Annotated in this window: 222 protein-coding genes, 6 tRNA genes and 5 pseudogenes (2 of these 233 running past the window's edge); 94 read left to right on the top strand and 139 right to left on the bottom strand. The window is 33.9% G+C overall.

The annotated features are described in order from the left end of the window. From CAV_RS06700 to CAV_RS06610, 19 genes are all read right to left on the bottom strand, one after another. Positions 1-877: the 5' portion of a capsular polysaccharide synthesis protein gene (locus CAV_RS06700; protein WP_094325750.1), read on the bottom strand. 98 nt of this gene lie to the left of the window's left edge; the window shows 877 of its 975 coding nt (coding positions 1-877); it begins with the start codon at positions 875-877; its stop codon lies off the left edge, out of view. Further along, entirely contained in the window at positions 871-1,812 is a 942-nt protein-coding gene (yibB, locus tag CAV_RS06695; RefSeq protein WP_245807398.1) for a protein YibB, read from the bottom strand. Before yibB ends, CAV_RS06700 begins: the two co-directional genes overlap by 7 nt. A gap of 1 nt (position 1,813) precedes the next feature. Further along, positions 1,814-2,905, bottom strand: coding sequence for a DegT/DnrJ/EryC1/StrS family aminotransferase (locus CAV_RS06690; RefSeq protein WP_094325748.1), 1,092 nt, complete (start codon positions 2,903-2,905; stop codon positions 1,814-1,816). Continuing rightward, positions 2,902-3,969: a glycosyltransferase family 2 protein gene (locus CAV_RS06685; RefSeq protein ID WP_094325747.1), complete on the bottom strand. Its 1,068-nt coding sequence runs from the start codon at positions 3,967-3,969 to the stop codon at positions 2,902-2,904. The genes CAV_RS06690 and CAV_RS06685 overlap by 4 nt, the downstream gene beginning before the upstream one ends. 71 nt (positions 3,970-4,040) lie before the next feature. Next, positions 4,041-4,559 (bottom strand): GNAT family N-acetyltransferase, encoded by a 519-nt coding sequence (locus CAV_RS06680; protein WP_094325746.1) that lies wholly within the window; start codon positions 4,557-4,559, stop codon positions 4,041-4,043. Beyond that, the gene (locus tag CAV_RS06675) at positions 4,559-5,053 is read right to left on the bottom strand and encodes an acyltransferase (protein WP_094325745.1); all 495 of its coding nucleotides are present in this window, start codon (positions 5,051-5,053) and stop codon (positions 4,559-4,561) included. The genes CAV_RS06680 and CAV_RS06675 overlap by 1 nt, the downstream gene beginning before the upstream one ends. A gap of 24 nt (positions 5,054-5,077) precedes the next feature. Further along, positions 5,078-6,073: a glycosyltransferase family 2 protein gene (locus tag CAV_RS06670; protein WP_094325744.1), complete on the bottom strand. Its 996-nt coding sequence runs from the start codon at positions 6,071-6,073 to the stop codon at positions 5,078-5,080. Further along, a complete protein-coding gene (locus tag CAV_RS06665; protein WP_094325743.1) occupies positions 6,070-6,465 on the bottom strand; it encodes a sugar 3,4-ketoisomerase in 396 nt (131 codons plus the stop codon). Before CAV_RS06665 ends, CAV_RS06670 begins: the two co-directional genes overlap by 4 nt. A gap of 25 nt (positions 6,466-6,490) precedes the next feature. Continuing rightward, complete coding sequence (locus tag CAV_RS06660) at positions 6,491-6,898, bottom strand: sugar 3,4-ketoisomerase (protein ID WP_094752844.1); 408 nt, start codon at positions 6,896-6,898, stop codon at positions 6,491-6,493. Next, complete coding sequence (locus tag CAV_RS06655; RefSeq protein WP_094325741.1) at positions 6,888-7,478, bottom strand: acyltransferase; 591 nt, start codon at positions 7,476-7,478, stop codon at positions 6,888-6,890. The genes CAV_RS06660 and CAV_RS06655 overlap by 11 nt, the downstream gene beginning before the upstream one ends. Then, positions 7,475-8,500 (bottom strand): dTDP-glucose 4,6-dehydratase, encoded by a 1,026-nt coding sequence (gene rfbB, locus CAV_RS06650; protein ID WP_094325740.1) that lies wholly within the window; start codon positions 8,498-8,500, stop codon positions 7,475-7,477. Before rfbB ends, CAV_RS06655 begins: the two co-directional genes overlap by 4 nt. Further along, complete coding sequence (rfbA, locus tag CAV_RS06645) at positions 8,500-9,390, bottom strand: glucose-1-phosphate thymidylyltransferase RfbA (protein WP_094325739.1); 891 nt, start codon at positions 9,388-9,390, stop codon at positions 8,500-8,502. Before rfbA ends, rfbB begins: the two co-directional genes overlap by 1 nt. Positions 9,391-9,504: 114 nt before the next feature. After that, on the bottom strand, positions 9,505-10,266 hold the full coding sequence (locus CAV_RS06640) for a thiazole synthase (RefSeq protein WP_094325738.1): 762 nt from the start codon (positions 10,264-10,266) through the stop codon (positions 9,505-9,507). Continuing rightward, positions 10,266-11,078, bottom strand: coding sequence for a thiamine biosynthesis protein ThiF (gene thiF, locus CAV_RS06635; protein ID WP_094325737.1), 813 nt, complete (start codon positions 11,076-11,078; stop codon positions 10,266-10,268). The genes CAV_RS06640 and thiF overlap by 1 nt, the downstream gene beginning before the upstream one ends. Then, positions 11,078-11,269, bottom strand: coding sequence for a sulfur carrier protein ThiS (gene thiS, locus CAV_RS06630; RefSeq protein ID WP_094325736.1), 192 nt, complete (start codon positions 11,267-11,269; stop codon positions 11,078-11,080). The genes thiF and thiS overlap by 1 nt, the downstream gene beginning before the upstream one ends. Further along, positions 11,244-14,369 carry a type ISP restriction/modification enzyme gene (locus CAV_RS06625; RefSeq protein ID WP_094325735.1) on the bottom strand — a complete coding sequence of 1,042 codons (3,126 nt, stop codon included), beginning with the start codon at positions 14,367-14,369 and terminating at the stop codon, positions 11,244-11,246. Before CAV_RS06625 ends, thiS begins: the two co-directional genes overlap by 26 nt. A gap of 8 nt (positions 14,370-14,377) precedes the next feature. Further along, the gene (dapE, locus tag CAV_RS06620) at positions 14,378-15,475 is read right to left on the bottom strand and encodes a succinyl-diaminopimelate desuccinylase (RefSeq protein WP_094325734.1); all 1,098 of its coding nucleotides are present in this window, start codon (positions 15,473-15,475) and stop codon (positions 14,378-14,380) included. Positions 15,476-15,484: 9 nt separating this feature from the next. Continuing rightward, positions 15,485-16,087 (bottom strand): LysE family transporter, encoded by a 603-nt coding sequence (locus tag CAV_RS06615; protein ID WP_094325733.1) that lies wholly within the window; start codon positions 16,085-16,087, stop codon positions 15,485-15,487. A gap of 2 nt (positions 16,088-16,089) precedes the next feature. Continuing rightward, the gene (locus tag CAV_RS06610) at positions 16,090-16,782 is read right to left on the bottom strand and encodes an SIR2 family NAD-dependent protein deacylase (RefSeq protein WP_094325732.1); all 693 of its coding nucleotides are present in this window, start codon (positions 16,780-16,782) and stop codon (positions 16,090-16,092) included. A 193-nt stretch (positions 16,783-16,975) separates the two neighbouring features. Here CAV_RS06610 and CAV_RS06605 point away from each other — a divergent pair, with 193 nt between their 5' ends. Together CAV_RS06605 and CAV_RS06600 are read left to right on the top strand one after the other, a co-directional pair. Beyond that, positions 16,976-18,145: a NifS family cysteine desulfurase gene (locus tag CAV_RS06605; protein WP_094325731.1), complete on the top strand. Its 1,170-nt coding sequence runs from the start codon at positions 16,976-16,978 to the stop codon at positions 18,143-18,145. A 3-nt stretch (positions 18,146-18,148) separates the two neighbouring features. Beyond that, a complete protein-coding gene (locus CAV_RS06600) occupies positions 18,149-19,120 on the top strand; it encodes an iron-sulfur cluster assembly scaffold protein (RefSeq protein WP_094325730.1) in 972 nt (323 codons plus the stop codon). A 122-nt stretch (positions 19,121-19,242) separates the two neighbouring features. Here the strand turns inward: CAV_RS06600 and CAV_RS06595 are convergent, their stop codons facing one another. Beyond that, positions 19,243-20,268: a Cj0814 family flagellar-dependent secreted protein gene (locus CAV_RS06595; protein WP_094325729.1), complete on the bottom strand. Its 1,026-nt coding sequence runs from the start codon at positions 20,266-20,268 to the stop codon at positions 19,243-19,245. Positions 20,269-20,457: 189 nt separating this feature from the next. Between CAV_RS06595 and rho the strand changes: the two genes are divergently transcribed. From rho to pssA, 11 genes are all read left to right on the top strand, one after another. Further along, complete coding sequence (gene rho, locus CAV_RS06590; RefSeq protein ID WP_094325728.1) at positions 20,458-21,750, top strand: transcription termination factor Rho; 1,293 nt, start codon at positions 20,458-20,460, stop codon at positions 21,748-21,750. A gap of 2 nt (positions 21,751-21,752) precedes the next feature. Continuing rightward, a complete protein-coding gene (locus CAV_RS06585) occupies positions 21,753-23,264 on the top strand; it encodes a DNA polymerase III subunit gamma/tau (RefSeq protein WP_094325727.1) in 1,512 nt (503 codons plus the stop codon). Between the two features lie 4 nt (positions 23,265-23,268). Continuing rightward, positions 23,269-24,534, top strand: a complete 1,266-nt coding sequence (locus tag CAV_RS06580) for a glycosyltransferase family 2 protein (protein WP_094325726.1) — start codon at positions 23,269-23,271, stop codon at positions 24,532-24,534. Further along, the gene (hemE, locus tag CAV_RS06575) at positions 24,531-25,544 is read left to right on the top strand and encodes a uroporphyrinogen decarboxylase (RefSeq protein WP_094325725.1); all 1,014 of its coding nucleotides are present in this window, start codon (positions 24,531-24,533) and stop codon (positions 25,542-25,544) included. Before CAV_RS06580 ends, hemE begins: the two co-directional genes overlap by 4 nt. Then, complete coding sequence (locus CAV_RS06570) at positions 25,544-26,443, top strand: radical SAM protein (RefSeq protein WP_094325724.1); 900 nt, start codon at positions 25,544-25,546, stop codon at positions 26,441-26,443. The genes hemE and CAV_RS06570 overlap by 1 nt, the downstream gene beginning before the upstream one ends. Positions 26,444-26,495: 52 nt before the next feature. After that, a tRNA-Asn gene (locus CAV_RS06565) sits at positions 26,496-26,570 on the top strand. 164 nt (positions 26,571-26,734) lie between these two features. Further along, positions 26,735-27,124, top strand: a complete 390-nt coding sequence (locus CAV_RS06560; RefSeq protein WP_094325723.1) for a chemotaxis response regulator CheY — start codon at positions 26,735-26,737, stop codon at positions 27,122-27,124. A gap of 14 nt (positions 27,125-27,138) precedes the next feature. Further along, entirely contained in the window at positions 27,139-27,972 is an 834-nt protein-coding gene (locus CAV_RS06555; protein ID WP_094325811.1) for a 50S ribosomal protein L11 methyltransferase, read from the top strand. A 1-nt stretch (position 27,973) separates the two neighbouring features. Continuing rightward, on the top strand, positions 27,974-29,884 hold the full coding sequence (gene ftsH, locus CAV_RS06550; protein WP_094325722.1) for an ATP-dependent zinc metalloprotease FtsH: 1,911 nt from the start codon (positions 27,974-27,976) through the stop codon (positions 29,882-29,884). Beyond that, positions 29,881-30,483: a phosphatidylserine decarboxylase gene (locus CAV_RS06545; protein ID WP_094325721.1), complete on the top strand. Its 603-nt coding sequence runs from the start codon at positions 29,881-29,883 to the stop codon at positions 30,481-30,483. Before ftsH ends, CAV_RS06545 begins: the two co-directional genes overlap by 4 nt. An 8-nt stretch (positions 30,484-30,491) precedes the next feature. Further along, positions 30,492-31,205 carry a CDP-diacylglycerol--serine O-phosphatidyltransferase gene (gene pssA, locus CAV_RS06540; protein WP_094325720.1) on the top strand — a complete coding sequence of 238 codons (714 nt, stop codon included), beginning with the start codon at positions 30,492-30,494 and terminating at the stop codon, positions 31,203-31,205. Here pssA and CAV_RS06535 read toward each other — a convergent pair. The 16 genes and pseudogenes from CAV_RS06535 to acpP all read right to left on the bottom strand — a co-directional run bounded on the left by CAV_RS06535 (position 31,198) and on the right by acpP (position 47,992). Continuing rightward, a complete protein-coding gene (locus CAV_RS06535) occupies positions 31,198-32,010 on the bottom strand; it encodes a ferritin-like domain-containing protein (RefSeq protein ID WP_094325719.1) in 813 nt (270 codons plus the stop codon). The two genes, pssA and CAV_RS06535, sit on opposite strands and share 8 nt — an antisense overlap. Next, positions 32,007-33,842: a bifunctional tRNA (5-methylaminomethyl-2-thiouridine)(34)-methyltransferase MnmC2/FAD-dependent 5-carboxymethylaminomethyl-2-thiouridine(34) oxidoreductase MnmC1 gene (mnmC, locus tag CAV_RS06530; RefSeq protein ID WP_094325718.1), complete on the bottom strand. Its 1,836-nt coding sequence runs from the start codon at positions 33,840-33,842 to the stop codon at positions 32,007-32,009. The genes CAV_RS06535 and mnmC overlap by 4 nt, the downstream gene beginning before the upstream one ends. After that, positions 33,839-34,519 (bottom strand): annotated as a pseudogene (locus CAV_RS09330) (N-acetylmuramoyl-L-alanine amidase family protein); the annotation flags it as partial. The gene mnmC and the pseudogene CAV_RS09330, both read right to left, overlap by 4 nt. A gap of 796 nt (positions 34,520-35,315) precedes the next feature. Further along, positions 35,316-36,413, bottom strand: coding sequence for a nitronate monooxygenase (locus CAV_RS06520; RefSeq protein ID WP_094325716.1), 1,098 nt, complete (start codon positions 36,411-36,413; stop codon positions 35,316-35,318). Then, positions 36,413-37,615: a tyrosine--tRNA ligase gene (gene tyrS, locus CAV_RS06515; RefSeq protein WP_094325715.1), complete on the bottom strand. Its 1,203-nt coding sequence runs from the start codon at positions 37,613-37,615 to the stop codon at positions 36,413-36,415. Before tyrS ends, CAV_RS06520 begins: the two co-directional genes overlap by 1 nt. Before the next feature lie 8 nt (positions 37,616-37,623). Further along, a complete protein-coding gene (locus CAV_RS06510) occupies positions 37,624-39,810 on the bottom strand; it encodes a RelA/SpoT family protein (protein WP_094325714.1) in 2,187 nt (728 codons plus the stop codon). After that, positions 39,794-40,018, bottom strand: a complete 225-nt coding sequence (locus CAV_RS06505) for a DNA-directed RNA polymerase subunit omega (RefSeq protein WP_094325713.1) — start codon at positions 40,016-40,018, stop codon at positions 39,794-39,796. Before CAV_RS06505 ends, CAV_RS06510 begins: the two co-directional genes overlap by 17 nt. Positions 40,019-40,028: 10 nt before the next feature. Further along, positions 40,029-40,742 (bottom strand): UMP kinase, encoded by a 714-nt coding sequence (pyrH, locus tag CAV_RS06500; protein WP_094325712.1) that lies wholly within the window; start codon positions 40,740-40,742, stop codon positions 40,029-40,031. Positions 40,743-40,791: 49 nt separating this feature from the next. Beyond that, entirely contained in the window at positions 40,792-41,934 is a 1,143-nt protein-coding gene (locus tag CAV_RS06495) for a murein hydrolase activator EnvC family protein (RefSeq protein WP_094325711.1), read from the bottom strand. Continuing rightward, a complete protein-coding gene (locus tag CAV_RS06490) occupies positions 41,931-42,737 on the bottom strand; it encodes an FtsX-like permease family protein (RefSeq protein ID WP_094325710.1) in 807 nt (268 codons plus the stop codon). The genes CAV_RS06495 and CAV_RS06490 overlap by 4 nt, the downstream gene beginning before the upstream one ends. Further along, positions 42,724-43,389 (bottom strand): cell division ATP-binding protein FtsE, encoded by a 666-nt coding sequence (locus tag CAV_RS06485; protein ID WP_094325709.1) that lies wholly within the window; start codon positions 43,387-43,389, stop codon positions 42,724-42,726. The genes CAV_RS06490 and CAV_RS06485 overlap by 14 nt, the downstream gene beginning before the upstream one ends. A gap of 71 nt (positions 43,390-43,460) precedes the next feature. Next, positions 43,461-44,603, bottom strand: coding sequence for a MalY/PatB family protein (locus CAV_RS06480; RefSeq protein ID WP_094325708.1), 1,143 nt, complete (start codon positions 44,601-44,603; stop codon positions 43,461-43,463). A gap of 1 nt (position 44,604) precedes the next feature. Then, positions 44,605-45,438 carry a DUF3737 family protein gene (locus CAV_RS06475; RefSeq protein WP_094325707.1) on the bottom strand — a complete coding sequence of 278 codons (834 nt, stop codon included), beginning with the start codon at positions 45,436-45,438 and terminating at the stop codon, positions 44,605-44,607. Between the two features lie 127 nt (positions 45,439-45,565). Then, complete coding sequence (locus CAV_RS06470) at positions 45,566-46,516, bottom strand: acetyl-CoA carboxylase carboxyltransferase subunit alpha (protein ID WP_094325706.1); 951 nt, start codon at positions 46,514-46,516, stop codon at positions 45,566-45,568. Further along, a complete protein-coding gene (locus CAV_RS06465; RefSeq protein ID WP_094325705.1) occupies positions 46,517-47,731 on the bottom strand; it encodes a beta-ketoacyl-ACP synthase II in 1,215 nt (404 codons plus the stop codon). A gap of 27 nt (positions 47,732-47,758) precedes the next feature. Beyond that, entirely contained in the window at positions 47,759-47,992 is a 234-nt protein-coding gene (acpP, locus tag CAV_RS06460) for an acyl carrier protein (protein WP_094325704.1), read from the bottom strand. Between the two features lie 197 nt (positions 47,993-48,189). Between acpP and CAV_RS06455 the strand changes: the two genes are divergently transcribed. From CAV_RS06455 to CAV_RS06445, 3 genes are read left to right on the top strand one after another with little or no spacing between them, the layout of a single operon-like run. After that, on the top strand, positions 48,190-49,350 hold the full coding sequence (locus tag CAV_RS06455; protein ID WP_094325703.1) for a sialidase family protein: 1,161 nt from the start codon (positions 48,190-48,192) through the stop codon (positions 49,348-49,350). Beyond that, entirely contained in the window at positions 49,341-49,898 is a 558-nt protein-coding gene (locus CAV_RS06450) for a hypothetical protein (RefSeq protein WP_094325702.1), read from the top strand. The genes CAV_RS06455 and CAV_RS06450 overlap by 10 nt, the downstream gene beginning before the upstream one ends. After that, positions 49,895-51,883: an LTA synthase family protein gene (locus CAV_RS06445; protein ID WP_094325701.1), complete on the top strand. Its 1,989-nt coding sequence runs from the start codon at positions 49,895-49,897 to the stop codon at positions 51,881-51,883. The genes CAV_RS06450 and CAV_RS06445 overlap by 4 nt, the downstream gene beginning before the upstream one ends. Here CAV_RS06445 and ciaB read toward each other — a convergent pair. After that, complete coding sequence (ciaB, locus tag CAV_RS06440; protein ID WP_094325700.1) at positions 51,868-53,688, bottom strand: invasion protein CiaB; 1,821 nt, start codon at positions 53,686-53,688, stop codon at positions 51,868-51,870. The genes CAV_RS06445 and ciaB overlap by 16 nt on opposite strands. 93 nt (positions 53,689-53,781) lie before the next feature. Here ciaB and CAV_RS06435 point away from each other — a divergent pair, with 93 nt between their 5' ends. The 3 genes from CAV_RS06435 to CAV_RS06430 are packed head-to-tail and all read left to right on the top strand — an operon-like array spanning position 53,782 to position 54,601. Continuing rightward, positions 53,782-54,186, top strand: coding sequence for an acyl-CoA thioesterase (locus CAV_RS06435; protein ID WP_094325810.1), 405 nt, complete (start codon positions 53,782-53,784; stop codon positions 54,184-54,186). Between the two features lie 9 nt (positions 54,187-54,195). Further along, positions 54,196-54,357 carry a hypothetical protein gene (locus CAV_RS08995; protein WP_169711640.1) on the top strand — a complete coding sequence of 54 codons (162 nt, stop codon included), beginning with the start codon at positions 54,196-54,198 and terminating at the stop codon, positions 54,355-54,357. Then, a complete protein-coding gene (locus CAV_RS06430; protein ID WP_094752843.1) occupies positions 54,311-54,601 on the top strand; it encodes an acyl-CoA thioesterase in 291 nt (96 codons plus the stop codon). Before CAV_RS08995 ends, CAV_RS06430 begins: the two co-directional genes overlap by 47 nt. A gap of 6 nt (positions 54,602-54,607) precedes the next feature. On the opposite strand, the gene CAV_RS06425 is transcribed toward CAV_RS06430, so the two are convergent. Beyond that, positions 54,608-55,537 carry a ribose-phosphate pyrophosphokinase gene (locus CAV_RS06425; protein WP_094325698.1) on the bottom strand — a complete coding sequence of 310 codons (930 nt, stop codon included), beginning with the start codon at positions 55,535-55,537 and terminating at the stop codon, positions 54,608-54,610. Positions 55,538-55,680: 143 nt separating this feature from the next. Between CAV_RS06425 and CAV_RS06420 the strand changes: the two genes are divergently transcribed. Genes CAV_RS06420 through CAV_RS06390 form a run of 7 tightly spaced genes read left to right on the top strand, consistent with a single transcriptional unit; the run spans position 55,681 to position 61,180 of the window. Next, entirely contained in the window at positions 55,681-56,733 is a 1,053-nt protein-coding gene (locus CAV_RS06420; protein ID WP_094325697.1) for a flagellar basal body P-ring protein FlgI, read from the top strand. Then, positions 56,733-57,062 carry a hypothetical protein gene (locus CAV_RS06415; RefSeq protein ID WP_094325696.1) on the top strand — a complete coding sequence of 110 codons (330 nt, stop codon included), beginning with the start codon at positions 56,733-56,735 and terminating at the stop codon, positions 57,060-57,062. The genes CAV_RS06420 and CAV_RS06415 overlap by 1 nt, the downstream gene beginning before the upstream one ends. A 55-nt stretch (positions 57,063-57,117) precedes the next feature. Next, positions 57,118-57,318, top strand: a complete 201-nt coding sequence (locus CAV_RS06410) for a flagellar biosynthesis anti-sigma factor FlgM (RefSeq protein WP_094325695.1) — start codon at positions 57,118-57,120, stop codon at positions 57,316-57,318. 46 nt (positions 57,319-57,364) lie between these two features. Next, positions 57,365-57,799 (top strand): flagellar export chaperone FlgN, encoded by a 435-nt coding sequence (gene flgN / locus CAV_RS06405; RefSeq protein ID WP_094325694.1) that lies wholly within the window; start codon positions 57,365-57,367, stop codon positions 57,797-57,799. A 12-nt stretch (positions 57,800-57,811) separates the two neighbouring features. Next, positions 57,812-59,644, top strand: a complete 1,833-nt coding sequence (gene flgK, locus CAV_RS06400) for a flagellar hook-associated protein FlgK (protein ID WP_094325693.1) — start codon at positions 57,812-57,814, stop codon at positions 59,642-59,644. After that, positions 59,644-60,387, top strand: coding sequence for a TIGR02757 family protein (locus CAV_RS06395; RefSeq protein ID WP_094325692.1), 744 nt, complete (start codon positions 59,644-59,646; stop codon positions 60,385-60,387). The genes flgK and CAV_RS06395 overlap by 1 nt, the downstream gene beginning before the upstream one ends. Before the next feature lie 13 nt (positions 60,388-60,400). Continuing rightward, positions 60,401-61,180 carry a TSUP family transporter gene (locus tag CAV_RS06390; RefSeq protein ID WP_094325691.1) on the top strand — a complete coding sequence of 260 codons (780 nt, stop codon included), beginning with the start codon at positions 60,401-60,403 and terminating at the stop codon, positions 61,178-61,180. On the opposite strand, the gene ychF is transcribed toward CAV_RS06390, so the two are convergent. From ychF to rpiB, 6 genes are read right to left on the bottom strand one after another with little or no spacing between them, the layout of a single operon-like run. Further along, entirely contained in the window at positions 61,177-62,280 is a 1,104-nt protein-coding gene (gene ychF, locus CAV_RS06385) for a redox-regulated ATPase YchF (protein WP_094325690.1), read from the bottom strand. The genes CAV_RS06390 and ychF overlap by 4 nt on opposite strands. After that, complete coding sequence (locus tag CAV_RS06380) at positions 62,277-63,728, bottom strand: leucyl aminopeptidase (RefSeq protein ID WP_094325689.1); 1,452 nt, start codon at positions 63,726-63,728, stop codon at positions 62,277-62,279. The genes ychF and CAV_RS06380 overlap by 4 nt, the downstream gene beginning before the upstream one ends. After that, on the bottom strand, positions 63,725-64,327 hold the full coding sequence (locus CAV_RS06375) for a DedA family protein (protein ID WP_094325688.1): 603 nt from the start codon (positions 64,325-64,327) through the stop codon (positions 63,725-63,727). Before CAV_RS06375 ends, CAV_RS06380 begins: the two co-directional genes overlap by 4 nt. 2 nt (positions 64,328-64,329) lie before the next feature. Continuing rightward, the gene (gene apt, locus CAV_RS06370; protein ID WP_094325687.1) at positions 64,330-64,878 is read right to left on the bottom strand and encodes an adenine phosphoribosyltransferase; all 549 of its coding nucleotides are present in this window, start codon (positions 64,876-64,878) and stop codon (positions 64,330-64,332) included. Beyond that, complete coding sequence (locus tag CAV_RS06365; protein WP_094325686.1) at positions 64,875-65,207, bottom strand: hypothetical protein; 333 nt, start codon at positions 65,205-65,207, stop codon at positions 64,875-64,877. The genes apt and CAV_RS06365 overlap by 4 nt, the downstream gene beginning before the upstream one ends. Before the next feature lie 3 nt (positions 65,208-65,210). Then, positions 65,211-65,645: a ribose 5-phosphate isomerase B gene (rpiB, locus tag CAV_RS06360; protein WP_094325685.1), complete on the bottom strand. Its 435-nt coding sequence runs from the start codon at positions 65,643-65,645 to the stop codon at positions 65,211-65,213. Between the two features lie 132 nt (positions 65,646-65,777). Between rpiB and CAV_RS06355 the strand changes: the two genes are divergently transcribed. Further along, complete coding sequence (locus CAV_RS06355) at positions 65,778-66,332, top strand: CheB methylesterase domain-containing protein (RefSeq protein WP_094325684.1); 555 nt, start codon at positions 65,778-65,780, stop codon at positions 66,330-66,332. A 21-nt stretch (positions 66,333-66,353) separates the two neighbouring features. Beyond that, on the top strand, positions 66,354-67,148 hold the full coding sequence (locus CAV_RS06350; RefSeq protein WP_094325683.1) for a CheR family methyltransferase: 795 nt from the start codon (positions 66,354-66,356) through the stop codon (positions 67,146-67,148). Here the strand turns inward: CAV_RS06350 and CAV_RS06345 are convergent. Together CAV_RS06345 and CAV_RS06340 are read right to left on the bottom strand one after the other, a co-directional pair. After that, positions 67,145-68,326: a type II secretion system F family protein gene (locus CAV_RS06345; protein WP_094325682.1), complete on the bottom strand. Its 1,182-nt coding sequence runs from the start codon at positions 68,324-68,326 to the stop codon at positions 67,145-67,147. The two genes, CAV_RS06350 and CAV_RS06345, sit on opposite strands and share 4 nt — an antisense overlap. Continuing rightward, positions 68,323-69,864 carry a GspE/PulE family protein gene (locus CAV_RS06340; protein WP_245807397.1) on the bottom strand — a complete coding sequence of 514 codons (1,542 nt, stop codon included), beginning with the start codon at positions 69,862-69,864 and terminating at the stop codon, positions 68,323-68,325. The genes CAV_RS06345 and CAV_RS06340 overlap by 4 nt, the downstream gene beginning before the upstream one ends. A gap of 327 nt (positions 69,865-70,191) precedes the next feature. Here CAV_RS06340 and plsY point away from each other — a divergent pair, with 327 nt between their 5' ends. From plsY to CAV_RS06325, 3 genes are all read left to right on the top strand, one after another. Then, complete coding sequence (gene plsY, locus CAV_RS06335; protein WP_094325808.1) at positions 70,192-70,815, top strand: glycerol-3-phosphate 1-O-acyltransferase PlsY; 624 nt, start codon at positions 70,192-70,194, stop codon at positions 70,813-70,815. Positions 70,816-70,909: 94 nt separating this feature from the next. After that, positions 70,910-71,578 carry a homeostatic response regulator transcription factor HsrA gene (hsrA, locus tag CAV_RS06330; protein WP_094325681.1) on the top strand — a complete coding sequence of 223 codons (669 nt, stop codon included), beginning with the start codon at positions 70,910-70,912 and terminating at the stop codon, positions 71,576-71,578. Between the two features lie 12 nt (positions 71,579-71,590). After that, a complete protein-coding gene (locus CAV_RS06325; protein ID WP_094325680.1) occupies positions 71,591-73,063 on the top strand; it encodes a Ppx/GppA phosphatase family protein in 1,473 nt (490 codons plus the stop codon). Here the strand turns inward: CAV_RS06325 and CAV_RS06320 are convergent. From CAV_RS06320 to CAV_RS06205, 24 genes are all read right to left on the bottom strand, one after another. Continuing rightward, positions 73,056-73,838 (bottom strand): hypothetical protein, encoded by a 783-nt coding sequence (locus tag CAV_RS06320; protein WP_094325679.1) that lies wholly within the window; start codon positions 73,836-73,838, stop codon positions 73,056-73,058. The genes CAV_RS06325 and CAV_RS06320 overlap by 8 nt on opposite strands. Further along, positions 73,835-74,149, bottom strand: a complete 315-nt coding sequence (gene fliN / locus CAV_RS06315) for a flagellar motor switch protein FliN (protein ID WP_094325678.1) — start codon at positions 74,147-74,149, stop codon at positions 73,835-73,837. The genes CAV_RS06320 and fliN overlap by 4 nt, the downstream gene beginning before the upstream one ends. Then, positions 74,146-74,565, bottom strand: coding sequence for a hypothetical protein (locus CAV_RS06310; protein WP_094325677.1), 420 nt, complete (start codon positions 74,563-74,565; stop codon positions 74,146-74,148). Before CAV_RS06310 ends, fliN begins: the two co-directional genes overlap by 4 nt. 56 nt (positions 74,566-74,621) lie before the next feature. Then, a complete protein-coding gene (gene trpA, locus CAV_RS06305) occupies positions 74,622-75,374 on the bottom strand; it encodes a tryptophan synthase subunit alpha (protein ID WP_094325676.1) in 753 nt (250 codons plus the stop codon). Then, complete coding sequence (gene trpB / locus CAV_RS06300; protein ID WP_094325675.1) at positions 75,367-76,545, bottom strand: tryptophan synthase subunit beta; 1,179 nt, start codon at positions 76,543-76,545, stop codon at positions 75,367-75,369. The genes trpA and trpB overlap by 8 nt, the downstream gene beginning before the upstream one ends. Beyond that, complete coding sequence (locus CAV_RS06295; RefSeq protein ID WP_094325674.1) at positions 76,538-77,137, bottom strand: phosphoribosylanthranilate isomerase; 600 nt, start codon at positions 77,135-77,137, stop codon at positions 76,538-76,540. Before CAV_RS06295 ends, trpB begins: the two co-directional genes overlap by 8 nt. Then, on the bottom strand, positions 77,127-78,740 hold the full coding sequence (gene trpD / locus CAV_RS06290; protein ID WP_094325673.1) for an anthranilate phosphoribosyltransferase: 1,614 nt from the start codon (positions 78,738-78,740) through the stop codon (positions 77,127-77,129). Before trpD ends, CAV_RS06295 begins: the two co-directional genes overlap by 11 nt. Next, positions 78,724-79,977, bottom strand: a complete 1,254-nt coding sequence (locus tag CAV_RS06285; protein WP_094325672.1) for an anthranilate synthase component I family protein — start codon at positions 79,975-79,977, stop codon at positions 78,724-78,726. Before CAV_RS06285 ends, trpD begins: the two co-directional genes overlap by 17 nt. A 171-nt stretch (positions 79,978-80,148) precedes the next feature. Further along, positions 80,149-80,913, bottom strand: a complete 765-nt coding sequence (gene ptmA / locus CAV_RS06280) for a flagellin modification protein PtmA (protein ID WP_094325671.1) — start codon at positions 80,911-80,913, stop codon at positions 80,149-80,151. Continuing rightward, complete coding sequence (locus tag CAV_RS06275; protein ID WP_094325670.1) at positions 80,913-81,623, bottom strand: acylneuraminate cytidylyltransferase family protein; 711 nt, start codon at positions 81,621-81,623, stop codon at positions 80,913-80,915. Before CAV_RS06275 ends, ptmA begins: the two co-directional genes overlap by 1 nt. Further along, positions 81,616-82,524, bottom strand: a complete 909-nt coding sequence (locus tag CAV_RS06270) for a Gfo/Idh/MocA family protein (RefSeq protein ID WP_094325669.1) — start codon at positions 82,522-82,524, stop codon at positions 81,616-81,618. Before CAV_RS06270 ends, CAV_RS06275 begins: the two co-directional genes overlap by 8 nt. Beyond that, the gene (locus CAV_RS06265; RefSeq protein ID WP_094325668.1) at positions 82,521-83,558 is read right to left on the bottom strand and encodes a nucleotidyltransferase family protein; all 1,038 of its coding nucleotides are present in this window, start codon (positions 83,556-83,558) and stop codon (positions 82,521-82,523) included. Before CAV_RS06265 ends, CAV_RS06270 begins: the two co-directional genes overlap by 4 nt. Then, the gene (gene neuC, locus CAV_RS06260) at positions 83,540-84,706 is read right to left on the bottom strand and encodes a UDP-N-acetylglucosamine 2-epimerase (protein WP_094325667.1); all 1,167 of its coding nucleotides are present in this window, start codon (positions 84,704-84,706) and stop codon (positions 83,540-83,542) included. Before neuC ends, CAV_RS06265 begins: the two co-directional genes overlap by 19 nt. Continuing rightward, positions 84,697-85,695, bottom strand: a complete 999-nt coding sequence (gene neuB / locus CAV_RS06255) for an N-acetylneuraminate synthase (RefSeq protein WP_094325666.1) — start codon at positions 85,693-85,695, stop codon at positions 84,697-84,699. The genes neuC and neuB overlap by 10 nt, the downstream gene beginning before the upstream one ends. Continuing rightward, a complete protein-coding gene (locus tag CAV_RS06250; protein WP_094752842.1) occupies positions 85,692-86,363 on the bottom strand; it encodes a class I SAM-dependent methyltransferase in 672 nt (223 codons plus the stop codon). Before CAV_RS06250 ends, neuB begins: the two co-directional genes overlap by 4 nt. An 86-nt stretch (positions 86,364-86,449) precedes the next feature. Then, positions 86,450-87,595 carry an N-acetyl sugar amidotransferase gene (locus CAV_RS06245; protein WP_094325664.1) on the bottom strand — a complete coding sequence of 382 codons (1,146 nt, stop codon included), beginning with the start codon at positions 87,593-87,595 and terminating at the stop codon, positions 86,450-86,452. Beyond that, positions 87,592-88,083 carry an HIT family protein gene (locus CAV_RS06240; protein ID WP_094325663.1) on the bottom strand — a complete coding sequence of 164 codons (492 nt, stop codon included), beginning with the start codon at positions 88,081-88,083 and terminating at the stop codon, positions 87,592-87,594. Before CAV_RS06240 ends, CAV_RS06245 begins: the two co-directional genes overlap by 4 nt. After that, the gene (trpC, locus tag CAV_RS06235; RefSeq protein ID WP_094325662.1) at positions 88,084-88,860 is read right to left on the bottom strand and encodes an indole-3-glycerol phosphate synthase TrpC; all 777 of its coding nucleotides are present in this window, start codon (positions 88,858-88,860) and stop codon (positions 88,084-88,086) included. It lies immediately after the preceding gene. Then, positions 88,857-90,179, bottom strand: a complete 1,323-nt coding sequence (locus tag CAV_RS06230) for a tetratricopeptide repeat protein (RefSeq protein ID WP_148131228.1) — start codon at positions 90,177-90,179, stop codon at positions 88,857-88,859. The genes trpC and CAV_RS06230 overlap by 4 nt, the downstream gene beginning before the upstream one ends. After that, a complete protein-coding gene (locus tag CAV_RS06225) occupies positions 90,158-90,526 on the bottom strand; it encodes a YkgJ family cysteine cluster protein (protein ID WP_094325660.1) in 369 nt (122 codons plus the stop codon). Before CAV_RS06225 ends, CAV_RS06230 begins: the two co-directional genes overlap by 22 nt. Next, on the bottom strand, positions 90,516-91,211 hold the full coding sequence (locus CAV_RS06220) for a tRNA1(Val) (adenine(37)-N6)-methyltransferase (RefSeq protein ID WP_094325659.1): 696 nt from the start codon (positions 91,209-91,211) through the stop codon (positions 90,516-90,518). Before CAV_RS06220 ends, CAV_RS06225 begins: the two co-directional genes overlap by 11 nt. Further along, a complete protein-coding gene (locus CAV_RS06215; RefSeq protein ID WP_094325806.1) occupies positions 91,212-94,238 on the bottom strand; it encodes an efflux RND transporter permease subunit in 3,027 nt (1,008 codons plus the stop codon). It lies immediately after the preceding gene. Further along, the gene (locus tag CAV_RS06210) at positions 94,238-94,969 is read right to left on the bottom strand and encodes an efflux RND transporter periplasmic adaptor subunit (RefSeq protein WP_390088921.1); all 732 of its coding nucleotides are present in this window, start codon (positions 94,967-94,969) and stop codon (positions 94,238-94,240) included. The genes CAV_RS06215 and CAV_RS06210 overlap by 1 nt, the downstream gene beginning before the upstream one ends. Next, on the bottom strand, positions 94,966-96,237 hold the full coding sequence (locus CAV_RS06205; protein WP_094325657.1) for a TolC family protein: 1,272 nt from the start codon (positions 96,235-96,237) through the stop codon (positions 94,966-94,968). The genes CAV_RS06210 and CAV_RS06205 overlap by 4 nt, the downstream gene beginning before the upstream one ends. A gap of 83 nt (positions 96,238-96,320) precedes the next feature. Here CAV_RS06205 and lepA point away from each other — a divergent pair, with 83 nt between their 5' ends. Beyond that, on the top strand, positions 96,321-98,111 hold the full coding sequence (gene lepA / locus CAV_RS06200; protein WP_094325656.1) for a translation elongation factor 4: 1,791 nt from the start codon (positions 96,321-96,323) through the stop codon (positions 98,109-98,111). On the opposite strand, the gene CAV_RS06195 is transcribed toward lepA, so the two are convergent. Further along, complete coding sequence (locus tag CAV_RS06195) at positions 98,108-100,192, bottom strand: RNA degradosome polyphosphate kinase (protein WP_094325655.1); 2,085 nt, start codon at positions 100,190-100,192, stop codon at positions 98,108-98,110. The genes lepA and CAV_RS06195 overlap by 4 nt on opposite strands. Positions 100,193-100,380: 188 nt before the next feature. Here CAV_RS06195 and CAV_RS06190 point away from each other — a divergent pair, with 188 nt between their 5' ends. After that, positions 100,381-101,214 (top strand): DUF5718 family protein, encoded by an 834-nt coding sequence (locus tag CAV_RS06190; RefSeq protein WP_094325654.1) that lies wholly within the window; start codon positions 100,381-100,383, stop codon positions 101,212-101,214. On the opposite strand, the gene CAV_RS06185 is transcribed toward CAV_RS06190, so the two are convergent. Both CAV_RS06185 and CAV_RS09325 read right to left on the bottom strand, forming a co-directional pair. After that, positions 101,203-101,697, bottom strand: a complete 495-nt coding sequence (locus CAV_RS06185) for a PAS domain-containing protein (RefSeq protein WP_094325653.1) — start codon at positions 101,695-101,697, stop codon at positions 101,203-101,205. The genes CAV_RS06190 and CAV_RS06185 overlap by 12 nt on opposite strands. Before the next feature lies 1 nt (position 101,698). Beyond that, a pseudogene (locus CAV_RS09325) lies at positions 101,699-102,352 on the bottom strand (methyl-accepting chemotaxis protein); the annotation flags it as partial. Between the two features lie 1,076 nt (positions 102,353-103,428). Here CAV_RS09325 and CAV_RS06175 point away from each other — a divergent pair. After that, positions 103,429-104,142 carry an IclR family transcriptional regulator gene (locus CAV_RS06175; protein WP_094325652.1) on the top strand — a complete coding sequence of 238 codons (714 nt, stop codon included), beginning with the start codon at positions 103,429-103,431 and terminating at the stop codon, positions 104,140-104,142. A 2-nt stretch (positions 104,143-104,144) separates the two neighbouring features. On the opposite strand, the gene CAV_RS06170 is transcribed toward CAV_RS06175, so the two are convergent. Genes CAV_RS06170 through pseF form a run of 14 tightly spaced genes read right to left on the bottom strand, consistent with a single transcriptional unit; the run spans position 104,145 to position 116,659 of the window. Further along, entirely contained in the window at positions 104,145-105,062 is a 918-nt protein-coding gene (locus CAV_RS06170) for a hypothetical protein (RefSeq protein WP_094325651.1), read from the bottom strand. Then, positions 105,059-105,721, bottom strand: coding sequence for a class I SAM-dependent methyltransferase (locus CAV_RS06165; RefSeq protein WP_094325650.1), 663 nt, complete (start codon positions 105,719-105,721; stop codon positions 105,059-105,061). Before CAV_RS06165 ends, CAV_RS06170 begins: the two co-directional genes overlap by 4 nt. Next, on the bottom strand, positions 105,714-107,090 hold the full coding sequence (locus tag CAV_RS09110) for a PglD-related sugar-binding protein (protein ID WP_245807396.1): 1,377 nt from the start codon (positions 107,088-107,090) through the stop codon (positions 105,714-105,716). Before CAV_RS09110 ends, CAV_RS06165 begins: the two co-directional genes overlap by 8 nt. After that, positions 107,090-108,229: a LegC family aminotransferase gene (locus tag CAV_RS06150; RefSeq protein WP_094325649.1), complete on the bottom strand. Its 1,140-nt coding sequence runs from the start codon at positions 108,227-108,229 to the stop codon at positions 107,090-107,092. The genes CAV_RS09110 and CAV_RS06150 overlap by 1 nt, the downstream gene beginning before the upstream one ends. Next, the gene (locus CAV_RS06145) at positions 108,222-109,193 is read right to left on the bottom strand and encodes a GDP-mannose 4,6-dehydratase (protein WP_094325648.1); all 972 of its coding nucleotides are present in this window, start codon (positions 109,191-109,193) and stop codon (positions 108,222-108,224) included. Before CAV_RS06145 ends, CAV_RS06150 begins: the two co-directional genes overlap by 8 nt. Positions 109,194-109,195: 2 nt before the next feature. Beyond that, a complete protein-coding gene (locus tag CAV_RS06140) occupies positions 109,196-111,079 on the bottom strand; it encodes a motility associated factor glycosyltransferase family protein (RefSeq protein WP_094325647.1) in 1,884 nt (627 codons plus the stop codon). Then, a complete protein-coding gene (gene pseI / locus CAV_RS06135) occupies positions 111,076-112,104 on the bottom strand; it encodes a pseudaminic acid synthase (RefSeq protein ID WP_094325646.1) in 1,029 nt (342 codons plus the stop codon). Before pseI ends, CAV_RS06140 begins: the two co-directional genes overlap by 4 nt. Before the next feature lie 41 nt (positions 112,105-112,145). Continuing rightward, positions 112,146-112,622: a GNAT family N-acetyltransferase gene (locus tag CAV_RS06130; protein WP_094325645.1), complete on the bottom strand. Its 477-nt coding sequence runs from the start codon at positions 112,620-112,622 to the stop codon at positions 112,146-112,148. A gap of 3 nt (positions 112,623-112,625) precedes the next feature. After that, positions 112,626-113,279 carry a formyltransferase family protein gene (locus tag CAV_RS06125; protein ID WP_094325644.1) on the bottom strand — a complete coding sequence of 218 codons (654 nt, stop codon included), beginning with the start codon at positions 113,277-113,279 and terminating at the stop codon, positions 112,626-112,628. A 36-nt stretch (positions 113,280-113,315) separates the two neighbouring features. Then, a complete protein-coding gene (pseH, locus tag CAV_RS06120; RefSeq protein WP_157676342.1) occupies positions 113,316-113,774 on the bottom strand; it encodes a UDP-4-amino-4,6-dideoxy-N-acetyl-beta-L-altrosamine N-acetyltransferase in 459 nt (152 codons plus the stop codon). Next, the gene (pseG, locus tag CAV_RS06115) at positions 113,761-114,597 is read right to left on the bottom strand and encodes a UDP-2,4-diacetamido-2,4,6-trideoxy-beta-L-altropyranose hydrolase (protein ID WP_094325642.1); all 837 of its coding nucleotides are present in this window, start codon (positions 114,595-114,597) and stop codon (positions 113,761-113,763) included. Before pseG ends, pseH begins: the two co-directional genes overlap by 14 nt. An 11-nt stretch (positions 114,598-114,608) precedes the next feature. Then, positions 114,609-115,304 carry a WbqC family protein gene (locus CAV_RS06110; RefSeq protein ID WP_169711639.1) on the bottom strand — a complete coding sequence of 232 codons (696 nt, stop codon included), beginning with the start codon at positions 115,302-115,304 and terminating at the stop codon, positions 114,609-114,611. Beyond that, positions 115,301-115,966, bottom strand: a complete 666-nt coding sequence (locus CAV_RS06105; RefSeq protein WP_094325641.1) for a methyltransferase domain-containing protein — start codon at positions 115,964-115,966, stop codon at positions 115,301-115,303. The genes CAV_RS06110 and CAV_RS06105 overlap by 4 nt, the downstream gene beginning before the upstream one ends. A 3-nt stretch (positions 115,967-115,969) precedes the next feature. After that, complete coding sequence (gene pseF, locus CAV_RS06100; RefSeq protein ID WP_094325640.1) at positions 115,970-116,659, bottom strand: pseudaminic acid cytidylyltransferase; 690 nt, start codon at positions 116,657-116,659, stop codon at positions 115,970-115,972. A gap of 88 nt (positions 116,660-116,747) precedes the next feature. Between pseF and CAV_RS06095 the strand changes: the two genes are divergently transcribed. Then, positions 116,748-117,983 carry a DUF2920 family protein gene (locus tag CAV_RS06095; protein WP_094325639.1) on the top strand — a complete coding sequence of 412 codons (1,236 nt, stop codon included), beginning with the start codon at positions 116,748-116,750 and terminating at the stop codon, positions 117,981-117,983. Here the strand turns inward: CAV_RS06095 and CAV_RS06090 are convergent. Genes CAV_RS06090 through dcd form a run of 6 tightly spaced genes read right to left on the bottom strand, consistent with a single transcriptional unit; the run spans position 117,973 to position 123,123 of the window. Beyond that, complete coding sequence (locus CAV_RS06090; RefSeq protein ID WP_094325638.1) at positions 117,973-118,197, bottom strand: acyl carrier protein; 225 nt, start codon at positions 118,195-118,197, stop codon at positions 117,973-117,975. The two genes, CAV_RS06095 and CAV_RS06090, sit on opposite strands and share 11 nt — an antisense overlap. A 9-nt stretch (positions 118,198-118,206) precedes the next feature. After that, positions 118,207-118,908 (bottom strand): GNAT family N-acetyltransferase, encoded by a 702-nt coding sequence (locus CAV_RS06085; protein WP_094325637.1) that lies wholly within the window; start codon positions 118,906-118,908, stop codon positions 118,207-118,209. Further along, positions 118,895-120,370: an amino acid adenylation domain-containing protein gene (locus CAV_RS06080; RefSeq protein ID WP_094325802.1), complete on the bottom strand. Its 1,476-nt coding sequence runs from the start codon at positions 120,368-120,370 to the stop codon at positions 118,895-118,897. Before CAV_RS06080 ends, CAV_RS06085 begins: the two co-directional genes overlap by 14 nt. A gap of 1 nt (position 120,371) precedes the next feature. Beyond that, entirely contained in the window at positions 120,372-121,505 is a 1,134-nt protein-coding gene (gene pseC, locus CAV_RS06075; RefSeq protein WP_094325636.1) for a UDP-4-amino-4,6-dideoxy-N-acetyl-beta-L-altrosamine transaminase, read from the bottom strand. Next, a complete protein-coding gene (gene pseB / locus CAV_RS06070) occupies positions 121,505-122,509 on the bottom strand; it encodes a UDP-N-acetylglucosamine 4,6-dehydratase (inverting) (protein ID WP_094325635.1) in 1,005 nt (334 codons plus the stop codon). The genes pseC and pseB overlap by 1 nt, the downstream gene beginning before the upstream one ends. A 53-nt stretch (positions 122,510-122,562) precedes the next feature. After that, positions 122,563-123,123 carry a dCTP deaminase gene (gene dcd, locus CAV_RS06065; RefSeq protein WP_094325634.1) on the bottom strand — a complete coding sequence of 187 codons (561 nt, stop codon included), beginning with the start codon at positions 123,121-123,123 and terminating at the stop codon, positions 122,563-122,565. Between the two features lie 124 nt (positions 123,124-123,247). On the opposite strand from dcd, the gene accB reads away from it, so the two are divergent. The 3 genes from accB to CAV_RS06050 all read left to right on the top strand — a co-directional run bounded on the left by accB (position 123,248) and on the right by CAV_RS06050 (position 125,892). Next, positions 123,248-123,706 carry an acetyl-CoA carboxylase biotin carboxyl carrier protein gene (accB, locus tag CAV_RS06060; protein WP_094325633.1) on the top strand — a complete coding sequence of 153 codons (459 nt, stop codon included), beginning with the start codon at positions 123,248-123,250 and terminating at the stop codon, positions 123,704-123,706. Between the two features lie 6 nt (positions 123,707-123,712). Then, complete coding sequence (locus CAV_RS06055; protein ID WP_094325632.1) at positions 123,713-125,044, top strand: acetyl-CoA carboxylase biotin carboxylase subunit; 1,332 nt, start codon at positions 123,713-123,715, stop codon at positions 125,042-125,044. Positions 125,045-125,364: 320 nt separating this feature from the next. Further along, a complete protein-coding gene (locus tag CAV_RS06050) occupies positions 125,365-125,892 on the top strand; it encodes an ATP synthase subunit B family protein (protein WP_148131227.1) in 528 nt (175 codons plus the stop codon). 35 nt (positions 125,893-125,927) lie between these two features. Here CAV_RS06050 and CAV_RS06045 read toward each other — a convergent pair whose 3' ends face one another. Then, positions 125,928-126,740, bottom strand: a complete 813-nt coding sequence (locus tag CAV_RS06045; RefSeq protein WP_157676340.1) for a peptidyl-prolyl cis-trans isomerase — start codon at positions 126,738-126,740, stop codon at positions 125,928-125,930. A 69-nt stretch (positions 126,741-126,809) separates the two neighbouring features. Between CAV_RS06045 and gltX the strand changes: the two genes are divergently transcribed. Together gltX and CAV_RS06035 are read left to right on the top strand one after the other, a co-directional pair. Next, positions 126,810-128,201, top strand: coding sequence for a glutamate--tRNA ligase (gene gltX, locus CAV_RS06040; protein WP_094325629.1), 1,392 nt, complete (start codon positions 126,810-126,812; stop codon positions 128,199-128,201). Between the two features lie 8 nt (positions 128,202-128,209). After that, the gene (locus CAV_RS06035; protein WP_094325628.1) at positions 128,210-128,869 is read left to right on the top strand and encodes an MqnA/MqnD/SBP family protein; all 660 of its coding nucleotides are present in this window, start codon (positions 128,210-128,212) and stop codon (positions 128,867-128,869) included. Here CAV_RS06035 and CAV_RS06030 read toward each other — a convergent pair. Next, positions 128,862-129,602, bottom strand: a complete 741-nt coding sequence (locus CAV_RS06030) for a bifunctional thiol oxidoreductase (protein ID WP_094325627.1) — start codon at positions 129,600-129,602, stop codon at positions 128,862-128,864. The two genes, CAV_RS06035 and CAV_RS06030, sit on opposite strands and share 8 nt — an antisense overlap. A gap of 3 nt (positions 129,603-129,605) precedes the next feature. Beyond that, positions 129,606-130,964: an MFS transporter gene (locus CAV_RS06025; protein ID WP_094325626.1), complete on the bottom strand. Its 1,359-nt coding sequence runs from the start codon at positions 130,962-130,964 to the stop codon at positions 129,606-129,608. 101 nt (positions 130,965-131,065) lie between these two features. Here CAV_RS06025 and rdgB point away from each other — a divergent pair, with 101 nt between their 5' ends. Then, the gene (gene rdgB / locus CAV_RS06020; protein WP_094325625.1) at positions 131,066-131,659 is read left to right on the top strand and encodes an RdgB/HAM1 family non-canonical purine NTP pyrophosphatase; all 594 of its coding nucleotides are present in this window, start codon (positions 131,066-131,068) and stop codon (positions 131,657-131,659) included. Positions 131,660-131,734: 75 nt separating this feature from the next. On the opposite strand, the gene CAV_RS06015 is transcribed toward rdgB, so the two are convergent. The 6 genes from CAV_RS06015 to mqnE are packed head-to-tail and all read right to left on the bottom strand — an operon-like array spanning position 131,735 to position 138,247. Beyond that, a complete protein-coding gene (locus tag CAV_RS06015) occupies positions 131,735-134,146 on the bottom strand; it encodes an efflux RND transporter permease subunit (protein ID WP_094325624.1) in 2,412 nt (803 codons plus the stop codon). Further along, the gene (locus CAV_RS06010) at positions 134,146-134,715 is read right to left on the bottom strand and encodes a Tgt2/MlaC family protein (protein WP_094325623.1); all 570 of its coding nucleotides are present in this window, start codon (positions 134,713-134,715) and stop codon (positions 134,146-134,148) included. The genes CAV_RS06015 and CAV_RS06010 overlap by 1 nt, the downstream gene beginning before the upstream one ends. A 9-nt stretch (positions 134,716-134,724) precedes the next feature. Beyond that, positions 134,725-135,456, bottom strand: a complete 732-nt coding sequence (locus CAV_RS06005; protein ID WP_245807395.1) for an MlaA family lipoprotein — start codon at positions 135,454-135,456, stop codon at positions 134,725-134,727. After that, the gene (locus CAV_RS06000) at positions 135,423-135,863 is read right to left on the bottom strand and encodes a phosphoribosyltransferase (protein WP_094325621.1); all 441 of its coding nucleotides are present in this window, start codon (positions 135,861-135,863) and stop codon (positions 135,423-135,425) included. Before CAV_RS06000 ends, CAV_RS06005 begins: the two co-directional genes overlap by 34 nt. Then, positions 135,864-137,180 carry an NCS2 family permease gene (locus tag CAV_RS05995; protein ID WP_094325620.1) on the bottom strand — a complete coding sequence of 439 codons (1,317 nt, stop codon included), beginning with the start codon at positions 137,178-137,180 and terminating at the stop codon, positions 135,864-135,866. Then, positions 137,180-138,247, bottom strand: a complete 1,068-nt coding sequence (mqnE, locus tag CAV_RS05990) for an aminofutalosine synthase MqnE (RefSeq protein ID WP_094325619.1) — start codon at positions 138,245-138,247, stop codon at positions 137,180-137,182. Before mqnE ends, CAV_RS05995 begins: the two co-directional genes overlap by 1 nt. Positions 138,248-138,347: 100 nt before the next feature. Between mqnE and CAV_RS05985 the strand changes: the two genes are divergently transcribed. From CAV_RS05985 to CAV_RS05965, 5 genes are read left to right on the top strand one after another with little or no spacing between them, the layout of a single operon-like run. After that, positions 138,348-140,624 carry a hypothetical protein gene (locus CAV_RS05985; protein ID WP_094325618.1) on the top strand — a complete coding sequence of 759 codons (2,277 nt, stop codon included), beginning with the start codon at positions 138,348-138,350 and terminating at the stop codon, positions 140,622-140,624. Positions 140,625-140,626: 2 nt separating this feature from the next. After that, positions 140,627-142,420 (top strand): glutamine--fructose-6-phosphate transaminase (isomerizing), encoded by a 1,794-nt coding sequence (glmS, locus tag CAV_RS05980; RefSeq protein WP_094325617.1) that lies wholly within the window; start codon positions 140,627-140,629, stop codon positions 142,418-142,420. Further along, positions 142,413-144,173, top strand: a complete 1,761-nt coding sequence (locus CAV_RS05975) for a motility associated factor glycosyltransferase family protein (RefSeq protein WP_094325616.1) — start codon at positions 142,413-142,415, stop codon at positions 144,171-144,173. Before glmS ends, CAV_RS05975 begins: the two co-directional genes overlap by 8 nt. A 2-nt stretch (positions 144,174-144,175) precedes the next feature. Further along, entirely contained in the window at positions 144,176-146,236 is a 2,061-nt protein-coding gene (locus CAV_RS05970) for a motility associated factor glycosyltransferase family protein (RefSeq protein ID WP_094752840.1), read from the top strand. A gap of 36 nt (positions 146,237-146,272) precedes the next feature. Then, positions 146,273-148,174, top strand: coding sequence for a motility associated factor glycosyltransferase family protein (locus tag CAV_RS05965; RefSeq protein WP_094325614.1), 1,902 nt, complete (start codon positions 146,273-146,275; stop codon positions 148,172-148,174). Position 148,175: 1 nt separating this feature from the next. Here CAV_RS05965 and CAV_RS05960 read toward each other — a convergent pair whose 3' ends face one another. Next, positions 148,176-149,363 carry an ABC transporter permease gene (locus CAV_RS05960; RefSeq protein ID WP_169711638.1) on the bottom strand — a complete coding sequence of 396 codons (1,188 nt, stop codon included), beginning with the start codon at positions 149,361-149,363 and terminating at the stop codon, positions 148,176-148,178. After that, positions 149,363-151,957 carry a preprotein translocase subunit SecA gene (secA, locus tag CAV_RS05955; RefSeq protein ID WP_094325612.1) on the bottom strand — a complete coding sequence of 865 codons (2,595 nt, stop codon included), beginning with the start codon at positions 151,955-151,957 and terminating at the stop codon, positions 149,363-149,365. Before secA ends, CAV_RS05960 begins: the two co-directional genes overlap by 1 nt. Positions 151,958-152,057: 100 nt before the next feature. Between secA and lolA the strand changes: the two genes are divergently transcribed. Further along, positions 152,058-152,564: a LolA-like outer membrane lipoprotein chaperone gene (gene lolA / locus CAV_RS05950; protein ID WP_094325611.1), complete on the top strand. Its 507-nt coding sequence runs from the start codon at positions 152,058-152,060 to the stop codon at positions 152,562-152,564. 10 nt (positions 152,565-152,574) lie between these two features. After that, on the top strand, positions 152,575-153,093 hold the full coding sequence (locus tag CAV_RS05945) for a phospholipid:lipid A palmitoyltransferase (protein ID WP_157676338.1): 519 nt from the start codon (positions 152,575-152,577) through the stop codon (positions 153,091-153,093). Here the strand turns inward: CAV_RS05945 and CAV_RS09320 are convergent. From CAV_RS09320 to CAV_RS05910, 8 genes and pseudogenes are all read right to left on the bottom strand, one after another. After that, a pseudogene (locus tag CAV_RS09320) lies at positions 153,090-153,197 on the bottom strand (prepilin-type cleavage/methylation domain-containing protein); the annotation flags it as partial. The gene CAV_RS05945 and the pseudogene CAV_RS09320 overlap by 4 nt on opposite strands. Before the next feature lie 86 nt (positions 153,198-153,283). After that, positions 153,284-153,656, bottom strand: a pseudogene (locus CAV_RS05940) (type II secretion system protein); the annotation flags it as partial. 8 nt (positions 153,657-153,664) lie between these two features. Continuing rightward, the gene (gene tsaD, locus CAV_RS05935) at positions 153,665-154,672 is read right to left on the bottom strand and encodes a tRNA (adenosine(37)-N6)-threonylcarbamoyltransferase complex transferase subunit TsaD (protein WP_094325608.1); all 1,008 of its coding nucleotides are present in this window, start codon (positions 154,670-154,672) and stop codon (positions 153,665-153,667) included. Beyond that, a complete protein-coding gene (gene pgp1, locus CAV_RS05930) occupies positions 154,669-156,063 on the bottom strand; it encodes a peptidoglycan D,L-carboxypeptidase Pgp1 (RefSeq protein ID WP_094325607.1) in 1,395 nt (464 codons plus the stop codon). Before pgp1 ends, tsaD begins: the two co-directional genes overlap by 4 nt. Then, positions 156,053-157,138, bottom strand: coding sequence for a 1-deoxy-D-xylulose-5-phosphate reductoisomerase (gene dxr / locus CAV_RS05925; protein ID WP_094325606.1), 1,086 nt, complete (start codon positions 157,136-157,138; stop codon positions 156,053-156,055). Before dxr ends, pgp1 begins: the two co-directional genes overlap by 11 nt. Then, the gene (locus CAV_RS05920; protein ID WP_094325605.1) at positions 157,135-157,863 is read right to left on the bottom strand and encodes a phosphatidate cytidylyltransferase; all 729 of its coding nucleotides are present in this window, start codon (positions 157,861-157,863) and stop codon (positions 157,135-157,137) included. The genes dxr and CAV_RS05920 overlap by 4 nt, the downstream gene beginning before the upstream one ends. Before the next feature lie 10 nt (positions 157,864-157,873). Further along, entirely contained in the window at positions 157,874-158,227 is a 354-nt protein-coding gene (locus CAV_RS05915) for a hypothetical protein (protein ID WP_094325604.1), read from the bottom strand. A 2-nt stretch (positions 158,228-158,229) separates the two neighbouring features. Then, on the bottom strand, positions 158,230-159,537 hold the full coding sequence (locus CAV_RS05910) for an NFACT RNA binding domain-containing protein (RefSeq protein WP_094325603.1): 1,308 nt from the start codon (positions 159,535-159,537) through the stop codon (positions 158,230-158,232). Here CAV_RS05910 and CAV_RS05905 point away from each other — a divergent pair. Further along, positions 159,536-160,165 (top strand): molybdenum cofactor guanylyltransferase, encoded by a 630-nt coding sequence (locus tag CAV_RS05905; RefSeq protein WP_245807393.1) that lies wholly within the window; start codon positions 159,536-159,538, stop codon positions 160,163-160,165. The genes CAV_RS05910 and CAV_RS05905 overlap by 2 nt on opposite strands. Continuing rightward, positions 160,155-160,973, top strand: a complete 819-nt coding sequence (locus CAV_RS05900) for a phospholipase A (RefSeq protein WP_094325602.1) — start codon at positions 160,155-160,157, stop codon at positions 160,971-160,973. Before CAV_RS05905 ends, CAV_RS05900 begins: the two co-directional genes overlap by 11 nt. An 8-nt stretch (positions 160,974-160,981) precedes the next feature. On the opposite strand, the gene CAV_RS05895 is transcribed toward CAV_RS05900, so the two are convergent. Further along, positions 160,982-162,823, bottom strand: coding sequence for a flagellin N-terminal helical domain-containing protein (locus tag CAV_RS05895; protein WP_094752839.1), 1,842 nt, complete (start codon positions 162,821-162,823; stop codon positions 160,982-160,984). Positions 162,824-162,968: 145 nt separating this feature from the next. On the opposite strand from CAV_RS05895, the gene CAV_RS08905 reads away from it, so the two are divergent. After that, complete coding sequence (locus CAV_RS08905) at positions 162,969-163,139, top strand: hypothetical protein (protein ID WP_157676336.1); 171 nt, start codon at positions 162,969-162,971, stop codon at positions 163,137-163,139. Between the two features lie 90 nt (positions 163,140-163,229). Here CAV_RS08905 and CAV_RS05885 read toward each other — a convergent pair whose 3' ends face one another. The 3 genes from CAV_RS05885 to CAV_RS05875 all read right to left on the bottom strand — a co-directional run bounded on the left by CAV_RS05885 (position 163,230) and on the right by CAV_RS05875 (position 167,105). Beyond that, on the bottom strand, positions 163,230-165,077 hold the full coding sequence (locus CAV_RS05885; protein WP_094325600.1) for a flagellin N-terminal helical domain-containing protein: 1,848 nt from the start codon (positions 165,075-165,077) through the stop codon (positions 163,230-163,232). Positions 165,078-165,450: 373 nt separating this feature from the next. Continuing rightward, positions 165,451-165,678: a hypothetical protein gene (locus CAV_RS05880; protein WP_094325599.1), complete on the bottom strand. Its 228-nt coding sequence runs from the start codon at positions 165,676-165,678 to the stop codon at positions 165,451-165,453. Between the two features lie 11 nt (positions 165,679-165,689). Continuing rightward, a complete protein-coding gene (locus CAV_RS05875) occupies positions 165,690-167,105 on the bottom strand; it encodes an SLC13 family permease (protein WP_094325598.1) in 1,416 nt (471 codons plus the stop codon). Between the two features lie 206 nt (positions 167,106-167,311). Between CAV_RS05875 and CAV_RS08900 the strand changes: the two genes are divergently transcribed. Next, positions 167,312-167,512 carry a hypothetical protein gene (locus tag CAV_RS08900; RefSeq protein ID WP_169711637.1) on the top strand — a complete coding sequence of 67 codons (201 nt, stop codon included), beginning with the start codon at positions 167,312-167,314 and terminating at the stop codon, positions 167,510-167,512. A 249-nt stretch (positions 167,513-167,761) separates the two neighbouring features. Here the strand turns inward: CAV_RS08900 and CAV_RS05870 are convergent, their stop codons facing one another. The 7 genes and pseudogenes from CAV_RS05870 to CAV_RS05840 all read right to left on the bottom strand — a co-directional run. Next, positions 167,762-168,049, bottom strand: a complete 288-nt coding sequence (locus CAV_RS05870; protein ID WP_094325597.1) for a type II toxin-antitoxin system RelE family toxin — start codon at positions 168,047-168,049, stop codon at positions 167,762-167,764. Beyond that, positions 168,050-168,358, bottom strand: coding sequence for a hypothetical protein (locus CAV_RS05865; RefSeq protein ID WP_094325596.1), 309 nt, complete (start codon positions 168,356-168,358; stop codon positions 168,050-168,052). A gap of 202 nt (positions 168,359-168,560) precedes the next feature. Next, positions 168,561-169,607: a siderophore ABC transporter substrate-binding protein gene (locus tag CAV_RS05860; protein ID WP_094325595.1), complete on the bottom strand. Its 1,047-nt coding sequence runs from the start codon at positions 169,605-169,607 to the stop codon at positions 168,561-168,563. 15 nt (positions 169,608-169,622) lie between these two features. Further along, entirely contained in the window at positions 169,623-170,381 is a 759-nt protein-coding gene (locus tag CAV_RS05855) for an iron ABC transporter ATP-binding protein (RefSeq protein ID WP_094325594.1), read from the bottom strand. Continuing rightward, the gene (locus CAV_RS05850) at positions 170,378-171,316 is read right to left on the bottom strand and encodes an iron chelate uptake ABC transporter family permease subunit (protein ID WP_094325593.1); all 939 of its coding nucleotides are present in this window, start codon (positions 171,314-171,316) and stop codon (positions 170,378-170,380) included. The genes CAV_RS05855 and CAV_RS05850 overlap by 4 nt, the downstream gene beginning before the upstream one ends. Continuing rightward, entirely contained in the window at positions 171,309-172,265 is a 957-nt protein-coding gene (locus CAV_RS05845; protein WP_094325592.1) for an ABC transporter permease, read from the bottom strand. The genes CAV_RS05850 and CAV_RS05845 overlap by 8 nt, the downstream gene beginning before the upstream one ends. A 158-nt stretch (positions 172,266-172,423) precedes the next feature. After that, positions 172,424-174,292: pseudogene (locus tag CAV_RS05840) on the bottom strand (DNA translocase FtsK); the annotation flags it as partial. Between the two features lie 923 nt (positions 174,293-175,215). Between CAV_RS05840 and CAV_RS05835 the strand changes: the two are divergent. From CAV_RS05835 to CAV_RS05800, 8 genes are read left to right on the top strand one after another with little or no spacing between them, the layout of a single operon-like run. Beyond that, positions 175,216-175,476, top strand: coding sequence for a DUF2018 family protein (locus CAV_RS05835; protein ID WP_094325591.1), 261 nt, complete (start codon positions 175,216-175,218; stop codon positions 175,474-175,476). Next, positions 175,473-175,925, top strand: coding sequence for an exporting protein (locus CAV_RS05830; protein WP_094325590.1), 453 nt, complete (start codon positions 175,473-175,475; stop codon positions 175,923-175,925). The genes CAV_RS05835 and CAV_RS05830 overlap by 4 nt, the downstream gene beginning before the upstream one ends. 10 nt (positions 175,926-175,935) lie before the next feature. Further along, complete coding sequence (locus tag CAV_RS05825; protein WP_094325589.1) at positions 175,936-176,823, top strand: polyprenyl synthetase family protein; 888 nt, start codon at positions 175,936-175,938, stop codon at positions 176,821-176,823. Then, positions 176,823-178,118: a glutamyl-tRNA reductase gene (hemA, locus tag CAV_RS05820; RefSeq protein ID WP_094325588.1), complete on the top strand. Its 1,296-nt coding sequence runs from the start codon at positions 176,823-176,825 to the stop codon at positions 178,116-178,118. Before CAV_RS05825 ends, hemA begins: the two co-directional genes overlap by 1 nt. Further along, positions 178,108-179,817: a proline--tRNA ligase gene (locus CAV_RS05815; RefSeq protein ID WP_094325799.1), complete on the top strand. Its 1,710-nt coding sequence runs from the start codon at positions 178,108-178,110 to the stop codon at positions 179,815-179,817. The genes hemA and CAV_RS05815 overlap by 11 nt, the downstream gene beginning before the upstream one ends. Continuing rightward, positions 179,810-180,220 (top strand): hypothetical protein, encoded by a 411-nt coding sequence (locus CAV_RS05810; protein WP_094325587.1) that lies wholly within the window; start codon positions 179,810-179,812, stop codon positions 180,218-180,220. The genes CAV_RS05815 and CAV_RS05810 overlap by 8 nt, the downstream gene beginning before the upstream one ends. Beyond that, positions 180,217-181,143, top strand: a complete 927-nt coding sequence (hemC, locus tag CAV_RS05805; RefSeq protein ID WP_094325586.1) for a hydroxymethylbilane synthase — start codon at positions 180,217-180,219, stop codon at positions 181,141-181,143. Before CAV_RS05810 ends, hemC begins: the two co-directional genes overlap by 4 nt. A gap of 8 nt (positions 181,144-181,151) precedes the next feature. Next, the gene (locus CAV_RS05800; RefSeq protein ID WP_094325585.1) at positions 181,152-182,960 is read left to right on the top strand and encodes a menaquinone biosynthesis decarboxylase; all 1,809 of its coding nucleotides are present in this window, start codon (positions 181,152-181,154) and stop codon (positions 182,958-182,960) included. Between the two features lie 116 nt (positions 182,961-183,076). On the opposite strand, the gene CAV_RS05795 is transcribed toward CAV_RS05800, so the two are convergent. The 4 genes from CAV_RS05795 to CAV_RS05780 all read right to left on the bottom strand — a co-directional run bounded on the left by CAV_RS05795 (position 183,077) and on the right by CAV_RS05780 (position 189,608). Beyond that, positions 183,077-184,339 (bottom strand): NAD(P)/FAD-dependent oxidoreductase, encoded by a 1,263-nt coding sequence (locus CAV_RS05795; protein WP_094325584.1) that lies wholly within the window; start codon positions 184,337-184,339, stop codon positions 183,077-183,079. 62 nt (positions 184,340-184,401) lie between these two features. Further along, a complete protein-coding gene (gene radA, locus CAV_RS05790; RefSeq protein WP_094325583.1) occupies positions 184,402-185,736 on the bottom strand; it encodes a DNA repair protein RadA in 1,335 nt (444 codons plus the stop codon). A 108-nt stretch (positions 185,737-185,844) separates the two neighbouring features. Continuing rightward, positions 185,845-187,089 carry a glycosyl transferase gene (locus CAV_RS05785; RefSeq protein WP_148131226.1) on the bottom strand — a complete coding sequence of 415 codons (1,245 nt, stop codon included), beginning with the start codon at positions 187,087-187,089 and terminating at the stop codon, positions 185,845-185,847. A gap of 221 nt (positions 187,090-187,310) precedes the next feature. Beyond that, a complete protein-coding gene (locus CAV_RS05780; protein ID WP_094325581.1) occupies positions 187,311-189,608 on the bottom strand; it encodes a hypothetical protein in 2,298 nt (765 codons plus the stop codon). A 178-nt stretch (positions 189,609-189,786) separates the two neighbouring features. On the opposite strand from CAV_RS05780, the gene groES reads away from it, so the two are divergent. The 8 genes from groES to CAV_RS05740 all read left to right on the top strand — a co-directional run bounded on the left by groES (position 189,787) and on the right by CAV_RS05740 (position 198,026). Beyond that, complete coding sequence (gene groES / locus CAV_RS05775) at positions 189,787-190,047, top strand: co-chaperone GroES (RefSeq protein ID WP_094325580.1); 261 nt, start codon at positions 189,787-189,789, stop codon at positions 190,045-190,047. Positions 190,048-190,064: 17 nt separating this feature from the next. Further along, complete coding sequence (gene groL, locus CAV_RS05770; RefSeq protein WP_094325579.1) at positions 190,065-191,702, top strand: chaperonin GroEL; 1,638 nt, start codon at positions 190,065-190,067, stop codon at positions 191,700-191,702. A 144-nt stretch (positions 191,703-191,846) separates the two neighbouring features. After that, positions 191,847-192,527, top strand: coding sequence for a F0F1 ATP synthase subunit A (locus tag CAV_RS05765; protein WP_094325578.1), 681 nt, complete (start codon positions 191,847-191,849; stop codon positions 192,525-192,527). Next, positions 192,524-192,724, top strand: a complete 201-nt coding sequence (locus CAV_RS05760) for a hypothetical protein (protein ID WP_094325577.1) — start codon at positions 192,524-192,526, stop codon at positions 192,722-192,724. Before CAV_RS05765 ends, CAV_RS05760 begins: the two co-directional genes overlap by 4 nt. Then, entirely contained in the window at positions 192,724-194,142 is a 1,419-nt protein-coding gene (gatB, locus tag CAV_RS05755; RefSeq protein ID WP_094325576.1) for an Asp-tRNA(Asn)/Glu-tRNA(Gln) amidotransferase subunit GatB, read from the top strand. Before CAV_RS05760 ends, gatB begins: the two co-directional genes overlap by 1 nt. Further along, a complete protein-coding gene (locus CAV_RS05750) occupies positions 194,142-195,041 on the top strand; it encodes an NAD(P)H-dependent glycerol-3-phosphate dehydrogenase (protein ID WP_094325575.1) in 900 nt (299 codons plus the stop codon). Before gatB ends, CAV_RS05750 begins: the two co-directional genes overlap by 1 nt. Next, entirely contained in the window at positions 195,031-196,209 is a 1,179-nt protein-coding gene (locus CAV_RS05745) for an amidohydrolase family protein (protein WP_094325574.1), read from the top strand. The genes CAV_RS05750 and CAV_RS05745 overlap by 11 nt, the downstream gene beginning before the upstream one ends. A 188-nt stretch (positions 196,210-196,397) precedes the next feature. Continuing rightward, positions 196,398-198,026 carry a hydrogenase small subunit gene (locus CAV_RS05740; protein WP_094325573.1) on the top strand — a complete coding sequence of 543 codons (1,629 nt, stop codon included), beginning with the start codon at positions 196,398-196,400 and terminating at the stop codon, positions 198,024-198,026. Here CAV_RS05740 and mltG read toward each other — a convergent pair whose 3' ends face one another. Further along, positions 198,027-199,025, bottom strand: a complete 999-nt coding sequence (gene mltG, locus CAV_RS05735; RefSeq protein WP_094325798.1) for an endolytic transglycosylase MltG — start codon at positions 199,023-199,025, stop codon at positions 198,027-198,029. Between mltG and CAV_RS05730 the strand changes: the two genes are divergently transcribed. The 22 genes from CAV_RS05730 (at position 198,940) to rpoC (ending at position 221,400) form a co-directional block, all read left to right on the top strand. After that, entirely contained in the window at positions 198,940-201,477 is a 2,538-nt protein-coding gene (locus CAV_RS05730; protein ID WP_148131225.1) for a YhdP family protein, read from the top strand. The two genes, mltG and CAV_RS05730, sit on opposite strands and share 86 nt — an antisense overlap. 108 nt (positions 201,478-201,585) lie before the next feature. Further along, on the top strand, positions 201,586-203,790 hold the full coding sequence (locus CAV_RS05725) for an NADP-dependent isocitrate dehydrogenase (RefSeq protein ID WP_094325571.1): 2,205 nt from the start codon (positions 201,586-201,588) through the stop codon (positions 203,788-203,790). Then, positions 203,787-204,692 (top strand): malate dehydrogenase, encoded by a 906-nt coding sequence (locus CAV_RS05720; protein ID WP_094325570.1) that lies wholly within the window; start codon positions 203,787-203,789, stop codon positions 204,690-204,692. The genes CAV_RS05725 and CAV_RS05720 overlap by 4 nt, the downstream gene beginning before the upstream one ends. A gap of 12 nt (positions 204,693-204,704) precedes the next feature. Further along, positions 204,705-205,019 carry a 4Fe-4S dicluster domain-containing protein gene (locus tag CAV_RS05715; RefSeq protein WP_094325569.1) on the top strand — a complete coding sequence of 105 codons (315 nt, stop codon included), beginning with the start codon at positions 204,705-204,707 and terminating at the stop codon, positions 205,017-205,019. Then, on the top strand, positions 205,019-206,143 hold the full coding sequence (locus CAV_RS05710) for a 2-oxoglutarate synthase subunit alpha (RefSeq protein WP_094325568.1): 1,125 nt from the start codon (positions 205,019-205,021) through the stop codon (positions 206,141-206,143). Before CAV_RS05715 ends, CAV_RS05710 begins: the two co-directional genes overlap by 1 nt. Further along, entirely contained in the window at positions 206,144-206,989 is an 846-nt protein-coding gene (locus CAV_RS05705) for a 2-oxoglutarate ferredoxin oxidoreductase subunit beta (protein ID WP_094325567.1), read from the top strand. It begins immediately after the preceding gene. After that, on the top strand, positions 206,986-207,537 hold the full coding sequence (locus CAV_RS05700; RefSeq protein ID WP_094325566.1) for a 2-oxoacid:acceptor oxidoreductase family protein: 552 nt from the start codon (positions 206,986-206,988) through the stop codon (positions 207,535-207,537). The genes CAV_RS05705 and CAV_RS05700 overlap by 4 nt, the downstream gene beginning before the upstream one ends. 115 nt (positions 207,538-207,652) lie before the next feature. After that, positions 207,653-207,728: transfer RNA gene (locus CAV_RS05695), tRNA-Thr, on the top strand. Between the two features lie 32 nt (positions 207,729-207,760). Further along, positions 207,761-207,846: transfer RNA gene (locus tag CAV_RS05690), tRNA-Tyr, on the top strand. 4 nt (positions 207,847-207,850) lie between these two features. Beyond that, positions 207,851-207,927: transfer RNA gene (locus tag CAV_RS05685), tRNA-Gly, on the top strand. Positions 207,928-208,005: 78 nt separating this feature from the next. Beyond that, positions 208,006-208,080: transfer RNA gene (locus tag CAV_RS05680), tRNA-Thr, on the top strand. Positions 208,081-208,151: 71 nt separating this feature from the next. Beyond that, positions 208,152-209,351 (top strand): elongation factor Tu, encoded by a 1,200-nt coding sequence (gene tuf / locus CAV_RS05675; protein ID WP_094325565.1) that lies wholly within the window; start codon positions 208,152-208,154, stop codon positions 209,349-209,351. Positions 209,352-209,390: 39 nt separating this feature from the next. Beyond that, on the top strand, positions 209,391-209,549 hold the full coding sequence (gene rpmG / locus CAV_RS05670) for a 50S ribosomal protein L33 (protein WP_094325564.1): 159 nt from the start codon (positions 209,391-209,393) through the stop codon (positions 209,547-209,549). Next, a tRNA-Trp gene (locus CAV_RS05665) sits at positions 209,550-209,625 on the top strand. Between the two features lie 16 nt (positions 209,626-209,641). Next, positions 209,642-209,824 carry a preprotein translocase subunit SecE gene (gene secE / locus CAV_RS05660; protein ID WP_094325563.1) on the top strand — a complete coding sequence of 61 codons (183 nt, stop codon included), beginning with the start codon at positions 209,642-209,644 and terminating at the stop codon, positions 209,822-209,824. Positions 209,825-209,845: 21 nt separating this feature from the next. Further along, a complete protein-coding gene (gene nusG / locus CAV_RS05655) occupies positions 209,846-210,397 on the top strand; it encodes a transcription termination/antitermination protein NusG (protein ID WP_261787020.1) in 552 nt (183 codons plus the stop codon). 10 nt (positions 210,398-210,407) lie between these two features. Further along, the gene (gene rplK, locus CAV_RS05650; RefSeq protein WP_094325562.1) at positions 210,408-210,833 is read left to right on the top strand and encodes a 50S ribosomal protein L11; all 426 of its coding nucleotides are present in this window, start codon (positions 210,408-210,410) and stop codon (positions 210,831-210,833) included. 59 nt (positions 210,834-210,892) lie between these two features. Then, on the top strand, positions 210,893-211,594 hold the full coding sequence (gene rplA, locus CAV_RS05645) for a 50S ribosomal protein L1 (RefSeq protein WP_094325561.1): 702 nt from the start codon (positions 210,893-210,895) through the stop codon (positions 211,592-211,594). Between the two features lie 148 nt (positions 211,595-211,742). Next, complete coding sequence (gene rplJ, locus CAV_RS05640) at positions 211,743-212,225, top strand: 50S ribosomal protein L10 (protein ID WP_094325560.1); 483 nt, start codon at positions 211,743-211,745, stop codon at positions 212,223-212,225. A 20-nt stretch (positions 212,226-212,245) separates the two neighbouring features. Next, complete coding sequence (rplL, locus tag CAV_RS05635; protein WP_094325559.1) at positions 212,246-212,623, top strand: 50S ribosomal protein L7/L12; 378 nt, start codon at positions 212,246-212,248, stop codon at positions 212,621-212,623. Between the two features lie 90 nt (positions 212,624-212,713). Further along, entirely contained in the window at positions 212,714-216,844 is a 4,131-nt protein-coding gene (gene rpoB, locus CAV_RS05630) for a DNA-directed RNA polymerase subunit beta (protein ID WP_094325558.1), read from the top strand. Continuing rightward, complete coding sequence (gene rpoC / locus CAV_RS05625) at positions 216,844-221,400, top strand: DNA-directed RNA polymerase subunit beta' (protein WP_094752837.1); 4,557 nt, start codon at positions 216,844-216,846, stop codon at positions 221,398-221,400. The genes rpoB and rpoC overlap by 1 nt, the downstream gene beginning before the upstream one ends. Before the next feature lie 267 nt (positions 221,401-221,667). On the opposite strand, the gene CAV_RS05620 is transcribed toward rpoC, so the two are convergent. The 9 genes from CAV_RS05620 to CAV_RS05580 all read right to left on the bottom strand — a co-directional run bounded on the left by CAV_RS05620 (position 221,668) and on the right by CAV_RS05580 (position 228,156). After that, positions 221,668-221,877, bottom strand: a complete 210-nt coding sequence (locus tag CAV_RS05620; protein WP_094325556.1) for a hypothetical protein — start codon at positions 221,875-221,877, stop codon at positions 221,668-221,670. A gap of 293 nt (positions 221,878-222,170) precedes the next feature. After that, positions 222,171-224,045, bottom strand: a complete 1,875-nt coding sequence (locus CAV_RS05615; protein ID WP_094325555.1) for a DNA topoisomerase 3 — start codon at positions 224,043-224,045, stop codon at positions 222,171-222,173. 2 nt (positions 224,046-224,047) lie between these two features. Continuing rightward, positions 224,048-224,386, bottom strand: a complete 339-nt coding sequence (locus CAV_RS05610; RefSeq protein WP_094752836.1) for a hypothetical protein — start codon at positions 224,384-224,386, stop codon at positions 224,048-224,050. Beyond that, positions 224,383-224,625 carry a hypothetical protein gene (locus tag CAV_RS09105; protein WP_245807391.1) on the bottom strand — a complete coding sequence of 81 codons (243 nt, stop codon included), beginning with the start codon at positions 224,623-224,625 and terminating at the stop codon, positions 224,383-224,385. Before CAV_RS09105 ends, CAV_RS05610 begins: the two co-directional genes overlap by 4 nt. Before the next feature lie 225 nt (positions 224,626-224,850). Then, positions 224,851-225,450 carry a hypothetical protein gene (locus tag CAV_RS05600; protein WP_094752835.1) on the bottom strand — a complete coding sequence of 200 codons (600 nt, stop codon included), beginning with the start codon at positions 225,448-225,450 and terminating at the stop codon, positions 224,851-224,853. A gap of 72 nt (positions 225,451-225,522) precedes the next feature. Next, positions 225,523-226,107, bottom strand: a complete 585-nt coding sequence (locus CAV_RS05595; protein ID WP_094752834.1) for a hypothetical protein — start codon at positions 226,105-226,107, stop codon at positions 225,523-225,525. Between the two features lie 72 nt (positions 226,108-226,179). Beyond that, a complete protein-coding gene (locus CAV_RS05590) occupies positions 226,180-226,851 on the bottom strand; it encodes a hypothetical protein (protein WP_094752833.1) in 672 nt (223 codons plus the stop codon). 73 nt (positions 226,852-226,924) lie between these two features. Next, positions 226,925-227,179 carry a hypothetical protein gene (locus CAV_RS05585; protein WP_094325502.1) on the bottom strand — a complete coding sequence of 85 codons (255 nt, stop codon included), beginning with the start codon at positions 227,177-227,179 and terminating at the stop codon, positions 226,925-226,927. A 152-nt stretch (positions 227,180-227,331) separates the two neighbouring features. Then, on the bottom strand, positions 227,332-228,156 hold the full coding sequence (locus CAV_RS05580) for a type IV secretion system protein (protein ID WP_157676332.1): 825 nt from the start codon (positions 228,154-228,156) through the stop codon (positions 227,332-227,334). Here CAV_RS05580 and CAV_RS05575 point away from each other — a divergent pair. Together CAV_RS05575 and CAV_RS05570 are read left to right on the top strand one after the other, a co-directional pair. After that, a complete protein-coding gene (locus CAV_RS05575; protein ID WP_094325500.1) occupies positions 228,089-228,352 on the top strand; it encodes a TrbC/VirB2 family protein in 264 nt (87 codons plus the stop codon). The two genes, CAV_RS05580 and CAV_RS05575, sit on opposite strands and share 68 nt — an antisense overlap. Positions 228,353-228,354: 2 nt before the next feature. Continuing rightward, positions 228,355-228,972 carry a VirB3 family type IV secretion system protein gene (locus tag CAV_RS05570; RefSeq protein ID WP_094325499.1) on the top strand — a complete coding sequence of 206 codons (618 nt, stop codon included), beginning with the start codon at positions 228,355-228,357 and terminating at the stop codon, positions 228,970-228,972. Here the strand turns inward: CAV_RS05570 and CAV_RS05565 are convergent. Both CAV_RS05565 and CAV_RS05560 read right to left on the bottom strand, forming a co-directional pair. Further along, positions 228,947-229,498 (bottom strand): AAA family ATPase, encoded by a 552-nt coding sequence (locus CAV_RS05565; RefSeq protein ID WP_094325498.1) that lies wholly within the window; start codon positions 229,496-229,498, stop codon positions 228,947-228,949. The two genes, CAV_RS05570 and CAV_RS05565, sit on opposite strands and share 26 nt — an antisense overlap. Beyond that, entirely contained in the window at positions 229,495-230,091 is a 597-nt protein-coding gene (locus CAV_RS05560) for a hypothetical protein (protein WP_094325497.1), read from the bottom strand. The genes CAV_RS05565 and CAV_RS05560 overlap by 4 nt, the downstream gene beginning before the upstream one ends. On the opposite strand from CAV_RS05560, the gene CAV_RS05555 reads away from it, so the two are divergent. Further along, a complete protein-coding gene (locus tag CAV_RS05555) occupies positions 230,077-230,436 on the top strand; it encodes a hypothetical protein (RefSeq protein ID WP_148131223.1) in 360 nt (119 codons plus the stop codon). The genes CAV_RS05560 and CAV_RS05555 overlap by 15 nt on opposite strands. Before the next feature lie 59 nt (positions 230,437-230,495). After that, positions 230,496-230,686, top strand: the 5' portion of a protein-coding gene (locus tag CAV_RS05550; protein ID WP_094325495.1) for a hypothetical protein. The gene runs 124 nt beyond the window's last position; only the first 191 of its 315 coding nucleotides appear in the window; its start codon is at positions 230,496-230,498; its stop codon lies beyond the right edge, outside the window.

Here is a 230,686-nt window from a genome sequence, read left to right as displayed (position 1 = left end):
AAAGCTCTTCATCATAAAAATCTAAGGCGTGAAACTGCAAAAGATGAAGCTCAAAATCACTTATATGATAGTTTTCGTTTTTAAAGCCTTTTTCTTTTAAGAGCTCATATACTATGTGTATTAGAAAGTAAAAATGATGTTTGCCCTCATCTTTTTGCCAATAAGCCATTAAAATATCTAGCATAGCGGATATGAAAGGATTTTTACTTTTAGCTATGATGAAGGCTGAAAACATTTTTACCTTAAAATCATCATTGTAGTTAAAATATGAGTAAGCAAAATACCTACTATGAAGCACTTTTTCAAGTTCATCTTTGCTAGGTTTTTTTCCTCTTTCAAAGACAAAAAAGTCTTTTTTTAGCAAGTCATTTGGAATTTTAGCGCTTAAAAAGATGGTAGCATCCAGCCAAACTCCACCATAAGTATGCAGTAAAGCAAGTCTTAGCAGGTCTGAAAAAAAAGTTATAGTTTTTTCTCCAAAAAAGTTCTTTTCTATTTTTTCATAAATAAAATTTGGAAAACTTATATATTCTTTTAAATTTTTTTCATCTAAAAAGATGATTTTGTACTCGCTCATATATTTTTGCATTGCTAAAAAGCATTCTTGTGCTATTAGAGGTGCATTTTCCTTGCCGCTGTGCCAAAACACCCAAAGCACTTTTTCATCTTTCAAATCCTTTTTTCTTTCAAAGCTAAAATGCTCTAACTCGCCCTTAGAAAAAGGCTCTACATAGTTTTTAGACATATAAGCACAAATTTTAGGATGATCTATCTTATATCTTATGTGCTCTTTTATTTTTTTTCTAATTCTTTTAAAAGGCACTAAAGCCCTAGCTAGACGATAAAAAAATTCGTTGTAAAAAAGCTTGTTTAGCATAGTTTTTCCTCTTTTTTGTTTATAAATTTAAAATAAAGATAAGAAAAAAACGCCTTAAAAAAGCTTAAATAAGCTCTTTTTTTTAAATCCTCTTTCATTTTGGCCTTGATTAGCTTATATTTTTGTACTCCTCTTATGCTTAGAGTTTTTGCTATATCATCTGGCACAAAATAAAGTAAAGAATCAAACCAAAATTTCGTTTTATGCACACTGTATCGTTGTGGGTATTTTCTAAGTATCCATAAAAACATAACTTGATCATCATCTACTATATTAAATGAGACAAAGGCTCTTAAAGCCTCTTTCATATCCTCTTTAAAGATATCCCAATGCTCTTTTTTTGCATACAAAAGTCCGCCCATTATGTAAGTTTGCATTGAAAAATAAACATTAGCCACACTTGTTTCTTCCTTGTCTTTGACTGAGAAAAAATTTATCTTTTCTTTATTTAAACTGTCTTTGCTTTCTAGTTTAAAGTTAAACTGTGAAGAGTTTGTAAAATAATCAGAACCGTGGTTAAAACCAAAATCAAGCCAAATTATTTCTTCATCGCAAAGCCCTCTTTTTATAGCGTCGCAGACGCAAAATGGCTTGATATACATTATATAACAGTAAAGATATGACTTACATTCGATATTATCTGGATAGGCTCTATTTAAGCTTTGATCATAGTTTTCAAAGGTCGTTTTCATCAAGCTTAGCCCTTCTTCATCAAAGGATTCTAGCTCTTTTGTGATAACAACAGTTTCATTTTCAAGGCCAAATTTAGCTCTTATGTTTAAAATCTTTTCCTTAAATTCGGCGCTTGTATATACTATAAGTTTGTGTTTAAGCCCGGCCCAAAAGCTAAAATACTCAAAATACTTCTCATTATCCCTTTTAAAATCATCAAGCTCTTCTCTTTTTATATCGTAAAATGCTGTAACTATGGTCATTTTAGGCCTTAAATTCATTTAATGTTTTTACTACAAACTCAGCTTCTTGTATGCTCATGACAGGGCTGATTGGCAGCGATAAAACTTCTTTGTGAATTTGCTCTGTTATAGGCAAAGATAAGTGGCTAAATTCTTTATAACAAGCTTGCTTGTGTGGTGGGATTGGGTAGTGGATTATGGTTTGAATTTCTTTTGAGCTTAAATAGCTTTGCAATTCATCCCTTTTTTGTGTTCTTATGACAAAAAGATGCCACACATGCGAGCTTTCATCATCATAGCAAGGCAGTATAATATCTTTATTTTTTATTTCTTGTAGGTAAAATTTTGCTATATTTTTTCTTTTTTCATTATCCTCATCTAAATGTTTTAGTTTAATATCTAAAATTCCTGCCTGAAGCTCGTCAAGTCTTGAATTAAGTCCCTTGTATAAATTTTCATATTTTTTATGCGAGCCGTAATTTGCCAAAGCTCGTATCTTTGCTGCAATTTCATCATCATTTGTTGTTACACAGCCGCCGTCTCCTAAAGCACCTAAATTCTTACCCGGATAAAAGGAAAATCCAGCCACATCACCTAAGGAGCCAACTCTTTTATCCTTATAAAAAGCCCCGTGTGCTTGGGCACAGTCTTCTATGATTTTAAGCTTATATTTTTGTGCTATTTTTATGATTTCATCCATATTAACAGCTTGTCCGTAAAGATGAACCACCATGATAGCCTTGGTTTTTGAGGTGATTTTTTCTTCAATTAACTTAGGATTTATGTTGTAAGTGTTTATGTCAGGTTCTACTAAAACCGGTTTGCAGTTATTATCTGTGATAGCTAGAATGGAGGCTATGTATGTGTTTGCTGGGACTATGATTTCGCTATCTTTTTCAAAGTCAAAAGCCTTTATTATAAGTCTTAAGGCATCAAGCCCGTTTGCTACTCCTACGCAGTTTTTAACACCACAGTATTTGGCAAAATTTTGCTCAAAGCTTTTGTTTTCCTCGCCTAATAAATACCAGCCACTCGCTAAAAGCTCTTTAAATTTAGCCTCAAAGTCTTTGTTAAATCTATCATTAATCTTTTTTAAGTCTAGAAATTTAATCATCTTAAGCTCCAAGATAAAAGTAAAAGCACAAGCAACAAGGAAGATAAAATTAACGAGTAGTTAAAAAATTTCTTGTATTTTTTATATTTTTTAAAGTGAGGCTCATCTTTTATTAGGGTGCTAAGTTCCAAAAAATCTTTAAAAGAAAAGGCAAAATCTTTATAAAGTCTATCAGCATTTTCTTTGTCGCTATAAAAGTTAAGCATCTTGTGATATCCCCAAAACTGCCTATTTAAATCGTTAGATTTTAAAGCCAACATTCCTAAAAGAAAGTCTAAATTATACTCTTTTGGCTTTATTTTGCTTTGTTCTAATTCTTTTTTAAAAATTTGCTCTATTAAATTTATATCTTTTAATTTTAAAAAATTATCCAAAACTAATTCTAGCTCCAGCCTTTCTCTTGTTTTAGCCTTTTGATTAGAGCTTACACTCTTTTTATCTGTGCTTTTTCTGTAAAAAATTAGTCTTTCTTTTAGTTGTAAAATCTTGCCATCTATTAAAAAATTTATATTCATAGCCATGTCTTGCAGATTGCAAAGGGCATTTGGCAAAGGATGTATTTTTTCAAAGCAGGTTCTTTTCATGCAAAGACCGGGAGAATTTAAGCAGTTATTTTCAAAAAAAATATGATGTAAAAGCTCAGCCCTCGAGCCAAATTTTTGCTCATTATCATTTTTTATAAAGTTATTATTTTCATCTATATTTTGTAAATTTGGATAAATGCAAAGCAAGTTTTCATCCGCTTTAAAGCTTTCATAATATATCTTTAAAGCATCTTTTTCAAACATATCATCACTAGCGCTAAATACTATAAATTCACCCATAGAATTTTCAAAGGCTGTATTTAAACTAGCATTTATTCCTTTGTTATATTCGTGTTGTATAAGCTTTATACGCTCATCTTTAAATTCTTTTATTTTTTCTACATTCTTATCGTTTGAAAAATCATCAACTATGATGAGTTCAAAGTCATCAAAACTTTGTTCTAGCACGCTTTGTATGAAAAATCCTACATATTTTTCGTGATTAAAAGACGGGCACAGTATAGAAAATTTAGGCTTCAAGCTTTATCCTTTTGTAATAAAGCTTTATACTATCAAAAAAAATGTAAAATTTTCCTTTCAAATCTCTTTGCTTAGATAAATCTCTCATATCTTTTTTTATTTTTTTCGTATTCTTTTAAACTTATATTAAAATAATAATTTTGTTCATCTTCTCCTACGATTAAAGCGCCAAATCTTTTGTGAAAATCAACAACTTGTTTGTTTTGTTTTCTCACATCAAAATGACTTTGCTTGAAATTTAGCTCATAAAAAGCAAAATCATACACAGCCAAGACAGTTTCTATAGCCACATAAAACGGCGCCTCATCAACTATGATAAAAGAACCCCAGCAAAAAGAATCTCCCTTAAAATCATACAGCCTTACAAGCCCTAGTTTTGTCTCATCTTTAGCTTCTATTACAAAGTAAAATTCCTGTCTTAGCTTTTCTCTTTCTTTGTAGAGTTTTAGCCATTCTTTTTGTTTTTCTGTGTTTATATCTGCCTTGTTTAGATATTTATTTTTTCTTTCATCACTCCTAAGTTTTACTATAAATTCAGCATCATCTAAAGATACTAACCTTAAATTTATATTCTTTTTGACCAGTATCATCAAGCAGCCTTTCTTAAGAAAGGCTTAGGACTTAATCCCCCGTTTAACTCAGTGCTTACGGCCGTATTTTTACTAATAAATTTAGTATTATCCGGCACATCTTTTGTAACTATAGCTCCTGCTGCTATCATAGCATTTTCTCCTATAGTAATGCCCGGCAGTATGGTGGCATTTGCACCTATGCTAGCGCCTTTTTTTATAATTATTTTTGCAAAATTATCTGGATACTGTTTTGAGCGAGGGTATTTATCATTAGTAAAGCTTACATTTGGTCCTATAAAAACATTGTCTTCTATCTGTATGCCATCATAAAGATAAACCCCGTTTTTTACCGTTACATTATTTCCTATCACAACATCATTTTCAATAAAGCAATGAGAACAAATGTTGCAGTTTTTGCCAATAACAGCACCGGGCAATACCACACAAAATTGCCAAATTTTAGTATATTTGCCTATATCTTTACTTTGTACATCTGCTAGGCTGTGTATCATTTATAGTCCTTATATATATAAAATTTAAACATATTTAATCTTTTTATAATAGATTTTTAAGCAATTAAATAAAACTATAAATTTGCCAAATCCATCTTTTTCCTTTCTAAAAATATTATCAAAAAATGAAATTTTATAATATTTTAAAAGATTCTTGCTTTCTTCAAGATACGAAGTTATCAATTCTTGCTCCGCTTTAGACAGTAAATGTTTGTTGCTAACATACTCTTTACTTAGATTATAAAGTTGTGCATATCTTTCTTTGTTGATTTTTTTGATTATTCCTTTATCCATATTTCTTTCTAATGCCAATTTTTCTAATCTATAAAAAACCTTATGTATATTAAATTTTCTAGGACTAAGTTTTTTAGTTAAGCTATCAGATATCTGATTGTATAAATATTGCCCTTTCTTAGAAAAAGCTATTTTATTTGCATTTAGAAAAAATTCTCTAGCAGAATACTCATCACCGTTCATACCATCCACCAAAAATCCGCACTTTTTAACTATATCAGCCTTAAATAAAGCAAAACCAGATATATCCCAAAATAAAGAAAGCTCGAAAGCTTCTTGTGCAGTTAATATCTTATCCTTGCTGTTTTTATCATATTTTATTCCACAGATACTTCCTATCTTAATGCCATCGCGTATAAATATAGTATCAGGGATTATTACATCAATCCCCCCCCCCCGCTCATAATAAGCTTCGACAAGTCCCTTTAAGCAATCTGTGCTAATTTCATCATCATGTCCTAATAAAAAAATAAAATCCCCCTCACTTTGCTTTAGTGCTAAATTTAAGGCGGGTGAGGCGCAGCCGCCATTTTTCTCACTTTTAAAAATTTTTATTCTCTTATCTTGTTTGGCGTATTCTTGTAAAAGCTCGAAAGTATCATCGCTTGAACAATCATCAACACATATTAACTCCCAATCTTTGTAATCCTGTCTTATAACAGAACTTATACTTTTTTCTAAAAAAGCATGAGAATTATAACAAGGCATTAAAATTGATATTTTCATTTTACAGCCCTTAAAAACTCATCATAAGATCTAATATACTCTTTCTCGTCATAAAAATCACTTGCTAAAACCAAAAGCTTTGCTCCGTAAGAAAAATTTTTCATCTCTCTCCACATATTTTTTCCTATGTAAAGCCCTACATCAGGGCGGTTTAAAATAATGCTTTTCTTTTCTTTGCCATTATCTAAAAGCACCTCACAAGCACCGTCCATCATTATCAAAATTTGCTCCAAATTTGTATGAGCATGTCCTCCTCTATCAACATCGGGCTTAGTATCATAGATATAATAAACTCGTTTTATCTCAAAAGGCACTGTTTTTAAATTTTCTAGTGCTATTAAAGAACCTCTTTTATCTTTATTAATTTCCATTTTTAAGAGTTTATATTGCATACTTAAGCCACCAAAGAGGGCTTATTTACAACCCCCCCCCCCGTGTAAATTCAAGGTATTTTTCATAATCATACACATATTCATTTTTATCATAGTATGTATTTGATAAAACAAGCAAAATACAGTCTTTGGAAAAGTTAAACATCTCTTTCCATAACATCTTATCTAAAAATAAACCCTCGTTTGCCTTGTTAAGTTTTACAAGAACTTGCTTTTTACCGTCATCTATCTTGATTTCACAGCTTCCATTTAAGGCAATGAAAAAAAACTGAGAATTTAAATTTGCGTGCTGTCCTCTTATCTCTCCCTTTGGCACATCAAAGATATAAAAAATTCTCTTTATATCGAAAGGGCATTTTTTAAAGGATTCTACAACCACAAGGGATGAGTTTTTATCATTATAAGTATCTAAATTTATTACTTTATACTTCATTTTCTATCTCTTTTATAAATTTAGCTGGATTACCAGCTATGAGGGAGTTTTTGGCAAAAGATTTTGTAACAACAGAGCCTGCAGCCACTACACAGTTTTGCCCTAAGCTTACGCCTTTTAAAACAGTTACATTATCACCTATAAAACAGTTTTTGCCTATGTTTATATCAGCGTTTTTAATGGCTTGTTCATTATTTCTATCCTTTACCAAAAGTCCATGAAAATCAGAATTTAAAGCCTTAAAATTTGTACCTATAAAACAGTTTTCTTCTATGACTATGTCGCATTTATTAGCAATAAGGCAAAAATTATTATTAATCACAGTTTTTGATTTTATGTAACACCCCCCCCCATGCCTAATATCTATATGGTTATAAGAATCGTAAAAATAAGGCGATGGAAAAAAGCCCAAAATCACATCATCAGCTATTTGTATATTAGAACCTTTAAAGGTGTTAAACAGTGTTGGCATGTTAATTTTGCATTTTGAGTTAAGCTTATAATTTGATAGTATGTGTTTATAGTAGTAAATCTTTAATTTGTGAAGCTTTGTGCTTATTTTTCTTAGTATTTTTTTCATACAGCCTCGTACCTTTGTATGTAGTATTTTACTGTGTGTAAAAGATTTTCATCAAAGCTTTTTGAGGGCTTGAAATTTAATATTCTTTTTATCTTACTTGCGTCTATTGCGTATCTTTTATCGTGCCCAAATCTATCTTGCACGAAAGTTATTTGCTCCTTATAACTTTTTTCTTTTGCCTTTATCTCATCTAAAATTTCACAAATTTTTAAGGCCAAGTCTATATTTTTATATTCCTCATTTGTGCCTATGTTAAAGGTGTCAAAGCCAAAATTTTCACTTAGGCCGTATTTTAAAATTTCAAATATAGCCTTGCAATGATCCTTCACATAAAGCCAATCTCTTACATTTTTACCGTCTCCATAAATTGGTATATTTTCGCCCTTTAGTGCCTTTCTTATGATTGTTGGTATAAGCTTTTCATCATGTTGTTTTTCTCCGTAGTTGTTAGAACAATTTGAAATAACAGCCTTAAGTCCGTAAGTGTGATGATAAGCTCTGACTAGCATATCGCTACTAGCCTTTGAAGCAGAGTAGGGCGAATTTGGTGCATAAGGACTATCCTCGCTAAAATATCCGCTCTCGCCAAGCGTTCCAAATACCTCATCGGTGCTAATGTGATAAAAAAGATGTTTTTGGTAAGCTTTTTTTATCTTAAAAGGACTTTCAAACCAAAAATTATAAGCATTATGTAAAAGGTTGAAGGTGCCATTTATGTTTGTTTGGATAAATACATATGGGTTTTTTATGGAGTTATCAACATGAGACTGTGCCGCGAAATTTACAATGATGTTGATATTATAATCCTTGAGGATGTTTTTTACCAAAACCTCATCGCAAATATCTCCTTTTATAAAAGTGTAATTTTCATTATCAGAAAATGAGGCCGTGTTTTCAAGAGAACCTGCGTAGTTTAGTAAATCTAAATTTATTATCTTATCTTGTTTGTTGTTTTCTAGATAAAATTCTATAAAATTACTTCCTATAAAGCCCGCACCACCGCTTACAAGTATATTATTCATCAAAAGCCCTGTTCTAAAATTTGTCTAAGATATACACCGTATCCACTCTTAGCTAGCTCATCAGCTCTTTTAATAAGCTCTTTTTCATCTATCCAAGAATTTTTATAAGCTATTTCTTCTAAACAAGCTATTTTGTATCCTTGTCTTAGCTCTATGGTTTGGACAAAATGTGAAGCTTCGAGTAAATTCGTATGTGTGCCGGTGTCTATCCAGGCAAATCCTCGCCCTAAAATTTGGGCTTTAAGTCTTTTTTGTCTTAGGTATTCTTTATTTACATCAGTGATTTCAAGCTCGTTTCTTGCGCTTGGCTTTATACTTTTGGCTATCTCTATGGCGTCGTTATCGTAGAAATAAAGTCCTGTTGCTACATAGTTGCTTTTTGGCTTTTCGGGTTTTTCCTCTAGGCTTAAAACCTCAAAGCCCCCCCCCCTGACGCTTTTTAGTTCGGCCACTCCAAAGGCCCTTGGATCTTTTACATGGTAGGTAAATATGGTGCAAAAATTATTTTTGGCATCTTCTTTGGCTATGTTTAAGATATGGCTAAAACCTTGCCCGTAAAAGATATTATCACCTAGTATCAAGGCTACATCATCATCTTTTACAAAATCTTGTGCTAGTATAAGCCCTTGTGCTAAACCTTCCGGCCTTTCTTGCACTTTGTACTCTATCTTCATGCCAAGCCAAGAGCCATCCTTAAAAAGCTCTTTAAATTTAGGAGTATCTCTTGGGGTTGAGATAATTAAAAGTTCTCGTATTTTAGCCAGCATTAAAACAGACATAGGATAATAAATCATGGGTTTGTCATATATAGGTAAAAGCTGTTTGCACAAAGCAAGAGTGCTAGGATAAAGCCTGGTGCCGCTACCACCTGCTAAAAGTATGCCTTTCATAAGTTTCCTTGATTTTTCATTTACCGTGCAAATTTAGGCTTCATTCTAACATAAAATAAGTTTCATTTGCAAATGCTTATTTTAAATTTATCATTCAAGTTAAGGCTTTCTTATTCATTCATCTAAAAAGCCGGTTAATGGCGAACTAGCCCTTGCAAGCTCATTTGTAGGAGCTAATCCTGCTAAAAAGGCTTCTCGTCCTGCTTTTATAGCTAAATTAAAAGCCTTAGCCATTAAGGCTACATCATCAGCCTCTGCAATGGCTGTATTTATCATACAAGCACTAACTCCCATTTGCATAGCTTCACAGGCTTGAGCAGGTGTGCCTATACCAGCATCAACGATGATTGGCAAGTCTATTTCATTAAGCAAAATTTGTATAAATTCTTTAGCACAAAGTCCTTTATTAGTGCCTATTGGTGCGGCAAGTGGCATTATAGCAGCAGCGCCCGCATCCCTCATAGCCCTAGCTGCATATAAATCAGCACTCATATAAGGCAAAGCAGTAAAGCCGTCTTTTACAAGGAGTTCCACAGCTTTTACAGTTTCGTAGTTATCAGGTAGCAAATACTTGCTATCTCGTATCACTTCTATCTTTATAAGCTGAGTTTGACAAAGCTCTCTTGCTAGTCTTGCTATCCTTAGCGCCTCCTCAGCAGTCCTTGCTCCTGAGGTATTCGGTAAAAGCGTAACATTTTTTGGTATGTAATCAAGTATATTTTCTACCTTGCCTGTGTTTGCCCTTCTTAGCGCAAGGGTTAAAATTTCAGCCTCGCCCTCATTTACCGCAGCTTCTATGAGCTTTAAAGAGTATTTGCCAGAGCCTAGTATGAAGCGAGATTTAAACTCATATTTTCCAAGTTTTAAGCTATCCATTAACAATCCTTGTATTCTTTATTTGCAAGTAGTTCAAGCACCAAATTTGCCTGATGTGCAGCACAAATGCTTACTCTAGGAGCTATTAGCCCTCTACCGACCTCAGCCGCACTTACTAAGTCTCCGCAGACAAAGAAATTTTTAGCAATTTGCCTTGTTTTTATCAAATTTGAAGCACCGTATCCTGCTAAACCTGAAGCAGATATTAAAATTTTATCCTTAAAAAAGAGGTGAAAATTTTGTGCTAACATCGCTTTATAATAAGCATTATCAAAGGCTTCGCAGACTATATCATCGTTTATAAAAAGCTCTTTTATATTTTCTTTTTCTATTTTAATGGTGTTTATGTTTATTTTTATGAAAGGATTTATTTTTGAAATTTGCTCTTTTAAAGCCTCTGTTTTAAATTTACCCAAATCATCTACATTGTAAGCTTGTCGGTTTAGATTGCTAGGTTCAACAGTGTCAAAATCTATCAAATGAAGTGTCCCAATCCCACTTCTTGCAAGCATTATAGCTATGTGCGAACCAAGTCCGCCAAGCCCACACACAGCAACAGAGGCTTTTTCAAGGCTGTCATAAAGCTTTGGTGTGTGTCTAGCTCTCATCATAGCTTTTAGTTCGTCTTTATTTGGCATTGTTTTTTTGCTTATGCAAAAAAGCTCATCTCCTTCTTTAAGCTCTATGTTTTCTTTTGTGGCAAAGCCATTTACTATAAAAACATCGCTTTCATCTTTGCTTACAGTTTGAAAAAAATCTAAGCTATTTTTAAGCTTTGTATCAAAATCCCTGCCATTAAATTTGATCTTCATCAACCACCGCCTACAAAGCTTACGATTTCGGCTTTATCGTTTTCTTTTAAAAGCAAGGTTTCAAACTTATCTCTTGAAATGACTTCTCCGTTTAGTTCTAAAGCTATAAATTCCATTTTTAAATTTTTTTCTTTTATATAATCCATAAATTTAAGCTCTTTAAGCTCAATTTTTTCTCCATTGATAATCATTTAATTCCTTTTGAATTCTCATAGTTTCTTTGATAATTTTACACATTTTTAATAAATGTTCCAATTCTTCCTTAGAACATTCATAATCATTGCGGTATTTTAGCCACTGTTTTATGACTTGATAGCCACCTATGGTAAATTGCCAAATTTCAGTGCTTATAGGACTTATGGCTAGATCTTCATTTAAGATGATTTTATTATCTAGGAAACGGTCTTTTTCTTGGTATTTTTTTATCTTAAAATTTGTCTTTTTATCTTTTTTTAAAAAGATAAAATCAATCTCATCTTGCAAGTCTTTCTTAAACAAATGAAGCTCTACAAGCTCTTTACCAAATTTAACAAATTCATTAAAAGTATTTTCATTTACTTCGAAATTTATCCTAGCAAAGCCTGTTTTTAAATACTCTAGGTATTTTTCTCTATATTTTGGATCGTATAAATTTGCATAGATAAAGTATAAAATTTCCTCAGGGCTTTTATCTTTTAAAATTTTATGTTTTTCTTTGTAAGCTAAGAATTCACTTGTAAAATTAGGAAATTTTTCATTATTAACATAAAGATAGAGTGGGGCTGTAAAACTTCTAAATCCAAAAAAATTTCCATCCGTTATATTGCTACAAACAATTGAATGAGAAAAATAATCATGAATTGATGATTCTATAAAACAAAGTCCTAAATTTTCCTTATCTAAAAAATGTTGCATGGTTTTATATCTAGGGCGTCCTAAAAATCCTTGTTTCTCTGAATAAAAAGTCCATTGAATGTCAAAAGGTCTATAATGTATTTTACTAATAAAACCTGTATTATTTTTATATTGAGTTAAAGTATCTGAAATTATGGAATTATCTAAATTTTTTAAATTATATTTTTTTATAATTTCCTCTTTTGTTAAATTTTTAAAATCAGATAAAACATTTTCCATATCTTTTTTATTTAGCTGTATAGCTATATTATCTTTTTCAGTTTGAATTCCACTGCTATAATTTAAAAATATAGCCTTTTTATCATCTAAGGCTTTATCGCTTGCTAATGCCCAAAAATCTTCATATTCTTCATTTTCAAAATTTTTTGATACAAAATAATAATAAGGCTCATTTAGCACTAACTCTTGCCATTTTATAATATTTAAACCATTTTGATTGATATCATCTAAAAGGGCAAATTTTTCTTTTCTTGAAAAGATATTATTTTCACTCGTAGAATAATAATACACCTTAGCACCATCACTTGGCTCGCCTTTGTTTTTTACAAACAAACTTATACAAACGCCTATTTTAATGTCAAAAACATTTTCATCATTTTTAACATCTTTATCACTTCCGTGTAAATTTAGTATATAAATTTCATCAAAGCTCTTATATAAACTTTCTCTCATTTTTCTATGAGTTTTACCATTTAAAAAAGAATTATTAGTGATAAATCCCATTAAGCCTGTATTATTTTCAAAAATATTGGCTCGTTTTTGTTCTAGTAATTTCCACTGCGCAAAACGCATAAATTTAATATAATCATCATTTAAAGGCTGTATGTTTTTTTCATTTAAACCTTGTTTATAAGTTTGCAAAAGCTCTAAAATCTCTTTACCTTTATTTTTACTTTTTGCATTATAAGGAGGATTACCCAAAATAACTAGTAAATTTTGACTATGTTTTACATCTCTTGCTTTTTTCCATTCATTATCTAAATTTACCAAAGGCATAAACATATCATGATTTGCATTTTTTTCTAAGTCTAAAGTATTATTAAGATAAATTTGAAAATCAGCTTCGCTAAAATTTATAAAACCATTTTTTCTTAGAATTTGCCCTAGTTTTAATCTTGCGACAATATAAGGCACAAAAGAAAGTTCAAAACCATAAATATCTTTTAAAAATTTATTTTTTATAGCTTCATTTTTAAAAACTTCACTTTCTTTAGAAATGATTTTTTCAAAAACACTAGCTAAAAAACTCCCTGTGCCTGTGGCAAAATCAAGCACTTTTACACTCTCATCGCTAAAGCCTTTATTTTTATTAAATTTAGTTTTTAAAAGCTCATCAAGCGATGAAACTATCATATCTACTACACTTTTTGGAGTATAAAAAACACCGCCTTCTTTACGCTTTTGTGTAGCTCTTAGATCATCATAAGCTTTTAAAAAATCTTCATACAAATATATACTTATGCTTTCTAAGTCTTGGTTTAAAATGCTACAAAGAGCTATTTTATCTATCAAAGATAGAGTTTTTTTGATATTTTCTAAAGTGTATTTAATATCTTGCGGTAAAGAAAAAGAAGGTACAGCAAAATACACAAATTCACTTAAAGTTCTAAAAGTGCTAGGTAAAAATGAAATGAAATTTTCTATAGGGATTTTTTCTAAATCATAATCATCATTTTCTATATAAGAAACAAAAATTCCATACACTATAGCTTGAGCTAGGATATCGCAAAACTCTTTGTCAAATTCTTTATCTTCTAAACCTATCTTTTCTATGCTTTTAAAAGTATCTTTAGTCCTTTCAAAAAAACTTTTAAAAGATGAATTAGTATCGCTTTCATCAAAAGAAATTTTCAAAGCATTGCTTAAATAAAAACTTTGTGTGCTTAAAACCTTAACAAGTTCTTGTTTTGATTTGATAGTAGTATTATTATCATCAAAATAAGCTTTTAAAAGGTTTTTAAATACACTTATGTTTTGTTCTTTTAAATTTAAACTATCATCAAGCAAGTCAATATCAAAAACAACTTTTTCAAAAGAAAAAAGTATAAAGCGTTTATAGTTTGTAAAGATGATATTAGGCGAGATTTGCAAGTATTTGCTAAGTTGTTTTCCTTTTAGATGTAAATTTAAATCTGCATCTAAATTTTTACACTCTATAAAGCCTATTAAATGATTATAACTTAATTCTTTTTCTTTATCTATGAGTTTATAAGTTTTAAAATCAGGTCTTATAGAACCTTGTCCTTTTTCGCTTTTTGGTTCATGGATGATTTTTATTTCTTTGGGTTTTAGCTCATTAAGCAAATTTTCAAAACAAGTTCTAAAGCTGTGTTCATTGTAATTTTTTGCCTTAAAAATTGCTTGAATTTCACTTGTATATTTTTTAAATACATCCATGTTTTTTCCTAGTTAAAATTCTCTATCAAATCCTTAAAGATAAGACAAAGTTTTTCATACTCATCTATGCTCACTCTTTCATTTGCAGCGTGTATGCTCTCATTGCAAGCTCCAAATTCAACCACATCTATGCCGTATTTTGCAAAAAATCTAGCATCGCTAGTTCCGCCCTTAGTGTTAAATTCAGGCACCTCGTTAAGTATTTTTTGTATGCTGTGATTTAGCTTTGTAACTATCTTACTGTCTTTATTGGTTAAAAATGGCTCTGAGCTTTGTTTTAACTCAAGTTCATAGTTTAAACCCTCCAAAATTTTATCAACATAAGTCTTTACATCATCAAGGCTAGTTTGGGGCGAATTTCTAACATTAAACATCAACTCAAGCTCATTAGGGCTTACATTGCTTACTCCAATACCTGCTTTTATGTTGCTTATAACGATTTTAGAAGGAGCAAAAATTTCATCGCCCGGATCAAGGTCAAATCCTGCTAAAAGCTTTAAAGCAGGAGCTAGCTCGTGGATGGGATTTATGGCATTTTGAGGATAAGCCACATGTCCTTGTTTGCCCTTTATGATAATTTTACCATTTATAGAGCCACGGCGGCCTATCTTTAAGCTATCTCCAAGTTTTTGCTCACAGCTTGGCTCAGCCACCACCACATAATCAGGCAAAAGATTTTTTTCCTTTAAAAAGCTTAAAATTTCAGCTGTGCCATACTTTGCCTCTCCTTCTTCATCGCTGGTTATTAAGATAGAAAGTCTTGAGCCTTTGAAATTCTTAGCCTCTAAGCTAGCGGATAAAAAAGCAGCTAAACCGCTTTTCATATCAGCAGCACCTCTTGCGTATATAAAACCATCCTTTTGCAAAGGTTTAAAAGGCTCACTGTCCCAGCCCTCGCCCGGTGGCACCACATCTATATGTCCGCAAAAGGCTAGGTGTTCTCCCTCTTTGTTAAATTCCTTTGTTAAGATTAAATTTTTAACTCCTTCTTTTTCTATGAAAAAGGCTTCAAAATCAACAAATTGCATAGCTATATAGTTTAGCGCTCCGTCATCTTTTGGAGTGATCGATTTAAATTTTAAAAGTTCAAGTAAAAGATTTTTCATAAAAACTCCTTATTGTGCAAAAAATGTCTTATAAAGTAGCGCAAGGGCGAAATACTCTATTATCAGGGCTGAGACCAAATTTATGTAAAAAAGCACTTTGGCATTAAATTTATCAGCAAATTTTGAAACAAAAAAGCTAAGGCAAAAAACCCAGATAAGTATAGCTATAAAAAGTCCAAAACCAAGCACGAGGTAGTATTTTTCCTTGCTTAAAAAGGAGGATATGCTAATCCAAAAGCTTATGATGTAGGGGTTGCTTAAATTTAAGAAAAAGCCTTTGAAAAAGCTTTTAAAAATATTTTCATTGTCCTTGCTTTCTTTTAACTCTAAATTTTTAGGCTTTGTTCTTATGCTTAAAAAGGCTAGGTAAGTTAAAAAGCAAAAGCCAAAAATTGCTAGAATTTTATGGATTAATTCGCTGTTTAAGAATTTCAAAAGCCCAAAAAGAAGCAAACAAAAGTAAAATATATCAGCACTCATAGCTCCTAAGCCCAGAAAAAAGGCATTTTTAAAAGATTTTAAAGCATTGCTTAAGATAAGTATATTCATAGGTCCAAAAGGCACAGCCACGCCAAAGCCTAGCATAAGTCCTTGAAAAAAAGAAGCAAACATTTTTATCCTTTAAGAAAAGCCCTTATATCAGCGGCTATCTCATCGATAGCCTCGCAAGCTTTTTTTGTGTAGATTTTATCAAAATACTTGCTTAAATTTTCATCATTTTCTAAATTATTTAAAATGCTTTTTTCACAAGCTCTAGCAAAATGCCCCACAGGCAAAACCGCTCCGCTTGTGCCTATGCAAACAAAAAGAGAGGTTTTTTCTAAAAGCTCGTATAGTCTTTCATACTGCGGCGCTCTTTCTTCAAACATAACTATATTATGTCTTAAAGATGGCTTTTCGCACTTAGGACAAGTTGTGCTAACTTGTTCTTTGTAGCCTATGTTAAAAATGCTTTTACAAGAAGTGCAAACAAGCTCTGGCAAAAAGCCGTGTAAATGTATCACATCTTCGCATTTTGCCCTTTCTAGCAAATCATCCACATTTTGAGTTAGTACGAAAATTTGCTCTTTAAATTCAGCTTTTAACTCAGCAATTAGCTTGTGAGCGTGATTTGGCTTCACATCTTTTAGCTGCACTCTTCTTTTATTATAAAAGTCAAGCACTTTTTTAGGATCTTTTCTAAAGCCTGTGGCTGAGCAAACCTCCATCACATCGTATTCTTCCCAAAGTCCATTATTATCTCTAAAGGTTTTAAGCCCACTTTCAGCACTAAGCCCAGCACCGCTTAAAATCATAACTTTTTTCATAAAAAGCCTTTGAATTTTTTGCTAAAGTTTAGCAGAAATTTGTTTAAGCAAATTAAGCCTTAATGCTTAAAAAAATTAAATAATTTTATATAAAGAACGCTATAATTATTTAGCTTTTTTAAGATTAGATTTATTTTTTTGTGTTATATTTTAGGACAAAAAAAATCTTAATTATAAAAGAAAGGTTTGTATCTTGAAAGTATACTTAGATAACAACGCTACAACAAAGCTTGATGATAATGCTTATGAGCTTATGCTACCCTTTTTAAAAGATAATTATGGCAATCCTAACAGCTTGCACCAGTGGGGTTCGGCAACTCATCCGGCATTAAAAAAGGCTATGGATACATTGTACGAAGAGCTTAATGCCAGCGATTTAGACGATATAATCGTAACTTCCTGTGCTACTGAAAGCATTAATTGGGTTATGAAAGGTGTGTATTTTGATAGAATTTTTAACAAGGATAGAAACGAGGTTATAATTTCTAGCGTAGAGCACCCAGCAGTAGTTGCTTCGGCTAATTTTTTAAAATCCCTTGGAGTAAAGGTTATAGATTTGCCCGTAAATGAAGAAGGGCTTTCTACTCCTAAGGACTTAAAAGAGGTCATTAGCGATAAAACCGCTCTTGTAAGTGTGATGTGGGCTAATAACGAAACGGGCATGATTTTTGACATTAAAGAAATGGCTGAAATTTCGCACCAATACGGTGCTTTATTTCACACAGACGCTACTCAGGCTGTTGGCAAGATTAAGGTGAATTTGCTTGATAGTTGGGTTGATTTTGCTTCCTTTTCAGCACATAAATTTCACGGACCTAAGGGCATTGGAGGGCTTTATATAAAAAATGGCATAGAGCTTAGCCCTTTGCTTCACGGTGGTGAGCATATGGGCGGACGCAGAAGTGGAACCTTAAATGTTGCTTTTATAGTGGCTATGGCTGAGGCACTTAGAATAGCAAACACCATGCTAAATTTCGAGGATTCTCACATAAGAAAATTAAGAGATAAATTAGAGGATGCGATTCTTAAAATTCCTGATACGACCGTTGTTGGCAGTAGGGAAAAAAGAGTGCCAAACACCATCTTAGCTAGCATTAAGGGTGTTGAAGGCGAGGCTATGCTTTGGGACTTAAATAAAAACGGCATAGCTGCAAGTACGGGTTCAGCCTGTGCTAGCGAGGATTTAGAAAGTAACCCTATAATGGAAGCCATAGGGGCTGAAAATGACCTAGCACACACGGCTTTAAGGCTTTCTTTGTCAAGGTACAACACAGAGGAAGAGATTGAATATGCGATAACTCAAATTCAAAACGCTACTAAAAGACTAAGAGCTATTTCAAGCACTTATGCACATAAAGGATAAAAGATGGGAAAACATAATTTAATAGGTGGTTCCATTTGGGACGAGTACTCACAAAAGGTTCAAGACGCTATGAATAACCCAAAACACATGGGTGAGTTAAGCGAAGAGGACGCGAAAAGAACAAACACAAAGCTAATAATTGCTGATTTTGGTGCTGAAAGCTGCGGCGATGCGGTTAGACTTTATTGGCTAGTTGATGAAAAGACAAATATCATAAAAGACGCTAAATTTAAGAGTTTTGGTTGCGGTACTGCCATAGCAAGTTCTGAGACTATGGTTGAGCTTTGCATAGGTAAAACTGTGGATGAAGCTGTTAAGATAACAAATTTAGATGTTGAATTTGCCATGAGAGATAATCCCGACACGCCAGCCGTTCCGCCTCAAAAAATGCACTGTTCCGTTATGGCTTACGATGTTATAAAGCAAGCTGCGGCACAGTATAAGGGAGTGGATGCTGATAGTTTTGAGGACCAGATTATAGTATGTGAGTGTGCTAGAGTAAGCCTTGGCACCATAAAAGAAGTGATAAAACTTAATGATTTAAAAACCGTTGAAGAAATTACCCAGTATACAAAGGCTGGCGGTTTTTGCAAATCCTGTATAAAAGCTGGCGGACACGAGGCCAGAGAGTATTACTTGGTAGATATTTTAGCTGAAACTAGGGCTGAAATGGATAAGGAAAGACTAAAAGAGGCGATGAAAGATGATGTGGCCTTTGATGATATGACCTTGGTTAAGCAGATAAAAGCCGTTGAAACTGTTTTAGATAGCGAGGTAAGGCCGATGCTACACAGCGATGGCGGCGATTTAGAGGTTATAGACATACAAAAGGGACAAAATGGAATTTTAGATGTTTATATACGATATCTTGGTGCTTGCAGCGGCTGTTCTAGCGGAAGCGGAGCTACACTTTATGCTATAGAAAATATCTTACAAGAGGAGTTAAGCCCGAATTTAAGGGTCTTGCCTGTGTGATTTAGATAATTTACTGCGAAATAATTTTTAGCCATAAACAGTAACTTTGCTTTATGGCTTTTTCTTTCATAAAATTTGAATTTGCTTTATTTACCCTTCGTTTAAATCAAGCTTTCTATCCGCTAAGTCCTTAAATCCACCTTATCCACCTTAAACAAAGACTGCAAGAGCTCTAGCATATCATTTCCCTTTTTTCTTTCATTTTCTAAAAAGCTTAGAAAGAAGTTTTTTCTTATATCATCGTAAGTAAAGGTTTGAGATTTGCTTTCTGCTTGTATGGGGGCGAAAGGTTTTTCTTTTGGTTTTTCTTTCGAATTTGAATTTTCTTGCAAATTCAAATCTTTTTGATTTAAATTTGTTTCTTGCAAATTTTCATTCTTGCTTTTTAACAATTCATCATTTAAAGCCTTTAGTTCGAGCCATTCTTTTTTAAAGTCCTCTATATCTTGCATTTGCATAGGTAAAAGTAGAATTTTTCTAGTTATTTCATCATTAAAGCCCTGTGTGATAGGGTGTTTTTCCAAAAAGTCGTTTAAGTCTTTTATCTCGTTTATGCTCATACTTCTATCAAGTCCGCCCATTTTAGCAATGATAGTAGTTTGCCCCTCAAAAAGCCCGTAGTTGCCATTCATAGAATTTACAAAGGACATCAAAGCCTTACCTTTGCTTTCTCCTTCCTTAAAATCAAATTTTGCATTTACCTTAAAAAGCTCATTGTTTTGCGACATAAATTCAGCCTCATCTTTGTAAATTTTATCAATCTTAAAGCTGTTTATGTCGTATCTAAAGAAGTTCGTAGTATCACTAAGTTGTGAAAAGACTTTGTAAGCATTGTTTAAGCTTTTTTCTAAATTTATCTCTGTGAAAAATACATCTTTAGCAGAACTTCCAAATTTGATAGAACTTAGTAAATCCTCTATATCTTTGGCGTAAATTTTATAGTCTTTTGGCAAGCCCGCCGCTTCGTTAAAATCACTTGTAAAAAAGCCCTCGTTATCTACACCGTAACCTAGAATTTCACTCACAGCTTCGCTTTTATCTTTTAGAAAATTTGAAGCTGAATTTGTGTTTAAAGATGAGCTTTTAACGCTTTTGCTATCTAAATTTGCATTATATAAATTTGAAGTATTTGACACAAAAGAAATCACACCTAGCCTTTAAATTTAAACATTTTTAAACCAAATCGTAAGTTTTATAAAAAAATTAACAGTTGTTTGATATTTTGGATGTTTAATCTAAGTATAAGTTAAATTTTTTGTATAATTGAATTTGACAAAAATATGTTTTTTTTCTAAAATCGTATTTTTAAACTGCTTTTTACTTACTAACGAGGTTTTATGGAAAACAATAAAAAACAAAGAACTCATGTGCCTGTTGATGGTTATAAGATTGAGGATTTAAAGTTGCTTGACTTAGAAAGCTTAGTTTCTATAGCAAATGAGCTTAGCATAGAAAACCCAAGAGAATTTAGACGCCAAGAGCTTATTTTTGAGATATTAAAAGCACAGACCAAAAAGGGTGGCTTTATACTATTTACAGGGATTTTAGAAATATCACCGGAGGGTTATGGCTTTTTGCGTGGGGTTGATTCAAATTTAAGCGATAGCATAAATGACGCTTATGTTTCAAACTCACAAATTCGCAAATTCGCACTTAGAGTAGGCGACATAGTAACAGGCCAGGTTAGAGAACCAAAGGACCAAGAAAAATACTATGCCTTGCTTAAGATAGAAGCTATTAATTACATGACCTTGCAAGAGGCTAGGCAAAGGCCGTTATTTGATAACCTAACGCCTATTTTTCCAACCGAAAAAATAAGATTAGAGTATAATTCCACCAAGCTTACAGGACGGGTGATTGATTTATTTACCCCTATTGGCAAAGGACAAAGAGGGCTTATAGTAGCACCACCTAGAACAGGTAAAACCGAGCTTATGAAAGAGCTAGCCACAGCTATTTCTAAAAATAATCCAGAAGTGCATTTAATAGTTCTTTTGGTTGATGAGCGTCCAGAAGAAGTTACTGATATGCAAAGATGTGTAAATGGCGAGGTGTTTAGCTCGACCTTTGACCTACCAGCTTATAATCACGTAAGGGTTGCTGAACTTGTAGTAGAAAAGGCAAAGAGAATGGTTGAAATGGGCAAGGATGTGGTTATCTTGCTTGATAGTATCACAAGGCTTGCAAGGGCTTATAATACCGCTACGCCAAGTTCAGGCAAGGTTTTAAGTGGGGGAGTTGATGCAAATGCCCTACATAAGCCAAAAAGGTTTTTTGGAGCAGCTAGAAATATAGAAAATGGCGGATCTTTAACTATAATCGCTACTGCTTTGATAGAAACTGGTTCAAGAATGGATGAGGTTATTTTTGAGGAATTTAAGGGCACTGGAAATAGCGAGATTATACTTGATAGAAATATATCAGATAGAAGAATTTATCCTGCTATAAACATCATAAAATCAGGCACCAGAAAAGAAGAGCTTTTACAAGATGTAAATTCCTTGCAAAAAATTTGGGCTATTCGTTCAGCGATTTCTCAAATGGATGATATCGAAGCCTTGAAATTTTTGTATGCAAAAATGCTTAAAACAAAAGACAATGACGAGCTTTTATCTGTAATGAATGAGTAAAAATGCTACAAGCTTTAGCCATAAAATACAGACCAAAGACCTTTGATGAGCTAATAGGCCAAGATACTGTTAGCACCAGCTTAAAATTCGCACTTGATAATGATAGACTAGCCCATGCCTACCTTTTTTCAGGACTTAGGGGAAGTGGAAAAACCTCAAGTGCTAGAATTTTTTCCAGAGCCTTGGTTTGTGAAAAAGGACCTAGTTCAAATCCATGCGGTGAGTGTCCTCAGTGCAAATCAGCCTTAGAAGGAAGGCATATAGATATAATAGAAATGGACGCTGCTTCAAATCGCGGGCTTGATGACATACAAGAGTTGATAGAGCAGACCAAATACGCTCCTTCCATGGCTAGATTTAAAATTTTCATCATAGATGAGGTGCATATGCTTACACCTCAAGCTGCAAATGCGTTGTTAAAAACCTTAGAAGAACCACCTAGCTATGTTAAGTTTATACTTGCTACAACAGACCCTTTAAAATTACCTGCCACGGTGCTTTCAAGAACCCAGCATTTTAGATTTAAGCAAATTCCACAAAGTGAAATTTTAAAACATTTAGCCTTTGTTTTGGAAAAAGAAGGTGTTTCTTTTGATGAAAATGCTTTGAAAATGATAGCAAGAAGCGGGGGAGGCTCTTTAAGAGATACTTTGACACTGCTTGATCAAGCCATAGTTTTTTGCGAAAATAACATAAGCTCTGATAAAATAGCCTCTATGTTGGGTTTTTTAGACCCTGACAAGATTAAAGAATTTTATATTTGTGTTTTAGCAAGAGATAAGGATAAAATGCTTGATTTTTTAAAAGACTTGCAAGATTACGAGGCCTCGTCTGTTATCGATGAGCTTTTGTTTTATCTTAAGGATAGTTTTTTTGCCAAGGATAAGCAGTTTTCTTTATTGATTTATGAGAGATTTTTTAGAATTTTATCAAGAGCTAAAAGCATGCTTGCTGTTTGCGATGATGATAGTTTTGTTTTGTGCGTGATGTCTTTTATGATGATGGAAGCTACTTATTTAAGAGAAATTGACGAGGAAATTGAAACTTACAAAAGGCAAGATGTTCAAAAAGAAAGCAAGGCACAGCCTATATCTTATACAAATGATAAAAAAGATAGTAGCAAAAACCCTTACGAGCTTTTATTAGATAGTATTTATGATAGGGATTTTGTTCTTGGAGACTGCTTTAAAAAATGCACTAAATTTATAAGTTTTGAAAATAATGTTTTAAATATAAGTTCAAACGCTAAAGATGAGGATAGAATTACCCTAAATAATGGCTTTAAGCTTATACAGCTTATATTAAAGGAATTATTTGGACAAGGCGCAAGCATAGCAGTGCATAAGGAAAAGGAAATAGAATTTGATAAATTGCAAGATATTAAGCAAACAAATGTCAAGCAAGATGTGCTTGCTAAATTTGATGAGCTTAAAAAAGATGCAAAGGTTTATAACCCACAGCAAGAAGCTAAAGAAACTTTAGACGAGCTTTTTGGCACACCACAAACAGAGTAAAAATATGAAAATTTCTATCTTAATCCCAATTTATAATGTAGAAAAATATCTAAGGCACTGTTTAAATTCTGTTTTAAATCAAAAAGATATAAAAGATGTAGATTTAGACATAGTCTTAGTAGATGATGGCAGCACTGATAAAAGCCTTGATATAGCTATAGAATATGCTAAAAAAGATGAAAGAATTTTTGTCTTATCTAAGGCAAATGCCGGAGCTTCAACAGCTAGAAATGCAGCTTTTGAACTTATAAAAGGCACAAAGCTAAGAGAACTTTTAGAAAAAAATATACAAGATGAGAATGTATTTGTAAAATCTTATAAAAATGTTCGTAGTTTTGACAAAACTGATATCAAAAAACTAAGCAAAGAAGATATAGATAAGAATTTTATTAAACTACATGAAAGAGTTTATAAAACAGAACTAAAAGAGATAAATGAATTTATCGTTCAAGATTTGCCAGATGATGTTTATGTGCATTTTTTAGATTCTGATGATTATTTAGATGAAAGGTGTATAAGCACTTGTAAAAGATACATACAAGAAAAAGATTTGTCTTTATATCTGCATAATCTAAGCTCTGTTGATGAGAATTCTAATACAATAAAGGAAAATATATATATAGATGTTAGCAAAAAACCTGGTTTTTATCAAAGCGGACTTGATTTTTTAAAGCAAAACAATCTTTATGATTTTTACTTTTCTTGCCAGGGTATGTTTAAGGCTGCTTTGTTAAATTCATATAAATTAAGATTTGCTAGCTATATGCATTACGAGGATCACGACTTTGCTATTATACTATTTTCTTTAAGTGGAAAATTTTTTGTAGATGATAGGGCTTTGCTGTATTATAGAAGCAGGAGCGGCTCTTCTATGAATTCCACTAAAGAATTGGAATTTCCAAAGACTATGCCTTTTTATTTGGAAAATTTAAGGGATTATTTTAAAACTTACAAAGAACTTAGATTGTATTACAAGATTTATTCTTTTTGTGTAGCTGCAGGCTATATTTTTAAATTTTACAGGCAAAGCGTAGAGATTGATAAATCTTTTGCGAAGCACAAAGCTTTTTTTGATAAGTGTGTATTAAATTTGATAAAAATTTTTAAAATTTCTTTAAAAAATGATCCCTTAAATATCAAAAAAATGCTAAAATCCTTTTCTTTTGATAAAAAAACCATTATTTTTTTCTTTTTAAAAGATCTTCACAGACAACCTAAAAAGCTTAGGTATATTAAAAATTTAAGGTATTTATTCAAGGATAAGAAATGATTTTTGTTGATACTTGTTTTAAAAAGCAAAGCGAATACAAACCTGTATGGATGATGAGGCAAGCGGGTAGATATTTACCCGAGTATATGGCTGTAAGAAAGAGTGTTGGTGATTTTTTAGCACTTTGCAAGGATTATAAAAAGGCTAGCGAGGTTAGCTTGCAACCTGTTGAAATTTTAGATGTGGATGCTGCCATAATCTTTTCTGATATACTTGTCGTGCCTTTAGAAATGGGTATGCACTTAAAATTCATACAAGGAGAAGGACCTGTATTTGATAATCCCATATCAAGCTTAGATGATATAAATGCTTTAGATGAAAATGCCTTTAAAAGGCTAACTTATGTTTATGATGCCTTAAAGCTTACTAGAGAAAAACTAAGCAAAGATAAAGCTTTGATAGGCTTTTGTGGCTCTGCTTGGACTATAGCAACTTATATGATAGAGGGTAAGGGCTCGAAAACTTACGCAAAATGTAAAAAAATGCTTTACACAAAGCCAGAGCTTTTGCATTCTTTGCTTGACAAGATAAATTTTGCCTTGAAATTTTACTTAGAAGAGCAGATTAAAGCAGGAGCAAATGTGGTGCAAATCTTTGATAGTTGGGCATCAGCCTTAGAAAAAGAAGCCTTTTTTGACTTTTCTTTTAAGTATATGAAAGACTTAGCTTCTTATATCAAGTCAAAATACCCTCATATACCTATCATCCTCTTTCCAAAAGGAATTTCTGGCTTTTTAGATGATATAAATGGGGACTTTGATGTTTTTGGGGTTGATTGGAGCACTCCTTTAGACTTAGCCTTAGAAAAACTAAGCCCTAGCTATGTTTTGCAAGGGAATTTAGAGCCTTGCCGTTTATACAGCAAAGAAGCCATAAAAATAGGTGTAGAGAATATTTTAAATGAGGTTAAAAATTTACCACATATTGTAAATTTAGGGCATGGTATACTGCCTGATATACCGGTTGAAAATGCTAAGTATTTTGTAAAACTAGCACAAGGTAAGCTTTAGTGTATGTATTTGGACCTGTAAATTCAAGGAGGTTTGGGCTTTCTTTGGGTATTGATTTAAGTCCGGGCTTAAAGCAGTGCAATTATGATTGCGTTTATTGCGAGTTAGTAGCAAAAAAGCCACTTCAAAGGGCTAAGGATTTAATAAATTTTGATGATATTATAAGAGAGATAAAAGAGGCTTTTGAAAAAGGGCTTGACTTTGATTTTATAACCCTTACGGCAAATGGCGAACCAACTCTTTATCCTAAGTTAAAGGAGCTTATTTTTGCTATAAAAGAGATAAAAAAAGATAAAAAGCTCTTGATTTTAAGCAATGGTTCTGCCGTTTTAGATGAAAGTAAATTTGAGGCTTTGCTTAATCTTGATGTGGTTAAATTTAGCCTTGATTCTGCAAAGTCAAAGACTTTTTTTAAGATAGATAGGGCTTTAAAAAGCATAAATTTAGAGCTTATGATAGAAAAAATGAGCGAGTTTAGCCGCATTTTTGAGGGCGAGTTAGTTATGGAAGTGCTTGTGGTAGAGGGACTAAATGACAATGAGCTTGAATTTAAGGCCTTAAACGAAGCTTTTAAAAAGATAAAAGCAAAAAGAGTGGATATAAGCAGCGTAGATAGACCACCAGCTTATCCTGTAAAGGGCGTGAGTGATGAAAAACTAGCCTCTTTAGCTTCTTTTATAGACTGCGTCCCTGTTTATGTGGCAAAGAGAAAAAATATCAAACAGAATTTAGACTTAAGCGAAGAGGAGCTTTTAAAACTGCTTTCCTTAAGGCCTTTGAGTGAGGATGATATAGAATTTAGACTTTCAGAACTTAGCAAGCAAAGGCTAAAAATATTACATAGCAAAGCACTTGTAAGGCTTGAAAATTTAGCCGGTGTGAATTTTTACAGGGCTTAGCTTTCAAAGCTTGACAAAATATTTTTTTTTCACTATAATTTGCACTTTTTATTCCGGATTAGCTCAGCGGTAGAGTAGGTGGCTGTTAACCACTTGGTCGCAGGTTCGAATCCTGCATCCGGAGCCATTTTCTCTCCAAGTATTTTCAGCTTATATATTTTGTTTTTTATAATAGCGTTTATTTTAAGGTTTTTTGTTTGTAAAAAAATTGTATAATCAATGATTAGTTTTAACTTTAAAATAAGTTTAAAAGTTGTAAGATACACAATTTAGTTTTGAAAGGAAATAACTGTGAAACTATTAGTTGTTGACGATAGTTCTACTATGAGAAGAATTATCAAAAATACATTGGAAAGACTTGGTCATACGGATATTTTAGAGGCTGAACATGGTTTGGAAGCCTGGGATTTATTGAGTCAAAACGATGATGTGAAAGTAGTTATAACAGACTGGAATATGCCAGAAATGAACGGCTTGGAACTTGTTAAAAAAATAAGAGCCGAGCAAAAGTACGAAGATATGCCTATAATAATGGTAACGACAGAGGGTGGCAAAGCCGAGGTTATCACAGCCTTAAAATCAGGCGTTAATAACTACATAGTAAAGCCTTTCACCCCACAAGTGCTAAAAGAGAAATTAGAAGATGTTTTAGGTGGTGTTAACGATACAATTCCTGAATGAGCAAGGAATTTATAGTGCAAGATTGCTACAACGAGTTTTTTTTCAAGCTCAGTGATGATAATTATAATGAACTCTTTGTAGAGCTTGTTTTTGATTTGGGTTTTGATGCTGTCGAGGAAAAGGACGGCGGTTTTTATGTAAGGTCGGATGAAAGCTTGGATGATTTGCTTTGGGCTTTACAGATGTTGCAGGAAAATATACGCAAAAAACACAAAATAGACATTAAAATTCATCACACTCTATCCAAAAAACGCAACAAAGACTGGATAGAGGAATACAAAAATAGTATAAACCCCATACAAATTGACAATGTTTATATACACAGCTCTTGGCATAAGCCAAAAAAAGAGTGCACTAATATCAAGATAGACCCGGCCTTAGCCTTTGGTTCGGGACATCACGAAAGCACAAATTCTTGCATAAAATTTATACAAAAATATGCTAAAAAAGATTATAAAGCCTTAGATTTGGGTTGTGGCAGCGGAATTTTATCTATCCTTTTAGCAAAGATGGGCTGTGTGGTTGATGCTTGCGATATAGATGAAATAGCCATTGAAAGCACTGTTAATAATACTAAATTAAATAATGTACAGTTGAACAAAATTTGGCAAGGCAGCATACATAAAACAAAATCTAAATATGATATCATAGTTGCAAATTTAACAGCTGAAGTGTTAAGAACTGTAAAAGACGAGCTTTGTGTCCGCTTAAATAATAAATCTTATTTAATATTATCTGGTATATTAAACAAATATGAGGATGATATCAAAGAGGATTTTGCTTCCTTAAAGCTTGTAGATTCTTTAAAGATGCATGAGTGGACCTCTTTAGTTTATGAAAAGGAATGATATGGAAAATAACTCGCAAAATAAACAACAAAACAATAACAACAATAACTTTTTTAATAAAAATCCTATACTAGTATTTGCTATCTTTGCCATACTTACTATATTTTTATTTAAGAGTTTTGTAGATGGTTCAGGCGGTTTATTGGGCGGAGGTGAAAGCAGAACTGTGCCTTATTCTGAGCTTAAAAAGATGATAGAGGCTAATCAAATTTCACAAGTGAGCATAGGCCAAAGTAGTATTAGAGCTCTTACCACGCAAAACACTGTCGTTGTTTCCAAGAAAGTTAGCAATGACCCAACCTTAATCGAACTACTAGATCAAAAGAAAATTTCTTACGGAGCATACTCTGAAAGCAATTGGTTTACTGATATGCTCTTTTCTTGGGTTTTGCCTATCTTTATCTTTTTTGGAATTTGGATGTTTTTGGCTTCAAGAATGCAAAAAAATATGGGCTCATCTATACTTGGTATAGGAAGTTCCAAAAAGCTTGTAAATTCTGAAAAGCCTAAGGTTAAATTTAATGATGTTGCCGGAGTTGAGGAGGCAAAAGAGGAGATAAAGGAAATCGTTGATTTCTTAAAACATCCTGATAGATACATAAGGCTTGGTGCTAAAATTCCAAAAGGACTTCTTTTAGTGGGACCTCCGGGCACAGGTAAGACCTTGCTTGCTAAGGCAGTTGCTGGTGAAGCTGATGTGCCGTTTTTTAGTGTTTCGGGTTCAGCTTTTATAGAAATGTTTGTTGGCGTTGGCGCTAGTAGGGTAAGAGACCTTTTTGAAAATGCCAAAAAAGAAGCTCCTGCCATAGTTTTCATAGATGAGATAGATGCCATAGGTAAGTCTCGTGCTGCTGGCATGATGGGTGGAAATGATGAAAGAGAGCAAACCTTAAATCAGCTTTTAGCCGAAATGGACGGCTTTGGCACAGAAGCCTCTCCGGTTATAGTTTTAGCCGCCACAAACAGGCCTGAGGTGCTTGATGCAGCCTTGCTTAGGCCAGGTCGTTTTGATAGGCAAATTCTAGTTGATAAGCCTGATTTTAAAGGAAGATGTGATATTTTAAAGGTGCATATGCAAGATGTTAAAATTTCTCCTGAAGTAAAGGTTGAGGATATCGCAAGGCTTACTGCTGGTTTAGCGGGTGCTGATTTAGCAAATATCATAAACGAAGCCGCACTTTTAGCAGGTAGAAATTCTAAAAAATATGTAGAGCAAAATGATTTAGTAGAAGCCGTTGAAAGAGCCATAGCTGGACTTGAGAAAAAGTCTCGCCGTATAAATGAAAAGGAAAAGAAAATAGTTACTTATCATGAGTGCGGACACGCTTTGATAGCTGAAACCACAAAGGGAGCTAAAAAAGTAAGCAAGGTTTCGGTTATCCCTAGAGGTTTAGCAGCACTTGGATATACCTTAAACACACCTGAGGAAAATAAATTCCTTATGCAAAAACACGAGCTTTTAGCCGAAGTTGATGTGCTTTTGGGTGGCCGTGCGGCAGAGGAGGTTTTTATAGGTGAAATTTCAACCGGTGCTTCAAATGACTTGGAAAGGGCTACTGATATTATCAAGGCTATGATTTCTATGTATGGTATGAGTGATATTGCCGGTCTTATGGTGCTTGAAAAGCAAAGAAATACCTTTTTAACAGGCGGACAAACCGTTAAGGATTATTCAGAAAAAATGGCAGAATCGCTTGATGATTATGTTAAAAAAACCCTAGATGATAGATATAAAGATGTAAAAGAAACTCTTAGTGCTTATAAAGGTGCTATTGAAACTATGGTAAGTGCATTATATGAGGAAGAGACCATAGACGGAGATAAGGTAAGAGAAATCATAAAGGATTTTGAAGAGCAAAATAACATGCCAAGTAGGCTTGAAAAAGAGGATAAAAAAGAGACCGCAAAATGAATGCTTTTATTTCAAGGTATGCTAATTGGATTTTAGTGTCCTTAACCGTCTTATTTCTTTTGTTTTGGTTGTTTAGCGGCTTTTCTGTTTTGCTATTTTTGCTGATACTTTTTACCCTTTATATGTATAGGATTACTAAGGTTGAGGTGGTTTGCACTGATGAAAAGGCTATTTTAGCTCCGGTTGACGGCGAGATAATTAGCATACAAAAGATAGAGCATAAAATTCTTGGCACCTGCGTAGAGCTTCAGATAAAAAATTCCTTTTATGAGCCAGGAACTATAAGAGCTTGCACTGATATGAGCATAGATGATTATAGATTAAGATATGGGCTTTTTGGTTGCGAGCAAAGGTCTTTGAATGAAAGGGTGTTTATATTTGCAAAAACTTCACATAATAAAGCCTTTGCTATGCGAATTTTCGCAGGTTGTCTTGATAGGGCTTTAAAGCTTAGTGATAAAAGCTTTTTTAAACCCGGCGAAGAAATGGCATTTAGTATGAACTCAACCATTAGCTTACTCTTGCCTAGCGATACTAGGCTAGTTGTTGGTTTAAGAGATAAGGTAAAGGCTGTTTCTTTACTCGGTTATTTTTCATAGGATTTATAATGCAAAATAATTACAAATTAATTCACATCATCCCAAATCTTTTCACCGCAGCTTCAGCTTTTTTGGGTTTTATCTCAATCATAGCTTCCATAAATGGTAAATTTACTCACGCTCTCATTTATATCATCTTATCATTGATTTGCGATGGGCTTGATGGCAGAGTGGCAAGGCTTACAAAGACCACTTCTAAATTTGGGGTGGAGTTTGATTCTTTGGCTGATTTGGTGGCTTTTGGCGTGGCACCGGCTGTTTTGTTTTACACTAGCATAGGTTATGAATATGGAAAATTAGGCTCTTTAATCAGCGGACTTTTTGTAGTTTTTGGAGCTATAAGACTAGCCAGGTTTAATGTAACTACAGGAACATACGAACCATCAGTCTTTATAGGACTACCCATACCAACGGCAGCTGTTGTAAGTGCTATATGGACCTATGCTTATATAAGTTATGGTTTTTTAAAAGACTATGCCTTGTTTGTTTTATGCTTAAATTTTGTTCTTTCCTTGCTTATGGTTAGCAATATAAGATACCCAAGCTTTAAAAAGATGAATTTGGACAAAACTAATGTTTTAAGAGTGCTCATCTTGCTTATAATGTTTCTTTCCTTGCTTTATCTTTACACCTTAGAAAGCATTTTAATAGCCGTTAGCTTGTATGTGTGTTATGGAATTTTTAGGGCTGTTTGGGCTATTATTAGTAGAAAATTTATGTGAATTTGTGCTTATTTTTGTAAAAATCTTCAAGTTCGTCTAGCTCGCTTTCATCAAAACCAGCCTTTAGTCTGGCCTCTTTGTTAAGTATCTTGCCTGCTAGAACATAGGATTTAAATTTAGCACAAATTTCTATGAAGCTTTCTTGTTCGTCTTTATTTGCCTTCCACCAAATATCGCCCTTGCTAACATGATTTATCTCATCATCAAGTATAATTTTTAAGGTCTCTTCTAGAAATTTTTTTAAACTTAAACTTTCGTTTTGTATCTTTTTTAAAACAAAGACATTTGCGTCAAGTCCTTTTGCCTCAAGCCCTCTGTGCACCACAGCCATTCTGTATTTTAAAGAATTCGCAGTAGCCTTGCAGGCTGAATGTATGGTATCGTGCGCTTCAAAATCAGTGTATTTATACCCAAGTTCATTTAAGGCCTTTTCAAGCAAGCTAAAATGCCTGATTTCATCCTCAGCCACTTCCAAAAAATCCTTATAAAAATCAAATGGCAAAAACCTAAATCTATAACTCGTATCAAGTGCTAAATTTATGGCAGAAAATTCTATATGAGCTATGGCGTGCAAAAACACGGCAAGGCTTTGTTTTGAATTTGGCTCTTTTATGCGCTTGATTTTTATTACTTCTTTTAAACGCAAGTTAGGGTGAAAATTATCTTTAAGCACATTTGCAGCTTCGTGATTAAAAAGCATTTTTTTACTTTTAAAATCATCTATAAAATTAAAAAAATCATTAAATTTTTTATCTATATCATCAGCATATAAAATTTGCTCTAAGCTAGTGAAAAATTCGCTCACGCCAAGCCCTTTTTTAGCTTTCTTATCAAAAATCTTGCTGGATGAAAATGCTCTATAAATTCTTTTTTTACTGCTAAAGGTTCGTTATTTATTAAAGCACTTATGTATCTTGCTGCTATGATAGCACTTGCAAAAGCCCTTGAGCCGTGAGCTGTGCTAAGATACATATTTTCTATATTTTTAGGCATTTGCTGTGCTTTATTTTTGTTCCAAAACAATTTTTTATAAGCATTTTTATAATACTCTTCATCATAAAAAGCCCCAGCTATCATAAATCTATCGCTAGAATAGGACCTAAAAGAAACTCTTGAAGCAAGCACTTCTAAGCTTTCATTTTTTTTTAAAAATTCCTTTATATTTTCTATATTGGCCTCATCATCGCTTTTTAGGGCTTGTGGGTTTGAATTCATTCTATCATAACTTGCACCAATTATTTGTATATCGCCATTTACAGGGCATATATAGCCCTTGGATGACAGGGCGTGTTTTGTGTCTAAGAAAGGCTTCATCAGGCTTATTTGCCCTCTTACCTTGCTTAGTTTTAAGAAATCATACTGCACAAAATCGGCAGTATCAGCACCCATAGCGTAAATTAATATATCAAAACCACTTCTTAAATCTTGTTCTTTGAAATTTAAGGTAAAGCCGTTTTTATCTTTTTTAAAGCCTATGAAATGGTGTTTTAAATTTAGCTTAGCCTTGCTTTTTTCATACAAGCTTTCGCAAATTTGCCTAGCTTTTATATGGCTTGCGTCCTCTAAAAATGCGACATTATCTTTGATTTTAAACAAGGGATTTGATTTTTGAGAATTAAACCTTTCTTGCATAAGTTCATTGTGTGCGAATTCAAAGACACCGTGCATTTTTAAATCCAAAATTTGTCTGTAAAATCTAGAGGCCTCATAAAAGGCAAAGCAAGAAAATTCACCCAAGGCCACATCTTTTTTTAGTATCAAAGAGCTTAAAATTCCGCTATCATTCCCGCTGGCTCCACTTGCTAAGCTTTCATTTTTTTCAAAAAGTTCCACCTCAAAGTCTCTTAAACAAAGCTCATAAGCCAAGGATACGGCGGCTATGCCAGAACCTATAATGGCTATTTTTTTGCCTTGCTTTTGTGTATAAAGCCTAGCAAAATAAGCCTTCGTATCAGTTATATCTGGGCAGGATTTAAGCCTAGCTTGTATCATTTCTCTTTTGTTAAAACCCTTTGTTTTGTGTATTTCAAAATTACATTTTTTAAGGTTTTTTTGCAAAAAAGATGAGGCTGAAAAAGAATGTAGCTTAGCCCCTTCTTTGCTTAGTCTTGCTATATGATTTATCATATATTCATCAAATAATTCTTGATTTTTTTTGGGATTAAAGCCATCTAAAAACCACACATCAGCCCTAAAATCAAGCTCTTTTATGCTTTTAGTTGCGTCGCCAAAAACAAGGTCTAAAAAACAGTTTTTAAAATAAAAGCGGTAAATTCCTTCCTTGCATTTTGGATAAAATTTCAAAAAATAAGTCAAATCATCCTTAAATCTATCATAAAAGCCAAGTCTTTTGTAAATCTTTAAAAGCTCGTCAGCACCTATGTAAAAGGCTTCTAAGCTTAGATAAAAAAGTCTTTTGCATTTGTTTTGCTGCTTAAATTTTTCTAAGCTTAAAAAGAAATTAAGACCTATGCCAAAGCCAAGTTCAGCCACCACATAGCTTTCTTTATCAAAATCAAGTGCGTTTATATACACAAACTCACTTTCTTCAATGCCAGCTTTGGCGTCAAAATATATATCATCAAAGTCTTTTGAAAAAACCGTTTTTTCTTTGATTTCTATATTAGCTTTTTTCATTGATTATTATAAAAATAGTTTTGTATCCCATTTGCTATGCCCTCAGCTACTAAATCCTGATACGCCTTAGTAGCTAGTCTTTTGCCCTCGCTTGGATGCGTTATGTAGCCAATTTCAACCAAAACAGCTGGCATATCTTGTGCGCCAACTAGCACCCAAAATGGCGCCTCTCTTACACCGCCATCCTCTACCTTGTATCTTTTTCTAACGGAACTTAGAGTGTATTTTTGTATGTCTATTGCTAAGCGGTTTGAGGCGATAATCTTTTCTCTGCTTAAAGAATGCAAGAAATTTTGTTTTGAGAAATAATTTGCTTCTTCTAAGTCTGATTTATTTTCTTTTTCTGCCACTTCTTTGCTGCGTTCAGAACGCGCCGGGCTTAAGAAAAATGTCTCAATGCCTTGCATGGATGAGGCTCTTTTTTTGTTGGGCGAGGCATTGGCGTGAATGGAGATGAACATACTCGCTCTTTTTTCATTGGCTATTTTTGTTCTATCTCTTAAATTTATAAACCTATCCTTTGTTCTAGTGTAATACACCTTGTAGCCTCTTTTCTTAAGCTCTTGCCCTATTTTTAAAGATAGGCTCAGTACTATATTTTTTTCCAAAAGTTTGCCATTATCTCCTATCGCACCGCCGTCTTTGCCGCCGTGTCCAGGGTCTATTACTACTATTTTATTTCCTGTGATTACTTGTTTTTTTGTCTCTTTTTCCTCTTTTGCTATAGTTGTTTTGGTATTAGTTTTTGCACTCTTAGCTGAATTTGTATTTAAATTTAGCTTGTCAAAACCTATAAAAAGTTCTTTACCCTCTATTTGTATATCAGCTTCTATTTTTTTGTTTGAATTTAGCACTATTCTAGCTATTTTTGGGGTGTATTGAGTTAGGCTTATGTTATTGTTTTTATCAAAGGTAAAATTCTTTCTAGAGCCCTCAAGCACGGCCTTAAAATTTAGCACCAATCTATACACATCCTTATCTTTCATAAGATAATCATCTATGTCTTTTTTACTAATTTCATCACTTAGGATAAGCCTTATGCCCTTATCTTCTTTTAAGCTTTTTAGTATGTAAATTTGATTATTTGTTTGAGTAGGTTTTTCTTTTTTTTGAGCTTTGGTTTTAAGGCTATCAAAGCTAAATTCTAAGCTTTTTTGCTTTATGTTAATTTCGCTTTTCAGCTCATCTTTTGAGCTTAATACAATCCTTGTTGTTTGCGGGTTAAACTGCGCTATACTAATTTTTACATCATAAAAATCGTAGTTTTTTCTACCCCCATCTAGCGAAGCCTTAAAATCTATAATTTTTCTATAATTATCCTTTTCTTTTAGCTCCGAAATTTTTAACTCTTTTTCGCTCAAATCATCACTTAGTCTAAGCTCTACACCGTCTTTTAGTTTTTTAGAATCAAGCACAAAAAGATTGTTTGAATTTGCAAAGCTTGTAAAAAAAAGAGCAAAAAAGATTGTAAATTTAAGTATCTTCGCCATTTACAAGCTTATCCATTAGCTCTTTTACTGTTATTATTTTTTGCAAGCGGTATCCATTTGCACCGGTAAAAAACAAGCCCGTATCCTTTTTGCCGCTATAAGCATCATAAAGCCTATCAGCTATGCAGTATCCAACTATGCTAGCTTCCTTACCTCTTTGGCATGGTGCTACGCAGTTGCTTATGCAGTTTATTTTAGGTCCCATTCTTTTATCAACCAAATTTAAAAGATTTGTTCTAATGCCTCTTGCAGGATAGCCCACCGGAGAATGTATAAGCTCGATATCTTCTTCTTTACAAGCTAGCAACACCTCTTTAAATTCATCACTTGCGTCACACTCAACAGTTCCTATAAACCTAGTTCCCATTTGAACGCCGTTTGCACCCAAGCTTATGATATTTTCAATATCCTTTTTATCCCAAATTCCACCAGCTGCGATTATAGGAAAATCACCCCAATTTTTAGCTTCCTCGGCCACCTTTGGCACTATCTTTTCTAGTTGATATTCAGGATCAAGGCACTGTTCATAAGTAAAGCCTTGATGTCCACCGCTTTTTGGTCCCTCAACCACAACGGCATCAGGAAGTCTTTTGTATCTGCTTTGCCATCTTTTACAAATCATTTTTAAAGCTCTAGCTGATGAGACTATCGGCACTAAGGCCACATCTGGAAATTCAGCCGTAAATTCAGGTAAATTTGTAGGAAGCCCAGCACCAGAAACTATGACATTAAAGCCTACCTCGCAAGCATCTCTTGCTATCCTGGCATAATCATTGCTAGCACATAAAATATTACAGCCCAAAGGTGCGTCGCCACATACCTTTCTAGCGTTGTTTATAACTGCTTGTAGTCCCTCTCTTGAGTAGAAATTATTACTTCCATATGGCTTTAAATTTAGTTCTTTTTTGATATGCGTTCTATTTTCGTAATAACCGGTACCAACAGAGGAGATTATCCCAAGTCCGCCATTTAAAGATACAGCCGAAGCTAGTCTATCCCAACTTATACCAAGCCCCATTCCTCCTTGAAATATAGGATATTTTATGCGGTGTTTGCCTATTTGTAAAGAATGTAAAGTCATTATCTTACCCTTAATTTAGCAAATTTTCTTTTACCAACTTGCAAGATGTATTCACCTTGCTTAAGTTGCATTTGTTCATCGTCTATTTTTTGCGAATTTACGCTTATTGCCCTAGCTTTTATATCTCTTCTTGCTTGTGAAGTGGATTCGTGTAGCTTGCAAAGCGTTAAAGCCTTAGCTATCCAAATTTCACCTTCGCACTCAAAGCTTTCAATCTCGCTAGGCAGTTCATTAGTGCTATGCACCCTATCAAATTCAAGTTTAGCATTTAAGGCCTCATCCTTGGAGTGAAACCTAGCTACAAGTTCTAGTGCTAAATTTTCTTTCGCCTTTTTAGGGTGTAAAAGGTTGTTTTTTAGCTCATCTTTTAAGGCTTGTAATTTTGCAAAGCTTATATCGCTTAAAAGCTCGTAATAATCAAGCATTAATTCGTCACTTATGCTAAGTATTTTAGCATACATATCATTTGCCTTATCTGTTATGCCTATGTAATTTCCCAAACTTTTACTCATTTTAGCACTTCCATCAAGACCTACAAGCAAGGGCATCATAATCACAGTTTGTTCCTTGTTAAGACCGTAAGTTCTTTGTAGCTGTCTGCCCATTAAGAGATTAAATTTTTGATCGGTGCCGCCCATTTCTATATCGCTTTTAAGTGCCACGCTATCATAGCCTTGAAGCAAGGGATATAAAAATTCGCAAATGGATATAGGATTTTGGGACTTAAATCTTTTCTCGAAATCATCTCTTTCTAACATTCTTGCTACGCTAAACTGTGCACTAAGCTGTATCATGCCAGCTGCTCCTAGCTCGTTTAGCCATTTTGAGTTAAAGCAAAGCTGTGTTTTTTCTTTATCTAAAATTTTGAAAACTTGCTCCTCGTAAGTTTTGGCATTTTTTAAAACCTCATCTCTGCTTAGCGGTTTTCTGGTCGCACTTTTTCCGCTTGGGTCTCCAATTGTAGCCGTGAAATCGCCTATTAAAAATTGCACAATAGCCCCGTGCTTTTGAAGCAGTGCCATTTTATTTAAAACAACGCTATGTCCTAAGTGCAAATCAGGAGCAGTTGGGTCAAAGCCTGCTTTTACGAAAAAAACTTCTTTCTTTTCGTAGAAATTTTTAATGAGCTCCTCAAGCCTTTGTTCGCCTATTATTTCAGCGCAGCCTTTTTTTATATCTTGTAAAATTTCTTTTATGTCCATTTTAAGCCTTATTGATTATATGCGTCGTTTAAGGACGCAAATTCTATGATTTTATAAGTTGAAAGCAATCTTTCTTTGATTAAATTTATCTTAGCATTTTCAGGAAATTCTATCTTTGCTTCGAAAAAATCATTGTTTGTGTTAGAATCCGAAAGATTTATAGATATTAAATTTGCTTGCATTCTTGATAAAGAGGTTAAAAATTCAGCCAAAGCACCTTTTTTGTTATCAAGGGTGAAGATGATTTTGTAGTTTTTGGAGCTTTTGCTATTCCATTTTACAAAAACCATGGCCTTTTTTTCGTTTAAGAGTTTTTCAGCCTTGTGGCATAATTTGTTATGAATTACTACATTTGATGAGTTTATAAAGCCCACGATTTCATCGCCCCTTTTTGGTCTGCAGCAAAAGTCAAAAGATAAATTTGAAATTTTGTGATTACTATAAGAGCTTATATTGTCAAATACTTGTTCTTTTATGTCGTATTTTTCAAAAAAGTAAGATTTTTTAGCGTATTTTTTTAAATTTGCTACCACATCTTTAAAATATGTTTCATCTGTGCATAGTTTGCGTATTTTTTTGCTTAAATTTTCTTTTTCTATCCACTGAGATATTTCATCGCTACTTTTATCAAACACAAAAGATAGGATATTTATAGCATTTTGCAAATTTATCTCTCTTATTTTTTGCTTGCAAAATTCTTTCATGGCAACCTTAGCCTTGCCCGTTTTAACACTATCAATCCACGAACACCTATAAAATCTCTCGTTTGAGGTTACTATCCTTACTATATCTCCATTTTTAAGCTCTGTTAAAAGCGGGACTTTTACGCGGTTTACATAAGCACTTTCAGCATGTAGTCCTATCTTAGTATGCACCTCATAAGCAAAATCAATAACAGTCGCGCCCCTAGGCAGTGTAAAAATCTCACCCTTAGGAGAATAAACAGCAATATCCTCTGTATATAAGCTATCTTTTGCATACTCGTAAAGCTCCACAGCACTGTAACTATCAGGATTTACAATCTGATTTGCACTTTGCATAGAAATATCATTTAGCCAATCAAGCTTAGGTTTGCTAACATGCATACCTTCCTTGTATTTCCAATGTGCTGCTATGCCAAATTCTGCAATTTTATGCATATCAAAGGTTCTGATTTGGGTTTCTATGATATTTTTTGTATCAAATAAAGTTGTATGCAGTGTTTGATAGCCATTTTGCTTAGGCAAGGCTATATAATCTTTAAATCTAGCTACCAAAGGATTAAAATTTGTATGCAAAATTCCCAAAGCTGCGTAACAAGCAAGGGTGTTTTCAACTAAAATTCTAATGCCTAGCAAGTCAAGCACTTCCTCTATGCCTATGCCCTTTCTTTGCATTTTTAGATACACGGAGTAGCTGTGTTTTACTCTTTTGTGAATTTCAAAGGAATTAGGCCTAAAGCGGTTTTGGGCAAAAAGTAGTTCAACCTTAGATATGAACTCATTAAGTGCGATTTGCATTTTTTGGTCATTTGAGTTTATGTATCTGTCTATTTGTTGATACTCATCTGGCAATAAATACTTAAAGCTTAAGTCCTCAAGGTAGTTTTTTATGCTCGAAATTCCAAGTCTATGTGCTATAGGAGCATACACAACAAGGGTTTCCTCGCTAATTCTTCTTTGCTTGTCCTCTCTTAAGCTTTCAAGGCTTAGCATATTATGAAGTCTATCACAAAGCTTGATAACTAGCACACTCACATCGCTAATGCTTGCTAAGAGCATGTTTCTAAAACTTAATGCCGATTTTGTAGCGTTTTTATCGGCTTTTGAGTTGAATTTATCCTCTCTTATTTCGGTAATTTTTGTAAGGCCTAGAACTAGTCTTGTAACCTCTTGCCCAAATTCTTTTTTAAGCTCCTCTTGGGAATACGGCGTATCCTCTATAACATCGTGCAATAAAGCCGCTATAATCATAGCTTCTTCATTGCTTAAAAATGCTACCAAGGATGAAACTAAGATAGGATGAGTAGCATAAGCAGGGCCTGATTTTCTAAACTGCCCCTCATGTGCCTTTATGCAAAAATCAACCGCACTTTTTATCCTATCGTTTGGCGGACATACCGAAAATAGTATCTCCTTAGCTCTTTGCACATCTACACAGCTTTTTATACTCTCAACTAGACTATCTAGTGTAAGATTTTCATTTGTAATGTTCAACTTTGTTCTCTAGTATTTGCAATTTATCTTGTGCTATTTCAATAAGTGCTATGTCAGCACATTTTACCTTGTTTTTATCAAGATTAACCTTTGGTGCAGCACCGTTTGCAAGCTCCTCAGCTCTTTTTGCCACGACTAAAGATAGCTTGTATCTGTCATTGTCTACCTTGGCGAGTGCTTGTGCTACTATTTCTTCCATATTTGTCATTTTATCTCCTTTATTTTACAACAGAACAGGTGCTGTAATCACCTTGAATTATCTTTAATAAATTTCCTTCCTCGAACATATTGCACACTATAATTGGAAGTTTATTATCCTTAGCTAAGGCTATGGCTGTATTGTCCATAACTTTTATTTCATCTTTCATAGCTTCATCATAGCTTAGAGTGCTTAAGAATTTAGCGTCCTCAAATTTATGCGGGTCTTTATCATAAACCCCATTTACCTTTGTAGCCTTTATGATTACTTGAGCTTGAATTTCTATAGCCCTTAAAATAGCCGTGGTGTCCGTGGTGAAATACGGATTTCCGGTTCCTGCTGCAAAGATGACAACCCTTTTTTTGTCAAGATGTCTTTGCGCTCTTCTCATGATGTAAGTTTCGCAAAAGGCTTCCATTTGTATGGCACTTTGAACCCTAACATCAAGACCCGAGCTTTCCAGTGCCTCTTGCATGGCTATGGCATTGATTACAGTTGCTAGCATGCCCATATGATCGCCGCTTGTTCTTTTTATAAGGCCATCTCTAGCCGCTGAAACGCCTCTTATTATATTACCACCGCCAATTACTATGCCAACTTCTATATCGTTTGAGATTAATTTTTTGATTTCTGAAGCTATGTATTTTAATACCGAGTTTTCTATTCCAAAGCCGTTTTGTCCAGCTAAGGCTTCGCCTGAGAATTTGATTAAAACTCTTTTTTGTGTATCCATTATCTCTCCTTAAGTCTTGCAATTATACTCTAAAAGGCTTAATAACGAACTAATTTAGACTGATTAATTCTAAGGGATTTATGTGAAATTTTTCTTGAGTAACCTCAAAGCTTAAATCATCTTTAACCCTGCCTAAAACCTCTCCTTTTTTGACATTTTTGCCTGTTTTTATGGTGGGTGAAATTTTATCTAGATGTGCGTATATGGTGTGTAGGGAGTTGCTATGCTCCACGATTACAACTTTTTGTAATAAATTTGTTTCTTTTGCAAATACTATTTTGCCTGCTAGAACGCTTTTTACTGTGGCATTTTTTGTATTGCTTTTTAAGATTACATTTTCATTAAAAAGCTTTATATTGTAAATTGGGTCTATGAAATTTCCAAATTTTTGTTTTACAGTAAAAGAATCAAGCGGGGCTATTGTTTTTCTACCGCTATATTTTTTAACCTTGCTGCCTTGGTAGCTTGAGCCTAGTTGTCTTACATTTTGATTTGCCTTTGCGGGCGGCTTTGAGGTGATTTGCAAGTCCTCTAAGGTCTTTCTTAGCTCCTCTTGCCTTTTTTGCAAATCACTTAATCTTTTATTGTAAATAACCCTATTGCTTTTTTGCTCTTTAATCTCGTTTATTTGCCTTTGTTTAAGGCTTTCAAGCGAGCTTAGCTGCTCTTTGTAATTATTTAAATTTGCATTTATTTTATCAATTTGACCTTGTTTTTGGCTAATGAGTTTTGAAATTTGCTCATAATCCTTTGAAAGCTTGTAAAATTCATCCTTTAAAACAAGGTCTAAATTATTTAAAACCTCAAATATTATAAGGCTTTCCTCGCTTTCTAAATAACCACTTGGAATAGCCAAATCAAGCGAAAAATCCTTAGCTATAAGACTTATAAGCTTGTTTTCCATTTCATTTTTATCTTTTAATAAACTTTGATTTTGCGAATTTAGCGTATCAAGTTCTTTGCTTTGTTTGTCTACGGTTGCTTTAAGCTCTGTACTTTTAGTGCTTAGACTTTGAATTTGACTTGCGATTTGCTTTAAATTTTGCTCTCCTTTTACTATGTCTTGAGCCAATTCCTCAAGCTTTTTGTTAAGCTGTTTTTGAATTCTTTCGTTTTCTTTTAAATCTTTATTTAGCTCATCATTTGCACACAGTGCAAATACAAACAAAAAAACAAGAAAAAATATTCTCATTTTTTTACTCTAAACATAACTGAATTCACGCATAGCAAGGATACAAAAACTGTGGCTGTAAATATTATGCTAATGTGAAGTAAGAAATTTATATCAGCACTTTGTACATTTATGCTCAAAAGAACATCTTTTATAAAATCAAGAGAGCAAACATACTCAAAAAATACGAACAAAAATAAGGCTGAGATAATGCAGTCAAACAAGACTATCTTATAAAGTATTAGCGAGCGAAACCAAAAAGGCGCGCCAAACAAGCACATAATCTCAATCCTTTGCTTATGCTCATAAAGCCAAAGTCGCATTTGTTTTAAAAACAAAACCAAGCTTAAAATGATAATAATAAATAAAAATATCCACAAAATAGACTTAATCAAATCAAGTAAGGTATATACATTATCATAGGTTTTTGCAAAGACTTCCACCTTTGTTATATTTGGACTTGTTGATAGCTTGGTTTTTATAAGGTCTAGCTCGTCTTGATTTGGCAAATAATCAAGTTTTATGCTGTAAAATTTGGGCAAAGATTTTTCAAGTGCCTCAAAATTCGAAGCGGAAATGTCATTTTGTAATTTTTTTAGCAAATCCTTTACTTCGATTTGTTTTAGTGAAAAAATTTGTGGCACAGTGGAGCTTAAGTTTTCTTTGCTTAATTCTTTTGTGCTTGCTATTATTATGTTGTAATCTTGATTAAAAGCCTGTTCGTAGCTTCTAACGCTTTGATTTACAATCAAGATACACTCAAAGGCAAACATCATAAAAAAGATAGGAAAGATAAGCCCTAAATGCGTCCTAAAAAATTTCATTCATTTTCCCATTTTCTATATTAAATAAGCGATAATCAATCCTTAAATTCGTAGGAATTCTATGAGTTACAACAACTACGCAGGTTCCTAGCAATTCTTTAGCTGATTTTAAAAGCGTCCAAATGATATCTGAGGAATACTCATCCAAATTTCCCGTTGGCTCATCGCATAAAAGTATTTTAGGATTATGCGCTAAAGCCCTAGCCATAGCCACTCTTTGCTGTTCTCCCCCGGATAGCTGTTCAGGCTTTTTCTTGGCTTTAAAGGTTAATTCCACATGCTTTAACAATTTCGCGGTTTGTTCCTCGCAAATTTTCTTGCTATAACCCTTTATCATTAAAGGCAGCATTACATTTTTTTCTATATTAAATTCTTTGATGAGTTTATAGTCTTGAAAAATTATGCCTATTTTTTGTCTAAGTTGTAATAAATTTGCATTGGAGATATTATCAAGTTCATTATCACAAACTGTTAGCTTGCCAGAAAGTGGCTCTAAATCGCCATAAAAGGACTTAAGCAGGGTTGATTTTCCGCTGCCGCTTTTGCCTGTGATGAAGATAAAATCACTATCTTTAAAGGTAAAATTTGCCTTATTAATCACAAGCTCATCATAGCCAAGACATAAATTTTGCGCTTTGATTAAAACAGGCATAGACTTCCTTTATTTTATTATGTAGTGTGATAAAATATAGTAAACTAAGGATTAACAAGCCTGTAAAACAACTATGCTAATTTTTTAGCCTCCTTAAAAGCATTTTCTAATCTTTTTAATCCTTCTTTTAAGGTTTCTCTTGAAGTTGCTATATTAAGCCTTATAAATTTTTGTCCGTTTCCTCTGTAAATAGAGCCTTTTTGCGCGTAAAGTTTGTGTTTTTTTCTTAAAAATTCGCAAAACTTATCAGTATTGTTGCTAATGCTTTCACAATCAATCCACATTAAATAAGTCGCCTCGCCTCCGCTTACAAACAAATCAGTATTTTTGCTTAGAAAGTTTTTTGTGAAATTTTTGTTTTCTTCTATGTATAAATTTAGCTCATCAAGCCATTTGTGCGAGTGCTTATAAGCTGCTATGCTTGCTTCTATAGCAAAGGAATTTGGCTCTGCTATTTCATCTGTGTTTATGGCCTCTTTTATCTTGTATCTTAGTTTTTCATTTTCAGTTATTATGCTTGCTGAGTGAAGCGCGGCTATGTTAAAAGCTTTGCTTGGAGATGTTACTGTTACAGAGTTTTTATCTATCTTTGCAAGAGGGGTGTAAGGCTGTGTGCTGATATCGCAGTGAATTTCATCGCTAATTAATAAGACTTCGTATTTTTTACATAGCTTAGAAATTTTTTCTAATTCTTTTTGTGTGTAAATTTTGCCGCTTGGGTTGTGCGGGTTGCATAAAATCATAATCGAAGCCTTGGGATTGCTAAGTTCTTTTTCTAAATTTGCAAAATCTATTTCGTATCTGCCATTTTCGTATAAGAGTTGGTTTTCAACAACCTTTCTTGCGTTATTTTCTATGCAAGAGTAAAAGACATTATAAATTGGTGACTGCACTATGATGTGGTCATTCACAGAGCTAAGTTTTCTAATCATGCTTGAAATAGCCGGTATCACGCCGTTACAAAACAAAATGCTATTTGCTTTTAGGCTTAGATTATGCCTGCTTTTGTACCAAAACACCACCGCTTCATAGTAGGCCTTTGGTACAAATTCATAGCCAAAAATTCCTAATTCAAGCTTCTTTTGCATAGAGTCTATAATGGCTTTTGAGCACCTAAAGTCCATATCAGCAACCCACATGGCAATTTCATCCTTAGGCACATTCCATTTTACAGAATTTGTGCTAAAGCGGTTGTGTTTTGTATCAAAGTTCATATTAGTCCTTTGTTATGATTTGTACATCCTTAGAATTTGCTTCATCTATGAGTATTTCATCTATACTTTTTGCCTTTATGATACCACTTTTTGGGTTAAAAATGCTTTGAATTTTAGAGCTTACATCAACATCAACCGTTGAGTATTCAAAGGCCAAGGTAGTATCTAAAAGCTCGCAATTTATAAGCCTTAAATTTTGTATGTAACACAGAGCTTGTAGGCTTTGAATTTTGCAATTAATAAAGCTTATATTTTTGCTGTTCCAGGCTAGGTATTCTCCTATTATGAAACTATCATAAACTTCTACATTTTCGCAATTCCAAAAGGCGTCCTTGCTGATGATTTTAGAATTTTTAACAGTGATATTTTTACAAGTATCAAAGCAGTAATTGCCGTTTATATTTAGATTATTAACATCTATATCCTTGCTATGCGTTATAAAATAATCCCCATTCGCATAAACATTATTTAAGCTTATATTAGCACAAGATGAAAAGCTTTCGTTTGCATTTGGCATATGAGTGTTTTCAAGCTTTATATTTTTAGAATGCCGAAAATTTTTGGGCGAGGATAAATTCGAGTTATTCATATTTATGTTAGAGCTATACCAAATTCCACTTCTAGCCTCCAGGGCAAAATTTATATTTGTAGCCTTTATATCATCGCAGTACCACAGTGGGTATTTATACTCAAAACAGCTCGCGATAAGTTCTATCTTGCTTGCATGCTTTAGGGCTGATTCTCCTGTTTTGAAAACGCAGTTTTTTATCTTTGTTGCATGTTGTTTAAATAAGGCTCTTTCTTGTGTGAAAATTTCTTCGCTAATTTCTTTCATCAAATTTCCTTAAAAATTTTTTTTAAATTAGCGTATTATAATGCTTGAGACTTGGTATCAGTCAAGGCTTTATCATAAAAATTTTGTAATTTTTTACCAAGTCTTTTAATTATTAAATTTTTTAAACTTATGATTTGCTGTTAGAGGTAGAAAAGGCACCGATAGATAGGATTTTTTGCATTCGGTTTGCTACTAATTCTCTTTTGTCTAGTTTTTCAAGCTCATCTAGACACCTGCTTACATAAGAAGCTATATTTGCAGCGGCTTTTTCTTTGTCTCTGTGGGCTCCATTTATGGGTTCATCTATCACAAAGTCTATTAATTTTTGAGATTTTAAATCGTCAGCAGTTATCTTTAAAGCCTTTGCTGCTTGTTCGCTTTTTGCAGGGTCTTTCCACAAAATAGCAGCACAGCCCTCAGGCGAGATGACAGAAAAAACAGAGTTTTTCATCATAGCCAATTTATCCACAACGCCTATGGCCAAAGCTCCACCGCTACCGCCTTCGCCTATTACAACTGCTATTGTGATGGTTTTTAAAGAGCTTAATTCGTATAAATTTCTAGCTATGGCTTCGCTTTGCCCTCTTTCTTCTGCACCAATTCCAGGATAAGCACCCGGAGTATCTATCAAAAATAGCACCGGAATGTTAAATTTTTCAGCTAATTTAGCCACCCTTAAAGCCTTTCTATAACCTTCAGGATGTGGCATACCAAAATTTCTATAAATTTTATCCTTAGTACCTCTGCCTTTTTGTTCGCCTATTACTATAATTTTTCTAGAGCCTATGTATCCAGCAAAACACACTATAGACGGGTCGTCTCTAAAGGCTCTGTCTCCGTGAATTTCATGAGCATCGCTTAAAATTAATTCTATATAATCAAGTGCATAAGGTCTATCAGGATGTCTTGCAAGTTGCAGTCTTTGAAAATCACTTAAATTTTTGTAAGTTTTTGAAATTTCTTTTTCTAAATTCTTTTTAAGTATAGATATAGCGGCTGCATCACCCTTGATTTCAGCATTAACTATATCTTCATCAATTTGCTGTATGTTTTTTTCAAACTCAAGGTAAGATGCCATTTATCTTACCTTTGTAAATATCAAAGAGCCGTTTGTTCCGCCAAAACCAAAAGAATTGCTCATAACAGCGTTTAATTCAAGCTTTCTAGCTGAATTTGCCACATAATCTAAGTCGCAATCCTCATCTTTTTCTATTTGATTTATGGTAGGAGGAATTATGCTTTTATTTAAGGCCATTATAGAAATTACCGCTTCTATTGCACCGGCCGCACCCAAACAGTGTCCTGTTTGTCCTTTGGTAGAACTTACAAGTGGAATTTTATCCTTAAATAAAGCCTTTATCGCAGCTGTTTCGTTTTTATCGTTCGCTGGAGTTGAGGTACCGTGGGCGTTTATATAGTCTATTTGTATATTATTAGCCATTTTTAAGGCTTTTTGCATGGCTCTTAGAGGGCCATCTAGTGTTGGAGATGTGATGTGGTGTGCGTCAGCACTTTCTCCGTAACCTACTAACTCAGCATAAATTCTAGCACCTCTTTTCTTAGCCACTTCATAATCCTCAAGCACTAAAGCAGCCGCTCCCTCGCCCATCACAAAGCCATCTCTTTGCTTGTCAAAAGGCCTTGAGGCTAGGGCTGGTTCGTCATTTCTAGTTGATAATGCTTTCATAGCAGCAAAGCCACCTATGCCAACCGGACAAATAGCAGCCTCAGCACCGATTACTAGCATTCTTTCAGCGCTTTTAAGTACGATTGATTTGTAGGCTTCAGCTATAGCATGGGTGCTAGCAGCACAAGCAGTTACACAGGCTAAATTTGGTCCTTTAAGTCCGTGTTCTATAGAGATAACGCCGCCTAGCATATTTACTAAGGCCGAAGGAATAAAAAACGGAGTTATTTTTCTTGCACCTTTTTCAAAACAGGTTACAGAATTTTTTTCTATGTTAGGTAAGCCGCCTATGCCAGCGCCAGAAACTACGCCAAAATTTTCCTTATCGCAGTTTTCTTCGATATTTGCATCTTGCATAGCCTCTCTTGCAGCTTTAATGCCAAGCTGTATAAAGCGGTCAAGTTTTTTTATTTCCTTAGCGTCTATTATGGTTGCAGGGTCAAAGCCTTTGACTTCAGCCGCAATTTGCACAGGAAAGTCGCTTGTGTCAAATAAAGTAATCTTATCAACACCGCTTTTGCCACTACAAATAGCATCAAAGGAGCTATCCTTATCTAAACCGAGAGCATTTATCATACCCATACCGGTAACTACTACTCTTGTCAAAACCAACTCCTTGGATTTATACTTGTTTTATTTTTTGAGGTTTTCTATGTAGTTTACAACATCCTCTATTTTGACTAGTTTTTCAGCGTCGCTGTCAGGTATTTCTACACCGAATTTTTCCTCTAAAGCCATGATAAGCTCAACAACATCCAGTGAGTCAGCACCCAAATCATCAATAATCTTAGATTCCATCTTTACAGAATCACCGTCAACGCTTAATTGTTCTACAACAACAGCTTTAACATCATCAAAAGTTGCCATTTTATTTCTCCCTAAAAAAATTTGTTTTATCAATGGGGTATTTTATAATAAAAAAGTTTAACAAAGAAAGAAATATTGCAAAATATTTTACAGCTTGCTTGTGAAATGCCTAGTTTTTGATACTTTGTTTATATTTTGTTTAAGGATTTCTTAGAGATTTTTTGTGTATAATCAAGCTTTTTGTTTAAGGTTGATTTATGAGAATTTTTGTAATTTTTTTTGTTTTGCTTATCTTACTTATGATTTTTATGTTTGTGAACAATCCTTTAAAAGATGTGAATTTTAATAATATGAGCTTTGTGCCAAGCCCTAAATTTGAGGATGAAAGCTCGGCACATAATTTTACCCTTAGCTTAGATAATAGCCTAAATTCAGCCCACTCTTCATCATTAGCACATACAAAAAAGGGCTTAATGGTAGTATTTTTCGCTGGCAGCAGGGAGGGTGCCACTGATGTTGCTATATATAGAAGCTTTTTAAGCGATGAGCAGTCTTTAAAAAAGCCTGAAAAAATTTTAGACGCTAAAATGCTCTCAGAATTTAGCAATAAATTCATAAAAAAACTTGGAAATCCGGTAATTTTTACAGATTTAAATTCAAAAACACATCTTTTTGTTGTGGGGGTTTCGCTTGGCGGCTGGTCTACTTCTAAAATTTATCATCTTGTTTTTGATGAGAATTTGCAAAAGCTCAGTTTTGTCAGAGAGCTTAAATTAGGCCTTTTTGCTAATTTTTCTCATCTTGTTAGAAATCACCCAATCTCCTTACAAGAGCCAAATTCCGGCGCGAATAAAGGCTTTATCTTGCCAATATATCACGAATTTGCTATGAAATTTCCGCTTTTAGCTTATTTTGACGAGAGCGGAAATTTTATTTATGCAAAAAAAATTAATGAGCTTAAAAACCAGCTTCAACCAAGCATAAGTGCATTAAATGAAAAGGAAATTTTGCTTAGCTTTCGTTCTTTTAACTCTTATGACAATGATATATTCTTGCAAAAGTGTGATACAAAGCTTACTTGTGATGAGCCTTTAAGAACTAAGCTTAAAAATTATGATAACTCAAATTTACTTTTTTCTTTTTATAACTCAAATAATGAACTTAGAAGTTTTTTGATACAAAATAAAAGCGATGATGAGAAAAACAGACGCAAAGAACTTGCTCTTTATTACCTTAACGGTAGCGATTTTTGCGAACTTTATGTCATAGATAAAGGGAATGAAGTTTCATACCCAAGCATTGCTATAGATGATAATTCTTTGTACTTAAGCTACACCTATAATAGAAAAAATATAAAGGTAGATGTAAAAACCTTAGCTTTTATAGAAAATATGATTAAGGATAAAAAATGCTTTTAACTTCCTTAGCTTTGATACTTTCCTTAGCCTTGCTTGCAAATTCAGTTTTTAGCAAATTTGTTTTTAAAATCTTTGCTTTTGCCTTGCTTTGTATTTTAGCCTTTGTGCCTATTTATAAGAGTGATTTTTTAGAAAGTTACTCCTTTGCACAGCTTCTTTATAGCTTTTTTGATGAGCCTTCGCTTTTTGCGATTTGCTTACTTATTTTTGCTTTTTTGAATGTTTTTTTCTTTAAAAAAACTTATAATCCTCTAGCCTTTGTTCTCATTTTTATATTTGGCACCGTGGCCTTTTTGTCAAATTTAGACCTCGTTTTTGCTAGACTTTTTTATGATGAGCTTTTTTATATGCCTTTTATTTTTGTTTTCTTGCTTTGTCTTTATTTTTGCGATAAAAAGGTGGCTTTTATAGCGCTTTTTAGTGTTTTTGTTGGCGGGGGGGGGAGTTTCGAAAATGCATTATTTTCCTTATTTTGCGTGTATTTGTGGCTTTTTTCTTTGTTTAAAACTGTAGTTTTTATAATTGTTTTTTTAAGGAAAAAAAGATGAAAACTTTTAAAACAGTGCTTTATCAATCTTTATTTTTCCTTGTTTTTTTGTATTCTTTATTTTTGTTATTAAGGCTTATTTTTGTTGTTTATCTGGGATTTTATCAAGGAAATTTAAGCCTTTACAATTTTAATGATCTTGCTACATTTTTCATAAATGCCTTTAGGTATGATGGGCAGATAATAGGTGCTTGTGCGGCTGTTTTTTTCTTTTTGTTATTAATTTTAAATGACAAAATAGCCAAAATTTATGCCTTTTTGCTGATTTTTATAACGGTATTTGTAGAATTTGCAAACATAGCCTTTTATGAAATTTATCAAGATGTGTTTAATGCTACCTTGCTTGGGCTTATCTTTGATGATAAGCAGGCTATGTTTGAAACGGCTTTAAATGGTGGTTTTAACTTCACTTATAAGGTGATAATTTGGCTCTTGCTTAGCACGGTGTTTTATTTTGTTTTTTCAAAGATTTTTTCTTTAATCTCTAAGGTTAAAAATTACGAAAGCAAAAAGACAGCTAAAAATTCCATAGTTTTTGCCGTGTTTTTCTTAGCTTGTTTGTTTGCTATCAATGGACAAATAGGGCTTAAGGGAATTTCTTTGGGCAAGGAGTTAATACCTGTTGAGAATGATTTTTTAAGAAAATGCACCTTTGGTTCTTTTAGAGACCTTGCTTATGTTATAAAATCTTACAAAAAGATTTTTAATTCCGATTTTTCTGATTATACCGATAAAACTGTGCTTGAGTCTGTGAATTTCTTTTTTGATACAAATTACAGCAAGCAAAGCGGCATAAATTTGGCCACTCTTTTAAGCAAAGAGGTTGAAAACCCTGAATTTAAAGAGATAAAACATATATTTTACGTCATAGCTGAGTCTTATTCTGCCTGGCATTTTAATGATGAATTTAAAGAGCTTGGCCTAAGTGATAATATGAAAAAATTTATACAAGAATACAAGGCCTACAAAAGCGATATTTTGCACAATGCCACAGGAACCATTAGAAGCCTTGATGTGCAAATTAGCGGTTTGTTTAACTTTGAAATTCCGCTAAGCTTATCAGTGGGTAAAAGCCCTGTATTTAAGAGTGCTCCTGCTTATATCCTTAAAGACTTAGGGTATAAGAGTAATTTTTATTATGGTGGTTCTGGAACCTGGCAAAAGATTGATGTTTACACAGCTTCGCAGGGTTTTGAAAAAATCTTTTACAACACTCATATCATAGATTTTGCCAAGAAAAATAAGCTCAAAGAGCCGTATTTTAACGCTTGGGGTGCTTATGATGAGTATTTGTATAAATTTTTGTTAGCAAATACAAAAGAAGATGAAAAAAGCTTTAACATGATACTTACGACCTCTTATCATCCGCCCTATGATGTGCCGCTTCAGGATTTTAATATATCTTTTGAAAAAATAGATGAGTTTATCAGTAAAAATTCTCATAAAATTTCAGATAAAACCATGCTAAGAAAGATACTATCGCACATAATTTATCAAGATATACAAATAAGTTCTTTTATAAAAGAAGCCTCTGCTAAATTCCCAAATTCGCTTTTTGTAGTAACAGGGGATCATTATGATATGAAATATCCTTTTGCAAATCCTAAATTCAAAGACAGCAACAGCATTCCTTTGATAATTTACAGCCCAGCCTTAGATATTAAAAGCTTGAGCAAAACGGGCTCTCACATTGATATACTTCCTAGCATAGTGAATTTAGTAGCGCCAAATAAATACAAATATGTATCCTTTGGAAGCCCTCTTGTAAGCACAAAGCAGACTAAGATACTTTCTAAAGAGGCTTTGGGGTATTTGGCTGTGGCAAATGATGATTTTATATATTATGCTGATAAATTACAATACTTTGATGAGAAAAATCAAGGCAAAGAAGATGATATCAGCTTGGCAAAAGAACTTTTCGAGCGTTTAAAGATAGCTAAAGCACTTAGTTATCTAATCTTTAAAGAGGGCTACGAACTCAAGTAGTCCTTGGCGCTCACGCTTTCATCTATTTTGTTTGCTAATTTTTTGTGCAAATCATAATAATACAAGACAAAATTCCTGCACTCCTTATCTTTAGGCAGAAAAATTTTGTTTTCTAAAGTGCAAAATTCATACAAAAAGTTTTTCGCGTCTTTTTTGTCGATGTAGTGTTTTGCTAGCTTTTCATAGACTTTTATAAACTGTGCCTTGAAATTTTCATAAGCAGCCAAGCTAAAATCTATGTGTAATTTTGTATCAAAGCTAAGAACCTTTGCTTTAAAAAGTATATGCAGGCTTATTAAGGCTTCGGTGTAGTAGGGCTTTATATCTTCGATTTCTTGATAAGCTATTAAAGATACGGCTCTTTTTATAAAATCATTTAAGACAGCTAGTTTTAAATCCTGCTTTTCATCCAAGAAAAAGCACATAAGTGCCGATGAGGTGGCCTTAAATTCTTCTATGTTTTTAAAGACAGCACTTTCATTCATCTTAAGTTCGCTATCCTCATCTATGAAAAAGATATGTCCAAATTCATGTCCTATAGTTAGTATCTCATAAACTTTTTTCCATTTTTCCTTATCTTGAAATAAAATTTTGCGTGAAAAGTCCAAAAAGTCCTTATCAAAGACTTCACTGGAAATTTGCATAAATGGAGCTTTCTTGCTATTTTCATGTACGAAATTCACGAAAGCAAAGATTTTTTTGCCAAGTTTTTTGCTTACCATTTCATCATTTGGCACAACTTGGGCTGAAAAAAGTCCGTTAAGCTCGCAACCATAGTAAAGCATAGGGGTGCAGATATAAAGATTTGTTTTGTTTATGTTAGCCACGCAAGTTTTTAGTAGCTTCTCATCTTTAAAATTTAACTTAGAAAATATCTTTAAAAGCGAGTTTTCGTAGTAGTTTGAGTAATCTTTAGAATTTATATCATACTCATCATTAATCCTTACATCAAATTCAAAGGCAACAGATTTTGTGTAAATATCTTCGTAGTATTCCAAAGGATGTGCTATTTGTAAGGGGCTTTTTAGCTTTAGCCAAGCAAGTTCGGCATTTTGCCAAGAGCTTACTAGCTTTTTATCATCTTTTTGCAAAAATGCCTTTTTTAGTTTTGTAAGATAGCTTATATAATTCTTATGTTCCTTGTTTTTAGACCTTATTTTTAGTTTTGTTAAAAGATTATCAAAGGCTTGTTCAAGCTCTTTCATCTCCTTTTTAAAAGCTATGCTATAAGGTATAAAGCTAATATTTTCATCCTTTATATCTAGTATGGAATAAGAACGCTCGCAGATTTTGCCATCAGCGTAGGTATTGTAAAATTTATTTTCTTTTAAAAATTCTAAGCTCTCATCAAGGTTTTTAAATTTATTTTCTAAGAAACTGTGATTTTTATGTAATTTTTTACCCCATTTATACGCTATTTTGTTGATAATTAGCCCTATTTTGTGAGTGTTTTCAAGCAAGGATGTGTAAAAATCATCAAGGAGTTTTTGTTTTTTGATTTCCTTTATAAGCATTTTGTGTTTTTTCATGTGAAAAGAGGCCACTTCTTTGTAAATTTTGCTCTTTATTTTGTAAATTTTTTCTTGCTTATAATTTTTCTTTAAAATTTCATCCAAGGCGCTTTCATTTAGACTTAGCATTCTTTTAAGCACAGCTAGTTTGCTTTCTTTGCTTTCTTTTTCTTTGCTTAGTTTTAGTATGTTTTTGCCTTGTTTGTTTAGGTTTTTATCTAAATTTTCGAAAGCCAAATTCATTTGATTTTGCATTTTGTGAGTAAGTTTTACCACTTTTTTAAAATTATTCATAGCTTTTGTCCTTGTAGTTTTTGAAAATTGATTATAATAAAATTTTCAAAACAAGGAGTTAAAATGGCTGCTGAGTTAGCTATGAAATCATCTATAAAGGATATGGGTGAGCCCAAATTAAAAATTGTAGCTATGCCAAGCGATACAAATCCTGCTGGAAATATTTTTGGCGGCTGGATTATGTCTCAAATTGATTTGGCTGGTTCTGTTGCAGCAAGAGAGTTAGCACCTGAACGAACCGTTACTATATCTATGGATAAGGTTATATTCAAACAACCTGTTTACGTTGGCGACATACTTTCTTGTTACGCAAAGGTTGTAAAGGTTGGCAATACTTCAATTACTGTTGATGTTGAGGTTATCGCTGATAGGGTAAATCAAGAGGGTTTTACAATGTGTGTTCCTGTAACATCTGCTACTTTAACCTTTGTAAGCGTAACAAGAGACGGCAAGAAAAAACCAATAGACGAAGAACTTAAGCGTCTGCACGGTTTTTAAGGAGCTTATATGCAAGAAGCAAGAATTAAAACAATAGCTATGCCAAGCGATAAAAGAAACAATGAAAGCAATATCAGTGCCGGTTGGATAATGAAGCAACTTAGACCTAGCCGCCGGCGTTGCTGTGAAAGAATTTACTCAAAACAGAAGCGTTACCATAGCCATGGATGAGATACATTTTAAAAAGCCTATTTTAGTGGGCGATTATGTTTTGTGTTATGCTGATATAGTAAAGGTAGGCAAAAGTTCCATGGACATAGCTTTGCGTGTGGATGTTAAGAGGCTTAGCGATGATGGTTTTTGTGAAATCAAAGACCTAGTAAGCGCAAAAGCCACATTCGTAAGTCTTGATAAGCATGGAAAAAAGATAATCCTAAGCGAGGAGCTTAAAAGCAAATTAGCACTACAACAATAGTGCTAATTACACAAATAAAGAATTCACGCTTTCATTGTGATATACTCTTCTTATAACCTCTCCAAATATAGGCGCCACGCTTAAAACTTTTATTTTAGGCATTTTTTGTTTTAAAGGTATGGTGTCAGTTACTACTAGCTCATCTAAAAAATCGCTAGAAATTCTATCATAAGCAGGGCCGCTTAAAACAGGGTGAGTGCAGCAAGCTATGACGGATTTTGCACCTCTTTGCTTAAAGGCCTCGGCTGCTTTTACTATCGTTCCTGCTGTGTCTATGATGTCATCTACTAAGATTACTTCTTTATCCTCGACATCTCCTATGATGTTCATAACCTCGCTTTCATTTGCTTTTTCCCGTCTTTTATCTACGATAACTATATCTAAATCCAAAGCCTTAGCTACAGACCTTGCTCTTGCTATGCCGCCTATGTCAGGGCTTGCTATTATAGGATTTTTGTAATTTTTGCTTTGTATGTATTCGTTAAAAACTATACTTCCGTAAAGATTATCAACAGGAATGTCAAAAAACCCTTGAATTTGTCCAGCGTGCAAGTCTATAGTAGCCACTCTATCAATGCCAGCAGTTTGCATTAAATTTGCGATTAATTTAGCAGTGATTGGAACTCTTGGCATAGCCTTTCTATCTTGTCTTGCGTAGCCAAAATAAGGAATTATAGCAGTTATAGAGCTAGCACTTGAGCGGCGAAGCGCATCTGTTAGGATTAAGGCTTCCATTAGATTGTCATTGCTTGGAGCACAGGTGCTTTGTATTATAAAAACATCTTTTCCCCTAACGCTTTCATCGATTTGAACACTTATTTCTCCATCGCTAAATCTTTTCACGCTAGCATTACTAAGTGGCAAGGATAGATACTTTGAAATTTTTTTTGCAAATTCCAAATTTGCCGAGCCAGAAAATATCTTATATCCACGCATAAAAACCCCTAAGTTAAAATTAAAAAGCTTATTTTATTGAAATTTTGCTTAATAGTTTTATTGTATTTGTAAATTTTTTCCATGAATATCTTGGAACATAATTTGCTTTATATTGTGGAAATTCTAAAGATTGAAGGAAAAATATGAGAATTTTAACACTTTTTTTGCTTATGCTTTTTAGCTTAAAAGCAGCACAGGTTAAGGATTTGGCTAATACTGTTGGGGTTAGGGACAATCAGCTTATTGGCTATGGTTTAGTTGTGGGTCTTAACGGCAGTGGAGACGGAACAAATAGTGAATTTACCATACAATCCATATCAAATTTACTTCAAGGAATGAATATAAAAATAAGTCCAGATGATATAAAATCAAAAAACACAGCAGCCGTTATGGTTACAGCAAATTTGCCGGCCTTTGCAAAGAGTGGAGATAAGATAGATATAACCGTTTCATCCATGGGTGATGCGAAGTCTTTGCAAGGTGGAACACTTTTGCTTACCGCTTTAAGAGGGATTGACGGCGAAATTTATGCCATAGCACAAGGCGTGGTAGCTGTTGGAGGTCTTAGCGGCGGCGTTGGAGGAAGGGGTGGAAATCACTCAACAAGTGCTACTATTATGAGCGGAGCAACTGTTGAGAGAGAAATCCCTTACAATTTTGCAGAAAATAACAATCTCACATTAAGCCTAAAAACAGCTTCTTTTAAAACAGCAAACGACATACAACAGGCTTTAAATTTCGCTTTTGATAGCGAGATTGCACAAGCTATTGATTCAAGAACCATAAGACTTAGCAAGCCAGATGAAGTTTCTGCGGTTGAGTTTATGGCTAGGGTTTTGGAACAAGAGGTTGATTTTTCACCAGAAAGCAAGGTTGTAATCGATGAAAGAACTGGCACCATAATAGCTGGCATAAACATAGAAGTAGAGCCAATACTCATCACACACAAGGATATAACTATAAAGATAGAACCAAATTCTAATACAACAACTGTGGCTCAAAATGAATTAGACATGAAAGATGGTGGTGTTATAGACCCAGCCTCAAATACGGTTAAGATTAATTCTCAAAAAACAACAGTTGCAAATGTAGCTAGAATGCTAAATAAACTAGGAGCAAGTCCTACAGATATAATAGCCATAATGCAGAATTTAAAAAGAGCCGGTGCTATAAGTGCAGAATTAGAGGTGATATGATGCAAGTAGATAATTTTTTAGCTAGATATAATTCTTCTTTAAATTCACATCTAATAGATAGCAAAAAAAGAGAGCTAGAGGATGTAAAAAGTAAGGAAGAAGAGAAAAAATTTGATGAGGCTTTAAGAGAGCAAACTGACGCTTTTGAAGCCTTTATGGTAAAGACTGTGCTTGATGTATCTTTGCAAGACAAGGTCTCTGTGTTTGAAAAAGACAAGGCAAGTGATGAAATTTACTCATCAATGTATAATGATACTATGAGCAAGGCTTTAAGCGGCGGAATGGGCTTTTCAGAACTTTTGTTTAATTTTTTAAAAGAAAGGTCTTAAGTTTTTTGTGCTTTAGTCGATTTAGCTCTTAGATAAGTTTTTATAGGAGCTTAATATGATTAATCCAGTCAAACAAAGTTTTGTTGCGAGTGCCAACCTTAGCAATACAGCTCAAGTAAGCAAAGAGGGTAGGGCAGAGCAAGGTCAAAAGGTTGAAAACGATAGGTTTTCTAAGATAGAACAGCAAATTAAAAGTGGCGAGTATAAGCTGGACTTAAACGCTACTGCAAAGGCTATCACAGAGGAGCTTATATAAATTCTCCTCTTTGGCTAGCCTTAAAAAGCTATCAAAAGGAGGATTAATGATAAAACAATACCTAGATTCTAGTAACGAAATACTAGATAAGCTTATCACACTTACAGATGAAGATATCCAAAACATAAAACAAGCAAAACACGACTCCGTTCCTAAAAGCGTGGAAAGTAAAAATAAACTAATAGCTGAATTTTATGTTGTTAAAAAAAATTTAGACAATGCCTTAATACAGCTTAGCGAGGGCGGTAAGAAGGATTTAAGCGTCTTGCTTGATGATCTTGATAAAGAAAAATTGGGCGAATTTAAGAAGCGATTAAAAGAATTGCATAAGAAAAATAAAGAATACGCCAAACTAGTAATAGTAGTAAAGAACTATTTTGATGGTTTGTTAAATACCATGTTTGATAGCGAAAGTGGAACAAATAATGCTTATTCTCAAAGACAAACAGATGTTCAGTCATTATTTAAGATGAATGTGTAGAGGAGTTTTAGTATGAGTATATTTGCTACTTTGAGTAAAGGGGTTTCTGGGTTAAAAGCCTCAGAGCTCCAAATTTCTACGACTTCAAACAATATATCAAATGTGGGTAGCACTTTTTATACAAGGCAAAGAGCTGTGCAAACTACGGCTGGATACTATAACAGCTATGGTGGCGTAGAACTTGGTATGGGAACTACCATAGAATCCATAGTAAGGCTTCATGACGAATACTCATACTTAAAACTAAAAGATTCCACCACTCAGCTAGAATACACAAATTATATGAAAACAAAGCTCGAAGAAATTGCTAAGAGGTTTCCAGATATACAAACTAATGGTATCTTGGCAGACTTAGAAGCTTATAATGCTGCTTGGAATTCCTTTTCAACTTCACCAAATGACAGTGCTGTAAAAGAAAATTTAATAACAGTAGCAAAGACCCTAACAAATCACATAAACGATGCTTATGCTGATATGATGAAGATAGAACAGGCTATAAATGAAGATATAGCTTTAACTGTTGATGAGATTAATAGGATTGCAAAAGAAATTGCAAATATTAATAACGAAATAAGCAAGCAAGAATCTTTGCCAACTGATACTGCAAATGAGTTAAGAGATAGACGCGATGAGCTTGAAATGACTTTATCAAAGCTAGTTGGCAATGTCGCAACAAAGACTATTATGGAGCAAAATAGTAGATTAGATAGCACCATGACAGATAAGGGAACATACTATAATCTCAGCATTAGCGGTGTTTCTATAGTAAATGGCTCAACCTTTACCCCTCTTAAAATAATGACAGATGAGGTAACAAACAGCCACAAAGTAGTTGTTCAAGGCATAGATGAAAAGATTTTAGATCTTACAGGTAGGATAAGCGGTGGAAAACTAGGTGCACAGCTTGATTTAAGGGGTAGGGAATTTGATACCTCATCTAAGGAATGGAGCAAAGGTAGTGTGCAAGAGTATAAAAACATGCTAGATACTTTTGCAAAAACCATGATAACTCATACTAATAACATATATGCTGCCTCTGCCAAGTCCTCTGTAAGCTCTGATTATTACGAAGGTCTTAGAGCTGATACTGTTTTGATGAATTATGATAAAAATGTACAAATTGGTTCTTTTGATATAGTTATATATGATGAGGCAGGCTTAGAAACATCTAGAAAAACTATAAATATAGATGTTAATACAACCATGCAAGATATAATTAATCAAATTTCATCAAATACAGATGATGACGGAGATTTAAACAACTTAAACGACGTGGATGACTATGTAAGTGCTATATTTTCAACAGATAGCAAGACGAATTCAGGGCAGTTCCAAATTTCACTTATTAATCCTGGTTTTAAGATAGCCATAGAGGATAATGGTACTAATTTCCCTGGTGCCTTTAATGTGGGTGGATTTTTTAGCGGAACTGATGCTACTAGTATGTCTGTTAAAAGCGAGTATTTAAATGATCCTAGTTTGCTTAGAGGTAGTAAAAACGGAAGCGATGGGGATAATGACATATCCAATCAAATCATCCAGCTTCAGTATGAGGAACTAAATTTTTACAATGCCGATGGAACTGTTAATAAGGTCTCAATTGACGGGTATTACAGGCTTTTTACAGGTAGGATTGCTTCTGATGGCGAGGCTGTAACTAATACTCATTCCACAAATACAACCTTATACAATACCGTTTATGATGAATTTCAGTCTAAAAACGGCGTAAGCACCAATGAAGAACTAGCCGCTCTTATACAGTTTCAAAGCTCTTACGGTGCGGCCGCTAAGGTTGTTACCACTGTTGATCAAATGCTTGATACGTTATTAGGTCTTAAACAATAATGCTTACAAAGCAAATTTTAGATGAATTGGCCTCAAAGAAAAACACGCAAGCTGCATTGTTTGAACACGCTGATCCCTTACAGGTAGCTAGTGTATATAAAGATGAGTATGTGTCCTTGCTCTGTGCTTTATTTGCTTATGGCAATGCAAAGCTTATAGTAAAATTTCTAAAGAGCTTAAATTTCAACTTGCTAGATGAGAGCGAGGAGAGCATAAAAAAGGAATTAAGAAATTTCAAATACCGCTTTCAAAACCAAGAGGATGTAAGGCAAATTTTTATAAGCATGAGACGGCTAAAGCAAGAAAGTAGCATAGAGGATATACTTGCAAAGCCTTATGAAAGTGGCGGCATAGTCCTTGCTTTAAAGGCTTTGATAGATAAAATTTATAGTATAAATTCTTATGAAAGCCCCGGGTATTCTTTCTTTTTTTCTAAAAGCTTCAAACAAGAGCCAAGCTCTCCTATGAAAAGGTATAATATGTATCTTAGGTGGATGGTAAGAAAGGATAGGCTTGATTTGGGCTTGTTTAAAAAGATAGATAAAAAAGACTTGCTAATCCCTCTTGATACCCACACGCACAAGGTAGCCTTAGCCTTTTGCTTAATGCAAAGAAAGACTTATGATTTTAAGGCTGTGCTTGAACTAACTCAAAAGCTAAAAGAATTTGATAATTTAGACCCCATTAAATACGATTTCGCTCTTTATAGGCTAGGGCAGAGTAAAGAATATAAAAATTTTTAGCTATAATTTCTAAATGGATATAACAAATTTCGAACTTGAGACTATTTATTATTTTATCTTATTTTTTATAGCAATACTTGCCGCCTTTATAGACTCCATAGTTGGCGGCGGCGGACTTATAACTCTGCCAGCACTTATGGCAAGTGGAATTCCATCTCACTTAGCCCTTTCTACAAATAAACTTCAAAGCGTTTTTGGTTCTTTTACAGCAAGTGCTAGTTATTTTAAGTCAAGAAGCATGCCTCATTTGGCTTGGGGTGTGTTTTTTACGGGTCTTGGAGCTGGTCTTGGAGCTTATACTGTTTTGCTTATAAATGATAAGCATTTAAAATTAATCATTTTGATTTTGCTTACCATAACCTTTCTTTACACGGTTTTAAAACCTAGTTTGGGCAAAAAAGCATCCAAGCCAAAGATGAAAAACATCAAACTTTTTCACATCTTATGTGGCACTAGTATAGGTTTTTATGATGGATTTTTGGGGCCTGGAACCGGCTCTTTTTTGATTTTTGCTTGTGTGCTTTTGCTAGGATATGATATGAAAAGGGCTAGTATTAATACTAAAATTTTAAATTTTTCAAGCAATGTAGTGTCTTTGGCCGTATTTTTGTGGCATTATGAGGTCATGTTTTTACTTGGTGTTGTGATGGGGTGTGGTCAAATAATAGGTGCATTTGTCGGAGCTAAATTAGTGCTAAAAACCAACACAAAATTCATTAAAATACTTTTTATAGTGGTTGTTGGTGCTACGATAGCAAAGGTTTCTTACGATTATTTTAAAAGCTTTTTTTAGACATTAAATCTAAAGTGCATGACATCGCCGTCTTTTACAACATAGTCCTTGCCCTCAAGCCTTAATTTGCCGGCTTCTTTAGCCTTTGCCTCGCCGCCATAAGTTATAAAATCATCATAGCTTATAACCTCAGCCTTTATAAAACCTTTTTCAAAGTCATTATGTATCACGCTTGCAGCCTTTGGTGCCTTGTATCCATTTTTTATAGTCCAAGACCTTACTTCTACTTCTCCGGCTGTGAAATAGCTTATCAGCCCTAACTTAGCAAAACATACTCTAATGATTTGCTCCAAGCCGCTTTTTTCAGCACCCAAAGACAGCAACAACTCATTTGCCTCCTCATCACTCAAAGCTATCATCTCTTCTTCTATCCTAGCACAGAGCTTTATTATCTCACTGTTTGTTTTCTTAGCGTATTCTTTTAATGCCTTTACAAAATCATTATCTTGTATCAAGTGAGCCTCATCTACATTAGCACCATAAATAACTTCCTTTGCAGAAAGCAGTCTAAGCTCCTTAAATAAAGCCTTGCAATACGGATTTTCTCTTTCATCAAAGCTGTTTGCACTTAAATTTTGATTTAAATGCTCTAGCAGTTTTTGTGCTATTTCTAGGCTTTCTTTTGCTCCCTTTGTGTTTGCCTTTGCTTCTTTGCTTAGCTTTTCTATCTTTTTGCTAAGTTGTTCTATATCTGCTAAGATTAGTTCTGTATTTATTATTTCTATATCTCTTATAGGGTCTACTGTTCCTTCTACATGGCTTATATTCTCATCTTCAAAGCATCTTACTATATGTAAAATTGCCTCGGTTTCTCTTATGTTTGAAAGAAATTTATTTCCAAGGCCTTCCCCCTTGCTAGCTCCTTTTACAAGCCCCGCAATATCCACAAATTCGATTAAAGAATACATGATTTTTTGTGGTTTTACTATCTTTGCTAATTTCTTAAGCCTATGATCAGGAACCGGCACAAGTGCTTTATTTGGCTCTATGGTGCAAAAGGGGTAGTTTGCACTCTCAGCGTTTTGCGCCCTAGTTAGTGCGTTAAAGGTAGTTGATTTACCAACATTTGGTAAGCCTACTATGCCTACTGCTAAGCTCATTTTTCTTTCCTTAATAAGCTTATAACAAAATTCACGCACATTCTAAGACCAGCTGCACTTGCTCCAAAACTATGATAAGACCAAGCTTTTTCCACATACGCAGGCCCTGCTATATCAAGGTGTAGCCATTTGTCTTTAAATTCTTTTCTTATGAATTTTTCAAGAAATAAGCCAGCGGTTATCGCTCCTCCGTATCTGCTTGAGCTAGTGTTGCTAACATCTGCTATGTTTGATTTTATAAGTTCTTTTAAGTATGGGTTGAAATGAAGCACTGTCGCGTATTCTCCGCTTTTCTTACTGCTTTCATAAAAGTCATTTTGTAATTTTTCATTATTTCCCATAATTCCTGTAGTGTATTCTCCAAGTCCTACTACGCAAGCTCCGGTTAGGGTTGCTAAGTCTATTAAAATATCAGGTTTTAAATCTTGCGCATAAGATAAACAATCAGCCAAAACCAATCTTCCCTCAGCGTCGGTGTTTCTAACCTCTATGCTTACACCCTCTCTAGAGATTAAAACATCATCCGGTTTGTAAGCATCGCCTCCTATCATATTTTCGGTAGCTCCTATTATAGAATGCACTTCTATTTCTAATCCCAGCTCACTAATCGCCTTTATAATACCCATAGCAGCTGCACCACCGCTTTTGTCATATTTCATAGTAAGCATATAATCAGCAGGTTTTAAGCTAAGGCCACCGCTATCATAAGTTAATCCTTTGCCTACAAAAACCACCCTTTTTTTGGCATTTTTAGGCTTATAGCTTAAGTGTATCAGCCTTGGAGGATGTACAGACGCACGGTTAACGGCTAAAAAGGCATTCATTTTTTCTTTTTCTAAAAATTTTTCATCATGAATTTTACAAGTAATGTTTTTATCTTTTTTTGCTAAATTTTTAGCATCCTCGGCCATTTTTAAAGGAGTGTAATTTTGAGGTATATCATTCACAATATCCTTTGTAAAAGCACAAGCTAAGGCTAAAATTTCACCTCTTTCAAGACCAATTTTTGCTTCATTTGCACTGAAATTTTTGTTATTTATCTCACTGCTTGAGATGATGAGTTTTAAATCCTTGCTATCCTTTTTTTCGCTTTTGTATTTGTTAAATTCATAAGAGGCAAATAAAAAGCCCTCAGCCATAGCAACAAAGCTTTTAACAACACACTCATGTAATATACAAGGACTTTTGATACTTTTTATGTTTAGCTTGCTAGCAAATTTAAATGCGTCGCTAAAGGCCAATCTAATGCTCTCGTAATCAAGCTCCTTAAGCTCCACATATAAAATTTTATTTTCTATATCAAGGCAAGTTCCTTCGCCTTTATACTGCGTGAAGTCAAATACCGCCTTTGATTTGCTAAATTTTTTTATATTTTTATTAACTACAAAAACAAGTTCTAAATCAGCCTTTATTTGTTCTATCTTTTTTGTGCTAAATTCTATTTTCATTGATGTGTCCTTTTTTTAAGAATGGATTTTTCAAGTTGTTTGAAAGCAAAAATCACCAAACATAAGAATGATACTATAATCAAGGCAGCGTAATACCAATGCTCTCCAGCCCAAGCCACAAAACTCCATATAGTTTCACCAAAATACCAAGCCAAAAGTATGGTTATAGCAGCCCAAATCCAAGCAGATATTAAATTTACAATAGCAAATTTTTTCGCACTGTAACGAGTTATGCCTATGCTCATGGGAATTACGGTTCTAAAGCCATACATGTATCTTTGTATGAAAATTATAGGCCAACCAAATTTTTGCAAGAGCAGGTGAGCAACCGCAAATTTGCGTCTTTGTTTTTTTAGCTTTTTTTGTATGTATTTTTTGTTGTATCTGCCTATGTAAAAATAAATTTGATCTCCTACAAAGCCGCCAAGCCCGGCTACAAAGATGATTAAAGCTAAATTTACATGTCCTTCGTGTGCAAAAATTCCGCCAAGTATAAGTGCTAATTCTCCTTCAAGGGTGCACCAAAGAAATATTATAATGTAGGCTAAATCCTTGTAATCATATAGTATAGTTTTTAGTGTTTCTTCTAAACCAAACATGGCTAAAACTCTAAAATACTATATACAGAGGTGAACTCTTGTAGTTTTTTTGCTCCAGATAAATCCTTTAAATTTATCAAAAAACAAGCTTCAACGCAGTTTGCACCTGTTTTTTGTATGAGTTTATAGGCTGCTAGAGCGGTTCCTCCGGTTGCGATTAAATCATCTACTAGTAAAATTTTTGCGTCTTTTTTACCTAAAAAAGCGTCTTTGTGAATTTCTATCCTATCCTTGCCGTATTCTAAATCATACTCTTCAAAAAATGTCTCAAAAGGCAGTTTGTTAGGCTTTCTAATGGGCACAAAAGGAAGTTTAAGTTTAGCACAAAGCATAGAAGCAAATATAAAACCTCTGCTTTCTATGCCGACAACAAAGTCTAAATTTGCGTTTTCATAATACTTACTTAAGTGTTCTAGCAAGAAAGAAAGTGCCTTTTTATCATTAAGTAAGGTTGTTATGTCTCTAAAAACTATGCCTTTTTTAGGAAAGTCTAAAACGGTTCTTATCGAATTTTCTAGATATTTTTTTTCTTCATCTTTTAACTTCATCATAGCAATGCCTCTATTTTTGCTTCTAATTCTTTTATTTTGCGTCTTAGTTTGTCGTTTTCTAAACGGTACTGTGAATTTCTAGTTCTAAGAGAGGTAAGGTCGTTTTTTATCTTGCTTAGTTCCTCTGTTAAAATATCTATATTTCCAAGGCTTCGTTGTAATTGAACTTGTAGTTTTCTAATTACAATTTCTGTATCATCAAGATTATTTTTTACAAAGTCTTTTGAAATTCTTTCTTTATTTAGCAAGGTCTTGTAGTAAAGCAACATAACAGTAAGATAAAGACACAAACAAATTAAAAATGTTAAAACCATCCAGTTTGCAAACATACTCTAGCACACCTCTATTTTTTCAATTCTTTTTTTATGTCTTCCGCCATCAAAGTCGGTATTTATAAAATTTGTAACTATGTCTATGGCTAAATCAGTGCCTAATAATCTTCCGCCAAGTGCTAAGACATTTGCATCATTATGTTTTCTAGCTAATTTTGCACTTAGGCTTTCATTGCAAAGGGCACATCTTATATTTTTATGTCTGTTTGCACCTATGCTTATGCCTATTCCAGAGCCACATATTAAAATTCCAAAGCTGTTGCTGTCTATTTTGGAAGCCAATAAATGTGCATAATCTGCGTAATCACAGCTTTTGTCATTGTAAGCACCGAGATCTTCATAAGATATAGCATTGTTTTTAAAATACGCGCAAAGCTCATTTTTAAGCTTGTATCCCCCATGGTCACTTGCTATGTAAATTTTATCTCTTAACATCAAAATCCTTATGAAAATCGAAATTGTATTGTAATATAAAAATGTAAATTTTTTGTCTTTACTACATCTTTTTATAAAAAAAATGCTAAAATGCCAAAACCCACTTTTTAATAAATCCAAAGGATTAATTTAATGAAGATTGTTTTAGTAGGTTCTTCAACAGGCGGACCAAACCAACTTAAATATTTATTTACTGATTTGAAGATAGAAAATTACTGCGTTGTCATAGCTCAACATATGAGTGCATCTTTTATACCTTCTTTTGTCAGACAGTTTAATCAAGAGTCTTTAAACACTGTTGTTTTAGCATCTGATAAAGAAAAATTAGAATTAGGCAAAATTTATATCTTGCAGCAAAATTCAGTTTTGGACGGTTCGTTAAATATCACTATAAACTTTAGCGAGCAAGTTACCACCTTTAAACCAAATGTAAATTTGCTCTTTAACTCAGCTATTCAAATATCAAAAACCAATGAAATTTTAGCCATACTGTTGACAGGAATGGGCGATGATGGGGCACAGGGCTTGTTTGATTTGTATAAAAATGGAGTTAAGTGCTTTTGTGAGAGTGAAGAAGATAGCGTTGTGTATGGTATGCCAAAAAGGGCTAAGGAGCTAAATCCTAACTTAAAGCAAAGTAGCTTGTTTGAGATAAAAAATGAGCTTATAAAATTTGCTTCGCATTAATTAAATTTAGAAAGATGAAAATTGAATCAAGAGATTAATTTTACAGATGAAGAATTAACTAGCTTTATAAGGTTGATGAATGAGCTTAGCGGCAATGACTTAAGCGAGAAAAAAGCTGCTTTGTCGGTTAAGCTAAAAAGCTTTTTAAAAGATTACACTCAAGTATCTAACTTTAAAGAGTTTTTGCTTCGTCTTCAGTATGATAAAAAATTAAGGCAAGATACCATCGACTTTATCACCGTTAATGAGACATATTTTTATAGAGAACTTTCGCAGCTAAAAGAGGCTTTGTACTATCTTAAGTCTTTGGATAGAAAGGTAAATATTTTATGCGCTCCTTGTTCTAGCGGAGAAGAGGTTTATACTCTAGCCTTGCTTGCTATTTCAAATTTCACCAAGGATAGTTTGCAAATTTTAGGCATAGATATTAATAGCAAAGCCATACAAAAGGCTAAGGAAGCTGTCTATCAAGGCAGAAGCTTGCATAGACTTAGTGAGGGTGAGAAAAGTAGGTATTTTCAAAAAGATGGCAACACTTATACTCTTAAGACAAGCGAGCTTTGTAGGTGCCGTTTTGAGTTGTGCAATGTTTTTGATAAGAAATTTTTAGAGCTTGGCAAATTTGATGTGATTTTTTCAAGAAATATGATGATTTATTTTGATTATGAGTCAAGGCTGAAATTTGTGGAAAATTTGCATAAGGTGGCAAATTCTGAGTGTAGGCTTTATATAGGAAATGCTGATTTGATGCCTGATACTGAGTATTGGAGCAAGGTATTTATGCCAAGGGGCGGAACTTATTACATAAAAAACTAGAAATTTGAGATATTATTTAACTCCCACATAGGCAAGAATATCGCAAGTGCTAAAAATAAAAGCAAACTCGCCACAAAAAAGGTCATGATAGGCTCTATCAGTGTGAGTAGTACAGCTATCATGCTATCTGCCTTATCCTCATAATAAAACGATATATTCTTGCTAAGTTCGTCTAATTTTGCACTTTGCATGGCTATGCTTATCATGCTAAGACTTATCCCATCATAAAGCTTAATTTTTGCAAAGGCTTTTTCTAGGCTTAATCCTTGTCGTACAAATTTAATCAACTCATCTATCTTTCTTGCTAAGAATTTATTTTCATAGCTTGTTTTTGCCAAAGTTAAGGCCTTTACAAGTTCTATTTTATTTTCATTTAAAAGGGAAAAAACAAAGAAAAATTGCGAACTTTGTGTGTAAAATATCAGCTTTGAAAGTATTGGAATTTTCATTATTATTTTATCTATCAGATAAGAAAAAGTGTTATTTGTCTTATAAAGTATGATTAGCGCAAAAAGCGTGATAAGAGGCACAGCGATAAATAATATATAAAATTTTTCAAGCAGCTCATAAGAACTTAAAAACACTCTTGTAAGCAAGGGCAAAGATACATTAAATTCATCAAATAAACTCTTAAATTGCGGAATTACAAAAAGCATTACCAAAAAAAAGGCTAGTATTAAAACAAGAAACACAAAGCAAGGATACGCTAAAGCTTTTTTTAGTTTTTTTGAATTTTCAATCTTTTTTTGCCTTAGTTCGCTTAGTTTCTCAAAAACTAGGCTGAGTTCGCCTGTGTGTTGTGCTATCTCAATCAAACTAAGCTCTGTGTTGCTGAATTTAAAGCCGCTATTTTTGAAGGCTGTGTGTAAATTTTGTGCGCTATTTACTAGCTTTGTTAGTTTTTGCAAAAAAGGTTTTAAGCTCTTTGTGGAATTTTTCTCAAGCTCTGTTAAAGCTACTTGTAAGCTTATATTAGAGGATAATAAAATGGCTAATTCCTTAAAAAAGACAAGCAAATCATAATCTTTTAATTTCTGCTTGAAGCTAAAATACTGCACTTCCTCTATCCTAGCTACTTGCAAAGACTTTTTAAAGGCCAGCTCGCTAGCTTTTAGCTTGCTGCTTGCATTGATTATAAGTTCATCGCCATTTTTAAGCGTTATTTTGTATCTTTTCACCCTAAAACCCTGTGAATTTCATCTAGGCTACTAATGCCCAAAGAGGCCTTTTTAAGCGCATTTTCAAACATGGTTTCAAAGTTATTTTTTCTAGCTTGTTTTAAAATTTCATCCTTTGAGGCATTAAGTCTTATAAGCTCTGAAATTTCATCATCTATAAATAAAAACTCACTCACAAGCTCTCTGCCAGCGTATCCTGTATAATTACACCTTTTGCACGATGAGGCCTTGTAAAATTCATCATCTTCATTTTTTATTTTACAGTGCTTACAAAGCTTTCTTATAAGTCTTTGCGCTATGACAACTTTTAATGCGCTTGATAAAAGATAATGCGGGGCTTTCATGTCTATCATTCTTGTAATGGCTGATATAGCATCATTTGTGTGTAGCGTGCTAAAGACTAAATGTCCTGTTAATGAAGCTTTTAAGGCTATGTCAAGGCTTTGCTCGTCTCTTATCTCACCTATCATTATCACATCTGGGTCTTGTCTTAAGATGGCTCTTAAGGCATTATTAAAACTTAGTCCTATTTTTTCGTTAAGAACAATTTGCTGAACCATGTCTAAGCGGTATTCTATGGGATCTTCTGCGCTAATTATCTTTTTATTTTCGTCTTTTATTTCATTTAAACTAGCATATAAACTTGTGCTTTTTCCAGAGCCCGTAGGACCTGTTAGGAGTATTAAGCCGTGGGGTAGGGCGATGCTTTTTTTATATTTTTCAAGATTTATTTTGTTGAAATTTAACTCATCTAGATTAAGCACCGTTTCTTTTCTTTCTAAAATTCTAAGCACAACTGTTTCACCGTATAAAATCGGCAGCGAAGAGAAACGAAAGTCATATTCACAAGCTCTTATTTTCATAGAAAAGCTAGAATCCTGTGCCTTTCTTTGCTCGGCCACATTTAAATTTGCTAGCAGTTTTATGTAAAAAATAAGGGCATTATAAATTTCATACTCAAATTTCAAAAATACCGTTAAAAGCCCGTCTATCCTAAACCTTACAAGACCTTCGCTTGAATTTATTTCAAAATGTATATCGCTTGCTTTTAGTCTAACCGCCTCGTTAAGTATAAGTTCAAACAGCTTTGACACAGCACTTTGTTCTTTGTGGCTCTTATTTTTTAATTCCTCTTTTAACTCAAAACACAAATTTTGTATCTTATCTTTTAGCAAATACTCATCTATAAGAAAGCTTATTTGAGACGGGTGGGCTATGTGTATTTTTAGTATTTTTTCTTTTAGACACTGCCCAATTCTATCTAAAAATGAAAAAGGCACTGTGTAAGCAGTGGCTATGTGATAGTGCTTTTCATCGTCTTTAAAGAGTATGAAATTTTTATCATTTAGCAGTGACATAGGCAGTTTTTGCATTAAATTTAGGTTGATATTTTCACTATCTAAGTCTATAAAGTCTAAATTCTTGTATTTTGCAAAGCTTTTTAAGAATTTTATTTCGTCTATATTTTGAATTTTTTGTATTTCTTTTAAGCTTTTTTTATCATCATAAATTTCAAAAAGTTTTTCATCATAAATCATTTAAAATCTTTTCATATTTTTTTGCTTAATTATACAAAAAAGTGTCTATTTTTGTTAAGTAAGCATTAAGAGGTTTTTGGCTAGAATGTTTTTATTTGGGTTGGATTTATGCAAAATTATTTATTATTTTTTATCGGATTTATTGTATCACTTGTTATAGCTTTTATACCGGCTTTTCACGAGGCGGCCTTTGTATCACATATACTTTATGGAGTGTTTGCTGCCTTTGTGTTTTATTACTGTACTTTTAAAAAGCTTGATTTTAATGATAATAAATTATACCTTGCTTGCTTTTTGTATTTTCTAGCTACCTTTGCCTTTGCTGATATGCTAAGTTTTGGAGGCATAAATTTACTTCTTTATATCTGCGTTTATTTGTTTTCTTCTATACCATTTGGCTTTGTTTTGGCCAAGGTCTTTGCTGATGTGGACATAAAGACTTTAGGAAGCAATAGCATAGGTGCTACCAATGTTTTAAGAGTGGTTAAGGAAAAGGATAAAGCTTTGGCAAAAAAGCTAGCTTTTGCTACATTTGCTTTGGACTTTTTGAAGGCATTTTTGCCTATATTATGTGCTAAATTTGCCGGTTTTGATGATAATGTTTTATGGAGTATAGGGGTTTTTGCTGTTGTGGGGCATTGTTTTTCATTTTATCTTTCTTTAGAGGGAGGCAAGGGCGTTGCAACCGGTGCAGGTGTAATGGCTGTGCTTTTACCTTTGGAGCTTTTGATTGCTCTTTGTGTTTGGTTTGTGTGCATAAAATTATTTAAAATTTCGTCTTTAGCGTCTTTGCTAGCAGCACTTGTTTTTATCACCAGCTCTTTCATCATACATTATGATATGAGTATAAACACGCACGCACCGGTTATACTAATCTGCCTTATAGTCTTTTATAAACATATACCAAATATAAAAAGAATGATTTTTAAAGAAGAAAATAAATTCGTATAATTATCTCTTAAAATTTTTTTAAACTTTTTTAAATATTTACTTAAACTATGCTATGATTAATTAATTAAAACTTAAGCAAATGATGAGGCTACAAATGAGAATTTTAGTTATTGAAGATGATATTTCTCTTAACAAGTCTATAGTAAGCAGTCTTGGCGAATTGGGTTATCAGACTGATACTTCAGAAAATTTTAAAGATGGTGAGTATTATATAGGCGTAAGGCATTATGACCTGGTTATTGTAAGTTGGAATTTGCCAGATGGCGACGGTGTTGACATAATAAATGCCATTAAACAAAAATCACCTAGAACAGCCGTAATTATCACTTCGGCAAATAATTCTATAGAAGATGAGATTAAAGCTTTAAAAGCCGGTGCTGATGATTATGTAAGAAAGGACACGAATTTTGATGTTCTTTTGGTTAGGATAGAAATAAGACTTAGAATGGGTGGCTCAAATGTCATAACCATAAATGACCTTACTATAAATCCAGACGAAGAAAAGATTAGCTACAAGGGTCAGGATATAGAGCTAAAGGGCAAGCCTTTTGAGGTTTTGGCACACTTAGCAAGGCATTCAGACCAAATAGTTTCAAAAGAACAGCTCTTAGATGCGATTTGGGAGGAACCAGAGCTAGTAACGCCTAATGTAATCGAGGTTGCGATAAATCAGATTAGACAAAAGATGGATAAACCTCTTAATATTTCCACAATAGAAACAGTTCGCAGAAGGGGATATCGTTTTTGTTATCCTAAAAAATAACTAAGAAGTTTTATGGCTAAAAGAACTGCTGTTGTTGATTTAGGCTCGAATTCTGTTAGATTAGTTATTTTTGAAAAAACTTCTAGGTTCGCCTTTCATATATTTGCTGAATATAAAAGAAAGGTTAGGCTAGGAGAAAACGCCTACAATAATAATAAAATTTTGCAAGAAGAGTCTATGCAAAGGACTGAAAACACTCTTGCATACTTCAAAGATATGGCTTTTAAGCATAAATGTGCTAAGATGCTTATAGTTGGCACTTCAGCCTTAAGAGACGCTCCAAATTCTGCTGATTTTATTAAAAGAATTAAAAACAACTTGGGCTTAAACATAAAATGTATAGATGGCAAGAGGGAATCTTATTTGGGCGGTCTTGCAGCCTTAAATTTGATGAGCAATATTAAAAACGCTACCACTCTTGATATAGGCGGCGGTTCAAGCGAGCTTTGTTTGATTAGAAATTCAAAGATAGAAGACTGTATCTCCCTTGATATAGGCACCGTAAGACTTAAAGAATTGTTTTATGATACAAATAAAATGCAAGAATTGCACGCTTTTTTAAATGATACCATTAAATTAATACCAAAGCATTTTAAAAACGATACTTTAATAGCTATAGGCGGAAGTTTGCGGGCTATTTCAAGCTCTATTATGCAAAAAAACTCTTATCCTTTGAAGGTTTTACATGAATTTAAGTATAGCTTGGCGGATGAAAAATCTCACATAAAAAAGATTATAGATACAGATTTTAACTCCTTGTCAGATTATGGCATTAAAAAAGAACGTTTTGATACTATCAAAGAGGGAGCCTTGATTTTCTTAAACATCGCACAGGCTTTGAATGTCAAGGATGTGCTTACTAGCGGGGTTGGAGTTAGAGAGGGCGTTTATCTTAATGATATCTTGCCGCCTACAAAGAAATTTCCACATAATTTTAATCCTAGCGTAAGGTCTTTGCAAGATAGATTTTTAAATAAAAATGACAAGACTAATATACACATATACTGTGCCAAAATTTTTGATAAATTATCCTCCTTGCATGGCCTAAGCCCCTCTTATAAAAATTTGCTTATAAATGCTGCTAAGTTGTGTAATATAGGCTCGTATTTGAGTTTTTATTTTGCAAATGAGCATAGTACTTATTTTATACTAAATGCGCTTAATTACAATTTCTCTCATGAGGAAAAAACTTTAATTGCTATATTAATCAAACTTTCAGGCAAAAAAATAAGCCCTTTTTTGCTAGAGGAGTATAAGGAATTGCTGCCAGATGTTAATATCATATCTTGGTTAAATTTTATGCTAGCTACGGCTAGATTGCTATCTAAAAACTACAGCAACAAAGAAAGAGTTGAATTTGAATACAAAAACAATGTCCTTTATATTTACTCAAAAGCATATATAGACATAGCAAAGGATGAGTTTAAAAAGCTAGCCCTGCCAAATACAAGCATAGTTATAGTTTTAAATCAAAAGCCTAATTAGTTTTCTTGTTTAGTAAATTTTGAAGTCTTTTTTTATTTTCCTCAAAAAAGGCGTCAAAAGACCTTTCTTTTGACTCTTTCTTTTGTGTTGTGCTTTCTTCTGCTAATTCTTCTTTTTCTAAAATTAGATTTGAATTTCCTATTATCATGGTGTATCTTTTGTTTTCATACTCTAAAACTATAAATTGATTGCTTCTATCAAGAGGCCTTTGAAAAATTACCTTAAACCCGGCAAAATTTGGAGTTCCCTTTAACAAGTAGTATTTTTTAAACCACCACAAAGCAATTAAAATAGCTAGCAAGATAAACAAAACTATCATATAATTTGTAAGATCTACACCATCTAGGCTTGAATTTTTAGTCGCAACCGTTGTATTTGCTTCATTTATCAAATTTAGAGGGGTAGAGCTTGTTAGGTTTGCACCCTTGGGGATTATCCTAATTCTAAGACCTATTTTGTTGTTTATGTTAGCGAAATTTATGTCTACGCTTTCTTTTGTTTCAAGCATTATTGAGGTTTTATTTTTTTGGGGGCTTAGTAAAATTTTTTTAACAAGATTAGAGTTTAACTCCCTGGTTTCTTCTTTTTTGCTGCTTACTCCATCTAGGTTGATTAAGACTATACCTTGTTTTATATCTTGAGTGATATTGCCGCTATAAGCAGCATCAAATGATAGCATTATATCAACCCTATCTTGCCTATCATATACATTGTAGTTTAGTAAATTTACTCCAAAAAGTGGCAAGCAAATAAAGAGTGGGAGCAAAAATTTCATTGTAATTCTTTTTTAAAATACTGAAGCACTGTTTTAGAATCTAAAATTTCATTGATACGAATGGCCAGGTTTCTTTCATAAACCATAACTTCGCCCTTGCCAAAGATCCTTTTGTTGATATATAGCTCAACGCTTTCTCCGGCAGGCTTTTCAAGGTCTATAACAGAACCCACATCAAGTTGTAATAAATCATGAACACTCATGCTAGTCATACCAAGTTCGCTAACAAAATCAACTGTTATGTCTAGTATATCATCATAGGTTTCTAAAAGACCTACATGCTCTCCGTATTCGTTTAGTTGTTCGCTCATGCTTTTTTATAACCGATTCTAAAATTACACCCTTGCATACTGTAAGTAAATTCCTCATCTAGCTTAAAATTAGCAAAATCAACCCTACCAAGATACTCAGGAATTCCAAGCGAGTACTCTTTTTTATTTTCGTTTAGTTTAACCTTTGCGTAGCCTATAATTTCATTTGCACATTCTTTAGCTAGGTCGCAAAAATCATCCTCTTTAAATACAGCATTTTTAAGAAAAATTTGTCTAAATTTCTCAAAAACTTCTTTTGGGAAAAAGAGGTAAAATTCATAATCCCCCTCACTTTCGCTGCTAAGTACGATAGATGAGCCGTAAAGTTCCCCGCTGATGTTATCATCTTTTGTTATTTTTTCTTTCAAAATGTCTTCGAAAAAATGCTTTATTGATTTTTCTATGTTGCTAAGCATTTTTACACTCCTTATGCTTTTGTTTTAATTATATTAAATACAAAATTAACTATATATTAATTGCTGGCAAAAAGTTTAGAACTTGTTTGTAAAATTTTATCCAAATCATTATCCTTAAAGCTTTCTACCATGGCCGTTCCTATTATCACCCCATCGCATATTTTTCTTAGTTCTTTCACATCCTCATTTGTTTTTACGCCAAAGCCCACAAAAACGGGCAAATTTGTAAATTCTTTTATGTCTTTTACTAATTTTTCAATCACAGCAAGCTCAGATTTCACACCGCCTGTTATGCCTATGCTAGCGACAGCATAAACAAAGCCTGAGGCCCTTGTTAAAATTTTTTCAATCCTTGCCTTTGGGGTGGTAAGACTTATAAGAGGTATTAGAGCTATGCCATTTTTCACACATTCTTTGAACAAATCCTCATTCTCCTCATAAACAAGCTCTGGCACAATCAAACCTTTTATATTAAGTTCTTTTGCTCTTTTTACAAATTTTTTTATGCCGTATGAAAATATTAGATTGTAATAAACTAAAAAAACTAAGGCTTTTTTTGTTTTGATTTTTTCTAAGCTTGTGAAAATTTTTTCTATATCAGCACCGCCTTCTAAGGCTTTGAGTGCTGCTTCGCTTATGATTTTACCATCAGAGATTGGGTCTGAGTAGGGTATGCCTATTTCTAGTATATCAATATCGCTTTCATCAAGTTTGTTTAAAAAATCCTCGCAAAGCTTGAAATTTGGATACGCCATAACCATGTAAGCCACATTTGCCTTATCTTTGTAAAAAGCTTTAAAATCAACCATAAATTTTTCCTTTCTCATAGCTTAATATGCTTTGCATATCTTTATCTCCTCTGCCTGAAATATTTACCACGATTGTATTTTTTTTATCTAGCTTAGGGCATAGTTTTTCTAAGTATGCAAGAGCGTGTGCGCTTTCAATCGCAGGGATAATTCCTTCTAGTCTTGATACAAGTTTTAAGGCGTTTATACACTCATCATCCGTAACGCCGTAGTATTTTACTCTTTTACTTTTGTGCAAATATGCATGCAAGGGTCCTACTCCTGGGTAGTCAAGCCCAGCTGATATGCTGTGTACGGGCAAAATGTTTCCAAATTCATCTTGCAAAACCATGGTTTTCATGCCGTGTATTATGCCTACTTTGCCTTTACTTAAGGTGGCTGCGTGATAAGGTGTATTTACGCCAAGTCCGGCTGCTTCAACTCCTATTAGTTTCACGCTCTTATCTTTTAAAAAGTCGTAAAAAATTCCTATAGCGTTGCTTCCTCCGCCAACACAGGCTATTATATAATCAGCTTTTTTCCCAAGTTGCTTTAACTGCTTTTTTGTTTCCTTGCCAATTACCCTTTGAAAATGCGTTACAATTTGCGGGTAAGGATAAGGACCAACTGCTGAGCCTATGATATAAAAGGTATCCTCAATCTCATTAATCCAAGCTTGTATGGCAGCTGTGGTGGCTTCTTTTAGGGTTTTTAAGCCATTTGTAATGGAATTTACCTTAGCACCAAGTAAGCTAATTTTTTCTACATTTAAAGCCTGCCTTTTTATATCAAGCTCGCCCATATAAATTTCGCATTCTAAGCCCAAAAGTGCTGCAGCGGTAGCTGTTGCAAGGCCGTGTTGTCCTGCACCTGTTTCAGCTATAACCTTTTTCTTGCCCATTTTTTTAGCCAGCAAAGCTTGAGCTATGGCATTGTTGATTTTATGAGCACCTGTGTGGTTTAAATCCTCTCTTTTAAAATATATGTCTTGCTTGTAGTATTTGCTTAAATTTTTAGCATAATAAAGCGGGGTTTTTCTTCCAACATAAGTTTTTAGTAAATTTTTTAATTCTTTTTTAAATTCCTTATCAAAAGCTATGCTGTGAAATGCTTTTTCAAGTTCTTTAAGCGCGAATATTCCTGTTTCTGGGACAAACTGACCTCCAAATTCTCCGTAATATCTCTTAGACATTTTTCACCTCCGCTAGTATTTTTTCTATAAGTTTACAATCTTTTAGCATTTTCTCATTCTCAACTTTTGAGTTAATATCTAAAATTTTAGCCCCGGTTTTTAAGGCCTCTTTTATATTGTCAAGCCCTATGCCACCGGCTAAAACAAAGTCTTTATCATAATTTTTTAAAACAGACCAATCAAAGCTAAAGCCGTTTCCACCTTTTTTATCACCCTTTGTATCAAAAAGTAACAAATCATAAGCACAGTTTTCATCTATAACTAGCTTATCTTTTAGGCTAAAAACCTGCCAAACCTCAGTATTAAATTCTTTAAGTTTTAGATACAAGTTTTGGCTGATTTTTTTATATATCTGCGCTACATCTAAGCCGATTTTTTTTACACACTCAGTTATAAATTCATCGCTTTCATCCACGAAAACTCCAACCGTTTTTTTGCCGTGCTCTTTGGATATTTTTGCTAAAGCTGTGGCTAAATTTAAATCAACCTGTCTTTTACTAGGAGCAAAGATAAAGCCTGTATATGCGATGTCAAGCTTGCACAAGTGCCTTAAATTTTCCTCGTTTTTTATCCCACAAATTTTAATTTGCATTTATAGAACTTACTTTTTCTTGATATTTAGTAAAGTACTCTAAGACCTTGCCGCTGTAAATTGCATCCAAAATCATCTCCTTTGCTACTAAAGGGTTGCTTACCTTTTGTGTCGCATATAGTGCAAACATGGCATTTAGCACGACTATATCAAATTTTGCACCACTTATCTTGCCTTCTAAGGTGTCAAGTAAAATTCTAGCGTTTTCTTTAGCGTTGCCACCTTTGATTTCATAATGCATAGCTCTTTTAAAGCCAAATTGTTCGGGGCTTATGGTGTAGGAGCTAATTTCTCCTTCGTTTAACTCATAAATTTTTGTATCATCGCATATGCTAATCTCATCCATTCCGTCATTTCCGCGAACTACGAGCGCTTTTTTTCTGCCAAGTTGCTTAAGAACTTTTATAAGCAGCTCATGAACCGGTGCGTGATAATTGCCCACTAGTTGATATTTTAGTTTTAAATTTGGGTGAAGCAAGGGACCTAAAACATTAAAAACAGTTCTAACTCCTAATCTTTGCCGGATTTCTTTTATCTCTCCTACTAAAGAATGAAAATGTGGGGCGTGGAAAAAGGACAAACCCGTTTCATCTAAAAGCTTTTTTTGCTTTAAAATGCTAGATGTGCTGTGTATATTTAAAGCTTCTAGCACATCGCTGCTTCCGCTTGAACTTGATATGGCCTTGTTTCCGTGTTTAGCCACCTTAACTCCAAGTGCGGCAAGTATAAAAGCTGCGCTTGTAGAGACATTTATACTCTTAAAGCCATCGCCTCCTGTGCCTACTATATCTATCATATCGCTTTCATCACTAAAGGTTTGAGAATACTTAAGTACGGATTTTACAAGAGAAGAAAGAGAATTTTCATCCAAGGATTTTTCAGTAATTAGCACAAGCAAGGCACTAAGCTGCAAGGGCTCGTAATCTTTGCTTGCTATGAGTTTGCATATTAGCTCAAAATCCTTACTTTGCAGTTTTTCATTATCTTGCATTTTGTTTATAAAATAAGCTAAATTTTGCTTTTTTTCTTTTGTCTCATCTTTTTTGAGGGCTAAGAAATTTTCAAAAATTTTTAGTCCATACTCACTAAAATAACTTTCTGGATGAAACTGTATGCCAAAATACGGCAAGTGCTTGTGCTTAATAGCCATTATACACCCATCTTCACTTCTTGCTAAAACGGTGAAATTTTCATTAGCTTCTTTCACATACAAAGAATGATACCTCATCACCTCAAAGTTTTTTGGTAAATTTTTAAAGATTAGTCCCTCATCTAGGACATCTATGCTTGAGGTAATGGCGTGTTTAGGCTCTTTTAATCTTGAAATTTCGCAGTCAAAACAAAAGGCTAAAGCTTGATGTCCAAGACAAATTCCAAGGGTTGGAATTTCAAGTTTTGCTTTAAATATATCAAGGCAAATTCCGCTGTCTTTTGGGTGCTTTGGGCCTGGGCTTAGGATGATAAAATCAGGATTTAATTTTTTTATATACTCTATATCGCAAGCGTCATTTCTTAGAACTTTTATTTCACCTTTATACACGGTTTCAAGCATTGTTTTTATGTTAAAAACAAAGGAATCGTAATTATCAATTAGCACTATCATTTTTTTCCTTTAAAAGTTCAAAACTATGTATAAGACTTTGTCTTTTAGCCTTTATTTCGTCATATTCTGCGTTAATATCGCTTTTATGCACCACGCCAGCACCGCTTCTTATGTAAGCCTTATCCTTTGTAAAAAATGCAGAGCGTATCAAGATAGCTAAAAGCACATCCTCGTTAAATCTTAAAAAGCCAACAGCACCTCCATATACTCCTCTATTTGAGTCCTCAAGTTCATTAATGATTTCTAAAGCTCTTATTTTGGGAGCTCCACTTAAGGTTCCTGCCGGAAAGACCGATGAAATAGCGTCAAAAATACTCGCATCTTGTTTTAATCTAGCATAAACAGAGCTTACTATATGCATAACAAATCTATAACTTACTATACTAAAGGCATTTTCTACCCTTGTTTTTTCTCCAAATTTTGATATATCATTTCTTGCTAAATCAACCAGCATTCTGTGTTCGCAAAGTTCTTTTTCATCGCTTAAAAGCTCTTTTTCTAGCTTTTGAATGTCTGAATTTTCATCAAGTCTTCTTGTGCCAGCTATCGGTGCTACGAATAATTCTTTATTTTTTATGCTTAAGACAAGTTCAGGAGATGAGCCAAGAACCACGCCGTATTTGCTTGGGAAGTAAAACATATAAGCGCTAGCATTTTGTGTACTTAAAATTTCGTAATACTCAAAGCTATTTACATTATGCCTTACACATAATTCTTTGCTTAAAACTACCTGAAAAACATCCCCGCTTAAAAAATACTCCCTTGCTTTTGCAAGCATGGTTTTAAATTCTTTTTCCTCTTTGTTTAAATCGCTTGTGATTTCGAATTCACAAGGCCTTTTTTGCTCTTTAAAATCATCTTTTAAAAAAGAAAAATACTTTTCATCTCCAAATTTAAAATACATCTTGCTAGTTTTTTCATAAAGCAAATATGCCTTAGCATTGGCAAATAAAAATAAGGGAAAATCATAGCTTTTTTTCTTGCAGGGCTCTAGTTTTTCAAACAAAGATATAAAATCAAAGGAAAAAACCCCAAAAAAACCGGCCAAATCAAAGTCGTGATCCTTGGCACAACACTCATAAAATAAGGACTTAAATTCGCTAAAATCCATCTCATTTGAATCAAGATAAGTAGCGTCAATGCCTATTATAACCTTATCCTTATCCTCTGCGAGATAAGAATTCTCGTATCTTTGTATAATTTGTTTATAATAAAAATGTGCGTTTTTACTTAGCATAAAATAACCTTTGTATTAAATTTTTATTTTTGATGAGAAAGATTATTTACGCCACAGATAAAAGGAATTGAAGAAATTTGAAGATAAAAAGGAAAAGAGTTCAACAATAAAGCCCATTCTCGTCCTTTCTAAAAATTTATTTAGTTTAGCTTGATTTTTTTTAAAAGCAACTTAAAGAGACCAGCCATCATCCACCACCAAGCTTTGTCCCCTTATATAAAGACTTAAATCACTTAGCAAAAATACTATAAGACCACACACATCATCGGCCTCAAGCATGCCTTTTGAAGCGCAGCATGCTCTATAAGCTTGTAAAAAATTCTCATTTTGCTTATCAAGTATGCCTCCGCTTACAACGGTATTTACTCTTATATTTGTATTAAATAACTCTTTTGCGAGCCAAACTCCAAGATGGTTTATTCCAGCTTTGATGACGCTGTATTCAAGCGAGCTTTGCATATTTGTATTTTTATAATTTTCAAATTTAGGTGCAAAAGAGCCCATAATAGAGCTTAAATTTATGATATTTCCATAGCCTTGCTTCTTGAAAAACTTAACCGCTTCTTGCGAGGCTAAGATAAAAGAACCAAGATGTATGTTTAGCTGGGCACAAATTTCTTCATATTCTAGCTCATAATAAGGCTTTGTTTTTATCTTGGCCAAAGGATATGTGGCATTTACGAAAGCATCCACTTGACCAAAGCTATTTTTAGTGCTTTCAAAGGCTTCATTAATGCTTTTTTTAGAGGTGCTATCAAGCACTACAAAGGCTGTTTTGTCTTTGAAGTCCTTAAATTCCTTGCTTAGCTCAGCTAATCTTTTTTCATTAATGTCAGCTAAAACCACAGTGGCATTGTATTTTAAAGCCATTTTGCTCAGTGCCAAACCTATGCGGCCGCAAGCTCCTGCTATTAAGATTACTTTTTTACTAAGCATTAAAAATCCTTAATTTTTAAATTTTTCTCACTTATAAGCATGCTTACTATTTTAAAATCAAGCTCATCGTCTATATCAAAAGCACTTGTTTTATCCATGAGATAAAGGGCTGTGTGCTTGCCAAAAACTACATCCGTTTTCATAAGTCTTGCCCTTGTAAATATATAAATGCTAGCATTCATATCATACACAGGCGGCGCGTCTTGTCTTCTTCGAAAAGAACTTCTTTTGCACAAAACTACGGACTTGTCATCTTTTACTTCAACCATGTTAAAATAAGGATTTTTCCTAGCTTCGCAAGCTGTGATTAGATTTTCTTTTTTTTCTTTTATAAAAAGTTCGTAAGCTTTTACAATGTCCGTGCTTGTTCTAAGCGGTGCTGTCGCGTCTAAGTCCACTACATAGTCAAATTTTTTTCCATAATGCTTTTCGCTTCTTAGCAAACAGTCCCTTATCACAGGCACTTTAGCGGCCGTATCGCTGGATAGTTTTGCCTCTCTTTTGAAAAATACCTCAGCACCGTGTTTTTTAGCCACAGCTGCTATTTCATCGCTATCTGTGCTTACAACTATATGTTTAAAAAGCTTTGAGTTTTTGGCTTGATAAATACTATAAGCTATTAATTCTAAGCCATTTATAAGCCTTATATTTTTGTTTTTTACCCCTTTGCTGCCGCCTCTAGCGCAAATGCTGCACAAAATTTCAGCCATTTTTCACCTTATCAGTAAGCCTAAGTATTTGCAATCCCTCATCTAAGCTGCAAATATTTTTATCATTTTTAAGTATGGCTTTGTGCAATAAGCAAAGATTTTTAATGGTACTATTTTTAAATTCAATCTTTTTAACCTTGCCGCTTTTTTTGTAAATTTTGATGTAGTTTTTGTTTAAATCAGCCTTGAAGCTTCGTTTTTCCGTGCATATGTTTATGGTTCTTGAGTTCTTTTTAGAAAAATAATCAAGATTTATAAAAACCTTTTCTTCATTTTTGCCTTTAAGTGCTAAGAAAGCAAAATCATCGCTACTTATGTCAAGTTCTGAAATTTTTTCATTTTGAGAGTATAAAAGTTCTAAATCCTTAAACAAATACTGTGCTAAGTCAAGTTCGTGTGATAAGTCTAGCAAAACGCCGCCGCCAAGCTCTTTTTTAGCACTGTAATTTTGCGTGTAATCTAGCTCTCTCCAATTAGGCAGATAAGAATTGCAAACAAAATTTGCAAAATACGGCTTTTCATAGCTTAAAAGTTTTTTCAAAGCCTTTATCACAGGGTGAAATCTAAGCAAGTATGCAACATAAATTTTATTATTTTGCGAGGCTTTGAAATCCTTATATGTCTCAAATAAAGGCTTTTCAACCAAGATTGTTTTGTTTTTTAAGTTTTTATCCAAAAAACTAAGCGTGTCAAAGTGCATAACTGTTATGTTTGATATTATAAAAAGTTCGAAATTTTCTAAATTTATATCGCTTAAGTCGCTGTGAATTTTGATTTTGTGATTTTTAAATTTATCTTTTTTAAAGCTCTTAGAACAAATTTCTACATCATAACCTAGCTTTTTAAGTGCTATAAAATGCTTTTTGCCTATGCTGCCAAAACCTATAATCAGTGCTTTCATAATATCAACTCCTCATTTGCTTTTTTATACTCACTAAGCCTTCCTATATCTATCCAATAATCGTTTATGGTGTATGTGCAAATTTTTTCTTTATTTGCTAGGGCTATTTTGATTAAATCAGGCATATCAAGGTATTCATCTTTTTTGATATACTGTAAAATTTTATTTTCAAGAACATAAATTCCAGCCGCTATGTCAAAGCTTTGCATAGGTTTTTCTTTTATATCCGTTAGGATTGATTTTTTACTGTAAATAACACCATAAGGAATTTGATGAGAAAACTGTCTAAGACAAACAGTCATAGAGGCCTTGCTTTTTTTATGTGCGTTTAAAAGCTCTGTGAAATCAAGATCTGTGAGTATATCAGCATTCATAACTATGAAGCTTTTATTTGGCACATCTTCTATCAGGCTTAAAGCCCCTGCCGTACCAAGCTTTTTTCTCTCTCTTATGTAATCTATCTTAACATCAAAAGATGAGCCGTCTTTAAAATAATTTTCTATGATTTTTCTTTTGTAATTTACACACATGATAAATTCGGCAAAGCCTTGATTTCTAAGCCTTTGTATGATGGTGTGTAAAATTGGCTTTTTACCAACCTTTAACATGGGTTTTGGAGTGGTATTTGTAAGAGGAGCTAGTCTAGTTCCAAGCCCGCCAGCCATTAAAATTACTTTATTAGCCAGTCTTTTTTTATTAAGAATTTGTGCTATTGATTTTATGCCTAGTATTTTTTTGTTCTTATCTAACACAGGAAAATCGTATATATCGGTTTTTGAACTAAGTTCTAAGAGCTTTTTTTCGCTTGTGTTAGCACTTATTGTAAGTGCGTTTTTTGTGTAAATTTCTTTTATATCATCATTTAGTTTTTTGCCATTTATTAGTGCTTTTCTTATGTTTGAATCGCTAATTACTCCTAAAAATTTATCATCATCATCAACGATAAGGCCAAGCCTTACCCTTTCATTTCCTATGATTTTTAAGGCTTGTTTTATGCTTGAGTTTTCTTTTAGCTTTATTCTTTCAAGGTCCATTTTAAGTCCACAAAATTTTTATATAAAATTGTATCTAAATTTACATTTTTTAGCACGGTTTTTATTTGATAACTTGTGTCTTTGTGGAAAAATGGATTTTCAAAGGATTTTAAAGAAAGTTTAAATTCTTTTGACATGGCCTTTTTGTAGGCTTTTTCAAGTTCTGTGATTTCACAATCTATAATGTTTGCCGCTCTTAACCTGCCCGCTTGCCTTAAGCCTATATTTATGCACGGTGTCTTAAAAAAAGGGCTTTCAAGTATGCCGCTTGAGCTGTTGCCAAGCACTATATCAGCTATTTTCATAAGGCTTAGGTATCTTAAGGAGCCAAGATTATCAAAAAGCTTCGCATTTTTATGTTTTTGTGTAAATTTTGCAATTATTTTATTTATAAGAATTCCATTTTCATCAGCATTTGCCTTGGTAAAAATCAAGCTTGTATCTTTTTGTTTTTCTAAAAAGGCTAGTAAAAGCTCTAAATCCCTTTTGGTATCCTTTAAATTTAAGGTTTGTGGGTGATAAGTGATTAAAAAAATCCTTTTTTCGAAGCTAAGTTTTAGCTCTTTTTTAAGCTCTTCTTTGCTTAAAAAATTCATTCTAGCTATGTTTTCAGCTCCTAAACTTCCAACAGTAAAAACCCTATCTTCTTGCTCTCCTAATTGCAAAACCCTCTTTTTGTATGTATTTGTGCTTACAAAGTGCAAGGAAGCCATTTTGCTTATACTATGCCTTATACTATCATCTATGGCTCCAAGTGTAAGTTCTCCACCGCAAATATGAACTATGGGAATTCGCATAAGCAAAGCAGCGCTAGCAACTCCTAGCATTTCGTATCTATCGCCTAAGATTACTACTATATCGGGCTTAAATTTAGCAAAAACCTTACTAAATTTAGATATAGCCTTACTTAAGCTTTTGCAAAGTGCAAGTGCGTCATTTTTTTTGCTTAGAATTTTTATCTTTTTGCTTATCTTAAATTCTTTTTGAATTTCTTTATAAGTTAGGCCAAAATCCTTGCTTAAATGCGTCCCGCTTACAAAAAGCTGCAAGCTTAAATCCTCATCTTTTTCTATCTCATAACAAAGATTTTTAAGCAAATACCACTCGGCCCTAGTTGCACTTACAACAGCTATTTTTCTCATATAAATTCATCTTTTTTGTAGTTTTTTAGGGCTTTTTTGCCTATATATTCATCATATCTTATAGCGCTAATGCCGTTTGCAGGCCTTTTTGTGCCTAAATTTTCCTCACTTAAAATTTCGCCTTTTTTTATATCTTTTAAGGCTACAAGGCTTTTTCTAGCTATTTTCGCGTTTTCTTTTTCGCTTTTGTTAATTCTTTTTATGCCGTCTCCTAAAGCCATTTCAATTTCTCTTATGCCCTTAATCATAGCCCTTAACTCGCAAGGCTCTAAGGAAGCTTTGTGGTCTGGTCCTTGCATAGATTTATCAAGTGTAAAATGCTTTTCTATAACCAAAGCACCCAAAGCCGCAGCCCCAAGGGCTACTGATATACCTTGCGTGTGGTCTGAGTAGCCAACATCTAGCTTAAAGGCCTCTTTTAAGGTGAGCATGGCCTTTAAATTTGCGTCTTTAAACGGCGTTGGGTACTGGGTGTTGCAGTGAAGTAGGGTGATGTTTTTTCTTTTAGTTCCGTATTTATAAAGTATGTCTAAGGCTTCTTGAATTTGTGCTAAATTAGACATTCCGGTTGACATAAATACCTTTTTATTAAGTTTTGCTATTGCTTTTAGGTATGGTAAATTCGTGATTTCTCCGCTTGGAATTTTAAAAATTTCAAGCCCCAGTTCATTTAAAAGTTCTATGTTTTTTAAATCAAAAGCAGTCGAAAGGAAGTTAATGCCGCATTTTTCACATTCTTTTATAAGCTCTATATGAGCCTTTTTATCTAGCTCTAGCTTTTTAAGCATGTCGTATTGGCTTTGCTTTGTTTTTGTGTTTTTTTCTTGATAGCTTGCTTGTTTTGCGTCTTTTGTAACTATATCTTCGGTGTCAAAGCTTTGAAATTTAACATAATCAGCACCCGCATATGCCGCTTCTTGTACCAATTTTTTAGCCAAGTTTAAATCTCCGTTGTGATTAACCCCAGCCTCTGCTATGATTGTAATTTTTTTCATTTTTTACCTATGTATATGAAATGATGAGCGCTTCCCTCAAACTCTTTTAAATTAAAGCTGTCATATTCTCCCATAAATAGCTTTTTAAAAGGCTTAAACATCTCTTGCAAATCCTCAAAATTATCCACAAAATTTATAAAAGATTTTTCGTTTAACCTACCTTTTAAGCTCACCTCCCAAAGCCCACTTTTGCTGTCGTAGTTTTTTGCTTCTTTAAAATAGTAATTTTTCTTACTCATCATAGTAGCAAAGATAATGCAGTCTTTGTGTGCTAAATCATAAAATTCATTTATGCAGTCTTTAAAACTTTGTTTTGGAAGATAATAAAGGCTTTGATTTGCAAAGATTAGATTAAAACTTACCTTAAATTTGTCCTTAAAACTTTCATTTGCATTTATAAAATGAAATGCCCCCCCCCCCGTATTTGCCTCATAGCTTTGCTTTAAGCTTTTTACTATATCAATGCCAAAGCATTCATAACCCTTGCTTTTAAAATAAGCTGAGTGAGTTCCAGTGCCACAACCAAAATCAAGCAAATTTCCTGCCTTAGCATTTAGCTTGTATCTTAATATCCTTTCATAAAAACGTATGATGTGTCCGTCAGGATATCTTAAACCGTAGTCTTTTTTTTCGTATTTTTCCTTATATGTGTCTTGAGAATTTAGCATTTTTTTACCTTTAAAATTTAATTAGGGTGTTTTTCATAAATATTTTTAAAGTCTTAAAAACTGTTTAAGCTATCTTTTTGATAGGCTTACTTATGAAAGTCAATCCCCCCCCCCCTTAGTGGATTTTTTAGCTTGAATTCGCCAAAGTCATTTTTATAAAAAAGTTCTTTGTTGTAGTGTTTTTCAACTATTTGCCAAAATTTAGATTTTGAGATATTTAAAAAGGAGCAAAAATCCTCCACGCACCGCTCATCAAGCTTTGCGTCCCTTTCATTTACTATTTTTACAGCCTCATCTCTGCTTAAAAGTCCGTATCTAATAAAACGCGAGGCATAATCACTAGCCATTGCGTGTCCAAATTTAGGGTATTTCATCCAAGAATGAACTATATAAGCTATGCTATCTATTTGGTCGAAATTTTCAGCACAGTGCCTCCTATCCCATTCAGAGCTTAAATCCGTAAAGCCTCTGCTTTTTGCAAAAACATAGTTTTTATAGGAGTTCCATTCTAAAAAATATGAAAGATAAATAGGCTCTAATTTGTTTAAATCATCTTTTCTTGGATTAAAAAATAATTGCAAATCTTGCTCTTTTACCTCATCGTTTAAAAATGTTTTTATATCCAAATCACTTGCTACGCCGTTTTCAAAGATATTTCTAGCGCTAGGAGTTTCCTTATCATCACTTCCGCCATACTCATAACTTACATTTTCTCCATATACAAGCAAGGGTGTGTTAAATTTCAAAGCCATAGCAAAAGGGTAAGAGTATATAAGTCTATCTATAAACCAAGTAGGCTTTCCAAAAAGCTCAAACGCCTTTAACATCACGGCTTTTTGTGTTTTTATATCGGGTTTTAAGCTTATGATATGGCATTTAAATTCGCTTGAGAGGTTTTGAAGATTTTTTTTACCAGCCTCTGTCATAGTAAAATTGTCCTCAACTGTGAAAAGTATAGGATTCATCTTTAAAACTTCTTTCATAATATAAACTTGATAATGGCTATCTTTACCCCCGCTAACAGCAATGGCACAGTCATAATCAAATTTGCCATTACGAGCCCTGTGTTTATCACAAAGTGACTCAAGCTCCTTAAATCTAGCCTTATAATCAATCTCTTTTTTCTTTTTGTGGTTAATACAAGCAGAGCAGATGTTTTTATTATCCTTTGTTTTTTCAAATTTTATGCCAACCCTAGTATTTGGCATAACGCAAAAATCGCAATATATCATTTACTTTCCTTTATCTTTAAATCAAAGGCTTTCTTTAAAAGCCTATAACTTTCCTCTAAATTTGCGCTGCAAACTCTAGTTTGAGCTATGGTGCTTATAAAATTTGTATCTCCAAAATACCTAGGCAAGACATGATAATGTAAATGAGCGGCCACACCAGCACCAGCAACAGAGCCTAAATTCATCCCCAAATTTATGCCGCCTGCCTTAAAGTCCTTTTTTAAAATTTCAACCCCATACTTTGCGTATAAAGACATTTCAAGCCAAGTTTCATTATCAAGTTCTTCTAAATTTGCTAAGTGTTTGTAAGGGATTATCAAAAAATGCGCGGCCGTGTATGGGTAGAGGTTTAAAATTCCATAGCATTTTTTAGCCCTAAATAAAACCCCTCTTTTTTCATCCTCTTTTTCGTCTATGTTGCAAAAGACACAAGTGTCCTCTTTTTGCTCGAAGTATTTTTGTCTCCAAGGTGCGTATAAGTGCTGCATTTATTTCCTTACAAAGTCTTTTAAAGCTTGTTTTGTATCGCTTTTTCTCATAAAATATTCTCCTATCAAAAAGGCGTCAATGCCAAGTTCATCAAGCTCATATAGTGTTTTTTTGTCATCAAGCCCGCTTTCAGCAACCTTTATGCTATCTTTTGGAAAGTCTTTTATGAGCTCATAACTTAGCCTTGTGTTAATCTTAAAATCGTCTAAATTTCTGTGGTTTATGCCTATGATTTTGGCATTTACATAAATAGCCTTTTCAAGGTCTTTTAAGTCGTGTATTTCAAAAAGCACTTCTAAATTTAGGGATTTTGCGAAAGCAAATAGCCTTTTTAAGTCTTCTTTTTCAAGCATTTTTGCTATGAGTAAGATAAAATCAGCCCCGTAAATGTGAGCCTGTAAAATTTGATACTCATCAAAGATAAAGTCTTTTCTAAGCAAAGGCAGTTTAGACTGTGCTCTAACTTGCTTAAGATAGTCTAAAGAGCCTTGAAAATAATATTTCTCAGTTAAGATAGAAATAGCACTCGCACCGCCTAGCTCGTAAGATGTGGCCAAGCTTTGTATGTCAAAATCCTCTCTTATCACGCCCTTGCTAGGACTTGCCTTTTTGAGCTCGGCTATGATTTTAAATTTCTCATCACTCTTTTTTAAAAAGCTTGCTACATCTTTTATCTTTCTTTCTTTTAATTCTTTTTCTAAGATTTTATAGGGCTTTTGCTCTTTTTGAAATTCTAAATCTTGCTTGTTTTTTAAAAAAATTTCTTGTAGTATCATTGTTCTAAACCTAGACACGAGTTTATAGCTTGCATGTGTTCTTTGTACTCGTTAGAATTTATCATTTCTTGATTTTCATCATAAGTTGTAGCCTTTTTCATGATTTCTAGAGCCTCAGTGCATTTTCCTTGCTTAAAATATCCCCAAGCCAAGGAATCAAGATAATAAACATTCGTCGGTTCGCTTTTTAAGGCCAAATTTACTAAATCAATGCCCTTAGAGATATTTATATCATGGTCAATTAACAAATATCCGTAAAAATTCAGCTCAAAGGCTTCGCTTTGCTCGTTTATGGATTTTTCAAATTTGCTGATTATGTTTTGTAATTTTGTTTCGTTTATGCTACCTTTTTCAAGCGTATCCTCATATTCTATCATAGCTGCTATGCTTAAAAAGGTTCTTTTTTTGGTTTTATCATACATTTTATTTGCGAAAATTTCGGCTGTTTTATTGTCTTTTATGACCTTAGAAATAAAATATATGAGGTTTGTATTATTTTCTAAATACTTAGAAATGGTGTTAAAAAGCTCTTTTTCTTTCTTTGCGTTATAAAAAACATAGATGAGGTTAAACAAAAATTCTTGATTTGATGTAAGCTCGTAAAGATCTGTGGAGATTTTTTTGAATTTATTAAAATTATTTTCTTGCGCATAAAGTGCTAAAAGCCTTGTGCAGACTAAGACCGTGCATTTATTGTCATTTTCTTTAAGGAAGGTTTCAAGCACAGCTTGGGAGGATTTTTTATTTGCATTTAGCACAAAGTCAAGCTCGGATATTTTTATGGCTAAGACCTCGCTTGGTGCTTCATCTTTTGGGTAGTTTTGTTTGGCTAGTTTATAATACCTCAAAGCCTCTTTTAAATTTTTATTATAAATTTGCAAATCCCCGGCTAATTCGTAATTTTTATAATGTTTTTCTTTTTGCATAAGTTTTTCAAGCAGCTCTAAAGCCTCTTTTATATTTGATAGCCTTACATTATACGAAATTTGAAGTCTTAGCAGTACTAAATTTGTGTCGCTGTATTTGGTACTTTCATTATTCATATAGTCTAAATTTTCTTTGTCTGTATCACTTAAAATTCCCAAAGCAAAGGCCTTTTCAAGCATTTTTTCTAAGCGGTACTGTTTATAAAGCTCTAAAAATGCGATACTAGCATTTTTAAAATCCATACCTTGCTCGTAAGCCAAGGCATTAAAAAGCTTTTCATCAAAGCTCATTTCTTGCTTTGTTTCATATCTTACTAGCTCTTGATTTTCCTTTTTGGCGGCACAGGCTAAAAAAAACAAGCTTAAAAAAACTAAAAACAAACGCCAATACATTCTTTTTTTAGCTCCTTTTTATGTGTTTTAAAATAGTTCCAAAATGGAAATGTCTTGCACTGCTCAGGCCTTAGTTCATAAATGCTGCAGTTTTTGTTAAGCTCATCGAAAAATACACAGGCAAAGCCGTCTTGGTATTTGTACTCTTTAAAAGAATACCTGCCATTAACTTTCAGCAAATATTTCTCCTCAAAGTCCTTAAAACTTAGTTTAAATTTAGCCCTTAGTTTTTCTATCTCATCTAAATTTGCATATATATAGCCACTTTCTCCCGTGCAGCACTTCGCGTCGCAGTTTTTGCAAGCATTTTCATCAAAGCTGTAATCAAAATTTTTATCATAAATCATTGCTTTTTATCCTCAAAGTAGCTAAAAGTTCTGTTAAAAGCTTGCTTTGCTTGCCATCCTCATACATTATAAAAGGTGCTTTTACCTCGCACATAGCTTTAGAACCTTTTTTAGCTTCTATTAAAACTAATCTTGCTTTGGAATTTACATCCTTATGAACAAAGCAAATTTTACTAAGTCTAAGTTTATATTGAGTAAGTTTTGTGTTAATATCTTGCAAACAGTCGCTACTGTAGCAAAAATACAAAACGCCTTTTGCCTTTAAAAGCTTGTAAGAATACGCCAAAAAATCATCCAAAGAAAGAGAGCTTTGAAATTTGCTAATTTCTTTGTGTTTATTTTCGCTTTTATACGCTCCTAGTCTGTAAAAAGGAGGATTGCAAACTATAAAATCAAAATGATTTCTAAGCTTAAGATTTCTTAAATCAGCACAAAACACGGCAGCCTTTATATTATTTTGCTTTAAATTTAAGCTTGTTAGCTCGCAGTTTTGCTCTAAAATATCAAGCAAGCTTAAAGTTATATCTATAAATTTATGTTTAAGCAAAATTCCTATAATCCCGCATCCGCAGCCCAAATCAAGCACGCAGCCCTTTATTTTATTTTTAGCTACAAAATCATACAAAAGCAAGGAATCGCTGTTGTATCTGTAAGCATTTTTAAACTGAGAAAAAACTAAATTCAATTATTTCAACTCTTTTCTTTCATAAATTTTCCTAAGTTTTACATCAAGCTTATAAGCAAATTCAAAGATAGTAGGCACAACAAGCAGTGTCAAAATGGTGGAGCTAACAAGCCCAAATATAACAGCTATCGCCATTGGAGAATTTCCCTCATAGCCTGAACCTCTTGAAAGTGCAAGTGGTAACATAGCACAAATCATAGCAAAAGAGGTCATCAAAATAGCTCTAAGTCTTGATTTACCAGCTATTATCAAGGCTTCATCTACATTAAAGCCTTCTTTGCATTTTTTGTTTGCCACATCTACAAGCAAGATAGCATTTTTTCCAACCATACCAAAAAGTAATATTATTGCAACTAGAACAAAAAGAGAAAAATTATTTCCCGTCAAAAATAGACCAAGACAAGTTCCAGCAAATGCTAGAGGCATACTCACCATAATCACAAAAGGTAGTATCAAGCTTTCATAAAGTGCAGCTAATACAAGATATATCAACACAAAAGCTAAAAGTATGGACATCACAAAACCCATAACAGTTTCATCTAAAAGATCTATAAAACCAGCAAAATCATAACTTAAATTTGAATTATCGCCCAAAATATAGTCTATATTATCAAGTATAAGTTTTTTTACTTCACCTAAACTTATATCAGTATTACTAGCATTGATTTTTACGCTTGTGCTTTTATTGTATCTATTTATTGATGCTAAATTTGTTTGATATACCAAGCTTACAACGGATTCTAAATCAAGACTTTGCCCTTTATCATTTTTTATTTGAATCTTTTTTAAGCTTTCTATGTCTTTTTTATAATCTTTGTCAAAACTTAATATAATTTCATCTTTAAAAGCTCCTAAATCCATATTTCCTACGCTAAGTTGAGAAAAAGAATAAGACAAAACTCCAGCTAAATATTCTAAATCAACACCAAGCCTAGTAGCCTTTTGTCTATCTACAAAAACTGCTAATTCTTCCTTTGTGGAATTAGCATCATCGTCTATATTAACGATGTTAGGATTCTTTGCTAAAAGCTCTTTTGCTCTAGAACTTGCTTTTAAAATTTCGTTTAAATCATCTCCAAGAACTAAAAATTGTATAGGAGAATCCACACCAGCACCTTCGAATTTAGGCATATCTAAAACTCTTATTTTAAGATCGCTATAACTTAGTTTTTTTCTATACTCTTCTACTATCTTAGGTTGTCTTTCATCTCTTTTACTAAGTTCTTTTAATTTTACATAAATTTTAGCTTTCTTACTTTCCATAGAATCTGTATATCCAACGAGTAAATAAGCGTATTCAACTCTTTTATCAGCCTTTATTTCCTGCAAAATTTTTAAAGATTTGACTTTCATAGCTTCTAAACTCAAATCTGTTCTATTTTCTATCATAACCTGAAATTCGCTATCATCTTCCATAGGCAAGAAATCAAGACCTAATCTAGTAGCTAAAAAAAAGCAAAGCAAAATGACAACAAAAGATGCTAATAAAAATTTAGCCTTATGTTTTAAAATGCTTCCTAATAACATTTCATATCTATGTTCTAAGCTGTTAAAAAAAGGCTCACTTTTATAGTAAAATTTGCTTTTCTTGCTGGAAAAAAATCTAGCACTTAAGCTAGGTATCAAAAATATAGCTACTAAAAAGCTTACTACAACGCCGCTAGCAACGCTTATGCCAAGAGCATTAAAGAAAAGTCCCGGTATAGAATGCATATAAGCAATAGGCACAAAAACACAAAGCAAAACAACGCTTATACTAAGAACAGAAAAGCCTATTTCGCTTATGCCTTCATAAGCCGCCTGTAAAGGTGGAAGCTTTTCATCTATTTTTTTTGCTATATGCTCTATAACAACTATCGCATCATCAACAAATATACCTATACTAAGAGTAAGTGCTATAAGTGTTAAACGATTTAAATCATATCCCATCAAATCTATCAAAAAAAATGTAGATATTATAGAGGTTGGTATAGCAACACAAGCTATTAAGGTAGCACTTATACTCCTTAAAAAAAGATACACTATAAGCACAGTTAAAATAATACCAAGAAACATATCAAAAATTACTTGATAAAGATGTTTGCTTATGTTTTCACTTTTATTATAAACAGCTTCTATGCCAATATCTTTACCAGCTATTTTTTCAAGATTTGAAAGCTCGTTTTTTACATTACTTATAGTTTCAAGAGCGTTGTATCTACTGACTTTATTTATTTCAAGCAAAACCCCTTCTTGCAAATCTTTGATAGCGATTTGTTTTTTATCTTCTAAATCCTGCTCTATCTTTGCTATATCTTTTAGAAAAAGTCCCGGTAATACTATGATATCTTCTAGCTCTTTTAAAGACGTGGCTTCAAAATAACCTTTTATTATATAATTTTTCTTATCATTTTCAAGCTCTCCAAGTGCTTGTTTGAAATTCTGTTTTTTTATCAAATTTGCTATTTCTAAGGCATTAAGATTATATTTTTGTAGCAAAGCTGGTTCAAGTTTTATTCTAATTTGTGGCTCTAGATAAGCTACTGTATCGATTTTTCCTACTCCACTTATCCTTTGTAATTTAGGCTTTATTTTTTCATTTACAGCTCTCATTAATGCTATATTGTCATTATTTTTTGAATAAACAAAAAGAGATATAACAGAACCTGCCTCTGAATTTAGCTTTTCTACTTCTGGTTTTGCTGGTAACGATAAAGAGCCTATCCTATCTCTTACGTCATTTGCCGCCACTTCTAAATCTTTATCAAGCTCAAATTCCATAACGGTTACAGTGAAATTATCAAAAGAACTTGAAGATATAGTCTTTATGCCATCTATATCGCTAAGAGCATTTTCTATCTCTTTAGTAACTTTTGATTCTATGTATTTTAAATCCCCGCTTAGTTTTGTGCTTACTTTAATTATCGGCACATTGACGCTAGGAAACAAATTCACACTCATACTAAAGGCTGAAATCAAGCCAAATATTATCAAAGCCACAAAAAACATTAAAACCGTTATAGGTCTATTTATAGCTATTTTATACATCATTTTATAATTATACTCCCTTCTCCAAAAAGTCCAACTGTAAGCCCTGTGGTATAGGCTTCTGCGTAAATTTTTCTATTTTTGACATCTATGCTAGGATAAATAAGATCTATTTTTGCTTCTTTTTCTTCGTTTGCAACCTTATATCTATATGTTTGACCTATTTTTACTTTATCTTTGTATTTTTCATCAAAGCTTAGTAAAAGTTTTACTTGCGGATATGAAAAAATTTCAAAAAGTTTTTGAGAAGTCGGAGAAACGCCTTCACCTACATTTATAAATTTATTTGCCACTATAGCATCATAAGGTGCTTTTAAGGTCTTTTTTTCTAAAGCATCTTCATATCGTTTTATGTTTAATTCAGCCTTTTTTGCTTTTAATCTAGCTTCTTCAAAGGCACCTTGCATATCTTCAAAACTTTGACTGTCTAAGACATCTTTTACCTTGCTAAATTTAGAAAGTTTGCTTTTGCTATTGTTAAGCTCTGTTAAAGCTAGTTCGTAGTCATTTTTAGCCAATTGCAAAGCTATTTTTTCGGAACTGTTTTCAAGCTCTAAAAGAACATCGCCCTTTTTTACAAGTTGAGAAGGCTTGACAAAAATCTGCTTTACCACTCCAGCTGTTTCCATAGCAAGAAAGCTTTGATTCATAGCATAAACATCAAAATAAGCATAAACCTCTTCCGCTTTTAAACAAGAAATAAACATGAATGTAAATATAAAAAATCTCACCTTTGTATCCTTTCTCTTATGTCAAGTCCGGCTAAGAAATAATATCTAGCTTTAGCTATTTCGTATTCATTTTTTGCCAATTCAAGCCTACTTATAGAATTAAACTTATCATCAAGTGCTTTTAAATAGTCATTTAAAGATTTTAATCCACTTTTATATTTCTTATCTATACTTTCAAAGCTTAAATTTGAAGCATCTAAATTTAGCTCTAAAGCACTTATTTGCTCCTTTAAAACCTGTAATTCCTTTAAGCTATATTCAAGTTCAGCCTTATTTTTTCTTTCATTTAATCTTGTTTGTAGTTTTTTCGAGTAAAAGTCAAGTCTGCTATTTTCAAGCTCCGAACTTCTTAACTTAAAATCAAAAATTTTCCACTGCATAGCTATTATGAATTGATTATTTTGTGAATGCCTTTTAAAATACCTATCCACGAAATTTATGGCAAAAGGCGGCAAGGTGTTTGGGATACTAAAATCAAAATTATTTTGATAAAAACCGTAATTGTTTTGTATGTAAAAAGTTGGATAAAATTTAGAACGTGCTATATCTAAATTTAATTTTGCTAAATTTTCTTCTTCTCTTGCTATTTTTACTTCTATGCTATCTGTGCTATGGTATTTTGGTTCTTGCAAAGAGCTTATTTTGCTTGGGACAAGCCTTTCTTTGCTAAGTATAAAAATCTCCTTTTCAATCTCATTTAATTTAAGCTCATTTTTCATACGCTCTATCTTGCTTTGATGATATACAGCCTTTATGCTTTCAAATTCTTCTTTGCTTTTTAAACCTGCTAAAAACATCTTTTGAGCGTTATTAAGACTGTTTTGCAAAAAATTTTCTTTAGCCTTGCTTGCTGATATTATTTTTTCTAAACTTAGATAATTAAAATAAAGAACACAAGCTTTATACACTGTATTTTGCTTTGTAAATTGTGAATTTAAAAGAGCTAAATTTTGCATACTTTTTGCACCTTTAAACTGTGCCTCTCTTTTACCTCCATCATATATTATATAAGATAAAGAAAAAACCGCATATAAACTCTCTTTAGCCCTATCTATAAAAACATCTCCATTATTTGCGTTATAAGCACTTTCTAAACTTATACTTGGAAAATAAGCACTTAAAGCTTTGTCTTTTTCATTATTTGCTTTTAAAATTTCGTTTTCTTTTATCAAATTTGTTTCATTTCTTAGACTAAGCTCTATAAAATCCTCTAAATTTACAGCATATAACGACAATGACAAAAAAACAAATATAGCGATTCTAATCATAAAAATAATCCTAAACTTTGTTTAATTATATTAAATTTTTCTTTAAAGCAAGTTTTGCTAGAATGTGCGATTTAGGAAGTAAAATGAGTAATATTAGAAATTTTTCAATCATAGCACACATAGACCACGGCAAAAGCACCCTAGCAGATAGGATAATAACAGAGTGCAATGCCATAAATGAAAGACAAATGAGCTCTCAAGTGCTTGATACTATGGATATAGAAAAAGAAAGAGGCATAACCATAAAGGCACAATCAGTAAGGCTTGAGTATGAATTTGAGGAGCAAAAATATATACTAAATTTGATAGATACTCCCGGACATGTTGATTTTTCTTATGAGGTTAGCAAAAGCTTAGCAAGCTGTGAGGGTGCTTTACTTGTAGTTGATGCCTCGCAAGGAGTTGAGGCTCAAACCATAGCTAATGTTTATGTAGCCTTAGAAAATAATCTTGAAATAATACCGGTTATAAACAAAATAGATCTTCCTTCAGCCGATATAAACAAAGTAAAACACGAAATAGAGCACATCATAGGCATAGATTGCTCAAATGCAATCTGCGTAAGTGCAAAAACTGGCGAAGGTATAAAAGAACTCTTAGAAAATATAATAAAAAAAATTCCAGCTCCAAAAATAGATGAGAATTCCCCTACTAAAGCTTTGATTTATGATTCTTGGTTTGATAATTACCTTGGAGCCTTGGCTTTGATTAGAATTTATGATGGTAGCATTAAAAAAAATGAGGAAGTTTTAATAATGTCTTCTGGAAAAAAGCACAATGTTTTGGAGCTTTTATACCCTCACCCAATAAGTCAAAAAAAGACAAATATTTTAAAATCAGGGGAAGTAGGCATTGTAGTTTTGGGGCTTAAAAATGTTTCTGATTTACAAGTAGGCGATACTATAACTTGCACAAAAAATGAAGCAAAAGAAGCTATAGCTGGTTTTGAAAAGGCAAAAGCCTTTGTTTTTGCAGGAATTTACCCTATAGATACTGATAAATTTGAAGATTTAAGAGATGCACTTGATAAGCTTAAGCTAAATGACAGCTCCATAACATACGAACCAGAGACATCTTTAGCACTTGGCTTTGGCTTTAGAGTGGGCTTTTTAGGACTTTTACATATGGAAGTGATAAAAGAAAGGCTAGAAAGAGAATTTAAGCTTGATTTAATAGCATCAGCACCAACAGTTACTTACGAAGTGCATTTAAACGATGGCACGGTAATAAACATACAAAATCCTAGCGAACTTCCACCTGTAAATAAAATAAATTTTATAAAAGAACCATTTGTAAAGGCTACAATAATCACTCCGAGTGAATTTGTAGGAAATTTAATAACACTTTTAAATAGAAAAAGAGCTATACAAACAAAGATGGATTATATAAATCCCACTAGGGTTTTGCTTGAATACGATATACCTTTAAATGAAATAATAATGGATTTTTATGACAAGCTAAAATCTCTAAGCAAGGGCTATGCTAGTTTTGATTATGAGCCTATAGAGTATAGAGAGGCTGATCTTGTAAAGCTTGATATAAAGGTAGCTGGAGAAAATGTAGATGCTTTAAGCGTAATAGTGCCAAAAAGCGAGGCACAAAGCAAGGGTAGAGAGCTTGTAAAAGCTATGAAAGAAATAGTGCCTAGACAGCTCTTTGAAGTAGCTATTCAAGCAAGCATAGGCTCAAAAATAATAGCTAGAGAAACCGTAAAATCAATGGGAAAAAATGTAACAGCAAAGTGCTATGGAGGAGATATAACCAGAAAAAGAAAGCTCTTAGAAAAACAAAAAGAAGGTAAAAAGCGTATGAAAGCTATAGGCAAAGTGCATTTGCCGCAAGAAGCTTTTTTATCAGTGCTTAAGATAGACTAGCTTTCTTTAAATAGCTTTGAGGCAAGGTATTCAGCACGGTTTTGCCCTGTGTCTTTTTTAAGAATTTTATATATTTTATTCATATAATCTTCTAATTTTTGCTGAGAATTTAAAGGCTTGTCGTTTTCTTTTAGTTTGTGATAATCCCCATTGCTATCAAGTTCGTATGATAGTTCGCTATCTTCAAGTTGCAGCCTTAAAATTTGCGCTAGCTTAGCCTTTGACTTTTTATCAAAAATAGGGGTCATAAGCTCAAGCCTTCTATCTAAATTCCTAGGCATCCAATCAGCACTTGAGATAAAATAATTTGGCTCGCTGTGCTTAAAATAAAAAATTCTAGCATGCTCTAAATACTTACCTATGATACTTCTTACCTTTATATTTTTGCTAAATGACAAATTCGGCCTTAAGCAGCAAATTCCCCTTATGATGAGCTCTATCTTAACTCCGGCCTTTGAAGCCTCATACAAAGCCTTTATCACATCACTATCTACTAAGGAATTCATCTTGGCTATTATGTGTCCCTCGCTTGCTTTGCTTGTTTCAAGCCTTATCATTTTTATAACATTTTCTTTGATTTGCCCCGGGCTCATAGACAGCGTTTCAAGCCTTTTTGTCTTGCTAAAGCCAGATAGTATGTGAAAGAAATTCGTGCTATCTCTTGCAAATTCAATCTTGCTTGTAAAATAACTCACATCCGTGTAAATTCTAGCCGTGCTAGCGTTGTAATTACCTGTGCTAAGGTGCATGTAAAATTTCAGCTTATCATTTTCTCTTTTAATTATCTGGCATATTTTTGCATGAACCTTAAAGCCAGCTATGCCGTATATCACATGTGCTCCAGCGTCCTCCAAAGCCTTTGCCCAATGTAAATTATTCTCCTCATCAAATCTAGCCTTAAGCTCCACCATAACAGTAACTTGCTTGCCGTCATTTGCCGCATCTATCAAGGCACCAACTATCTTTGAATTTTTTTCAACTCTATACAGGGTCATTCTTATGGAGATTACATCATTATCCTTGCTAGCCTCTTTAATCAGCCTATAAACAGGGTCGAAGCTTTCATAAGGTTGAAAAATCAGCACATCTTCCTTGTCTATCGTCTCAAAAACAGATGAATTTTCGTTAAAGGGTTGCAGTGTTTTTGGCGTGTAGTGAGGCAGTAAAAGATGAGCAAAGTCTTTATTTGAAACGATTTGCCACAGTGTTGATAAATTTAGCAAGATAGAATACTCGTAAATATCTTTTGGAAAAATTTGCATATGATTTACCAAAAAGTCCATTATCTGTTTATCTGCATTTTTTTGAATTTGTAATCTTACAAAAGCTCCCTTTCGCCTTAATTTTAGGCCTTGCTCTAAGAGCATCATAAAATCATCGGCTTCTTCTTCCTCTATGTCTATGTCTGCATTTCTAGTAACCCTAAAAGGTGCTGAGGCGATTAGCTTGTATCCTGGGAAAATGCTTTCAGTGTGATTTTTTACTATGCTTTCTATGGGAACATAGACATTTGAGCTAGCTGCGTAAAATCTTGGCAACAACCTTGGAATTCGTATCATTCCAAATTTAACTATGTCAGGATTTGCATTATCACTTAGTTTGACGGCCAAGGCGAAGCTAAGATTGTTTAGATGAGGAAAAGGGTGAGTTGCATCCACTGCGATTGGAACGATGAGGGGCAAGATATTTGAAAAGAAAAACTCATCGCATTTTTGTTTCAAGGCCTCATCCACCTCATCATAAGAGCTTATGTGCAAATTTTCTTTTTTGAGATTTGCTAAAATTTCATTAAAGTATTTTTCTAGCAAAGGCTTTTCTTTTCTTATGTAAGAGCGAATTTCTTTAAGCTGGTTTAAAGGAGTCATCTCATCATCGCCGCTTGCGTTTATGCCTGCGCTAAATAACTTCTTAAGTCCGGCTACTCTTATCATATAAAACTCATCTAAATTTGTGCAATAAATGGCTATAAATTTAAGTTTTTCAAGTAAAGGTATGTCTTTTGAGCATTGATCTAGCACTCTTGTGTTAAACTTAAGCCAAGAAAGTTCTCTGTTGAAAAATAATTTAGCTGAGTTTTGCATAATTAAGCCTTTATTTAAATGCATTATTTTAGCATTTTAAGATTTAAAAAAATATTACAAATTGCTTTTAAATATAGTTTTTTTGTGTATTTACGAAACAATTAAAAAAATATTTTTTTAAAAAAATTCTTAAAAATATAAATTTTTAATGCTTATAAGAATACAATCTAACGATGTGAGGTTTCAAAATGAAAGATATTATAGGACTTGCTTTAGCTGGAAATTTTGCAAAGCACTTAGAACAAGCCGGCGAGGCAAAAGACTTTGTTTTAATTAAGACTGATGATGCTGATGCACCAAAGGGAATGTTTGCATTTTATGTGCCAAATTCTACGAGCTTTTTATCGCGTTACTGTATAGATAATGAAAAGATTATCATTCCAAAAGGCTGTAAAGTCCAGGCAGAACCTGAGTTAGCACTTGAGTGTGAGCTCTCTTACAAAGATGAGTTAGTACTTTCTATCAAGCCTTTGTATTTTATGGCTTTTAATGATACATCCATAAGAGAGGGCATAAAGGCTAGTAAAATTTCTCAAAAAAAGAACTTTTCCACAGCTTCAAAGGGTTTTGGTGATAAGAAAATTCCAATAGATGTCTTTGAAAAGGGTCATATTTGCGATTTTTACTCCATAGCTTCTTTTATAAGACATAAAGATAGTGCTGAATTTGAAAATTACGGCGAAGTTAGTAAGGTAAGCACTTACAGCTATTTTTACTCTAAATTGCTTGAGTGGATGATAAAAACGATAAACAGTCAGCAAGACTTTGCCGTCTTAGAAAATTTAAGTCTTATGCTAAAGGAGGCTAAATATCCTAAAAAAGCGCTCATAAGTATAGGTGCCACAAGATATATGCCAAAGTATGAACACACCTTTTTAACAGAGGGCGATGAGCTTTGCATTATGCTTTTTAACCATGATAAGTACTCACAAGATGAGCTTAAGAAAATGCTTGCTAGAAATGCGGATTTTTCTAACTTTGATGATATATCTGCATTAAGGCAAAGGGTGTTATTCTTGTAAGTGCTGCAGGGCAAAGATTAGTTCATTATAGCTTTTTTGTTTTTCATCGCAAAAGCCTTGCAGCTGAGCACAAGCTGCGTTTAAGCCCTCTTTTTTCTCTATCTCAAGTAGCTTAGAATAAAGCTCTTCTATGTTTTTTATGGCTAGCTCATTTGGCTTTCTTCTTACTGAGTAGTAGCCAACTATTTCTCCGCTTATGTTTTTTGACGGGGTTACATTTGCAAAAACCCAGTAAAAGTCGCCGTTTTTGCTTTTGTTTTTCACAAAGGCGAAAATTTCTTTCCCCTCTTTTATGTAATCCCAAAGGTATTTAAACACAGTTTTTGGCATGTCTTCGTGTCTTACCATGTTGTGCGGTTTGCCTATTAGCTGTTCTAGCGTGTATCCTGCGTATTTTATAAAGTCGTAATTTGCGTATGTTATACAGCCTTTTAGGTCTGTTTTTGAGGTGATTAGCGTTTCTTTTTCAAGCTTTATTTCCATGTTATTCCTTTACCTCTAGCTTTTCAACTATTGACTGCGAAATTTCTTCTGCTTGTTTTACATTCGCAATCACTTCATCATGGACTTTCTTATCTATAAATTGCTTTGAAAGTTCTAGGGCAGCTTGCGAGCTTTTCTCCAGCGATGTTTGTGCTTTGTCTAAGAAATCTTTGCTTGCGTACTTAAATATCACAGGGCTAATTCCCTCATCATCTAAAAGTTTTGAGATAGGTTTTAAGCCGCTTATCAAAGACTTAGAGCCGTTAAGTTGCAAGTAAATATCTGATTTGTAAAGTATGTGTTCTATCTTAACTACTGTAAGGATTATTTTTTCTGCAAATTCATCAAAGGACATCCCTAGGCTTGCTGAATTTGTAGCGAAATTGTTAAGTGTTTCTAAGAGTTTTATTATCTTGTTTTCTGATTCTTTTGTGGTGCTAAAAACTTCTTCGCTGTTGTTTTGTATGGTTTGTATCTCGTTTAGTATGCCTTGTATGCCGGCTGCTATGTCATTTGTTGCGTGTCCTACTTTATCAGCTAGGTTTTTAACCTCATCGGCCACCACGGCAAAACCGCGTCCGTATTCTCCAGCTCTTGCAGCCTCAATGGCAGCATTTAGGGCTAGTAGGTTTGTTTGCTCTGCTATTTCTTTTATGGTTTCTACTATGGAGCTTATGTTTTGGGAGTTATCCGCAAAAACCTGCACCGCAGTTTTGCTTGAATTTGTAAGCTCGACCAAAGAATTTAAGTCATTTTGCAATAAATTCACATCAACAGTACTTTGCTTGGTATTTTTTTCAATATCAACAACCACTTCATACAAATTTTTCATCACATCTATATCAGAGTTTAAGTAATCAGAAATTCGCAGTAAGTCTTTGTTTTGCGTGTTTAGATAAATATTCATCAAATTTTTTGACAAGGCGTTTTTAAATACCGTTTTAGCTGTTGCTTCTATATCATCAAGCGAGGAATTTATAAATTTGATGTTACTTGCGAAAATTCCCTTAAGTCCTTGTTCTAAAGCCTTTCTGTAATACATGCCATTTTCTGAAGAATACACAGCGGTATTTATTTCCCTTAAATACGCTTCAAGCTGGTCTAAAGTATCGTTGATGTTGTCGGCAATTTGGCTTAATTTTTCATCTTTAATGCCTATGTTAATTATTCTTCCGTCGAAATTTCCCTCTTTTAACTCAGAGCTTAGGCTTAAAAATTTGTCTAAGGTTTTATCCTCTTTTCTTTTTAAAAACACCAAATACAAGCAAGAAAGAAAAATCAGTATCAAAAAACCAGCCAAGATGAAATTTAATTGATAGATAGCAAAAACAAAGGCTACAAAGCTTAAAAAGATAGCCACATATAAAATTGAAAGCAAAATTTAAATCCCCCCCCCCCAGTTAAAAGCCGATATTATACAAAAAAAATCTTATTTTTTTATAAAAACAATTTTAAAATTTAAATTTAAAAAATGTAAAGAGGTGATAAAACAAAAGCAAGTAGGAGTTAAGTCCTACTTACTCTGTATGAAAAAAATTACCCTTTACTTACCTTAGCTTCTTTGCTTACGGCAAGTGTAATTATTATTACAAAATTCGTATTAATTAGAACTTAAAACTGTAATTTTTTGTCAGGATGAAAATTAATTATAGCGTTAAAAATATATTTAGTTATTTATTTATAATTTTTGGTTATAAATTTAAACTTCTAAAATTGAAAGAAAGGTACTTTATGAGGTCATACACAGCCCCAGCACTCAGCAGAGGTTTGCAAATTTTGGAATTTTTATCAACGCAAAAAACACCGCTTACCTTGCATTCCATAGCCTCTCAGCTTAATATGAGTGTTTCACATATATATAGAATTATGCAGGTTTTGCATACTCACGACTATATAAAAAAGGACAAGAATACTGAATCATTTGCACTTACGCCAAAACTTTTTTTGCTTTCCATGAATTTTAGGGATAATTCCACCTTATTTGACGCGGTATCTCCTATCTTAGAAGAAATTTCATCTTATACAAAACAGTCTGTCCATTTTGCCATACAAACTGATAAAAACATCTCTGTTATAGCACGCTCTCACTTGCATAATGAGGCCGGCTTTGTCGTGCGTATAGGATATACAAAGCCTATGCAAAATACAAATTCAGGTCTTTTGTTGCTAGCGTTTGCAAGCAAGGAGGAAAGAGAGGCTGTGCTAAAGGTTGATAAGGCTTTGGAAAAGACCTTTGCTAAGATATGCAAAGATGGTTATTATATGAATTATTCTTATTACGCAAAGGGTATAATTGACATTTCCATACCTTTGTTTTCTAAATTTAGCAAAAATGTTATCGGCGCCTTAACCATACCTTATGTGTATATAGAGGGAAGGTCTTTAAGCCTAAAAGAAACAGCAAAATATATAAGGTCTTTTTCTCCTTGCGTGATTCCTTTTTAAGCTTAAAATCTGTATTTTAAGAATTTAGGATTTAAATGAGCTTTGCAAAGCTCATTATACGCCTTTTTATTTGTGATAATGCCGCCTATGTAAAATTTAGCGTTTTGTTTAGAAAATTTGCTTTTAAATTTATAAAGGCTATCATCATCCTTTAAGCCTCCTCCCAAGATACATATCTTGCTTTTTTTCAAAGACATAAATTCAAAAGAAAAGTCTAGCAAGGCAGCGTTTGCATTCATCAGCTTTGAGGTGGCACCTAAGTGATAATACGAAAAATCAGCGCCTAAGAAAAATGAGACAAAGCCTAAAATTTGATTTTCATAAGAGGCTTTTAAAAGGTAGTATTGCTCGAAATTAAAAAGGGCATTATGGTAGTCTTTGTTAAAAAAATAAAAGCTTGAAGCGCCAAGACTTTTCATGCTTTTTTCATAAAATTTAACGAAGCTATCTTTGTCTTTTTCATCGGCAAATTCTATCTTAAGCTCTTTTCTTGCTTTTCTTACGCAGGTTCTCATTCTAGGGCTGTAAGAGCTTCTTGTCTCGTTGATATCATTTTTAAGCTCAAGCAGCACAAGCTTTCTATTTTGCTCAAAAAAATCAAATTTCTTTTCAAAAAAGCTTAAATTTACATCATAAGGGTGCAATCTTAAAAAAATTGCTATGATATTTTCATCAAAACATCTACTTTTTAAGGCCGACAAAGCCTCGTTTAAAAAGCTTGTATCGCTTGTGTTCGCAAAGATAGAGCTGTATCCATAAGCAGAGCTTAAGTCGTAAAATTCGCTATTTTTTATCTTGTTTTTATTGGCTACAAGCTTAAAATACTTCTCATCTTTTTTAAACTCAAATTCAAAAAGCTCCCCAAACAAAGCAACATAGTTTTTATCTAAATATATATCTTTTTCAAAGCTAAAACTCAAGCTTTGCTTCCTTCAACTATAAGCAAGCTATCAAGCAAAACCCCGTCTTTTTGAAGTGTCGTCTTGCTTAAGGAAAAAGAAAAGTCATCAGCCTTAAAAAGCATAGCTATACTTTGCTCATCCTCAAAGCGAAGTTTGCCAACATGCTGATAAATCCCTTCTTTTGGCTCATAATACTCGCCCAAACTCTCATCAAAACCTAAAATTCCTTTAGCTATATGGCTTGAGTAGAATTTCCCGCCTTTTTTAAGCTTTGTTAAGGATTTTAAAAATATCGCCCTTGTTTTTTCAAAGTCATTGCAACACAAAGAAGCAACATCTATGATAGCGTCAAAACTCTCATCCTCAAATTCATCAAGCATAGTATAATAATCTCCTATCTTGATATCTTTAATCCTATCTTTTAAACCCTCATCATTCATTCTTTTTAAAAATCTATCAACCCCAGCCTTGCTCCACTCAATACCACTTACAGTAAAACCCTCCCTAGCACAAAACCATAAATTTGTACCCGTTCCAAGTCCTAATTCAAGTATATTAATAGCCTTTCTATCGCTTACATTATAGAAATTCCTTGCTATAAATCTTATCAATGTTTCGCTAGGGTATTTGCCCCATTCCCTGCTTGAAAAAATTCCTTCCCAAAGTTCTTTAGGCATCTTTTTCTCCTTGTATTATGTAAAGTTCGGTAAGAGGCTTGTTGTTTTCTTTTGTATTGATTAAAGATATGGATGTTATTTTAAAATTATCTCCATTATAAAGCTTTTTTATATCCTCATCATCGCAGTATCTAATAAGCCCTGTAAAAGCGTCGCAGCCCTCAGTTGGCTTGCAAGAATGATAAGGCAAGCTTTCATCCTTATAAAAACCTAAGTTGTTAAAGCTTGGTGTTATGCTTAGAAATTTCCCGCCTTTTTTAAGCTTTTTGACGGCTTTTTTGATTATATCTTGTGTTTTTTTAAAGTCATTATAAGCAAGCGAGTAGCTATCTATGAAGCAGTCAAAACTCTCATCCTCAAATTCATCAAGCATAGTGTAATAATCTCCTATCTTGATATCCTTAATCCTATCTTTTAAACCCTCATCATCCATTCTTTTTAAAAATCTATCAACCCCAGCCTTGCTCCATTCAATACCACTTACAGTAAAACCCTCCCTAGCACAAAACCATAAATTTGTACCCGTTCCAAGTCCTAATTCAAGTATATTAATAGCCTTTCTATCGCTTACATTATAGAAATTTCTTGCTATAAATCTTATCAATGTTTCGCTAGGGTATTTGCCCCATTCCTTATTTTCGAAAATATTTTGCCAAATTTCAGCATTAGTACCTTCATTATTTGAAATTTCAGCATTGCTTACAAATTTTTTCATAGTATGTCCTTTGTGATTTGGTAAAAAAAAGTGAGAGAAGAGGCAGGAAAATAAATACGAAAAATTTAACCCCCCCCCCGTATAGAATTTGTCCTTGTAAAAGATAGAATTTTCGCCTAAAATTTGACCGTGCTTTAAATTTGTATTTGAGCCTACAAAGGAAGCCCTTTTTACCACGCAGTCTCCATTTACAACAGCACAGGTGCTAATGTGGCTAAAATCCTCCACAACGCAGCCATGCTCTAAAAGCGAATTTGTGTTTAAGATACAAGCCTTGCCAACCTTGGCCCCGGCATTAACAAGCACATTGTGCATTATGATACTTGCTTCGCTGTCTATTTGAGCGTATTTTGAGATGTAAGCGCGAGGAGAAATTATCGTAGGCATAATAAAATCCAAGCTTTTGAGCTTTTCAAAAAGCCTTATTCTAGGATTTGCACTCTTGGTTTGACCAATGGCTAAAAAGGCGAATTTATACTTTTTTCTTAGGCTTTTTAGCTCATCGTCATTGCCTAAAATTTCATAATCAAGCCCGGTTTTATTAGCTTCATTATCCACAAAGCCAGCTATTTTAAATCTAGCCTCACTTTCTATAACATCAACGCAAGAAAGTGCATGCCCACCTGCACCTATGATTAAAATTTCATCCTTCATTAAAGCCTCACAGAACTAGGTAAATTCACTAAAAGTTTTTCAAATTTTTTAGTGTTTTTTAGCTCGTCTTTTTGGCAGTTTAAAAAAGGCTTTAAAGCACTGAGCGGCTTATAAATAGCTCTGGCATAAATTTGGTTTTTAATACATTCTTGCAAAAACACGGTCCTTAATCCTTCATCTTTAAAAACAACAGCATTTAGCCAAAAATTACTTTTTGACTGCGCATTTTCATCTACGAAGTTAATTTTATCATTATTTTTAAAAAATTCCTTGTAAATTTGTGCTAAGGCTCTTTTATTTTCTAAGAAAAATGGCAACTGTTCAAGCTGAGCTACCAAAATAGCGGCATTTACATTGCTAAGTCTATAATTATACCCTATCTCATCGTGTATATACTCATATGGATGTGCTAATTTCGCTGTTGTGCTTAGGTGTCTAGCCTTTTTTGCTATCTTTTCGTCATTGCTAAGTATAATGCCACCGCAACCGCCCGTAATAATTTTATTTCCATTAAAGCTAAGTGCACTGCTGCTACCAAAAGTGCCTAGATGTTTGCCTTTGTAGTAGCTTCCAAGTGCTTGTGCAGCGTCTTCTATAAGTATAATGTTGTATTTTTTACAAAGTTTTGTAATCTTATCAAGTTTTGCACTTAGCCCAAAGCTATGCATTACTACACAAGCTTTTATATGCTTTTTTGTCTTTTTGTTAAAGCATTTATTATCTTTCATAAAGCTTTCATTTTTTAAAAATTTTTCTAAAGCTTTTGGGCTTAAGGAGAAATTATCCTTGCTAATGTCTAAAAATATAGGCTTTGCACCCGTGTAGCTTATGGCATTTGCTGTTGCAACAAAGCTTATACTTTGAGTTATAACCTCGCATTTTTCATCTATACCATTTGCAAGCAAGGCTATATGTAGGGCTGAGGTGCCCGAGTTGGTGGCTATGGCGTATTTTGAGCCCGTAAAAAGTGCTATTTTTTCCTCAAAAAGTTCTACAAATTTACCAGCAGATGAGACAAAGCCACTATCTATACATTCCTTTAAATACTCCTTTTCCTTGCCTATGAAACAAGGCTCGTGCAGGGCAATGCTGTCTTTTTTAAAAAGTTGTTTTATAAATGATATTTCCTTTTCAAACATTATAAATCCCGCTTTTATACTCGTTTAAATTCGCTTTTATATACTCTATGCTTAGTTTTAAACCCTCATCAAGACTAAATTTGCTTTGCCAATTTGTGTGCGTTTTAAGCTTAGTGCTATCTCCTAAAAGCCTTGTAACCTCGCTATTTTTAGGACGTAGTCTTTGAGTATCCACCACAACATCTATCTTTGCATTGGTAAGGTCTAAAATTTTATCAAGCACTTCTTGCATGGAGTATTCTTTTTGGCTGGCTATGTTAAAGACTTCTCCGTATTCATCAAGCTTTAAGAGCTCACAAAAGCCCTCGCAGGTATCAAGAACGAAATTTAAATCTCTTTTTGGGCTTAAATCCCCGACCTTAAGCTCCTTAACCCCGCTTAAAATTTGACTGATTATGCTAGGGATTATCGCCCTTGCACTTTGCCTTGGGCCGTACGCGTTAAATGGCCTTGCCACCATCACAGGCAAAGAAAAAGAGTTGTAATAAGACAGTGCCAGCATATCAGCAGCTATTTTTGTCGCTGAATAAGGACTTTGAGGCTGTAAGGGGTGCTTTTCATCTATGGGTGTGTAAATGGCACTGCCATAAACTTCGCTCGTTGAGGTGTGGATAAATTTGCTCACACCTGCATTTTTCGCCGCTTCAAGCATGTTAAGCGTGCCTTGTATGTTCGTATCTACATAGCTTTGAGGCGCTTCGTAAGAATAGGGTATGGCTATTAAAGCACCAAGATGAAAGATGGCATCAACGCCCTTTGCTAGTTTTTGGCAAAAAAAACTATCTCTTAAATCCCCAGATATAAGCTCCACATCGTTTTTTACCTCACTTTTTTCCAGATGTCCCCAGAAGTTAAAGGAGTTGTATTGACTTAAGGCCCTTACTTTAAAGCCCTTTTTTACAAGCATTTCGCACAGATGAGAGCCTATGAAACCATCAGCTCCGCTTAGTAGAATTTTTTTCATCTTTAAAGCCTTAGATATTTTTTTAAATTTTTACTCAAAAGTTCTTTTTCTAAATTCTCAAATGGCTCTTTAAGCACCTTTAAAAAGGCCTTAAGTAAGGAATCAAGCAAGAGAAAATACTCCAAAAGTTCTTTTATGATAAATAATTTTTTATTTATATAATCTTGCTGTGAGCTTACATAAAGTGCATAAATTTTTGCTAAGTTTATGTTAAACTGCGTTTTGGTTTGCATTAAACATTCATCAAATTCATCCGAATTTGCCTCTAGGTATTTTTTGAAATTTTGTGCTTTTTCAAGCAAGACATCTAGCTTTTGTATTAATTCTAGCTCGTTTGCTATTTTTTGTATGTTTTCGTATTCTTGCTTTATTGCAGTAAAATTTTCTTCTAAAAGCTCTGTAAAATCAATGCACTTTTTTATGCTTTTTTTTGTTTTAACATAAGCTTGTAATTTAAATTCAAGGCTTTTTTGCAAAGTTGTTTTTTCAAGCTTTATGTAGCTTTTCTTTTGCTTTGCAAACTCAAGCAAACAGTCCTTAAAAGGGGCTTCTTTGCAGTATAAAATTCTAGCTCCTCCTTCGGTGCAGTTAATTACTGTAGCCGGTGCTTGCCTTATGAAATTTTCAAGATTTTGCTTGAACATTATCCAAATTTTATGGCTTTTTACGGTTTTATTTCCGCCGTATCCTAAAATTTGCTCATAATCTTTTTCTTTATAAAAGCCTTGTTCAAAATCCTCACCGTGTTGATAATCCTTTGGATGTGAATGCCCAGACTCATCAAAGGCCAAATCTTGCCCTATAAAAAGAACGGTTTTAAAACCAAGCCTATAAACAGCCGTGGTAAAGGCAAATACGGCCACATTGCTTTCCTCAACTATCCAGCCAAAGTTTTTTAAATTTAAATACAGGGCAAAGGGATTTGCTCTTGTTAGTGCTAGAATTTGTTTGTTTTCTCTTTTTAGATACTTAAAAGCATTTGGGTGTGCTAGCGAGGCCACCATAAAAATGGTATTTTCATCTCCTTTGAAGCTGTGATTAAAAAACTCAGCCGTAAAATCGCTTCGCTCTATCATAAAGACATAATCAGGCACAATGCCATTTTTCATAAGTATAGGATAAGCAGAATCCGCACAAAAGATACTTACTCTATCTTGATAGAGCTTTAAAAGCTCTAGCTGCTTAGAAAGAGAGGGGCCTGTGGAGACGATTACGGCTGTGTCATGCTTTTTGTATCTTTTTTTATAAAGTTCGCCACAGCTTATATTCTCACACATAAAACTAAGATTTTGCATAAACTGTAAAATTCCTTGCAAGGCGTCTAGCGGGTCGTTTCCTATAGATTTTATGTAATATGAAAATTGCGAGATTAAAAAGTTATTAAGCCTTAGAATTTCCTCCTCAAAGTTCTCATAAAATTTGCTATGTATATCTAAAAAATAAAGCTTTGAATTATAGCAAAATTTATCAATCTTGCATATATTTGCTATTTCATCACTTTGGCTAGGGTGAAAAATCATTATCTTATCATCTTGCAATTCTTTGGAAAAATCAAGCTTTGAAAGCACGCAAAGCAAGAGCTCAATATCTCTTTCAAAAACTACGATGTGCTTTAAGTTTTCATTTTTGGCTAATTCTTTATACAAAAGCCCGCTTCCAAAGCCATAAAAATACAAAACCTCATAGAATTTATACTGCTCATACTTAGCTAACATCTCGTCTAACTCAGCTTTTGCATTGTGATATATGCAAATGCCCCCCCCCGTTTTGATATTTAGGCAGTCATTTTCTTGTATGCTTTTGTAGTTTTTGTTTTGAATGCTTCTTAGGGTGTCTTTTAACACAGGCGATTTTATAGCCTTTAAATTCTTAACTAATATACTCATAAATCCTCTTCCGTTAAGGGTGAGGCAAAGTCTATATCTCTTTTAGCCTTCTTACCAAGCAAGGAATTTAGATACTTAGGGTGCAAACCAAACGCCGGTCTTACGCTTCTTACATTATCCTTTGTAAAAAGCTCTCCCTTTTTTATATCAGCACTTGCATATAAACTCCTTGCAAATTCGCGGTTTTTAATCTCCTTTAACTCATCGTTAAAAAGTGCTTTTCCAAGTGCAAGTTCGCTTTTTCTAATATCCTCGCAAAGGCTTTTAAACTCGTTAAAATCAAGAGAAAATTCACTATCCTCGCTTTTTATACTTTTATCAAGGCAAAAATGCTTTTCAATCACCCTTGCGCCAAGGCTTATAGCTATGATAGCTGGTATGTTGCTAAAGCTATGATCACTTAGGCCAAGCTCGCACTTAAATTCATCTTTTAAAAGCTTTATGGAGTTTAAATTCATATCGCTTAAATCAGCCGGATAGCTTGAGGTGCATTTTAAGAAAACAAGTTCTTCATTGCCTTCTTCTTTGCAAATTTCACAAATTCTTTGCAATTCCTCTTTTAAGGCTATGCCTGTTGATACTAAAAGAGGCTTTTTTTGCCTTGCCACAAGACGCACGAAATTTTCATCGTTTGCTTCAAAGGAAGCTATTTTATAAGCAGGAGGGTCAAACCTTGTTAAGAAAGTTAAATCCTCCTCGCAAAAAGGGCTAGAAAAGCAAAGAAGCCCCGCATCTTGTGCCGCTTCAAATATCAAAGAATGCCATTCATAAGGTGTTTTAGCACTCTCATAAAGCTCATAAAAAGTTCTCTTATCCCACAAGCCACCTTTGATGATAAAATCATCTTTGTTTGAATTTAAGGTAATGCTATTAGGAGTATAAGTTTGAATTTTAATGGCGTCAGCACCGGCTTCTTTGGCCTTTTTAATGCTTTGTAGAGCCAAATCAAGACTTCCCGCGTGATTTGCACTAAGCTCAGCTACTATTAAAACCTTTTCATCTAAGTCAAAATTTCCTATCTTCATCTACAACCTTTGCTTTTAAATCGTATTTTTTAAAATATTTTTTACAAAATTTCAAGCATTTTTTGCATATCGTTTTTTTCTAAAACAAAGGTTTTGTATGTGTAAGTTATGGGATTTAGTTTGCAGGTTTTGCTGTAAAAATCATAGCCCTGAGCGTTTGAGTTTATACAAATAAATTCTAAATTTTTGTAATCATTTTTCAAGCATTCCTCATTCAAAGCCTTGAAAAGCTCTCTTCCAACACCCTTTTTTCTATACTCATCTTTGACATAAAAAACTTCCAACCTAAGCCCTTTTTTACCACTAAAAGAAACAAAAGTTATATAAAAAAGTGCTAAGGCTATGATTTTATTATCAAGCTCTACAAGCAGGGCTTGAGCGAAATTTTCAGATAAAAGTTTCTTTAAATCCTCTTTTTTGCAAGTGAAATATTCAAGCACATTCTCGTGTTTTGCCAACTCTTGCATAAGTTCAAAAATCACATCAACATCACTTGCCTTTGCTTTCCTAATCAACATCTTTTACCTTTCTTTTTTGAAAATTTTATCCTTTTCTTTGTAAATTTTTACTATGTATTTTTGATTTTTTATGTAAAAAAATGCTGGAAAGTCGGTATTGTTACAAATTCTTAGCAGGTTAAAATTTTCTTTTATGCTTTTGTTGATGTTTAATTCGCTATCTTTTGGGTATCTCCTTTTGTAAAAGCTTTCTTTGCCTTTTTGTGCTTTGGGCTTTAAAACTTTGTGATTTTTTACAAAATTTAAGGCCATTTTTATAACAAAGTCTCCTTGTTTTTTACGCAATTCATTATACAGCTCAAAGCCTGTTAATTTTAGTTTATCTTTCATGTAAAATTTGCCATGATCAGCACTTTCATCTGCTTCAAAAAGAGTAAAAACTATCTCATTTTTTCCCTCTAAAATTTGATGAAAAAATGGTGCAAAGCCTTTGCCTTTTGGTAAATTTGAAGCGTGGATTACTATATTATGTTTATTATTTTTAAGGATATTTTTGCTTAAAATTTTATGATAAGAAAGTATGAATAAAATGTCAAAGTTTTTATTTAAAAGCTCTTTTTCCTCTGTAAAAAGTTCGCAATTTTTTAGTCTTTTTGCTAGTTTTTTGGCATAAGGCAAGAACCATTGATTTTTCGAACTTAAGATGGCTATTTTCATGCAGCCACCTTAAGATGAGAGTTTAAGCTTAAAAGCTTAATCCCCCCCCCCCGTTTTACATTCTATTATAAGATACTCTTTTTCCTCAGCCACTGTTTTAAAGCCAAATTTTTCGTATAGTTTTATAGCCTTTGTGTTTTGCTTTAAAACCCTAGCCTTTATGTTTTTTAGTTTTAAGTCTTTAAAGCCTTTATCTAGCATAGCTTGCATTAGCAAAGTTCCCATTTTTTCCTTAGAAATTTTGTACAAGCCAAAGAAGGCTTCCTGCTCTTTTATCTCGCTAAAGCTTATCACTCCAAGCATTTCCTCCTCTTTTAAAACGAGCATATAAAGCTTAGTTTTATCATTTTTTAAGGATTCTATGAAGTTTAAATGCTCATCTAAACTTATGTATTTTTTTAGACAAAACTTAGCCACATCGCTGCTATTTCTTTGTCTTAAAATTTCTTTTTTTTCCTCTAAAGAAAGATTGATAAAATTCTTAAATACTAGCATAATCTTGCACCTCATAGCCTCTTTGACCTAGCCAAGTTGCTATTTTTTCTTGATTTTTATGCGTGTAAATTGCCTTGAAATTTGCCTTTAACATAAGAGCTTCATTTACTAAAGATGAGGCACTTATGATTAGCTTTTTACTCTCATTCATAAGCTGGGCTAAATTTTGTGCGTCTATTAAAACTTCTATATTTTTTTTGCTTTGTGCATAAGCTTCTAGCTTCTTTGCATTTATGTTTGCACTCGTGCTTAGGATTAAAATTTTCTTATCCTTTGGCAAATCCTCTGCGATTTTTATAGATAAATTTTTGCTATCAACGCCTCCTAAACAGATTAAAAAATCATAAATTTTTTCTCTTTTAATCTTTGCTTCCTCGTAAAATTCATCCCTCAGCAAGGCATAAGAAAAGCCACACCTTAATTCGCAGGCCTTAGGCACCAAATCCTCGTAATCGCTTGCCTTAGCACAGGCATTTACATTAAGCAAAATATCGCAATAATGCCTTTGATAAGTATCATCAAAGCTTAGAATTTTAATGCCGGTTTCTATCTTTATCAGCCTTTCATCCTCATAATCTATGTCGTAGTGATCTATGATAAGCAGGTCAAAGCCAATATCTTTGATTAAATTTATAAGCTCATAAATGCTAGCAGAGCTTAGCTCATAGACTGTGTAAGGGATTTCATCTATCAAAGAACCCTCAAGATCTATACAAGCAAAGCTAACCTCATCATCGCTGTATTGTTTTGCTAAGACTAAATCCCTTTTTATATGTCCGTGTCCTATGCTAGATGAGCTATCACTTCTAAAAAGCACTTTCATAAAAATCCTTGTTAAATTTTTTCAAACTCAAATTTCGCATCATCAACATTAGCACAAAAATCCAAGATACTAAGATATGGCACAAAATCAATCCCCCCCCCCATTTGTTTATACACTGGGTGCGTGAAGTTAAAATACTCTATCTTAACACCACTGTTTGCAAACAAAGCCCTTGCTTCATCATTTTCCAAATAAGCCTTAGAACCTTGCGCGCTAAGATATACAGTTGCCTTTAAAACCTTGCAAATTTCAAGCAACAAACCCTCTTTTTTTGCCTTAGCTAAATGTAAAGAAGAAGCCCTTAAAAGTCTTGTTTTAATGCCTAAGATATTTACGAATTCTTTTATAATGTTTATATTTAAGTCGGCTAGTTTTGTATTATTTTTTAGAGCATTTTCTACAATTTCAAAGCATTTTTTGAAATTCTTACTCTTAGAATAACCGTGATGAATGCTTTTTAAAAGTGTGTTTTTCCACTTAGTTTCATCTAGCAAATACATATCATTTATAGCAGTTTTTTGAGGAGCTTTTTTGCAAGATAAAGACAGCAAATGTTCTTTTTTATTCAGTAAAATTTTATTTCTGCTTTGCCAAGATCTTTGCTCAAACTGCACCGTGTCTAAAAAGACAAAAATATCGCTACTTTTTATCATGGCAAAATACCCAATCCAAGGCAAAAAAGTAGGCTGCATAATGGCTACTTTCATCTTATCCTCCCGTAAATTACTATATCGCTATCAAAGGCTATCCTATTTTCAAACACTGCGCTTGAATCATAATTTAAAACTGTAAAATCATAAAGATTTAAATAATCTCGCAAATACTGCACTAGCTCGTGTTCTTGGTATAAGGTATTTATACAGTTAAGCTCTTTAGTGCTATCATCGCTCATCTTAAAGCTATTTAAGCCAAGTTCCTCACCAAGCCCGTATCTATAGTCTTTTATACTTCTTGTTCTTAGAAAAAACATAGAGTCTTTCTTATATATTTTAGCTTCCTTGCTTTGTTTTAAAAGACTTAAAAAATCCTCTCTTTTTAAATAATTTATGAAATTTGGCATTAAAAAAACATCGGCATTAATTCCCTCTTTTTTTTGCACAAAATCAAATACATTTTCGTTAAAAAATTCGTAATTTTTAGCGGCTATCACTTCTTTGAAGTTATAATTTGCGTTTTTTATATTTTCAGCGTTAAAATCCACACCCAAGCACTTGTAATCATAGTTTGCAAAAAGGCTTAGGTTGTTTCCATTTGAGCAGGCAAATTCCAAGACGGTTTTTCCTTTTTCTTTGTCAAGCTTGTTTTTAAAGAAAAATTTTATCAAGGCATTATCTGGAAATTTCAAGCCTTTTAAATCCCTTATATACAAGTATTATCCTTTGTTTTGATTTATTTTATAAAGCATTTTAGCAAATTCTAAGTCCTCTTTTGTATCTATATCGCAGCTTAAATTTCTAGCTAAAATATAAACTGTTGAGTGTTTTTTAAAGATGAAATTTTCTTTAAGCCAAGTATCTTTACTAGCAAAATAAAAGGCTCCTGCGTCGTGATACGCTCTTGTTAAGTCTTGCGACCTTGCATTATAAAAGCTTTCATCAAACATACAAACCCTTGAGTTTTCATCTAGGCTAAAGGCTCTTTGTATAGGATAATCAAACTCACTTGCTGCGAATAAAAACAAAGCCTTGCTTTGCAAAAAACTATCATAAGCTTCTTTTAAAATTTCAGCATTTATTAATGGTGCGCTAGGGTATAAAAGACAAACATTTTCAAAATTAAAATTTTGCTTTAAAAGCCCTTTTATGCTGTATCTTAAAGCCTCTAAACTACTTGAGTAATCATCGCAAAATTCATCTCTTTTAAAGCTTTTAGCACCAAAATTTGCTGAAATTTGTAAAATTTCCTCATCATCGCTTGAGACAAAAACCTCATCAAAAATACTAGAATTTAAAGCGTTTTCAATGCTATAGGCTATGAGGGGTTTACCGCAAAAATCTACTATGTTTTTTTTGGGAATTCTTTTACTACCGCCACGAGCTGGTATGATACAGATATTTTTCACTTTTAACCTTTCTTATAAGTTTATTTTATAAATTTTTTTCTTGATTTTTCTTAACTTTGGTTATAATTTTTTCAAAAAAAGGTTGTTTATGCTGGTAAATGAAACATTTTTTATAAACTCTTGTGATGATTATGAGCTTAATATAAAAAGAAAATCAAAGCTTGAGTTTAGAATTTCTTATGATGATACAAAGGAGCTTAAAGCCATAGTTTTTGATATAGGAGGCTTTGGAGCTAATACAAATTTATCCTTTTTAGACAGTGCAAGAGTAGCCTTGGCAAAAAAATTTAATATCTTAGTAGTGCATGTTTTTCATCATTGCTTTGCTATAAGGCACAACGAGCAAGATAAGAGGTATTCTTGCACATTTGAAATGAATGATGAGGGTTTAAAACAGCTAGAGATAGCTTTGAACTTTTTTAATCTAAAGGCAAAAGACGGTTTAAGTAAGGCTAATGCTTTTTCCATTAGCATAGAATTAGGCAAACTTTTAGTTCAGCTTAAAAAAGAGGGCAAGATTGAGGATAAAGGCGCTAAAAATGTTCGTAAATTTTTAGCCGTTCCTCCAAATGATGAGTATCAAAACTACGGCGTTATGGCAGCACTTGATCATATCAATGCCTTGAAATTTATACAAAATACCTTTAAACTTCACCACCTCCCAACAATCGTGGGGGGGGGGTCTTACGGTGCTTATATAGCAAATTTGATGGCAAAATTTTATCCCTTAGGCATTCAAGCTGTTGTTGATAACTCCTCTCCTGTGGCTCCTGTGCTTTGGTATTTTTTGGGTGAGTATATGGATAAGTTCGAACTGTATTACGATTTTGACGCCATTGATAGCTTTTTTATTATAAATGCTAAAAGTATGTGGAGCTTAGATGAAAATAGCCCTTATTATTTTAAAAAATCAAATCTTGCCATAAGGGTTTTACTAGATAAGGAGCATTTATCCAAACAGGCTTTAAAAAATAATAAGACAATTTACATAGCTTATCAAGGCATTGATGATAAATCAGATGCAAATCCTGATAAAAAAAGAGAATTTTACGAACTTTTAAAGCATTTTGGCTTTGATGCTAACTTACTTTTGTTTTCTAAAAAGGACATAGACGGTAAATTTATCAAAAATACAGAACACGGTCTAGGGCTTTCAAACAAGCTTATGCTTAAAAGAGAACTACCTTTGCTTTTAGAAAAATTACAAGATTACAAGCCAAGCACGGAGGATAAGAGCATAAGTTATGTGTGCGATAATGAGCTTTTTAGCTTTAAAGATATGAAAACAAAGCTTAAGCTAGAGATTAAAAAACTTAAGACATAGCTTCTTTTAACATCTTTTTTATAGCGTCAAAGCTTTCAAAATTTTCAGCTACTATGAATTTTGGCGCTAATTTTTTCTGATATTTTTTCTCTATAGCAGCTACAAGTGCCATAACATCTACGCTATCTATGATGTCATCGCTTACCATTTCTTGCATACTTTCATCACAATCATCTCTATCTATGCTTTTGAAAAGTTCTTTGATTTCTTGCATAAAACAACCTTAAAAATTTTTGTAAAAATTTAGCACAGTATCGTTAAATTTAAAGCCAAATTTTTCATAAAATTTTATGGCTCTTTCATTGTCATCTTTTACAAAAAGTTTGAAAAATTTAGCCTCTTTGTTTAGTTTGAAAAAGCCTTGCATTAGCTCTTTGGCTAAGCCTTTTTCGCTTGAGGCTATGAAGTCTATGTTGGCTTGGTTTAAGGAAGTGCTAAAGATTAATCCAGCCTTTATAAATCCATTTTTTTTATAAATTAAGGCATTGTTTTCGTCTAAATTTTCCTCATTATAATAAAAGATATAATCCTTGTTAAAATACTCAAGCATAAAGCTTATAAGCTCTTTTTTTTCATCTTTTAAGCACTTTTCTATGTCTTTTGCTTCATAATTTTGCCCTTTATTTTCCAGCTTCATTTGCCTGTAATGTTCGCATAAAACGAAGGAATTTTTTCTCAAAAAATTTTGATGTTTTGAAAGCATTTTTTCATTTTTTGCAAACAAAGTTATATAGGTTTTATCTAGGTAAAAATTCTCTTCCTCATTTATAAAATAATATAGCAAATTTAGATTTTTATCCTTGAAAAAATAAGAGTTTTTAAGCTTTTTTATTTTCATTTTTTCAAGCTCATCTAAGGAATTAGTAAAATTACTTAGCAAAAATCCTTTTTTAAAATCCTCTTCAAATTCTTTAAATTCGCTCAAGCAGTGCCTTTCTATCTATCTTAGAATTTGCATTTAACTCAAAATTATCAACTCTAATGAATTTTTTAGGTATTGCAAAACTAGCTAGTTTATCCTTTAAAAAGTGCTTGAAACTCAAATCCTCATCGCTTTCGTAAAAACAAAAAATTTCATCTTTAAAAAGCACTACGCAGTTTCTTACCTTTTCGTGTGAATTTATGGCAGCTTCTATTTCTCCTAGTTCTATCCTGTGTCCTAGGTATTTGATTTGGCTATCGCTTCTACCATAACAAATAAGCTCTTTTCTTTCATTATAAGCTACTATATCGCCCGTTTTATACACAAAATCTGTGTAGTTGTCGTGTAGAGGATTTTGCATAAAAGCCTTTTGGCTTTGCTCTTTATTTGCATAATATCCTAAGGAAAGAGATGTGCCTCTTACATAAAGCTCACCCCTTACATTAGGCTCATAAATTAGTTTTAAATCCTCATCAAAAACCAAAAGTTCAGTGTTTTCACAAGCCTTGCCTATGGGCAAAAGCTCATCATCGCTAAATTCTCTATCTACAATGTAGTAAGAGCAAACATCAGTGATTTCAGTAGGTCCGTATAAATTTGCAAAAAGTGCGTGTTTTAATTCTTTTCTTATCATATTTAATTGCTTATTAGGCATTATTTCTCCGCAAAAAAGCACCTTTTTAAGCTCCTTTAGTTCAAGTTCTTTAAAAGCCTCAGTATTTGCAAAATACACAAGAACCGATGGCACCCAAAATATAAGGCTTACCTTGTGTTGTTTAAGATAGCTTAGGATTTTTTGCGGAAAGGCAAAGTCTTTATTTTTAAGCAGGTGCAAACAAGCTCCAGCCTTTATGCTTGAGAAGATGTCTAGGATAGAATTATCAAAATAAAAGGGTGCTTGATTTGCTATAATTTCCTTTTCATTCACATCAAAGGTTTCGCACACCCATAAGGTATAATCAATCACGCTTTTATGACTTATGCTAACGCCCTTTGGCTCTCCTGTGCTACCGCTTGTAAAAAGCACATATTGCAAATCAGTATCTATAATGCCCTTTTTTGCTTCGTTTAAGCTAGGCTCATCTATCTCAAAGCTTTTTATATCCTCTATATCTATGCTGTTTACATTGAAATTTGGGGTATTTTTGCTTTTTATTATGAGTTCTGGCTTTAAAATTCTAATAACTCTTTCTATCCTTTCTCTTGGACTTTTTTCATCTAAAATACTATAAAAATTCCCGCTTTTTATGCTTGCAAAAAAAGATATTAAAGCTTGTAAGCTTTTTGGTAAAAGTATTAAAATGGGTGATTTTTTTATATTTTTTCTTAAAATTTCACTTGCTAAAGCCTTTGCTAACTCATTAAATTCGCCAAAACTCAAGCTCTCATCTTGCATAACGAAAGCTTTTTTGTTTGCAAATTTTTCGCAAGTTTGCTCTAAAAAATCATCAACAGTTCTTATCATCTTAGTTATCGCAATATGTATTTTTAGCCAAATCAAGCACTTCAAACAAATTCTTTTTCACAAATTCAGCATCTTTTAAACTCATTTCTTGATGTGCTGGTATGCTAAGCTCTGCCTTGTAAAAATTATCAGCATTTTCTAAAAAAATCTCTTTAAAATTTTTCTTGTAAAATGTGTATTCATAACTTGGTTTGTAATGCACCTGAACGCCTATGTTTCTGTTTAAAAGCTCTTGAAATATAAATTCTTTTTTGCAGTAAAACTCAGGATAAAGTAGTATTGGGTAAAGATGTCTTGTGCTTTTTTTATACTCTTTGATTTTTATAATCGAAAAATACTCATTTTTAGCAAAAGCCTCATCGTAGAATTTAGCTATTTCCTCTCTTTTTGCTAAATTCTTATCTAATTTTTTTAGCTGATTTAAGCCCAAAGCACAGGCTACATCGCTTAGTCTATAATTATAACCAAGCTCTATCATATCATTATCCCATAGCCTTTTTTTTACAATTCCGTGGCTTCTTAAAAGCTTTACATTTTCTATCAAGCTTTCATCATTGCTTACAACAGCACCGCCCTCAAATGTTGTTATAGGCTTTACCGGATGAAAGGAAAATATGGATATATCGGCAAAAGAGCCAAGTTTCTTGCCCTTAAATTCAGCTCCTAAAGCATGAGAGGCATCATCTACGATTTTTATATTGTATTTTTTTGCAAGTTCTTGAATTTTATCTATTTCTACGCTATTTCCAGCAAAATCAACCACGCAAATCGCACCCACATCATCGCTTTTTTCTTTCAATCTTTTCTCAAGCTTTACTTCATCTATGTTTCCATCTGATTTTATGTCTATAAATTCAGGCTTTGCTCCAGCCATTATAGCCGCATTTGAAGTAGCTGCAAAGCTTATGGCAGGGCTTAAAACAGTTTTATTTTTCACATCAAGTGCTAAGAAAGCTAAGTGCAGTGCTGAAGTAGCTGAATTTAGCACGGCTGCGTATCTTACTCCAACATACTCACTTAAAGCCTTTTCAAAGTCCTCTACCTTAGAGCCACCAGTTAAAAAATCATCTTTTAAAGCCTTTATCACAACTTCTATGTCGCTACTGTCTATGTTTTGATGAGAATAAGTAAGCATTAAAAAGCCTTTGTTTGAGAGATGATTTTTAAAATTTCCTCATCGCTCGCCCATGAAGGATTATTATCAGAGCTATATGAAAAGCCTTCTTTCACCTTTTTGCCCTTTTCTTTTAGGGCATTTTGTGAGTAGTCTAGCTCCTCGTCCCAAAATTTTATACTAGGTGCTATGGTGTAGTAGTCTTTAAATTCGTAAGTTAAGTGGCTATCATCACTTGAAATCATTATTTCGTGTAGTTTTTCTCCTGCTCTTATGCCGATGATTTTTATGCCTAAATTTGGTGCCATGGCCTTGGCTAAATTTACTATCTTCATAGAGGGGATTTTTGGTATGAAAATTTCTCCGCCGTGCATTCTTTCAAAGTTGCTAAAGACGAATTTAACCCCGTCTTCAAGGCTTATCCAAAACCTAGTCATTCTTTCATCTGTGATAGGAAGTTCTTTAACTCCTTTTTCAATGAGGCTTTTAAATAAAGGCACCACAGAACCCCTTGAGCCCACGACATTTCCATATCTTGTAACGCTAAAGCGGGTGTGCTTAGCACCTACTAGGTTATTTGCTGCGATGAAAAGCTTATCACTAGCTAGTTTTGTAGCTCCGTATAAATTTACAGGATTGCAAGCCTTATCGGTTGAAAGGGCAATACATTTTTTGATATTATTTTTTATACAAGCATCTATTACATTTTGTGCGCCGTTGATGTTTGTTTTTATGCACTCCATAGGATTATACTCAGCCACAGGCACATGCTTCATAGCAGCTGCGTGGATTACATAATCAACCCCGTTCATAGCAGTGTTTAATCTATCAAAATCCCTAACATCGCCTATAAAATAACGCATGCAAGAGGCGTTAAAAAGACTTGCCATCTCGCTTTGCTTTAGCTCATCTCTTGAATAAATGATAATCTTTGCAGGTTTATAATGCTTTAAAAGTAAGCTTGTGTAAGTCTTGCCAAAAGAGCCTGTGCCTCCTGTTATGAGTATGCTTTTATTGTTAAACATAATGCTACCTTTCAATCCTTGCTGCTTAAATTTAGCAAAAAGTATTCCAAAGATTATTTTAAAATTCTAGGCAGGGTTATGCCCTCTTGTTTTTGATATTTTCCGTTTTTATCAGCATAGCTTACCTCGCAAGGCTCATCTCCTTGCAAAAATAAAACCTGTGCTATGCCCTCATTTGCATAAATTTTAGCTGGTAGGGGAGTGGTATTTGAAATTTCTATGGTTATATGCCCTTCAAATCCGGGCTCAAAGGGCGTTACATTTACTATTATACCACATCTTGCATAGGTGCTTTTTCCAAGACAAATAGCTAAAACATCTCTTGGCATTTTAAAATACTCCACCGTTCTAGCTAAAGCAAAGGAATTTGCAGGCACTATGCAAACATCACCCACAAAATCAACCACATTTTTTTTATCAAAACTTTTAGGGTCTATCACGGTGGTATTTACATTTGTAAAAATTTTAAACTCATTACCAACCCTTATATCATAGCCATAGCTTGAAAGCCCGTAGCTAACAACTCCTTTTCCTACATTTGTCTCACAAAATGGCTTTATCATCTCTTTTTCTAAGGCCATTTGTCTTATCCATTTATCAGCTTTTAAACCCATATAAACTCTTTTATTTATGATATTTGTAAATTATAGCTTAAAAATATTAAAAGGCATAAATTAATTAAAATTTAATTTTTTACTTCGTATAATGATTATTTGCCAAAAATATTTAGGAGATTTTATGACTAAAAACGAGATAAAAGAGCTTATAAATATGTTTTCAGAAGCAAATATAAGCAAGATAAAGATAAAAGAAAAAGACGGCTTTGAAATAGAGCTACATAGAGACTTAAAAACAGAAAAAATCCAAGAAGCAGCTTTAGTTTGCCCTCCAAGCCCACAGCCAATACCACAACCAATCAATGTAAATGTAGTAAATGAAGCCACTCCTCATAAGAGCAATAAACCGACATTAAACAGCCCTATGGTAGGAACATTTTATCAGGCTCCAAGTCCTGGTGCAGCACCTTTTGTAAGGGCTGGAATGACTGTTAAAAAAGGCGATACCATAGGTATAATAGAAGCTATGAAGATAATGAATGAAATTCAAGCTGAGTATGACTGTAAAATTTTAGAAGTCTTAGTAGATGATGGTCAGCCTGTTGAGTTTGATATGCCTTTATTTGTAGTTGAAAAGTGATAAAGTATGGAAATTAAAAAGATTTTAATAGCAAATCGTGGAGAAATAGCCCTAAGAGCCTTAAGAACTATAAAAGAAATGGGCAAACAAGCTATCTGCGTTTATTCAAAGGCTGATAGAGACGCACTTTATCTAAGATATGCTGATGCAAGTATTTGTATAGGTGGGGCAAGAAGTTCTGAAAGCTACCTAAACATACCCTCTATAATCTCTGCTGCTGAGATAGCCGAGGCTGATGCTATCTTTCCTGGATATGGCTTTTTAAGTGAAAATCAAAATTTCGTTGAAATTTGCGCTAAGCACAACATAAAATTTATAGGTCCTTCAGTTGAATCTATGGTTTTAATGAGCGATAAATCTAAGGCAAAACAGGTTATGAAAAGGGCTGGAATTCCTGTAATTCCGGGAAGTGATGGGGCCTTAAAAGATGTAGAAGCTGCTAAAAAAATGGCAAAAGAAATTGGCTATCCTGTTATCTTAAAGGCTGCTGCTGGGGGTGGCGGCCGTGGTATGCGTGTGGTTGAGAGCGAAAAGGATATAGAAAAAGCCTTTTGGTCTGCTGAAAGCGAGGCTATGAGTGCTTTTGGAGATGGTTCTATGTATATAGAAAAATGTATCTTAAATCCTCGCCACATCGAAGTGCAAATCATAGGAGATAGTTTTGGCAATGTCATACACATAGGCGAAAGAGACTGTTCTATGCAAAGAAGACATCAAAAGCTCATAGAAGAAAGCCCTGCCATACTTCTTGATGAAAAAACTAGGAAAAAACTGCACGAAACTGCCATAAGAGCTGCTAAGGCTATAAGTTATGAGGGTGCTGGCACCTTTGAATTTTTGGTGGATAAAAATTTAGACTTTTATTTTATAGAGATGAATACTCGCTTACAGGTAGAGCACTGCGTAAGTGAAATGGTAAGCGGTATAGACATAATAGAACAGATGATTAAGGTAGCTGAGGGCTATGCCTTGCCTCCTCAAGATAGCATAAAGTTAAGAGGGCATTCTATAGAGTGCAGGATAACAGCTGAGGATTCTAGAAGCTTTGTGCCAAATCCGGGCAAGATAACAAAATATGTAGCACCTGCTGGAAGAAATGTCCGCATGGAAAGCCACTGCTATCAGGATTACTCCGTGCCTCCTTACTATGACTCCATGATAGGCAAACTTGTAGTTTGGGGCGAGGATAGAAATATCGCCATAGCAAAGATGAGAGTGGCTTTAGATGAGCTTATAGTAAGGGGCATAAAAACCACTAGAACCTTTCATAGAAAGATGATGGACAATCCGGACTTCATAAATAACACCTTTGATACAACCTACCTAGCAAAGCACTGATTTGGTGTTTTGCTTTTTTTCTTTAATACTACTTATCATTTTAAAAATTTAAGCAAAATTCAAAAAAAAAAAAAACTAAAATTAGCCTTTATTAAATTTCAAAAAGGAAAATAAAATGGAATTTTTTAAAGGAATAGTTTCTCTAATGTAAAAGGGAAACTTTTAGTGATACAACGGGTTATGTTAAGGGTAAGATAGAGGGTTATACAGACGGAAAAATTGAGAGCTCTTACATAGACAAACATTTGTTTGGCACAGCTGGCGTAAAAGGAAATATACGTGGAAAGACTACAGGTTCAATTGATGGAGATATTAAAACTGTGCACAAACATTTTGTAAATTTTGATATAGATAATAAATCTTTTAGATTAGACGGAGATTTTGTTTTTAAAGATGGAGATAAAGTGGCTCTGTTTGCTGTTAATACAGGCATGGGTTATTACAAGGTGCGTATGCTTACAAATCATACTAAAAATTTTTCGTATAATACTCCTTATATACAACCTTTAAAAGAATTAGAAGTTGAGCCTACCAATAAGATATCTACCTTTATGTCAATCTGCATTAAATCTTTTGTGGTTTATATTTTGCTTAGAGTGATCTTGTTTTTCCTATCATTTATCATATCGCTTAGCTATTCAGATGTTTTAAGCCTAGTCTTGGCTTTGTTATATTTTGCATTTAGAATGTTTGATGCGTTTAGTCCAAGTGCAGCTGAAAGGCGAAAAAGACAAATAGAAAAGGAAAATGAAGAGATAAAGATTAAAAATGAAGAAAAGCAAAAAATCTTAGAAAGATTACAAAAAGCTTTTGATGAAGAAGTAAAAAGCATAACGCAAAACACTTAAAGTTTTGTGTCTAGCCTCTTAAAGCTACTTAAAATTCATCTTAAATACTTTATATCGGCCTTAGCTCTTAGCTTGTTAAAATAATCGCTGAGGTATTCCTCTCTTTGCTTGCTTGCATAAAGATTTGTTATTTCACTTTTTATTTCATCAAATGCCAGGGTTTGTGCCTGCTCTTTATTTTTGACCTTATACATCATAAAAATATCGTTATTTTGCATGATTGGAGTGTATTCCCCAGGCTTTAGGCGAGATAGAAAGGCTAGCAGTCTAATGTCGCTATTTTGGGGCGATAAGATTACACTTTCACTTTGTATAGAAGCCGCTTTTCTTTTACTAGTTTTTAGTTTTTCAAGCTCGCTAGCCTCACTTGAGCTTAAAACTTCAACTGAAATTTGCGTGAAAATAACAAAGTCATCAGGATTGCTATCATAATAACTCCTTAAGCCTTGCTCGCTAGTATCCACCTTATAAGCACTTACCAAAGCTTCGTATAGCCTTCTTTTTTCAAGCTGTTTTTTGAAATTTTCCTTAGCCTTTTGAAAATCTTTTTTACTTAAATTTGCTTTTAGTTGATTTAAGGAGCTGTTGCTTTGCATAAGCATTTTATTCATTTCGTTTTCAAGCTCAAATTCATTGACGAAAATTTTATATTTTTTGATTTCTGCAAGTTCTAATTTATCATCGATTAGTTCATTGATAGCCTCTTGTTTTGATATTTTTTTTTCTTGCATAAGCTTTGAAATTTCGTACTCTGTTATGATTTCTTGATCTACTGTTAGAGCTATTGCGTTGATTTGCCTTGCATAAGAAAGCGCAAAAATCATAAAAAGCAGTAAAAAAATCCTCATTTTAAGCCTTTTTAAGTGTTTAAAAGGCATTATAACAATTTTAAGTGTATAAAAATTAAGGAAAGATAAATGAAAAAAGTAGTAACTCGTTTTGCACCTTCTCCAACTGGATACTTACACATAGGAGGGCTTAGAACCGCACTTTATAATTATCTTTATGCTAGAAAAAATGGGGGAAAATTCTTACTTCGTATAGAGGATACAGATTTAAAAAGAAATTCTTTAGAGGCTACAAAGGCTATATTAGAGGCTTTTAAGTGGTGTGGTTTAGATTATGACTCTGAGGTGCTTTATCAATCACAAAGGTTTGATATATATAAAAAATACATACAAAAGCTCTTAGATGAGGGTAAGGCTTATTATTGCTATATGAGTAAGGACGAGCTAGATATGCTAAGAGCTAGTCAAGAAGCAGCAAAGCAAAGACCAAGATATGACGGACGTTATAGAGATTTTAAAGGAGAAGCACCTAAGGGAGTGGATCCTGTGGTGCGTATAAAGGCTCCTTTAAGCGGAGAAATAGCTTTTGATGATGGTATAAAGGGTAGGGTATGCTTTAAGGCAGATGATATAGTAGATGATTTTGTTATAGCAAGAAGTGATGGAAGCCCTACTTATAATTTCACTGTTGTTGTTGATGATGCTTTAATGGGTGTTAGCGATGTTATAAGAGGAGATGATCATTTATCAAACACGCCTAAACAAATCATACTTTACGAGGCTTTAGGCTTTGCGGTGCCGAAATTTTATCACGTGGCTATGATACATTCTCAAAGCGGAAAAAAACTTTCTAAAAGAGACGGAGCTACTGATGTTATGGAGTATAAGACTATGGGGATTTTGCCTGAGGCTTTGCTAAATTTTTTAGTGCGTTTGGGCTGGAGTCACGGCGATGATGAAATTTTTTCTATACAGGATTTAAAAAGGCTTTTTTCTCCAAAGCATATTAGCAAAAGTGCCTCATCTTGTGATTTCAAAAAGCTTGATTGGCTTAATGAGCACTACATAAAAACTCTTCCTTTTGAAACTTTAAAAGCTCATTTAAAGAATTTAGGCTTTGACTTAGATGCCATTAAAAATGCTGAGTTTTTACTAGATATGTTAAGATCTAGGGCTAAAACCTTGCTAGATATTATAAATAGCGCAAAAGACATTATAAATCAGCCTCAAAGCTACGATGAAAAGGGCATAAAAAAATTCATAAATGAAAACTCAGGTAAAATTTTAGAAAAATACTCACAATGCATAGAAGAAAAAAAGAATGCAGCCGAGTATGAAAGTTTTACAAATGAGTTTTTAGCTCAAAACAAGCTAGTCTTAAAGGACTTAGCACAGCCTTTAAGACTAGCTATCACAGGCAAAAGCGTTAGTCCTAGTATCTTTGAGCTTTTGGAGTTTTTAGGAGTAGAGGAGCTAAGGGCTAGGATTAAAAATTTTCTTGCCTTCTTAGCTAAGATTTAGGATGAGCTTTGATTTTTGCAAAGATTGATTATATAAATTTATTGCCCTTGCATATTTATATGAAAAAATACCCCCTGCCAAGTGGCATAAAAAAGGCTATGGCTTATAAAAGCGGTGTGCCAAGCAAGATGAATAAGGCTTTAGCCAACAGGTTAATTGATGCGAGTATGATTTCTAGCATAGAGAGTTTTAAGAAAAAATATAAGACGCTTGATGTGGGAATTTGTGCGAATAAAAAGGTCTTAAGCGTTTTAGTTTGCAAAAACACCAGCTATGAAAAGGACAGCAGCTCAGCTAGTTCAAATGCTCTTGCTAAAATTCTAAAACAAGATGGCAAGGTCATCATAGGTGATAGAGCCTTGAAAGCTTACCTTGAAAATAAAGAACTTTACATTGATTTATGTGAGCTTTGGTATGAAAAAACAGGACTACCCTTTGTCTTTGGACGCTTTTCTTGCCTTAAACACAAAGACTTTTATGAAAGAATGCTTAAGAATTTTCTAAAAGCGAAGATAAAAATTCCAAATTACATACTAGAAAAATACGAAGAGCAAAGAGGAATTTGCAAAAAAGATATAAAGGAGTATTTAGAACTAATTTATTATAAAATTGGAGTAAAGGAAAAAAGGGCCTTGAAAAAATTTCAAAGCCTTTTAAAATCTACTTAGCCTCTATTATCATAGGCACAGCTCTAAGACCTAAAGAGGAGTATTTTTCATATAATTTTTTTACCGCTTCTACCTCTTTTTCATCAACCTTTAAAGAATTTGTGCCTCTTTGCGAATAATGAGCTATCTTTTCATCGTAGTATTTTTCTAAGATTTTTATCTTTTCTTCATCGCTTTTTGCATTTTTGCTTTCTTTATAAATTAGTGCGGCTTTATCAAAGGCACTAATGCCATGCACAGGCGTTAGTATAAGTTTCATTTGATGAGTTTTTAACTCCTGTCTTATATTTTTAAGATGCATTCTACAATACGGACATTCAGGATCGCTAAAAACATAAAGAAGCGGTTTGTTTTTATCTCCAAGAGAGATTATCATCTTTTCTTTTTCTAGTTCTTTTAGGGCTTTTTTGCTAAAATTTTCTCTTTCTTTCTCCATCTTTTTTAATTCATAGCTTTGCTTATAAGATATATTTTGCTTTACATCTATTATATCAGGTGCTATGATATTATCCTTTGTGAAAATCAAATCTTCTTGGCTCATACCTTTGGCGCTAAATTTCACAGTAACTGCTTCAAAGTCTGTGTCTGGCAGCTTTTCTCTTTTTAAAATTTCAACCTTAACTCCCTCAAGTCTTTCTTTTAAGGCATCCTCGTAGAATTTTTTTATCTGCGTATTACTAGCACAAAAAGCAAGGCTAAAGGCTAGAGGCAAAAATACTAATGTTTTTTTCATCTTTTATCCTTTGATTTTATTTAAAATTTCATCTTGATTTGTGATTTTGCTATCAAATTTTATTACAAGATTTTTTGAATTTTCATACACATCTATCACGCCTTTAAGAGCTTTGATTTCCTTTAAATTTAGCCTTTTATCTAGATTAAGATAGATATTTTTAAAATCCTTTGGATTTTTTAAAAAGACTAGGATTATAAGCCATAAGGCTGATAGTATACCTAGGGCTAAAAAGGCTTGTATGCTAAGCTTATAATGAAAGGCAAGTCCTATCAAAATCCCGCCAAGAAAGCTTCCAAGATAACCAAAGGCATTAAAAACACCCAAAGCCACGCCCTTTTCATTAACCTTAGCAAATTTAGAAGCACAGCTTTGCATTATAGGCTCGTGCAGGTTAAAGGCTATGAAAAATACAAAGACAGCTGCTAAAAATAAATCAAAGGCAAAGTCATATTTTATAAGAGTGTAAGCGTATTTATATAAAAAATAATCATAAGCGTATATGCTTACAAAGCTTAAAAGGCAGTAGATGATAAATAAAAACACCCCAAAAAGTAAAATTTGCTTTGCTAGAGCTCTTTTTTCTCCTAAAGCACCAGCCATACCCATAGCTAAAAAACCAAAAATCATAGCAAGAGCATAAATTTTATAAAGCTCATCCTTTGGATAAGAAAGAGTATCTACAAGCACTATAGGAATGCTAAAAAAAGCTATGCTCATAAGCATTTTTTGCATAAAATTTGTTAAGTTCATAATAGCGAAATTCTTTTCTATGAAAAAGTTTTTAAGCCCCGTTTTTGCGTTTTCGTGTTTTAATTTCACTTCCTTTGGCACGGCGGTAAAAAGCAAGATTATACAAAGTATCGTAAGTGCTGTGCTTAGATTAAAAAGGCTTGTTAGTCCAAATTTAGCACTCATAATAGGAGCTATTATCATAGATGAGGCAAAGGCAAGTCCTATGAACATACCCATTATAGCCATAGCCTTAGTTCTTTGTTCTTCCACCACAAAATCACTTATCATAGCGGTTGCCACAGCTCCAATCGCTCCAGCACCTTGTAAGGTTCGCCCTAACATCATAGTGTAAATATCGCTTGCATTTGCACAAATTATAGAGCCTATTATAAAGATCACAAGCCCTAAGAGCAAGGCTTTTTTTCTACCTATCTTATCGCTTAAAATTCCAAAAGGCACTTGAAAAAGCACCTGTGCTAAGGCATAAAGTCCCACTAAAAGCCCTATGTAAAAGTCATTAGCTCCTTTTAGCTCAGCAGAATACAAAGAAAGCACAGGCAAGACTATGAAAAGTCCAAAAAACCTAGTTGCCACTATGAAAGAAAGAGGTAAAACACTTTTTAACATATCAAATCCTAGTTTAAAAAAAGATGATTTTACTATCTTTTAGCTTATGAAAGGTAAGTACTATTTATGCTTAGTTTAAAAATTTTTTTTAAACTTAGGCTATGAAAAGGATAATAATAGCTAGCTCAAATGAAGGCAAGATAAATGAATTTAAAGCTTTGCTTAAGGGCTTTGAGCTTTTTTCTTTAGCTGAATTTTACAAAGGCGAGATAGAGGAAAATGGCTCAAGTTTTAGGGAAAATGCCCTTATAAAAGCAAGGGCTGTTTATGAAAACTTAAACGAAAAGCAAAGGAAAGAATTTATAGTTTTAAGTGATGATAGTGGACTTTGTGTAGAGGCTTTAAACGGGCGTCCAGGCATTTTTTCAGCTAGATTTTCAGGGCAAAAAAGTGATGAGGCAAATAGAAAAAAGTTAATTTTTGAGCTTAATTCTTTAAATTTAAATAAAAGCAAGGCTTATTTTAAGTGTGTTATAGCTCTTCGCTCTTTTTATGGCGAGTGCTTTACAAACGGGGTTTTAAGAGGTTTTGTTATAGATAAAGAGCTTGGCGAAAATGGCTTTGGCTATGATTCTTTATTTATCCCAAGAACTTATGATAAAACCTTAGCCCAGCTTAGCCCTGAGCTTAAAAACAACATTTCTCACCGTGCAAAGGCTCTTAAGCTAATGAAAAGAATTTTAAAACTTTTTTAAAAAGGCATTTTATGAAAACATTTTTGTATTATATATCCATAGCTGTATTTTTGTATGTGGTTTATATGGCTTTTTCTATTTATTTTTCCTAACAAAGCTTGAAAGCAAGCTAGCTAGCAACAGTAAAGAGCCGCTTAGCAAGAAAATCATAACAAGCACCGTTAGTAAGCCAAAATAAATAGTAGGCATAAATTCACTACTTAGCATAATCCCAAAGCCAAGAACAACAGCAACAGTGGTGTAAAACAGTGCAGCACCTATTTGAGAATGTGCTATGAGTATGGATTTTAAGGTGCTGTGTCGTTGCTTTTCCTTTTGAAATCTATGTATGTAATGAATGCTATCATCCACTCCTATGCCTATTGAAATGGCTGCTATTGTTATACTCATTAAATCAAGCGGTATGTTTAAAAAGCCCATGATGGCAAAGACAAGGCTAAGCGGGATTAAATTTGAAATGATGGCTATGCTAGCTAATTTCACGCTTTTAAATACAAAGATGAAAAGCACAAAAATAGCTATTACAACAAAGCACAGTGTATCAAACTGCGATGAAAAAAGGCTTTGAAGCATGTTGTTATAAAGTAACATTATATTTGTTATGTAAATCTCTACATCCTCATCTTTTAATAATTCTTTGCTATTTTTTTCTAAATTCTTTAAAAATTCTGCTCTAACCAAGCTTTCGTTAGAATCCATTATCCGCATCGCAAATCTAAATTCGTTAAATTCCATACTTATATAAGGATTTAGCAAATCTTGCTTTAGTTTGTCTGGCATATTTTCATTTAAAAAAGCTAGGCTAAAATCATCTAAATTTTTACCATCATTTAAGATTTTGCCAAATTCTAGCAAGCTGTTAAAAGACATGACAGAGGCGACAAAATCTTGTTTTTGCAAAAATTCGTGTAGCTCTTTAGCTATCCTGCTTTTTCTTGCGTCAAAAAAGTATGTGTCCTTTTTGCTAAGCTCGTTAAATTCAGCCTCAAAGCTATCTAAATTTTCTTCTTGCTTTTCTTTATCTTTGAATTTTACGATTATATCAAGTGGGATTGTGCCGCCCAGTTTTTGGTCTATTTCAAGCATTCCTTGTTTGATTTCGCTGCTGTCTTTAAAATACGATACAAAGGAATTTTCAACCCTTAGTTTTGATATGCCAATGAGCGAAATTGTTATGATTAGCAAGGATAAAAAGTAAATTATCGAGGATTTTTTTACGCTAAATTTGGCTATTTTTCTTAAAAAGCTTAAATTTGCTGTATTTACATATTTTCTTTTTTTAAGCAAGGACATAATGCAGGCAAAATACACATAAGAAAGTATCAAGGCCACGAATATAGCCACGCTCATCATAATTCCAAGGTCTATTACAGGCTTGATGTTTGAAAAAATGAGACTTAAAAAGCCTATGGCCGTGGTTAAGATAGCGTAAAAGCTTGGCTTTGCTTTAGATAATAGCGTTGCTAGCACTATGTGAGAATTTGAAGCCTTTTTAAATTTGTTAGAGTATTCTATAAAATGCGTGTTTAGGTGTATTATTAGCGATAAGCTTATGATTAAAAGTAGGGGCACGAAATTTGATGAAATTACCGTTATAGAAAAATTGCTAAGTGCGAAAATTCCACTCACAGTAAATAAAGATATAAAGCATATAAAAAGTGCAATCAATATAAAACGAAGCTGCCTAAAAAACAGCCACAAAGCAAATGCAAGCAATAGTATGAGTGCTAAAGAATAGCTTAGCATGTCTTTTTTGATGTAGCTTATCATGTCATTAACTATCATCTTGACCCCGCCAAGGTGAAGCACGACATCATTTGTTTGGTATTTTTCTATGATGGCTCTTATATCTTTTATAAGCTTTTCTTGTTTTTTAAGCTCGCTTTCTTGGTGCTTTTTAAGCTCTAGTCTAAACTTATCTTTATCCTCTTCATTTGCCTCATCTCTTAATCTTACAAGTTCTTTATATCTTTCATCTGCTTTTAGATATATGATAAATGCCGCACTTTTTAAATCCTTTGATATAAGATTGTTTACATAGAATGGATTGTTAGTAATTTCAACCTTGGCCTTGCTTAAATTCACATCTTTATCAAAGATATTTTGGGGATTTTTTATAAGCTCATCTAAGCTTTTAGTGTCGCTGCTTTGAAGCAAGACAGCATTTACGATGCTTAGAATTTTCTCGCTTTCTTCTAGCTTTTCTAAATCCTTGTGTATTTTTTGCATAAGTTCTAAATTTGCCTTGGAAAATAAGCTTTCATTTTTATTTTCATAAGCAAGTATTAAAAAGTCATTATCTTTAAAATGTGAGGAAAGCTCTCTAAAGAGCCTTAAGTCCTTATCATCCTCTAAAAGCAGTGTCTCAGGGCTAGCGTCTATGTTAAGTTTTGTTGCAAAAAATGACAAAAAAATACAAAGCAAGCTTGTGAGAATAAAGCCTGCTTTGTTGTATTTTATAAGGGTTTTTAGTAAAAATTTAAGCATTAATCAAAGCTTACATTTTCAAGGCTTTTTAAAATATCATCAAAAGAGCCTTTTTCTAACAAATCCTTAAACTGGGACCTATAAGTTTGAACTATGCTAACTCCAAGCAAATCAACATCATAAATTAGCCAGCTTTTTTTATTATCATAAAATTTAAAGATTATGTTTTTTAGCTCGCCATCAACCACCATCTGCGTTAAAAGCTCATAGCGATTTTCTTTGGTTTTTTTGCCACCTTTAACCTTTAATTCTTGGTTAGTATAAAGGCTTAATTTGTTTGTAAAGCTTGTTTTTAGCTGTTTTTCAAAGGCCTTGTTGTAAATTTGTTTTTCTTGTTCGCTAAGAGAGTTAAATTTCTTAGACAAACTTAGCTTAGCCATTAGTTCAAAATCAAAAATCGGGTCAAAAAGGGTGAAAATTTCATTTGCAGCCTTTGTTTTATCTTGATTATTTTTAATAGCTAGCAAGGCTTTGTCGATGTTTGTTTGCATGGTTTTTTCTATATTATCAAGCTCTAGGGCGAAAAAACTTTGACAAAGTAAAAGCAAGATTAATGCAATTTTTTTCATACAAACTCCTTATTTGCTAAGCTCTATCCTACGGGCTTCGTAAGCGTCTCTTAAGAAAGGATAGACATTAGGCGTATTAAAATAAATTTCATCTATAGTGTCACTTTCAAGCGACATTGTGTTCATTATAGCAAAAGAATTTACACTAAGACTTAACCAAAAAGGTTCTAAGTATCCGGTCGGATTTAAATACCAATTCACAGGCAAGGAAAGGGTGTCTCTTAGGTTGCTAGGTCCTAAAATGGGCAATACAAAGTGAAAGCCCCCGCCAATACCCCAATGAGCCAAGGCTACGCCAAAATCAGAGTCGTATTTTGCTATGCCAGAGGCACTTGCTGTGTCATTAAAACCAAAAAAACCAAAAAAGGTATTTACTGTAAATCTCAGCAATTCCACGCCGCTTTCTTTAAATTTAAACTGCAGTAAATTTCCGCTAAATCTAAGAGGCATGGCCAAATTTGAAAAGAAATTTCTTAAGCCATTCCTAGCACTTTCAGGTACCACAAAGGCATAGCTCTTAGAAACAGGTCTAATTACATAACTATAAAAAGCTATGTTAAATTTAGTCATGGCTTCGTTGTAGGATTTTAGCGGGTCATACACTTCTTTTTTTTGAAATTCAAGCTCAAAATCCTCAAATTCATCACAAAGAGTAAAGGAAAAGCTAAGTGTTAAAAGTAAAAGTATTTTTGCAATACTTTTTAAAATTAAAGCTTGATGTCCCAATGAAAAACAACCCACTCATCTATATCTCTTACCACAAAATCGGGACTAAAAATAGAATGCTTTCTTTTAAAAACAGTAGCCACCTTAAAGATGATGTGTGGAAATTTAGACTGCAAAAGTCTTTTTATTTCTTTCATGCTTTCGCCGCTATCTATTATGTCATCGACTATTAAAACTGTTTTAAAGTTGCTTAAATCAGGCACATTAAAAATTTCAACAGTATCAAGCTTTGTGGTGTCGTCGTAATGTATAGAATTTAAGACAAAAACTTGGCGGTTATTAAGCGCTAAGGCGAGGCAGTGAGCTAAGGACATTCCGCCCCTTGCCACAGCTAAGATAGCGTCTGCTTTGAAAGAAGCGTCTATATTTTTGGCTAAATCTTTAAAATCTTTTGCAAATTCATCATAAGTATAATAATACATCTAAAACCTTACATTTTCTAAGATAAAAATAGCAAGTGATATAAGGCTTAGACTAAATAAAAAAAGACTTATTTTTTGCCTTGTAAATACACAAGCTAAAACATAGGCTAAAAAGCCAAAGGCAAAGCCGGTTGTTATAGAATAACTAAGTGGCATCATAAAAATCATGAAAAAGCTAGCTATGCAAACTGCTTTATCGTCGAAATTTATGTGTCTTACCTCGCTAAACATGAGTATACCAACCATAACAAGCACAGGATAAATACAAGCACTAGGTATGGCCTTAAAAAGCGGCAAAAAGAACAAGGATAACAAAAAGCAAAGCCCAACTACAACGGCACAAAGACCTGTTTTGCCTCCACTTTCTATGCCCGATGCGCTTTCTATGTAGGTTACAACAGGAGAGGTTCCAACAACTCCGGCACAAGTAGAAGCGGCCGCATCAGCTATCAGTGTTCTGCCAAGCTTTTTTTCAGATATTTTTTTATCCTCAAAAATTTTGCTTCTTTGTGCAAGGCCGGTTACAGTTCCAACACTATCAAAAAGTTGTATGGCAAAAAAGGTTAGGATTATAGGCAAAATGCTAAGCTCAAGGGCTGATTTTATGTCTAGTTGCATAAAGATAGCCCCAAGCCCATTATCTTGGCTGAAATTTGGCAAGGATACGATAGACTGAGGCAAAGCCGCGCCTCCTATATTAAAAATCCAAGCTATACAAGCAGAAAGCAAAACTCCCAAGATAAAGGCTGCTTTGATGTTTAGGCAGTAAAAAAGCAAGATTAAGCCCAGCGAAAAAAGTGAAAACAAAACATTAACATCGCTAAAATTTCCAATGCCAACTATAGTAGCTTCGTTTTTGACAATCACTCCCATTTGTGAAAGCCCTATAAAGCTTATGAAAAGCCCGATACCAGCACACAAAGCTAGTCTTAAATCCTTTGGAATTCCATTTATTATCCACATTCTAAATTTGGTAAAAGATAACAAAAGAAATAAAAGACTAGATAAAAACACTGCTCCTAAGGCCACCTGCCAAGCTATGTTATAAGCTATGCAAACTGTGTAGGCAAAATACACATTCATACCCATTGCGACGCTGATTGCTATAGGTGTGTTGGCAAAAAGTCCGCACAAGATACAAGAAAAAGCTGTGATTAATGCGGTGGCACAGACCAAGGCTTCAACAGGCATGTTTGCACCACTTAAGATGTGCGAATTTACAGGCAGGATGTAAATCATAGTTAAAAATGTAGTAAAGCCAGCTACAAGCTCGGTTTTAACAGTTGTTTTGTGTCCTTTTAAGTCAAATATAAGCATTAGGCATAACTTTTTAATTCATTATATAAAGAATCCCGCTCGATAGGGATTAAATTTGATGTTTTTATCATGTCGATAAAGGTTTTTAGCTTCATTCCTCTAGCGCTTTTTGCCCCGCCCGCACTTTGTATGCTTTCTTTTTCTATGGTTCCGTCTAAATCATTTGCTCCAAATTCCTGTGCCACCATAGCTAAATTTATGCCCATGGTAGCCCAATAAGCCTTTATGTTTTTGATATTATCAAGAACTAATCTTGCAATGGCTATGGTTTTTAAAATTTCCTCACTTTGCAAGCTTTGCTCGACCTCTAAAAAGCTATTATCCTTTTGCCAAACAAGCGGTATAAAGGCATTAAAACCCTTTGTCTCATCTTGCAAGCGTCTAAGTCTTAGCATATGGTCTATTCTGTGTTCTTTTTTTTCTATGTGTCCAAAAAGCATAGTAGCGTTACTTTGTCTGCCTTTTTGATGCCAAAGTTTATGAATTTTTAGCCAATTTTCGCTGCTTACCTTGCCCTTACAAATTTTAGCTCTAATTTCCTCATCAAAGATTTCAGCTCCGCCTCCTGGCATGGAATCAACGCCATACTCTATCATCTTTTCTATGGTTTCTTCATAGTTTAGCTTAAAACGGCGGTATAAAAAGTCTATCTCAGCAGCTGTCATAGCCTTTATGTGTAGGTGCGGATACTTATCTTTTATGAGTTTAAAAATTTCTAAATACCACTGCCAAGACCTGTCTTTATTATGTGCTGAAACTATGTGAATTTCTTTAGTATCGTTTTTTACGGTTTCATCAACTACTTGCATTATCTCATCGTGGCTCATGAAGTAGGGATTAGGATTTTTTCTATGAGCTGAAAAGGCGCAAAATTTGCAAGTATCAGCGCAGATATTTGTGGGATTTATGTGTCTGTTTACATTAAAATACACCTTTTTTCCGTGTAAATTTTGTCTTTTTTTGTGTGCGTATTTAGCTAGCGTAAAAAGGTCTAAATCGTACAGTTTGTAGCAATCTTCTTCTTTAATTCTTTCTTCATTTTCCAAAGCTTGTAAAAGGCTTTTCATATCAAACTCCGAGCTTAAAATGGAGGCATTTTAGCAATTTTTTTTAAACCAACAAGAATTTAAAATTTGTTATAATTATTTTTATTTTTTAGGATTTTTCTTGTTGGATATAAGCACGGTAAATACATTAAAACAAAAATTCACAGATACGCAAAAATGCTGCCACAAGCATTTTGCCAAGCAGGGTTCCTTTGCTTTGTATTATTCCAAGGAGATGGATTTTTTTGTTAAAGAAAGTTATGAGCTTGTTTTAAAAGACTTTTTTGAGGATTTTTTGCCAAGCTCGGTGCCAATTTGTATCTTTGCTACAAAACTTTACGCTTCAAACAAGCTCACAGTTCATCAAGGGCTTGATTTGCTCTTTGTTTATAAGGATTTAAAAGCTTATAATTTAAGGCAAATCATAAAAGCTAGCATAAGGCTTTTAGAAGATATCGGCTGTAAGGTATTTTACGATATATACGAGCTTAGCGCCATACAAAATAAGACATTAAACATTATAAACACGCGTTTTTTGTGTGGTTCTAAGCAGCTATTTAAGAGCGTAAAAGATGAGTTTAGGCTGTCATTTTTGGAAAAAAAGAGTGCTTTTTTAGATGAAATTCGCAAAAATACAGAATGTAAGCTTTCATTTTTAAAGCAAGAATTTAATATCAAAAAAGACTTTGGCGGCCTAAATGATATAAAAAAGTTGGACGAGCTTTTCATACTTTTTAAAGACGAGCTTAAGGCTATGTTTAGCGAGGATGAGCTGTCTAAAATTCGCTTAAGTAGCGATTTTTTACTATCTTTGCAGGCTGCTATGAATTTGAATTTAAGCAAAGATACGGATATGTTTTTGCTAAATGATACGCAAAATATCGCGAAATTGATGTTCATAAAAGATAAGAAAAATTTACATTCTTATGAAATTTTACTTAGAAAAAGCCTTGCTTGTAGGCATTTTATCGGCCTGTGTCTTTTAAATATACTGAAAAATAAGGACGAGCTTTTATTAAAAGATATAAACTGCAATAGCTTTTTGCAAAAATGCCTAAATTTAGATGACTGTTTTAGGCCCGAGTTTGTTTTGCATTTAAGTAGGCTTGATTTTGCTAATTTTGACTTAGATATTTTTAAACAAATTTTATGCAAAGAACATAGCTTTCATCTTTTAAGGCTTTTGCTTGATTCTAAGCAGATGAAGCACTGTTTAAAGCCTTTTTTTGCTCTTAGATTTTTGATGGATTATGAGCATGAGTATAGCACTTGTGACAATGCTTTGCTTTGTGTGAAAGAAGTTGAGGAGAATTATAAGGATTTTAATGAATTTAATCTTAGCCAAGATGAGTTTGCGTTGCTAAAATTAAGCATTTTGCTAGCTTTTTTAAAAGAGGATAACGAGCTTTCTTTAGCCAATATTTATAGAGCCTATGCTAGTAAGTTAAATTTCAAGCCAAGCCACATAGATAAAGCCTTGCTCTTTTGCAAGAATTTTCATCTTATGAAAGATATAGTTTTTAAAGAAGATATAGATAATGAAACTGTTATTTTTTCTCTTATTTCGAGGTTTAAAAAGCAAGAGGATTTAAGACTTTTGTATCTTTTAACAAAGCTAAGTGCCAAGGCTTTAAACTATGCTGATAGCTTTTTTTTAAATTCTTTAAATAAACTTTTAGAAAATTCTTTAAACGCCTTTTTGGATGAAAGTTTCTTAGATGAAAGCACCAGACGGCTTAAAAAAGAGCAAATTTTAAAAAGAAACAAAGATTTTCTAGCCCTAAGTAGCAGCATGCAAAATAAGATATGCCATATAAAATCAAATTTATTTTTTATAAAAAATAGCTTTGAAAAGATTATTTTTGTTTCTGTTATGGCTGATGAAAACTCATACAAAATTATCTTAAACAACGAAAAAAACTTGGTTGTGGAACTCTTTGCCAAGAGTGATTTTAGGGTTGAAAACATCTTGTTTTTGCTTGCAAATTTAAATTTGCTTTCCATGAATTTTTACGAACTTTTTGATGATAAAATTTACTTAAGGTTTGAATATAGCGATGTTTTAAGCGATGAGGATATACAAAAACTTTACAAAATTTTAGAAAAAAGGGCTTTAAATATAGGTAAAAACGAAGTTAAAAAACCGATGATTAAAAAAGATGAGTTAAAATTCGTGCCAGAGTATTCTAAAAACTATGTTAAGTTGAGTTTAAATACCAAAGACAGCAAGGGCTTGATGGCTTTTGTGATGAGTGTTTTTGCTAAATTTAACTTAAAACTTAGTGCAGCAAAGATACAAACTGTAAGGCAAAGGACTAGAAATACCTTTATCTTTGAAAAAACAGATAAGCTTTTAGACTTTAAACAAGAGCTAATAAATTCTTTAACAATGGAGTGAAAATGTGCGGAATAGTAGGCTACATAGGCAACAAAGAAAAAAAACAATTCGTCCTAGAAGGACTTAAGGAGTTAGAGTACAGAGGTTATGACAGTGCTGGGCTTGCAGTTTTAAAAGATGGAGAATTAAGCTTTTTTAAAGCTGTAGGAAAGCTTGAAAATTTGGCAAATAAATGCTCAGCTTTTAGCAGTGATGGTTTTGGTCTTTGCATAGGCCACACAAGATGGGCAACCCATGGCAAGCCTACTGAGATAAACGCTCACCCGCATTTAGGGCAGTATTCTTGCGTTATACACAACGGCATTATTGAAAATTACAAGGAGTTAAAAGAGTTTTTAGAAAAAGAAGGGGTTAGCTTTGTGTCGCAAACTGATACGGAGGTTATAGTTCAGCTTTTTGAGTATTATGCAAAAAATTTGGATGCTTTTGAAGCCTTTAAAACCTTAGTTTCCAAGCTAAAAGGTGCTTTTGCTACCTTGTTAATTTCTAAAAAAGATCCAAATAAAATATTTTTCGCTAAAAACGCCGCACCTCTTATAGTGGCTAAAGATAAGGATGAATTTTACTTAAGTTCAAGTGACGCACCGCTAATAGGCCATAGCACCGAGGTTATTTACCTTGAGGATTTAAGTTATGGCTATGTTAGCAAGGGCGAGCTTGTGATTTATGAAAATGATAAATTAAAGGCAAATTCCTTTGTTAAGCTCACAAATGACAAGGCCTACGCTCAAAAAGACGGCTTTAGATTTTTTATGGAAAAAGAAATTTACGAGCAAAGTAGGGTGATGAGCGAGGTTTTAATGGGTAGGATTGATGGAGAAGAGGTCGTTTTTGACGAGCTTAGCAAAGAAAGCCTTGCTGATATAGATGAGATAAGTCTTTGTGCTTGCGGCACTAGCTACCATGCGGCCTTAGTTTCATCCTATCTTTTCGCAAGACTTGCTAAGATTAAGAGTACTGTTGAGATTGCTAGTGAATTTAGGTACAAAGAAGCGATTTTAAAGCCTAATACACTTTTTATAGTCATATCTCAAAGCGGTGAAACAGCCGATACTTTGGAGGCTTTAAAGATAGCTAAGCAAAATGGGGCAAAGACCTTAGCGATTTGCAATGTCGATAACTCAAGCATAGTTCGCTTAGCAGACATTAGCATTTTAACAAGAGCAGGGATAGAAAAGGGCGTTGCCTCTACCAAGGCCTTTGCTACGCAGGTTTTAAGCTTGTGGCTTTTAGCTATTTTTATGGCTCAAAAAAAGGGCTTTGATATGAGCTTGGAACTTAAGGCATTAAGGCACAGCCCGAATGTAAGCTTGGTTTCTCAAAAGCTTCACGATAAAATTCACAGACTATCAAAGAGATATCTAGACGGACACGGCTTTTTCTTTATAGGCAGAGATGTTTTTTATCCTCTTGCCTTAGAGGGTGCTTTAAAGCTTAAAGAGCTTTCTTACTTGCACGCTGAGGGTTATCCAGCAGGAGAGATGAAGCACGGCCCTATCGCCTTAGCAGACAGTAAACTTTACACTATAGCTTTGATGCCTAAGCTTTGTTTGTATGATAAAACTAAGTCAAATGTAGAGGAGCTAATCGCTAGAGATTCCACGGTTTTATGTCTTTCTCCGCTTGAATTTGAGCTTGGAGATGACTTTATAAAAACTAGCGAGCAAGAGCATTTTATGTGTGAATTTTTTGAAATGATGATAATCATACAGCTTCTAGCAATGGAAATTTCAATAAGACTTGGAAACGATGTGGATATGCCACGAAATTTAGCAAAAAGTGTCACTGTTGAATAATATCTTCTTGCAAAACTTACAAGCTTTAAGGCGGATAAATTCGCCGCTTGTAGATATTTTGCAAGAACTTGAGATAAAAAATATCAGCAGCATTAAGGATGAAAAGGGCTTAAATTTCATCCTTAATGACATAGCTTTATACGAAAATCCAAAGGAAGATCTTTTAAACAGAGCTTCTTTTTTTAAGCAAAATTTTAGTTCCTATCCTGTGCTGTATTTTTACGGGCTTGGAAATTCTATGCTTTATAAGCTTTTGCTTGAAAATGACAGATTAAAGCATTTGGTGGTTTTTGAGGATAATTTAGAGCTTATAAAGCTTTGTTTAAGTCTTTTTGACTTTAGCAAGCAATTAATACAAAAAAAACTCATACTTTTAAGTACGGATGAAAATTCCTTGTATGAGCTTTTAAAGATAGAAGATATTATTCTTGCTTACGAGCTTTACGAGCTTCATGTGCATAGTGATTTTTATATGAATTTTTTTGCTGATAAAATTAAGAGCTTAAATTTCAAACTTACAAATCTTTTAAAAAATTCAGTTTTTTACTATGGCACAAGTGCAGATGATGGTTATGTAGGCATAGAAAATAGCTTAGCAAATTTAGATACTATGCTTGAAAATTTTGTCTTTAAAAACTTTTTAAAGGATAATAAATTTAGATTTAAAACAGCTATCATAGTGGCAACAGGCCCTTCTTTAGATAAGCAGCTTCCCTTGCTTAAGAGCTATCATAAAAAGGCCATTATCTTTTGCCTTGATTCTTCTTACAAGATACTACACAAGCATGGCATTAAGCCAGATATTGTTTTATCCTTAGAAAGGGTTAAAGAAAGTGCCGAATTTTTTAATAATGATTATAAAGAATTTGATGAAAATACTGTTTTTGTGGTTTCTGCTTTAACTCATCCAAATACTGTTAAGTATCTAAAGGAGGCCAAAAGAGATTTTATGCTTGTTTTAAGGCCCTTGCACTTTCATTCTAGCCTAAAACTTGATGAGTATGGTTATTTGGCTGATGGTTTAAGCGTGGCAAATATGGCTTTTGAGTTAGCTGCTTCTTTAAGATTTGAAAACATCATTTTAATAGGCCAGGATTTAGCTTATGCACAGGATAAAAGCTCACACAGCGAGGATTATATGTATAAAAGCTTGCACAAAAATGATTATGAAAGAGATGAGAATTTATACAAGTGCGAGGCTTACGGTGGGCTTGGTGTGGTGCAAAGTTCTTTGGTTTGGACACTTTTTAGGCAAAGCTTGCAAAAAGATGCAAGTTTAGTCAGTTCTAAGCTTAATATAAAGGTTTTTAATGCTACGCAGGGCGGTGCGAGGATAAAAGCTTGTATAGAAAAGCCTTTTAAAGAATGCTGTGAGGAGCTTTTAAGCGAGGATTTAGATAAAAGATTCTTTCTTTTTAAAAACGATAGTCTTAAAATTTCAAGCCTTAAAAAACAAACAAAAAAAAGGATGAAAAAAATTTACACCTCCTCAAAGCACTTTTTAAGCATTATTTCAAAGATAAATGATGAGGATTTTGAGAATTTGGAACTTTTAATGCTTAAGTTTAGACAAAGTGACTGTTTTAACGAACTTTTTATGCCAAGTTATTTTGCTTATGCAAGCAAGATTACAAAGCTAAAAGTATTTGATTTAAAATTAGAGTGCAAAAAAGAGGCTCTGCTTTTTTTCGCAGAACTTGCAGAGCTCTTATCTAAGCAAAATGCCTTGCTTAAGCGATATATTGAAGGATAGAGATGAAATTTACTAAGCAACAAAAGGATTTATTTAGGAAAAATTTAAAAGCTTTAAACAACCCTCTTTTAAAAGATGAGTTAGCAAAGATAAAGGAAGTTAGGCTTTATAAGAGCATTTTTGGTTCTGATTCTTTGGATATAAATTTTCTTGATTTAAGGGATAATAAAAAGCTTTTTAATAACACCCTAGCTGAAATTCAAGCAAAAATCAATCTTTACAATGATAAATACAAGCATTACAAATGCTTTTTATTTTACGGTTTTGCAAATGGAATTTTATACAAGGCTTTATTGCAAAATAAAAATTTGCTCCACATAGCAGTTTTTGAACACGAGTTAGAGCTTATCTATCTTTGCTTTCACTACATAGATTTTTCAGATGAGCTTTCCTCAAATAGACTTCTTATCATACATAGCAAAAAAAATATATACAAAACCTTGCAATTTCTTTACGAGGCTCAGGGGGTATTTTTTAGGTATAGTAGGGTGTATTTTCTTGACTTAGCTTGCGATTATTATGATAAATTCTCACAAGATATTATAGAGCTTAATAAAAAGATAATTTCTGCCATTAAAAAAACCACATTTTTATACGGAAATGACCCGCTAGATAGCTTACAAGGTGTATCACAGCTTACTTACAATCTAAAAGATATGATTAGCAACCCTTGCTTTAAAGATGTCTTAGAGCAAAGAAGAAATTTAGGTAAAACAGCTATCATAGTAGCAACTGGACCCTCTTTACACAAGCAATTACCACTTCTTAAAGAATACGCTAAAAACTCAACTATATTTTGTGCGGATTCTGCTTATCCTATACTTATGCAAAATGACATTGTGCCTGATTATGTTTGTATGGTTGAAAGAACTGACTTTACAGCTGAGTTTTTTAAGCACGATTTTGGTTCAAAAGATGATGATACAGTTTTCGTTCTAGCAGCCTTGGTTCATCCAAATGCCATTTCTTATCTTAAAAACAGAAATAAGCAAATCGTGCTAATACCAAAGGTATCACAGTTTGCCCTATATCTTAACTTGAGTGCTTACGGTCTTTTAAATCTAGCTCCTTCTGTGTCGCATTTTTCCTTTTTAATGGCACATGTCTTAGGTTATAAAAATGTTATTATCATAGGACAAGACTTAGCTTATGCAGATGATGGCTCTTCTCATACTGTGAATTATCAGCATGGAGAGAAATTCGAAGATGATATGTATACTAAGTTCGCAGTTACTGCTTATGGTGGCGAGGGTGAGGTGCAAACTCATATGTTTTGGCAGTATTTTAAAGAGGTTTTAGAGCAAAGTTTTATGCATTTTAATCACAGTATTAATATCTACAATGCCACGCAGGGCGGTGCAAGGATAGAACACTGCATAGAAAAGCCCTTTAGTGAGTGCAAACAAATGCTAGATGAAAATTTGGCTAAGCCTTTTGCAAGGATTATAAATCAAACAAGTAAGGCAAAGCAAGATGAGCGAATGCTAAAATCTTACTACAAAGTGTTGCTTTCTATGGCACACTGCTCTTATGAGGAGGAGATTTTATATAAAAATGTAGAGCCTATGCTTAAGAAAATAAAGGCTTATGAAAAGGACATACACGCAAGTAGGGCTGAAATAAGTGAGGATTTAGCCAAGCTTAATAAGCTAGAAAAAGAACTTCTAATCACTAATCAATACGCCTCCACTCAAGAAATAATGCAACCTCTAATAGTGCAATTTAACCTAAATTTCACCCGAATGGCTGTTTTAACTACCAATAGCAAGGAAGAGGAAGATGAGAAAAATTTTGTGATGTTAAAAGAAATGATTTTGTTTTTTGACTATATGAGAGGTATTTTTAAGGCTCAAAGAGAGGCTTTAGATGAAAATGTAAAGCCCTTAAAGCAAGAGCTAATAGCTAGAGGCTATGAAGTAAGAATGCATCGTATAAAAGATAGGATAGAGAAAATTAAAAAACGGGGGGGGGCTTTTAGTTATGTTGATAGCATCGCACAAATCAAAGGAAAATATTTACAACGTTTCCACATCAACGGGGGGGGGGGTATTGAAGTTTCTTGATACGCACACCATCACCATCAAAGGAGAAAATGTATTATGAAAAAAACACAGTTGCTTGATAAGAATTTAAGTGCTATGAAAGCACCGGCTTTTCAGCCCTTGGTTAAAAAACTTAAACGCATTAAGCAAAGCAAAAAATTTGAGCCATTTTTTGACCTTTATGAGCCACTGAATTTAAACATCACAGAGCTTAAGAGCAAGGAGAGATTTTATAAAAATCCTTTAGAAGAGATGAAAGAAAAGCTTGATAGCATAGAAAAGGAAAGGGCAAGGTATCCTAGCTTGTTTTTTTATGGTATGGGAAATGGTGTTTTATACAAGGCGCTTTTGCAAAATACTAACCACAAAAGAATCATAGTCTTTGAAAAGGAAATAGAGCTTATATTTATAGCCTTTTGTATAATTGACTTTTCTCAGGACTTGCTAAGGTCAAGGCTTGTTGTTTTTCTTTCCTCTCTTTTTGATGAGCAACGTTCAGAAAGCATTTTCAACCTAAGCGAGATACACTTGCTTAACCGCTCGTATCACTTGGAGCTTAACTGTGATTATTATGATAAATACAAAAAGGACATTTTAAAAATAAATTCCATAAATCACAAATCTATAGTAGCTACAAATTTAAAGAAAGGCAACGACACAAGAGACGCCTTGCAAGGCATAGAGCAGTTTGTAAGACATATACCAAATATGATAACGCGTCCAAGTATGCAAGAGCTTATCAAAAAGAGGAAAAATAAGGCTGAAACAGCTATCATAGTAGCAACAGGACCAAGTCTTGATAAACAGCTAAAACTGCTTAAAAAATACCATAAAAGGGCAAGTATTTTTTGCCTTGATGCTTCCTATCCTATACTTGCAAAGGAGGGCATTAAGCCTGATTATGTCTTGAGTTTAGAAAGGGTTGCTGCTACTTCTGAATTCTTTGACAATGATTTTGGAGATTTTGATAAGGATATTTTATTTGTGCTTTTAGCCCTAACTCACCCAAATACTATAAAATACCTAGAAAGAAATAAAAGAAATTATATGCTAACACCAAGGTCTTTGCCTATTGCAAGCGCTTTAAACATAAAGGGGTATAATCCACTTACTGGTATGACTGTATCGCATATGGCTGTGCAACTTGCAAATTACTTAGAGCATAAAAATATCATCTTAATAGGACAGGATTTGGCATTCGCAAAGGACGGCTTGACGCATTCTAAGGCTTATCCTAGAGGCACAAAAAAAGCAAAAGAGGAAATTGGTAGAATTCCAAAGCAAACAGTAAAGGCTTATGGAGGGATTGGAACTGTTGAGACTACTCAAATTTGGTGGCTTTTTAAGCAGATTTTTGAATTTATGTTTAGCGGACCTCTTAAAAATGTAAATATCTACAATGCCACTGAGGGTGGTGCTAGGATAGAAAACTGCATAGAAAAACCTTTTAAAGAGTGCTGTGAGGAGCTTTTAAGCAAGGATATTAAAAAGCCTTTTCCTAAGGTAAAGCCTTATAGTAGGCAAGAACAAAATGACTTACTTTTAAAGGCTTATAAGGATATAAAAAGCTTTCAAAAACGCACCGAGACGCTTTTAAAAGAGTGTCGCAAGGTTTCTAATCAAATGGCACAAATCATTCACGCACAAGTTCCAAAAGTAAGCTTACAAACTGTTTATGAGAATTTAGACAAGATAAAAACAAGGTTAGGCAGCAAGAGGTATGCTTACTTAGCTGAGGTTTTAGGACCATCGCTTCATCACTATGAAAGCTCTTTAGCACCTCTTTATCTGCAAAACATACAAAATGATTCAGATAAGCAAAATAAGATGTTAGCTTGGATTTACGCTCATGAGTCTTGGATTGATGATGTGTATAATTTTTCTTTACTATCAAACTCAATCTTTAAAAACTCTATAGTGCCTTTAAGAGAGCTTTTAGAAAAAAGGAATGTGCTTTAAGCTACTCATTCCTTAAGGTTTCAAGCACATCAACTTGGGTTGCTTTTTTAGCCGGGTAGTAAGAGCTAAGTGCTACTATCGCAGTAGCACCAATTACTGTATAGATGAAGTCTAGGGCTGATAAGTCAAGCGGTAATTTGCTAGAACCATAAACATCAGCTGGAAGCTCTATGATGTTGAAATTTCCCAAAATCCACATAGCAAAAAAGGCAAGGATAATGCCAGCTATCATACCGCCAAAGCCAACAAGGCAGCCCAAAGTAAAAAAGCTTGTTTTAATCTCTTTTTTTGAAGCGCCAAGTGCTAGAAGTAGGGCGATTTCGCTGCGTCTATTCATAACTATCATAAGCAAAGAGCTTACTATATTTAAGCTAGCAACTAAGATTATGAGCATTAAAACTATAAACAAAGCCGTTTTTTCTAGCTCTAAGGCTGAAAATAAATTTGCATTATCCTCCCACCAGCCAAAGACTAAAAAGCCCTCGCCTAGAAAGCTTTGCAAGGTGTTTAGGTCTTTTTGCGCATCGCTTGAATATACATGTATGCCGTGATAAAGTCCATCTCTTACATTTAAAAGCTTTCTAAGCGCACCTACATCAGCATACATATAAGCCTTATCATAAAAAGATAGGCCTGAGGTGAAATTAAATTTAACATCAAATCTCTTGCTTTGCGGTATCAAGGCAAGGGCATTTGGGCTTAAATTTGAAAAAATAATGCTTAATTTATCATTTGTATTTAGTCTAAATTCTTTAAACAAGGCAGAGCCTATTAAGATGTCGTAATCTTTTAGTTCATTATCTTTCAAAGCATCGGCTACGATTTTGTTAATCTTTTTTTCATCTTTTGAATTTATTCCAAATAAAATTCCACCCTCAAATTTATTCTCACCTCTTGCGATAACCTGCGTGCTTATATAAGGACTAAAATTTAAAGTTGGAAAAGAATTCTTTAGCTCATTTACCAGCTCATCATCAACTTGCGTAAATTTAGAAACTATGGTCAAAGGATAGTTCATAACAAAAAATCTTTCTTTAAAATCCTTTGAAAAGCCGTTCATTATAGCCATAGCCACAAGCAAAACGCAAAGCCCAACGCAGACTCCCAAAAAGGCAAGTATCATCGAAAGCATGATGAATGGTTGCGTCTTATCAAACCTTAGATATTTGAAAAGTAAATATCTCCACATTAAGCTAAAATTCCTCTTTTTGGGCCACTCTTGCCGCAGCATTCTTTGTATTTTTTACCTGAGCCGCAAGGACAAGGTGAATTTCTAGGTATCTTTTTTGAAGAGCTTGAAACAGTTTCTCTAGCTGTTTCTTCTTGTCCGTTTGATTGCTTAGAATTTTGTAAAAGCTCATCGTTTTTTTCGCTCGCTCTTTCTTCGAAATTCTTGCTATCTTTTTCGTTGATTTTTAAGCTAAAAAGTAGCTTTATGCTTTCAAATTTTATCCTTTCTACAAGCTCTAAAAATAAATTATAACTTTCTTTTTTATACTCCACTAGAGGGTCTTTTTGATTATAACCTCTTAGCGAAATTCCTGTTTTTAGGATGTCCATTTGATACAAATGCTCTCTATAAGCGTTGTCAAGCACTTGCAGATAAAAAATTCTCTCAACCTTTTTTCTATCGAGCTCGTCTAAAACGGACATTTTTTCATCATAGCTTTTGTTGAGAAAAGAATCCAATTTATCCATAAGCTCATCCGTGCTTAGGTTTTCTAAATTTTCTTTAAGTTCAAGGTTGAAATCAGTGGCTATTTTGATTTTTAAAGCCTCTATATCTATGTCTAAATCATCTTTTATAATGCTTTGATCATTTGGCAAAGAGCTCACATACTCGCCTATGTTTTGTGAAATTTTAGCCCTTATGTTAAAGTCCTCATCCAAAAGTTCGTTTCTGTATTTATATATAGTTTTTCTTTGCTCATTTGCCACATCATCATACTCAAGCAGGTGTTTTCTGCTCTCAAAATGCATGCTTTCAACCTTTTTTTGCGCATTTTCAACAGCCCTTGTGACTATGCTTGATTCTATGCTTTCGCCCTCAGCAATGCCTAGCCTATTCATAATGCTTTTAATCCTATCCCCACCAAAAATTCTAAGCAAATTATCTTCTAAGCTTAGATAAAATCTACTCATGCCAGGATCACCCTGCCTACCTGCACGGCCTCTTAATTGATTATCAATTCTCCTACTTTCGTGCCTTTCAGTGCCTATGATATAAAGCCCGCCAAGGCTTCTTACCTCATCATCTATCTTTATATCAACCCCACGCCCTGCCATATTTGTAGCTATGGTCACGGCTCCTTTTTTGCCCGCATCAGCTATAATTAAGGCTTCTTGCTCGTGGTTTTTAGCATTTAGCACATGATGAGCGATACGTTCTTTAACCAGCATTGAGTGAAAAACCTCGCTTCTTTCTATGCTCGCAGTACCTATTAATACAGGTTGCCCCTTTTTGTTCGCCTCTTTTATATCAGCAATTACTGCTTTAAATTTCTCATCCTGTGTTTTGTAGATTAAGTCGTTTTTGTCAATTCTTTTTACAGGCAAATTTGTAGGTATGGAAATAACATCAAGGCTGTAAATTTGTGAAAACTCGGTTGCTTCGGTTTGAGCGGTTCCTGTCATGCCGGCTAGTTTGTCATACATCCTAAAATAATTTTGAAAGGTTATGTCAGCTAGGGTTTGGCTTTCTTCTTGAATTTTAACCCCTTCCTTTGCCTCTAAGGCTTGGTGAAGTCCCTCGCTAAAACGTCTACCCTCGCTAAGTCTACCTGTAAATTCATCAACTATTACAACTTGATTTTCCCTTAGCACATAATGCACGTCTTTTTCAAAGAGATTATGAGCCTTTAGGGCTTGATCTAGCTGGTGTGCTAAAATGGCATTATCCAGGCTGTATAAATTTTCAACTCCAAAAAGCTTTTCAGCCTTTGAAATTCCAGCCTCAGTAAGCAAAATCGTGCGGTTTTTCTCATCCACAACAAAATCCCCACTTGCCTTTTCATTTGGCATAGTAGCAGCTTCGCCTTTTTGCATTTTCTTTGCTACTTCATTTGCCTTGATGTAGCCATCTAAGGTTCTGCTAGTTGGACCACTGATAATAAGCGGCGTTCTAGCCTCGTCGATTAAAATACTATCGACCTCATCAACGATTACAAAATTATGCTCTCTTTGCACCTGTTCAGCCAAAGAGTATTTCATATTATCTCTTAAATAATCAAAGCCAAATTCATTGTTTGTTCCGTAGGTTATGTCGCTGTTATAAGCTATTTTCTTGCTTTCATCATCATGCAAATTTGATAAAATTACCCCAACGCTAAAGCCTAAAAATTTATAAATTTCGCCCATTTGCTCGGCATCTCTTTTAGCTAGGTAATCATTTACAGTTACGACATGCACACCTTTTTTGCTCATGGCATTTAAAACGACGGCCAAAGAAGCCACCAAGGTCTTTCCCTCGCCCGTTTTCATCTCTGCTATTTTGCCCTCGTGCAGCACCATGCCGCCGATTAACTGCACATCAAAATGACGCATATTTAAAACTCTTTTGCTAACCTCTCTAACTATGGCAAAAACATCCACTAAGGCATTATCAAGTGATAAATGTTTGTTTAAAACCTTATCTTGTAGTTTTGCGAATTCGCTTTTTAGCTCCTCATCACTTAGTTTTTCGTACTTGCTTTCTAAAAAATTTATCTCATTTACTCTTTTAAAATATTTTTTGATTTCTCTATCGTTTTTGGTTCCAAAAATACTTTTGATTATCTTTAGCATAAACATGTCCCCTTGAAATTTTAAAACATAAATTGTAGCTTTTGTTTATTTAAACTTAAATAAACTTAGTTACAATAGCACATCTTTTTTAGGAGAGTAAATGAGGATTTTTTTACTTTTTTTTCTAGCTTTTTTTCCACTTTTTGCTTTTGAAACTCAGTTTAAGACTTTTAAAAGTGAATTTACGCAGCTTGTGAGTTCTATGAATTCAAAAATAACTTATAAAGGTAGTTTTTATCTAACTCCTAATGAGGCTTTTTGGTCTTATGAAAGCCCTGCTAATAAGCAAATTTATATCAAAAACAAAGAAGTTGTGATAGTTGAGGAGGATTTGGAGCAAGTTATTATTAGCAAGCTTAATAAAATTCCAAATTTAAGCATTATTTTTAAAAACGCTAAGAAAAAATCTGAAAATAAATACGAAACCGTGTATGACGGTGTCTTGTATGATATAAGTTTAGAAAATGGCGAGGTAAACACGGTGACTTATAAGGACGAGTTTGATAATGTAGTTACTATAAGCTTGTTTAATCAAGAAAGAAATATACCCTTAAATTCTAACATCTTTAATGCGAAATTTCCGCCGCATTATGATGTTGTAAGATAAGAGGGGTATTTTGCACAAAAGTTTACTGTATTTTTTCCTTTGTATTTTTTGTTTTGCTAAAGATTTTAACATAGTTGATTATTTTCATGGTCAATTTAAAGATATTTATCACAACGGCTCTCATGGCATTATCGTGCCTCTTAATACCTGGCATAATAGGCTTGCTTATGATGATGAGCATATAAGCAGATATAATGAAATGCCTTGGGGGCTTGGTTATGCAAGGCTCGTTCAAAACGATAAAGAACAATACGGACTTTATGCCGTTGTTTTTGAGGATTCAAACTACCATATGCAAAGCATGTTTGGCTATATACACAGCTATTTTTTAAATGACCATAAAATCAAATTCTCACTTGGCTACACCGTTGGCTTTGTTCAAAGGCATGAGTATTATTATGTGCCAATTCCGCTTCCTTTGCCGGTAATAGGTATAAATTTAGACAGATTATCCATACAAAGTGCTTATATACCTGGCTTTAAAAATTTCGGCAATGTCGCCTTTACTTACATAAGCTTTAGATTTTAATTTCCAAGCAGGATGTAGGTTTTATTTGCTAAGGCTTTGAAACTTTCGTGTTTGCTTAATCCAACGCAGGCTTTATTGCTTGAAGTGCTTGTAAAATCAGCATTCATCAAGGCGTTGCTAGCTGATAAGACCTGATTTTGTAAGCTCTTGTCCTTTGCCTTGTCTATGGCTTGGTTTTGAAGTCTTATGAGATTTTGTATGAGATTTTTTACATTATCATTGCTTGCTATGCCAAAGGCTAGTATGTTGCTTTCGTTCATAAAGATTAGTTTCAAACACTCATCATCATTTGATACTTTAAAATTCACCTCTTTTAAGCTTATGTTGTTTAAATCCACATTTTCAATGGCAGAAATGGAGCTCATAACCCCGGTGCTAGATAGTTCATCATTTTTTAGGGCATAGGTGTTAAAATCGCTAATCATGGTTTTAAGATTAGAAAGTGCCTTGCTGATTTCAGCCTCATCTTTGCTAGAGCTAAATCTAGGCAGGGCAATGGCAGCTAAAATTCCTAAAATCACTATCACAAATATAAGTTCTAAAACAGTAAAAGCCTTTCTCATGCGCCACCTCAAACAAAATCAAAATTTACATTTTTGCTATGTAAAATATCATCTTTAAAACTTACAAAGTTAGATTTTTTAAATAAAGAACAAGCAGCCCTAGCTATCATCACAGCATTATCGCTGCAGTATTTTAAGGGAGCTAGTTTTAACTTGCACTCATATTTTTCGCATAGTTTTTCAAGCCTTAATCTTAGCTTTAAATTTGCACTTGCTCCGCCAACAACGCCAAAGCTTTTGAATTTCTTTTGTTTAAAAACAAGTTCTAATTTATCTATGATATGTGCTATGGCCGCTTCTTCAAAGGCAAAGGCGATTTCGCTTTTTATTTCTTTGTTTAAATTTTCGTGTTTTAAAAGCTCTAATCTTACTTGATTTTTAAGTCCAGAAAAGCTGTATTTTAAATCCTTGGTATTTTTTAAAGGCACGGTAAAATTTAGCTTTTTTTCCCTTGCTTCTTTTGCCAAGCTTTCTACCACAGGACCGCCCGGATAAGATAAATTCATCATCTTAGCAACCTTATCGAAGCTTTCTCCAAAGCTATCATCACTCGTGCTTGCTAGAATTTCATTTTTACCCTTTTCATCCACATGTAAAATCATCGTATGACCGCCGCTAACAAGCAAAATAGCAATGTCAAATTTTTCCTCTTTGTCTAAAAATAAAGAGTAGATGTGTCCTTGCAGGTGATTTACGGCTATTAGCGGTAAATTCATGCTCAAAGCCAGTGTTTTTGCCATTGTTATGCCGGCTATTAAAGATACTGTTAAGCCAGGTTCGTTTGTAACTGCTACGGCGCATAATCTATCAAGGTGTGTCTTGCACTTAGATAAAATTTCAGCCAAAAGCTGTGTGTGAAGTCTTGCGGCAAGCTCAGGCACCACGCCTCCGTATTTGCTATGCTCTTTTTCTTGAGATAGTTTTGCTTCAAAAATCACCTCAAAACTATCTTTATTCATAATGGCAATAGAACTATCATCGCAAGAACTTTCTATGGCTAAAATGCAGTCTTTCATTTAAATTCTACCAAGATAGAGCCTAAAAATTTATCCTTTTTAAGAGCTTCTTTAAACTGTGCGTCGCTTATATAAGGTGCTTTGTCTATGGTTTTGCTGTTGTTTTTTGGAAATAATTGCTGAGGTAAATCTGCATATCTTAGCTCATAAAATTCCACTCTAAAAAACTTACCCGCAGCATCTAAGGAATACTGCCTTAACATCTTGTCTTTTGTAATTACAATCCCGCTTTCATCTTTGGAGTGGTTAAAGCCTATCACATTTACGCGAACCCCGCTCATCTTAGGAATCATAAACTCATTACTAACAGTAACCTTGCTTGCAAAAGGTATTACTTTGCTTTTTCCATCTACAATTATTTCAAATTCATCAAAGGCATAGGAGAATTCAAAATACTCAGGAAATAACCTGCTTTGAAAATTATTTCCATACTGAACAAAAAAGGAATTATTATCAGCAACTATTGCCGTGATTTCATTGCTAGTTTCATAGCCAAGTGTTCCATAAATTGGCGTTGGAACGTAGTTTATACTAGGCTTTGGCTTATCTAGTATATAAAGAATTTTATCTCCAAAAAGCTTTATGTAAAGCTCTTGATTTATCACCTTTTTAATAGCTTCAGGATTTAGCTCAAAAGATCTTTGAAATTCAATGCCAGCTATGTTAAGATAGTGTTCTATGGCAAGCAAATGATAATACACTCTTAAATTCACAGGCAAATTCTTAGATGCTTCGTTTGCAAAGGCTGCTTTGTTGTTTGAGATGGCAAAATAAGTAAGAGCTTTTAGCATTTCGCTATCGTCTAATTCTTTTGTTCTTGTGTTTTTTACAAAATATTTATGTTTTGGGTCTACTAAAAAAGAATTCACAGCCTCAACAGCACTTTGCGCAATTAAATCAAGGCGGTTGTATTTACTTGCATTTATTTCGTGAGTATCTATTACGCTTGAGTTGCCCCATCTTTTAGGATTTTTCATAGAATTCATGAAATTTGGTCTGTAAAAACCCCAGCCATCGTGAAGATTTATCACCATGCCCACCTCATCTCTTAAGATGAGTTCTTTTATCCTTTGTACTGTTTTATAATCAGGATCATTTGGGCTAAGGTTTGCAAATTTGCGGTTTAAGTCCCCGTTTGCACCTCTGCTTCTTTTTATAATGCTATCAAAGGCTAAATTTGGTGCGACTATAATCTTACCCTTTGTTATATTGTAATCGCTAATTAACAAGGAAGCCGCATGAAAGCCGCCAGGCTCATCCCCTTGCATACCACCAAAAATCAAAACAGTATTATTATCATCTAAGCTCACGCCTTTTTCAGTGACGGTAAAATCCAAAGCTACTGTAAATGAGAGCAGAAAAAATATAAGTATAAAAGGCCTAAAAAACATAATTTTTACAAAATTCCTTTACTTTAGTATTTAGTTCAAAAACTTCGTCTATTTCTTTAATATCAGGTGAGTTAAAACGCTCTAAAGCCTCATACACACCATTTGATATGTCTAAAAACGAGCAGTCCCCTTTTAAAAATTTATGCACGAAAAATTCATTTGCAGCATTTATTATAACGCCTAAATCAGGATTTTTAAGCAAGTCCTTTCTTAAAGCATAAAGTGGGTATTTTTTTAAACTAATTTCGTGAAATTTTAAACAAGGAAGCTTCAAAATGTCAAGTGTTTTGATGATATTTTTATCATTTTTTTTAAGTATGGCTTGTGAAATGGCAAGTTTCATATCAGGCTTAGAAAGGTAAAGACTAACTCCTCCGTCTTTAAACTCGCATAGGGCGTGTATTAAGGATTTTGGCTCTATAACAGCTTCGATTTTGTCAAAATCATATAGATGATAAGCCTCTATCAGCTCAAAAAGCTTATTTGCCATTGTGGCGCTGTCTATGGTGATTTTAGCCCCCATACTCCAATTAGGGTGCTTTAGTGCGTCTTTTGCCTTAACCGTTTTTAAATCTTTTCTTTTGTGTTTAAAAAAGGCTCCTCCGCTTGCTGTGATTATAAGTTTTTTGATATTTTTTTGCTTTTTAAGCAAGACATTTAAGGCAGCGTGTTCGCTATCTATGGCCTTTATCTTGGCATTTTTTAAGAACTTACCAGCAACTACCAAGCTTTCTTTATTCGCCAAAGCAAGTGTTTTTCCAAGCCTTTTAGCTTCCAGGCTTACTCTAAGGCCAGCAAAACCAACGATAGCATTTAGCACAAGCTCATCATTGCATTCTTGTAACATTTTTATCAGCCCCTCTTGAGAGCTAAAAATTCTACTCCTATCAAAATCCACAAGAGCCTTATCTTTTTCATTTTTTATGCAGACGAAAGAGGGCTTAAATTCAGCTATTTGTTGATTTAGTAGCTTTATGTTTTCTCCACAAGCTAAGGCACTTACCTTAAGCTTGTATTTTCTTGCTAAAAAAAGAGCGTTTAAACCTATACTTCCGGTGCTTCCGCATAGTATCATACAAGCACTACCATAGCTAATGCAGCGATTATGACAGCATCTATCCTATCTAAAACGCCGCCGTGTCCTGGGATGAGACTTGAGCTATCTTTTACATTTGCTTTTCTTTTGAAATAACTTTCTATCAAATCCCCCATAACGCCAAAAACAGCCACCACAAAGGACACAAACAAAGAAAATAAAAAGCTATAAGCAAACCAGCCAAAAATCGTGCCAAAAATACTAGCAAAGATTAGCCCGCCAAGCACGCCCTCAACAGTCTTTGAAGCGCTGCTTTTTGAAAATGGCGTGCTGCCTATTATCTTGCCTGTAAAGTATGCAAAGCTATCGCAAACAACTACTATAAATATCAGCCAAAAAAGCTCAAACATCCCCTCATTTACATACAAATGCCACAGTGCAAAAATAGGCACTGTAGGGTAGATGTAAGGTAAAATTTGCTTAAAATCCTCATCTTTTTTGTAAGCTATATATCCAAAAACTAGGCTTACAAGCAGCAAGGAAAGGGCTATTACTTCCGTAGTAAAAAATGCTATCACAAAGGCTATAAGTGCTAAAATAACACTAGCTTCATTTGCCTTAAACAAAGTCTTAGCCTCATTAAAAGCAAAAAATAGCAAGGCTGCTAAAACAACAAAGGTTAAAAGCTTGTCATTTATCAGGGCTACTAAGATTACAACACCGGCCATTACAAGACCAGCTACTATCCTTTTCATATCAAACAAAATAAACTCCTTAAATACTTAAATCCAAACGATGAATGTTGTGCGAGTGCTTGAATTTAGCCTCCTCTTCATCCTCTTGCACGAGTTCTATTTCCTCAACTTCTTCTTGGTTTTCAAAAGATTTATGCTCTTTGTTTTTCTTTTTTTTCTCTTCCTCTTCCTTTTTTTCTTTGATTTCTTCTTTTATTTCATGACTTTCATTTACTTTTTCAAGCTTATCTACTCTTTTTTCTTTTTCCTGAAATTCGTTTAAATTTGCTACTGTAGCGAAATTTGTCTTGGCCATTTCATTGCTTATATGCGTTGAAGGTAGGGTTACATTTTGATTTACAAACTGCGCATTTCCAAGAGGTGTAACAGCCATACTCACTCCTTTGCTATCTTTAAACTTTTATAGTTTGTATACTGCACAAAAGCCTTTTGTTGTATTTTAACAAATTTTCTTTGTGTGTAGTCTACTAAATACGAACCAGCTTGCAAATTTGACAAATTTACACATAAATTCGCTGCAAATTCTATCACATCATAATTAATCTTTTCCTTATTTGAGCGGATAAAAACATGAGAGCTTGGAAAGTCTTTTATATGAAACCACAAGTCATCTTTTTTCGCCTCTTTTAGTAAATACTCATTTGCCCTTTCGTTTTTACCGGCACTTATCTTAAAATTATTAAAATAAAAGTTTAAGACCGAAGGCCTGTCCTCGTTTTGTTTGTCGATTTTTTCTTTATTTGGTAGTAAAATTTCAAGCTCTACCTTGCTTTTTGCAAGTTTTATAAGCTTTTGTAATTCTTGTAAATTTTCTAATTTATCTTGCAAATTTTGTCTTTGCAAGTGTATATTTTTAGCCTTTTGTTTAAGTTTTTTTGCAAGTTTATAAAAGTCATTAGCACTTTCTTTTGCATTTTTGCTAAGTTCAAAATGCACTTCATTCCCATCAAAGTCTTTTAGGCTAAATTTTCTTTGAAAATTTTGTATTTCGTGCAGATTGCAAAACAACAAATCAGCCCTTTTGCTATGTTCATCAGCTCTTTTTAAAAGCTCATTTTCTTGCTCTAAGCCTTGCATGATAGTATTTAAAGCTTTGATTTTTTTATCAAGTTTGGCGAGTTTTATTTTTTTTGTATTTAAAAGCTCTTGTTTGGTTAAATTTTCAAAACTACTCTTAAAATACTCATCAAAATTTGTTATCTCCTCGCTTTTTTCCTTTATCTCTATTTCTTTTAAGGGCTCAAGCTTAAGGCCTGTTTTAACCACTCTGTAAGACTTATCCACATAGCGAAGTGCGCATAAAACTATGTCGTTTTCATCTACCATAATCACATTTGTATTTCTGCCCGTAAATTCAAAGTAAATTTTAAGCTCAAAGCTTTTGTAAGCTTTGCTTGCGCTTATTTTAAAGATTAAAATTCTGTTATTTTTAGGCACATAAATATCTTTTATATTTACAGAGCTAAAATGCTTTTTAAGCATTAAATCAAAAGGTGCTTTATACTCTTTTTCTAGTAGTTTTGCTGTGTAAATTCCGCTACTGTTTTTGCTTAAATCAAAAAGTAAAAAAAAGTCCTTTTCAAATGCGATTTTAAAAAGATTATCATCAATTCTTTTTATAAAAAATATCTTTTTATACTGTTTTAAAAAGTCCTTAATCTTAAGCAAACTGTGGTATTTCATGCAAGAAATCTCGTTTTTATTTTATTTTAATTCACTTTTACTTAAAATCCTCTTTATGAATTTATATGAAAATAAAGCTGTGCTCTTGTGCGGCGGCAAGTCAAGTAGAATGCAAAGGGATAAGTGTTTTTTGCAAATTAACAAACAAAGCTTAGTTAAGTATCAGTTTGATAAGCTTTCAAAGCTTTTTAAGGAAGTTTATATAAGCACAAAAGAGGATAAATTCGAAAAAGAATTTAAAAATTTAATCTTAGATGAGGCGAAATTTTACTCACCCTTGCTTGCACTTAAGTCAGTGCTAAGTTTTTTTAAGGATGAAAATGCTTATGTTTTTATCTGTGCCATTGATACTGTTAATATCTCAAAGCATGAAATTTCAAGGCTTTTTGAAAATTTAGAAAACTCAAAGGCCATAGTAGCAAAAAGCAATTATAAAACTCACGCATTGTGCGGCTTTTATCATACAAGCTTACTTTCTTTGTGCGAGGATTTTTTGCAAAAAAACAAGCACAAAATGCAAGATTTTTTAAAGGCTTGCGAGGCTAAAGAGCTTGAATTTAAGGATGATAAGGCCTTTTTAAATTTAAATTTTTACGAGCAGTATTTAGAGTTTATCAATGAAAATTAAAATTCTTTTTTTAACACTCACAGTAGCTTTATTTGCTAGTGACATAGACTTTGTAAAGCTTAATAAAGACAATTATTTAGGGCATAATAGCGGCACTAATTTCTTAAACATCAGCACACACGAGATAAATTACTTTTTGCCCCTTTCTTACACCTTTAAAGGCAAATACCCAAGCGATAAAAGAGCCGAGGCTAAATTTCAAATCAGCGTGAAAAAGCCTTTGTTTGAGGATATTTTTGGACTTGATGAGCGGTATTATTTTGCCTACACGCAAAAGGCTTGGTGGCAGATTTACAAGCACTCAGCACCATTTCGAGAGCTTAATTATAAGCCTGAATTTTTCATCTCCTTTCCTACGAAATTTGAAAATTTTAAGATTTTGCAAAACATAAGAGTGGGATTTGTACATGAATCAAACGGCAGAGATGATGAGAATTTGCTCTCTCGTTCTTGGAACAAGCTTTATGCCTCCTTTGCTTTTTTTCAGGGCCCTTTTATGATAGTGCCTAGAATTTATTACATCATTCCTGAAGCAAGCTTAAAAGATAATAAAGACATAGGCCATTACGCTGGGAATTTCGACCTTTCTTTGAAATACCTTGGCAAGAATTATTTTGGCGAAGTGCTTGTAAAAAACAACCTAAATTTCAAAGATAATAAAGCCTCTTTTGAGCTGAATTTAGGCTTTGAGCCCTTTAAAAATGGGGTATTTTTATATACGCAGTATTATTATGGCTATGTTGAGAATTTGCTAACTTATAAAAAACTTACTAATAAGCTATCAATAGGCTTTTTGATAGCTTATTAGCGAAAGGATTACTGTAAGAGTTGTAAGACATGTTGTTGAGAAGCATTAGCCTGCGCTAGTGCGTAAGAGCCACTTTGTGCTAGGATGTTGTTTTTAGAGAAATTCGCACTCTCAGCGGCAAAGTCAACGTCTCTTATGGTTGATTCTGCTGATTTTAGATTTACTTGAGTAACGCTTATGTTATTTACTGTTACTTGAAGCTGATTTTGCACCGAACCAATGTCTGCTCTAACTTGGTCTAAGTTTATGATGGCAGTTTCAGCAACATCCATAACAGCCATAGCACCGGTTAGGGTCGTAACGCCGGCAGTTTGCTCAAAGCCTATTTGCATTTGTCTTTGCTCTGTTCTTACTACGCCCAAAGCAGAGATTAAAGAAAGCCCGTTAGCTTGAGGTGAAGCAACTACTAATTCCCCATTTACAGTTGATACTTGTGAAAGTGCAACTGTGTAGACATTTGAGAATTTAACGCTAGATATGATATTTGCTAAGCCTGAAAAACCTTTAGTTGAAAGGCTCATATTTGATATTTGTCCAAGACCTGGCCCTATGTCTATATTATGTCCTACCATAGAAACTTGATTTGTTACGAATTGCGAAAGCCCAGAACCAGCTGTATACTGTAATTCTGTATATACTGAAAGCCCTGTGCCATTTAGCACTGTTAAAGAGCTTACACCTATGGTTATGGTAGCTATCTTTTCAAAGGAGTTAAAGCCCATTGCATCGGCTATTTTTTGGCTTAGCTTACCCTTAGTCTCTCTTAGTGAAACTGAAGCTTGAGATACAAGTTTATCATCATCAAAGCCAAAGCCCGTTCCGCTTACAGATATATCGCCCCCGTCATTTTTAACCAAAGATAAACGACCATAGTTTTCTAGCATATTTATAGGAATTCCAGCACCTTGGCCAATGCTACCTTCTATCTTTATACCACGACCGTCATTTGAAGTAAGCAAAAGCTGTCCGTTTGCGTCCCTTGTAGCCTCAACGCCTGTGGTATCTTTTTTAGAATTTATCGCAGCTATTAAGGCGCCATTTCCGTCGCTGTCCTTATACTCAACCTTGCCTATGATAACGCCATTTATGGTAAAATCCTCGCTTGTAACCCCAGCCTTGATAGGAGTTGAACCAGCGGTTTGCACATTAAAAGAAGCTCTAACGCCTGTTTTATCAGCCACTCTGTTAATCTCCTCAGCCAAAGCACCAAGCCCTGTTCCAACTGAAGTTGAGATGGTAACTCTTGGGAAAGTGAAATCATTAACCCCGTCATAGTTTCTTATAGTCATTTGAACTTGACCGCTACTCATAACATTTTGTCCTGTTTCAAAGCGAGTGAGGCCTATTTTGTTCGTTTGAGTTGAGCCAATAGATGCTTTTATGGTTTGGTTTGAGCTAACGCCGATTTGGAATTCTTGATTTATAAAACCACCGCTTAGAAGTTGCTTGCCATTAAAAGATGTTGTGTTTGCGATATTATCAAGCTCTTCCATAAGACGGTTGATGTCAGCTTGAAGCATATTTCTTGTCTTTGTGCTTTGTCCGTCTTGTGCGGCTTGAGTGGCCTTTGTTTTGATTGTATCTAGAATTTTAAGCTGCTCATCCATTGCCTTATCAGCGGTTTGAAGTATGGACATAGCGTCATTGCCGTTGTTTATGGCCTGTCCTAGAGTAGCAGCCTGTGAGCGAAGCTGGTCAGCTATGGCCATACCTGAAGCGTCATCCTTAGCAGAGTTTATCCTAAGACCTGATGATAGTCTTTCAAGCGAAGCGTCAAGCTGTCTTGAATTTACCACCATATTGTTATGAGCGTTAAGCGCACCGATGTTTGTGTTGATTCTTAAACTCATCGTAAATCCTTTCAAAATATTGCTAAAAGCTTTTAAGCAAAAAGTATTCCAAAAATTTTTTTGTGCGGATTGGCACTATCATTTTTATTTTAAAGACAAAAAACCTTTAAAAATTTATCCTTATGACAAGGAAAATCCACTCCAAATGCAAGGAATTTACAAAAGAAAAAGTCCTTTTTTAGACAAAGAATATTTTGTGGCAAACTATGCGAGGGCTATTGCGGATTTGGTATATTTTGATGAATGCAGCGAGCTTAAAAACTGCGTAAGAGATTATCTAATTTTTTGCATAGCAGGCGAATTCTCAAGCGTGTAGTATTTCAAGAAATATTATAGCAAGATAAACCGCAATCAGTAAAGCTAAAGAAAGAAAAAGCCCCGAGAGGGGCTTTAAGAAGGATTAAAACTACTGAAGTAGTCTTAAAACATTTTGTTGAGAAGCGTTTGCTTGTGCTAGAGCGTAAGCACCACTTTGAGCTAGGATGTTTGCCTTAGAGTAAGTAGCACTTTCAGCGGCAAAGTCAACGTCTCTTATGGTTGATTCTGCTGATTTTAGATTCACTTGAGTAACGCTTATGTTATTCAAAGTTTTTTCTATTTGTTGTTGCACAGAACCTATGTCAGCTCTGATTTGGTCTAGGTTTGTTATCGCAGTTTCAACAACGTCCATAACAGCCATAGCACCAGTTAAGGTTGTAACACCAGCAGTTTGCACATCGCCTATGTTATTAGCTCTAGCAGTTCCAGATAGTAAGATACCAGCTGTAGACATTGCAGAGAAGCCGTTTTGACCGCTCATTATTTGAAGCTCTCCATTAACTGTGCTTACTTGAGATAAACCAACAGAGTAGACATTAGAAAATCTAACTTGGCTTAATACATCTAATTGACTCAAACCTGTTCCTGCTTGAGTTGTAATGTTCATTAAAGATACTCTACCAAGTCCAGGACCTATGTCTATAACATTTCCTACCAAAGAAAGTAAAGAGGTAGTAAAGGTTGAAAGACCAGAACCCGCAGAATTAACTAGGTCGCCATTTGTGCTTAAGCCTGTTCCTGCTAGAACTGATGCAGCAGAAACACCTATTATTATAGAGCCTATTTTTTCAGAGCTGTTAAAGCCCATAGCATCAGCATAAGCTTGAGAAATTTGACCTTGAGTTTCTCTTAGTGAAACTGAAGCTTGAGATACAAGTTTATCATCATCAAAGCCAAAGCCCGTTCCACTTACAGCTATATCAGCACCGTCGTTTCTAACCAAAGATAAACGACCATAGTTTTCTCTCATATTTAAGGCTATACCTGTACCATTACCTATATCGCCTTCTATTTTTATACCACGACCGCTGTTTGAAGTAAGCACAAGCTCACCATTTGCACCTCTAGCAGCTTCAACACCTGTGGTGTCTTTCTTAGCGTTTATGGCATTTACAAGGGCACCGTTTTTATCACCGTCTTGGTAAGCAACCTTACCTATAACAACACCATTTATAGTGAAGTTATCTCCTGTTTCCCCAGCTCTTATAGGAGTTGAACCAGTTGTTTGAACATTAAAAGAAGCTCTAACACCTGTTCTATCAGAAACCCTGTTTATTTCCTCAGCCAAAGCACCAAGTCCTGTTCCAACTGAAGTTGAGATAGTTACAGCTTGGAAAGTAAAGTCATTAACCCCATCATAATTTCTTATAGTAAGTTGGGCTTGACCACTTTGCATAACATTTTGACCTGTTTCAAATCTTGTAACACCTATCTTTGAGCTTTGAGTTGAACCAATGCTAGCTTTGATGGTTTGATTTGAGCTAGAGCCGATTTGGAATTCTTGGTTTATGAAACCACCACTTAGAAGTTGCTTTCCGTTGAAAGATGTGGTGTTAGCGATGTTGTCAAGTTCTTCTATAAGACGGTTGATGTCAGCTTGAAGCATATTTCTTGTCTTTGTGCTTTGTCCATCTTGAGCAGCTTGAGTAGCCTTTGTCTTGATAGTTTCAAGAATTTTTACTTGCTCGTCCATAGCTTTATCAGCAGTTTGTAAGATACTGTTAGCATCGTTACCATTGTTGATAGCCTGTCCTAAAGTCGCAGCTTGAGAGCGAAGCTGATCAGCTATTGCCAAACCTGAAGCGTCATCTTTAGCAGAGTTAATCCTAAGACCTGATGAAAGTCTTTCTAAAGATGTGTTCAAACTCCTTGTGTTTAGAGTTGAAGTGTTGATCGCGTTAAGCGCAGATACGTTCGTATTTATACGGTATCCCATGGTAAATCCTTTTAGTTTGAATTCAAAGCTTCCTTTGCTTTGTTACTAGCTATATCGAAAACTTAGAAAAATACTTTATACTTTTTTGCAAAATTTTTTAAAAAAATGTAACCGTGGTTATAAAATGTGGAAAATAGGGCATTGGCAGAAACTTAAGAAGAAAGACTGTTATAAAACAATGTTAAGAAAGTTTGGAAAATGAGTGAAAAGATAGCTTTGCCTTACTTAAATTTTAACAGAAAGAGGAAAGCTTAAATATCATTAAGTCCCTTGCATAAGATATTTTAAAGCTAGGCACTTCTTATCACTAAAATCGCAGCAACAAAGAAACATAAAATCCCAAATGCAGCAACACAAGCAGTTAAAAGTTCCATTATAGTTCTCCTGTTTCTTTTATAAGTTTTAAAATTTTCACTTGCAATACAGAAACTATTATACCTAAAGTTGCAATAGTAATCAAGCTTAAGATAAAAATGTATATATCTGTTTCATCTGAACTTGTAAATACAAAGGCTATTAATGCTATCAAGGAAGTTAAGGCAAAATTTCTGTAAGCTCTTAGCTCTTGTAATTTTTCTTTTATTTCATCTAGTCTAGCCACGAAGTATCCTTTTACAAAAACCATTGCCAATAAGCAAGCGAGAAAATCACTATAAGTATAATGCCAAAGATACTTAAAACCGAGCCAAATTTAAACATAACTAAGGGTTTGATGTTGCCTCTGTTTGCAACTATGGCATTTGGAGGCGTTGAAAAAGGCAAAAGAAAGGAAAAGCCTATGCAAATGGTGGCAATTAGCATAATCAAGCTTTGGTAATTTGGCTCCAAAAATTCCTTAGTTGAAGCGTATAGCACTGAAAGCAGTATGGCACTTAGGGCAGTTGAGCTTATAAACATAGTTAAGAAAAGCACGAAAAAGCACACGCATAGTATAAATAAAAGCAGGGGCAGGGTGGAAAAATACGCAAAAATCGGCGCAAAGGCATCACCTAGCTGAATTTTAGATATAGCCATGGCCACGCAAAAGCCCGCACCGAACAAAAATATGATTTCGTAAGGAATGCTTCTTGAATCCTCCCAAGACAAAAGTCCTATCTTAGGTATGAACATCAAAAGCCCAAAGGCTAGCAAAATGACATTTTCATTAAAGCCAAGCCCTTGGTATATGGGTTTTACGGGCGAATTTAAAAGCAGTATAACAAGTAGCAAAAAGATGAAAAATAAAAGCTTTTTGTGTTCAAAAGTAATCGTTATGTCATCGAAAGCGTCTATTTTAAGCTCCTCTTTGCCAAGCTTATAAGATAAAATTTGTATCATCACGTAAAGCATACTAATGCTTAGCGGCAGCATTAAAAGCATCCAACCCACAAAACTAATGCTTCCAAGCCCTGTAGTTTCTAAAAAACCTAGAAAGATGAGATTTGGCGGCGTGCCTATGGGCGTTGTGATACCGCTAATGCTTGCTCCAAAGGCAACAGCTAGCAAAAATCTAGTCTTTAAAACATTATCTTCTGTTATCGAAAGCGCTATAGGCACTAAGAGTAGGGCGACGGTTGAATTTGATAAAGCACTTCCTAAAATAACGCTAGCCGTTCCAAAGGCCGTTATAATGCCTTTTGGGGTTTTAGGAAAGCGAGAAAGCAAGCTTTTGGCTATGATTTTGTGCAAACCAATCTTTTCAACCGCAGTAGCTAGCATAAAACCACCCAAAAACAAAAACACTATGGGGTTTGCGTAATTGCTAGTAGCACTCTTAACATCTAAAATTCCAAAGGCTGGAAAAAGCACGATAGGAAGCAAGGACACAACGCCAAGAGGCAAGGCAGAGTTCGTCCAAAGCACTATCAAAAATACCAAAATTCCAAGAAAGGAGCTTACCTGAAAACTTGCTTGATAATACAAAATGCTTATAAACCAAGTAGCAGATGAGAAAAAGGCGGCTACTAAAATCCCTGCTAGAACTTCATTTTTGCTTTTTAAACGGGTTTTTTTTCTTTTTAATAATCTAAAAATAGCTTTTACACTCATAAGTTTTCCTAAAAATTCTCTTGTAATTATAGTTAAAAATTTGGATTTTTTGTCTTGCTTGGCGAAAATTTAAGTTTTGAAAAGCATTTTTGTAGAAATTGCGTAACAGTGCGCTTTGCTAATGCTAGCTAAAGGTAAAAAGTAATAAAACGGTGTCAACATAAGATTTAAGGCAATGAGCTAGCCATCTTTTTGTTTTGCTTGCTTTGCTGATAAAATCGGCGGCACTTGGGCTTGTGGTGGTGTGGTTGTGTGGTTGTGTGGTTGTGTGGTTGTGTGGTTGTGTGGTTGTGTGGTTGTGTGGTTGTGTGGTTGTGTGGTTGTGTGGTTGTGTGGTTGTGTGGTTGTGTGGTTGTGTGGTTGTGTGGTTGTGTGGTTGTGTGGTTGTGTGCGAATTTTATATATGAAATTTGACTTTGATAAATTTGTAACATCAATGCAGGTGTTTGAGATTGAAAAAATTTAGACTTTTAAAATGATTTTGTGGTATTTATACGCAGTATTTTACCTGTGCTAGCGATAAAATTTATTTTTTAAGTATTTAAAATGGGAGAGCCTATGTTTTTTGTTAAAAATATTGCTTAAATTTTGTTTGAATTTTTAAGCACATAAAACAAAAGACAATAAATTTGATATTTTTAAGTGTCTAGCTTAAATCATCTATAAGTGTTTTCATCCCTTTTTGCAATCTTAATTATTTGAATTAATTTGAAAGTGTTGTTTTCTACAATTCCTATTATTCTATAATCCCCTAACCTCCAGCGGTAGCGGTTATCATCGTATCCTTTTAGGTATTTGGCGTTCGCAAGTTTGGCTGGGTTTTCAGCTTTGGGTAATATATTTGTTAAAAAATAATTTATCCCTTTAAATTTTCTAGGGTTTGATTTGGCTAACTTGTCTAAAAATTTAATAACATTTTTATCATATATAATTTCATAAGTCATTTATTGTCCGTAAGCTTCTCTTTCAACTTCTTCTTCAATTTCTTTTATCTCTTCTGGCGTCATTTTACTTTCTACCTCTTTTACCAACTCATCAAGATTTGTTTGCTCTCTTGTAAAAAATTCGTATTTTGGTTTTTCTAGATTTTCTTTGATTTTGCTTGTTAAAAATCTAATCAACTCCGCACTTTCCTTAAATTTCTTTTCTGCTTCTTGCTTGAGTTTTTGCTCTTTTTTTTCGGCACTTATAAGAGCATTTACAAGCTGTTTGGTGCTCATGTTCGCATATTTTTCGTAATTTATAGCTTTCATGTTCTTTCCTTTCTTAGAATTTAGGTATATTATACAAAAAATATACACCAAAATATACCCATAAATTTAAAATTGATTTTTGTTGAGTCAATTAAAAATTGTTAAAACATGTTTGATTTTATGATGTTTGCAAGAATGTATTTTTAAATTTATATTAAAGAGGGAAGTCTTAGACTATACCCTCTTGTTTTGATTTTTTGAGTTATTTTATAGCCTCAAATACCTCATCGCTCATAGCTTTTAAAGATATAAGCCCACCGCCTCCGGCTAGATACCAAAGCTCAGGGTCTAGGTATATAATTTTGCCATTTTGTGCGGCCTTTGTTTTGGCGATTAAAGGATTATCAAGTGCAGCTGCGGCAGTCTCTTTGTTTTTTGCTATTACATTTCTATCTACTACAAACAAATAATCAGGATTTACTTTTAAAATATACTCAGAATCAGCTCTGTTGCCGTGTGTGCCTATCTTTAAATTAGTATCAGCCGGGCTTAAACCAAATAAATCATAAAGCACACCAAAGCGTGAATTTGGTCCAAAAACTGAAATTCTGTTCGCATTTGTAAGTATAACAAGCGCCTTTTTGTCTTTATCAACAAGGGCTTTTTGCGCTTCAATGTCGCTTAAAAGTTTTTTTACAGTTTCAAAGGCACTGTCTGCTGATAAACCTTCACCGTGGCTTTGTCCTACTTCGCCGTAAAGTGAAGCTATGGCTATAACCTTAGCTCTAAAGCTTTCTACGAAATTTGTATTATCAAGTCCCACAAAAACTGTCGGTGCTATCTCGTTTAGTTTTTCGTAAAATTTTGCCTGCCTGCCAGAGATTAAGATTAGGTCAGGTTTTAAAGCACTTAAGGCTTCAAAGTCAATCTCAACAACAGAGCCAACATTTTGCTTTGAGTTGTATTTTTCAAGGTATTTAGGTAGTGTTTTTGCAGGAACGCCAACTATCTTATCTCCTAAACCCAAAGCTTCAAAGGTATCGATAGCTCCTATGTCAAAGCTTACTACCTTTTGGGGATTTTTTTGAACCTCTGCCACGCCCATTGAGTGCTTTAGCTCTATCCTATCGCCTAAGCTAGTCCATTCGATAGGAATTATGCTTACATTTGTGCCTGTTACTTTGTTGGCAGAGCTGTTTGCCTCACTTAAATTTGCCTCAGAGCTTGTGTGTGTATCGCTTTTATTTTCGCTAGAGCAAGCTATAAAAGCAAAAACTGAAAAAATCGCAATGAAAAGTATTTTTTTCATATATCCTCCTTAAAATTAATTAAAATAAAAACAAATTCGTTTTTTTTCTATCTCGTGTATTTTTATATCCATGTCAAAAACTTCTTTTAAGACATCTTCTTTTATGATGTCCTTGCTTTCTTTGCTGCACAGAATTTCGCCATTTTTCATAGCAACTATGTAATCTGAGTGCACGGAGGCGAAATTTATGTCGTGCAGAACTAGGATTATGGACTTGTTAAAATCATTTGCTAAGGAGCGTAGAATTTTCATAATCTGCAAAGAATGCTTCATATCAAGGTTATTAAGCGGTTCATCAAGTAGTATATAGTCTGTATCTTGCGCGATAATCATGGCTATATAGGCTCTTTGCCTTTGTCCTCCGCTTAAAGAGTCTAAAAATCTATCCTCAAGCCCTTGTAAATCCATATACGCAATGGCTTCTTTTATCTTTGCCTCATCTTTGGAATTTAGTTTGCCTTGAGAATAAGGAAAGCGGCCAAAGCTAACTAGCTCCTTTACTCTAAGCCTTATGTTAATGTTGTTTTGTTGTTTTAGTATGGAAATTTTTTGCGCTAGTTCGTGGCTTTTGTATTTGCTTAACTCAAGCCCGTCTATGATGATTTCTCCACTATCAGGCTTTATAAGCCTACTTGCTATGCCAAGTGCTGTGCTTTTACCGGCACCGTTTGAGCCTATTAAAGAGGTGATTTTGTGCTTGTTAAAAGATACTGTGATGTTGGTTAAAACTGCTTTTGAATCGTATTTTTTGCAAATATTTTTAAGTTCTATCATATGCGGTTTCCTTTAAGAACTAGGTATATAAAATAAATTCCGCCTAAGAAATTTATAACAACGCTTATGGTTGTATTAAAAGCAAAGACCTTTGAGACTATGTAAATTCCGCCAAGCAAGGTTATAAGGCTTATGAGCGAGCAAGCACTTAGCAAAATGCTGTGTTTGTGGGTTTTAAAAAGCTCGTAGCTAATATTTGCCACTAACAGTCCCAAAAAGGTGATTGGCCCTACTAAAGCCGTGCTGACTGAGGTTAAAATAGCCACTACTATGATAAAATTTTTAACTAATCTATCATAATCAAGCCCTAAATTTATAGCTACATCCTTGCCTAGGGCTAAGACATCTAGGTATTTAAAATTAAAAAAGATATATAAAAATGCAAAAAATAACAATAAAGCAGCCAGGCCTAGAATTTCAAAATGCACATTATTAAACGAAGCAAACATCCTGCCCTGTACTATCATAAACTCATCAGGGTCAATTAAGGCTTCGAAAAAAAGGCTTAAGGAGGAAAAAAATGTCCCAAAAATAAAGCCTAAAAGCAAGACAAAATACAAATTTCTATTAGCCTTAAATAAAAGCTTGTAAAACAATATACTAAAAAGTATCATAAATGCCACGCAAAGCAAGAAATTCACCCTTTCATTATAAACGCTTAAGTGCATTGCGCCCAAGACAAAGACTAGAAAAGACTGGATGAAAAGATATAAAGAATCAAGTCCTATTATGCTTGGGGTTAGAATTTTGTTGTTTGTAATGCTTTGAAAGATAACAGTTGAAACCCCTATGCAAACACCCACCACAAGCACGGCCAAGACTGTTATAGCTCTTTGCTCTAGGATGTAAGCGTTAAAATTATTCGTAAAAGTAAACATATAAGCTAGCACGCACAAAAGAGCTAGGATGGTTAATATAATGAATTTCTTAAGCATAGTGCTTGTTCCTAAGCAAAAGACTTATAAAGATAAAAGAGCCTATGACGCCAACGGTTAGGCCTATTGGAATTTCAAAAGGATAGATTATAAGCCTTGAAAAAATATCGCAAAGTAGCAAAAAGCAAGAGCCTAAAAGAGCTATGTTTAGGATATTTGCCCTGATATTATCCCCTCTGTAAATTGATATTATATTAGGCACAATGAGCCCTAAAAATGGTATCACGCCAACGGTTAAAATAATAATGGCTGTTATGATAGATACGATTATAAGTCCTAAATTTAGTATAAATTTGTAAGAAAGTCCCAAATTTACCGCCATTTCCTCGCCCATACCTGCTATGGTGATTTTATTTGCATACAAATACGCAAGCAAAAGCAAGGGTAAGGATATGTAAATAAGCTCATAAGAGCCTTGCATAATGTTTGAGAAATTTCCTTGAAGCCAAATTTGCATGTTTTGTATAAGGTTTAATTGATAAGCAAAAAAGGTTGTTATGGAATTTATTATACCGCCAAACATAAGTCCTATTAAGGGTATAAAAATCACATCTTTTAGCTTTATGTTGTTTAGAATTTGTATAAAAATCAAGCTTCCAAGCAGGGCAAAAAAGGACGAGACTAAGACTTGAGATATAAAAGAATGAGTGCTAAAAAATATAATGGATATCAGTATGCCAAATTTCGCACAGTCCATAGTGCCTGCTGTGGTTGGAGAGACGAATTTATTTTGCGTTAATTGCTGCATTATAAGCCCGCAAATGCTAAGGCTAGCACCGCTTATAATTATGGTTATGGTTCTTGGTATCCTTGAGATGATGAAAACATCCTCGTGCAATCCTTTTAAAAGCCCAAACAAAGATATATCGGTTACTCCAACAAACAAGCTTGTAAAGGCTAAGATGATAGTTAAGGGTAGTAAAAACCACAACGAAAACAAAAAACGCAATAAAAAACCTTATATTTATAATAATAATTACCAAAATATAATTCTAAATCTAACTTGCTTAAAAACACATAAAAGCTAAGGTTTAATAAATTTAAAATCCAAGCTTTTTGGTAAAATTTTATGATAAAAAATGATAAGAATTATTAAAAATATAAGCTTTATAAAATCTCTCTTTGTCCCTTTGAGTCAGGCTGACTTAAAAAGCCGGTCTCACTTAGCTGTTCTATGATGTTTGCGGCTCGGTTATACCCTATCTTAAGCCTTCTTTGCAAATAAGAAATACTAGTCTTTCTATCTTCTAAAATCACAGCCTTTGCTTCTTCAAAAAGCTCATCCGTATCGCCTAAAGATATAGAAGTTTCAGAGCTTGAGTTTGAGCCTTGCACTTCTTTTAAGAATTTTTCATCGTAAATAACTTCTTGCTGTGCCTTTAAAAAATCAACTATCTTTTCTATCTCAGCCTCACTTGCAAAAGGAGCGTGCAGCCTTACTAGATTATTACTTGATGGAGGGGTAAATAAGCAGTCTCCGCGTCCTAGCAAACTTTCAGCCCCAACTGTATCTAAGATGACTTTTGAATCTATTTTTTGTCCCACCTTATAAGCTAGACGAGAAGGTAAATTTGCCTTTATAAGCCCTGTTACAACATCAACTGAAGGTCTTTGCGTAGCTACGATTAGATGAATTCCACTAGCCCTTGCCATTTGTGCTAGTCTTGCTATGTAAAACTCCACGTCTTTTCCAGCACTCATCATAAGATCAGCTAATTCATCTATTATAACCACTATAAAAGGAAGCTCTTCAAGACCTAGTTCTTTCATCTTTTCATTATAATTTTCTATATTTTTTGTCTTTGCCTCAGCCATTAGCTTATATCTTCTTTCCATTTCTGCAACCATATTAGACAAAGCCGTTATAGCTTTTTTAGGCTCTGTTATAACAGGGGTTAAAAGATGAGGTATGTCATTATAGATACTAAATTCAAGCATTTTTGGATCTATCATCATAAGCTTTAAATTTTTTGGACTATTTCTATATAAAAGAGATAAAAGCATAGAATTTATACCCACGCTTTTTCCGCTACCCGTTGTTCCGGCTATTAAAAGATGAGGTAGCTTTTTTAAATCAGTTACAAAGGCATTTCCTACTATGTCCTTACCCAAAGCCATTGTAAGAGGACTTTTTGCTGTGCTAAAAGCCTTGCTTTGTAAAATTTCTTTTAGGTATATGGTTTGAATTTGCTCATTTGGCACCTCTATGCCTACCACATCTTTACCGGGAATTGGTGCTTGTATGCGTATGGAAGTAGCCTTTAAAGCCATAGCTAAATCATCTTGTAAATTTAAAATTCTACTTACCTTTACATCAGCACTAGGACGAAACTCAAAAGTAGTTACAACAGGACCTGTGTATGTGCTTATAACATCTCCGCCTATTTTAAATCTACGCAGTTTTTCTAGTAAGTCATAAATTTTTCTATCTATTTCTTGCTCGTTTATCTCAAATGAAGTACTTGGCGGATTTGCTAAAAAATCAAGAGGGGGTAAGCTAAAGTCTTTAGGCTTTGCTAAAACCCCTTTTTCAAGCTCGTTTAAAAGCTCTGTATTGCTGCTAAGCTCTGTTTTTATGATATTTTTTGTCTTAGTTTCTAGCTCATCTTGTGCTTTAAACTCTTTTTCATTATGTAAATTTTCATCTTTTAAAGCCTCCTTTACCTCTTCTACAAAGGGTATGGGCTCTGTTTTTTCTAATATTTTTTCCTCTTTTGTGAGCTCTTCTACAACAGGTATAAATTCATCCTTTAAAACATCTGCTTTTTGTGTTACTTTTTCTTGCACTTCAAATTCAAGTTTAATGCTTGGCTCTTGTTTTACAGGCTCTTTTTGCTCCTCTTTGCTTTCTTTTACGGTTTCGTCCTTAAATTCGCTTTTTTTTCTCGTATAGCTTGGTTCCTCGTAGTTCAGCCTTTTGGCTAAATTTAGCTTGATTTCATCTATCTTTTTTGGTTTTAAGAATTTTTGAGGCACATATACTTCTTGCTTGTGTGTTGAAATGCTTTGTTCTAGCTCGTCTGGCTCTGCACTTGCCTTTAGGACAAAGTCTCTTAATTCTTGATTGTAAGATAGCAAGGTTTCATCTTTTTCTAGCTCAGCAGGCTCAGTTTTTTCCTCTATATTTTCGGTCTCATTTAAATTTTCTTCCTTGCTAAGCTCCTCAAGTTCTTGTTTCACTTCTTGTATATGCTTTAAATTTAAGCTTTCATCTATGTTGTTTTCATGCTCTTTTATGCTTTCTTTTTTATCTTCTTCTAAAATTTCTTCTTGCTTTTCGTTTTTTTCTTTGCCTCCAAAGACCTTTTCAAGAAAAGAGCTAAAGGCTAAGTCTAGTTTTTCAAAGGTAGAAAATGAAATTTTAACGCCAAAAACAAGCTCAAAAAATCTTGGAAAAAGAAGCACGCAAGCAAAAATCAAAAAAGCAAGCGCTAAAAGACCGCTACCAAGCCTGCCAAATAAGGCTCCAACTATGGTATAAAGCACTTCAGGTATGTAGCCTGCATTCAAACTTAGTATAGCAAATAAAATCATAAGGCTTGCAAAGGCCATTATAAAGCCGTTTAGCTCCCTTTTTTTGACATTGTCTAAATCATAAGCCCTTTTGTAAAATATATAATTAAAAAATAGCAGTAAAAATGGATAATACTTAGAAAATTCGCCGAAAAGAAAGAGATTAAATTCGCCCAAAAAAGAGGATAAAAAGCCCAAAGAATACGGAGCAAAAGAAACAAAGGCTAGGTAAAATATAAACACTGTGCTTAAAATGAAAAATATCTCTTTTTTTATCTTAAATCCTTTTCAAAAAGCTTAATTATAACTAATTTTCTTTAAATATTTCAATCTCTAGTTTAGAATGTTTTTATATAATTATTGTAGATGATATTTAAGGATTTGTTATGGATTTTTTTGATGAAATGTTAAGTAAAAGCCCAAGAGAAAAATTTATAGAAATAGTGCAAAATGCAAACTCAGGTGCCATAGAAAAGGCTTTTGATGAGCTTTTAGGTGAGCATATAGCTATGTTTGAGCTTTTAGAGCAAAAGGGACTTAGCGAAGAGGATTTGCTAAATTTTAAGCTAGAAAATAGCGAAAAGATTGAAAGTCTTAAAGAGGATTATTTCATAGGGCTTGGGGCTAAAATTTTGGGGCAGGAATGATACTTAGACTAGGTTTTTTACTTTTATTTTGCAATCTTTGCTTTGCTACGCAGGCTACTTTTGAGCATAAGTATGAATTTACGCTTAGAAAAGATGAAAGAGCAAGCGTTGAGATAACAGAGTTAAGCACTAGCAAAGTGGAGAATTTTGACTTTTATTGGACTCTTTTTGATACAAATAAAATAATTATTCATTCTAAATTTCGCAAATACCCAAGGCAGTTTGTTTTGTCTATGAAAAGAAATTTAAACTGGGCTACGCAAACCTTGATTCCAGATTATACAAATCCCCACATAGACAGAGCTAGGCTTATACTTGAATTTAGCGATTTTAAGGATAAGGAAGCAAAACTTAGCATTTACATAGAAGACAAGGAAGCTAGGCTAATGGTAAAATTTTTAGACCCAAGAAAGCCAGAGACTTTCACTCAAAATACTGAAAATAATTAAAGGCAAAAAAGTGCAAGAAATAGACACTCTTATACAAAATTTTTTAAAAGATTTAGGTAATGACATAGTTTTAAGAATGTCAAATTCCATAAAAACAGGCAAAAAACTTCGCTCAAAGCTTATACTAAGCATAAGCGGGGAAAATGAAAGCTCATACAGACTTTGTGCTGTGGTTGAGCTTATACACCTTGCTTCTTTACTTCACGATGATATAGTGGATGAGGCTTCTTTAAGAAGGGGAGCAAGGTCTGTAAATGCTGAATTTGGTGCGAAAAATGCCCTAATGCTAGGCGATGTCTTTTACTCAAAAGCCTTTTATGAGCTTCTTAGCCTTGATAAAAAGATAGCTTCTATCGTGGCTAATGCTGTTTCAAAACTAGCTATAGGAGAGCTTTTAGATGTAGAGCTTTCAAAGTCTTTTAATGCTGATAAAAATCTTTATCTTGATATGCTTTATAAAAAAACTGCGGTTTTGATAGAGGCAAGTGCGGCAAGTGCTGCGATTTTAGCGGGTTTTGATGAGAATGATTTTAAAGAATATGGTAAAAATTTAGGCATAGCCTTTCAGCTAGTAGATGATATACTTGATGTACAAGGCGATGAAAAAACACTTGGCAAAGAAGCTTTTAGTGATTTTAAAGAGGGTAAAAGCACCCTGCCTTACATCTATCTTTACGAGGCTTTAGCTGATAAATCCTTGCTTTTAAATTTTTATAAAAAAGAGCTTAACGGGGCTAAAAAAGATGAGTTATTAAAGCTTTTTGCTAGATATGAAATTTTGCAAAAGTGCAAAAACGAGGCTTTAGCTTACGGACAAAGAGCTTTACAAGCCATACAAAGCTATGATAATCAAAAATTAAATGATATAGTTGAAAATATGATAGATAGGAGTTTTTAATGCACTATGTTTGCGTAAGCTGGACACATAAAAATACAGACATAGCACTAAGGGAAAAGCTATCTCTTTTGGAATTTTCTCAAAAAAAACTCCTACAAAGTCTGCTTTTAGAAAAAAATATCTTAGAATGTATGCTACTTAGCACATGTAATAGAGTAGAGCTTTTTTTATACTCTATAGATCCTTCCTTAGCCTGTAAGCAGGTGGTAAAATCCATGTCAAAGCTTTGTGAGATAAATGAGGCGAATTTATCTCAAAGGGCTGATTTTTTCGAAGATAGCTCAGCCATACATCATCTTTTTTCCGTAGCTTCCTCGCTTGATAGTCTTGTGGTTGGCGAAACGCAAATTGCCGGACAGCTAAAAGAAAGCTTTTCCTTTGCCATTGAAAACAATTTTTGCGCTAAAAATTTATCAAGAGCTCTTCATTTTGCCTTTAAATGTGGTGCAAAGATAAGAACCCAAACAGAAATTTCTAAAAACCCCGTTTCAGTGGCTTCAGTAGCAATCACAAAGGCTAAGGATTTAGCAAATTTAGAGGGCAAAGATGTGCTTGTTTTAGGAGCAGGGCAGATGAGTGAATTGCTTTGCAAACACTTACTTGGAACTAAAGCTGATATAACTGTGCTTAGTAGAAATTATGAAAAGTCTAAGAATTTAGCCCTTGCACTTGGGGTAAAAAACGAAGATATTTCTAAGCTTAAAGAGCTTGTAAATTCTTGCGAGTTTATCTTTTGTGCTACGAGTTCAAAGGATCCTGTCATAACAGATGAGCTTTTAGAAGAAGTTGAATTTAAGAGGTATTTTTTTGATATAGCTGTGCCTAGGGATGTGGATATAAAGGAAAATGACAAAGTAAAAGTCTTTGTAGTGGATGATTTAAAGGATGTTGTTAAGAAAAATTTAGCCCTAAGAGAAAGCGAGGCACACAATGCTTATGCTATCATAGGCAAGATGACGGTTGAGTTTTTTAGATACTTAGATGATTTGGAATTAAATCCTATCATCAAGGATTTAAGACTCATTGCTAAGGATTGTGCGCAAAAAGAGCTAAAAAAGGCTATAAAAAAGGGTTATTTAAAGAATTCAGACAAAGAAGAAGCTAGAAAGCTTATACATCAGGTTTTTAAAGCCTTTTTGCATACCCCAACTATGAAGTTAAAGCACTTAGAAGGCAAGGTGCAAAGTGATACCGTTGCAAATGCTATGCGTTACATCTTTGCACTAGATGAAAAGGCACAAGGACTTGATGAATATAAATGCGAATATGCAGTGGAGAATAAAAATGAAATTTAGCAACTTTTACGCACCAAGCGCCAAACAAGCCCCAAAGGACGCCACTTTAGCAAGTCATATCTTTTTGCTAAGAGGAGGCTTTATAGAGCAATGTGGCTCTGGACTTTATAATTTCTTGCCACTTGGCAAAAGGGTTTTAGATAAAATTTATAATGTAGTGAAAGAAGAAATGGATAAGGCAGGCTCTTTGCAAACTGATTTAAGCTTTGTAACTCCAGCAACTTTGTGGAAAGAAAGCAAAAGGTATGAAAATTTTGGCAAGGAGCTTTTGCGTTTTAAGGATAGAAAAGAAAATGACTTTGTCTTAGGACCAACTCACGAAGAAGCTATGCTTAGCATAGTTAAAAATAAAATCACAAGCTACAAGCAACTACCCTTAAATTTGTATCAAATCGGGCTTAAATTTAGAGATGAGGCAAGACCTAGATTTGGTCTTTTAAGGTGTAGGGAATTTTTGATGAAAGATGCCTATAGCTTTCATTCTAGCAAAGAGGACTTAGATAGAGAATTTGAGCTTATGGATAAGACTTATAGGGCTATTTTTACAAGACTTGGGCTTAATTTTAGGGTAGTTGATGCTGATAGCGGGGCTATTGGGGGTTCTGGTTCTAAGGAATTTATGGTTTTGGCTAAAAGCGGAGAGGATGATATTATCACTTGTGAAAAGTGCTCTTATGCTGCAAATGTTGAAGTGGCTACTAGGGCAAAAAAAGTTTGTGATAAAGATAGACCTGAGGCTGATTATGCTGCTAAGTTTTATACCCCTGATGTAAAGACTATCAAGGGCGTGGCGGACTTTTTTAAGGTGGATGAGTTTTACACCATAAAAGCAGTTGTGAAAAAGGCTATTTATGAGAAGAAAGAAAGCTTGGTGCTTTTTCTTATAAGGGGTTGTGATGATTTGCAAGAAAAAAAGGCTTTAAATGCTTGTAAGGCTTTAGAATTAGTCGATGCAAGTGAAGAAGAGCTGATAAATGCAGGACTTACACCGGGCTTTATAGGCTTTATAAATCTTAAAGAAGATATAGAATTTTATGTGGATAAAGAGCTTAAAAATGAAAGCCAGATGATAATGGGTGCAAATGAAAAAGATTATCATTTGGTTGGAATTTCTGTTGTAAATTTAAATGAAGAGAGATTTAAAGATTTAGTTGCTGTTAAAGAAGGAGATTGTTGTGAAAAATGCGGTGCTAAACTAAGGCAAAGCAAGGGCATAGAAGTAGGACACATCTTTAAGCTTGGGCAAAAATACTCATCTGCTATGAATGCTACTTTCTTGGATGAAAATGGCAAGGCAAATGCCTTTTATATGGGTTGTTATGGCATAGGAGTAAGCAGGCTTGTAGCTGTTGCCATAGAGGCACAGCACGATGAAAAAGGTTGTATTTGGGATAAAAAAATAGCACCCTTTCTTTGCGATATAATCATCTCAAATTTAAAAGATGAAAGGGCTGTGAGCTTTGCAAACGAGCTTTATGAAGGGCTTAAAAATGAGGGCTTTGAGGTGCTTTTAGATGATAGGGATGAAAGATTTGGCGTTAAGATAAATGATTTTGAGCTTATGGGCTTTCCTTATGCTGTGGTGCTTGGCAAGGGCTTGGAAAATGATGAGGTTGAGCTCATAGAAAGAAAGGGCTTAAACAAAAGCATTGTAAAAAGCACTGAGCTTTTTGAATTTTTAAAGGATAAACTTGTATAGAGTATCTTTTTTAGGCTTTTTTGTAGTAGAGCTTTTAGTATCTCTTGGCTTTATATTGGTATTTGGGCTTTCTAGCTTTTTAATCCTTGTCATACTTAGCCTTTTTATAGGGATTTTTCTTTTGGCTATCTTTTGGAAAAATATGCTTGAATTTAGGCTTCTAGCCTTAGGAGAGCTTTTTTCAAATTTTTCCTATGTTATAGCTGCTTTTTTGTTTATAGTGCCCGGCGTTTTAAGCACTTTTTTAGCCACTTGCATACTCATCTTTGCCCTTGTTTTTAGAAAAAAAGGGCAAGAAAAAGGCTTTTATAAGTCTTATAGACAAGAAAACAATTTTTATAAAAGCAAGGACTATGATGAGGAAATCATAGATGTAGAAATAGTAGAGGATAGCAAAAGATGAAAGAACTAATCATAGCCACTAGAAAATCAGCCCTAGCTCTTTGGCAAAGCGAGTATGTAAAAAAGCTTATAGAGCAAAAACACGGTATCAAGGTGTCCTTGCAAGGCTTTAAGACAAAGGGCGATGTGCTTTTAGATAGTCCCTTAGCAAAGATAGGTGGCAAGGGACTTTTTACAAAGGAACTTCAGCAAAGTATGCTAAGAAACGAAACGCATTTAGCCGTGCATAGCCTAAAAGATGTGCCAAGTTTTTTCCCAAAGGGCTTGAAGCTAGTTGCTGTTACAAAAAGAGAGGATGTAAGAGATAGCTTTTTAAGTATGAAGTATAAAAGCTTACAAGACTTGCCAAAGGGTGCAAGAGTAGGTACAACAAGTCTTAGACGCAAAATGCAGTTGCTTCTTTTAAGAAAGGATTTAAATGTTATTTCTTTAAGAGGCAATGTAAATTCAAGACTTGCTAAGCTTAAAAATGATGACTTTGATGCTATCATCCTAGCAAAAGCTGGACTTTCTAGGCTAGGGCTTGAAAAAGAGTTAAATTATATAAGTGAATTTAGCTTAGATGAGATGATACCAGCTGCTTCTCAAGGTGCTTTGGGTGTAGAGTGTGTTGAGAATTTAGAGCTTGAAAGACTTTTAAGCTTTTTAAACGATGAAAAAACTTACATAGAAACCTTTATAGAAAGGGAATTTATAAAGAATTTAGAGGGTGGTTGTCAGGTGCCAATAGGCATAAATGCTTGTTTAAAAGATGAAAAGATAAGGATAAAAGCCATACTAGGACTACCTGATGCAAGTGAGTTTTTAAAAGAAGAGCTTGAAATTTCAAAAGATGAGTATGAAAAGGCCGGACTTAAACTAGCACAAAGTATGATAGCTAAGGGTGCTAAAGAGCTTTTACAAAGAGCTTTGCAAATGGCTTAGGAGGATAAATGCGTAATTTTATAGAGCTTTTAAGGCAAAATGATCTTTTAAGAGTGATAGATGAAGAGGTGGATACAGAGCTTGAAATAGCTCATCTTGCCTACATCGAGGCTAAGAAAAAGGATGGCAAAGCCTTGCTTTTTACAAAGCCTGTTAATAAAAAAGAAAATAAAAGCTATGATTTTCCTGTGCTTATGAATACTTTTTGTTCTGAAAGAGCATTAAAACTAGCTTTCACAAGGGATTATGAGGATGTTGCAAGTGAAATTTCAAGCCTTTTAAAAATGCACATTCCAAACACTTTTTCAGCTAAGCTTGATTTTTTTAAAAAGCTTTTATCCTTAAAATCTGTGCCGCCAAAAAGGCTTAAAAAAAAGGGCGAATTTGAGTATCAAAGGCTTTCATCCTTAAAAGAGCTTCCTATCCTTAAAACTTGGGAGAAAGACGCTGATAAATTTATAACTATGGGTCAGGTATATACTCAAAGTTTGGATAAAAAGCAAAACAATCTTGGTATGTATCGTTTGCAAGTTTTTGATGATGATAAGCTTTTAGTTCACTGGCAAATTCACAAAGACGGCTCACATTTTTTTGATGAGTATAAAAAAGCCGGAGAAAAAATGCCTGTAAGCATAGCCATAGGAGGCGATCCGCTTTATATATGGTGCGGTCAAGCTCCTTTGCCAAAGGGTATTTTTGAGCTCTTGCTTTATGGTTTTATAAAAAGGAAAAATGCCATCTTAGCTCCTTGTGAAAATTCGCTTTTTGTGCCTTATGATAGCGACATAGTTATAGAGGGCTTTGTGGATGTAAATCATTTTGAGCTTGAGGGTCCCTTTGGCGATCATACCGGCTTTTACACTCCAAAAGAGCCCTTTCCTCTTATGCAAGTTACTGCTATAAAGACAAAAAAAGACGCTATATATCAAGCAACCGTGGTTGGAAAGCCACCTTTAGAGGATAAGTTTATGGCACTTGGCACAGAAAGAGTTTTTTTACCGCTTTTACAAACCAGCGCTCCTGATTTGCTTGATTATAATATGCCTGAAAATGGCGTCTTTCACAACCTAATCCTAGCTAAGATAGAGGCTAAATATCCTGCGCACGCACAGCAGTTAATGCATGCTTTTTGGGGGGTTGGACAAATGAGCTTTGTAAAACACGCTATCTTTGTAGGCAAAGACGCACCGCCTCTTAAGGACTATGAAAAACTTATACCTTATATGCTAAATCGCTTTTGTGTTAAAAAGCTTTTAATCAGCGAGGGTCTTTGTGATCAATTAGACCACGCTTCTCCAAATTCTTGCTACGGTGGCAAGGCCGGGCTTGATTTAACAAATGAAAGTGAAAATACAAGAGAGCTTGAGCTTTTAGATGATGAAAATTTGCAAAAAGAGTTTAAAAAGCTTTTTGCCTTTCATTCTTTAAAGCAGTTTTACACAAACACCAAAAGCCCTATACTTTGTATAATCTTAGATGAAAAGCAAAAGGTAAGTGAGCTTTTTAAAAAAGCACTTAGCCTTAAAAAACATTTTAGAATTTTAGTTTTTTTAGGAAAGGAAAATAGCCTTAAAAACCCATATATGCTAGTATGGCGTGTGGTAAATAACATAGATGCTAAAAGAGATATTTATATAAATGAGGATCTTTTGGCCATAGACGCGCAAGTAAAGGATAAAAGCGATGGCTATGAAAGGCAGTGGCCTAAGCAAACAGATTGTTCAAAAGAAGTCTTAAAAGAGCTTATAAAAAGAGGGCTTTTAAAAGAGGATAAAGAGCTTTTTGATAACTTTGAGCTTTGCGGCGATGAGTTTTAAGCCTTTTAAATTCTATGCAAAGAATTTTCGCCGTGTTCTTTGCTAGGTAAAAAATTTGATAAAAAATTTACAAAAGCTCTTTTAATAAAAAACAAAAATTTATCCATAATATCCCCTTAGTTGCTAGTTCTATATCTAAACTGTCCCTTTTTAAAGACCATAGAAAAGCCTCCTAAAGAAAACAACCAGCGATTTTCGATGGTATTTTTAAGAAAGGCTGCAAGTTCTCCTGATACAGAATTGCCATACACTATGCCAACGCCATCCGTATGGCCTATGGAACAAACAGTGCCGCGGTGTTTGAACACAAAAGGCTTCTTAAAGCTTTTGCCTTTTATCAAATGAACAAGTTTTAAGGCTACAAAGTCTCCCATTTGTGCTGAAAGCTGTGCCGTTGGTGCGTGTTTTGCGTCCTTTGTTGTAGGGTGGGCGCTGTCTCCTATTACAAAAATATTTGGATAGTCAAAACATCTTAGTTGATAATCAACTTTTATCCTGCCTTTTATGTTGTTAATACTTGATTTTTCTATGATGTCGCTTCCCTTAACTCCAGCACCCCATAAAACAGTATTAGCACTTATTTTTTCATCTTTGCCGTCTCTTTGTATAATCACACCGTCTTTTAAGACCTCTTTAACTGTGCTATTTGTTATGATGTTTACGCCCATTTTTTCAAGTTTTTTGGTGGCTATAGAGCTTAATTTTTCATCAAAAATAGGTAAAATTCTAGAACTCCTACCTATGCAAGTAACCTTAACAAGGCTTCTATCTATGCCGCATATTAGGCAAAGTTCATCTATTTGCGAGGCTAGCTCAGCGGTAAATTCAATGCTTGTAAATCCTGTTCCGCAAACAACCACGCTAAGGTCATTTACATCTTTTGTAAGAGCGTAGTCTTTGAATTTATTTTCTATGTGCTTTGTTAGCTTTAAGGCGGCGTTTAGGGTCGATAGCTTAAAGGCGTGTTCTTTAACTCCTGGAGTATTAAAGCCATCAGGTCTAAATCCTAGGGCTATCACCAAGACATCGTATTCGTATTTGCCAGCGTTTCCATACACGCAGTTTTTATCTGGTTCTAGCTTTATGATTTTATCTTTTATAAATTTTATTTTATTGGTATCTAATACCTTTCTGTAATAAATTCTAGCCTTTCTGGCCGAAAGTGTTCCTATAGCTACTTTATGTAACAGTGTGGTTTGATAGTGGTAGTCATGTTTGCTAATCAAGCTTATTTCAGCCTTGTGTTTAGAAAAGTCAAGAAGCCTTTGCAGCCCTAAGGCAGCTTTTAAACCAGCGTAGCCACCACCTATAATCAAAATTCTTGGGTTCTCAGGTAATTTAAGTTCATCTAATACTACAGTGTTTTCTTGATTGTTCATGAAATAAACCTTTTTTTATCGTTAATTACAATTGTATCTTAAATCAAGAACTTTTGCAAATTTTACATCCATTCTAAAACTTGGCTTAACTCACTTACCGCAAAGTATTTTAAATCCACATCCTGAAAGTCCTTATTTGGCACTATAGCATTTTTGAATTTTTGCATTTTTGCTTCTTTTAAGCGGCTTTCAAGATTAAAAACCTCTCTTATTTCTCCATTTAAGCTAAGCTCTCCTATGAAGATACTTTCCTTGCTTAAAGGGCGATTTTTAAAGCTAGAAATTATAGCCGCAACCACGGCTAAATCAGCTGCGGTTTCATTTATCTTAACTCCTCCACTTACATTTATAAAAACATCAAAATGAGAAAGACTTATGCCTAGCTTTTTTTCAAGCAGGGCTAAAAGCATATCAAGCCTTGTTTTATCATAGCCTGTACTTGATCTTTTTGGGTATGAGCTTTCGCAAACTAGGGCTTGAATTTCTACTATCAATGCTCTTGAGCCCTCCATTATCACGGTTAGGGCTGAGCCTGAGCTGATTTTACCCTTGCTAAAAAATTTTGAGGCTATGTTTTTAGCACTTACTAGCCCTTTTGAACTCATTTCAAAAATTCCAACCTCGCTTGTGCTTCCAAAGCGATTTTTAAAGCCTCTTAATAGCCTTAATTCCTTATCTATATCGCCTTCAAAGTAAAGTACCACATCAACCATATGCTCAAGCACCCTAGGTCCTGCTATGGCTCCGTCCTTTGTGATATGCCCTATGATGAAGGTGCTTATGTTTCTTGCCTTGCTTAGCTTCATAAGCTCAAAGGTAAGCTCTCTTACCTGAGATACACTGCCAGCTGCAGAGCTTATATTTTGCGAATACATAGTCTGTATGGAATCAATGATTAAAATTTCGTATTTGTTTTTATCTACTTCCTCTAAAACATCTTCCAAACAAAGCTCAGATAGTAAAAAAAGATTTTTTGAATTTGCCTCAAGCCTGTTAGCTCTTATTTTTATCTGGCTTTTGCTTTCTTCTGCACTTACATAAAGAACCTTGTGCGAGTTTTTAGCTAAATTTGAAGCTATCTTTAAAAGCAGGGTTGATTTACCAACTCCTGGACTTCCACCTATTAAAACCAAAGAACCAAGCACAAGCCCGCCCCCAAGCACTAAATTTAACTCATCATCTAAGGTATCAAGTCTTGCATAGCTTTCTATCTCTACATCCTCTATGCAAACGGCTTTTGATTCTGAGCTTATTTTTTTAGAGTTTAGCTCTTTATACTCTTTTTCCTTTAGCTCTAAAAAAGAGTCCCAAGCATTACATTCAGGGCATTTTCCTAGCCATTTCTTGCTTGTTTTTCCGCAGGTTTGACACTCAAAGATAGTAGAACTTTTTGCCATTTTTGCCTTTCTATAAAGATGAGAAAGTATATAATCTTAAAGTTTCAAAAATACTCACTTTTAATTTATATTTTAAATTCTTTGCCTTTTATTTTTTGATTTCAAATTTTATTTTCTAGGTATATCCTTGCGGCCTAACTCTTTTTCTAAAAGTTTATTTTTAAGCTCTTTGCTTTTTACTTTTTCTTCTAAGAAAGAAAGTTTTAGCATTTTTGCTTTGTGTTCTTGAGAGCTTAGAATTTCTTTTAAAGAGGAATTTTCCTTTTGCAAAGTTAAAAGTTGAGAATTTAGCTCATTTATCTTATCTTGAAATTCTTTTTCTTTTAGCTTTTCCATATGAAAGCAGTATTCATCTATAAGCTCTTTATAGTCCTCTACCTCTGGGCTTAAATGGCTAAAATCAAGCTCTTGTAAAAGCTTTACTTCCTCATCAGGCTCTTTAAGCTCAAATTCTTTATCCTCCTTAGCTATCTTAGCCAGGAAAAAATAGGACAAACCGCAATGATTTATGTTGTTGATAAGCTTATCGCCCTTTTTTATCCAAACAGAGCCCTCACTTTGGGCTAAATTTTCTTTATTAAAATACATAAAAGAATTTTCATCTATTGTAAAATCAGCATTTAAGCTATGAAAAAGATAAAAAGCACTTCTAATAAATTTTATAACTTTTTGCTCTGTATTTTCTAGTATAAAGCTTGAGTAAGGCTCTTTCTCGCATTTTTCAAAAAAATTACAAAGAGCAAGCCCTAAAAGCTGGTATCCCTTAAAGTTCTCATCAAATTTAAGCTTACTATCGCTATCAAGTTTGTAGATTAGCTCGTTAAAAATAGAATTTTCAAGCTTTTTGCTTTCTAAATTTTCTTTGAAAAGCTCCTTAGCGCTTAGTATTAAAAATTCGCTTTTAAACTCAGTTTTTTGGGTATGAAAGCGAAAATTAGCTATATTTTTTATGATATTTTTGCCCAAAATACGCATTATACTTCCTGCTTGATGATAAATATCTATCTTTGTAAAAAATTCTAAAAGATTAAACTTATCATAGTAAGCTCCCATATCTACGCAGTTAAAGCCAAAATTATTTATATTTTTTCTTAAAAAATTTTCTACTAATTTTTTCTTTTTTACATCATTTTCATCATTAGCTTGTCTTACCTGAAAGGGAAGAATTATAAAAACAATTTTAGCATTAAATGAAGCTAGTTTTTTACAAAGCAAAGTCATATAAAGGGCTAGTTTTTCAAAGGATTTACCGTAGTGAAAAAGGTCATAATCATTAATGTTTGTTTCTGTTACTACTAATTCAGCCTTATGAAAAAGTGCTTCATTTTTATTTATAGTAAAAATTTTGTGCAAGGAATCATTTGCTCCTAAGGCCAAATTGTGAAAGTCTAAAGCCCCCCCCCCCGTTTAATTATGCTATCTTTTAAGCCTTTTTGCAGAGCATTTACCATTATAGAATTACTTCCGCCAAGTAAAATTACATTCTTTTTCATATCTTTTCCTAGTTTTTAACGCATTGTATCAAAAAAAAAAAAAAACGAAATTTGATTTAAGCCCTTAAAAAAGGGCTTATTTTATTTAAAAAGCTTGTCTAAGAGCTTATTTACTTTTTCTCCACCTTTGTCTTTTAGGAATTTATCGGCGGCTGATTTTAAGGCTGAGCCAAGGTCTATACTTATGCTAGGATTAGCAGTGCTTCCCTTTATGGTTCCTTTAAAAGTCGCCTTATCAACACCCAAGCTAAAAGGCATATTTAAAGCTCCACTTTGGGTATTTACCAAGCCTTTATTTATGGCTATTTTAACGCGAGGAGATACTAAATTTACATCCAAGGACACAGAATTTTTACTTATATTTGCTACAGCCTTAGCATCAGAAAAAGAATCCTTTGAAAAATCACTTTTTGTAAGCGTTTCAGCTGTTTTTATAATACCTACGCTTTTTAATTTGCCATTGTTTAAATTCGCGCTTGCTACACCGCTTGAGCTTAGTAGATTGTAATTCACATCCACATTCGCCTTTCCCTCGTAGTAATCAGGTAAATCAAGGCTTTGCATCATGTTAGAAAAATCAACGTTTGATATATCAGCCTTTAAGGCGTTATTTACAATGGTAGCTTTAAGAGTTCCACTAAAGAAATTTGAGCTATTTGCACTCAAATTTAGGCTTTTGTCAAAATTTGCCTCTCCATTAAGCTGCAAACTGCCTTTGAATTTCTTATCAGCTAAAAAACCAAGATTTGCAAGATTATATATGTCAAATACATAGTTTGAGCTTAGTTTGGCCTTGTTTATGTCAAAGCTACCTTTAAAGCTTTTCAAATTTGCCAGGTCGCTGTTTAGCACCGCATTAAAATTCACTACGCTGTTTTTTATGTCCCCGTTTAAGTTAAAATCATATTTTTTATTTGCTGGGAAGTTTTTGCCAAGCATGGCAGAAAGTGCTTTTTGATTAAAAAGCCCGCTAGCCTTTGCTTCATAATTACCATTTAGCTTTGTAAAATCAAGCGAACTTAAATGTGCCTTGGCGTTTAAATTTCCGCTAAGATAAGCTGGTTGAGCCGCTATGGCTAAGGCTTTGGCTATATCGATTTTATCTATATTCAAATCAAGGGTTTTTCCGTCTGAATTTGCGCTTATTTTTCCACCTGCAAGATCTATATTAGCTTTTAAAGAATTTATCACAGAGCCTGTAATTTTAGCATTTGCATTGGCTAAAACCGTGCCTTGCAAAGAAGAGTCAAAGGCTTTTAAGTCGTCAATTTTTGCTTCTATATCACTTGTAAGCTCTGAATTTTGGTATTTATAATATCCATTAGCCTTTGTAATCTTTGCTAAATTTGAATCCATTTTTACATCATAATTTATAAGTTCCTTATCGCCCTTAGCTACAGCGTTTAAAACTAAATTCACATTAGAAAGCGTTGCGGCTTTGATTTTTGAGCCTTTAAGTTTTGCATTTAGTTCTGTTAAGGCTGAATTTAAGACATCAAAGCTTAAATTTCCATCTAAGACAACAGTTCCTGCAAGCTCTGTTTTAGCAAGGCTTTTTAAAGGCGACAAATTCTTTAAATTCGCAGTAAAATCGCTAGTTAAAATTTGAGTGCCTAGATTAAACTGAGTGTTTTTGGCTAAGAGTTCAGCATAGGAATTATTAATCACCGTATTTACAGCTACTAAGTCTCCGTTGATATTAGCTTTTATATCGGCGTTTGGCTCGGAGTTTGTAGGCAAGGAGAGGTTAAAATCTTTTTCTATACTTTTATAGTCTAAGGACTTTGTATAAAGATTTATGAGTGTATTACCTGCAAGTTTGTTTTCTTTTGTGAAAATATCTGCGTTTATGTTTATGACACCTTGTGCGTATCTAGGCTTTGAAAGTAGGTCCAAAAGCTCTTCTATTTTTATGCCATTTGCATTTAAATTCACAAGTGCTGGAGCAAAGCTTAGTATATGTGCATCTAGCTCTACATTTGAGCCAAAGAGTTGTCCCCTGCCGCTAGCGTTAAAATCAAAGGCAGAACCAAAGACAGCACCGCCGAAATTTAGGTTTTCTTTGGTTTTTATATTGTTTTTAGCAAGATAGTCCTTGTTTAAACTTAGTAGATAATTTAAATCAAACCCTAAGCTAAATAGACTCAAGTTTCCATCTACTGTAAATTTGGCCATATTTGCTATGTCAAGCTCTGTATTAAGCTTAGTAAGGCCAAGCTCAAATTTGCTTACATTTATATCAAGAGCGGTTGCGGTGCGAATTTTATCCTCTATGATACCGGCTACAAATTTATTGCCAAAAGACGTAAAAAGCACTACATATAGTGCAACTAAGATGACTAGAAAAACGGCTAAAACACCGTATAAAATTTTCTTCATTTTTCAAACCTTTCATTAATGTTGTTATAAAACTTTAGTCATTTACACTAAAGTTTTATAAATATTTTTACTTAAAGTATTGACAAAATTCATTTTTATTTGCTATAATTTTTTTACTCTTAATTTAATGTAGAGTTGATATAAAAAACAAACAAAAAATTATACGAAAGGAACACAAATGAATTTTCAACCTTTAGGAAAACGTGTTTTAGTTAAACGTGTTGAGGAAACTAAAACCACAGCTTCTGGCATAATTATACCAGATAATGCTAAAGAAAAACCTTTAACAGGAAAAGTTGTAGCTGTTAGCAAGGAGCTTAGTGAGCTAAAAGAGGGCGATACTATTTTATTTGCTAAGTATGGCGGAACTGAAGTTAAACTAGACGCTGATGAATATCTAGTTTTAAACATAGATGATGTTTTAGGTATAGTTAAATAAATTTTAAGGAAAGTAAAATGGCAAAAGAAATATTTTTTTCAGATGAAGCAAGAAACAAACTTTATGAAGGCGTTAGAAAGCTAAATGACGCTGTAAAAGTAACTATGGGACCAAGAGGACGCAATGTTTTGATACAAAAAAGCTTTGGTGCTCCTAGCATTACAAAGGATGGAGTTAGCGTAGCTAAGGAAATAGAACTAAAAGAATCCCTAGAAAATATGGGTGCTTCTTTAGTAAGAGAGGTTGCTTCTAAAACTGCTGATCAAGCAGGAGATGGCACTACAACAGCTACTGTTTTAGCTCACGCTATCTTTAAAGAAGGTCTTAGAAATATAACAGCTGGAGCTAATCCTATCGAAGTAAAAAGAGGTATGGATAAGGCTTGCGAGGCTATCATAGCTGAACTTAAAAATCTTTCAAGAGAGGTTAAGGATAAAAAAGAGATAGCTCAAGTAGCTACAATATCTGCAAATTCAGATGAAAAAATCGGTGCCTTAATAGCTGATGCTATGGAAAAGGTTGGCAAGGACGGAGTTATCACAGTTGAGGAAGCTAAGTCTATAAATGATGAGTTAAATGTTGTTGAGGGTATGCAATTTGACAGAGGTTATCTAAGCCCATATTTTATAACAAATGCTGACAAGATGACAGTTGAGCTTTCAAACCCTTATATCTTGCTTTTTGATAAAAAAATCACAAGCTTAAAGGACTTGCTACCTATCTTAGAGCAAATTCAAAAAACAGGCAAGGCTCTTTTAATAATAGCTGAGGATATAGAAGGCGAGGCTTTAGCTACCTTGGTTGTAAATAAATTAAGAGGTGTTTTAAATATATCTGCTGTTAAGGCTCCTGGCTTTGGTGATAGAAGAAAGGCTATGCTTGAGGATATAGCTATCTTAACAGGTGGAGAAGTGATTGCTGAAGAGCTTGGAAGAACCTTAGAAAGTGCTACTATAGATGATCTTGGTCAAGCTTCAAGCGTTATCATAGACAAGGATAATACCACTATAGTAAATGGTGCTGGAGAGAAAGCAAACATAGAAGCTAGAGTAAATCAAATCAAGGCTCAAATAGCTGAAACCACAAGCGATTATGATAGAGAAAAACTACAAGAAAGACTAGCAAAGCTTAGCGGAGGTGTTGCACTTATTAAGGTTGGAGCTGCTACTGAAACTGAGATGAAAGAGAAAAAAGACCGCGTTGATGACGCTTTAAGTGCTACTAAGGCTGCTGTTGAAGAAGGTATAGTTATAGGCGGTGGAGCTGCTTTAATAAAAGCAAAAACTAAGATAAAATTAAATTTAAGCGGAGATGAAGCAATTGGTGCTGCTATAGTTGAAAGAGCTTTAAGAGCGCCTTTAAGACAAATAGCTGAAAATGCTGGTTTTGACGCTGGTGTTGTGGTAAATCAAGTAGAGGCTTCAAGCGATGTAAATTTAGGTTTTGACGCTGCAAAAGGCGAATATGTAGATATGATAAAAGAGGGTATCATAGATCCTGTAAAGGTTGAGAGAATAGCCCTTTTAAACGCTGTTTCAGTTGCTTCTATGCTACTTACAACAGAGGCTACAATAAGCGATATAAAAGAAGAAAAACCTGCTATGCCTGATATGGGCGCTATGGGAGGAATGGGTGGTATGGGCGGTATGATGTAAGCCACACCCAATGCACTGATTTATTTCAGTGCATTCTTTTGTATCATTTTTTATCTTACTTTCACATTTTTTTCATTTTGCTAACACTTTTTATCAATATTATGCTAAAATTTAGGCTTTAAAATAAACACAAGAGGATAAGCAATGAAAGATATGTTTTTATTTAGCTCCCTGATAGATCCGAGTCACACTTTTTCTTATTTTTTTCATCTAGCTATAGTTATAGTATTAGCACTTATAGTTGCAAAATTAGCCACTTCTTCTATGCAGCTTGTGCCTAGAGGTATGCAAAATTTAGCAGAAGCTTTTTTAGATGGTATTTTGAGTATGGGAAAAGACACTATGGGAAGTGAGGCTGCGGCTAGAAAATATCTGCCTTTAGTAGCTACCATAGGTTTTATAGTATTTTTTTCTAATATTATAGGGATAATCCCGGGCTTTCACGCTCCAACTGCTTCTTTAAATTTGCCAGCTTCTTTGGCTATAGTAGTTTTTTTATATTATCATTTTGAAGGCATTAGAACTCAGGGCTTTTTTAAGTATTTTGGACATTTTATGGGTCCAGTTCCAGCCATAGCTCCGCTTATGTTTCCAATAGAAATAGTATCTCACATATCAAGGGTTATATCCCTATCTTTTCGTCTTTTTGGAAATATCAAGGGTGATGATTTATTCTTAGCGGTTGTTTTAGCACTTGCACCTTGGGTTGCACCTTTACCAGCCTTTGTTTTACTTACCTTTATGGCTTTTTTACAATCCTTTATCTTTATGATACTTACCTATGTTTATTTGGCCGGTGCGACTGTGGTTGAGGAAGGTCATTGATATATTTTTTAGAATTTCTTAAGGGTGCTTCTTGGGCTTTTTTGCTCTTTGGAGCACTGTATTATTTTAACATATATGAGAATTCTATCTTTCATCTTTGTATAGGGGCTATACCCGGTTTTTTTATGCTTATAATCTCTTTTTTATTGCTTGAAAATTATGAATTAAAAGAAAGTTTAAAATCTAAGGAAAAATGATGTTTGAAGTAGTTATAGGACTTGAGGTTCATACCCAGCTTAATACAAAAAGTAAGATTTTTTGCGCTTGTAAAACCTCCTTTGGAGAGGAGGCAAATACCAATGTATGCCCTACCTGCCTGGCCTTACCCGGAGCCTTACCTGTCTTAAATAAAGAAGCTGTGTTAAAGGCTGTATCCTTTGGCAAGGCTATAAATGCAAAGATAAATGAGAAAAGCATTTTCAATAGAAAAAATTATTTCTACCCAGATTTACCAAAGGCTTATCAAATTTCACAATTTGATGTGCCTATAGTTGAAAATGGAGAGCTTTTTATAAATTTAAACGGAGAGGATAAAAGGATAGGTATCACAAGGGCACATCTAGAGGAAGATGCTGGTAAAAACATACACGAGGGTGCTTTTTCAAAGGTGGATTTAAACAGAGCGGGAACTCCTTTGCTTGAGATAGTTTCTGAGCCTGATTTAAGAAGCAGTGATGAGGCTGTGGCTTATCTTAAAAAATTACACTCCATTATAAGATTTTTAGATATTTCAGATGCAAATATGCAAGAAGGCTCTTTTCGTTGTGATGTAAATGTGAGCATTCGCCCTAAAAATGATGATAAATTTTATACTAGGGTGGAGATTAAAAACTTAAATTCCTTTCGCTTTATACAAAAGGCTATTGATTACGAGGTGCAAAGACAAAGCGAGGCTTGGCAAGACGGGCTTTATGAAAAAGAAGTCGTGCAAGAAACTAGACTTTTTGACACTACAAAACTTATAACAAAGAGTATGAGGGGTAAGGAAGATAGTGCTGAGTATAGGTATTTTCCAGACCCTGATTTGCTTCCTGTTGTACTTGAAAAAGGAATGCTTGATGTTAAATTACCAGAGCTTCCTGATGAAAAAAGACAAAGATATGTAAAAGATTTAGGTGTAAAAGAAGCAGACGCACAAATTTTAACCTCTTCTTTGGAAATGGCTAGATTTTTTGAAAGCTTAATTGCTAAAAATTTAAATCCAAAGCTTTGTGTAACTTGGCTAAACACCGAGTTAATGGGACTTTTAAAGGCAGATTATAGTATAGAAAATTCTCCTGTGAGTGCTGAAAAATTAGCTTCTTTATTGCTTAGGATAGAGGATGGTACTATAAGTGCAAAGGCTGCAAAGGACATTCTAGCTTATATCTTTGAAAATACTGATGTTGAGGTTGATGAGGCTATTGAAAAACTTGGTTTAAAGCAGGTTAGCGATGATGGTGCTATAGAAAAAATCATAGATGAAATTCTAAGTAAGAATGCAGACAAGGTAGCTGAGTATAAGTCTGGTAAGGATAAGCTCTTTGGTTTTTTTGTGGGACAGGTTATGAAAGAGGGCAAGGGTGCTTTTAATCCTGCTAAGGTAAATGAGCTCTTAAAAGCAAAGCTTTCTTGATGAGTATCGCAGTTATAGGAGCTGGAAAATGGGGCTGTGCGCTTTATCACGCCTTTAGTGAAAATCACAAGCCCTTTATAAGCTCTATAAATAAAAGAGATATTGAAAATTTCATAAGCATTGATGAGGCCTTAGAAAAAGAATTTTTAGTCTTTGCGCTTAGCACACAAGGAATTTATGAATGGCTTAAGTTAAATTTCAAAAACAATGGACAAAAGATTTTATTAGCCTCAAAAGGTGTTGATTACGCAAATCTTAAATTCTTAGATGAACTTTTCTTAAATTTCATTTCAAAAGAACAGCTTTGCGTTTTAAGTGGTCCATCCTTTGCTAGTGAGGTTATGAAAAAGCTGCCCTGTGCCCTTGTTTTGAGTGCCTTTGATGAAAAGTTAGCTAAGGACTTTTCAAATTTTTTCCCAAGCTATATAAAAACCTACACAAACACAGATGTAAGAGGAGCTGAAATTTGCGGAGCTTATAAAAATGTCCTAGCCATAGCTTGCGGTATCAGCGATGGTTTAAGGCTTGGAAACAATGCAAGGGCTTCTTTGATGGCTAGAGGTCTTGTGGAAATGCACCGCTTTGGCAAGGCTTTTGGTGCAGATGATGAGACTTTTTTGGGTTTAAGCGGAGCTGGGGACCTTTTTTTAAGCGCCTCATCGGCTCTTTCAAGAAATTATAGAGTAGGCTTTATGTTAGCAGAGGGTAAAAACTTAGATGAAATTTTACTTGAGCTAAAAGAGGTGGCAGAGGGCGTGAAAACTGCTTTTGCTATAAAAGAACTTGCGAGTAAAGAACAAATTTATACGCCCATCGTTAATGAGATTGTCTTAATCTTGCAAGGTAAAGATGTAAAACACTCTTTAAAAGACTTACTAAGGCGGGGCAATGCTGATTAAAAATGCTAGGATTTATGGCGAAGAAAGCTTGGATTTAAGGATTGAAAACGAGCATATAGTTGAAATTTCAAAAAACATATCATCACACTCTAGCCAGATTTTTGATGCAAAAAATCTTACCTTGCTACCTTCTTTTGTGGATTTGAATGTAAATTTAAAAAATGATAGTTTTAGCCTTGAGAATTTAAGGCTTTTACAAAGCGAGTGTTTGCAAGGTGGGCTTAGTGCTATCTTACTTAGAGATAAGATGAATTACGATGAAAACAGCTTTGATTTGCTTAAGCAAGTGCTTGATAGTTTAAATTTGGATGTATTTGCCTCTGCTTGTGTGCTCGATGATGAATCTAAGCTTAAAAATGTTTCAAGCCTTGTAAATAATGGCGTAAAGGCTTTAGAGCTTAAGAGTTCGCAAAATGCTTATGCTATAAAACAGGCTATGAATTATGCCTTGATGAAAAATGTGCCTTTGTTTGTCTCTTGCTATGATGAGAATTTTGATGATAATGGCGTGATGAATGACGGCGAGTTAAGCTTTAGCCTAGGCTTATCTGGCATAAGTGCTATCTGTGAGCTTAGCGAGGTGGCTAAGATGAAAGAGATAGCTAAATTTTACGGCATAAACATAGTCTTTGAAAGCTTAAGTCTTGCCAAGTCTTTAGAGCTCTTAGAAAAAGAGGATTTAAAGCTTGTAAGCATACATAATCTACTAAAAGATGAAAGTGCTTGTGAGAATTTTAACACTTATGCAAAGCTTTTGCCGCCCCTTCGCACAAAAGATGATGTAAGACTTTTAAGACAAGCTTTAAAAGAGGGTAAGATAAGTTTTTTAAGCTCATTTCACAGCCCAAAATCCTTGCATTTAAAAGATTTAGCCTTTTATGAGGCAGCCTTTGGAGTGCATAGCATAAGCGAGTATGTAGCACTTTGCAACACTTTTTTTATAAAAGAAAATTTACTTTCTTGGCGTGAGCTTTGTACTTATACCTCACTTAATGCAGCTAAGTTACTTGGCTTAAACTGCGGTGAAATAGCTATAAACAAAGAAGCAAATTTTATCTTGCTTGATGAGAATGAAAAAATTGCTACAAAAGCAAATTCTTTATACTCTAAAGATGAACTTTTTGGCAATATAAAGGCTCATTATGTAAAAGGTTCACCTGTGAATTAACTTCTTGTTTTTTCACTTTTTAAGTTTGAAATTACTTATTTGCCAATGCGAATTTTTAAACAAAAATATTTTTGGTATTTGATTTTATTGTTAAGTCTAGTTACTAAAAAAAATTTTTATTGTGCTAAATTTTGATTGTTGTTGAAAAAAAATGTTACAATACCTTATCTTTAAAGAAAGGCTACGAGATGTTAAGCAATGATGATTTAAAGGCTATATTAGAAAAAAGAGTTGCTGAGTTTGAAAGCTCAGACAAAAAAGAAGCTAGACAGATAGATGAGACTTATGTTCAAAATTTATTAAAGCTCTTAAGCTTGCCAAATGACTTTTTGCCTATAGCTAAAAGAGCGTTTGAAATCACTCCAAAGCTAAATGTTATATGGCTTCATCTAGCTGAATGTACGGGGTGTTCTGAAAGCTTTTTTAGAACAGATAGGCCTGATTTTGCTAATCTTGTCTTTGATTTTATCTCTCTTAATTATCACGAAACAATCATGTGTGCTGCCGGCTGGCAAGCAGATGAGTGTATAGAAGATATGCTAGATTCTAATGAGGATTTTGTTTTAGCGGTTGAGGGTGGGGTAGCTGCTATTGATACTTATTTTTTAACCATAGGAGCACATGCAGAAAGTGCTTATGACTTGCTTCAAAGACTTGCAAAAAAGGCAAAAGCCGTCTTTGCTATGGGAACTTGTTCTAGTTATGGTGGAGTGCAAGCTGCCATGCCAAATCCTAGCAAATGCTGCGGTATTTCAGAAGTTTTAAGCAATAAAGTAGTAAATGTACCCGGCTGCCCGCCAAGTGATATAAACATAGTAGCAAATTTAGCCTTTTATGCCTTGTTTAGAGTAGAGCCAAATTTAGATGAAAACAACAGGCCTAAATGGGCTTATGGCAAGTGTTTGCACGATATGTGCGAAAGAAAGGCCAAATTTGAAAGTGGAATTTTTGCACAAAAATTTGATGATGATTTGGCTAAAAATGGCGCCTGTCTTTTTAAGGTAGGTTGCAAGGGGCCTTATACCTACAATAACTGCCCTAAGGTTAAATTTAATTCCAAAACTTCTTGGCCTGTGCAAGCAGGACACGGATGTATGGCTTGTTGTGAGCCAAATTTTTGGGACGATTTTGGATTTTACGAACTTGCTATGAGTAACAAAGCAGCTTATAAGGATTATTCTTTTAATTCTTTAAACATTAGCACCATGAAAGAAGATAGCGAGCTAAACGATACAAATATCTTGCTTAGCATAAATGATAGCTTACAAATTCTAAATAAAAGCGAAAATCAAGCCTTAAATCTTTTGAATTTGAGCTTTGAAAGTAATGTAAAATTGATACTTCAAAGCATAGCTAAAAATAAAATGGGTGCTTCATTGCTAGAAACTTACAAGAAAGAATTTCCTAAAAATTACACTTATATAGAGGAAAATTTTGACGAGGAGTCAAGGCCTAGTTCTAATATCTTTGATTTCTTTTCTTATATATATGTGCTTGCAAAAGGGGAGAAATTGCAAAGTGCCAGGGACTTTTTAGAGGCCGGTGCTAGTTATAAATTTAAGCACGCAAGTCCTTTTGATATGAAGCTTAGCTGCAAAGAAAACGAAGCAAAGCTTGATATATCAAAGTCTATGCGTATGCCGCTTATCTATCTTTGTGGAGGGCTTGATTTAGAAGCTTTAGCCTTTTCAGCTTCAAAGGAGCTTTTTAAGAATTTAAACGAAGCCTTGCTGTATTTTGTTAAAAATACTAATAAAAGCAAGGCCTTGTTTGTAAATTCTGATTACAAGCATCCTTTTTTATATAGTTATTTTTAATTATCTTTGTGCCGCAACAGCTTTGTTGTGGTCATTGATATTTGTTGTAAAGATATGTTGCCCCGTGCTTTTATCCCTCATAAAATACAAATAATCACTCTTTGCAGGAAAAATCGCAGCTTTTATAGCATTTAGTGAGACATTGCACACAGCCTCAGCTGGCAAGCCCTCGTGTTTGTATGTATTATATGAGCTTTCATCCTCCCTAATTCTTTGCGGAGTAATCTTTGTGTGAGAGTATTCTCCGTAGTTTAAAGTGCCGTCCATTTGAAGCTTCATGCCTATTCTTAGTCTGTTATAAATGACCGAAGCAACTATTGGCATTTCCTCGTTGTTTGCAGCTTCTTTTTGTATCACAGAAGCTATGATTACATAATCATGCCATTTTTTTTCATTATAATCGCCAAAGAACTTAGTGGAAGCTGTTTTAAAAGCATTTTGACTGTGTTGTAGTAGTAGTTTTATAAGTAATTCCTCATTTATTCCTTTTGGAATTTTATATGTTTCAGGATACAACATGCCTTCTTTATATCTGGCTTGTTTTTCATATTCGCTTAAAAGTTTCTCTTTGCTTAAATTCAACTGTTTTGAAATTTGGTCTAAAAACACTACAGTTGTTTCTCCAGGTATTAAAGTAATGCTTTCAAGTGCTGCTTTAGCAACTGTTAGCTTGTATAAAAAGTCTATTTTGCTTAAATTTTCTTTGCCTATATTAATCCAGCCAGCCTGAGGATGTCCAAGCAATCTTAAAGTAAGTTCATCAATTTTGCTCATTTTATTATTATTTGTGTTTAAATCAGCTATAATTTTACTAACAGAACCCTGAGGCAGATACACTACTGAACTTGTTTTAATCGGCATTAGTAGATAATAAAAAAGCCCTATCATAAGTATAAGGAGAACTTCAACTAAGATGAAAAAAAAACTCATATATCTTAGCATTGTGTTTTTCATAGTCTTTATAATTCCTTTTATAACGCTTAAAATTGGTTTTAACATATCTTCTTTTGAGAGTAAAAAATTCTCTGTGCAAGAATTATATATAAAATTAGATAAGAGACTTATAATAAGGGCAAAAAAAATCAACATTTTGGACTTTGGCAATAATACAAGCAATGAGAGCTTTGCAAAAGTGCTTTTATCTTACATGAAAGAGCTTGAAAATGCCTTTTTGTTCTTGCAAGAATTTTCGGTTGATAATTTTAAGATAGCAAATGAGAATTTCAAGATTGTATTTAAACGAAGTGAAATTTTGCTAGAAAATGAAAAACTCTCGCTAAAGCTTGATGTAAGTAAGATAGATAACAACATCCTAGCCTACATCAAAGAAGCTAATATCACAGAACTAAACGCTAGCTTAAATGCGTTTTTGTACATAAATACGGATGAAAATTTATACGACATTAATGGTTCTTTGCTGTCTGAGAGCATAAAGCTTGATTTTAACACAAGTTTTGATGATAATAATATTTTTGTGAATTTAAAAGATATAAATGCAAGTGATATAAAAGATGTATTTGATTTAGTCTCAAAAAATATAGAGCTTGATGAGGATTTACTTCTTTGGCTTGGCAAAAAGGCTGTGCCTAAGAATTACTATATAGATGAGTTTACATTAAAAATGCAAAGAAAGCTTTTTAAGGCATTTGAGATCAAAGAGCTTAGCGGTTTTGGTGTGGCAAATGATTTGACTTTGCTTTTAAATGACGGTGTTGATGAAATTTTCATACCAAAGCTTGATTTAAATTTAAGTAAGGAAAAGCTTGATTTTTACTTTGAGAAAGCATATTTTGCAGGAAAAGATATAAGCAAAAGCAAGGTTTATATTTATGATATAGCAAATCCTAAGAAAATAGGCATAAATATAAGACTTCTTTCTAATGACTTGAGCCTAGATTCAAAGGTGCATAAGCTTTTAAACAGCTACAAAATTTCTTTGCCTCTTTCTCAAAAATCGGGCTTTGTAAAGAGTGATTTAAGTATAAATATTCCTTTTCAAGCAAAGTATAAAAATGATTTTAAGGGTGTTTTTGAGTTAAAAAATGTCCAAAGCACCTTAGCTGATTTCTTTGTAAAAGAAGGCACTGTTGTGCTAGATAATACAAATTTAAAATTAAAATCCTTTGCGGTTTTTAATTCTTTTTTGAATGCTAATTTTAATTCTAATATAAATTTAGCCTCTAAATCAGGTACTTTTAATACCTATATTAACAGGCTTCATTTTGATAATTTGCTTGATTTAATGGATGAAAATGTAAGCATTAATCTTGATTTTTCAAATGATTTAATGCTTGGTATTAAGGAATGGGACCTTGATTTAAATTTAAGCAAGGGGATTGAGTTTTACAGCAAAAATATACTTAAATTTAAAAAATACTCGCCCATAATGCAGGATTTAAATGTAAGCAAAATAGGTCTTTTACATCTTAAAAGTCAAGATTTTAATAATTTTAGTGTAAGTCTTAAAGATAGCGTTTTTACAAATGATTTTATAGAGCTAAATTCAAGCAACACAATAAAAGATAATTTTTACATAGAAAAAAGCCCAAAAGGTATGAAAATACGCAACGATAAGAAAAATATAGAGCTTGATTTATATGATAAGAACTTATCTTTGCAGCTAAAAGATATAAATTTTGTTTTAAAGGATGTAGAAAATTTAAATTCTGCTTTTAATAATAACTTAAATATAAACTTAAATGCTAATAACCTAGGTCTTATTCTTGCTGATTTTAATAAAAGTTTGAAATTTGATAAGCTTTTTGCTAGTGTAAATGGCGATCTTATGAGGATTAATGCTAGCAAAAATGCGTCTAGTTTTGATTTTTACAAAGGAAAAAATAAGCTTTTGTTGCAAGCAAAAAATATTAACGATAAAATTGTTAATGAGTTTTTCTCAAAAGATGTTGTTAAAGACGGCAAATTCTCGCTAAATATAGAGGGCAGCAGCACCAGGGATTTTAATGGAAGCATAGTTTTAGAAAAAACCTATATAAAGGGCTTGACATTTCACAATCAACTAATAAGCTTTATAGACACAGTTCCATCACTTGTTTTGTTTAAAACACCTACTTTTAATAAAGAAGGGCTTGGCATACAAAAAGGTTTAGTTTTGTTTGATAAGAAAAATACCGATATAAACATCACTTCCTTGGCTTTAGATGGAGACAGCGTCGATGTGCTAGGCTTTGGTGCTATTGACTTAAAAAAAGATAGATTAAGGGTGGAACTTGAGCTTAAGATTTTAAAATCAGCCTCACAAATTATCTCAAAAATTCCTATTTTAAATCAAGTAATTTTAGGCAAAGATATGTCTATATCAACTGCAATCTTGGTTGAGGGAAGTTTGCAAGAGCCGAAATTTAGCACTCAAATTTTCAAAGAGACTATAAAACTGCCTTTTAATTTGATAAAAAACATCATAGAAATACCTTCTACTTGGTTTAAGTGACAAACTGTTACTCAATTACACTTTCTTAGTAAAAATTTATCTAAAAACCATAAAAGTAGTTTTTTTTATGTATAATTTTCTAACTATAAAGAATAAAAGGAAACTGTTATGACTTACACTATTACAGATGAATCTCCAGCTTTGGCCACTTATTCGTTTTTACCTATAGTAAAAGCCTTTTTAAATAGGGCTAATATAGGTGTTAAAACAGCGGATATATCTTTAGCGGGTAGAATTTTAGCTGCCTTTGGTGATAGATTAAAGAAAGAGCAAGTATGCGAAGATGCTTTAGAAATGCTTTCTAAGTTAGTAAATGAGCCTAGTGCAGTTATTATCAAAACTCCAAATATTTCAGCTTCCATACCTCAGTTAAAAGCTGCTATAAAAGAGCTGCAAACTAAGGGTTATAATGTGCCTGATTTTGTTGATAATCCTACAAACAAAGAAGAGGAAGAAATTAAAACAAGATATCAAAAAATTCTAGGTTCAGCCGTAAATCCTGTGTTAAGACAAGGAAATTCAGATAGAAGATGTACAAAGGCTGTGAAAGAATACGCTAAAAACAATCCTTACAAAACAAAAACTTTTGACAAAAATTCAAAGTCTAGAATTTCTTACATGAAAGATGGAGACTTTTTCTCTAACGAAAAGGCTGTTTTGATTAAAACACCTTGCACGGCTAGGATAGAATTTGTATCAAAAGACGGCAAAATATCTGTGATGAAAGATGGGATAAAATTAGAAGAAAATGAAGTTTTAGACGCGTCTTTTATGGATAGTAAAAAGCTACAAGAATTCTATGAAGCAGAAATCAAAAGGTGTGAAGACGAAGGCACCTTGCTATCTTTGCACTTAAAAGCTACTATGATGAAGGTTAGCGACCCTGTTTTATTTGGCTACTGTGTAAAGGTTTATTTTAAGGAACTTTTTGATGAATTTAAGGATGAGTTTCAAAGATTAGGCATTAATGCAAATAACGGAGTAGCCGAGCTTTTAACAAAGATAGAAGCCTCAAATTTAAAAGATAAAATTATAGAAAAATACAACAGTATCTTAAACAACAAGGCTGCTATTTCTATGGTGAATTCGGAAAAAGGCATCACAAATCTTCATGTTCCAAGCGATGTTATAGTGGACGCTTCCATACCAGCCATGCTTAAAAACGCTGCGAAACTTTGGGATAAAGATGGCAATGAAAAAGACACAAACGCTTTAATACCAGATAAGACTTATGCTACTGTTTACGAAGCGGTTTTAGATGATATGAGAAAAAACGGAGAATTTAAGCCAAGCACTTTGGGTTCGGTTTCAAATGTGGGCTTAATGGCTAAAAAGGCACAAGAATACGGCTCTCACGATAAGACCTTTGTTGCTCAAGATGACGGGGTGTTTAGGATACTTAATGATAAAGATGAACTTTTGCTAGAACAAAAGCTTAGTAAAGGTGATATATTTAGAGCTTGTCAGTGCAAATTTGAGGCTATTGAAAATTGGATAGAGCTTGGCATACAAAGGGCAGAGCTTAGCAAAGAAGACACTATTTTTTGGCTAGATGAAAATAGGGCTAGCGATAAGATAATAATTTCTTTTGTAAAGGATAAGCTAGCCAAGCATGCTAACTTAAACATACAAATTCTAAGCCCTAAGGACGCTTGTTTAAAGACTTTAGATTTGATTAGAGCTGGAAAAAATGTTATTAGCGTTACAGGAAATGTTTTAAGAGATTATTTAACAGACTTATTCCCTATCTTAGAGCTTGGAACTAGCGCAAAAATGCTTTCTATTGTTCCTATGCTAAATGGCGGAGCTATGTTTGAAACCGGAGCAGGTGGTTCTGCACCAAAGCAAGTAGAGCAGCTACTTAACGAAAATCATCTTCGCTGGGATAGCTTGGGCGAGTTTTTAGCACTTCAAGCCTCTTTAGAATTTTTTGCACAGAAAAGAAAAAATTACAGAGCCAAGGTTTTGGCTGACTGTCTTGATGAGGCTATAGGTCAGTGGCTTGAAAATAACAAATCACCATCTAGAAATGTAAAAGAGGATGATAATAGAACATCTCATTTTTATTTGGCCATGTATTGGGCTAATGAGCTTGCAAGACAGGGCAACGAAAAAGAACTTCAAGCTGTATTTAAAGACATTTCCATAGAGCTTAGTTCTAATGAGGATAAAATTTACAAAGAATTTATAGACGCTCAGGGCAAGGCTGTTGATTTGGGTGGATACTATAAATTTGATGATGAAAAAGCATCATCTGTTATGAGGTCTAGTCCTACTTTTAATGCTATAATCGAAAGGATTTCTACTTTATGAAAATAACTATCATAGGTGCCGGTAATGTCGGCGTTAGCATAGCTTATTCTTTGATCTTAAGGCAGACTGTTAAAGAAATAATTTTAATTGATAGAAATCCGGATTTGCTATTTGCTAGGGATTTAGAGCTTGGACAAAGTATAGCGGCTTTAAATTTAGATATCAAACTTGTTTGCACTAGCGAATATAAATATTGCGAAAACAGCGATATAGTGGTATTTTGCGCAGGAGCTAGAAGGCAAGATGGGCAAAGCAGGGATGAGCTTTTGCAAATCAATACCAACATAATGCTAGAATGTGCTAGAAATTTAAAACGCTACGTTGATGACCCTTTATTTGTCGTACTTACAAATCCGGTTGATTTTCTTTTAAACAAATTATACGAGTGTCAAATTTTTAGCCCTAAAAAAATTATAGCCATGGCAGGTGCTTTGGATAATGCTAGATTTAAGTATGAGCTGGCTAAGAAATTCAACTGCAAGACTTCGGATTTGGATACAAAGTTAATAGGCTTTCACAATGATGATATGCTTTTGCTAAAATCTCATTCAACTTATAAAAATAAAAAAATTACTGATTTGTTAAGCAAAGATGAAATTGATGATATAGAAAATGAGGTTAAAACAGGCGGAGCAAAGGTTATTAAATATCTTAAAACTTCAGCTTATCTAGCACCAGCGGCTGCTTGTGTTAGAATGATAGAAGCTATTAGAAGTGGCGAATTTTTGGCTATGAGTGTTGTTTTGCACGGAGAATTTGGCGTGCACAATAAGGCATTTGGTGTTCTAGCTAGACTTTCCTTACAAGGTGTTTTGGAATTGGCTAATTTAGAACTAGATGAGAACGAAACGTTTAAATTACAAGAATCGTTAAAAAAATACAACTATTTAGAAACTAAATAAAAAGGATAAAAAATGAGTGTACAAGCTCCCAAAGATACTCCTGTTTGGGTAAATGAGCACAGATGTAAAGCTTGCAATATCTGTGTTAGCTACTGCCCAGCCGGTGTTTTAGCTATGAGAGATGACAAGAATGCTGTTTTGGGGCAGATGATAGAGGTTGTTCATCCTAGCTCCTGTATAGGTTGTGGTGAATGTGAAGTTCACTGTCCTGACTTTGCCATTATGGTTGCTACAAGAGAGGAATTTAAATTTGCTAAACTTACTCCTGAGGCCAAGCAAAGAGCTGAGGCTGTCAAACAAAATAAATATAAAAAGGTAGGTGTTTAATGAGAGAAGTAATAGCAACGGGTAATACCTTAGTGGCAAAGGCTGCCATAGAGTGCGGCTGTAGATTTTTTGGCGGTTATCCTATAACCCCAAGTTCAGAAATAGCACACGAGCTATCAAAGCTTTTGCCAGCAAATGATGGTACTTTTATACAAATGGAAGATGAAATTTCAGGCATTAGCGTTAGTATAGGTGCTGCTATGAGCGGCGTAAAGGCCATGACTGCAAGTTCTGGTCCTGGAATTTCCTTAAAATCAGAGCAAATTGGCTATGCTTTCATAGCTGAAATTCCTCTTGTTATAGCTAATGTTATGAGAGGTGGTCCATCAACCGGACTTCCAACGCGCGTGGCACAAGGCGATTTGTTCCAAGCAAAGTCCCCAACTCACGGCGATTTTGCAAGTATAGCACTAGCCCCAGCTTCTTTGGAGGAATCTTATACAGAAACCATAAGAGCCTTTAATCTAGCTGAAAAGCTTATGACACCGGTGTTTTTGCTACTTGATGAAACTGTTGGTCATATGAATGGCAAGGCTAAAATTCCTGATATAAATGAACTTGAGATTATTAATAGAGCTAAATTTAGCGGAGATAAAAAAGATTACAAGCCTTATGCTTGCGGTGAAAACGAACCAGCCGTGTTAAATCCTTTCTTTACGGGATACCGCTATCACATCACAGGACTTCATCACGGAGACATAGGCTTTCCAACCGAGGATGGCGATATAGTAAAGAAAAATATGCAAAGATTGTTTGGAAAGATTAAGAGCAGGGTAGATGAAATTTGCAAGTATGAAGAATATATGCTAGATGATGCTGATGTGCTTATAGTAGCGTATGGTAGTGTTTCAAGAGCTGCAAAAGACGCTATTTTAAGACTAAGAGAGCAGGGCATTAAAGTGGGACTTTTTAGACCTATAACGCTTTATCCTATAAATGATAAAAAAATAGCAGAGGTTGTAAATAAATTCAAAAAGGTTTTAATTTCTGAACTAAATATGGGTCAGTATTTAGAGGAAATTCAAAGGGTATGCAAGAGAGATGATTTTGCCACATTACTAAGAGCGAATGGACGTCCTATAACTCCTAGTGAGATTATGGCTAAGGTAAAGGAGATGATATAAATGGCTTTTGATTATGATGAATATTTACGTGTAGATAAAATGCCTACACAATGGTGCTGGGGCTGCGGAGACGGCGTTGTTTTAAAATGTATCATTAGAGCTGTGCAAAAAACAGGCTGGAATATGGACGATGTTTGTTTGGTTTCAGGTATTGGCTGTAGCGGTAGGATGAGCTCTTATGTAAATTGCAACACAGTTCATACTACTCACGGCAGAGCCATAGCTTATGCCACAGGTATAAAACTAGCAAATCCAAGCAAGAAAGTTATAGTAGTAAGCGGTGACGGCGATACTCTTGCTATAGGTGGAAACCACACCATACATGGCTGCAGAAGAAATATAGACTTAACTCATATAGTTATAAATAACTTTATATACGGTCTTACAAATTCACAAACCTCGCCAACCACTCCACAAGGCTTTTACACAGTAACAGCACAGCAAGGTAGCATAGACCCAAATTTTGATGCTTGCGAGCTTACCAAAGCAGCAGGAGCTTCCTTTGTAGCTAGAGGAAATGTTATAGAGGCTGCTAAGCTTGAAAATTTGATATATAAGGCACTTTTACACAAGGGTTATAGCTTTGTGGATGTGTTTTCAAACTGCCATATAAATTTAGGTAGAAAAAACAAAATGGGCGAGGCCACTTCTATGCTTGAGTGGATTAAATCTTTGGTTGTAGATAAGTCAAAATTTGATAAGATGAATTTTGAAGAAAGAGAAGGAAAATTTCCTACCGGTATCTTACATCAAGACGAAAGCAAGGCTGAATACTGCCACGCTTATGAGGAAGTAAGAAGAGCTGTAAAAGAAAAGAGAATGGTAGATTTAGGAGCTTTAAGATGAAATATCAGTTAAGATTTGGCGGAGAGGGCGGACAAGGCGTTATAACTGCTGGCGAAATTTTAGCAGAAGCCGCCATAGAGGAAAATCGTTATGCTTTTAAGGCTTCAACTTATACTTCGCAAGTTCGCGGTGGTCCAACTAAGGTTGATATTATCATAGATGATAAAGAAATATTCTTTCCTTATGCCATAGAGGGCGAGGTTGATTTTATGCTAGCCACGGCAGATAAGGGCTATCAAAGCTTTAAAAGCGGAGTAAAACCTGGCGGAATTATAGTTGTAGAACCAAATTTAGTTTATCCTGAGGATAGCGACTATGAAAAATGGAAGGTTTTTAAAATTCCTATTATAACTATAGCTAAAGATGAGGTTGGAAATGTGGCCACTCAGTCAGTTGTAGCCTTAGCCATAGCTGCTTATATGACAAAGTGTATAGATTTGTCAAATTTAAGAAAGGTTATGCTTGAGATGGTTCCTGCTAAGACTAGAGAATTAAATGCCAAGGCGTACGATTTAGGTGTTGAATATGCCACAAAGGCACTTGCTTAAAAGTTTTTAACTTTTAAGCATTATCTTTTGAAATTTTAATTACAATATTAGTAAATATTTCTTGACAAATTATATATTTTACTATAAAATAACGGCTTGTTTTTTATTTAGTTATGCTGGTTTAGCTCAGTTGGTAGAGCAGCTGCCTTGTAAGCAGCAGGTCGGGGGTTCAAGTCCCTTAACCAGCTCCATTGTTTTAAACAGTGTTTGACCGGTATGGTGTGGTGAGTTACTCAAGTGGCCAACGAGGGCAGACTGTAAATCTGCTGGCTTTCGCCTTCCGTGGTTCGAATCCACGACTCACCACCATTTTGCGGGAGTAGCTCAGTTGGCTAGAGCATCAGCCTTCCAAGCTGAGGGTCGCGGGTTCGAGCCCCGTTTCCCGCTCCATTTTGTAAGAAACTGGGAGCTGTTTCGCTGCATTTTCTTACTTGTTTTTGTTGTCTAAATTTTATACTATTGCTGAGCGCTCGTATGGCTCAGAGGTAGAGCACTCCCTTGGTAAGGGAGAGGTCGCGGGTTCAAGTCCCGCTATGAGCTCCATTTGTAGAATAAAATGTATAAAATGAAGACTAAATTTTGCACAGGTGTACAATTTAATATGGAGGATAAAAATGGCTAAGGAAAAATTTTCTCGTAACAAGCCGCACGTAAATATAGGTACCATAGGTCACGTTGACCACGGTAAAACAACTCTTACAGCTGCTATTTCTGCTGTTCTTTCAAGAAAGGGTTTGGCTGAGCTTAAAGATTATGACAATATCGACAATGCTCCAGAAGAAAAAGAACGTGGTATAACCATAGCTACTTCTCACATAGAGTATGAAACAGAAAAAAGACACTATGCACACGTTGATTGTCCTGGACACGCTGACTATGTTAAAAACATGATTACAGGTGCTGCACAAATGGACGGTGCTATATTAGTTGTTTCTGCTGCTGATGGTCCTATGCCACAAACTAGAGAGCATATCTTGCTTTCTCGCCAAGTTGGTGTGCCTTATATAGTTGTTTTCATGAATAAGGCTGATATGGTAGATGATGCAGAGCTTTTAGAGCTTGTTGAAATGGAAATTAGAGAATTATTAAGTTCTTATGATTTTCCAGGTGATGATACTCCTATTATATCTGGTTCTGCTCTTAAAGCACTTGAAGAAGCTAAGGCCGGACAAGACGGCGAATGGTCTGCTAAGATTATAGCTTTAATGGATGCGGTTGATAGCTATATACCAACTCCTGTTAGAGATACAGATAAAGATTTCTTGATGCCAATCGAAGATGTTTTCTCTATCTCTGGTCGTGGAACAGTTGTTACAGGTAGGATAGAAAAAGGAACTGTAAAGGTTGGCGATACTATAGAAATAGTAGGTATAAAAGATACTCAAACTACAACAGTTACAGGTGTTGAAATGTTTAGAAAAGAAATGGACCAAGGTGAAGCCGGCGATAATGTTGGTGTTTTACTTCGTGGAACTAAGAAAGAGGAAGTTTTACGTGGTATGGTTCTTGCTAAACCTAAATCTATCACTCCTCACACTGAATTTGAAGCTGAGGTATATATCTTAAATAAAGATGAAGGTGGAAGACACACTCCATTCTTTAATAACTACAGACCGCAGTTTTATGTTAGAACTACAGACGTTACAGGCTCTATAAAACTTGCTGAAGGTACTGAAATGGTTATGCCAGGCGAAAATGTTAGAATAACTGTAAGCCTTATAGCTCCTATCGCACTTGAGGAAGGAACTCGCTTTGCGATTAGAGAAGGCGGACACACTGTTGGTTCTGGTGTTGTTTCTAAAATAATCAAATAAAAAAAGGGGTTTATCCCCTTTCTTTCTTAAGGATTTAAAATGAGAATAAAAGTTGGTTTAAAGTGTGAAGAGTGCGGAGATATCAATTACAGCACATATAAAAATAGTAAAAACACAACTGAAAAACTAGAGTTGAAGAAGTATTGCCCTAGGCTTAAAAAACATACTATTCACAAAGAAGTTAAGTTAAAGAGTTAAAGGGCAATAGCTCCAACGGTAGAGCGCCGGATTCCAAATCCGATGGTTGGGGGTTCGAATCCCTCTTGCCCTGCCATTTTTTGAGGTTTTTTATGGAAAAATTATTGAGTTATTTTAGACTATCTAAGGCCGAGTTAGCAAAGGTTATATTTCCCGTTAAAGAACAAGTTAGAAATGCTTATATAACTGTTTTTGTAGTGGTCTTTGTTGTAGCCTTGTTTTTATGGATAGTTGATTTGATTATGTTTTATTCCTTATCTTTTATAGTTTCTTGATTGTTTTTAAGGAAAGATGTTGTGAGTGAAGAATTTAAGTGGTATGCCATTCAAACTTATGCTGGTAGTGAGATGTCTGTTAAAAGGGCTATACATAATTTGATTAAAGATAATGGCATAGAAGAGCAAGTTAAAGATATAGTTGTTCCTACTGAAGATGTTATTGAATTTAAGAATGGCAAGGAAAAGATAAGCGAAAGATCTTTGTATTCAGGCTATGTTTTTATATGCCTTAAATTTAGTGTTGAGTTATGGCATAAAATTCAATCTCTTCCTAAGGTTGGCCGCTTCATAGGAGAAAATAAAACAGGCGATAGAAAACAACCTACGCCTTTGTCTGAAAAAGATATAAATTTAATATTAGAAAAAGTTAAAAATAAGGCTGCACCTAAGCCTAAAATATCATTTGAAGAGGGTGAAAATGTCCGTATTATAGATGGACCTTTTGCGAATTTTACCGGTATGGTTGAAGAATACGATATGGTGAGAGGGCTTTTAAAGCTCAATGTATCTATTTTTGGTAGATCAACCCCTGTTGAAATTCTCTACTCTCAAGTTGAAAAAATAGTTTAAGGAGATTATAATGGCTAAGAAAGTCGTTGGCGAAATAAAATTACAAATTGCTGCTACAAAGGCAAATCCATCTCCTCCTGTAGGTCCTGCTTTGGGTCAACAAGGTGTAAATATAATGGAATTTTGCAAGGCCTTTAACGAAAAAACAAAGGATATGGCAGGTTTTAATGTTCCGGTTGTTATAACTGTTTATGCTGACAAGAGCTTTACTTTTATTACAAAGCAACCACCAGCCACAGATTTGATTAAAAAAGCAGCTGGAATTTCAAAGGGTTCTGATAATCCTTTAAAAAATAAGGTTGGAAAGCTTACAAAAAAGCAAATCCTTGAAATAGTTGATAAAAAAATCGCTGATTTAAATACCAAAGACAAAGAACAAGCTGCTAAGATTATAGCTGGTTCTGCTCGTTCTATGGGTATTGAAATCGTTGATTAAAAAAGCCCTACCGACAGGCTAAAATGTTGGAAGCACTTTATAAATGCGGAGTATAAAATATGGCAAAAATTAGTAAAAGACTAAAAGATTTAAATCAAAAAATTGACAATTCTAAGGAATATTCTTTAGAAGAAGCTATAAGCACGGTTAAGGATTTAGCCTCTGCTAAATTTGATGAGACTGTTGAGATAGCTTTAAAATTAAATGTTGATCCAAGACATGCTGATCAAATGGTTCGTGGCTCTGTTGTTTTGCCTGCTGGAACAGGTAAAAAGGTTAGAGTTGCTGTTGTTGCAAAAGACGCCAAGGCTGACGAAGCGAAGGAAGCTGGTGCTGATATAGTTGGTAGTGATGATTTGATAGAAGAAATTCAAAAAGGAAACATAAATTTTGATGTTTTAATAGCCACTCCAAATTTAATGGGCTTAGTTGGTAAAGTTGGTAGAATTTTAGGACCAAAAAGTTTGATGCCAAATCCTAAAACAGGCACAGTTACTTTGGATGTAAAACAAGCTGTGCATAATGCTAAGAGCGGTCAGGTGAATTTCCGTGTAGATAAGCAAGGTAATATACATGCAGGGCTTGGCAAGGTTTCTTTCTCAAAAGAGCAGTTAAATGATAATATAACTACTTTTATAAAAGCAATAAATAAGCACAAGCCAGCTGCAGCAAAGGGTAGATACATAAAAAATGCCGCCCTTTCTTTGACTATGAGCCCTTCTGTTTCTTTGCAAACTCAAGAGCTTTTAGATATGAAATAAATTTAGGGCTTTAAGGCCCTAAATAAAAAGCTAAGTAAATTCTCATTTTTTTAGCTTTTTATTTTAGATTAGAGATAGCCGAGGTCTTTGTGCTTAATTAAGATGTGTTCTTACTCTGCTTGAAATCGCTGATCGGAAAGGAGAAGTTGTGACTCGAGGTGAAAAAACCGAACTAGTTAATAAGCTACAAGAAGAGTTTTCAAAGAGTGAAATGATATTGGTTTGTAACTATAAAGGACTTAGCACAAAAAAGCTAGAAAGTCTTAGAGATAACGCTAGAGAAAATGGCGTTAAAGTTCAAATCATTAAAAACACTCTTGCTAATCTTGCGCTTAATCAAGCTGGAAAAAGCGGACTTGAGCTTAAAGATACAAATATATATCTTTGGGGCGAAGATCAGTTAAATGTCAGCAAGGTTGCTTCAAAATTTGAAGATGAAAACGAGCTGTTTAACATTAAATCAGCCTTTATGGACGGCGAAGTTAGCGATGTAGCTAAAGTAAAAGCCTTGGCTAAGATGCCTTCGCGTGATGAATTACTTGCTATGCTTTTGCAAGTTTGGAAAGCTCCTATTACAAATTTTGTCATAGGACTTAATGCTTTAAAAGAGCAAAAAGAAAAAGAAGCTTAAAAAATAATAAAGGATAAAAAATGGCAATTACAAAAGAAGATGTTTTAGAATATATTTCTAAACTAAGCGTGTTAGAACTTTCAGAATTAGTTAAAGAATTTGAGGAGAAATTCGGCGTATCTGCTGCTCCTGTTGTTGTTGCTGGTGGTGCGGGTGCTGCTGCTGGCGGTGGTGCCGCTGAAGAAAAGACTGAATTTAACATCGTCTTAACTGATAGCGGTGCTAAGAAAATAGAAGTTATCAAGGTGGTTCGTGCCTTAACAGGTCTTGGACTAAAAGAAGCAAAAGATGCAGTTGAGCAAACTCCATCTACTCTAAAAGAAGGTGTTAGCAAGGCTGACGCAGAGGAAGCTAAAAAGCAGCTTGAAGCAGCTGGTGCTAAGGTAGAACTTAAGTAATTAAAGCTTTTTAAGGAAGAGAAATCTTCCTTTTCGCCTAGTTTTCTAGGCTTATTCTTTTTTTAAACTTGCCAAAATGGGGTTAAAAATATGCAAAACAAAAAACATTCAAAAAATAGATTAAGAATTGATTTCTCAAGCACTTCAAAACAAATTGATATTCCAAATCTTTTACAACTTCAACAAAAGAGCTTTGATGATTTTTTAAATTATGAAAATAAAAGCAAGGAAAGTGGCATAGAAAAGGTATTTAAATCAATTTTTCCTATACACGATCCGCAAAATAGATTAAGTTTAGAATATGTAAATTCAGAAATTGGTAAGCCAAAATACACTGTTAGAGAATGTATGGAAAGAGGACTTACTTATTCTGTAAATTTAAAGATGAAAATTCGCTTAACCTTGCATGAAAAAGATGAAAAAACAGGTGAAAAAATAGGCATAAAAGATATAAAAGAACAAGAAATTTTTATAAGAGAAATTCCTCTGATGACTGATAGAACCTCATTTATAATAAATGGCGTTGAAAGGGTTGTGGTAAATCAGCTTCACAGAAGCCCGGGCGTAATCTTTAAGGAGGAAGAAAGCTCGACTGTAGCAAATAAATTAGTATACACAGCTCAAATCATACCAGATAGAGGCTCTTGGCTGTATCTTGAATATGATGTTAAAGATGTTTTGTATGTTCGTATAAATAAAAGGCGTAAAATGCCTATAACTATGCTTTTTAGAGCATTAGGTTATAAAAAACAAGATATTATAAAGCTTTTTTATCCGGTTCAAACTATACATGTAAAGAAAAATAAATTTTTGGTTGAATTTAATCCTAGTGATTTCTTAGAAAGAGTTGAATATGATTTAAAAGACGAAAAGGGGAATTTGATAGTTCAAGCCGGAAAAAGATTAAATAAAAAGAAGGCTGAAAATTTAGTAAAAGAGGGGTTAAAATATATAGAGTATCCGGCTGAAATTCTTTCTAGAAGGCATCTTGCAAATCCGCTCATTGATGAGAGCACCGGCGAAGTTATGTTTGATTCTTTAACGCTTTTAGATGATAGTAAGTTGGCCAAAATTAAAGAAAAGTACAAAAGCTTTGATATAGCAAATGACTTGGCAGCGGAAGTAGATGATGCTATTATAAATTCATTTTTACAAGATAATGAAACATTAAAGGCCTTGAGACAAAGTGAAAATATAGACAATGAAAACGATCTTGCCGCAATTAGAATTTACAAGGTTATGAGACCGGGAGAGCCTGTATTAAAAGAGGCGGCGAAAAACTACGTGAATGATTTATTTTTCAACCCAGAAAGATACGATTTAACAAAGGTTGGTCGTATGAAGATGAACCATAAGCTAGCCTTAAATGTACCTGAATACACCACAGTTTTAACAAACGAAGATATTATAAAAACCACAAAATATCTAATTAAAATCAAAAATGGCAAGGGCAGGATAGATGATAGAGACCATTTAGGAAACCGCCGTATCCGCTCTATTGGCGAGCTTTTGGCAAACGAGCTTCATCTAGGGCTTGCTAAAATGCAAAAGGCTATAAGAGATAAATTTACCTCTCTTAATGCTGATTTGGAAAAGGTCATGCCTTATGATTTGATTAATCCTAAGATTATCACAACCACTATAATGGAATTTTTTACCGGCGGACAGCTTTCGCAGTTTATGGATCAGACAAATCCACTTAGTGAGGTTACCCACAAAAGACGTCTTTCAGCACTTGGCGAGGGCGGACTTGTGAAAGAAAGAGCAGGGCTTGAGGTAAGAGATGTGCATTCTACTCACTATGGTAGAATTTGTCCTGTTGAAACCCCTGAAGGTCAAAATATAGGGCTTATAAACACCCTTGCTACTTATTCTAAAGTAAATGATTTAGGCTTTGTTGAGGCTCCTTACAGAAAGGTTGTAAATGCTAAGGTTAGCGATGAAGTCGTTTATCTTACCGCAACTCAAGAGGAAAATTTGGTCATAGCAGCGGCCTCAACTAAGCTAGATAGCAAAGGAAATATAGTAGAGGATTTTGTTGAGGCTAGAAAAGATGGAGAAACCATACTTGCTAAGAAAGACGAGGTACAGCTTATAGATTTATGTTCTGGTATGATAGTGGGCGTTACAGCTTCTTTGATACCATTTTTAGAACATGATGATGCTAACCGTGCACTTATGGGTTCAAACATGCAAAGACAAGCAGTTCCGCTTTTAACCTGCAACGCACCTATTGTAGGTACCGGAATGGAGCAAACCATAGCAAGAGATGCCTGGATGGCCATAAAGGCAAAAAGAGGTGGAGTTGTAGAAAAGGTAGATAATAAAAGTATTTTTATAATGGGCGAGGATGATAAGGGTCCTTTTATAGACCATTATTCTATGGAGAAAAATTTAAGGACAAATCAAAACACAGTTTATAATCAGCACCCTATCGTAAAAAAAGGTGAAAAGATAGAAGCAGGGCAGATTATAGCTGACGGTGCTAGCATGGACGAGGGCGAGTTGGCCATCGGTAAAAATGCCCTTATAGCCTTTATGCCTTGGAATGGTTATAACTATGAGGACGCTATAGTAGTAAGCGAAAAAATGATAAGAGAGGATGCTTTCACGAGCGTTCATATCTACGAAAAAGAGATAGAAGCAAGAGAGCTTAAAGACGGCATAGAAGAAATTACGCGTGATATACCAAATATAAAGGAAGAGGATATTTCTCATCTTGATGAAAGTGGTATAGCAAGGATAGGAACTCACATCAAGCCAGGCATGATACTTGTTGGTAAGGTATCTCCAAAGGGTGAGGTAAAACCAACTCCTGAGGAAAGGCTTTTAAGAGCTATCTTTGGCGAAAAAGCAGGACATGTGGTAAATAAATCCTTATACGCTACCGCTTCATTAGAAGGTGTTGTTGTGGATGTTAAAATTTTCACCAAAAAGGGCTATGAAAAAGATTTAAGAGCTATAAAAGCACATGATGAGGAAAAAATGGCCTTGGAAAAAGAACATCATGATAGGCTTTTGATGATGGATAGAGAGGAAATTCTAAGGGTTTGTTCCTTGCTTTCAAAATCAGCCTTGCAAAGTGAGCAAAAGGTAGGAAATAAAACCTACAAAAAGGGCGCTAAGATAGATATAGAGGTCTTAAAAACCATAAACCGTTTTGCCCTAAATTCTTTGGTAAAAGCTTATTCAAAAGAAGTGCAAAAGCAGTATGAGGACTGGAAAAACCACTTCCAAAATGAGAAAAAAAGATTAAAAAGCGAGCATGATGACAAGCTTGATATTTTAGAAAAAGATGATATTTTACCAAGTGGGGTTGTAAAACTTGTAAAAATTTACATAGCCACAAAAAGAAAGCTAAAGGTTGGCGATAAAATGGCAGGTAGACACGGAAACAAGGGTATAGTTTCTACCATAGTGCCAGAGGTTGATATGCCTTATTTACCAAATGGTAGAAGCGTTGATATAGCTTTAAATCCTTTGGGTGTGCCATCTCGTATGAACATAGGTCAAATTCTAGAAAGCCACCTAGGACTTGTAGGCTTAAGGCTTGGAGAGCAAATTCAAGAAATTTTTGATAAAAAGAAAAAAGATTTTATAAAAGAACTTCGCTCTAAAATGCTTGAAATTTGTTCTTTAGAACGATTTACTAAGGAAAAGAAATTTATAGAAAGTTTAAGTGATGAAGAATTGGTTTCTTATGCTAGAGATTGGAGCAAAGGTGTTAAATTTGCCACTCCTGTTTTTGAGGGCACTAGTATAGAAGAATTTGAAAAACTTTTTGAAATGGCTAAGGTTTCAATGGACGGAAAAAGTGAGCTTTACGACGGACGTACAGGAGAAAAGATAGCAGAACGTGTGCATGTTGGTTGTATGTATATGCTAAAACTTCATCACTTGGTCGATGAAAAGGTTCACGCAAGAAGCACCGGACCTTACAGTTTGGTTACTCAACAACCTGTTGGTGGTAAGGCTTTATTTGGTGGGCAAAGATTTGGAGAAATGGAAGTTTGGGCTTTAGAAGCTTACGGTGCAGCACACACTCTAAGAGAAATGCTTACTATAAAATCAGATGATGTCGAGGGACGTTTTAGTGCTTATAAGGCTTTAACAAAGGGCGAGAATGTGCCAGCTACAGGTATTCCTGAGACTTTCTTTGTTTTGGCAAATGAGCTTAAGTCTTTAGCTCTTGATGTAGAGATTTTTGATAAGGACGAGTAATGGATAAATTTAAAACTATTGAGATAAAAGAAGATAGCAGACCTAGAGATTTTCAAGCCTTGCAATTAAGACTTGCTAGTCCTGAAAAAATCAAATCTTGGTCTTATGGCGAGGTCAAAAAATCAGAAACTATAAATTATAGAACCCTAAAGCCTGAAAGAGACGGGCTTTTTTGTGCCAAGATTTTTGGACCTATAAGAGATTATGAGTGCTTGTGCGGAAAATACAAAAAAATGCGTTTTAAGGGCGTTAAGTGCGAAAAATGCGGCGTTGAAGTGGCAAGCTCTAAGGTAAGACGTTCTAGAATGGGGCACATAGAGTTAGTTACTCCGGTAGCTCACATTTGGTACGTAAATTCCTTGCCAAGTCGTATAGGTACCTTGCTTGGTATAAAGATGAAAGATTTAGAAAGAGTGCTTTACTATGAGGCTTACATAGTGGAAAATCCAGCCGATGCTTACTATGATAATGAAAACAGCAAAAAGGTTGAATTTTGCGATGTTTTAAATGAAGAGCAGTATCAAAAACTTATGCAAAGATACGAAAGCAATGGCTTTAAGGCTAGAATGGGCGGTGAGGTTATAAGAGACTTGCTTGCAAATTTAGACCTTGTGGAGCTTTTAAACCAATTGAAAGAAGAAATCAACACCACAAATTCAGAAGCCAAGAAAAAAACCATAGCAAAGAGATTAAAGGTTGTAGAAAATTTCTTAAATAGCAGTTTAAACGCTAATGTAAGCAATGAGGAAGAGCTTGTTCCAAATAGGCCTGAATGGATGATGATAACAAATTTACCTGTTTTGCCTCCTGATTTAAGACCGCTTGTTGCGTTAGATGGCGGTAAATTTGCGGTTTCTGATGTGAACGATTTGTACCGTAGGGTAATAAATAGAAATACAAGACTTAAAAGGCTTATGGAGCTTGATGCACCAGAAATCATCATAAGAAATGAAAAAAGAATGCTTCAAGAAGCAGTTGATGCGCTATTTGATAACGGTAGACGTGCAAATGCTGTAAAGGGAGCGAATAAAAGGCCGCTTAAGTCTTTAAGTGAGATTATAAAAGGAAAGCAAGGTCGCTTTAGACAAAATTTACTTGGAAAGAGGGTGGATTTTTCCGGTCGTAGCGTTATAGTTGTGGGTCCAAAGCTTAGAATGGACCAGTGCGGCCTGCCTAAGAAAATGGCTCTAGAGCTTTTCAAACCTTATCTTTTAGCTAAACTTGAGGAAAAGGGTTACGCAACCACAGTAAAGCAAGCTAAAAAACTCATAGAAAGCAAGACAAATGAGGTTTGGGAATGCTTAGAAGAGGTGGTTAAAGGCCATCCTGTGCTTTTAAATAGAGCGCCAACCCTACACAAGCTGTCTATACAAGCCTTTCACCCTATACTTGTGGAAAGCAAGGCCATACAGCTACACCCTTTGGTTTGTGCTGCTTTTAATGCTGACTTTGACGGCGATCAAATGGCTGTGCATGTTCCGCTTTCTCAAGAAGCAATTGCTGAATGTAAGGTGTTAATGCTTTCGTCAATGAACATCTTATTGCCAGCTAGCGGTAAGTCTGTGACTGTGCCTTCGCAGGATATGGTTTTAGGAATTTACTATCTATCCTTAGAAAAAGCCGACGCAAAAGGTTCTCATAAAATTTGCACAGGTATAGACGAGGTTTTAATGGCCTTAGAAGCAAAATGTCTTGATATACACGCACCGGTTCAAACTGTTGTTGATGATAGAAAGATATTTACAACTGCTGGAAGACTTATTATAAAGTCTATTCTGCCTGATTTTGTTCCTGAATATATGTGGAATAAAATTCTAAAGAAAAAAGATATAGCCTTGCTTGTGGATTATGTTTATAAGCAAGGTGGCTTAGGTATTACAGCAAATTTCTTAGATAGGCTTAAAAATTTAGGTTTTGAGTATGCTACAAAGGCTGGAATTTCTATTTCAATAGCTGATATTATCGTTCCTGATAACAAGCAAAAAGCTATACAAGACGCTAAAAAGCAGGTAAAATATATACAAAATTCATACAATCAAGGTCTAATAACAGCTAGCGAAAGATATAACAAAATAATAGACATATGGAAGGCTACAAATAATGTCTTATCAAAAGACATGATGAGTATGATACAAAATGATAAACAAGGATTTAACTCTATTTACATGATGGCTGATTCCGGTGCTAGAGGTTCGGCTGCTCAAATTTCACAACTTGCGGCTATGAGAGGGCTTATGGCAAAATCCGATGGTTCCATTATAGAAACGCCTATTATCTCAAATTTCCGTGAGGGGCTTAATGTTTTAGAGTATTTTATCTCAACTCACGGTGCCAGAAAGGGTCTTGCGGATACAGCCTTAAAAACAGCAAATGCCGGTTATCTAACAAGAAAGCTTATAGATGTAGCACAAAATGTTAAGATAACTATACAAGACTGTGGCACTCACGACGGTATAGAAATAAGCGAAATTACGGCCGATGGTTCTGTTGTGGAAACTTTGGAGGAGAGAATTTTAGGTAGGGTTTTAGCAGAAGATGTGATAGACCCTGTGACTAATGAAATTTTATTTATAGAAAATACCTTGATAGACGAGGAAAAGGCTAAAATTCTACACGATAGCGGCATTAAAAGGGTTAGTATAAGAACTCCAATTACTTGCAAGGCCAAAAAAGGAATTTGTGCTAAGTGCTATGGCGTGAATTTGGGCGAGGGCAAGCTTGTAAAACCGGGAGAAGCTGTAGGCATTATATCTGCCCAGTCCATAGGTGAGCCTGGAACTCAGCTAACTCTTAGAACCTTCCACAGCGGTGGAACTGCTAGCACAGATTTGCAAGATAGACAAATAATAGCTCAAAAAGAAGGTTTTATAAGGTATTACAATTTAGAGCTTTATAAAAATAGCGAAAATAAAAACATAGTTGCAAATAGACGAAATGCGGCTGTGTTTTTGGTTGAACCTAAGATAAAAGCTCCTTTTGCAGGTACTTTGCATGTAGAAAATATGCACGAAGATGTTGTTATAAGCATTAAAAACTCAAAGCAAGAGCAAAAATACATCATAAGAAAGCATGACCTTGCTAAGCCAAATGAGCTAACAGGAGTTAGCGGAAACCTTGTAGGTAAGCTTTATATGCACTACTCAAACGGTGCTAAAGTTGAGCAAGATGAAAGTATAGTAGAGGTTATAAAAGAAGGCTGGAATGTCCCTAACCGTATCCCTTATGCTAGTGAAATTTTAGTAGAAGATGGAGACCCTGTTGTTCAAACAATCAAGGCCGGAGAGAAAGGAATTCTCAAATTTTATATGCTAAAAGGTGACGGTCTTGATAGATTAAGAAACATAAAAAAAGGTTATGTGGTAAAAGAAAAAGGCCTTTTTGTTGTTATAGCCGATAAAAACGATAGAGAGGCAAAAAGACACTACATACCTAGGGAATCCGTTATAGAATTTGATGATAGCTCCACTATAGATGATGTAAATGCTGTTATAGCTAGGGCTGTAAAAAATGACAAGGTTGTTATAGCTGAATGGGACGCTTACAATGACACTACCATAGCAGAGGCAGAAGGTGTAGTAAGCTTTGAGGATATAGAATTAGGATACAGTGCTGATGAGCAAATCGACGAAGCAACAGGCAAAAGCTCCTTGGTTATAAATGAGTATTTGCCAGCAGGAACAAGACCAGCTCTCATAGTAAGTTCTAAAAAGGGTAAAACTTATAGGTATTTACTTGAGCCAAAAACCGTTATTTTTGTAAATGACGGCGGCTCTGTTAAAAAGGCTGATATTTTAGCTAAAACTCCAAAAGCAGCAACAAAGTCAAAAGACATCACAGGAGGTCTTCCAAGAGTATCTGAGCTTTTTGAGGCTAGAAAACCTAAAAATGCCGCTATCATAGCAGAAATAGACGGCATCATACGTTTTGATAAGCCTTTAAGATCTAAGGAAAGAATAGTTATAGAATCAGAGGATGGAAATAAAAGTGAGTATCTTATAGATAGCTCAAAAAGAATTCAAGTAAGAGACGGAGAATTTATACACGCTGGAGAAAAGCTCACAGATGGAGTTATCTCAAGTCACGATGTACTTAAAATTCTTGGAGAAAAGGCACTTCATTATTATCTAATCTCTGAAATTCAGCAAGTTTATCGCGGACAAGGCGTTGTTATCTCTGATAAGCATATAGAGGTTATAGTATCGCAAATGCTAAGACAGGTTAAGGTTGTTGATAGTGGTAATACCAAATTTATAGTAGGCGATTTTGTTTCTAAACGCAAATTCAAAGAAGAGAATGAAAGAATTTTGGCTATGGGTGGAGAACCTGCCATAGCAGAGCCTGTTTTACTTGGTGTTACAAGAGCTGCTATAGGTAGCGATAGTATCATATCAGCTGCTTCTTTCCAAGAGACAACAAAGGTTTTAACGGAGGCTAGTATAGCTGGTAAATTTGACTTCCTTGAGGACTTAAAAGAAAATGTTATCCTAGGTAGGATGATACCTGTTGGAACCGGTCTTTATGAGAAAGATTCTATAAGCATTAAAAAAAGCGAGTAGGGTAAGGTGGTAGCTTTTGGCTACTGCTTTGCTTTGAAATTTGGTTTGTTGGGTGATTTTAAAATGTAGGTAGATGGTGGTCAGAGGCACCTACAATACACTCAATAAAATATCCTAAAAACCTATGCTGACAATGTCATACATATGAAGTCTTACACAAAAATCTACAATTTGAAACGGAGTGTAAATTATTTTTAATTAAATTTAAATTAATTTTTTAATCCACTTCATTAATTTTTTTGTATTTTATTAATTTTTAGTTTTATTTTAATTTATTTTCTTTATAAATTTGTTTAAAATTATTTCCACAACTAAATCCAAGCACAGTAAAGACTGTGAAAGGACTAAACTCAAATACCTAAAAAATCCCATTTTTTCTCTACCCTTAGCAATTAGATGAAAGATGATTTCAAATAGAATGCAAATTAAGATGTAGTAAAATGAGAACCAACCAAGATATGTGATGAAAAGACTCATAGAAATATCCTTGTGAAGTGAAAATTTGAATTTATTATTTTAGGTCCCTTGATTATACCTCAATTCAAAAATATACAATGCTACAGGGAAGATTAAATGTAGAAGACTTTCGGTATCTTCAAGAAGCTAATGTTAACCATCTCTTTTTACCATCGGTAATCGAGCAAGGAAATTATATCAAAAATTAGTTATAGATACAAAAATTGGGCCTAAATTAATATTTTTGCTGATGAAATAAAAATATCTCATTAGATAAAAAAATATATACAGCCTCAATCGAACAAAAACGCCTCTTAAATCCATTTTTTTATTTTTGTTGTTTCACTTAGTGCAAAGCCTTGTTTTTTGATTTTTTCTATCTCTGTACTAACCGTTTTATAAACACTATTTAAAAAATCCTCCTTAGTAGCCTTTCCTAGCTCTATTGCTTTTTGATACTCAAACCATAATGCAGTCATATCAGGATTTGCTAATAAAGAGCCTACAGCTTTTATAAGCTCTTTTCCTTTTTGTGTTGATTTTATGTTTTGTTTGCTGCTAATCTCTATGTAAGATTGCTTTACAAGCTTTTCTATCATCTCGCTTCTTGTAGCTGGTGTGCCTATGCCTCCGCTTTCTCCTTTTTTATCCTTGTCTTTTTCAAGTAGCAGCTTTTTAATCCTTTCATCTTTAACATATTTAGCAACTGAATTTAAGTCCTTTAGTAAGCTACTCATTGTATATCTTGGTTTAGGTTTTGTTTGTAATTCTTTTATGTTTATTTGCTCTATATTTGCTAGGTCATTATCATTAAGTTTAGATATATCAAAATCAGCTTCTTTCTCCTCATCTGTATCAACCTTGCTAAAAAATTTACTAAAACCTGCCTTTGTTGTTTTATTTACATTTGTAAGAAATTCATACTCATCTATTTTGAATTTTAAAGAATGGCTTGTGTATTCTCTTGGCTCGTAAAACTGCATTAAAAATCTTTTACAAATTAGAGTGTAAATATCTTTTTCCTCTTGGCTAAGATTTGTTAAATTTAGTCTTGTGTTTGTGGGTATGATTGCATAATGTGCACTTAATTTACTATCATCAAAAGCATTTGATTTTATGCTTAAATTTGCATTTTCTTGTCCTATATCCTCTTTGAAATTTTCTTTTAAGCTATCTATTATCTTGTCTGCTTCCTTGTAGATATTTTCAGGTATATACTGACAATCAGAGCGGTTATAAGAGATGGCTTTGTGTTTTTCCCTTAAGCTTTGTGTTATCTCTAGTGTTTTTTTAGCCGAAAAGCCAAAGATCTTACTTGCTTCACTTTGTAAGATTAAGAGATTATAAGGCAAAGGCGGGTATTCTTTTTTATTTTGTGAGCTTAGATAAAGTCTTGCTTTTTTATCCTCACAATACTTTTTAATCTTATTTGCCAAATTTATATCAAGTATCTTTTCCTCTGTTTTTAGCGTGGTATTTATGTTTATATCTTTTATATTAAAGATAGCATTTATGGTGTAGTAAGTAATGCTTTTATGTGTATCGTTTTCGAAGTCTCTTTGCACTATAAGCCCCAAAATAGGAGTTTGCACCCTACCTACTGATATTAGCTCATTTGTATTAGTTTTTTCTCTATTTGCTATGGTGTAAGCTCTTGTTAGATTAAGTCCCACTATCCAATCAGCAAAGCTTCTAGCAAAACCTCTCTCACTCATAGCTTTAAATTCAGTATTTGGACGCATTTTAGCTATTTCTTGTTTTATTGCTTGTGGAGTAATATCATTTATCAAGCAACGCATAACCGGCTTTGTAGTCTTTGAGTAAAGTAAAATTTCATCAATTAAAATTTGTCCCTCATCATCAGCATCACCGCAGTGGATTATCTCTTTTACTTTTTTATCATTTATTAAATTTACTATGATTTTTAACTGCTTTTCTTTGTCTTTAATGGGCTTGTGCTTGAAATCTTTAATGATGATGGGTAGACTTTCAAAGCTCCATTTTTTGTATTTTTCATCATATTCATGAGGCTCTAGTAGCTCCATTATATGTCCAAAAGCCCAAGTTATAATGTCATCTCCTCTTTGAGTATAGCCGCAATTTTTGTTTAAATTTTTATTATACTCGCCGCTTAAAGCCTCTGCGATAGCCTTTGCTAAGTCAGGTTTTTCAGCTATAAAAAGTCTCATAATTACTCCTTTTGTGTTTTAATACATAGCTCTGTTAGCATTTTGTAATGTTCTTCTTTGAAATGACTTTTTATAAGTCTTATAAGATCTTGATCTTCCATTGCATAAGAGATTTGCATATACAATCTAACTTTATTCTCAAATCTTTTGCTGATAGGAATATTTTTAATTTTTTTGAAAATGTATTTTTTACAGGTGCTAACATTCTTTGTGAAAAATTCTATAAGAAATTCACGCTCATTTTCTGTATTCTTTATATGTATATTGTGTTTTTGTAATAATGCTTTTAGCTTTTCTGTATTATCCATTTTATTCCTCTCTTTTCTTTCTTTTTCGCTCATCTATCTTGTTTTTTATCAGTAGATTTTTGTTTTGTGCTACCTTTAAAGCCTTTTCCTTGCATAAGATTCTCTATCCTTTGCTTCATTCTAGTGATTGCAGATTCTGAAATATTGTTTTGAATTTGTGGTATAATATCCTTGTCTGTTGCGGAAAGTGCATTCGCACCAAATAGATTATCATCTGTTAGCTCCAATCCATTAAGTTGGTGTGTAGAGGGTGTTGGGGTCTCTACCTGCAATAGATTTTCTCTGTTTTTTGCCTATCAAATTCACTTATTCTTTTCTTATTGGCGTGGAAAATCTCATTTGTTCCATACTCATTTTTAATAACCACATCAGCCATCTTTTAATTTTTCGCAAAGTTTAAAAATTTCAAGACTTTTTTTACTCATAACATAACCTATTTTTAAATAATTTTTCACTATCTAAACAATATTTAAACATATCTAAACAATATCTTTTAATCATATTTCAATATCTTTATTTAAATTCTTAGTCTTTTTATTATCTTTGATTTTTTTACTAACTTCTTTAAGCTTAGCTCTAAACTCATCTAGCTCTTGTTCTCTTGATTTTGCTTGACTTTCATTCTTTGAATTTGTTAGAATATTTTCATTAGCCGATGAAAGTGCATTTGCACCAGATGATTTATCATTACCGCCCATCCAAGCTTGACTTGGAGTGTGGAGAGAGAGGACGGCTCCACCATCGGCTACTTTATTTAATAGTCTTTTAAAATTTCTCTTATTTTGCTTGTTTGCGTGAAAAATTATGTTTGTTCCGTCGTCGTTGCGTATACCTATATCTGCCATTTTCTTTTCTTGCACAGATATTTCTTTTTTTGCTACTATGTAATCATTATTATTTTTAGCCTTTGGATTTTTCATAATCAAATCAGGTTCTCTAACAACTTCTTCTATAATTTTTGATACCTCTTTAATATCTTTAAACATTTCAGGATGTCTTTTAAATAAAAGTTCTAAATCAGCAATAGCTTCTTTATCTTGCAAAAGCTCTGCTAGTTTTTCACAGAGTTTAAAAATTTCAAGACTTTTTTCACTCATAACATAACCTATTTTTAAATAATTTTTCACTATCTAAACAATATTTAAATATATTTAAACAATATCTTTTAATCATATTTCAATATCTTTATTTAAATTCTTAGTCTTTTCATTATCTTTGATTTTTTTACTAACTTCTTTAAGCTTAGCTCTAAACTCATCTAGCTCTTGTTCTCTTGATTTTGCTTGACTTTCATTCTTTGAATTTGTTAGAATATTTTCATTAGTCGATGAAATGTTCTTTTGAACCAGTCGTCCGTCAAGACTTTGGGCTTGAGTGTAGGAGGTGTGGGCGTCCCTACCATCGACTAATACTTCTTTTTTAGCCATTGATTTCAAATTTTTTAATCTCTTTTCGTTTGCATGAAAAATTTTACTTATGTTTTCATCTTTACGAATTCCTACCTCTCCCATTTTCTCATCGCTAAGCTTTTTTCCTGCTATATAGTCTCTTTCACTTCTAGGACTTGGATTTTTAATGATAATATCAGGCTTGCTAATAACCTTATCTATAAGCTCTTTAACTTGTTTTTTATCCTTAAACATTTCAGGATGTCTTTTAAATAAAAGTTCTAAATCAGCAATAGCTTCTTTATCTTGCAAAAGCTCTGTTAATTTTTCGCAAAGTTTAAAGATTTCAAGACTTTTTTCACTCATAACATAACCTATTTTTAAATAATTTTTCACTATCTAAACAATATTTAAACATATCTAAACAATATCTTTTAATCATATTTCAATATCCTTATTTAAATTCTTAGTCTTTTCATCATCTTTGATTTTTTTACTAACTTCTTTAAGCTTAGTTCTAAACTCATCTAGCTCTTGTTCTCTTGATTTTGCTTGACTTTCATTCTTTGAATTTGTTAGAATGTCTGTAACGGAATTGTGAAAATCGGGGTCTTTAATCTGTCGGTGAGAATGACCCCGCTCACCCCTTTCCGTTTTGCTATGAGCTGTTAAAAGTCTATGCCCATCTCCATAATCTCTTTCTCCATATACAAGCAAACTATCATCACTAGCTCTTACTCTCCAGTCAAATCCCTGTTGTTGAGGATTATACTCAGCCCTCACATTCTTAGCCACTTTTGGAAAAGAAAGCATTTCTTTAGTGCTTATCATTCCTCTTAACTTAGGATTATCCAAATGTTTTTTAATCTCTTTTTGCATAAAGTCCTTATCTACCTTTATATCTCCTACATTGCTTTTTACTTGAGTATAAGTCTTATCATCTTTTAAAACCTTATACATCTGTGAACTTTCCTTTTTGCTTTTTCTATCCCAAACTATATCTTTTAAAGCTTCAATAACTTGTTCACACTTTTGTATGTTTTCCTTAGCCTCTTTTACATAGTTTTCAAGTTCTGTTATCCTCGCTTTTACTTGCTCTTTTTCACTCATATCTTAACCTTGTTTTTAAATAATTTTTCACTATCTAAACAATATTTAAATATATTTAAACAATATCTTTTAATCATATTTCAATATCCTTATTTAAATTCTTAGTCTTTTCATCATCTTTGATTTTTTTACTAACTTCTTTAAGCTTAGCTCTAAATTCATCTAGCTCTTGTTCTCTTGATTTTGCTTGACTTTCACAAGTTGAATTTGTTAGAATCACGTTATCGGTGGATTTGCGAAAATCGGAGTCATTAAACAATGGAGGCAGAGCTGACTTTGTCTGCCCATCTCCACCTTTTTCTCTTCTTTCTCCGTATTTTTCACTCATATCTTAACCTTGTTTTTAAATAATTTTTCACTATCTAAACAATATTTAAACATATCTAAACAATATCTTTTAATCATATTTCAATATCTTTATCTAAATTCTTAGTCTTTTCATCATATTAAGCACTATTTCTTGCATTACCTAAAAGTTTTTTAAAGCCACTTACTACGCCTTTTTTGACTCCATATCCAGCTAAACCTGAAAGCCCACCTAGTTTTTTCAGCTTTTGCAGCAGAGCCTGATAAAACTCCTAAACCAGCCTTACCTGTGCTTTTGCTTACTGAACCACTTACTTTACCTACACTTGAAGACATAGAATTTAAGGCACTTGAACCTGCACTATCTATTGACACATTAGCAAGATTTTTAGCTAGTTCTTTTATAACCGAGATACAAGCTATTAAAATTCCTCCTATTAAGATAGGTTGTAAAATCTGTATAAATATGCTGTTAGCTTCTTGTGTACTAGCGTATAGGGCATTTAGATTATTGATTAAAAAGTCTATGAAACAAGTCATAAAGATAAGTAGAAATATATTTGATATAAACATATTACACCACTGCACAAAGACATTTCTAGTGCTTTGATACATAAAACAAAAAAGAGCTAAAGGTAGAGCTATGATTAAAAATGTATTTGTTATAGAGGCTGATATTATAGTAAATGCAAAGGCAAACATAACAGCAAGAAAAGAAATTATCATAAAAAGACATACAAAAGCAGCTTCTATAATTTCTGAGAATCCATAACTCTGCCAAATTTTATTCAAAGTATCTAAGAAAGAGCCTGTAACACCATCAAGCCTAGAGTAAAATTGTGTTCCTCCCCTAGCCCAAGCATATATAGCATCAAGAGCTGATATAGCAGCACTTAACCAACGATTAATTCTAAGATAGAAAGGTAAATCTATGTTTTTTAAAAAAGTGTTTTTTATTTTTGCTTTACTTCCAAATTTAATATTTGCTGCTGGTGGCATAGATAGAGTAAATACATTTTTGGAAAATGTCTCCATAGCTTTATATGCTATTGGCGTTGTTACCATTGCTATAGCTATAATGATAGCTGGGTATAAAATAGCATATGGAACACCGTGGCAGCAAACCATACCTACCATAGTTGGCGGTCTTTTTGTAGGTTCTGCTTCTGCTATATCAGGATATTTACTAGGATAAATATGCAAACACAAGCTTTATTTAAAGGCTTAACTCGTCCTGCTATGCTCTTTGGAGTTCCTATAATTCCATTATTCTTTTCTTTAGGTATTACGATTTTTATCACTATATCTACACAGCTTTTTTACCTTATTTTGTTTTACATACCCTTATATGTGCTTATGAAACAAATGACTAAGCAAGATAATTTTATATTTAGACTATATTTTTTAAAGTTAAGATTTCTTACAAATCCTTTATCAAAGAAATTTCACGGCATAAAATCCTTTCAAGCTATGTCTTATTCAAAGCATAAAAACTATATAAAAACAAATATCCCGAAACTTAGCCTTTTTGCTTTAAATAGTGAAGTAAATTTTGAAAAACTTATCCCATTTAGCTCCATCATAGGAGATGGCATAGTTCTTACAAAAGATTATTTACTTTGTTCTACTTACGAGATAGAGGGAATTTCTTTTGAGTGTGAGAGTGATGTGGATTTAGACTTTAAAAATGAAGCCTTAAATATGCTTTTTAAGTCTTTTGCTAACGAACCTATAAGCTTTTACTTTCATAATGTAAGACACAGCATAGATGATAACTTTGTATCCAACTTTAAAAATCCTTATCTAAAAGGATAAAATCATACTCGCTTAGCAATTTTTCTTCTCTTAGTAGAAGTTGAAACATTTTTAAATATACATCATGCGTTAAAGGTATAATTCCAGCAGAAGCTTTTTCAAAGAATTTACCAACCTTTTTGTTTGGAAATAAAGAGCTAGATGAATATAAAAAATCTTTCAAATGAGATTTAAAAATCATCACTTCTTCAAAATCCTGCGTATCTAAAATTTTACATAAATCAAAAACTGAATAATCATTCACAATTTTAAAATTCTTATTTCTTGAAACAATATATCTATATGCCAAAGAATGTGTTGTTGAAACCTTAACATTTTCTGGAAATATTTTACTTGCCTCGTTTGCAATAGCCTTATTGAAAGATAAATATAAAAAAGAGCTAGAATGATGTGCTGAGGCTATTTCTTTTAATATGGTGGTCTTACCAGAACCGGCATAAGCTTGAATTTTTAAAATTTCTCTTTCTTTCATATCGAAAGAGCATTGTATAATATCTCTTTGTTCTTCATTTAATTCTATACTCATAATTTATTCCTTAGTTTATTTGCCTTATTTTGTTTATTAGAATTTTCCTCATGCTCCTGCCTTAACATATCCATAGCTTTTTCTCCTTTTGTGGCTTGACTTTTCATATTTTTTTCATTATAATCTAGCATATCAGTCTTGTTGGTGGAGAATTGTGAAGCCTGTAAAAGCTTGTTACGAGATGATCTGAAGCTTGGAGATTGATAAAGTATTTTAGCTCCTAAATTCATCTTGTTTTGTAAATTTCTTCTCTCTTTGATTCCATTTGTAATATCTTGTATCTTGTAGTTATTTTCTTTAACTTCATCTTGTTTTTGAGTTAATTTTGTGCTAGAATTAGTGTTATCAAGTTTGATATTAGACTTAGCTATATCATCGTAAGGGGTAGAAGCGTTAATCTGACTACCCGCTTGTTTGTTATAAACTTCCTCACCACCTTTTAAAATCTTATTATTCAACCCATTTTCGCTTTTTGGTGCATTGCTTACAATTACCCATTCTCCTTTATCGTCTTTTGCTACGCTGGTAAAATATTTTTCCTCTCCAAAATCTCTAGCAAATATAAAGGAGTAATGATTATGAATAATGCACAAGATATGAAGGTACTTATAGAAAATTTTAAGAAAAATACCCAAAAGAGCTTGGAAGAAATTGACAAAACTTTTAATGCAATTTCTAATAACATTAAAGATACATTCAATATGTATAACGATTTGGTTGACACATTGGCTAGAAATTTAAATGATGCAACAGAGTTTATAAAGACAAAGTCAAATTTTGTTTCAACTTTAGACAAAACAATCAAACATACAGAAAATGTGACCAGCTTGTTTTCGCAAGATGATATGAAATCAAGTGAGAATGAGGAACAGGTTGAAAGATTAAGTTATGATGAGCTTATGGAAAGAAAGATTAGAAAACAAGGTAAAGTTTATTAAAAATTTTATATAATTTCTAGCGTAAATTTAATTAACGCTAGAAATTTAAAGGAGTCTTTATGTCATATCCACTTTTAGGAACAAAAATAGTATTAGACGAGGAAAAGATAAAAAAAGAGGGAATTTATGACTTAGAACAAATGTATAAAAGCATAGAAGAAATGGCTATTCAATCAGGATTAGTAAAGATAGATAAATACACTTATCATTGCAAAGGAAATGAAAGAGATTTAGCTTGTTTAGGAATACT

Origin of the sequence: Campylobacter avium LMG 24591 (assembly GCF_002238335.1) — a bacterium.
Lineage (GTDB): Bacteria > Campylobacterota > Campylobacteria > Campylobacterales > Campylobacteraceae > Campylobacter_D > Campylobacter_D avium.
Note: the sequence above shows the minus strand (reverse complement) of the source record. Positions and strands in the feature narration are given on the sequence as shown.

Coding starts and splice junctions, on each gene's coding strand:
- yibB (WP_245807398.1), bottom strand. CDS start 1,812: ATGACCATAGTTACAGCATTTTACGATATAAAAAGAGAAGAGCTTGAT.
- CAV_RS06690 (WP_094325748.1), bottom strand. CDS start 2,905: ATGATTAAATTTCTAGACTTAAAAAAGATTAATGATAGATTTAACAAA.
- CAV_RS06680 (WP_094325746.1), bottom strand. CDS start 4,559: ATGATACTGGTCAAAAAGAATATAAATTTAAGGTTAGTATCTTTAGAT.
- CAV_RS06675 (WP_094325745.1), bottom strand. CDS start 5,053: ATGATACACAGCCTAGCAGATGTACAAAGTAAAGATATAGGCAAATAT.
- CAV_RS06670 (WP_094325744.1), bottom strand. CDS start 6,073: ATGAAAATATCAATTTTAATGCCTTGTTATAATTCTCATGCTTTTTTA.
- CAV_RS06665 (WP_094325743.1), bottom strand. CDS start 6,465: ATGCAATATAAACTCTTAAAAATGGAAATTAATAAAGATAAAAGAGGT.
- CAV_RS06660 (WP_094752844.1), bottom strand. CDS start 6,898: ATGAAGTATAAAGTAATAAATTTAGATACTTATAATGATAAAAACTCA.
- CAV_RS06655 (WP_094325741.1), bottom strand. CDS start 7,478: ATGAAAAAAATACTAAGAAAAATAAGCACAAAGCTTCACAAATTAAAG.
- rfbB (WP_094325740.1), bottom strand. CDS start 8,500: ATGAATAATATACTTGTAAGCGGTGGTGCGGGCTTTATAGGAAGTAAT.
- rfbA (WP_094325739.1), bottom strand. CDS start 9,390: ATGAAAGGCATACTTTTAGCAGGTGGTAGCGGCACCAGGCTTTATCCT.
- CAV_RS06640 (WP_094325738.1), bottom strand. CDS start 10,266: ATGGATAGCTTAAAACTTGGAAAATATGAGTTTAAATCTCGCTTCATA.
- thiF (WP_094325737.1), bottom strand. CDS start 11,078: ATGAAGATCAAATTTAATGGCAGGGATTTTGATACAAAGCTTAAAAAT.
- thiS (WP_094325736.1), bottom strand. CDS start 11,269: ATGATTATCAATGGAGAAAAAATTGAGCTTAAAGAGCTTAAATTTATG.
- CAV_RS06625 (WP_094325735.1), bottom strand. CDS start 14,369: ATGGATGTATTTAAAAAATATACAAGTGAAATTCAAGCAATTTTTAAG.
- dapE (WP_094325734.1), bottom strand. CDS start 15,475: ATGAAAAATCTTTTACTTGAACTTTTAAAATTTAAATCGATCACTCCA.
- CAV_RS06615 (WP_094325733.1), bottom strand. CDS start 16,087: ATGTTTGCTTCTTTTTTTCAAGGACTTATGCTAGGCTTTGGCGTGGCT.
- CAV_RS06610 (WP_094325732.1), bottom strand. CDS start 16,782: ATGAAAAAAGTTATGATTTTAAGCGGTGCTGGGCTTAGTGCTGAAAGT.
- CAV_RS06600 (WP_094325730.1), top strand. CDS start 18,149: ATGGGAAAACATAATTTAATAGGTGGTTCCATTTGGGACGAGTACTCA.
- rho (WP_094325728.1), top strand. CDS start 20,458: ATGGAAAACAATAAAAAACAAAGAACTCATGTGCCTGTTGATGGTTAT.
- CAV_RS06585 (WP_094325727.1), top strand. CDS start 21,753: ATGCTACAAGCTTTAGCCATAAAATACAGACCAAAGACCTTTGATGAG.
- CAV_RS06580 (WP_094325726.1), top strand. CDS start 23,269: ATGAAAATTTCTATCTTAATCCCAATTTATAATGTAGAAAAATATCTA.
- hemE (WP_094325725.1), top strand. CDS start 24,531: ATGATTTTTGTTGATACTTGTTTTAAAAAGCAAAGCGAATACAAACCT.
- ftsH (WP_094325722.1), top strand. CDS start 27,974: ATGGAAAATAACTCGCAAAATAAACAACAAAACAATAACAACAATAAC.
- CAV_RS06545 (WP_094325721.1), top strand. CDS start 29,881: ATGAATGCTTTTATTTCAAGGTATGCTAATTGGATTTTAGTGTCCTTA.
- pssA (WP_094325720.1), top strand. CDS start 30,492: ATGCAAAATAATTACAAATTAATTCACATCATCCCAAATCTTTTCACC.
- mnmC (WP_094325718.1), bottom strand. CDS start 33,842: ATGAAAAAAGCTAATATAGAAATCAAAGAAAAAACGGTTTTTTCAAAA.
- CAV_RS06520 (WP_094325716.1), bottom strand. CDS start 36,413: ATGACTTTACATTCTTTACAAATAGGCAAACACCGCATAAAATATCCT.
- tyrS (WP_094325715.1), bottom strand. CDS start 37,615: ATGGACATAAAAGAAATTTTACAAGATATAAAAAAAGGCTGCGCTGAA.
- CAV_RS06505 (WP_094325713.1), bottom strand. CDS start 40,018: ATGACAAATATGGAAGAAATAGTAGCACAAGCACTCGCCAAGGTAGAC.
- pyrH (WP_094325712.1), bottom strand. CDS start 40,742: ATGGATACACAAAAAAGAGTTTTAATCAAATTCTCAGGCGAAGCCTTA.
- CAV_RS06495 (WP_094325711.1), bottom strand. CDS start 41,934: ATGAGAATATTTTTTCTTGTTTTTTTGTTTGTATTTGCACTGTGTGCA.
- CAV_RS06490 (WP_094325710.1), bottom strand. CDS start 42,737: ATGAAATTTTTTAGGACGCATTTAGGGCTTATCTTTCCTATCTTTTTT.
- CAV_RS06485 (WP_094325709.1), bottom strand. CDS start 43,389: ATGCCTGTTTTAATCAAAGCGCAAAATTTATGTCTTGGCTATGATGAG.
- CAV_RS06480 (WP_094325708.1), bottom strand. CDS start 44,603: ATGAACTTTGATACAAAACACAACCGCTTTAGCACAAATTCTGTAAAA.
- CAV_RS06475 (WP_094325707.1), bottom strand. CDS start 45,438: ATGAAAGAAATTAGCGAAGAAATTTTCACACAAGAAAGAGCCTTATTT.
- CAV_RS06470 (WP_094325706.1), bottom strand. CDS start 46,516: ATGGCATCTTACCTTGAGTTTGAAAAAAACATACAGCAAATTGATGAA.
- acpP (WP_094325704.1), bottom strand. CDS start 47,992: ATGGCAACTTTTGATGATGTTAAAGCTGTTGTTGTAGAACAATTAAGC.
- CAV_RS06455 (WP_094325703.1), top strand. CDS start 48,190: ATGAGAATTTTTGTAATTTTTTTTGTTTTGCTTATCTTACTTATGATT.
- CAV_RS06450 (WP_094325702.1), top strand. CDS start 49,341: ATGCTTTTAACTTCCTTAGCTTTGATACTTTCCTTAGCCTTGCTTGCA.
- CAV_RS06445 (WP_094325701.1), top strand. CDS start 49,895: ATGAAAACTTTTAAAACAGTGCTTTATCAATCTTTATTTTTCCTTGTT.
- ciaB (WP_094325700.1), bottom strand. CDS start 53,688: ATGAATAATTTTAAAAAAGTGGTAAAACTTACTCACAAAATGCAAAAT.
- CAV_RS08995 (WP_169711640.1), top strand. CDS start 54,196: ATGCAAGAAGCAAGAATTAAAACAATAGCTATGCCAAGCGATAAAAGA.
- CAV_RS06425 (WP_094325698.1), bottom strand. CDS start 55,537: ATGCGTGGATATAAGATATTTTCTGGCTCGGCAAATTTGGAATTTGCA.
- CAV_RS06420 (WP_094325697.1), top strand. CDS start 55,681: ATGAGAATTTTAACACTTTTTTTGCTTATGCTTTTTAGCTTAAAAGCA.
- CAV_RS06415 (WP_094325696.1), top strand. CDS start 56,733: ATGCAAGTAGATAATTTTTTAGCTAGATATAATTCTTCTTTAAATTCA.
- CAV_RS06410 (WP_094325695.1), top strand. CDS start 57,118: ATGATTAATCCAGTCAAACAAAGTTTTGTTGCGAGTGCCAACCTTAGC.
- flgN (WP_094325694.1), top strand. CDS start 57,365: ATGATAAAACAATACCTAGATTCTAGTAACGAAATACTAGATAAGCTT.
- flgK (WP_094325693.1), top strand. CDS start 57,812: ATGAGTATATTTGCTACTTTGAGTAAAGGGGTTTCTGGGTTAAAAGCC.
- CAV_RS06395 (WP_094325692.1), top strand. CDS start 59,644: ATGCTTACAAAGCAAATTTTAGATGAATTGGCCTCAAAGAAAAACACG.
- CAV_RS06390 (WP_094325691.1), top strand. CDS start 60,401: ATGGATATAACAAATTTCGAACTTGAGACTATTTATTATTTTATCTTA.
- ychF (WP_094325690.1), bottom strand. CDS start 62,280: ATGAGCTTAGCAGTAGGCATAGTAGGCTTACCAAATGTTGGTAAATCA.
- CAV_RS06380 (WP_094325689.1), bottom strand. CDS start 63,728: ATGAAAATAGAATTTAGCACAAAAAAGATAGAACAAATAAAGGCTGAT.
- CAV_RS06375 (WP_094325688.1), bottom strand. CDS start 64,327: ATGTTTGGTTTAGAAGAAACACTAAAAACTATACTATATGATTACAAG.
- apt (WP_094325687.1), bottom strand. CDS start 64,878: ATGATGAAGTTAAAAGATGAAGAAAAAAAATATCTAGAAAATTCGATA.
- CAV_RS06365 (WP_094325686.1), bottom strand. CDS start 65,207: ATGTTTGCAAACTGGATGGTTTTAACATTTTTAATTTGTTTGTGTCTT.
- rpiB (WP_094325685.1), bottom strand. CDS start 65,645: ATGTTAAGAGATAAAATTTACATAGCAAGTGACCATGGGGGATACAAG.
- CAV_RS06355 (WP_094325684.1), top strand. CDS start 65,778: ATGAAGATTGTTTTAGTAGGTTCTTCAACAGGCGGACCAAACCAACTT.
- CAV_RS06340 (WP_245807397.1), bottom strand. CDS start 69,864: ATGATTTATGATGAAAAACTTTTTGAAATTTATGATGATAAAAAAAGC.
- plsY (WP_094325808.1), top strand. CDS start 70,192: ATGCTAAGTTTTGGAGGCATAAATTTACTTCTTTATATCTGCGTTTAT.
- hsrA (WP_094325681.1), top strand. CDS start 70,910: ATGAGAATTTTAGTTATTGAAGATGATATTTCTCTTAACAAGTCTATA.
- CAV_RS06325 (WP_094325680.1), top strand. CDS start 71,591: ATGGCTAAAAGAACTGCTGTTGTTGATTTAGGCTCGAATTCTGTTAGA.
- CAV_RS06320 (WP_094325679.1), bottom strand. CDS start 73,838: ATGAAATTTTTGCTCCCACTCTTTATTTGCTTGCCACTTTTTGGAGTA.
- fliN (WP_094325678.1), bottom strand. CDS start 74,149: ATGAGCGAACAACTAAACGAATACGGAGAGCATGTAGGTCTTTTAGAA.
- CAV_RS06310 (WP_094325677.1), bottom strand. CDS start 74,565: ATGCTTAGCAACATAGAAAAATCAATAAAGCATTTTTTCGAAGACATT.
- trpA (WP_094325676.1), bottom strand. CDS start 75,374: ATGGTTGATTTTAAAGCTTTTTACAAAGATAAGGCAAATGTGGCTTAC.
- trpB (WP_094325675.1), bottom strand. CDS start 76,545: ATGTCTAAGAGATATTACGGAGAATTTGGAGGTCAGTTTGTCCCAGAA.
- CAV_RS06295 (WP_094325674.1), bottom strand. CDS start 77,137: ATGCAAATTAAAATTTGTGGGATAAAAAACGAGGAAAATTTAAGGCAC.
- trpD (WP_094325673.1), bottom strand. CDS start 78,740: ATGATAGTGCTAATTGATAATTACGATTCCTTTGTTTTTAACATAAAA.
- CAV_RS06285 (WP_094325672.1), bottom strand. CDS start 79,977: ATGCTAAGTAAAAACGCACATTTTTATTATAAACAAATTATACAAAGA.
- ptmA (WP_094325671.1), bottom strand. CDS start 80,913: ATGCTTAGTAAAAAAGTAATCTTAATAGCAGGAGCTTGCGGCCGCATA.
- CAV_RS06275 (WP_094325670.1), bottom strand. CDS start 81,623: ATGGCTGAAATTTTGTGCAGCATTTGCGCTAGAGGCGGCAGCAAAGGG.
- CAV_RS06270 (WP_094325669.1), bottom strand. CDS start 82,524: ATGAAAGCACTGATTATAGGTTTTGGCAGCATAGGCAAAAAGCATTTT.
- CAV_RS06265 (WP_094325668.1), bottom strand. CDS start 83,558: ATGGACCTTGAAAGAATAAAGCTAAAAGAAAACTCAAGCATAAAACAA.
- neuB (WP_094325666.1), bottom strand. CDS start 85,695: ATGAAAAAAATTACAATCATAGCAGAGGCTGGGGTTAATCACAACGGA.
- CAV_RS06250 (WP_094752842.1), bottom strand. CDS start 86,363: ATGCTAAATTCTCAAGACACATATAAGGAAAAATACGAAAAAAAAGAC.
- CAV_RS06245 (WP_094325664.1), bottom strand. CDS start 87,595: ATGATATATTGCGATTTTTGCGTTATGCCAAATACTAGGGTTGGCATA.
- CAV_RS06240 (WP_094325663.1), bottom strand. CDS start 88,083: ATGCAGCACTTATACGCACCTTGGAGACAAAAATACTTCGAGCAAAAA.
- trpC (WP_094325662.1), bottom strand. CDS start 88,860: ATGATACTACAAGAAATTTTTTTAAAAAACAAGCAAGATTTAGAATTT.
- CAV_RS06230 (WP_148131228.1), bottom strand. CDS start 90,179: ATGTATTGGCGTTTGTTTTTAGTTTTTTTAAGCTTGTTTTTTTTAGCC.
- CAV_RS06225 (WP_094325660.1), bottom strand. CDS start 90,526: ATGATTTATGATAAAAATTTTGATTACAGCTTTGATGAAAATGCTTGC.
- CAV_RS06215 (WP_094325806.1), bottom strand. CDS start 94,238: ATGTATAAAATAGCTATAAATAGACCTATAACGGTTTTAATGTTTTTT.
- CAV_RS06205 (WP_094325657.1), bottom strand. CDS start 96,237: ATGATTAGAATCGCTATATTTGTTTTTTTGTCATTGTCGTTATATGCT.
- lepA (WP_094325656.1), top strand. CDS start 96,321: ATGAGTAATATTAGAAATTTTTCAATCATAGCACACATAGACCACGGC.
- CAV_RS06195 (WP_094325655.1), bottom strand. CDS start 100,192: ATGCAAAACTCAGCTAAATTATTTTTCAACAGAGAACTTTCTTGGCTT.
- CAV_RS06190 (WP_094325654.1), top strand. CDS start 100,381: ATGAAAGATATTATAGGACTTGCTTTAGCTGGAAATTTTGCAAAGCAC.
- CAV_RS06185 (WP_094325653.1), bottom strand. CDS start 101,697: ATGGAAATAAAGCTTGAAAAAGAAACGCTAATCACCTCAAAAACAGAC.
- CAV_RS06175 (WP_094325652.1), top strand. CDS start 103,429: ATGAGGTCATACACAGCCCCAGCACTCAGCAGAGGTTTGCAAATTTTG.
- CAV_RS06165 (WP_094325650.1), bottom strand. CDS start 105,721: ATGCCTAAAGAACTTTGGGAAGGAATTTTTTCAAGCAGGGAATGGGGC.
- CAV_RS09110 (WP_245807396.1), bottom strand. CDS start 107,090: ATGAAGGATGAAATTTTAATCATAGGTGCAGGTGGGCATGCACTTTCT.
- CAV_RS06150 (WP_094325649.1), bottom strand. CDS start 108,229: ATGTTTGAAAAGGAAATATCATTTATAAAACAACTTTTTAAAAAAGAC.
- CAV_RS06145 (WP_094325648.1), bottom strand. CDS start 109,193: ATGAAAAAAATTCTACTAAGCGGAGCTGATGGTTTCATAGGCTCTCAT.
- CAV_RS06140 (WP_094325647.1), bottom strand. CDS start 111,079: ATGAGTATATTAGTTAAGAATTTAAAGGCTATAAAATCGCCTGTGTTA.
- pseI (WP_094325646.1), bottom strand. CDS start 112,104: ATGAAGATAGGAAATTTTGACTTAGATGAAAAGGTTTTAATAGTAGCT.
- CAV_RS06130 (WP_094325645.1), bottom strand. CDS start 112,622: ATGTTGATTAGGAAAGCAAAGGCAAGTGATGTTGATGTGATTTTTGAA.
- CAV_RS06125 (WP_094325644.1), bottom strand. CDS start 113,279: ATGAAAATAGCCATCTTAAGTTCGAAAAATCAATGGTTCTTGCCTTAT.
- pseH (WP_157676342.1), bottom strand. CDS start 113,774: ATGCTAGTATTTAAGAATTTTATCAATCTTTCTTTAGAGGAAAAAAAA.
- pseG (WP_094325642.1), bottom strand. CDS start 114,597: ATGAAAGTGCTTTTTAGAAGTGATAGCTCATCTAGCATAGGACACGGA.
- CAV_RS06110 (WP_169711639.1), bottom strand. CDS start 115,304: ATGAAAGTAGCCATTATGCAGCCTACTTTTTTGCCTTGGATTGGGTAT.
- CAV_RS06095 (WP_094325639.1), top strand. CDS start 116,748: ATGCTGGTAAATGAAACATTTTTTATAAACTCTTGTGATGATTATGAG.
- CAV_RS06090 (WP_094325638.1), bottom strand. CDS start 118,197: ATGCAAGAAATCAAAGAACTTTTCAAAAGCATAGATAGAGATGATTGT.
- CAV_RS06080 (WP_094325802.1), bottom strand. CDS start 120,370: ATGATAAGAACTGTTGATGATTTTTTAGAGCAAACTTGCGAAAAATTT.
- pseC (WP_094325636.1), bottom strand. CDS start 121,505: ATGCTTACTTATTCTCATCAAAACATAGACAGTAGCGACATAGAAGTT.
- pseB (WP_094325635.1), bottom strand. CDS start 122,509: ATGTTTAACAATAAAAGCATACTCATAACAGGAGGCACAGGCTCTTTT.
- dcd (WP_094325634.1), bottom strand. CDS start 123,123: ATGGGTTTAAAAGCTGATAAATGGATAAGACAAATGGCCTTAGAAAAA.
- accB (WP_094325633.1), top strand. CDS start 123,248: ATGACTAAAAACGAGATAAAAGAGCTTATAAATATGTTTTCAGAAGCA.
- CAV_RS06055 (WP_094325632.1), top strand. CDS start 123,713: ATGGAAATTAAAAAGATTTTAATAGCAAATCGTGGAGAAATAGCCCTA.
- CAV_RS06045 (WP_157676340.1), bottom strand. CDS start 126,740: ATGAGGATTTTTTTACTGCTTTTTATGATTTTTGCGCTTTCTTATGCA.
- gltX (WP_094325629.1), top strand. CDS start 126,810: ATGAAAAAAGTAGTAACTCGTTTTGCACCTTCTCCAACTGGATACTTA.
- CAV_RS06030 (WP_094325627.1), bottom strand. CDS start 129,602: ATGAAAAAAACATTAGTATTTTTGCCTCTAGCCTTTAGCCTTGCTTTT.
- CAV_RS06025 (WP_094325626.1), bottom strand. CDS start 130,964: ATGTTAAAAAGTGTTTTACCTCTTTCTTTCATAGTGGCAACTAGGTTT.
- rdgB (WP_094325625.1), top strand. CDS start 131,066: ATGAAAAGGATAATAATAGCTAGCTCAAATGAAGGCAAGATAAATGAA.
- CAV_RS06015 (WP_094325624.1), bottom strand. CDS start 134,146: ATGCTTAAATTTTTACTAAAAACCCTTATAAAATACAACAAAGCAGGC.
- CAV_RS06010 (WP_094325623.1), bottom strand. CDS start 134,715: ATGAAAAAAATTGCATTAATCTTGCTTTTACTTTGTCAAAGTTTTTTC.
- CAV_RS06000 (WP_094325621.1), bottom strand. CDS start 135,863: ATGTATTATTATACTTATGATGAATTTGCAAAAGATTTTAAAGATTTA.
- CAV_RS05995 (WP_094325620.1), bottom strand. CDS start 137,180: ATGCTTATATTTGACTTAAAAGGACACAAAACAACTGTTAAAACCGAG.
- mqnE (WP_094325619.1), bottom strand. CDS start 138,247: ATGAAAAGCCTTTTACAAGCTTTGGAAAATGAAGAAAGAATTAAAGAA.
- glmS (WP_094325617.1), top strand. CDS start 140,627: ATGTGCGGAATAGTAGGCTACATAGGCAACAAAGAAAAAAAACAATTC.
- CAV_RS05970 (WP_094752840.1), top strand. CDS start 144,176: ATGAAATTTACTAAGCAACAAAAGGATTTATTTAGGAAAAATTTAAAA.
- CAV_RS05965 (WP_094325614.1), top strand. CDS start 146,273: ATGAAAAAAACACAGTTGCTTGATAAGAATTTAAGTGCTATGAAAGCA.
- CAV_RS05960 (WP_169711638.1), bottom strand. CDS start 149,363: ATGTGGAGATATTTACTTTTCAAATATCTAAGGTTTGATAAGACGCAA.
- secA (WP_094325612.1), bottom strand. CDS start 151,957: ATGCTAAAGATAATCAAAAGTATTTTTGGAACCAAAAACGATAGAGAA.
- lolA (WP_094325611.1), top strand. CDS start 152,058: ATGAGGATTTTTTTACTTTTTTTTCTAGCTTTTTTTCCACTTTTTGCT.
- tsaD (WP_094325608.1), bottom strand. CDS start 154,672: ATGAAAGACTGCATTTTAGCCATAGAAAGTTCTTGCGATGATAGTTCT.
- pgp1 (WP_094325607.1), bottom strand. CDS start 156,063: ATGTTTTTTAGGCCTTTTATACTTATATTTTTTCTGCTCTCATTTACA.
- dxr (WP_094325606.1), bottom strand. CDS start 157,138: ATGATACTATGCGGAAGCACCGGAAGTATAGGTTTAAACGCTCTTTTT.
- CAV_RS05915 (WP_094325604.1), bottom strand. CDS start 158,227: ATGGCTGTTACACCTCTTGGAAATGCGCAGTTTGTAAATCAAAATGTA.
- CAV_RS05905 (WP_245807393.1), top strand. CDS start 159,536: ATGCAAGAAATCTCGTTTTTATTTTATTTTAATTCACTTTTACTTAAA.
- CAV_RS05910 (WP_094325603.1), bottom strand. CDS start 159,537: ATGAAATACCACAGTTTGCTTAAGATTAAGGACTTTTTAAAACAGTAT.
- CAV_RS05900 (WP_094325602.1), top strand. CDS start 160,155: ATGAAAATTAAAATTCTTTTTTTAACACTCACAGTAGCTTTATTTGCT.
- CAV_RS05895 (WP_094752839.1), bottom strand. CDS start 162,823: ATGAGTTTAAGAATCAACACAAACATCGGTGCGCTTAACGCTCATAAC.
- CAV_RS08905 (WP_157676336.1), top strand. CDS start 162,969: ATGCAAGGAATTTACAAAAGAAAAAGTCCTTTTTTAGACAAAGAATAT.
- CAV_RS05885 (WP_094325600.1), bottom strand. CDS start 165,077: ATGGGATACCGTATAAATACGAACGTATCTGCGCTTAACGCGATCAAC.
- CAV_RS05875 (WP_094325598.1), bottom strand. CDS start 167,105: ATGAGTGTAAAAGCTATTTTTAGATTATTAAAAAGAAAAAAAACCCGT.
- CAV_RS05870 (WP_094325597.1), bottom strand. CDS start 168,049: ATGACTTATGAAATTATATATGATAAAAATGTTATTAAATTTTTAGAC.
- CAV_RS05865 (WP_094325596.1), bottom strand. CDS start 168,358: ATGAAAGCTATAAATTACGAAAAATATGCGAACATGAGCACCAAACAG.
- CAV_RS05860 (WP_094325595.1), bottom strand. CDS start 169,607: ATGAAAAAAATACTTTTCATTGCGATTTTTTCAGTTTTTGCTTTTATA.
- CAV_RS05855 (WP_094325594.1), bottom strand. CDS start 170,381: ATGATAGAACTTAAAAATATTTGCAAAAAATACGATTCAAAAGCAGTT.
- CAV_RS05850 (WP_094325593.1), bottom strand. CDS start 171,316: ATGCTTAAGAAATTCATTATATTAACCATCCTAGCTCTTTTGTGCGTG.
- CAV_RS05835 (WP_094325591.1), top strand. CDS start 175,216: ATGGATTTTTTTGATGAAATGTTAAGTAAAAGCCCAAGAGAAAAATTT.
- CAV_RS05830 (WP_094325590.1), top strand. CDS start 175,473: ATGATACTTAGACTAGGTTTTTTACTTTTATTTTGCAATCTTTGCTTT.
- hemA (WP_094325588.1), top strand. CDS start 176,823: ATGCACTATGTTTGCGTAAGCTGGACACATAAAAATACAGACATAGCA.
- CAV_RS05815 (WP_094325799.1), top strand. CDS start 178,108: ATGAAATTTAGCAACTTTTACGCACCAAGCGCCAAACAAGCCCCAAAG.
- hemC (WP_094325586.1), top strand. CDS start 180,217: ATGAAAGAACTAATCATAGCCACTAGAAAATCAGCCCTAGCTCTTTGG.
- CAV_RS05800 (WP_094325585.1), top strand. CDS start 181,152: ATGCGTAATTTTATAGAGCTTTTAAGGCAAAATGATCTTTTAAGAGTG.
- CAV_RS05795 (WP_094325584.1), bottom strand. CDS start 184,339: ATGAACAATCAAGAAAACACTGTAGTATTAGATGAACTTAAATTACCT.
- radA (WP_094325583.1), bottom strand. CDS start 185,736: ATGGCAAAAAGTTCTACTATCTTTGAGTGTCAAACCTGCGGAAAAACA.
- CAV_RS05780 (WP_094325581.1), bottom strand. CDS start 189,608: ATGAAGAAAATTTTATACGGTGTTTTAGCCGTTTTTCTAGTCATCTTA.
- groES (WP_094325580.1), top strand. CDS start 189,787: ATGAATTTTCAACCTTTAGGAAAACGTGTTTTAGTTAAACGTGTTGAG.
- groL (WP_094325579.1), top strand. CDS start 190,065: ATGGCAAAAGAAATATTTTTTTCAGATGAAGCAAGAAACAAACTTTAT.
- CAV_RS05765 (WP_094325578.1), top strand. CDS start 191,847: ATGAAAGATATGTTTTTATTTAGCTCCCTGATAGATCCGAGTCACACT.
- gatB (WP_094325576.1), top strand. CDS start 192,724: ATGTTTGAAGTAGTTATAGGACTTGAGGTTCATACCCAGCTTAATACA.
- CAV_RS05750 (WP_094325575.1), top strand. CDS start 194,142: ATGAGTATCGCAGTTATAGGAGCTGGAAAATGGGGCTGTGCGCTTTAT.
- CAV_RS05745 (WP_094325574.1), top strand. CDS start 195,031: ATGCTGATTAAAAATGCTAGGATTTATGGCGAAGAAAGCTTGGATTTA.
- CAV_RS05740 (WP_094325573.1), top strand. CDS start 196,398: ATGTTAAGCAATGATGATTTAAAGGCTATATTAGAAAAAAGAGTTGCT.
- CAV_RS05730 (WP_148131225.1), top strand. CDS start 198,940: ATGAAAAAAAAACTCATATATCTTAGCATTGTGTTTTTCATAGTCTTT.
- mltG (WP_094325798.1), bottom strand. CDS start 199,025: ATGTTAAAACCAATTTTAAGCGTTATAAAAGGAATTATAAAGACTATG.
- CAV_RS05725 (WP_094325571.1), top strand. CDS start 201,586: ATGACTTACACTATTACAGATGAATCTCCAGCTTTGGCCACTTATTCG.
- CAV_RS05720 (WP_094325570.1), top strand. CDS start 203,787: ATGAAAATAACTATCATAGGTGCCGGTAATGTCGGCGTTAGCATAGCT.
- CAV_RS05715 (WP_094325569.1), top strand. CDS start 204,705: ATGAGTGTACAAGCTCCCAAAGATACTCCTGTTTGGGTAAATGAGCAC.
- CAV_RS05710 (WP_094325568.1), top strand. CDS start 205,019: ATGAGAGAAGTAATAGCAACGGGTAATACCTTAGTGGCAAAGGCTGCC.
- CAV_RS05705 (WP_094325567.1), top strand. CDS start 206,144: ATGGCTTTTGATTATGATGAATATTTACGTGTAGATAAAATGCCTACA.
- CAV_RS05700 (WP_094325566.1), top strand. CDS start 206,986: ATGAAATATCAGTTAAGATTTGGCGGAGAGGGCGGACAAGGCGTTATA.
- tuf (WP_094325565.1), top strand. CDS start 208,152: ATGGCTAAGGAAAAATTTTCTCGTAACAAGCCGCACGTAAATATAGGT.
- rpmG (WP_094325564.1), top strand. CDS start 209,391: ATGAGAATAAAAGTTGGTTTAAAGTGTGAAGAGTGCGGAGATATCAAT.
- secE (WP_094325563.1), top strand. CDS start 209,642: ATGGAAAAATTATTGAGTTATTTTAGACTATCTAAGGCCGAGTTAGCA.
- rplK (WP_094325562.1), top strand. CDS start 210,408: ATGGCTAAGAAAGTCGTTGGCGAAATAAAATTACAAATTGCTGCTACA.
- rplA (WP_094325561.1), top strand. CDS start 210,893: ATGGCAAAAATTAGTAAAAGACTAAAAGATTTAAATCAAAAAATTGAC.
- rplL (WP_094325559.1), top strand. CDS start 212,246: ATGGCAATTACAAAAGAAGATGTTTTAGAATATATTTCTAAACTAAGC.
- rpoB (WP_094325558.1), top strand. CDS start 212,714: ATGCAAAACAAAAAACATTCAAAAAATAGATTAAGAATTGATTTCTCA.
- rpoC (WP_094752837.1), top strand. CDS start 216,844: ATGGATAAATTTAAAACTATTGAGATAAAAGAAGATAGCAGACCTAGA.
- CAV_RS05620 (WP_094325556.1), bottom strand. CDS start 221,877: ATGAGTCTTTTCATCACATATCTTGGTTGGTTCTCATTTTACTACATC.
- CAV_RS05615 (WP_094325555.1), bottom strand. CDS start 224,045: ATGAGACTTTTTATAGCTGAAAAACCTGACTTAGCAAAGGCTATCGCA.
- CAV_RS05610 (WP_094752836.1), bottom strand. CDS start 224,386: ATGAGCGAAAAAGAAAGAAAAGAGAGGAATAAAATGGATAATACAGAA.
- CAV_RS05600 (WP_094752835.1), bottom strand. CDS start 225,450: ATGAGTGAAAAAAGTCTTGAAATTTTTAAACTCTGTGAAAAACTAGCA.
- CAV_RS05595 (WP_094752834.1), bottom strand. CDS start 226,107: ATGAGTGAAAAAAGTCTTGAAATCTTTAAACTTTGCGAAAAATTAACA.
- CAV_RS05590 (WP_094752833.1), bottom strand. CDS start 226,851: ATGAGTGAAAAAGAGCAAGTAAAAGCGAGGATAACAGAACTTGAAAAC.
- CAV_RS05585 (WP_094325502.1), bottom strand. CDS start 227,179: ATGAGTGAAAAATACGGAGAAAGAAGAGAAAAAGGTGGAGATGGGCAG.
- CAV_RS05575 (WP_094325500.1), top strand. CDS start 228,089: ATGTTTTTTAAAAAAGTGTTTTTTATTTTTGCTTTACTTCCAAATTTA.
- CAV_RS05580 (WP_157676332.1), bottom strand. CDS start 228,156: ATGCCACCAGCAGCAAATATTAAATTTGGAAGTAAAGCAAAAATAAAA.
- CAV_RS05570 (WP_094325499.1), top strand. CDS start 228,355: ATGCAAACACAAGCTTTATTTAAAGGCTTAACTCGTCCTGCTATGCTC.
- CAV_RS05565 (WP_094325498.1), bottom strand. CDS start 229,498: ATGAGTATAGAATTAAATGAAGAACAAAGAGATATTATACAATGCTCT.
- CAV_RS05555 (WP_148131223.1), top strand. CDS start 230,077: ATGAATAATGCACAAGATATGAAGGTACTTATAGAAAATTTTAAGAAA.